Below are 230686 nucleotides of genomic sequence, written 5' to 3'. Positions count from 1 at the left end.
ACCCCGACCCCGACCCCGACCCCGACACCGACTCCCACGACCGGCGGGGTCGACGCGCGCTCCACCATCCAGGCGGAGAGCCACCAGGCCCAGTCGGGGACGGCCCTGGAGGACGCCTCCGACACCGGAGGCGGCAAGAGCGTCGCGTTCGTCTCCAACGGCGACTGGCTGCGCTTCGACGGCGTGCGCTTCGGCTCCGTGGCGGCGGGCCAGTTCAAGGCCCGGGTCGCCTCCGGGGCGGGGGCCGGGGTCAGCGGACTGGTCCAGGTCCGCCTGGACAGCCCCACGGCGGCGCCGATCGGCGACTTCGCGGTGGGCAACACCGGCGGCTGGCAGAGCTGGCGGACGATCGCGGCGAACATCTCGGGCGTCACGGGCACCCACACGGTGTACATAACCTTCAGCAGCGGCCAGCCTGCGGATTTCGTCAACCTCAACTGGTTCACCTTCTCCACGAACTGATCCCGCGGGCGCGTCTCCTGCGGGCGCTTCCGGACCGGTCCCGCGGGGGCGTACGGCGAGCCGTGCGGCCCCGCGGCCGGAGGGGCGGGGACCGTGCGGTCCCCGCTCCTTCCGTACTGAGAGCGCTCTCACAACGAACGGATAACCTGAATGCCCTGAATGACACCCAGATTTCTCAAATGAGTAACCGTAGCATCACAGTCATTGACATCCCGTTGCTGGGCGATAAGGCTACAGAGAGCGCTCTCACACTGGTTTGAGCCATCCGGCCACCACGGCGGACCGGTAACGCGGTGACCCCACGCGCCTGTCGCGGGCGGTCCAGCCGGTCCCGCCAGCCGGGCCGGCCCGGCAAAGTAATGGAGGAAGGGTCCATGTCGCTCCTCTCTCGGCCTGCACGCGCCGCCCTCGTCGCGGGTACCGCGGGCCTGGCGCTGGTCGCCACCGGTTGCGGCTCTTCCGAGCCCTCGACCCCTGCGGCGGGCGGCGGTGCCAGCACATCCGCCGAGTGCGCCCCGTTCGAGCAGTTCGGAAAGCACGACGGCAAGAAGGTCTCGATCTACTCCCCGATCCGGGACACCGAGGCGGACCTGTTCCAGCAGACCTGGGTGCCGTTCGAGAAGTGCACCGGGATGAAGATCAGCTATGAGGGAACCGGCGAGTTCGAGGCGCAGATCCAGGTCCGCGCCGACGGCGGCAACCCGCCGGACCTGGCCTTCTTCCCGCAGCCCGGTCTGCTGGAGCGCTTCGTCAAGGCGGGCAAGCTCAAGCCCGCCTCGGCCGAGGTGAAGAAGCTGGCCGAGCAGAACTGGTCGGCCGACTGGGTGAAGTACGGCACGATCGACGGCACCTTCTACGCCGCCCCGCTGGGCGCCAGCGTGAAGTCCTTCGTCTGGTACTCGCCGGGCATGTTCAAGGAGAAGGGCTGGGCCGTCCCCACGACCTGGGACGAGCTCATGACCCTCACCAACACGATCGCGGGCACCGGGATCAAGCCGTGGTGCGCGGGCATCGAGTCCGGTGAGGCCACCGGCTGGCCGGCCACCGACTGGATCGAGGACATCCTCCTGCGCGAGCTCGGCCCCGAGGGCTACGACGACTGGGTCGCCCACAAGATCCCCTTCAACGACCCCAAGATCGTCGCCGCGGTCGACAAGGTCGGCGCGATCCTCAAGGACGAGAAGTTCGTCAACGGCGGCTACGGCCCGGTCAAGAGCATCGCCAGCACCGCCTTCCAGGAGGGCGGCGTGCCCATCACCGAGGGCAAGTGCGCGCTGCACCGCCAGGCCTCCTTCTACGCCAACTTCTGGCCCGAGGGCACCAAGGTGGCCGAGGACGGCGACGTCTTCGCCTTCTACCTGCCCGGCAACGACCCGGCCAAGAAGCCGGTGCTCGGCGCGGGCGAGTTCGTCGGCGCCTTCGCCGACCGGCCCGAGGTCCAGGCCGTTCAGGCCTACCTGGCCACCGGCGACTACGCCAACGCCCGCATGAAGCTGGGCACGTACGTCTCGGCCAACAAGGGCGTCGACATCGCCAACGCGCAGAACCCGATCGACAAGCTCTCCATCGAGATGCTCCAGGACCCGAACACGGTCTTCCGGTTCGACGGCTCCGACCTGATGCCGGCCGCGGTCGGCGCGGGCACCTTCTGGAAGGGCATGACCGACTGGATCAACGGCAAGGACACCAAGACGGTCCTTGACTTCATCGAGGCCTCCTGGCCCAAGTCCTAGTCCCAGGACTTCCCGTGGCGTCCGGCTCCCGCCGGGGTTCGACTACCCCGTCGGAGCCGGACGCTCCCGTATCGGCCCGATCCTTCCGGGAGTTCCCTCGATGAACCTGGACTTCGACTTCGCCGCGGAGCAGCCGAAGCTCCTGCAGCTGCTGTACGGCGTGGTCGCGTTCTGCGCGGTGGTCGCGCTCCTTCTGCTCCTGCTCGACCGCGCCCCGATGCGGCAGAAGGCGCGGCTGCACATCGCCATCCTGCTCGCCCCGGCGCTCCTGCTGCTCACGATCGGCCTGATCGTGCCCGCGGTGCGCACCACCCTGCTGTCGTTCATGAGCGGCGACGGCGCCTCCTGGGTGGGGCTCGACAACTACGTCTGGATGTTCACCCAGCCCGAAGCGGTCACGGTGCTCCGCAACACGCTCATCTGGGTCGCCCTCGTCCCCGTCCTGGTGACGACGGTCGGCCTGCTCTACGCGGTCCTGGTCGACCGGAGCCGCTTCGAGTCCGTCGCCAAGTCGCTGGTCTTCCTCCCGATGGCCATCTCCTTCGTCGGCGCCGGCATCATCTGGAAGTTCGTCTACGCCTACCGCCCGGAGGAGAGCGAGCAGATCGGTCTGCTCAACCAGATCGTGGTGGCCCTCGGCGGCACCCCCCAGCAGTGGCTGCTGGACCCGCCGGTCAACACGCTCTTCCTCATCGTGGTCATGGTGTGGATCCAGGCCGGGTTCGCCACCGTCGTGCTCTCCGCGGCGATCAAGGGCATCCCCGCCGAGATCGTCGAGGCGGCCAGGCTCGACGGAGCCACCCCGGTCCAGATGTTCTTCCGGGTGACGCTGCCGAGCATCCGCTCGGCCGTGCTCGTGGTGCTGGTCACCCAGTCGATCGGCACGCTCAAGCTCTTCGACATCGTCCGGACCATGACCGGCGGCCAGTTCGACACCAGCGTCATCGCCAACGAGATGTACAACCAGGCGTTCCGGTACGGCGAGACGGGCAAGGGCGCGGCGCTGGCCGTCTTCCTGTTCGTCCTGGTCACCCCCATCGTCGTCTACCAGATCCGCCAGCGCCGGGAGGCCGTCCGATGACATCCGTCTCACCCGCCGTCACGGCGGTACGGTCCGGAGCCGAGCAGGCCACCGGGCGGGTCAGGAAGCGGCTGAGCGGCAGGGTCGCCAGCGCCGTGGCGATCGTCATCGCGGTGCTGTGGACCACGCCCACCTTCGGCCTGTTCCTGTCGTCGCTGCGGCCGGAGGACCAGATCAAGACCACCGGCTGGTGGTCGTTCTTCTCCGACCCGCAGCTCACCCTGGAGAACTACCAGGAGGTGCTGTTCGGCACCTCCTCGTCCTCCGGGAAGATGGCCAGCTTCCTGATCAACTCGATCGTCATCACGATCCCGTCGGTGCTCTTCCCGCTGGCCTTCGCCGCCTTCGCGGCGTACGCGCTGGCCTGGGTGCCGTTCCGCGGACGGAACTGGGTCTACATCGGCATCTTCGCGCTGCAGGTCGTGCCGATGCAGATGGCGCTGGTCCCGCTGCTGTCGTTCTTCTCCGAGGGCGTCTCGGTCTTCGGCCTGCAGCTCATGCCGGCCTGGGAGTTGGAGGGACCCGCGCGCTTCGCGCAGGTGTGGTTCGCGCACACCTGCTTCGCCCTGCCGCTCGGCGTCTTCCTGCTGCACAACTTCATGTCGGAGCTGCCGGGCGAGCTGATCGAGGCGGCACGGGTGGACGGCGCCACCCACGGCAGGATCTTCCGGAGGGTGGTCCTCCCGCTGGTCGCGCCGGCGCTGGCCACCTTCGGCATCTTCCAGTTCCTCTGGGTCTGGAACGACCTGCTGGTGGCGCTGATCTTCGCGGGGGGCACGCCCGACAGCGCCCCGATGACCGTACGGCTGGCGCAGATGGCCGGGACGCGCGGCAACGAGTGGCAGCGGCTGACGGCCGGGGCCTTCGTCTCGCTCGTCATCCCGCTGATCGTCTTCCTGTCCATGCAGCGCTACTTCGTCCGCGGCCTGCTCGCGGGCAGCGTCAAGGGATGAACCGGGACCGGAACCGGAACCGGGGCGCCGGGTCCGCGGGCGGGGCCGGCGCCCCGGCCCCGGCGGGCCCGCGATGGGCTATCGTCGTGGCGACCGAAGATCCGAGCCGGAGGCCCAGTCGGAGGCCAAGATGAAGCGCCCCACCCTGGAGGCGGTCGCCGCCCGCGCGGGAGTGTCGCGGGCCACCGTCTCCCGCGTGGTCAACGGCCAGCCCACCGTCGCCCCGGGCATCCGCGACGTGGTGATGCGGGCCGTCGAGGAGCTCGGCTACGTCCCCAACGCGGCGGCCCGCACCCTCGTCAACCAGCGCACCGACTCCATCGCCCTGGTCGTCTCGGAGTCGCCCACCCGGGTCTTCTCCGACGACCCGATGTTCTCCACCGTGATCCGCACGGCCAGCGCGGAGCTGGAGGCGGCGGACAAGCAGGTCGTCCTGATGCTGACGGGCTCGGCCCGCAGCCACGCCCGCGTGGAGCGTTACATCGCCGGCGGCCACGTGGACGGCGTCATGATCATCTCGATGCACGGCGCCGACCCGCTGCCCGCCGCGATCACCCGCATGCGCGTGCCCGTCGTCTCGTACGGCCGGCCCGCCGTCCCCGTGGACCTGCCGTACGTCGACAACGACAACGTGGGCGGCGCGGCGACGGCCGTGCGCCACCTGATCGAGAGCGGCCGCCGCCGGATCGCCACGGTCGCCGGCCCCCAGGACATGATCGGCGGCCAGGACCGCCTGGCCGGCTACCGGAACGTCATGCAGGGCTCCGACCGCCGCTCGATCGTGGCGGTCGGCGACTTCACCCGCGAGTCTGGCGCGGCGGCGATGCGCCAGCTCCTGGAGGACGACCCCGCGCTCGACGCGGTCTTCGTCGCCAGCGACCTGATGGCGATCGGCGCGCTGCAGGCGCTGCGCCAGGCCGGCCGCAGGGTGCCGGACGACGTCGCGGTGGTGGGCTTCGACGACATCGAGGCGGCCCGCTACACCGAGCCGCCGCTGACGACGGTCCGCCAGCCCGTCGTCGAGCAGGCCACCGCCATGGTCCGCCTCCTGCTCGGCCTGGCCTCCGGCGGCCCGGCGGACCCGATCATCCTCCCCACCGACCTGGTGGTCCGCGAGTCGGCCTGACCGGGTCCGGGCTCGCCCGGACCGCTCCGGGGAGCCCGTGAGCGTTTCGGACGGGACCGCGGCGGGCCGTCGCACGGGGGCGGGGACCCCGACGGCCCGCCGACCGCTCCCGGACGGGGCGGGACGACTACCGGACCAGGTCCGCGAACAGGTTCCGCAGCTCCATGTGACCGGCCTTGAGCTCGGCCACGTCGCCTTCGACGCGCTTCATGGAGAGCTCGAGGTTGCCGACGGAGCGCTTGACCGTGACGATCTCCTCGCGGAGCTCGGCGTATCCGGCCCGCATCTCCTGACGGAGCTCGTCCTGCCCCTTGCGGAGTTCTTCCGTGGTGGCCCGGAGCTCGTCCTGCCCCTTGCGGAGCTCCTCGGTGGTGACCTTGAGCTCTTCCGTGGTGACCTTGAGGCCGTCGGTGGTGGCCTTCAGTCCGTCGGTGGTGACCTTGAGCTCGTCGGTCGTGGTCTTGAGCTCACCCGTGATCGTGCGCAGGTCCTTGAGGACCTCGAAGATGGCCGCGGTGGTCGCCCGGTGCTCGTGGGCCTCCACGCGGAGCTCGGCCACCCCGAGCTCCAGGGCACGCATGCGGATCTCTGACGTCGCGTCTGACACGACAGCTCCTCGCCGTTGTCGCGGAAAAGGGGAAGAGAAGGGGTCGACACGGTTGAGGGAGACGCGTGTCCGCAGGGAGAAGACTACGCACGGCGCAGCGATGATCGCTACACGTGGTCAGGGTCGGGGTGACAGAAGTCGTACCGGGTGGAAGAAAGAGCCACCCGGCACGGGGTGCAGGGTGGCGGGTGGCTCTTCGCGCGGTCGGCGGGCCGGAGGTTCCGGAGCGGAGCACGGGTCGGCGTCCGGGTTCTCAGGGCCGGCGCTGCTCCGGGGCGATCGGCCGCTGGGCCGCGGGGTCGTAGACGCCTGCGGAGGCCGGCGGCTCGACCACCACGGTGTCGGCCGGGCGCGCGCCGCCGTCCAGGACGGCGCGGGCGTGGTCGACGTGCGAGGCCGCGACCAGCACGTCGTAGCGGCCCGCGACGATGGCGCTGCGCGAGGCGAAGTCGCGCTTGCCGCCGGTGAAGAAGTGGTTGAGGAACCCGAACGCGGCCCCCATCAGGGCGCCCCACAGGCCCGCCCAGAGCACCAGCACGAAGAAGGAGAGCGTGGTCGAGGTGAACAGGCCGAGGAACGCCCCGACCACGAGTCCGAAGACCAGGCCGCTGCCCGCGCCGGCGAGCGCGGCCCGGCCGTTGGTCATCCGTCCGGTGACGGTCTCCTCCATGCGCAGGTCGCTGCCGACGATCGCGACGTTCTCCACGGGGAACCCGGCGTCCGAGAGCGCGTCCACGGTCCGCTGCGCGGCTGCGTAGTTGTCGTAGCCGACCAGAGTCCTGCGGTCGACGACGACCGGCGCCTCGACGCCCATGTGCAACTGTGTCATGGTCCTGTCGCCTTTCCGAGTGGTTGTGGCTCGGGAGAAGCGGCTACCCATGATGCGCCGGGGAATGCGCGTCCCGGGCGGAATCCGCCCGGGACGGCGGGCTCACCAGCTCTGGTGGAGCGGCATCCCCTCGGTGTATCCGGACGAGCTCTGCACGCCGACCACCGCGCGCTCGTGGAACTCCTCCAGGGTGGAGGCGCCGGCGTAGGTGCAGGAGGAGCGCAGGCCCGCCACGATGGCGTCGATCTGGTCCTCGACGCTGGGCCGGAGCGGGTCGAGGTACATCCGGGAGGTGGAGATGCCCTCCTCGAACAGCGCCTTGCGGGCCCGGTCGAAGGGGGAGTCCTCGGCGGTGCGGAGCTTCACCGCGCGGGCCGAGGCCATGCCGTAGTTCTCCTTGTACCTGCGGCCGTCGGCGTCGGTGCGGGCGTCCCCGGGGGACTCGTAGGTGCCCGCGAACCAGGAGCCGATCATCACGTTGGCCGCCCCGGCCGCCAGGGCCAGGGCGACGTCGCGGGGGTGGCGGACGCCGCCGTCGGCCCAGACGTGGCGGCCCAGGCGGCGGGCCTCGGCGGCGCACTCCAGGACGGCGGAGAACTGCGGGCGGCCGACGCCGGTCATCATCCGGGTGGTGCACATGGCGCCCGGCCCGACGCCGACCTTGACGACGTCCGCGCCCGCCTCGACCAGGTCGCGCACGCCGCCGGCGGTGACGACGTTGCCCGCGACGACCGGCACGCCGGGACCGAGCGCGCGGACCGACCGGAGGGCGCCGATCATCTTCTCCTGGTGACCGTGCGCGGTGTCCACCACCAGGCAGTCGATCCCCGCCTCCAGCAGTTCCTTCGCCTTGGCGGCGACGTCTCCGTTGACCCCCACGGCGGCGGCGATCCGCAGCCGGCCCGAGCCGTCGACGGCGGGCCGGTAGAGGGTGGCGCGCAGCGCGCCGGTCCTGGTCAGGATGCCGACCAGGCGTCCGTCGCGGTCGACGACCGGGGCGAGCCGGTGGCGGCCTTCGTGGAGCCGGTCGAACGCCTCGCGCGGGTCGAGCCCGGCGGGCAGGGCGAGCAGGTGGTCGGACATGACCTGGGAGAGCTGGGCGTACATGTCGACGCCCTGGCAGTCGGCCTCGGTGACCACGCCGATCGGGCGGTTCGCGTCGTCGACGATGACGACCGCGCCGTGGGCGCGCTTGGGCAGCAGGCTGAGCGCCGCGCCGACGGTGTCGTGCGGGGTGAGGGTCAGGGGGGTGTCGTGGACCAGGTCGCGCCGCTTGACCCAGTCGACGACCTCGGCGACCACGTCGATCGGGATGTCCTGCGGGATCACGGCGATGCCGCCGCGCCGGGCGACGGTCTCGGCCATGCGGCGCCCGGCGACCGCTGTCATGTTGGCGACGACGACGGGGATCGTGGTGCCGGTCCCGTCGGAGGTGGACAGGTCGACGGCGAGCCGCGAGCCGACCGAGGAGCGCGCCGGGACCATGAACACGTCGCTGTAGGTCAGGTCGTGGGTCGGAGTCGTCTCGTTGAGGAATTTCACCAGGCACCTACAGTGTGGAAGTCCGGCCGGTCAGGGCCGGGGAGCTGACTGGCACTACCTTATGTGTGGGCGGTCAGCGGTGTTCCTTCCCCGTTTCCAGGCCGGCCATGGGGGCTGGACGGTCACGATGAGCACTAAGATCCGGTTTGCGTGTTTGTCGGGGTGGTCGCATGAGGAGGCGCTGTGAACGTCGTTGACCGGCCGGAGATGCTCGTCGTGGGCCATGCCGTACGGACGTCCAACGCCGACGAGCTGGACCCGGCGCGGGCGAAGCTGCCGGCGCTGTGGCAGCGGGCGGGCGTCCCGGGGGCCTTCGCGCACGTCCCGGGACGGGTGGACGAGAACCTGTACGCGGTGCTGACCGACTACGAGAGCGACCACCACGGGTTCTACACGCAGATCGTCGGGGTGGCCGTGCGCACCGCGGCCGCGCTGCCCGAGGGCATGGTCGCGGTCCGCGTGCCGGGCGTGCCGGCGCTGAAGCTGGAGGCCCGGGGGTCCATGCCGGGCGCGCTGGTGGAGTCGTGGCAGCGCCTGTGGAAGCACACCGAGTCCGGCGGCACCCCGCCCCGGGCCTTCAGCACCGACCTGGAGGTCCACCACCGCGAGGGCGTGGACCTCTACGTGGCCGTCTTCCCGCCGATGCACTGACCACCGCGGCCTTGATGCACTGACCGCCGGCCCCGACGCGCCGACCATCAGCGCCGGTGCGCCGGGGTGCCGTTCCTATGCGCCGATCCCCGGTGCGCCGGCCGCCCCGCCACCGGCGGACGAGGACCGCTCGTCCTCGTCCTCGTCGTCCGGGGGCGGGTCGGGCATCCGCCAGCAGGAGACGATCAGCGGCAGTACGAAGTGGGTCAGCGCCACGGCCAGGGAGAGGTAGAGCAGGGTCGATCCGGGCACCATGTGCTCGCGGCCGCGCAGCAGGCCCACGACCAGCGTCAGGCAGGCGAGGGCGGCGAGCAGGCGGGTCATCAGGCGGTGGGCCACGGCGGTGGCCCGCAGCCGCTCGCCCACCTGGCGTTCGTCCAGGTTCCGTTCGGTGAGCGCGGTCATGCCCCGGGTGGCGACGTTCATCAGCGTCACGGCCGGCAAGTAGATCACCAGCATGACCGCCAGCAGGGTGAGGACGATCCAGCGCGCCCCCTCGTCCGGGCCGGCGACCCACACCACCCCCGCCATGGCCCAGGCGAGCCCCAGGGAGAACGCCCCGGTCGCGGCGAGCAGCCGGCGGCGGCCCCGGGTGGCGTACCAGCCCGGCAGGATGTCCATCTGCACGGCCTCGGCCTGGCTGATCCGCCAGGGGGCCTTGCGCCCGTCGGTCATTTCGGTTCACTTCCCAGCCGCGGGAACGGCTTCAACGAGAAAACGACTTCCATGGGGACCTCGAAGTACTCGGCGATGCGCAGGGCGAGGTACAGGCTCGGGCTGTACTCGCCCCGCTCCAGGTAGCCGATGGTCTGGTAGTGCACCCCGAGCGCCGTCGCGAGCTCCTTGCGCGACACGCCGCGCTCGGCCCGGAGCATCGGGATGCGGTTGTGGACCTCTTCCGAACTCACCGCGGCCTCCTGCGGGTCATGACGACTGGGCGGCGAGCTGCCGCTCGGCGAGCCGCGAGCCGGACTCCCGCCGGGTGACCCGGCGGACCAGCACCGGGGCGAGCAGCATGCCGGCCACCGCCCAGGCGGCCAGCACCGCCGCCACGTACGGCAGGCGCCAGCTCCCGCCGATCTCCGCGGCGAGCATCGCGTCGGGCAGGAACGCCGCGCGCAGGCCGAGTCCCTGCCAGTAGAGCGGGAACGCCTGGGCGATCCACTGCACGGCCTCCGGCATGTAGGTCACCGGGAGCATGACCCCGGAGGTGACCATCAGGCCCATCATCGGCAGGCCCAGGACCGCGCCCGCCGCCTTCGGGCCGGGCAGCAGGCAGCCGATCGCCGCGCCCAGCGGGACGACGGCCACGGTGCCCAGCAGCAGCACCCAGAGCAGCGTCGGCCAGTCGTGCGGCAGCGGGGCGCCGCCCACGACGACGCCGGTGGCCAGGATCAGCGCGCTCTGCACGGCGATTTGGCAGAGCAGGGTGACCGCCCGCCCGACGAGGTAGGCGGATATCCCGCCGGGGACGGTCCGCAGCCGCAGCAGCGTCCCCTCCTCCCGGTCGGCGGCCAGCGCCATCGGCAGGGTCATCAGGGCGTTGGAGAAGACGGTGAAGGCCAGGAAGCCGGAGGTCATGAACATGCCGGAGGACACGTCCGTCCCCTTCACCTGCTCGTCACCGATCCAGAGCAGCAGCAGGGCGAAGATGCCCGCCGTGCCGACCAGGGTGGTGGTCAGCTCTCTGCGGTTGCGCAGCAGCTGCATGTGCTCCGCCCAGCCCCGCTTGATCCCGATGCGCAGTGCCCTGCCGTTCATGCGGCCCTCCCGATCAGCTCCAGATAGCTCTCCTCCAGCGACGGCCGCCGGATCTCCAGTCCGGGGACCGGCCCGCCGAACCTCTCGTGCAGCTCCCACGCCGCCCGCGAGGGGTCGTCGGTGGTCAGGGTCCGCTCGCGGCCGTCCTCCAGCCAGCGCACCCGCGACTGCGCCTGTACGGCCCGCGCCAGCTCGGCGGGGGTCCCGCAGGCGGTGATGCGGCCGCCGGTCAGGATCGCGGTCCGGTGCGCCAGCTTCTCGGCCTCGACCAGGTCGTGCGTGGTGAGCAGCACCGTCATGCCGTCGTCGGCCGCGAGCTTCTCGAGCAGCAGGTGGAACTCCTGCCGCGCCTCCGGGTCGAAGCCGGTGGTCGGCTCGTCCAGGAAGAGCAGCTCGGGCCGGCCGACGATGCCCAGTGCCACGTCCAGCCGGCGGCGCTGCCCGCCGGACAGGCGGCCCACCTGCTGACCGGCCTGCCCGGTCAGCCCGACGGCGGCCAGCAGCCCGTCCGGGTCGTGTGGGTCGTCGTAGAACTCGCTCAGGTGGGCGATGATCTCCCGGACGCCCCACTTGTTGTGGTCGCGCCAGTTCTGCAGGACGATCCCCAGCTTGGCCCGCCAGGCGTCGCCGCCCCTCTCCGGGTCGGTGCCGAGCACGCTCACCTCGCCGGCCGACCGGTTCCTGAAGCCCTCCAGGATCTCGATCGTGGTGGTCTTCCCGGCGCCGTTGGGGCCGAGCAGGGTGAAGATCTCCCCGCGCCGGATCTCCAGGTCGACCCCTCGCAACACCTCGGCCGCGCCGTACTTCATCCGCAGGCCGCGCACACTCACTGCAGCACTCATGTGAATGAATGTAGTAGAAGTACTACATCTCGAGCAAGTCCTACGACGAAAGGCGGCACACCTGTGTTCAGGTGTGCCGCCCTCGGAGAGGCGTCCGGTCAGCGCAGACGAACGCCTCCCGGGCCGAGCCGGCAGATCCCGTTGAAGACACCTCGGTCAGTCAGGCCGAGAGCCAGGCTCTCCTGGGAGGCGTTCACCTGCATCCTCATTGTCAGGCCAGCACCCCGGCCTCACGCAGCTTCGCGGCGGTCCCGTCCGGCAGGCCCCAGGAGGACAGATCCGCCAGCCGGGTGGCGGGGGAGAGGTCCGGCCCGGGCACGCCCAGCAGCCGGGGCGCCGGGGCGGGCTGCCGGACCCCGCCCACCTCGACGAACGTGCCGCGCGCCCGGTTGTGCGGGTGGTCGGAGGCCTCGGCCATGTCCAGCACGGGGGAGACGCACGCGTCCGTGCCGTCGAAGACGGCCTCCCACTCGGCGCGCGTCCTCGACCGGAACGCCTCGGTCAGCCGCTCGCGCAGGGCGGGCCAGTTGGCCCGGTCCTCGCGGTCGGGCAGGTCGGTCAGGCCCATGAGCGAGACCATCTGCGCCCAGAACTGCGGTTCCAGGGCGCCCACCGCCATGTACCTCCCGTCGGCCGTCTCGTAGGTGTCGTACACCGGCGAACCGGTGTCGAGCAGGTTGGTGCCGCGCGGACCCCAGAAGCCGGACTGCACGCCGTGGTAGAACATCGCGAACAGCGTGGCCGCCCCGTCGACCATGGCGGCGTCGACCACCCGGCCCGCGCCGGTGCGCTCCCGCTCGATCAGGGCGAGCAGCACGCCGTACGCCAGCATCAGGCCGCCGCCGGCGAAGTCGCCGAGGATGTTGATCGGCGGCGTGGGCTTCTCGCCCGCGCGGCCGAGCATCGACAGCACGCCGGAGATCGCGATGTAGTCGATGTCGTGCCCGGCGGTCGGCGCCAGCGGGCCGTCCTGGCCCCAGCCGGTCATGCGTCCGTAGACCAGGCGCGGGTTGACGGCGTGCAGGTCGTCCGGGCCGATGCCCAGCCGCTCGGCGACGCCCGGGCGGAAGACCTCGATGACGACGTCGGCGTGCGCGGCGAGCTCCTTGAAGGCGGCGACCCCCTCGGGCGACTTCAGGTCCAGCCCGACGGTCCGCTTGCCGCGGTCCATCACGTCGCGGCGCGGCCGGTCCCCGGCGGCGGCCACGGCGGCGACCCGCTCGACCCGCAGCACCTCGGCACCGTGGTCGGCCAGCATCATCCCGGCGAACGGTCCCGGGGCCAGTCCTGCCAGCTCCAGCACGCGGACCCCGGCCAACGGGCCCTTCCTGGGCGTGTGATCCATCGGTGACTCCTCGGTGCGCCCCGGAACGCGGCCGGGCGCGGTCGTGGCGGACGATCGCCCGGTGACGCCGGGCTTCCCCTCCGGGCAAGTAGAACAACATTCGGATCGCCCTGGCAAGACGCCCCACCCGCCGACCTCCACCTGTGGGAAACTTGCGGCCGTCGGTTTGGCAACGGGGAGAGTCGTATGGCATATCCGCACGGGGAACGGATGATCGCCGGGCGCTACAGGCTGATGCGCGAGCTCGGCCGCGGCGGGATGGGCGTGGTGTGGGAGGGGCACGACACGCTCCTCGACCGCCCGGTCGCCGTCAAGGAGGTTCTGCTCCCGCCGCACCTGTCCCCGGCGGAGCAGGAGCGCCAGCTGACCCGCACCTCGCGCGAGGCCAGGACCGCGGCCCGGCTCAACCACCACGGCATCGTCGCGGTCTACGACGTGGCCGAGGAGGACGGCCGCCCCTGGATCATCATGGAACTGGTCAGGGCGCAGGGCCTGGACGAGGTCGGCACGCTGCCGGTGCCCCAGGTGGCCGCGATCGGCCGCCAGGTGCTCTCGGCGCTGCACACCGCCCACCGGGCGGGGATCCTGCACCGCGACGTCAAGCCGAGCAACGTCCTGCTCACCCCGGACGGCCGGGCCGTGCTCACCGACTTCGGCATCGCCACCGTGGAGGGCGACGCCTCGCTCACCCAGACCGGCATGGTCACCGGCTCGCCCAGCTTCCTGCCGCCGGAGCGCGCCGTGGGCACCGACGCCGGCCCCTGGTCGGACCTGTGGTCGCTCGGCGCCACGCTGTACGCGATGCTGACGGACGGCAGGGGGCCGTTCGAGCGGCGCGACGCCATGGCCACCCTGGGGGCGCTCCTCACCGAGGAGCCCGACCTCGGCCGGGTCCACCCGGCGATGCGCGAGGTCCTCGCCGGGCTGCTCCAGCGTGACCCGGCGCACCGTCTCACCGCCGGGCACGCGGACGCGCTGCTGGCCGCGGTGAGCGGGGAGCCGTCCGGGCCGCTCGGCCGCACCGCCGAGAGCCGCACGGCCCCCGGCCGCACCGCGCCGGGACACCCGGGCGGCCGCCCGGGACAGGGCCATCCGTCCCACGGCCATCCGTCCCGGAACGGCCTCCCGCAGGACCGCGCTCCGCAGGGCCGTACCGTGCAGGGCCGTACCGTGCAGGGCCATCCCGTCGGGGAGCACGCGGGGCGGCACGGCGCCGGCCGCGGGGACGGCCGTGCGGCCCCCGCCCGGCACTCCCCGCGGTCCCGCGGCGTGCGGGTCCCGGCGGCGGTGGCCGCGGTGCTGGCGGTGCTCCTGGCGGGCGCCGGCGCCGCCGGATGGATCATGTCCGGGGCGGGGGAGAGCTCCGCCTCCCGGACCGACCCGGGCCCGTCCGAGAGCCTCCCGGCGCCGGAGGAGGAGAAGATCCGCTCCGCGACCCCCGAGGAGCCGCCCGCCCCCACCCCGAAGCCCACCCGGAGCCGCCGGGTGGCCGCCGCCGAAGCCGGGACGGAGCAGTGGAACGGCGAGGACCCGGAGCGGTGGTCCATCCGTTACCCGGCCGGCTGGAAGCCGGAGCACATCGCCGAGACCGGATACACCCACTGGACCAGCCCCCGCGGCGACGCGCACATGTCGGTGGAGGTGCTGCGCCCCGTCTCCGGGCTGGAGACGGTCCAGGAGACGCTGCGGGAGGAGATCGGCCGGTGGAGCGACATCTCCGCCGAGGAGACCGCCGAGGTCCCCACCCGGTACGGCAGGGCGCTCGACTGGCGGTTCGGCTGGGTGATGAAGGGCGGGGGCGGAGCGGAGTGGGCCTCGCCCGGCACGGACTACCGCGAGGTGCGGCGCTTCGTCGAGCTCGGCGACACCGCCATCGTGCTCACCTGGACCGCCGCGGAGTCCCAGTGGGACAGGCACCAGGCCATGATGCGCCGGGTGCTCGACAGCTTCCGGCTGGAGCGCGAGGGATGACACGGCGCACCGGGAGGCCCCTCCCTCCCCCGTCCCGAGAGTTTTCGCGCGTTTAACGCACCCCTCCTGGTCGCACGGGCATCGGCGAGATAACGTGCTAGAGGCGATCTTTCCTGTCGAGAGCCTGGGGGTGATGTCCTGTGACGCCCACGACACCTATGTCGGCGCACCGGCGGGCGGTCGAGCAGATCAGGGAGTCCTACGCGGCGATCCCCTCCGGGGCCGCGCCCCGGCTGGCCAAGGCCACCACGAACCTCTTCCGGTTCCGTGACGGCGCCCGCGCCGCCCGGCTCTCCGCCAGGGACCTGGACCGCGTCATCGAGGTCGACCCGGTCGCGATGACCGCCGAGGTCCAGGGGATGACGACCTACGAGCACCTCGTGGACGCCACGCTCCCGCACGGGCTCATGCCGTACGTCGTGCCCCAGCTCAAGACCATCACGCTCGGCGGCGCGGTGACCGGTCTCGGCATCGAGTCCACCAGCTTCCGGGACGGGCTGCCGCACGAGTCGGTCGAGGAGCTGGAGATCCTCACCGGTGACGGGCGCGTCGTCGTCGCCCGCGACGACAACGAGCACCGCGAGCTGTTCCGCGCCTTCCCCAACTCCTACGGCACGCTCGGCTACGCGCTCCGGATCCGGATCCGCCTCAAGCCGGTCCGGCCGTACGTCCGGCTGACGCACCTGGAGTTCACCGACGCCCACAAGTGCATGCTCGCCATGAACGAGATCTGCGAGCGGGGCGAGCACGACGGCGAGCCGGTCGACTTCGTGGACGGCACCTTCTTCGCCCCCGACGAGCTCTACATCACCCTCGGCCGGTTCGCCGAGCGCGCGCCGTACGTCTCGGACTACACCGGCATGCGGATCTACTACCAGTCGATCAGGACCAGGACCCGCGACTGGCTGACCGTCCGCGACTACCTGTGGCGCTGGGACACCGACTGGTTCTGGTGCTCGCGCGCGTTCGGGGTGCAGGATCCGCTGGTGCGCTCGCTGATGCCGCGCCGGTGGATGCGGTCCGACGTCTACCGCAGGCTCGTCGGCCTCGACCGTAGATACGGCGTGACCGCCCGGCTGGACCGCTGGCAGGGCAGGCCCGTGCACGAGTCGGTCATCCAGGACATCGAGGTGCCGGTCGAGCGCGGCGCCGACTTCCTGGAGTTCTTCCACGAGAAGGTCGGCATGACGCCGGTCTGGATGTGCCCGCTCAGGTCGGCGGAGGAGTGGCCGCTCTATCCGCTGGAGCCCGGCCGGCTGTACGTGAACTTCGGCTTCTGGGGGGTCGTCCCACTGCCCCGGGGCCAGTTCGACGGCTACCACAACCGGCTGATCGAGCACGAGGTGCACGCGATCGAGGGCCACAAGTCTCTTTACTCCACGTCGTTCTACCCCCGGGACGAATTCTGGCGCCTCTACAACGGGGACGCCTACTGGCCGGTCAAACGGGCGTACGACCCCGGCGGCCGGTTGCTCGATCTCTACGACAAGTGCGTACGGGGGCGCTAGGGAGGTTTGCTTCTGTGAGGCTCGCGGAGATCTTCGAGAACGTCGTCGGTCCCGATGCGGGCATCGGTTTCGCCGCCTACGACGGCAGCAAGGCCGGTCCCTCCGACGCGGAAGTCACCCTGGAGGTGAAATCCCCCATCGCGGTGGCCTATCTGGCGCAGGCGCCCGGCGAACTGGGTCTCGCCCGGGCGTACGTGTCGGGCCACCTCGACGTGCACGGGGACATGTACACCCTGCTGTCGCGGATGTGGTCGCTGACCATCAACGACCTCACGGTGGCCGAGAAGCTCGCCACCGTCCGGGCCCTGGGCGTCAAGCCCCTGACGATGTGGCTGCCGCCCCCCGCCCAGGAGGTACGGCGCAGCATGATGGCCAGGCTCGGCAGCCGGCACGCCAAACGGCGGGACGCCGAGGTGATCCACCACCACTACGACGTGTCCAACACCTTCTACGAGTGGGTGCTCGGCCCCTCCATGGCCTACACCTGCGCGGTCTTCCCCACCGCGGAGGCGTCCCTGGAGGAGGCGCAGTTCGCCAAGTTCGACCTGGTGGCCAGGAAACTGGGACTGGCGCCGGGGATGCGGCTGCTGGACGTGGGTTGCGGCTGGGGCGGCATGGCCATCCACGCCGCCCGCGAGTACGGCGTCAAGGTGCTGGCCGTCACCCTCTCCCGGCAGCAGGCGGAGTGGGGGCAGAAGGCCGTCGCCGAGGCCGGGCTCGGCGACCTGGTCGAGATCCGGCACTCCGACTACCGCGACGTCAGGGAGACCGGGTTCGACGCGGTCAGCTCGATCGGCCTGACCGAGCACATCGGCAGGGACCAGCTGCCGTTCTACTTCGGCTTCCTGTACGGCAAGCTCGTGCCCGGCGGGCGCCTGCTCAACCACTGCATCACCCGGCCCACCGGCAGGGAGAAGACGATCAACGTCGGCGGTTTCATCAACCGCTACGTCTTCCCCGACGGGGAGCTGGAGTCCGTGGGCACCCTGGTCTGCGAGATGGAGGACAACGGCTTCGAGATCCGCCACGAGGAGAACCTCCGCGAGCACTACGCCCAGACCCTCCGCCACTGGTCCGCCAACCTCGACGACCACTGGGAGGAGGCCGTCCGGGAGGTGGGCCGGGGCCGGGCCAGGGTCTGGCGGCTCTACATGGCCGGCTGCGTGGTCGGCTTCGAGCGCAACAAGATCCAGCTCCACCAGGTGCTGGCGAGCAGGCTCGACTCCCAGGGCGGCGCCCGCATGCCGCTCCGCCCGGCCCGCGACTGGCCCTGACCCGGCGCGGGGACCGCGGCTCGTCCGGACGGCCGCCGCGGTCCCCGCCGCGCCGGGCGGGGTGACGCGGCCTTTTCGGGAGGGCGGACCACCGTGGTCCCCGGCCGACCGGACCGCTGGTCGTGGCGCGGTCAGGCGGCCATGATCGGGTCGGCGGAGTCGGCCGTGACCCAGCGGCCCCTGCCGAGGCGCTTGGCCGAGTACATCGCGGTGTCGGCCGCGCGCAGGATCCCCACCGCGGCGTTGCCGGACGCTTCGCCGGCGCAGGCGGCGATGCCGACGCTGGCTCCGACGGAGAGCTCGTGCCCCCGGAACGGCACCGGAGCGGAGACCTCGCGCAGGACGCGCTCGGCCAGGCGCACGGCGTCGTCGTGCGAGGCCCCGGGGCAGAGCAGGACGAACTCGTCGCCGCCGAGGCGGGCGACCAGGTCGCCGCCGCGCACCGCGGCCGACAGGCGCTCGGCGACCGCGCCGAGCACCGCGTCGCCGGCCTCGTGGCCGTGGGTGTCGTTGACGGCCTTGAACCCGTCGAGGTCGAGGTAGAGCACCGCCACCCCGGTGCCGGGGGCACGCATGACCCGCTCCAGGGTGTCGTGCAGCACGGTCCGGTTGGCCAGCCCGGTCAGCGGGTCGTGGTGCGCCTGGTAGGCCATCTGGGCCTGCATCCGCTCCTGCTCGCGGACCGCCATGGTGAACCGGGTCAGCACGAAGGCCGCGCAGCCCGAACCGGCCAGGATGAGCGCCAGTTCCTCACCGCTGAAACCGGAGTGCCGCAGGGCCAGGGCGGGCGTGCCCAGCAGCGCCATGCCGAGGAAGAGGACCCGCGCGGGGTGGAGGGTGCCCATGCGGGAGCCGGGACGGGTCAGCTCGGCGTGACCGGGATGCAGCATGGCCGCGACGAGCACCGCGTGGCCGAGCAGCAGCCCGGCCCCGAGCCGCTCCACGTACGAGTAGTCGAGCACGTAGGGCAGCAGGTTGTAGCCGAGGTCGACGGCCAGGTAGGTGAAGACGGCGGTGAGCAGCAGGTAGGTCGGGGTGCCGCGCTCGCCGGGGGACAGGACGAGGAACAGCGCGGCCGCCAGCAGCACGATGTCGCCGACCGGGTAGAGGGCGGGCACGATCGTCACGGCGAGGCTCAGGCCTTCGCCGAAGAGGGGTTCGATCAGGAACTGCCAGGAGGCGAGGGCGGCCACGGTGGCGAGGGTCAGCGCGTCGAGCGCGCCGGCGCGGAGCCTGCCGGGCGCCCGGTGGCGGGCCATCAGGACCAGGGCCGCGGCGATGAGGGGGTAGCCGCCGAGCCAGAGGACGTCGCTGATCCCGACCGGGGGCACCTCCCCGGTGAGGAAGAACACCATCTCGATCACGTCGCCGGTCAGCCAGAGCGTCTGGGCGAGCGCGATGAGCAACCACGGCCGGCGGGCGGCCCCCGCCCCGGAGCGCAGCGCCGCCCACCACGCCAGGGCGCAGACCGCGCCGTACACGGCGAAGTAGAGGATCTGGCCCAGCGTCGATGCGTACGTGGCGGCGGTCACGGCTGAGGCCGCGACCGCCGCAGTGAGGAAAAGCCCTGTCTTCCCGACCGTCATGTCCGTCCTGTCGGCACCGCGGGCCGGAACCTGAGGAGTCCGGCCGGTCGCGGCGGCGACCGGCCGGGATCCGGGCGATCCGGGTGACCTGGGTGATCCCGCCGGGCGCGGCGGCGGACGCCCTCCGGAGGCGCGGAGCCCTCAGATCCCGGAGGGGACTCGGGGGCTCCGCGGAACGCGGGACTAGCGGAGCTCGCGCTTGAGGATCTTGCCGGTGGCGGTCATCGGCAGCGCGTCGCGGAACTCGACGACGCGGGGGTACTTGTAGGCCGCCATGTTCTCCCTGCACCAGGAGATCAGCTGCTCCTCGGTGAGGCCGGCGCCGGGCGTGCGGATGACGTACGCCTTGACCTCCTCGCCGTGCGAGTCGTGCGGGACGCCGACCACCGCGGCCAGCGAGACCTCGGGGTGGGTCATCAGGACCTCCTCGATCTCGCGCGGGTAGACGTTGAAGCCACCCCGGATGATCATGTCCTTGGCCCGGTCGACGATCGTGTAGTAGCCGTCGGCGTCCCTGGTGGCGATGTCGCCGGTGCGGAACCAGCCGTCCTTCATGACCTCGGCGGTCGCCTCGGGCCGGTTGTAGTAGCCCTTCATCACGTTGTGCCCGCGGATCGCGATCTCGCCCGGGCCCTCGCCCTCGACCGTGTTCCACTGGCCGTCGACCAGCTTCATCTCCACGCCCCAGATCGGGGTGCCGATGGTGCCGGGCTTGGTGGGCCTGCCGAGCTGGTTGAAGCTGGCCACCGGGGAGGTCTCCGACAGGCCGTAGCCCTCCAGGATGCCGATGCCGAAGGTGGCCTCGAAGTCCTTGAGGACCTCGACCGGGGAGGACGCGCCGCCCGCCACCGCGGTGGTGAGAGAGGAGGGCACCTCGTCGCCGTCGGCGTGGATCTTCGTCAGCATGCCCCAGTACATGGTCGGCACGCCTGCGAACAGGGTCACGTTCTCCTTGCGCATCAGCTCCAGCGCGGGGCCGGGCTCGAAGCGCGGCAGGAGCACGAGGGTGGCGCGGCGGCGGAACCCGGCGTTCATGACCACGGTCTGGCCGAAGGAGTGGAAGAGCGGCAGCACCGCGAGGTAGGCGTCGCCGCCCTCGGCGCGCGGGTACATCTCGTCCGAGACCATGGCGTTCATCAGCATGTTCATGTGGGTCAGCTCGGCGCCCTTGGGGCGGCCGGTGGTCCCGCTGGTGTAGAGGATGACGGCGGTGTCGTCGGGTGCGGTCTGCGCCGTCTCGAACTCGCCGGAGACGCCGTCCAGCGCCGCCCAGATCGTCTCGCCGTGCGCCGACTCGGTGGCGAAGGGGGTGGCGGGCAGCACGAAGAAGTGCTCGGCGCCCTCGGCGCCCTCGAAGCCCTGCCGGCCGCGCTCGCCCAGCGGCAGGTCCGGCAGCCCCTCGAAGCAGAAGAGCGCCTTGGCCTCGGAGTCCTGCAGGTGGTAGGTGATCTCCGGGGCCTGCAGCAGGATGTTGAGTGGCACGACGGTCGCCCCGGCCTTGAGGATCCCGAAGTACACGAACGGGAAGTACGGCAGGTTCGGGCAGGCGAGCGCGACCTTGTCGCCCTTGCCGATCCCGCGCGAGACCAGCAGGTTGGCAACCTGGTTCGCGACTGTGTTGACCAGGGAGTACGGCAGCCGCAGGTCTCCGTAGACCACCGCGGTGCGGTCGGGGCACTCCCGGGCGCTGTCCTCCAGCACGATCGACAGGTTGAGCATGGGTTGGGTCCTCCTCCGGACAAGCTCTGGCCCGTTCATCCTGGCAGGCGCAGCATACCTACCGGTAGGTAAGGAAGGTTACAAATTGACGGGCAAAGCACCGGAGCGTATGCAGGTAAGAGTCCGCTCACGGGGGAGGCGAGCCGACCGTCCGCCGGAGAAGGGGCAGTGCGCATGGAGTACGACTACGTGATCGTGGGAGCCGGGTCGGCGGGATGCGTCCTGGCGAACCGGCTCTCGGCGGACCCGTCGGTGAGCGTCGCCCTGCTCGAGGCGGGCGGCTCCGACGCGAAGCTCGAGGTCCGCATGCCCGCCGGGTTCGCCAAGCTCTTCAAGACGCCGTGCGACTGGAACTTCACCACCGCCGGGCAGGCCGGGCTGTCCGGCCGGGAGCTGTACTGGCCGCGGGGCCGGATGCTCGGCGGCTCCTCCTCGCTCAACGCGCAGATGTGGGTCCGCGGGCACCGGGCCGACTACGACGGCTGGAACGTGCCGGGCTGGTCCTACGACGAGGTCCTGCCGTACTTCCGGCGGGCCGAGCGGCGCGTCGGCAGCAACCGCGGCGGGGTGTACGGCGGCGACGGCCCGATCCACATCTCCGAGCTGCGCAGTCCCAACGTCACCACGGCCGCGTTCCTGGCGGCCTGCGAGGAGCTCGGGCTCACCCGGCTGGAGGAGCTGAACGGCCCCTCCAACGAGGGCTACTGCCCGACCCCCGTCACGCAGAACCGAGGCCGCCGCTGGAGCGCCGCCGACGCCTACCTCAGACCCGCGCTCAGGCGGCCCAACCTCACCGTGGTCACCGGCGCGCACGCGCGCCGGGTGCTCCTGGAGGGCGGCCGCGCGACGGGCGTGGAGTACGGCCCGGGCCCGGGACCGGGCGGTTCCGGTGGCGCCGCCGGCCCCGGCGGCACGGTGGTGCGCGCGCGGCGGGAGGTGATCCTGTCGGCCGGCGCGATCGGCTCGCCCCACCTGCTGATGCTGTCCGGCGTCGGCCCGGCCGGGGAACTGCGCGCGGAGGGCGTCGAGCCGCTCCGCGACCTGCCGCAGGTGGGCGCCAACCTCCAGGACCACCTGGCCTCGGGGATCTTCCTGCAGTGCCCCCGGCCGGTCACGCTCGCCGGGGCGGAGTCGGTGCCGAACCTGCTCCGCTTCCTGATCGGCCGGAGCGGCATGCTCACCTCCAACGTCGGCGAGGCGGTGGCCTTCATCCGCACCGGCCCCGCCGAGCCGGCTCCCGACATTGAGCTGATCTTCGCCCCCGGCCCGTTCGTCGACCACGGCCTGACGCCGCCGTCCGGGCACGGGCTGACCATCGCCTCGATCCTGCTCCAGCCGGAGAGCCGCGGCCGGATCACGCTGAGCGGCCGCGACGTGGTGATCGACCCCGGTTACCTGACGGCCGAGGCCGACGTCCGGCGGCAGGTGGCCGGGCTGCGCCGGGCCAAGGAGCTGTTCGCCACCGCGGCCCTCGCGCCTTTCACGGGGCCGCCGATGGCCCCGTACTGGGGTCCGGAGACCGACGAGGAGCTCGTCCGCTGGATCCGGGAGCGCAGCGAGACCCTCTACCACCCGGTCGGCACCTGCCGGATGGGCGCGGACGAGGAGTCGGTCGTCGATCCGTCGCTGCGGGTCCGGGGGATCTCCGCGCTGCGCGTCGCCGACGCCTCGGTCATGCCGGTCATCAACCGGGGCCACACCCACGCCCCCACGGTCATGATCGCCGAGAGGGCCGCCGAGCTGGTCGCGGCGGACCGGGCGGCGGTCGGGCGAACCACCGGCGGCGCGGCGGTCGCGTGACGACCGGGCGGCGGCCGGGTGAGGGGATGTGGCACGGTTCACACTTGACGTAAGTGAGCACTTGCCGAAATCTGGGGTCATGACGGTGAACACGGCGGACATCGACCTGTCAGAGATCCCGTTCTGGTCCCTCCCGCAGTCCGAGCGGGCGGACGCCTTCAAGCGCCTCCGCGAGCTGGACCGGCCCGTGTTCGTCAAGGAGAACAGGGTCCCCTTCGTCGGCCACGGGCCCGGCTACTACGCGCTGGTACGGCACGCGGACGTCTCCGAGGCCAGCCGGAACGCCGGGGTCTTCAGCAGCGAGCCGTCGGCCAACAGCATCGTGGACCTGCCCCGGTGGCTGGCGGTCTACTTCGGCTCGATGATCAATATGGACGATCCCCGGCACGCGCGGCTGCGGCGCATCGTCTCGCGGGCGTTCACCCCGCGGATCCTGGCCAAGATGGAGGAGGACCTGCAGCGGGCGGCCACCCGGATCGTGGACGAGGCGATCGCGGAGGGCCCCGGCGACTTCGTCACCCAGATCGCCGCCCGCCTGCCGGTCCAGGTCATCTGCGACATGATGGGTGTCCCGCCCCAGGCCCACGGCCGGGTGCTCCGCGCCACCAACATCATCCTGGGCAACTCCGACCCGGAGTACACCGGCATCCAGCCCGAGCTCAGGCGCTGGAACGTCGCGCGCGGGCTGGTCAAGCTGATGGGCGCCGGCCGCGAGCTCAACCACCTGGCCGCCCGGCTCGGCCGCGAGCGCCGGGGCCGCTCCACCGGCGACCTGACGAGCCTGCTGGTCAACGGGGAGGAGTCCCTCACCCCGCAGGAGCTCGGCTCGTTCTTCATCCTGCTCGTGGTCGCCGGGAGCGAGACCACCCGCAACGCGATCTCGCACGGCCTGAAACTGCTCACCGACCACCCGGAGCAGCGCGCGCTGCTGACGGAGGACTTCGAGGGCCGCATCGCCGGGGCGGTGGAGGAGATCGTCCGCCACTCCACCCCGGTGATCCAGTTCCGCCGGACGCTCACCCGCGACCACTCGATGAACGGCATGGACTACCGGCGGGGCGACAAGGTGCTCCTCTTCTACAACTCCGCCAACCGCGACGAGTCCGTCTTCGCCGATCCGGACGCCTTCGACATCACCCGCCACCCCAACCCGCACGTCGGGTTCGGCGGTCCCGGCCCCCACTACTGCCTGGGCGCCCACCTCGCCCGCCGGGAGATCACCGTGATGTTCCGCGAACTGCTCACCCGGCTGCCGGGGATCCGCTCCACCGGAGAGCCCTCCTACCTGCTGTCCAACTTCATCAACGGCATCAAGCACCTGCCGTACGCGACCTGACGCGTCCGGGTCGTGGCGGTCCGGGGGGCAGCGGCACGGTCCGGTGCGAAGCGCGGGACGGGCCCATCACCGGTGGAACGTGTTCTCGGTCGTGACCGTCCGGCCGGAGCCGCGGCGCCCCCTGATCCGCCGGGCGCGGAGGGGTGGCGGGGGTCGAGGCGGTGTGGCAGGATCGGTGAAACCGAATGCTGTTCTAGTGGAGGCTCGTGTGACGGTTTCGCTGGGCGAGATCGACCTTTCCGACCTGGCATTCTGGGAGCGGCCGACGGCCGAGCGCGAGGCGGCCTTCGCCGTGCTCCGCGCCCAGCCCGGCCCGGTCCGCTTCCCCGAGCCGGAGATCCCCTTCGCCCCGGCGGGGCCGGGCTACTATGCGCTGGTCAAGCATGCCGACGTCGTGGACGCCAGCCGCAACGCGGAGGTCTTCTGCTCGGGCCGGAGCTCGACGAGCATCCAGGACCTGCCCGCGGAGTTCAACGAGTACTTCGGCTCGATGATCAACATGGACGATCCCCGGCACGCGCGACTGCGGCGCATCGTCTCCCGGGCCTTCACCCCCAAGATGATCGGCCAGTTCGAGGCCGACGTCCAGGCCGAGGCCACCCGGATCGTCGACGCCCTCGTCGCGGGGGGTCCCGGGTGCGACTTCGTCACCGAGGTGGCCGCCCGGCTCCCACTGAAGATCATCTGCGACATGATGGGCATCCCCGAGGAGCACTACGGGACCGTCTTCGAGGCGTCGAACATCATCCTGTCCGGTGGGGACCCCGAGTTCATGGACGACCCCGCCCGCGCGGCCGAACTGCTCCTCGGCGCGGGGCAGCGCCTGCAGGACCTGGTCGTCTCCCTCGCAGATGCGGGCGGGGACAACCTCATCACCTCGCTGACCAGCGCCAACATCGACGGCGAGAAGCTGACGATGCAGGAGCTGGGCTCGTTCTTCATCCTGCTGGTGGTGGCGGGCAACGAGACCACCCGCAACGCCATCTCGCACGGCCTGCACCTGTTCACCGAGAACCCCGGCCAGCGGGAACTGCTCCTGGCCGACTTCGACGGGCGCATCGCCGGCGCGGTCGAGGAGATCGTACGGCTGGCCTCCCCGGTCACCTGGATGCGCCGCACCGTCACCCGCGACCACGAGATGAACGGCCACCTGTACCGCAAGGGCGACAAGGTGCTGCTCTACTACTGGGCTGCCAACCGGGACGAGTCGGTCTTCACCGACCCCCACCGCTTCGACATCCTGCGGACCGAGGGGTCGCACGTGGGCTTCGGCGGGCCCGGGCCGCACTTCTGCCTGGGGGCCCACCTCGCCCGGCGGGAGATCACGGTGATGTTCCGCGAGCTGTTCACCCGGCTCCCGCAGATCCGCTCGGCCGGCGAGCCCGACCGTCTCCGCTCCACCTTCATCAACGGCATCAAGCATCTGCGGTGCGATTTCTGAAGTCGGCCCCGTCGGCCCGGCCGGGCCCGTCGGCTTCGTCGGGCCCGGCCGGCCCCGGCAGGGCGACGCCGGGGTCGGGCTCACCGGCCCGAATCCGGTTCACCGCACTGGGCCTGGTTCACCGGACCGGGCCTGGTTCATGGATCCGAATCCGGTTCGTCGAGCTGAGTCCGGCTCATTGACCTGAGCGAGTACACCCGCCAATGATGGGCGGTATGAGCGCGATGCCCGGCGAGCGCGAGCCGATCACCTCGGTCGCCGACTTCGACCTGTCCGACTACGCCTTCTGGGCCAGGCCGATGCGCGAGCGGGAGCGGGCCTTCGAACTGCTGCGCGCCCTGCCGAGCCCCGCCTTCTACGCCGAGCCGGAGGTCTCCTTCGCGCCCCGGGGTCCCGGCTACCACGCACTGGCCAGGCACGCCGACATCCTGGAGGCGAGCCGCAGCCCCGAGGTGTTCTGCTCGGGGGACGGCGGCGCCACCAACATCCCGGACATGCCGCCTGAGTTCGCCGAGTACTTCGGCTCGATGATCAACATGGACGATCCCCGGCACGCGCGGCTGCGGCGCATCGTGTCCCGGGCCTTCACCCCGAAGATGATCAAGCAGTTCGAGGCCGACGTGGAGGCGGCGGCCGCGAGGATCGTCGACGGCCTGCTCGAGAAGGGGCCGGGCTGCGACTTCGTCACCGAGGTGGCCGCCCGGCTGCCGTTGAAGATCATCTGCGACATGATGGGCATCCCGGAGCGGGACTACGGCTTCGTCTTCGACCGCTCCAACCGGATCCTCGGCGGCTTCGACCCCGAGTACGGCGGGGGCGATCCGGCCACCGCCGCCGAGCACCTGCTGACCGCGGGCATGGAGCTCGACCGGCTCGTCCAGGACCTCGCCGCGTACCGGACCGAGCACCCCACGGGCGACCTCACCTCCGCCCTGGTGAACGCGAACATCGACGGGGAGCGGCTCACCGGCCAGGAGCTGGGCTCGTTCTTCATCCTGCTGGTGGTGGCGGGCAACGAGACCACCCGCAACGCCATCTCCTACGGCCTGCGCCTGCTCACCCGCAACCCCGACCAGCGCGCGCTCTGGCTGACCGACGTCGACGGCCACGCCCCCGGCGCGGTCGAGGAGATCGTACGGCTGGCCTCCCCGGTGAACTTCATGCGCCGCAAGGTCACCCGCGACCACGAGATGAACGGCACCCTCTACCGGAAGGGGGAGAAGGTCGTCCTCTACTACTGGTCGGCCAACCGGGACGAGTCGGTCTTCACCGACCCGCTCCGCTTCGACATCCTGCGGACCGAGGGGCCGCACGTGGGCTTCGGCGGGCCAGGGCCGCACTTCTGCCTGGGTGCCCATCTCGCCCGGCGGGAGATCACGGTGATGTTCCGCGAACTCCTCCGCCGGGTCCCGCACATCGAGGGAGGCAGCCCCCAGCGGCTCTACTCCAGCTTCATCAACGGCATCAAGCACATGCGGTGCGACTTCTAGGGCGGGTGGCCCGTCCGCGTCCTAGCCCGCGGTCGTCCTGATCGCCTTGAAGACGGTGTTGACGTCGGGCAGCAGCTCCTTCTGGGCGTCCGGCACCGACATGTAGACGATCGAGGGCAGGTCGGCCCCGGTGCTCACGGCCGCCACGACCACGGTGGTCACCGACCCGTCCGAGGTGATCTCGTAGGCGGCGAGCTGCGCCGGCAGGCCGCCGACCGACAGCGTCTGCTGGGCCGTCTTGCGGGCGCTGTTGCCCTCGGGGAAGAACTTCCTGCGAGCGGCGAGCGTGACCGCGTTGATCACCGGGGCGAGGTTCTCCGGCGAGGTGTAGCGGCTCTTCAGCCGGGGCGAGAGCGGACCCGACATCACCTGCGCGAACTGGGACCTGCCCGCCGAGTCCTGCCCGGCCGGGACGTACTGCCGCGTGCTGAATCCGTACGTCGTGGGCACGGTCGGGCGCGTGTCCAGCCGCCACGGGGCGCCGAGCCGGGGGAGGGTCAGTGCGGCCCTGGCGTCGGTGAGGGTGCCGGCGACCGGTGAGGCGTCACCCTGGAACCTGGGCAGGCGGGGGACCTTCTTCGGGGCGGTGCTCGGCTTGGGGGTGGCGGAGGGCTTGGTCGCGGCGACGGCGCTGCCGTCGTCGGTGGCGGCCAGCGGGCCGGCCAGGAAGGCCCAGAGCACCGCGCCGACCAGCGCGATCACCGCGGATCCGGCGAGGGCGAAGACCCAGACGGGCCTGCCGTTCCCGGCGAGGTCCTCTTCCTCGCCCATGGCCTGGTAGTTGTCGCCGAAGACGGTGTTCCACAGCTCCTGCTGCCGCTCCGGCGGCGGGGTCTTCGGCCCGCTGATCTGACCGGCGGTGACGAACGGCCGGTTCGGGTCGGAGGGGTCCCGGCTCAGGTGGCCGCCCGCCCGGTCCTGCGCGGGGCCCTGCCCGTTCTGCCCCGCCTGGCCCGCGTACCCCGCCTGGCCGGGCCCTCCCGGTCGCTGCCCGGGCCCTCCCGGCTGCGGGAGCTGACCGGGCTGCGTGATCTGCCCCGGGTCGCCGGGCCGCGGCTGGCCCGGGTGCCCGCCCGGTCCGGTCTGGCCGGGCCGGACCGGGTCGCCCACGGGAGCGGAACCGCCGGCCGGCGCGCCGAAAGTGGCGGGCCGGGCGAAGGGGTCGGCGGAGGTGAACGGGTCGGGCCGGGCGAAGGGGTCGGCGGAGGTGAACGGGTCGGGCCGGGCGAAGGGGTCGGCGGCAGGGGACGGGCCGGGGCCTGCGGCGGGAGGGTTCCAGCCGGGGCGGGAGTCCGTGCCGTGCGGAGGCGTCGGGTCGGTCCGGGAGTCCGCGGTGGGCGGCGGGTTCCAGCCGGGACGGGAGTCCGCAGTGGGAGGGTTCCAACCGGGGCGGGAGTCCTCGGCGGGGGGAGGGTTCCAGCCGGGGCGGGAGTCCGTGCCGTGCGGAGGCGTCGGGTCGGTCCGGGAGTCGGCCCAGGCCGGGGTGAAGGCGGAGCCCGGCGGCTCGGAGGAGGGGGCGCCCCACCCGCCGTTCTCCGCGGGGGCCGGGGCGGACGGGCGCGCGACGGCGTCCTCGCGGGACGGGGCGGACTGCCGGGCGCCGTCCTGAGGGGCGGAGGCGTCCGTGCCGAACATCTGCTGCCACGAGCGGTTGCCGGGGACCGAGGCCGGCCGGGCGGCGGCGCCTCCGGGCGGCCCGTCCTGGGGGAGCGGGAGCCGGGGACCGGTGCCGAGCGGGTCGTCCGCCCGCACCGACGGGGTCTCGGGTGCTTCCTGCCATGCCGGAGACTGCTGAGGCCGACTGGAATGATCCGAGGCCATGGATTCCTTACCTCCCGCACGGGTGCCCGAATTATGGGTATTGGGCATGGTCTCATGCGGGGCAGGGGGATTCGCAGGAAAACGGGAGAACGCTTCCCTGAACTGGAGGCCGGTGGGATCGGTCGGAGGGTCCTGCAGGGGCAGGCCCGCCTCCATGGGATCCGGGCCCTGCCCCGGCTCTGCTGAGTGCGCCACGGTGAAAAGGGTAGACGGCCGGGACGGGCGAGGTCACAACGGATCTATCCCCATAGTGTCTCGATCACCCCGGATGCGTGGCCGTTCCCATTGTGCTGACCTGGTGGTTCCGGTGTCTTGGTTTTGCCGCGATCGGGCACGTCGTTCCCGGTCATGAAGGAGGATTGCGAACTGCGCTAGGCTTGCACTATGCGTGCCGCGGCCCTGCTGCTTACCAGGCCGCATCGGCTCTCCCGGCGCTAGGGGGCGCCCCGCAGATCTCGCCGCGCGAGGCCGTACGGCCCGCCGCGACAGGCGCAGGATCGACGGGGTGCGCTCCACGCCTCACCGATGCGGCTGCCCTTCGCGTGAGCGGAGGGTTTTTCTATTGGGGCCGGATGGGTCCAGATCATCTGCGCAGACGTACACCGAGGGAAGAAACGTGAGCGAGCGAGCCGACATGCGACGCGAAGAGCAGCACTACGACCCGCAGGCCCTGCAGGTCAAGTGGGGGCGGCGGTGGGAGGAGCTGGACCCCTTCCGGGCCGCGGACGACCCCGCCGACACCCGCGAGAAGCGCTACATGCTCGACATGTTCTCCTACCCCTCCGGTGACCTGCACATGGGCCACGCCGAGGCGTTCGGCATCGGCGACGTCGTCGCGCGCTACTGGGTCCAGAAGGGCTACAACGTCCTGCACCCCGTCGGCTGGGACTCCTTCGGCCTGCCCGCGGAGAACGCCGCGATCAAGCGCAACGCCCACCCCGCCGAGTGGACCTACGCCAACATCGAGACCCAGGCCGCCTCGTTCAAGCGCTACGGGGTCTCCTTCGACTGGTCGACCCGGCTGCACACCAGCGACGCCTCCTACTACCGGTGGACCCAGTGGCTGTTCCTGCGCTTCTTCGAGCGCGGGCTGGCCTACCGCAAGGGCGGTCTGGTCAACTGGTGCCCGAACGACCAGACGGTGCTGGCCAACGAGCAGGTCGTCGGCGGCAGGTGCGAGCGCTGCGGCGCCGAGGTGGTCCGCCGCGAGCTGACCCAGTGGTACTTCAAGATCACTGAGTACGCCGACCGGCTGCTGGAGGACATGACGCAGCTGGAGGGCGGCTGGCCCGAGCGCGTGCTGAGCATGCAGCGCAACTGGATCGGCCGCTCCGAGGGCGCCGACGTCGATTTCGTGATCGAGGGCCGCGACGAGCCGGTCACCGTCTACACCACCCGCCCCGACACCCTGTACGGCGCGACCTTCTTCGTGGTCGCCCCGGACGCCCCGCTGGCCGAGGAGATCGTCTCCGACGGGCAGCGGGCGGCCTTCGAGGCCTACCGGGCCGAGGTGGCCAAGCTGTCGGACATCGACCGGCTCTCCACCGACAAGGAGAAGACCGGCGTCTTCCTGGGCCGCTACGCGATCAACCCGGTCAACGGCGAGCGCATGCCGGTCTGGGCGGCCGACTACGTGCTGTCCGACTACGGCCACGGCGCCATCATGGCCGTGCCCGCGCACGACCAGCGCGACCTGGACTTCGCCCGCGCCTTCGACCTGCCGGTCCGGGTGGTGGTCCACACGGGCATGGCCGACCCGGGGGAGACGGGGGTGGCGACCTCCGGCGACGGCGAGATGGTCAACTCCGGCCCCCTGGACGGCCTGGACAAGACCTCCGCGATCCGCAGGATCATCGAGATCCTCAGCGAGCGGGGCACGGGCAAGGCCACGGTCAACTTCCGGCTGCGCGACTGGCTGCTGTCCCGCCAGCGCTTCTGGGGCTGCCCGATCCCGATCATCCACTGCGTCGACTGCGGCGAGGTCCCCGTCCCGGACGAGCAGCTCCCGGTCACCCTGCCCGACCTGCGCGGCGAGGCCCTGGCGCCCAAGGGCGTCTCCCCGCTGGCCTCGGCCGCGGACTGGGTCGAGGTGGCCTGCCCCAAGTGCGGCGGCCCCGCCCGGCGGGACACCGACACGATGGACACCTTCGTCGACTCCTCGTGGTACTACCTGCGCTACGTGGACCCCGACTACGAGGGCGGCCCGTTCGACGTGGAGAAGGTCCGCCAGTGGGGCCCGATCGACCAGTACGTCGGCGGGGTGGAGCACGCGATCCTGCACCTGCTGTACTCCCGGTTCTTCACCAAGGTCCTGCACGACATGGGCATGGTCGACTTCACCGAGCCCTTCACCCGCCTGCTCAACCAGGGCCAGGTGATCAACCAGGGCAAGGCGATGTCCAAGTCGCTGGGCAACGGGGTGGACCTGGGCCAGCAGATCGACGCCTTCGGCGTGGACGCCGTCCGGCTGACCATGATCTTTGCCGGTCCGCCCGAGGACGACATCGACTGGGCCGACGTCTCGCCCGCCGCGTCGCAGAAGTTCCTGGCCCGCGCCTTCCGGGTGATGACCGACGCCGGCGCGGCCTCCGCCCCGGGCGCGGACTTCGCCACCGGTGACCTGGAACTGCGCAGGATCGTGCACCGGACCGTCGACGAGGTCACCAAGCTGGTCGAGACCCACCGCTTCAACGTCGCGGTGGCCCGCATGATGGAGCTGACGAGCGCGGCCCGCAAGGCCATCGACTCCGGCCCCGGCGCCGCCGACCCGGCGGTCCGGGAGGCCGCCGAGGCACTGGCCGTCATGCTGTCGCTGGTCGCCCCGTACACCGCCGAGGAGGGCTGGGAGCGCCTGGGCCACCAGGCCTCGGTGGCCCGGGCGGGTTGGCCGGTCGCCGAGGCCGGCCTGCTGGTCGAGGAGGCCGTCACCTGCGTCGTGCAGGTCGCGGGGAAGGTCCGCGACCGGCTGGAGGTCTCCCCGGAGATCTCCGAGGACGACCTGCGGGCTCTGGCCCTGGCCTCGGAGAAGGTGCAGGGCTTCCTGTCCGGTGCTCCGCGCAAGGTGATCGTCCGCGCGCCGAAGCTGGTCAACATCGTCCCCTGACCGCGCAGGGCGCGGCCCGGGACCCCGGCCGGGGTCCCGGGCCGCACCCGCCTCCGGTCCGGTTCCCCCGTACGGCCCGCCTCCGGGGCGCACGCCGTACGGTCGGGGGCGGGGTCAGCGAAAGAGGATCACGACCGGGACTTCACGGCCCTGGAGATCCGGTCCAGGATCTCCGAGAGGACCGGGCCCGAGGTGGCGAAGTTCAGCCGGGCGAAGCCCTCGCCTCCGGGGCCGAACGGCGGACCCTGACTGAGCATCACCCGCGCCTCGCGCTTCAGGAACCCGGCGGGGTCCTCGCCCAGGGCCAGGTCTGTGAAGTCCAGCCAGGCCAGATAGGTGGCATCGGGGACCCGGTGGCGCACGCCCTCGGGAAGCCCTCCGGCGACCAGGCTCCGGTTGCGGGCGAGCACCGCCCTGACCTCCTCCAGCCAGCCGTCCCCGTGCGTCCAGGCCGCGACGGTCGCGTCGACCCCGAACACGTGCGCCGCGCCGTACATGTGCCTGGGCTGGGCGGCCATGGCGGCGCGCAGGGCGGGCGGCCCGAAGTGCGCCACGGAGCAGCGGATGCCGCCCAGGTTGAATGCCTTGGTGGCGGAGGTCAGCGTGACGGTCCGCTCCGGCAGCAGGGTGGCGAAGGGGACGTGCGCGGACGGGGCGTGGGTCAGGTCGGCGTGGATCTCGTCGGAGACGACGAGCAGATCGTGGCGTTCGGCCAGCTCGGCGAGGACCGTCAGCTCCTCGCGGGTGAACGAGCGCCCGGTCGGGTTCTGCGGGTTGACCAGCAGCAGCACCCGGCAGCAGCCCTCGGCGAGCCGGGCGGCCAGGGCGTCGGCGTCGAAGCCCCAGGAGTCGCCCGCGGGCTCCATCGGGATCGGGAGCAGCGGCCGGCCCATCTCGGCGAGCGTCTCCAGGAAGGGCGGGTAGGTCGGGACGTGCAGCGCCACCGCGTCGCCGGGCCGGGTGGCGACGTGCAGGACGACCTGGAGGGCCTGGTTGATGTCGGTGAAGGAGCGCACGTGCGCCGGGTCGGCGCGCCAGCCGTGCCGCTGCTCCATCCGCGCGGCGAAGACCTCCGCCAGCGGACCGTCTCCGAGCTGGTCGAGCCAGGCGGGGTAGCCGAGGTCGCCGTGGACCCGGCGGGCCAGGGCCTCCCGTACGGCGGGGGCGACCGGGAAGTCCATGTCCGCGACCCAGGCGGGGATCACCCCGGGCTCGGCGAGGGACCACTTCGCCCCGTCGCGGGTGGTCAGGCTTTCCAACGTCAGATCGTTCAGACCGGATATGTCGCTCACCGCCCCAGCCTAGGCCGGGGCGGTGAGCGGCGCGGAGATCGAGGCCCGGGATGCGCGAACCGGACGGGCCCGGCGGCCCCGGCCGTGCGGCCACGCGGCCTTCACCGGGCGGAGCCTGTGACTCAGAGCTTGCGGAGGACCGCCACGACCTTGCCGAGGACGGTCGCCTCGTCGCCCGGGATCGGGTCGTAGTTGGGGTTGTGCGGGACCAGCCAGACGTGGCCGTCCTTGCGCTTGAAGGTCTTGACCGTGGCCTCGCCGTCGATCATCGCCGCGACGATGTCGCCGCTGTCGGCGACCGGCTGCTGGCGCACGACCACCCAGTCGCCGTTGGCGATGGCAGCGTCGATCATCGAGTCACCGGCCACCTGGAGCAGGAAGAGCGTGCCCTCGCCGACGAGCTGCTTGGGCAGGGCGAAGACGTCCTCGATGCTCTCCTCGGCGAGGATGGGGCCACCGGCGGCGATCCGGCCGACCAGGGGGACGTAGGAGGCCGTCGGACGGCTGACGGGCGCCTCGTCGGTGCCCGCGTCGGGGTCCACCCAGAGCACGGGCTCGCCGGGCAGACGAACCTCGAGCGCCCGGGGGCGGTGCGGGTCGCGCCGCAGATAACCCTTGCGCTGCAACGCCGTCAGCTGGTGGGAGACACTGGAGGTGCTGGTGAGCTGCACCGCCTCGCCGATCTCGCGCATCGACGGGGGGTATCCCCGCTGCTGCACCGAATCACGGATGACCTCGAGGATCCTGCGCTGCCTGGGGGTGAGGCCGAGGGAGTCACGCCTGCGCACCGCCAGGTCACTGACGGCCGCGCCGTTCTCTTTGTGCTCGCTCATGCGATCTCCTCGCCTCCCGGTCTGTATTCCTCATGTCGCACACAGCGACCGTACCGCCGTCGAAGATCATCTTCAAACAATTGTTCGAGTCTTCCTCGAAATCGGCGACGGCGTGGTGTACAACATCGTACGGGAGTTCGATCGACACCGTGTTCGATTCACCGATCTTTCTTCGACCTGTGTTCGGCCAGGCCGGGGCGATGGGAGGGCCATGGAGGCGACCACGCGGACGGGGCGGTCCCGGCGGGGGCGGGCGTCGGGGCAGACCGCGGGACGGGCGTCGGGGCAGCCCCGGCCGCAGCTGCGGCTGATCGAGGGCGGCAGGGCGCATCTTCGGGCGGCGGACGGCGGCCGGTCGCGCTCGCGGGCGGCGGGTGAGGGGCGATCGGGGAGTGCGGGTGAAGGCCGTCCGCGGCCGGCTGCGACGGGCGGGAGGCGACCGCGGCCGGCCTCGGGCGGCCGGGCGCGCCGGAGGTCCGGATCCGGACCGGAGGCGGTGGCGGTGGCGCGCAGAGGAGTCCGCCGCCCCGCCGCGAGGCCTCTCCGGCTCACCCGCCGGGGCAGGGGCGCGGCCGTGGCCGCTCTGCTCCTGGCCGCCCTCGCCGCCCTCTGGGTGATCGCGCACCTCATCCCTGTCTAGATCCCTGTCCAGCCGATCGCGCACCTCATCCCTGTTCGGAGGGGGCGGAGGCCGCGGGACTCCGGCGTGCCCGGACGGGCGGCCCGGAGGGTGGGGCGGCGGCGACACGCCCGGGTGGCACCCCTGATCAGCGCCTTCACTCGGGACACTCCGATCAACTTGCGTTCATCGTCGCGCACTTCTACGGTTGCACCACAACATCTAGTGGCACCACCCACCCCGTTTCACCATAAGTTGTGTTTCTGTTACCGCACTTCACCTTCGCGGGTGAACGGGTGCGGGCTTCCGCATGACATGACACGGGGCGTGTGGGGCAGGTGAGCCGGTCAGGGAGGCGACGCACGTGCACTGTCCGTTCTGCCGTCATCCTGACACGCGGGTCATCGACAGCCGCTCCACGGAGGACGGCGGGGCCATCCGCCGCAGGCGCACGTGCCCGCAGTGCGGGCGCAGGTTCACCACGCAGGAGACGGTCCTGCTGATGGTGAGCAAGCGCAGCGGGGTGACGGAGCCGTTCTTCCGGGAGAAGGTGATCGCCGGGGTCCGGCGGGCGTGCCAGGGACGGCCCGTCAGCGAGGACTCCCTGGCGCAGCTGGGCCAGCGGGTCGAGGAGAGCATCCGGGCGACCGGATCCGCCGAGATCCCCGCCCACGAGGTCGGGCTGGCGATCCTGGGTCCGCTCCGCGAGCTGGACGAGGTCGCCTACCTCCGCTTCGCCTCCGTCTACCGGGGGTTCGAGACGCTGGCCGACTTCGAGGCCGAGATCAGGCAGCTGCGGGCGGACCGCTCCGCCCCGCAGGACTGAAGAATTCGATCCCCGGCGCCGGGGGACATGAGGCGGCGCATCGATGTGGTCCGACTCGCGGGCTCCGTTCGGAGTCCCGGAAGGGGGAAAGTCATGACGGAGACGGTCAGCGGCACGGCGGCGCGCGGGGGTAAGCGCCCGCGCAAGGGGCTGAAGATGAAGCGCATCTTCACCACACCCGGCGTGCACCCGTACGACGAGGTGGCCTGGGAGCGCCGCGACGTCGTCATGACCAACTGGCGCGACGGCTCGGTCAACTTCGAGCAGCGCGGCGTGGAGTTCCCCGCCTCCTGGTCGGTCAACGCGGCCAACATCGTCACCACCAAGTACTTCCGGGGCGCCGTCGGCACCCCGCAGCGCGAGTGGAGCCTCAAGCAGCTCGTCGACCGCGTGGTGGGGGTCTACACCAGGGCCGGCGTCGAGGAGGGCTACTTCGCCACCGACGAGGACGCCGAGATCTTCGACCACGAGCTCAAGCACGCCCTGGTCAACCAGGTCTTCAGCTTCAACTCGCCGGTCTGGTTCAACGTCGGCACCGCCTCGCCGCAGCAGGTCAGCGCCTGCTTCATCCTGGCCGTGGACGACCAGATGGAGTCCATCCTCGACTGGTACAAGGAAGAGGGCGTGATCTTCAAGGGCGGTTCGGGCTCCGGCGTGAACCTCTCCCGGATCCGCTCCTCCAAGGAACTGCTCTCCAGCGGCGGCACGGCCAGCGGCCCGGTCTCCTTCATGCGCGGCGCGGACGCCTCCGCCGGCACCATCAAGTCCGGCGGCGCCACCCGCCGGGCGGCCAAGATGGTCGTCCTCGACGTCGACCACCCCGACATCGAGGAGTTCATCGAGACCAAGGCGCGCGAGGAGGACAAGATCCGCGCGCTGCGCGACGCCGGCTACGACATGGACCTGGGCGGCAAGGACATCGTCTCCGTCCAGTACCAGAACGCCAACAACTCCGTGCGCGTCTCCGACGAGTTCATGCGCGCGGTGGAGAAGGGCGAGCGGTTCGGTCTGCGTGCCCGCCTCAGCGGAGAGGTCATCGAGAAGGTCGACGCCCGCGGCCTGTTCCGCAAGATGGCGACCGCAGCCTGGGAGTGCGCCGACCCCGGCGTGCAGTACGACGACACGATCAACGACTGGCACACCTGCCCGGAGACGGGCCGCATCACCGCCTCGAACCCGTGTTCGGAGTACGTCCACCTGGACAACTCCTCCTGCAACCTGGCCAGCATCAACCTGCTGAAGTTCCTCCAGGACGACGGCTCCTTCGACATCCAGAACTTCGTGAAGATCACCGAGCTGATCATCACCGCGATGGACGTCTCCATCTGCTTCGCCGACTTCCCCACCGAGAAGATCGGCGAGACCACGCGCGCCTACCGTCAGCTCGGCATCGGCTACGCCAACCTGGGCGCGCTGCTCATGGCCACCGGCCACGCCTACGACTCCGACGGCGGCCGCGCCGTCGCCGCCGCCATCACCTCCCTGATGACCGGCGCCTCCTACCGCCGCAGCGCCGAGCTGGCCGCGGTCGTGGGACCGTACGACGGCTACGCCCGAAACGCCGACGCGCACAAGCGCGTCATGCGCAAGCACTCGGCGGCCAACGACGAGCTGCGCACGCTGGACGCCGTGGACGGCGCCATCCACGCCGAGGCCACCCGGCAGTGGACCGAGTGCCTCAAGCTCGGCGAGCGCAACGGCTACCGCAACGCCCAGGCCTCCCTGCTGGCGCCCACCGGCACCATCGGCCTGATGATGGACTGCGACACGACCGGCATCGAGCCGGACCTGGCGCTGGTCAAGTTCAAGAAGCTCGTCGGCGGCGGCTCCATGCAGATCGTCAACCAGACGATCCCGCGGGCGCTGGACAAGCTCGGCTACCCCGGCGAGCAGATCGAGGCGATCGTCGAGTTCATCGCCGAGCACGGTCACGTCGTCGACGCGCCGGGCCTGCGGCCCGAGCACTACGAGGTGTTCGACTGCGCCATGGGCGAGCGGGCCATCGCCCCGATGGGCCACGTCCGGATGATGGCCGCCACCCAGCCGTTCCTGTCCGGGGCGATCAGCAAGACCGTCAACCTGCCCGAGTCCGCGACCGTCGAGGACATCGAGCAGGTCTACCTCGAGGGCTGGAAGCTCGGCCTGAAGGCCCTGGCCGTCTACCGCGACAACTGCAAGGTCGGCCAGCCGCTCTCCGCCTCGGGCAAGAAGGCCGAGGAGAAGGCGGACAAGGCGGAGAAGGCGGAGGGCCCCGCCGAGCCGCAGGTCAAGGTGGTGGAGATCAGCCGCCCGACCCGCCGCCGGATGCCCAACCAGCGTCCCAGCACCACGACCCGCTTCACCGTGGCCGGGGCCAAGGGCTACATGACCGCCTCGTGCTACCCCGACGACGGCCTCGGCGAGGTCTTCCTGAAGATGTCCAAGCAGGGCTCGACCCTCGCGGGCGTCATGGACGCCTTCTCCGTGGCCATCTCGATCGGCCTGCAGTACGGCGTGCCGCTGGAGACCTACGTCAGCAAGTTCGTCAACATGCGGTTCGACCCGGCCGGCATGACCGACGACCCGGACATCCGGATGGCCTCCTCGGTGGTGGACTACATCTTCCGCCGGCTGGCCCTGGACCACCTGCCCTACGAGGAGCGCGCCGCCCTCGGCGTCTTCTCCGCCGCCGAGCGGGCCGCCCAGCAGCGCGGTGAGGACCCGGCCGCCGTCCACTCCGAGCAGGTCATCGCCGAGCTGGCCACCTCGGCCCCGATCGAGCAGCCCCAGCAGCGTGCCGAGGCCGCTCCCGAGACCGCGGCCGGAGCGGCCTCCCAGGCCGTGGCCCGGCAGGAGCCCGGCCGGGGCGGCTCCCTGGAGTCCCACCAGGGCCGCACCGCCGACGCGCCGCTCTGCATGACCTGCGGCACGAAGATGCGTCCCGCCGGCAGCTGCTACGTCTGCGAGGGCTGCGGCTCCACCAGCGGCTGCAGCTGACTCCCCGCACGGGGCGGACGCGGTGTCCGCCCCGTGCGAGCCGGTGACCGGTGGAGGAACGAGGGGACGGCGAGTCGATCGCCGTCCCCTCGTTCACGATGCGCCGCGCGCCAGGGGCCCGGAGGCGGCCGGGGCCAGGGCCGCGGCGGTGTCCCACCGGTCGCCGACCGCGCGGAAGCCCCGCAGCACCCGGTCCAGCAGGTCCTCGGCGACGGTCAGGTCGCCCAGGTCGATCGCGGTGTGGGCCGGGAACCACCGGGCTCTGGCGCGCCCGGCCGGATCGCCCGCCTCCTCGTACAACCGCAGAGCCGCGTCGCGCAGGCTCTCCCGGTCGGCGACGTCGCCCTGGAGGAACCCGAAGCCCGCGGCCCAGGCCAAGGCCGCGGCACGGAGCGCGGTGACGGAACGGGAGGTGGGCGGCGCGAGGGCCGGGGCGGCGCCGTCGCACGCGCCGGCCAGCGCGGCGGAGCCGTCCGCACGGGTGGTCAGTGCGGTGGGACCGTCCGCGCCGGTGGTCAGCGCGGCGGACAGGGAGCGCCGGGCCTCGGTCAGCCTGCCGCGCAGGAACCGGTACCAGGCCAGCGCGACGGCGAGGCGCAGCGCACCCTCGGCGTCGGCCTCCCTGACCGCGGTGTTGAGCGCGGCGCGTAGGTTGGCGGCCTCGGCGTCGAGCCGCCGCAGCCACCGCCGCTGGCCGGGGCCGCGCAGGTGCGCCTCGGTCCGCTCGGCGAACCCGATGTGGTGCAGGAGGTGCCGCCGCCGTACCCGGTCCAGTTCCCCGGCCTCCTGGAGCCGGTCGAGGCAGTAGGCGGCCACGGACTCCAGCAGCCGGAACCGGTCGTCCAGCCGCTCGACCAGGCCCCGCACGCCCAGCGCCCGGACCCTCGTCGCCGCCAGTTCCAGCGCCGCGAGATCGGCGGTCCCGTCCGGCACCTCCAGGGGCGGGACGCTCCAGACCACCTCGCCGGCCAGGGCGAGCGGCTCCTGGCTGGTGGCCAGGAGCCGCAGCCCCGGAGCGGTGCGCAGCAGCCCGGTCAGCTCGGCGACCGGTTCGACGACGTGCTCGCCCAGCGCCAGCCGTACCTCCGCCCGGTCCTCCTGCGCGGCCAGCCACTGCTCGGTCAGCCGGGCCGCGCCACGCCGCCAGCGCCTCGGACAGCAGTCCGGACCTGGCATGCGGGTCGCCGGTACGGCCCGCCTCGGTCAGCAGGGCGAGGAAGCCGTCGGCGTCGGTGTCGGCCCTCAGCAGGTAGCCCGCCGGGTGGTGCGCCACCAGTTCCCGGCCGCCCGGCTCGGCGTCCTCCAGTATCCGGCGCAGCTGCGAGACCTTGGCCGACAGCGCCCCCGAGGGGTTGCCCGGCAGGCGGTCGTCGCCCCACAGGTCGTCGATCAGCCGGTCGGCCGGGACCGGCCGCCCCTCGTGCACCAGCAGGTCCGCCAGGAGGGCGCGGACCTTCAGTCCCGGGACCGCCACCCGTTCGCCGGAAGCCGTCCACACCGCCAGCGGCCCCAGCACTCCGAAACGGCCGGTTCGGTCCCACCGTGGCCGGCTGGTTCACCGCCCGGGCCCGCAGGCGCGGCGACCTGGAGGTGGACCTGGTCGACCTGGTGGAGGCCGGGCTGCCGCAGACCCTCACCGACGAGGGCGATCCCCTCCCCGGGACGGTGGCGGACCTGGCCGTGCGGCTGGCCGCCGCCGACGCCTTCGTGGTGGTCACCCCCGAGTACAACCGGAGCTTCCCGGCCCCGCTCAAGACCGCCATCGACTGGTACTACGAGGAGTGGCAGGCCAAGCCCGTCGCCTTCGTCGCCTACGGCAGGGAGTCGGGCGGCCTGCACGCCATCGACCAGCTCCGTCAGATCTTCACCGAGCTGCACGCCGTGCCCCTGCGCGACGCGGTCAGCCTCCCCCGCCACTGGAACCTGTTCGCCGCCGACGGCACCTGGCCCAAGGCCGCCGCAGACTGCAGCACCGCCGCCACGGCGGTGCTGGACCGGTTGTCCTGGTGGGCCCTGGCGCTGCGGGACGCCCGGGCCGCCCGCCCCTACGTTCCCTGAGACCGGACCGTCCCTGACCCCGGACCGCACGATGCGACCCACGACACGGAGGACATCATGAGGAAGATCATCTGCTCGACCTACGCCACCCTCGACGGCTTCATCGACGACCCCCACCTGCAGTCGATGCAGCACAACAGCGAGGACGCCATGGCGTACGCGCTGGAGCTCACCCTCGGCTGCGACGCCCTGCTGCTGCTGGGCCGCGTCACCTACGAGGGCATGGCCCAGGCCTGGCCGAACATGGGCGGCAACCCCTACGCCGACCACGTCAACGCCATCGCCAAGTACGCCGTCTCCTCGACGCTGGACGAGCCCGCCGACTGGAACAACTCCTCGATCATCCCGGGCGACCGGCTCGTGGCGGAGGTGACCGAGCTCAAGCGGCGGCCGGGTGCGGACATCCTCATCTGGGGCTGCGGCCGGCTGACCGACGACCTCGCCGCGCACGGCCTCCTGGACGAGTACCGCATCTGGATCTACCCGGTCGTCAAGGGCGAGGGGAGCCCCTGTTCCGCAAGGAGAGCGCCGGCGCCGTGGAGCTCACCGGCACGAGGACCTTCGGCTCCGGCGTGGTCGTCCTCACCTACCGGCCGGCGACCGCGGGCGGGGACGAGCCCGCGGCCGGCTGAGCGGTCACGGCGCGAGCCGTTCCAGGACCTTCACGACGCGCTCGACGTCGGCCTCGGTGGTGCGCCAGTTGCTGAACGCGGCACGGAGCGCCGGCACCCCGCCGTAGACGGTGGGGGTGAGGAAGGCCTCGCCGGACTCGATGATCGCCGAGACCAGCTCCCCGGTGCGTTCCGGGGAGCCCTCCGGCGTGAAGCAGACCACGTTGAGCCGGACGGGGGCCAGCAGGCGGTAGCCGGGCAGCGCGGCGACGCGCTCACCGAGCAGTCCGGCCAGCGCGATGTCGCGCCGGACGATCTCGGCGTGGCCCTCGCGGCCGTAGGCGGCGAGCGTGAACCAGGCGGGCAGGGCGCGCAGCCGCCGGGAGTTCTCCGGGGTCAGGTGGACCAGGTCGACCCGGTCCAGGTCGTCGCCGAGCGGCCCGAGGTAGGCCGCGGAGTTGGCGAAGACCCGGACCTGCAGGTCGCGGCGGCGGGTGAACTGGACCGCGCTGTCGTAGGGGACGTTCAGCCACTTGTGCAGGTCCACGCAGACCGAGTCGGCCTCGCCGAGCCCGTCGAGCAGGTGGGCGTGGTCCGGGGAGAGCAGGGCGAAGGCGCCGAAGGCCGCGTCCACGTGCAACCAGAAGGGGTACCGCTCACGCAGGGCGGCGATCGCACGCAGATCGTCGAAGTCCACGGTGTTCACCGTCCCCGCGTTGGCGACCACGATCGCGGGCTCGCCGCCGAGGGACTCCAGCGCCTCCTCCAGCCGGGCCGGGTCGACGGCCTCCCGGCCGGGCAGCGCGTCGACCCTCCGGAGCGCGGAGCGTCCCAGCCCGAGCATGGACAGGGCCTTGCCGACGCTGGAGTGCGGGCTCGCCGAGAGCACGGGGACGGGGCCGAGGGCAGCGGCCCCCTGCTCGGACACGCGGACGCCGCGCCGCTCGCCCACCCATTCCCGGGCGACCGCCAGGCCGGTGAAGTTGGACATCGTCGCACCGCTGACGAAGGCGCCGGCGTGTTCCCGGGGCAGGCCGAACAGTTCGCGCAGCCAGGCGACGGTCTCCCGTTCCAGGTCCGGGGCGCTGGAGTCGATGCCGGAGGTGGGGTTCTGGTCCAGTGCGCCGGTGAGCCAGTCGCCGGCCAGCGAGGCGGGGGTGGCGCCACCGGTGACGAAGCCCAGGTAGCGCGGGCCGGCGCTGGCGGCGAAACCCGGTTCCCAGCGCCGGGCGAAGGCCTCCAGCGCCCCCGCGGCGCCGATCCCGGTGACGGGCAGGGGTTCGGGCGCGGGCGGCCCGGTGGTCAGGGCGACCGGGCGGTCGTCCAGTCCGGTGAGGAGGCGTACGGCGTGGGCCCGCGCCTCGTCGAGCAGGCCGGGCAGCCGGGCGAGGTCGTCGCCGAGTCGTGCGTGCATGGCACGACCGTAGGGGGCCTGCGCGTGTCCGGTACCGGGCCAATCACGGAAACTGGCCCGAAGTCGAACTCCAGCCGGTACCTGCGTCCGGTCAGCACGCGAAACACCTCCCCCGCCCCATCGATCACCCGCGCTTGCGTGTGCGGACTCGAACACGTTAGCGACCACGTCATGATCAGGGAGGGTGAACACCGGCACGGCGGGCACCGGGATTCCCGCGCTGCCCGCTCCTCGGGGCGTGGTGACCGCATAGGGGAGGAACGTCGTCGATGCCGCGAGGCCGTACCTCCCGGCCTGGCGCCTGCAGGTCCCGTGTTTCACGCTCCGGGATGTCCCGTCGGGCGGCGGGTCATCCCCTGATGGGGACCGCATTCATCCCCGGTCTGAAGGCGAGGGCTTTCTGCGGGCCTTCGGTAAGGTCGCACCAGGGAAACAGTCGCCTCATGGGGTTGCGCGGTGACCGGGAGCAGGAGGGGCCGTGCGGGATCGGGAACGGGAGACGGCGCTGCTGGCGCTGCTGGACGGCGTCACCGCGGCCCTGAGCGCCGGCGACGATCTGGAATCGGCGGCACGGGCGACGCTGCGCGCGATACGCAAGGCGACCGGCTGGCCGCTGGGCCACATCTGGGTGCCGGAAGGCGGCGGCGACCGGTTCGTCTCCTCGGGAGCGTGGACGGGCGCGGTCAAGGAGTTCCCGCTGCTGTACCAGGCGACGGCCGCCACCCGGCTGTCTGCGGGGACGGATATCGTCGGCCGGGCCGCGGCCACCGGCGAGCCGGTGTGGTCGCGCGACGTCACCCGCGACCCGCTGTTCACCCGCGCCCGGCACGGGGCGGACGTAGGGGTGCGGGCGGCGTTCGCGCTCCCGGTGGCGACCGCCGACGGTGTGGCCGCGGTGCTGGAGTTCTTCTGCCATGAGCCGGTCGAGCCGGACGAGTCGCTGCTGCGCGTACTGGCCAGCCTGAGCCGTCAGATGGGCCGGGTGATCGACCGCCACCGCGCCCGGCAGGAGGCCGAAGCCGCCCGGCGCCGGCTGGAGCAGGTCGTCGAGACCTCGGTGGAGGCCTTCGTGTCCGTCGACACCGACGATCGCATCGTCGGCTGGAACGCCACGGCCGAGCGGATGTTCGGGATCCCGCGTGACCAGGCCATCGGCACGGTCCTGCACGAGACGATCATGCCGGTCCGCTACCGGGAGGACTACCAGGCCGACCTGGCCCGCTTCCTGACCACCGGGGAGTCCCGGCTGATGGGGCGGCGGCTGGAGCTGGCCGCGCTGCGCTCCGACGGCAGCGAGTTCCCCGCCGAGATGGTGTTCTGGGCCACCCGCGAGGCCGATACGTGGATCTTCAATGCATTCGTTCACGACATCACCGACCGCCGCCGTGTGGAGCAGGCGCTGCGCGAGGCCTACGCCCAGCAGCAGGCCGTCGTGGCGCGGCTGCAGGAGCTGGATCGGGCCAAGGACGAGTTCATCGACACCGTCGGCCACGAACTGCGCACCCCGCTGGTGAGCGTCCTCGGCTACCTGGAGATCCTCACGCTCGGCAACGACGACCTTCCTCCCGGACGGCGGCTGCGGATGCTGGACGCCATGACCCACAACGCCCTGCGGTTGCAGCGGCTGGTCGAAGACCTGCTGGCGGTCACCACCACCGCCGGTGGCCGTCTGAGCGTCGATTCCGCCCCGACGCCGGTGGATGAGATCATCGCCGAGGCGGTGCAGGCGATGTCCGCCCAGGCGCGCTCCAGCGACCACCCGGTCCTGGTGCGCGTCGACGCGGGGCTTCCCCTCGTCCGGGCCGACCGGGGCCTCCTGGTGCGGGCGCTGAACGCCCTGCTGTCGAACGCGGCCAAGTTCTCGCCGGCGGGCAGCCCGATCACCGTGTCGGCTTCGGCCGCCGGTGACACCGTGTCGATCGCGGTCAGCGACGCCGGTGCCGGCATCGACGCCGAGGACCTGCCGCACGTGTTCGACCGGTTCTACCGCGCCCGCTCCAGCACCGAAGCCGCCATCCAGGGCATCGGCCTGGGGCTGACCGTCGCCAAGGCCATCGCCGAGGCCCATCACGGCACCATCACCGTCACCAGCGTCCCGGGCGAGGGCTCGACCTTCACCCTCACCCTCCGGGTCCCGGATCCCGGAGAGGTGCCGACCGTCCGGGAACTGGGCGACCGGCGTGAGGCTCCACCGCCGTGAGGGGGCTTCCGTCGCGTCCCCGCCGGCGGTGGCCGCGGTGGCGGAGGGGAGCGCTGAGAGCGCTCCGCTCCGGCGGACGCCCCGGGGCGGTGGCGGACCGTGCTCGCAGGAGGAGGGCGGCCCGTGCGGCCCGCCCGGTGTCAGGCGGTCGACCAGCGGCGGCCGATCTCCTCGGCGGTGGGCGGCGGGCCCGGCAGCGGGCCGGCCGAGGTCAGGCGGAGGGAGTCGAGGACCAGGGCCAGATAGCGGTGCCTCATCTGCGCGGTGCGCTCCTCGTCGCCGAGCCGGACGGAGGCGAGCTGCTCGAAGATCATCGAGAGATCGGCGACCTCCAGTCCGGGACGGAGGATCCCGGCGTCCCTGGCCCGTTCGAAGACCTCCAGGGCGAGCCGCTCGGCGTGGGCGGACTCACGGTGGAGGTCCTCGTCCGGAGTGAAGGTCCCGGCCAGGCTCAGGGTGAGGGAGTGGGTGTCGGCCTCCACGATGCGGCGCATGAAGCGGGCGAAGACGGTCCAGGGGTCGCCGTCGTCGGCCAGGGCCGCCTCCGCCTCGGCGATGTAGAGTTTCAGCCCGTCGGAGCAGAGCTTGCGGAGCAGGATCTCCTTGCCGGCGTAGCGGCGGTAGAGCGCGCTGATGCCCACCCCGGCGCGCTCGGCCACCGCGGAGATCGGCGCGCCGGGATCGGCGACGAAGACCTCCCGGGCGGCCTGCAGGATCACTTGGTCGTTCCGGGCGGCCTGGGCCTTGCGGCCGCTCATCGGCGTGCTGCTGGTCGTCTCCATGATGCCAATGTAAACCATGGAACATAATGTTCCGTTCTGGACATGGGCGAATCACCGTAATCCCGTCGCGCGGACCCGGTGATCGAGGGGTTCGGGGCCCGGCGGCCGTCTCCGGTCCGACGCCCGAGGGCTGGCGGCCGTCCTCCCGGGGCCCGAGACCTCCGGTCCGAGGCCCGGAACCCCTCGGTCCGAAGCCCGGCGGCCGTCCTCGGCCCGACGTTCGGGGGCCCGGTCGGGGAGCGGTTCCCGGGTGCCGCGCGTTGCGGAGACCCGGCCGGAGCGGGCCCTGCCCGCCGAGGTGGCGGCCAGGCCGACGTCGGTCGCACGGGTGAATGCGGAAAGACCCGCACGAAGCGGGTCTTTCCGGGGCTTCTCAGCTCTTCGACGGTCCGGTTCAGGCTGCGGGGGTGGGACCGCTCGTGAGGGGGAGACGGACGACGTTGCGGCCCGTGTAGGCGCGCAGATCGACGACCTTGGTGTCACCGCTCGTCCTGCGGCGCGTTCCGGAGCGGATGTCCCGGATCTTGAGTCGCGTGACATATGGCGGCACGGCCACAAGCCTCTTCATTGAGCCCCCCGGCGTGATTGTTCCGTTATGCGCACTATGCACTTAATCGTATAAGACGACCGTAAAGACCTGGCTAGTAGGGCAGCCGCCGTCCCGACGGCGATCGGAGGTCCAGGTCGCAGGCCCGGTTGGGACGGCGGCGGCCGCGCGGCCGGGTGATCCTGATGCGTCGCATGGTCTGCCCCTTTCCTCGCCTTCGACTATGGCCGCTCTCGCTTGACGTGCGATTGGCGGCCGCTTGCCGTACGGCTGCCGTGACGTCCACGGCGGCAAACCTATAGGTGTGGCGCGTCCGGGTTCAATGGGTTTCGTGACTCGGAGGATCGCGAGCCTCACGGGGGGTGACGGCGGGCCGGAGGGTCGGATGTGCGGTTCTGGGTAGACCCCTCCGGGAAACGCCACGAGTTCTCGGGGGGGAACATGGCACGGTGCGAAGTCTGCGGGAACGACTACGACATGAGTTTCGAGGTGCACGCGCAGGGGGCGGTGCACACCTTCGACTGCTTCGAGTGCGCGATCCAGATGATGGCGCCGATCTGCGAGCACTGCGGGGTCCGGATCGTCGGGCACGGGGTCGAGGCCGACCGGCGCTGGTACTGCTGCGCGCACTGCGCCCGCAGCGAGGGCGAGAGCACGATCGTCGACCGGGCCGACATCCCGGCGCAGCAGGGCATGGAGCAGGGCATGGGACAAGGCATGGCGAAGACCGCCCGGCGGTAGGGCCGCGGGTCCGGGGACGCCGGGTCCGCCGGGGGACACCGCCTCCGGCGGACGGCTGCGGTGATCCGGTCGCGGAGGGCCCGGCCTCAGCGGACGGTCGTGGCCTCAGCGGACGCGCGCGGAGGCCCGGACGGGCGAGGAGGCCGCGGCCGGTCGCCTTTCGAGGACGGCCACCGCGCCCACCAGGGCCACCAGGACGACCAGCTGGGCCATGGCCGACCAGAGTCCGAGGGCGATGCTCACCGGTGCGGCCAGCGCCCCCGCGATCCGCAGGCGGTTGCCGCCGATCCCGAGCACCCGGCGGAACCAGGCGCTGCCCGCCAGGAAGAGCGCCGCACCGGCGGCCAGGATGACGGCGGCCCCGGGCTTGAGCGGGTCGATCGGATGGCCGATCGCCTTCTTGACCCCGGCCGCGACCGCCACGATGCCCAGCAGCATCGGGATGTGCGCGTAGAAGTAGGCGCCGAGGACCAGCCGGGTGCGCCGTACCGGCTCGGCCCCGGCGAGGATGTGCTCGGCGCGCGTCTCGTCGTCCCCGCCGAAGTAGATCCACCACAGGCAGGCGGCCAGCGCGAGGCCGAGCGCCGCCGTCACGCCGAGGGCGGGACCGACGTGCAGCCCCCGGGCGCCGATGCCGAGGGCCACGATCGACTCCCCGAGCGCCACGATCACCAGCAGCCCGTGCCGCTCGACGATGTGCCCGGCCCGCAGCTCGAAGCCCTTCTGCCCGATGAAGTAGGGGCTGCCCCACAGCAGCAGCACCGCCATGCCCCAGAGCAGGTGGTCGTACGGCCTGCCGACCGCGCCGGCCAGGCCGATCAGCGCGACCCCGCCGAGATTGAACGGGATCACCCGGGCGATGGCCGCGGTCGACTGGAGGTACAGCCCCGCGTGGACGAGGATCAGCAGCAGGTAGCCGACCGCGAACGCCGGGCCGTCACCGTCGAAGGCCGACGGGATCGCCAGCGCCGTGATCAGGAAGCCGACCATGCCGAGCAGGACCAGCACCCGCCGGGCCGGCCGGACCGGCGGGACCGCGTTGGTCAGCCACGCGTAGCCCGCGTACATCCACCACAGGACGCCGAACACCAGCAGCACCCGGAGGGCGCCCTCGAGCGGCCTGCCCTCCTGGATGCCGTCCGCCACGAGCATGGTGAGCTGGGTGACGGTGAAGACGAAGACCAGATCGAAGAAGAGTTCGATCGTGGAGACGCGCAGTTCGCTCTCGGGGGGAGCGGGCTCCGCCCGCTCGGCGAACCAGCCAGGTAGCCGCATGCCGGACATTGTGACGGCAAGATCGGCGATCGCGCATCGAATGAACCATGATGTGAGACGGCGGCCCGTCGCGTCCGCCACCGGACGGGGGCGGAGGGGCGGACGAGAGGCCCGGCACGCCCTCCGCCGGCGGGCCTCCGCGACCGGCCGGCGGGAGGTCAGCCGTCCGCCGGGGCGTCCTTGTCCCTGGCCACCAGGACGTCCGTCCGCTTGCCGGGCACGGGCTGCTCGGCCGTGCCGCGACGGCGCCGCGGCCGGGCGGGGGCGGGCTCCCCGGTGCCGTCGTCCGGCTCCCCGGCGACCGGTGGGGCGGCCGGAGCGACCGGTGGCGCCGGGGCGCCGGAGCCTTCCGGGCCGGCCTGCCGTACCGGTGCGCCGGGGGAGGGGGTGGCCGCCTCCGGCTCGCGCAGCGAGGCGAGGACGTCGTCGGCCTCGGAGTCGGCGGCGAAGTCCTCCGCGGCCTCGGCCTCGCGCCTCTTGATCACCACCATGTGGTCGACCGACAGGCGCCCGGCCCCGTTGACGGCCAGCAGCACCGAGGCCGCGCCGAGCGCGACGATCAGGTTCACCTCGCCGCCGGTCAGCGGGAGCCCCTGGTCACCGTTGGCGATCACGAACACCGCGACGGCCTCGGCGAACAGCAGCAGCCCGCAGACGGGCACGGCCAGGCCCGCCACCAGCAGGGCCCCGCCGATGAGCTCCATCAGCATGGTCGCCCCGGCCCAGACCCCCGGGGCGGGGGCGCCCAGCGTGGCGAACTGCAGGCCGGTCGCGGTCAGGCCCGCCTCCAGCTTGTCCCAGCCGTTGGCGAAGAAGATCCCGCCGACGCCCAGCCTGGCGGCCAGGGCGGCGATGTCGTGGAGGGTTTGTCGCACGGCTCCTCATTCTGGTCCGGTCCGCCCTTCTTGCCCATAGTCGCGACCGGGAATCATCCGGACCCGGTCAGTCCGGGCCGGTCCGGTCGTCGGACCCGCGCGGCACCAGGACCGCCACCGCCGCGGCGGTGACGCCGAGCAACAGCACGCTGACGACGATCGTGGAGTGCAGCCCGGAGACGAAGGCGAGCCGGGCCTGCGCGAGCAGCGCCGCCCCGCCCTGGCCGCCGAGTTCCCGCGCCACGGCGTCGGCTGCGGCCAGCGACTGGCGGGCCCGCTCCATCAGCTCGGCGGAGACGCCCTCGACGGGGGCGAGCGAGGGGGCGTAGACGGCGGTGGTGACCGTGCCGAGCACCGCGACGCCCAGCCCGGCGCCGAGCTCGTAGGCGGTCTCCTCGATCGCGGCGGCGCCGCCCGCGTGGGACTCGGAGGCCGAGGACATGATCGTGTCGGAGGCGGCCAGCAGCGCCACCTGGATGCCGAAGCCGATGCCGACGAAGCAGAGCGCGAGCGCCAGCGGGTGCTCCTCGGTGCCCCAGGCCAGGGTGGGGGCCAGGGACAGCGCGGTCAGCGCCAGGCCGCCGCCCATCGTGGCGCGCAGCCCGAGCCGGCGCAGCAGGTGCGCGCCCGCGAGCCCGCCGGCCACCGAGGCGGCCATCAGCGGCAGCATCCGCACCGCGGCGCCCGGCGGGCTGTCACCGAGCACGAGCTGGAGGTACTGGGCGAGCATCAGCTGGAGGCCGACCAGGGAGAAGACGGTCAGCAGCACCGCGGCCACCCCGGTGGAGAAGGACCGCCGCCGGAACAGGCTCAGGTCCAGCAGCGGAACGGCCAGCCGCCGCTGCCGGCGTACGAACCAGGCCAGCAGCGCGACGCCCCCCAGGAACGCCGCGACCCCCTCCGGGCGGCCGGCGCCCGCCTCCTTCAGGCCGAACGCGAACGCCAGGATGCCCAGCACCGACAGCAGCGCGCTCGGCGCGTCCCACGGCTGTCCGGCGCGGGTCCGGGACTCCGGCAGGATCCGCGCCGCGGCGGGCAGCAGGACCAGCAGGATCGGCACGTTGATCAGGAAGACGGCGCCCCACCAGAAGCGTTCGACGAGCAGCCCGCCGAGCAGCGGCCCGGCCGCCGCCCCGGCCGCCGCGACCGCGCTCCACACGCCCAGTGCGATCGCCCGCTCCCGGCGGTCGGTGAAGACCTGCCGGATGATGGAGAGCGTGGCGGGCATGATCATGGCTCCGCCGACGCCGAGGAGCATCCGCGCGGCGATGAGTGCGGTGGCGGTGGGGGCGAACGCGGCGGCGGCCGAGGCGGCGCCGAACACCACGTAGCCGGTCAGGACCAGGCGCCTGCGCCCGTGGCGGTCGCCGAGCGTGCCGAAGGTCAGCAGCAGCGGCGCGACCACCAGGGAGTAACCGTCGACGATCCACAGCATCTGCACGGAGCTCGGGTCGAGAGCCGCGGTCAGGGCCGGGCCGGCGATGTGCAGCACGGTGGCGTCCACCGCGATGAGCAGCAGGCTCAGGCAGAGCAGGGCGAGGACCGACCAGCGGCCGGTCCCGGATGAGCGCGTGCCGGTCCCGGCGCGCCTGGTGTCGGCGGCGACCCCCATGGCGGTCATGCGCGGCTGGCGGGGGTACCGGCCCGGGCGAACATGCGTGGCAGCTTAGGCCATCCGCCGGAGTGGGCGGGGGCCCGCCGGAAGATTGATCCGGGATGGAACGCGCCATCCGGCACCGGAATCCGCGACCTCTCTAGAGAGATAGACCCCTCTATCCGCCGTCTAGGCAAACGGTGCTCCTCCCCGCACCATGGCGGTCGTGGGGAGTCAGAGCCAGGTGCGAGAGCCGTCGTGGTGAGCGGTTCCGGCGACCGGGACCTCGTCGGGGTCCCGGCCCCGCCGGATCCGGACGATCCGCACGGGTGGTGCGCCGCGGCCCTGGACCGGCTGGCCCGGGGCAGGCCGGAGGCCGCGCTGGAGGCCGCGCGCCGGGCGGTGGAGCACGGCCCCCCGGACGGGCCCGCCGCCGGCTGGGGCTACCGTCTCGCCAGTCTCGCCTTCGAACGGCTCGGCCGCGATGCGGAGGCCGTGGCCGCCGCCGAGGAGGCCGTACGGCTGGCCCCGGGATCCTGGGCGGCGCGGCTGCGCCTCGGCTCGGCCCTCCGCCGGGTCCCGGGGCGGTGGGCGGAGTCGTGGTCGCAGGCGGCCAGGGCGGTGCGCTACGCCCCGGAGGAGCCCGACCCGCACGTGCTCGTGGGGGACCTCGCGCTCCTGCGCGGAGAGCACGGGCGGGCCCGGGACGCCTACCGGGCCGCGCTGCGCCGGGCGGGCGACCACCCCGGCGCGAGGGTCAACCTCGGCCTGACGTTCCTGCGCTGGGAACGGCCCCGCAACCACCACGACCCCGCCTGGCCGGTCGACCCCCGCGAGACCGGCCGGACCCGGCACGCCCTGGAGACGTGGTCGCGGCAGACCCGGATCCTGCTCGCCGCGGCCCTCCTCGCGGCCGTCGCGGCGGCCCTCGGTCCCGGTCTCACCGCCGAGGCGAGGATCTGCGCCGCGGCGGCGCCCGCCGCGGTCCTGGCGATCACCCTCCGGCAGGCCCGCAGGATCGGGCTCTGGTCCTACGTCCCGGCGATGCTCGCGCGCGACGTGTGGCTCGGTCTGACCGTCGCGGCCGCGCCGGTGGCGGTGGCGGCCTACGTCACGGCGGTCGCCACCCTCCCGGCGGCGCTGCCGGGTACGGCGGTGCCGCCCGGTCCCGCGGCGGGTCCGTGGACGGCTCCGGCGGGGGTGGTGCTCCTCAACGGCGCCGCGCTGCTCGCCGCGCGGGTGCTGGCCGAGGCGTGGCGGGGCCGGCCGGTCCGGGCGCTGGCCGAGTTCTCCGCGGCGGGCGGGGGCCGTACGGCCCGGCGCGACACCGGGGTGACGCTCTGGCTCGTGGCCGGCCGCGCGTGGTCGGTCCTGGCCGGGGCCGCGGCGGCCGCCGGAGCGCTGGACGATCCCCGCTGGGGTCTCGTGGCGCCGGCCGTACCGCTCGCCCTGCTCCGGGTCCACCGCGGCGGCGGCCTGGCCCCGCACCTGCGCGGGATCCTGGCCGCGGACCGCTGCCTGGCCGGGGCGCTGGCGCTCCTCGTGGCGGCCTCGCTCGCGCTCGGCGGAGCGGCCGCCGCGGCGCTCCTCGGACTCCCCGGCCCGCCGGTCCGCCTGGCGTGGCAGGCGGCGGCCGGGGTGCTGGTGGCGGCGGTGGCCGTCCACGCCACCAGGTCGGTCCGGGCGTGGTGGAGGGGCGCGCCCGGACCGCGGCGGGCCTCGCTGGCCATGTACGACGGCCGCGGCCGCCGCACGCCCGGCGACGTGCGGCCGCCGGTACGCCTGAGCGGGGAGGTGCGGCACGCCTTCACCTCCGGCTGTGGGGTGGTCCTCGCCTACGCCGACCGGACGGGGCCGCGCGCACTGGCCGTCGGTTCGATCGGCTCGGTCGGCCCGGCCGGGGAACTGCGGCTGATCGCCGCCGGCGACGCGTGGGACGCGGCCGAACACGATCCGAGGGTGACGGTGTTCGTCGGCGACCCGCTGCGGCGCAGGTTCTGGGCCGAGGTGCGGGGCATCGCGATCGGCGACGCCGAGGCCGAGACGCTCCGGATCACCCCCGAGCACGTCGTGGTCGGGGAGTATCCCGGCCGCCACCAGGGCCGCTTCCGCGACGGGTGAGCGGTCCGGCCGGGCCGGCGGCCGGGACCGGCGGCGGGACCGGCGCGGCGGAGGCCCGCCCGGCGCGCGGTGCGGTGCTCGGACACGCCCAAATCCCCTCCCGGTGCGGTATAACCGGGGGCAGACCGGGGAGGCGTGATGCGGGACTCCGACAGGGCCAGGCCGGCGGGGCGGGCTGCGGCGCGGGACCTGTTCGAACAGGTGCGACTGCGCTACTTCCGCCTTTCACCGGGAAAGCGCAGGCTGATCCATGCCGCCGTGCTGGTCGGGGCGGTCGGGCTGGCGCTGGGCCTGGGCTGGCAGCCGGTCACCGCCTTCCTCCTGACGCTCGCCCTGCTCGGCTTCGCCACGCTCGCCCTGCGCTTCCCGCGCGCCGCCGCCACGGTGGCGGTGGTAGTGCCCTGGCTGACGATGACGAGCCTGCTCGACGGGCGGTTCCCGCAGTCGTGGATTCCGCTGGGGCTGATGCTCCTGGCCCTCCCGGTGGCGGGGGCCGCCCACCTGATCAGCTGGGTCCCCCCCTGGCTGACCACGCTGGCGGCGCTGGCCTGCGCGGGAGTGATCGCCCTCGTCCTCGTCCTCGCCGGGTTCCCGTACGCCGTCGTCCTGTGGGCCGCGTACGGCACGGCCGCCGCCGTGCTGGTCTACCGGCTGGTCCAGGCCCGTCAGGTCAGGGCGGGGGCGGCGGTCCGGGAGCAGCCGGTCAGGGTCAGGGTCAGGGACGGCGGGCCGCCGCCGCAGCAGTCCGCGGACAGGGCCGCGCCGCCGCCCATCTCGGTCGAGGAGGCGCTCGGCGAGCTGGACGGCATGGTCGGCCTGGCCCCGGTGAAGGAGCAGGTGCGCTCCATCGCCGCCTCGATCGAGGCCTCCCGCCTGCGCAGGGAGGCCGGCTACGTCACCGAGCCGCCGATGCGCCACTTCGTCTTCGTCGGCCCGCCCGGCACCGGGAAGACCAGCGTGGCCAGGACCGTCGCGAAGATCTTCTACGCCTTCGGCCTGCTGGAGACGCCCTACGTGGTGGAGGCGCAGCGGGCCGACCTGGTGGGGGAGTTCCTCGGGGCGACGGCGATCAAGACGAACGAGCTGATCGACCGGGCGCTCGGCGGGGTGCTCTTCGTCGACGAGGCCTACAGCCTGATCAACTCCGGTGACGGCCAGCCCGACCGGTTCGGCTCCGAGGCGGTGCAGACGCTGCTCAAGCGGGCCGAGGACGACCGCGACCGGCTGATCGTCATCCTGGCGGGCTACGAGAAGGAGATGGGCGCCTTCCTGTCGTCCAACCCCGGCCTGTCCAGCAGGTTCGCGACCCGGGTCCGCTTCCCCGGTTACTCGGCCGGAGAACTGGCCGAGATCACCGAGTCGCTGCAGACGCGGCGGGGCGACCGGATGGCCGGAGGGGTGCGGCCCGCGCTCCTGGCCCGGTTCGAGGACCTCCACCGCCGGGGCATCGTCGACGAGCTGGGCAACGCCCGGTTCGTGCGCAGTCTGGTGGAGGCGGCGGCGCAGGCACGCGACGTGCGGGTGGTCGGCGCGGGCGGCTCGCCCACCACCGAGGACCTGGTGACCGTCACCGGGCCGGACGTCGCCAAGGCGTTCGACGAGCTCACCGCCCGCTACCAGGATTACCAGGCCACCCCCACCCTGGAGGAGGCGCTCGGCGAGCTGGACGGCATGGCGGGTCTGGAGCCGGTCAAGCGGCAGGTGCACGCGATCGCCGCACAGCTCCGGATGGCGAGGATGCGCCAGGAGCGCGGCCTGCCCACTCCACCGCAGATGCGGCATTTCGTCTTCACCGGGCCGCCGGGCACCGGCAAGACCACCGTGGCCCGCGTCCTCGGCCGGGTCTTCGCCGCGCTGGGCCTGCTGGTGCGGCCGGACGTGGTGGAGGCGCAGCGGGCCGACCTGGTCGGCCAGCACCTGGGCGCCACCGCGATCAAGACGAACGAACTGGTGGACCGGGCGCTCGGCGGGGTGCTCTTCGTCGACGAGGCCTACAGCCTGGTGAACGGCGGTTACGCCGGCGGCGACGCCTTCGGCGCGGAGGCGGTGCAGACGCTGCTCAAGCGGGCCGAGGACGACCGCGACCGGCTGGTGGTCATCCTGGCCGGATACGAACGGGAGATGGACGTCTTCCTGGCGACCAACCCGGGCCTGTCCAGCCGGTTCAACCAGCGGGTGCGGTTCCCCTCCTACACGCCGGCCGAGCTCTCCGAGATCGCCGAGCTGCTCGCCGGGCGGTCGGGCGACCGGTTCGACGCACCCGCCCGTCACGATCTGGCCGACGTCTTCACCTGGGTCTGCGAGGACGGGCTGATCGACGGCCTGGGCAACGGCCGCTTCGCCCGCTCGCTGTACGAGCGCGCCGCGATGCGCCGCGACGTGCGGCTGGCCGCTCTCGACGGCGCCGCCAGCGCCGCGGACCTCACCACCATCACCAGCGCCGACGTGCGCGCCGCCGTCGACGAGCTCGCCGGCCGCTGACCCGGGCTCGCCCCGCCGCCCCCGAGCCCCGGCGCGCAGCGTCGCCATCAGCCCGCGAGGGGGCTCCGGCGTCTGGACTGAGGGGCGCGCGCAGCGAAGCGAGCACGTGACGAGGGAAGACGGCGGTTACCGGCCCCCGAGCCGCGACGCGCAGCGTCGCCGTCAACACGGCGCCTGGCCGAGATCGGACCCCGATTGGCGACTCTATGCGTTCTGATGGTTACATCATGTAGCAGTATGGCCACAGACAGCGGAGTGCTCCGGAGGGAGGGCGATGGCGGGATTCCTTTTCCGCAGGTTGCTCAACTATGTGGTGCTGATCGTCGTGGCCACCAGCCTCGCCTACATGCTGGCGGCCGGAGCGCTCAACCCCCGTGCCAACTACGAGGGGCGCAATCCGCCGATCCCTCCGGCGGTGATCGACGCCCGGCTCACCGAGCTCAACCTCAACGACAGGACCCCGATGTTCGAGCGCTACCTGACATGGGCGGGGGGCGTCGTCCGGGGTGACTTCGGCAAGATGGTGACCGGAGGCTCGGTCAACGAGGACCTGGCCCGCCGCATCGGCGTGACCCTGCGCCTGATCACGATCGGGCTGGTCCTCGGCAGCGTCACCGGAGTGCTGGTCGGCGCCTACGCCGCGGTCAGGCAGTACGGTGCGTTCGACCGGGTGTCCACCGGCGCGTCCTTCTTCGTGCTCGCGATCCCGACCGTGGTGCTCGCGAACATGCTGATCATCGCCGCGGTCTGGGTCAACGGCCTGCTGCCCCAGCCGATCGTGTACGTCAGCGGCGAGTTCTCCGCCGGCCTGACGGGCGGGTTCTGGGCCCGGGCGGTCGACCGGATCCAGCATCTGATCCTGCCGACGATCTCGCTCTCGCTGGGCCTGATCGCCATCTACAGCCGCTACCAGCGCAACATGATGCTGGACGTGCTCGGCGCGGACTTCATCCGCACCGCGATGGCCAAGGGCCTGCGCCGCCGTACCGCGCTGATCAAACACGCGCTGCGCACCGCGCTGATCCCGGCGGTCACCTACTTCGCGTTCACCTTCGGCTCGCTGCTGGTCGGCACGACCTTCACCGAGAAGATCTTCGGCTGGCACGGCATGGGGGAGCAGCTGGTCAACTCCATCTACACCAACGACGTGAACAGCGTCGCGGCGATCAGCTGCTTCGCGGCCTTCGCGGTGCTGGTGGCCTCGCTCGCCTCCGACGTGCTGCACGCCGTCCTCGATCCGCGGGTCCGGGTGGGATAGATGAGCATCGCCGACGAGGAGCACGCCGAGGAACTGGCGGGCGTCGGGCGGATCGGGACCCCTTCGCGCCTGCGGGTGGTCGCGGGGCGGTTCTTCCGCTCGGGGCAGGGACGGATCGGGTTCGCGCTGCTGACGGCGATGTTCCTGCTCGCGTTCGCGGGGCCGCACCTGAGCAAGTGGGGCTACACAGACAAGGACTTCACGGCCTTCCTGGCGCCGCCCTCGGCCGAGCACTGGTGGGGCACCCTGCAGACCGGCGCCGACGTGTACGCCGTCACGCTGCGCGGCATGCAGAAGTCGCTGATCGTCGGGCTGCTCGCCGCGGTGGTCGGCACCGGGCTGGCGGCGGTGGTGGGCGCCTTCGCGGGCTACTTCCTCGGCTGGACCGACCGCACGCTGATGTGGGTCACCGACCTGCTGCTCGTGCTCCCGGCCTTCCTCATCCTGGCGATCATGTCGCCGCTCTTCGCCGAGGGCCAGTGGCTGCTGTTCGTGCTGATGCTGGCGCTGTTCCTGTGGATGGTCACCTCGAAGATCGTGCGGAGCATGACCATCTCGCTCAAGGAGCGCGAGTTCATCCACGCCGCCAGGTTCATGGGCGTGCACCCGATGAAGATCATCTTTCGGCACGTCATCCCCAACCTGTCGTCCCTGCTGATCGTGGACGCCACGCTGAACGTGAGCGCGGCGATCCTGACCGAGACCTCCCTGTCCTACTTCGGCTTCGGCATCCAGCCGCCGGACGTCTCCATGGGCAGCCTCATCGCCGACGGCGCCAGGACGGCGGTCTACGCCCCCTGGACGTTCTGGTTCTGCGCCGGGCTGCTGGTCGTCACCGTGCTCGCGGTGAACCTGGTCGGCGACTCCCTGCGCGACGCCTTCGACCCCACCGCGAAGAGGAACCGATGAGCGACCCCGTCCTCGAGGTCACCGGCCTCGACGTCACCTTCGGCTCCGGCCCGGGCGCGGTGCACGCGGTGCGGGGGGTCGGCTACGCGCTCCACCCCGGCGAGGTGCTCGGCATCGTCGGCGAGTCCGGCTCGGGCAAGTCGGTGACCTCGCTGGCCGTGATGGGGCTGCTCCCCGCGCACGCCCGGGTCACCGGCTCGGTGCGGCTGAAGGGCCGCGAGATCCTGGGCGCGGGCGAGAAGCGGCTCACCGCCTTCCGCGGCAAGACGATCTCGATGGTCTTCCAGGACCCGCTCTCCGCGCTCACCCCGGTCTACCGGGTCGGCGACCAGATCGCCGAGGCCGTCCGGATCCACCAGGACGTGAGCAGGCAGGCCGCGGACAGGCGGGCCGTCGAGCTGCTCGACCTGGTCGGCATCCCCAACCCGGCCCAGCGGGCCAGGGCCTTCCCGCACGAGTTCTCCGGGGGCATGCGCCAGCGGGCGGTGATCGCGATGGCGATCGCCAACGACCCCGACGTGATCATCTGCGACGAGCCGACCACCGCGCTCGACGTCACCATCCAGGCGCAGGTGCTGGAGGTCCTCAAGACCGCGCAGCGGGAGACCGGCGCGGCGATCGCCATGATCACGCACGACCTGGGGGTGGTGGCCGGGTTCGTCGACCGGGTCCTGGTCATGTACGCCGGGCGCCCCGTCGAGACCGGGCCGGTCGACGACATCTACTACCGCCCGCGCATGCCGTACACCATCGGCCTGCTCGGCTCGGTCCCGCGGCTGGACGTGGGCGGACGGCGGCGGCTGGTCCCGATCGAGGGCAACCCGCCGTCGCCGGACGCGCTCCCGCCGGGCTGCCCGTTCGCGCCGCGCTGCCCGATGGTGGTCCCCGAGTGCGATGCGGCCGAGCCGCCGCTGGAACCGGTGGGCTCCGGCGACCGGCGGGCCGCGTGCATCCGCGCCGGGGAGATCGAGGAGGGGCGGACACGGCCCGGGGAGGTCTACGCCCCCAGCGGGGGCGGCAGGGCGGGCCGTCCCGCCGCGCCGGGAGCCGGGGCCGGCGAGCGGCGCCTCCCGGCGCCGCGCGGCGAGCGCGGGACGGTCCTGGCGGTGGACGACCTGATCCGCCACTACCCGCTGATGAAGGGGGCGGTCTTCAAGCGCCGGGTCGGCACGGTGTACGCCGTGGACGGCATCGGCTTCGACATCCGCGAGGGCGAGACGCTCGGCCTGGTGGGCGAGTCGGGCTGCGGCAAGACGACGACGCTGATGGAGATCCTGGAGCTGGCCAGACCCCAGCGCGGCACCATCACGGTGCTGGGACGCGACACCGCCGCGATGACCTCCCGCGACCGGATGGCCGTCCGCCGCGACATGCAGGTGGTCTTCCAGGACCCGCTGGCCTCGCTGGACCCGAGGATGACCGTCCACGACATCCTCGCCGAGCCGCTGCGCACGCACGGGGTCGGGGATCCGGGGCCCCGCGTGCGGGAACTGCTGCTGCTGGTCGGACTGGACCAGCAGCACGCGGCCCGCTACCCGCAGGACTTCTCCGGCGGCCAGCGCCAGCGCATCGGCATCGCCCGCGCCCTGGCGCTGGAACCGAAGCTGATCGTGCTGGACGAGCCGGTCTCGGCGCTGGACGTCTCCATCCAGGCGGGCGTGATCAACCTGCTGGAGGACCTGAAGGCCCGGCTCGGGCTGTCCTACCTGTTCGTCGCGCACGACCTGTCGGTGGTCCGGCACATCGCCGACCGGATCGCGGTCATGTACCTCGGGAAGATCGCCGAGATCGGCCAGGTGGACCGGGTCTACGACACCCCCATGCATCCCTACACCCAGGCGCTGCTCTCGGCGATCCCGCTGCCCGACCCGGAGAAGGAGCGCTCCCGGACCCGGATCCTGCTCGAAGGGGACCTGCCGAGCCCGGCCGCCCCGCCCTCGGGCTGCCGGTTCCGCACCCGCTGCCCGAAGTTCCGCGACGTGCTGTCCGACGGGGAGCGGGAGCGGTGCGTGGACGAGGAACCCGTGATCCGGGTGCTGGACGAGGACCAGGGCGCCGCGTGTCACTACGCCGAGAAGATCAAAGTCGTATGAACCAGGAGGAACCGTGATGATTGTCCGGCGCATGGGCGTGCTCGCCGCCGCCCTGACCGTGGCGTGCACACCGGCTCTGGCCGGCTGCGGGCAGACCGGGCCCGGCGGGGGAGGGCAGAGCGGGGCGTCACCGGGCGCCCCCGCGTCCTCGGTCAAGGCCTACGACATCAACCCGGTCGCGCGCGACCAGGTCAAGGACGGCGGGCTGCTCCGCTGGGGCCTCAACGAGTATCCGACCAACTGGAACCTCAACCACGTCGACGGCAACCTCGCGATGGTCAAGAAGGTCACCGACGCGCTCCTGCCCTCGGCCTTCCGCTCGAACGAGAAGGGCCAGATCTCGGTCAGCCCCGACTACGTCACCGCCGCGAAGGTCACGGCGACCACCCCCAAGCAGGTCGTCACGCTGACGCTCAACCCGAAGGCCAGGTGGTCCGACGGCAAGGCCGTCACCTGGCAGGACTACGAGGCCCAGTGGAAGGCGATGAACGGCAGGAACGCCGACTACCGGGTCGCCACCACCACCGGATACCAGGACATCGAGAGCGTGAAGAAGGGCGGGAGCGACCATGAGGTCGTCATCACCTTCGCCAAGCCCTTCGGCGACTGGCAGTCGCTGTTCATCCCGCTCTACCCCAGGAGCACCAACGGCAGCCCCGACGCCTTCAACAACGCCTGGGTGAACAAGATGCCGGTGACCGCGGGCCCGTTCAAGTTCGGCGCGTTCGACCAGACGGCCAAGACCATCACGATCAACCGCGACGACGCCTGGTGGGGCGACAGGGCCAAGCTGGACCAGATCGTCTTCCGGGCGCTGGAGAGCGACGCACTGGTCGGCGCCTTCAGCAACGGCGAGCTGGACACCTTCGACGTCGGGCCCTCCGCTCCGGACTACGCGCGGGCCAAGGGCACCGCGAACGCGGTCGTACGGCAGGCGGCCGGTCCCGACTTCCGGCACCTGACGATGAACGGCGAGAGCGCGGTGCTCTCCGACGTGAAGGTCCGCCAGGCCGTCGCGATGGGCGTCGACCGGCAGGTCATCGCCCAGTCCGACCTGCAGGGCCTGGACTGGCCGATCGTCCTGCTGAACAACCACTTCTTCATGAACACCCAGGGCGGCTACCAGGACAACGCCGGGGAGCTCGGGGCCCACGACCCCGAGAAGGCCAAGCAGCTGCTCGACGCGGCCGGCTGGAAGCTCTCCGGCCAGGTCCGCAAGAAGGACGGCAAGGAGCTGAACCTGCGCTTCGTCGCCCCGTCCGGCCTGCAGCTCACCAAGTCCGAGGCCGAGCTGACGCAGAACATGCTGTCCAAGATCGGCGTCAAGGTCACCCTCCAGTCGGTGCCCAGCGACGACTACTTCACCAAATACATCATCCCCGGCAACTACGACATCACCGCTTTCTCCTACGTCGGCACGCCCTTCCCGGTCTCCAGCGGCTACGGCCAGTACGCCAACGCCGCCAAGGACTCCAAGGGCGAGCTGCAGTGGAACGCCAACCTCGGCCGCATCGGCTCCAAGGAGATCGACGCCGCGATGAACGCCGCCACCGCCGAGCTGGACCCGGCCGAGGCGATCGCCAAGGCCAACGCCGCCGACAAACTGATCTGGCAGGCGGTCAACGTGCTCCCGCTCTACCAGCGCCCGCAGAACGTCGCGGCCAAGAAGACCCTCGCCAACCTGGGCGCCCGCGGCTTCTACGACCTGAGATACCAGGACATCGGCTTCACCGAGTGACCCCGGCGCCTCCGCGGCCCGGTGTCGTCGGCGCCCGGGTGTAGAAATGATCTATGACTCTTCAGGTGTCCTGGCCGCAGGTGCTCGCGTGGCGGTTGAGACGGCAGTTCGTCGACCCGGCGGCCGGGCCGGACGCGGTGTCGGTGGTCCGGCGGCTGAGCGGGGTGCAGGCCCAGGTGGCGTCCTCGGCCGAGCTCGCCGTCGCCGTACGGCGGGCGGACCCGCGGCGCGGCGAGATCGACGAGGCCCTGTGGCGCGACCGCACGCTGGTCAAGACCTGGACGGCGCGCGGCACGCTCCACCTGGTCCCCGCCGCCGAGCTGCCCGCCCACGCCGCGGTCCTAGGCTCGTTCCGGCACTGGGACAAGGGGTCCTGGCAGCGCGGTCACGGGGTCACCGCGGCGGAGACGGCCGCGATCCTCGACGCGGTCCCGAAGGCGCTCGAGGGCCGGACCCTCACCCGCGAGGAGCTGGTCGAGGCCGTCATCGGGATCACCGGTGACGGCCACCTGGCGGAGGCGCTCACCTCGGGGTGGGGCGCGCTGCTCAAGCCGCTCAGCTTCCTCGGCGAGCTCTGCTACGGGCCGCCGCGGGAGGGCAGGGTGACCTTCGCCTCCCCCCGCGACCACGTGCCCGGCTGGCCCGCCGCGCTCCCCTCCCCGGAGGAGGGCGGCGCGGTCCTGGTGCGTTCCTTCCTCGGCGCTCACGGCCCGGGTACGCCGGAGACCTTCGACACCTGGCTCTACCGGGGCGGAGCCCGCAAGGCCGCCCTGCGCGGCTGGTTCCGCGACCTCGCCCCGGAGCTGGCCGAGGTGGAGGTCGAGGGCCGTCCCATGGTCCTGCTCGCCGAGCACCTCGACGAACTGGCCGCGACCCCGCCCGCCGGGGGCGTGCACCTGCTCCCCGGCTTCGATCAGTACATTCTCGGCGCCCCCCGCGACCTCGAACCGCTCCTGCCCCGGGAGGCCAGGGCGAAGGTCAGCCGCGCGGCCGGCTGGATCTCCCCGGTGGTGGTCCACCGGGGCCGGGTGGCGGGCGTCTGGGAGACGAAGAACGGCGAGGTCATCGTGGAGCTGTTCGAGGACGTCCCGGCCGCCGCCCTCGCCGCCGAGACCGAGCGGGTGAAGGCCCTGCTGAACCGATAGCACCACGCGCTCCAGGCGGCCCCTCACGGCGGCCCCTCACGGCGGCCCCTCACGGCGGCGGGGCGAAGTCCCATCCCCGTGCGAGCAGGCCGTCGACCGCCTCGACGGCCTGCTCCAGCCGTGCGCGCGGCGGTCCGGAGACCACCAGGTGCGGCAGCCCGCGCGCGGCCAGTTCCTCGCGGAAGCGCAGGTCCATCCGGTGCCGGACCGCCTCGCCGTCCCGCCACCCGTCCTGCTCGAACGGCACGCCCTCCACCGAGGTGTGGATCCACAGGTCGTGCCGGGCCCGCGGGTGCACGGCGCCGGGCGAGCTCAGGTAGCGCTCGTGCCACAACGAGGTGGCGAACGCGTCGGTGTCGCACACCAGCAGCGGGGATCCGGCGCGGGCGGCGGCGTCCTCCCAGAGCAGTTGCCGCTCGGCGATCAGCGCGAACTCCGCAGACTCCCACTCCAGGCCGTCGAGCCACGGCTCGGGCAGCCCGGCGGCCTTGGCCCGGCGCCGTGCCAGGGCGAGCTTCTCCTCGCAGTACGTCCTGCCGTACTCGGGCACCCACCGGGTCCCCGCCCACGGCCCGCCCCGGGCGGCGTAGTGGGCCGCCAGCGCCCTGGCCAGGGTGGTGGTCCCGCTGGACTCCGCGCCGACGACCACGACGCGGCGGGCCAGGTGGCCGCGGACCGCGGGGGAGAGCCACCGCCAGCACGAGACGGGGTCGGAGCGGACCGTCGTCCCGCTCACGGGGAAGCGCTCCCGGCCGGGGTCGACGCCGACGTGGACGGCGCCGAGCCGGCGGGCCAGCTCCGGACCGTACTCCTCGGAGGAGAAGACGGCGTCGACGGCCGGGACCTCCCCGTGCGCCAGGGCGAGCGCGTGCCGGAACACCTCGACGTGCGCCGACCAGACCTCCGGATCGTCGTAGTCGATCTCGACGTCGTCGACCACCGGGGCGATCGTCACCCCGGGCTGCAGGTGCGCCTCGCGCAGCCAGGCCGCGCGCAGCGCCAGCGGGACGCTCTCCGCGGTCGAGGCGGCGACCACCACGCTCAGCCGGGCGCACCGCTCCGCCGCGGTGTCGATCAGGTGGTGGTGGCCCGCGTGGGGCGGGTAGAACTTGCCGATCACCAGGCCGTGGGCGAAACGGGGCAGGCCGGCGTTCATGCCGCCACCGGGACGGGCCGGGCGGGGAGGGCCCTGCGCCAGGCCAGCAGCCCCGAGACGCAGAGGGCGAGGAAGACGACGTAGAGGGCGCTGGTGAGGTAGAGGCCCTTGTAGGCGTAGAGCGGGATGTAGACCAGGTCGGCCGCGATCCACAGCCACCACGACTCCACCAGCTTGCGGGTCTGCCCGTAGGTGGCCATCAGGGACAGCGCGGTGGTCAGGGCGTCCCAGAAGGGCACCGTCGAGTCGGTCCAGGCGGCGAGGGCGAAGGTGAGCGCCGCGGCGGTGGCGACGCCGCAGCCGGCCAGCGCCGCCCACTCGGCGCGCCCGGTCGGCCGGACCGCCGGCGCGGTCCGGCCCTCCCCGCCGTACCGCCACTGCCACCAGCCGTACAGGCCGAGCGCGACATAGACGACCTGCAGGGCGGCGTCGGCGTAGAGACCGACGGCGAGGAAGACCAGCCCGAGCAGGATCACGTTGACGACGCCGATCGGCCAGTTCCAGATGTTCTGGCGGGCCACCAGCCAGACCGTGAGGATCCCGGTGGCGAAGCCCAGGAGCTCGGCCCGGCTGGTCGGGGCTCCGGCGATGGTGAACACGGGTTGGAGGAGGGGGTCGAGGAATTCTGCGAGCGTCATGCCGTCTCCTTAATCGTCACTATGACGATAAAGGGTTTTCGGACATAACGGAACCAGGTGACAGTACGGACGGCGGCCGCCGGGGCGGGAGCCGTCAGAGACGGAAGCGGACCCGGTCGCCGGGGCGGGAGCCGTCAGAGACGGAAGCGGACCCGGTCGCCGGGGCGGGAGCCGTCAGAGACGGAAGCGGACCCGGTCGCCGGGGCGCAGCTGCGCGGCCGCCGCGAGATCGCCGGAGGCGAGAACCGCGATCACCGGATAACCGCCGGTCGGCGGGTGGTCGGCGAGGAACACGATCGGCCTCCCGTCGGGCGGCACCTGCAGGGCCCCCGCCACCATGCCCTCGCTCGGCAGCTCCCCGCTCCGGGCGCGCTCCAGCGGGATGCCCAGCAGCCGCACGCCGACCCGGTTGCTGTCCTGGCTCACCTCGTACGGCTCCGCGCACAGGGCGGCCAGCGCCCCCGGGGTGAACCAGTCGTCCCGGGGGCCGGGCAGGATCCGCAGGACACCGGGTGCGTCCCCGGGAGGGGGCGCGGCGTCCACGACGATCGGCGGCAGACCGGCGGACGGTCCCACCGGCAGCACCAGGCCCGGGGCGAGCGGGTCCGGGCCGAGGCCGGAGAGCGAGTCCGCCGACCGGCTGCCCAGGACCGGGGGGACGTCGACGCCGCCCCGGACCGCGACGTAGGTCCGCAGACCGGTCATCGGGGCGCCCACCCGGAGCTCGCCGCCCGCGGGGACCCAGAAGGGCGCGTACATCCCGGCGGAAGCGCCCCGCAGGACGACCGGGCAGGCGGCGCCGGTGAGCGCGGCCCAAGCGCCGTCCCGGAAGCGCAGCACGGCCCCGCCGAAGGTCAGCTCGATCCCGGCGGCGCCCTCGGGGTTGCCGACCAGGCGGTTGGCCAGCCGCAGGCTCGGCACGTCGGCGGCGCCGGAGCGGGGCACCCCGAGATGCCCGTAACCGGGGCGGCCCAGATCCTGCACCGTGGCGTACGGCCCCGGCGCGACCACCTCGATCATGCGGCCACCGGGCGCGCGGGCCGGGAGGGGACGGGCCCGGCCGTCATCCGGTGACCGCCCGGAAACGCACCCGGGTGCCGGGCGTCAGCACGGCGGGCGGATCGGCCGCCACGTCCCACACGGGCATCGGAGAGCGCCCGAGCAACCGCCAGCCGCCCGGCGAGGCCGAGGGGTAGACGGCGGAGTAGGGCCCGGCGACCGCCACCGCCCCGGCGGGCACCGAGGTCCTCGGGGTGGCCAGCCGCGGCACGTGCAGCGCGGGGTCCAGACCGGTGAGGTAGGCGAACCCCGGGGCGAACCCCAGCCAGCCCACCACCAGCTCCCGCCCGGTGTGCCGCTCCACCACCTCGCCGGCCGTCAGCCCGCTCAGCGCCGCCACCTCGTCCAGGTCGGCGCCGTCGTAGACCACCGGGACGGTCACCAGACGCCCGGGAGCGGCCCCGTCCGGGTCCGGGGCGCGCGCGGCCCGCGCCGCCGCGGCCAGTCGGGACCTGAGCGGTCCCGGCTCGGCGCCCGGCGCGACGACCAGCACGGTGGCCGGACCGGGCACGATCTCCGTCACCCCGGCCGGGCGGTCGGTCCGCAGCAGCGCGTCCAGGCGGTGCGAGACCTCCAGCGACCCGGTCTCCACCAGCAGCCCGTGCTCTCCGGCCGCCCGGACGGGCGCCCCGTCCGGCGGTGCGCCCGCGCCGGGGCCGCCGCTCACGCGAAGGCCTCCAGGGCCACCCCGGCCCGCGCCAGGCCGTCGCGGACGGCCCGTGCCAGCCGTACGGCGCCCGGGGTGTCGCCGTGCACGCAGATCGAGCGGGGCTCCACCGGGATCTCGGAGCCGTCGGCGGCGACGACCGTCCGCGCGGTCGCCATGCGCACGGCCCGGGCCGCGACCGCGTCCGGGTCGTGGATCACCGCGCCGGGGGAGCGGCGGGGGACCAGCGTCCCGGCGGGCGTGTAGGCGCGGTCGGCGAAGGCTTCGGCGACGGTGGCGAGCCCGTGGCGGGCGGCGACCCCGTGGACGGCCGAGCCGGGCAGGGTGAGCACCGGCAGGCTCCGGTCGTAGTCGGCGACCGCCGCCGCGACCGCCTCCGCCTGCTCGGGATCGCGGCAGACGCGGTTGTACAGCGCGCCGTGCGGTTTGACGTAGGAGACGCGGCCCCCCACCGCGCGGGCGACGCCGTCCACCGCCGCCAGCTGGTAGAGCACCTCGGCGCGGAGCTCCTCCGGATCCACCTCCATCTCGCGGCGGCCGAACCCGGCCAGGTCCCGGTAGGAGACCTGCGCCCCGATCCGCACCCCCCGGGCGACCGCGGCCTCGCAGGTGCGGCGGATGGTCAGCGGATCACCGGCGTGGAAACCGCAGGCGACGTTCGCGCTGGTCACCACGTCGAGCAGGGCCTCGTCGTCGCCCAGCCGCCAGATGCCGTAGCCCTCGCCGAGGTCGGCGTTGAGATCGATCGCCACGATGCTCCCCTACAGCGGGGGTTCGTCGGGGATGTCCGCGATGTCATCGAGCGCGGTGGCCAGCTCCTCCGGATCGTCGCCGATCCGCTCGGCGATCTCGATCAGCACGTGCAGCACCTCGTGCCGGTCGTGGCCGAGGTCCAGCAGCCGCTGCGCCGCCTCCCACAACTGCGGCGGGTCCCCCTCCCACAGCCGCGCGGCGATCTCCTCGTGCCAGGCCAGGTGCTCGTCGCGGTCGAACCGGCCGGGCTCGCCGGCGTGGTCGATCTCCAGCAGGATCCGCCGGTCGCCCTCGTCGGCGGGGTTGAGCAGGTCGAGCTTGACCTCGCCGTGCTCGCCCTGCAGAAAAGGGAAGGCGAACACCCGCCGGGCCAGCGCGGACAGGTCCCCGTCCGGGAGCAGCCGCTCCACCAGGCCGCGGTCCAGCCCGAAGGTCGTGGGATCGCGGTAGGTCTCCGGGAAGCGGGCCGTGGCCTCCCAGATGCCGTCGAGCGTCGCCCGCAGCCCCTCCTCGGACAGCCCGGTGCGGGGCGCGGTGAAGCGCGCCCACGCCGACAGGACGTACGGCACGGCCTCCTGCTCGGCGGGGCTCAGCATCACCTTGCGCGGCAGCCAGTCGAGCAGGAACGTCTCGCACTTGGTCGGGCTGACCCGCAGCGGGCGGCCGAAGTCCTGGTCGCAGCCGTAGTCGATGATGTGGTCGGCGCAGCGGGAGGCCGCCGAGGGGTCCGACAGGTGCTCGGCCGCGTCCGAGGAGAGGAACTCCGCCGCCAGCATCGCCCTGCGGTCGCGGCTGTAGGGGGCCTCGCTGTGCAGCGGGGCCGGGCGCTTGCGGCCCGGGGGCAGCGCCTTGATCCGGGAGCGGGCGAAGGCGTGATAGGCGCTGTAGCTGTCGCTGACCGGCGCGGCCGTCTTCCGGTCGCCGTACTCGGCGGTGGCCTTCATGGCCGACTCCAGCAGGGCTCTGGCCTGCTGGGGCTCGATCTCCTCGAAGCGGAGCATCGGGTTCGCCTCGGCCTCGGCCCTGGCCTGCTCCAGCAGCTTGTCGACGTGGGAGGAGACCCACGCGTCACGGGCGATGCCCCGCATGTTGTAGTCGACGACCATGACCAGCGCGTGCCGGTCCTCGCCGCTGTCCGCCCCGCGGTAGCCGAAGGTGCAGACCACGGTGTCCTGGTCGCCGTAGGCGTCGCGGGAGACGTAGCAGCCGGTCGGTTTCACCGCCCCCAGCCGGTCGGCCCAGCGGGGCCTGGCCACGTCGCGTTCGATGAGCGCCAGCGCCGCGCCCTCGGCCTTGGCGGCCTGCCGGGCGGTGCCGAGGTAGGCCAGCGCGATCAGCAGGGTCAGCGCGGCGGGGGAACCGGCCTTGGCGGCGTAGTCGACCAGCCCCTCGCCGAGGACCTGCTCGGCGTCTCCGCGCCGCAGCCGCCGCCCCCACCAGGCGCCGACCATGTCGGAGACCATCAGCTCGGCGTCCAGCGGGCTGCTCACCGCGAGCAGCTCACGGGCGGCCAGCAGCATCTCGGAGAAGACCTCGTCGGGCGCGTGGGTCTCCCTCGGGTCCCTGCGGTGTCGGCGGCTCAAGCGGCCTCCTCCGTCGACCGGGTGAACCCCGGGCCGCCGGGCCCACCGGCTCGCTCGCTCATGCGGGACTCCTCGCCTGCGGCGAGGGATGCGCATGAGCGAAGGCTGCTGTGTTCCCTGGCTCGCTCGCTGCGCTCGCTCACGTTCCAACCTTCTCGCGTTCCCGAGCCGATGGGTGCGCGGAACGCGGCTCGGTGATCCCGATGTTACCGGGGACTTCGCGGCGGCGGCGCGGAGTTGACGATGGCGAGCAGGTGTTCGCGGGCGACCCGTTCGACGACCTCGGGGGTGGCCTCGACGCCGAGATGCTCGGTGCAGGCGCGGACGTCGGCCACGCAGCGGTCGACGGTGCCAGGGGGGACGGTGAGGAACTCGGCGGCCAGCCGACTGCTCAGGGACTCGTGGAATGTGGTCGTACCACTGGTGGAGCGGGTGGCGAGAGCGGGCATGGATGTCACATTCCTCCGGGTTACCGGGGACGTGGCCCCGGGTGGACGGCGGGGACGTGCGTTTTCATTCCACAACTTATCGCGCCGGTGTCAAGCCTTCCGGAGGGGGGCGGGAAAGCTGACTCCATCGTTGACTCCTCCCGGAGGACGGAAAGTAAAGAACGTGTCCGCGAAGGGGCAGCCAAAACGGGCGGGAGTCAGTAGGCTGATCTTGCCGGTAGGAGACGGTGGAGGCGAGGTGGGCAGTTGTCGGGACGGTCCGGCTCGATCCTGCTAGGGTCCTGGCCGCGAACGCTTGAACGCGCCGACGGTGACGACCGCGGTGCGCGGAAGGGGTGGCGGGGGTGATGGATGCCCCGTCGTCTCCCGTGGTGACGGGGACGGGAGGCCCGCGAGATCCGTGTTCCCGCGCGGATCCGGCGGCCGCGGGTCCCGGCGGCCGGCCCGCCGGTCGCGGGAGGCGGGGATCTCCTCTCCCGCCGGAGCCCCGTCGCGTTAACGTGGAGACCCCGGTCTTCGGGCCGGGGAGGTTCGTCGCATCATGGGCGGGACTTCCGCCCGCAGGCGCCCATCGCCGATGATGTACTGCAGGATCCGGTCTCCGGAGCTGCGCTACGCCAATTCGCAAGTTTGGAGATGTGCCTCGTGGGAGACCCTGGCACGCGACGGAGGTGCCGACCATGAGCGCCGAAACCTCCGTGCCCCGTCCCCGGGAGTCGGGTGTGGACATCTCGGACTCCGGCCTGCTGCAGGGCCTGCTGTCTCAGTCGCCGTTCGCCTTCGCCTTCCTCGACCCCGCCGGCCGGTTCCAGCGGGTGGACGAGGTCTTCGCCGAGATGGTCGGCCTGCCCGCCGAGCGGCTGGTGGGCCACGCCCCGGGTGAGCTGCTCCCCGCCGACCTCACCGCGCTGGTCGAGGGGGCGGTCCGCGCCGTCGTCGGGGGCGCCGGGTCCGAGAGGGACCAGCGCGTCCGGGTGCGCACGGCCGACGGGGAGACCCGTCACTGGTCGCTGACCTTCTCGCCGGTCCACGACGACGAGGGCGTGTTCCGCGCGGTCTGCCTGGTGGGCGTCGACGTCACCGAGAGCAGGCTGGTCGAGGAGAACCTGCGGCGCAGCGAGGAGCGCTACCGCTCGCTGGTCGAGGCGCAGTCGCAGCTCGTGTGGATCACCGCCCCGAACGGCGCGGTCCGGGAGGACGCGCCGCAGTGGCGCGCCATCACCGGCCAGGGGCTGGAGGAGTACCTCGCGGGCGGCTGGCTGGAGGCCGTGCACCCGGACGACCGCGCGCACACCGAGGAGGCGTGGCGCGAGGCCCTGCGCGGCCGGAACATGTTCGAGTGGAGCTACCGGGTCCGCACCCGGGCGAGCGGCTACCGCTACTTCGAGGTGCGCGCCGTACCGATCATCCGGCACGGCCGGGTGGTCGAGTGGGTCGGGGCGAACACCGACGTCACCCCGCAGCGCGAGGCCGAGGAGATGCGTGGCCGGCTGACCGACCAGCTCGGTGCCGCGGCCCTGCGCACGGCACGGCTGCAGGGCGCCACGGCCCAGCTGGCCGAGGCGCTCACGGTGGAGCAGGTCGTCCAGGTCATCATCGACGTGGGCCGTACGGCGCTGGCGGCCGACCGGTCGGCCGTGGCGCTGCTCGACTCCGACCGGTCGGTGCTGAAGCTGGTCAACAACGGCGGCATCCCCGACGTCCCGGGCGCGCCGGGCGAGGAGATCCCGCTCGCGCACTCCAGCGTGATGACGATGGCGGTGAACAGCCGCCGCCCGGTCTTCGCCGAGTCGCCCGAGAGCCTGCGCGCCCAGCTGGTCGACGCCGGCGCCGACGAGGAGGCGATCGACGGCTTCCTCGCCCACGGCGACGAGCGGGCCTGGGTGGGCCTGCCCCTGCTGGCCGCGGGCCGTGCCCTGGGCGCGCTGCGGTTCGCCTTCACCCGTCCTCAGAAGATCTCCCAGGAGGACGGCGTCTTCCTGGAGGCCCTCGCCGGGCAGTGCGCGCTCGCCGTCGAGCGGGCCACCCTGTTCGAGCGGGAGCACCGCACCGCGGAGACGCTCCAGCGGAGCCTGCTGCCGGACCGCCTGCCGGTGGTCCGGGGGCTCATGCTGGCCCAGCGGTTCCGCTCGGGCAGCCGCCACGTGCAGGTCGGCGGCGACTGGTACGACGCGTTCGTCCTGCAGGACGGCCGGGTCGCGGCCGTGGTCGGCGACGTCATGGGCAAGGGCGTCAAGGCCGCGGCGGGGATGGGTCGCATCCGCAACGCGATGCGGGCCCTGGCTCTGACCAACCCGCCGCCCGCCGCCGTGCTCACCGGTCTGGACCGCGTCTTCGAGGCGACCGAGGAGGAGGAGCAGGTTACCACCCTCGCCTACATGGTGGTCGAACCCGGGACGGGCGAGGGCACGCTGGCGCTGGCCGGGCACCCGCCGCCCCTGCTGGTCTCACCCCAGGGCATGCCGCTGCTGTGCGACGGGGAGCCGGGCACTCCGCTCGGCTGGCCGACGAGCCGCCGGCAGTTCAGGTTCTGCGTCCCGCCCGGCCACACCGCGGTCCTGTACTCCGACGGCCTGGTGGAGAACCGCAAGCGCGGGCTGGACGCCGGGCTCGCGGAGCTTTGCTCGGTCGTTACCGAAGCGCCGCCGGAAGTTGTCAGTAGTCCCCATATGTTGTTGGATTTCCTGGTGGATCGCATGCTGGCGGGGTATGAGCAGGATGACGACGTCACGGTACTTGCAATTCATGTTCCGCCAACCACGAAGAGTGACTGAATGAAACAGTCATAAGGGTTGCTTTCGGATATCGGTGCCCCGCTTCCGTACGCACTACTGTCTTCGTCGGCCTAGGGTGGAGGGCAACCGCCAGGAGGCGGCCGTTTGGATCACGGTGTCATGTCAGAATGCTGGGCAGGTGCGTCGCGGTTCGTGCGGCCTCTCTGAGCACCACTAGAGGCATCCGCCCCTAGCGGGCATCTGAGTCCATTCTCGTCACGCTTTCCTTCGAGAGGTGTTCGTGTCGCCTGCAAGTTCGACTCGCTCGAAGCCATCCGAGCTGAACGAGCCCGTCATTCAGCAGCTGATGGAGCGGGGGCGCTCGCAGGGGTTCCTCGAGTCCGAGGATGTCCGCAAGGCCGTCGAGGAAGCGGACATTCCGATGGCGCAGGTCGCTGGAATCCTGCGCAACCTCAGCAAAGAGGGCATCATCGTACGGCTGACCGCCGAGGACTCCGCGGGCCCCAAGAAGCCCAAGGCCCCGGCCAAGCGCCGGACCCCCGCCGCACCCGCCCCGGTAAAGAAGACCAAGACCGCAGCCGCGGCGGCCAAGGAGCAGCCGGAGACCGTCACCGCGGTCGTCGGCGGTTCCGAGCCCGCACCGGCCCCTGCGCCCAAGAAGCCCGCGGCCCCGGCCAAGAAGGTCGCCCCGGCCGCTAAGAAGCCCTCCTCCGGACCCGCCAAGAGCGCCGGCCCCGAGACGCTCGCGCCCAAGGCCGACCCGAAGCCGAAGGCCGCCGCCGGGGAGGACGAGGAGGAGCTCGACCTCGAGGACGTCGAGATCGAGGACTTCGACCTCGAGGTGGAGGTCGAGGACGTCGAGGTCGAGGCGGAGCCCGAGGTCGAGGCCGACGAGGAGGCCAAGCCCGAGGTCGTCGCCGACGCGGCCGCCCCGCAGAGCGAGGAAGAGGTGCTGATCCTCTCCGACGACGACGACGACGCCCCCGTGGCGCAGGTCGCCGCCGCCGGAGCCACGGCCGACCCGGTCAAGGACTACCTCAAGCAGATCGGCAAGGTCCCCCTGCTCAACGCCGAGCAGGAGGTCGAGCTCGCCAAGCGCATCGAGGCGGGCCTGTTCGCCGAGGAGCAGCTCGGCACCGACGGCGACAAGCTGCCGGTGGACGTCCGCGCGGAGTTGGAGTGGATCGCCGAGGACGGCCGCCGGGCCAAGAACCACCTGCTGGAGGCCAACCTCCGACTGGTGGTCTCGCTGGCCAAGCGCTACACCGGCCGCGGCATGCTCTTCCTGGACCTGATCCAGGAGGGGAACCTGGGCCTGATCCGCGCGGTCGAGAAGTTCGACTACACCAAGGGCTACAAGTTCTCCACCTACGCCACGTGGTGGATCCGGCAGGCGATCACCCGGGCCATGGCCGACCAGGCGCGGACCATCCGCATCCCGGTCCACATGGTCGAGGTCATCAACAAGCTGGCCCGCGTCCAGCGGCAGATGCTGCAGGACCTCGGTCGCGAGCCGACTCCCGAAGAGCTGGCCCGCGAGCTCGACATGACCCCCGAGAAGGTCATCGAGGTCCAGAAGTACGGCCGTGAGCCGATCTCCCTCCACACCCCGCTGGGCGAGGAGGGCGACAGCGAGTTCGGTGACCTCATCGAGGACTCCGAGGCCATCGTCCCGGCGGACGCGGTCAGCTTCACGCTGCTGCAGGAGCAGCTCCACTCCGTCCTGGACACGCTGTCCGAACGCGAGGCGGGAGTGGTCTCCATGCGGTTCGGCCTCACCGACGGCCAGCCGAAGACGCTGGACGAGATCGGCAAGGTCTACGGGGTGACGCGCGAGCGCATCCGCCAGATCGAGTCGAAGACCATGTCCAAGCTCCGTCACCCGTCCCGGTCCCAGGTCCTGCGCGACTACCTGGACTAGGTCCCCGTCTCCGGGATGGCCGTGGTGGAACGCCACGGCCATCCCGCGGATCTCTGCGACGAGAGGGCCCGCGCCGACCGGCGCGGGCCCTCTCGTCGGGTGTCGCGCCCGGACCGGCGGCTCCGGAGCGGGCGGATCCCCGTCCTCGCAGCGAAGCCCCCTCCGGCGGTTCCGGCCGTCCTCACACCAGGACATCCAGGGTCCACGGGCGCCTGCCACCCGGCGCGGGCCCGAGCCTGACCACGTGGCCGAGATCGCCGAGGACCTTGGCCAGCTCGTCCGGGGTCCGCGGGTCGGCGCCGCCCTCCAGCAGACTGCGGGCGATCACACCCCGGGTGGCCTTGGCCATGTGGCTGACGACCTTCCCGTCCCTGAGCACCCGCACCGCCACTCCCCGGCCGCCCGGCTGCCAGGCCGCCGCGTAGGTGCTGGAGCGCAGGTCCACGACCAGGCCCGGTTCGGCGTCGAGCACCGGGGTGAGCGCGCGGCGCCAGAAGGCGCCCAGTCCGCCGATCGGCGGGAGCCTCACCGCCATGGACAGCCGGTACGGCGGGACCCGGTCGGTGATCCGGAGCAGTCCCCAGAGGCCGGAGAAGATCAGCAGGCTCTCCGCCGCCCGCCCGGCGGCCTCCGGGGGCAGGGAGGCGAGGCCGAGGTTGTCGTAGAGCACTCCGGTGTAGAGCTCGGCGGCCGGCATCGTGGGCGCGGTCCGCAGCAGCAGGTTCTTCGCGACCTCGCCGGTCTGGCCTTCCGACAGGCCGAGCACGGTTCGGGCCTCCGGCCGCTCGCACAGTGCGGTCAGCGCCTCCAGGACGGTCTGCCGGGGCAGGGACGGGAAGCTCAGGGAGGCCAGGTCGAGGGCGGGACCGTTACCCGCCGCGGCCTTGGCCTCCGAGGGAGGCAGCAGAATCAGCACGGTTCCCGAGCTTAGGGGCCTGCCGAGGGTCACCGGGCCGGGGAGTGCGGTACCCGGGAACGGGAGGCGCCGGGAAGATTATATGATCTTGGATCATGACGGACGACGTGTTCGACCGCCTGGTCGACCGGGCGTGGCCGGCCCTCGGCCGGACGGACTCCGGCGGGTGGACGCTGCGTACCGCGGGCGGGGTCACCAAACGGGCCAACTCGGTCCTGCCGCTCGGAGGCAGGCGGGACCTGGATCCGGCCGTGGACGCGGCGGAGGAGTTCTACGCCGGGCAGGGGCTGCCCTGCGCGTTCTCCGTGGGCCCGGGCGCGGCACCGGGACTGGACGGCCTGCTGGAGGCGCGCGGCTACCGGGTCGTCGATCCCACCCTGGTGATGGTCGCGCCGCTGGAGCCGGTCGCGCCGGGCGCAGGGAGGGGATGGGCCCCGGTCCCGGGGGCGGGTCCGGCCTTGGGAGGCGTTCCGGCGCCGGAGGAGGGCGCGGAGCCGAGCAGGGGCGTCGGCGCGCCGGAGGACGGCGGGTCCGGGGCGGAGGTCCGGCTCGCGGCGGAACCGGGCGCCGACTGGCTGGACGTCTGGTGGAGCGTGGACGGCAGGGGCGGCGATGACGCCCGGGAGACGGCTCGCCGGATCCTCACCGGGGTGCCCGCCGTCTACGGCTCCCTCGGAGCGGAGGCGGTGGGGCGGGGCGTCGTCCAGGGGGAGTGGCTGGGCGTCTACTGCATGGCCACGGCGGCGCACGCACGGAGGCGGGGCCATGCGCGGCGCATACTGAACGCCCTGCTCTCGCACGGGCGGGAGCAGGGCGCTCGGCATGCGTATCTATGTGTGGTGGAGGCCAACACCGCGGCCCGGTCACTCTACGAGCGGCTGGGTTTCACGGTGTCGGCCCGATATCACTATCGGGTCCGATGAAGCGAGGACCCTTATCTTTCGTCGTTGCCTGCGGTGGAGGGGGTCGCGCTGAGACGTGCCGACTCGTCCTGAATGTCGGCACCCTTGTCCCTCAGCACGGCTACGTGCTGCCGCCCGTGGTGGGCGCAGAACAGCAGCTCCCCACCGACGGGAAGGGTGGCGCGGATGTAAGCCTGGGCGCCGCACCGGTCACAGCGGTCCGTGGCCGTCAACGGCTTGGCGGGGGCGAGAGCTCCAGTCACGTATCGCCTTTCGGGTCATCCCCGACGTGGGGGATCGGGCGTCAGTCACTTGAGACAACATCTAACCGGATGAGGACGTTCCCAATCGACCTGCGAGTACGCCGAGAGCGGAATGCCGCCGGGAGTGACGGAGATCTCGCCGGGGGTAACGCGGCCCGGTCCCTGCTGGCAAGCTGGGACGCGCCGCGGCGGGAAGAACGGTAAGCTGCGCACACGTGTTCGAGCAGAGTGGGAGTGGGTGTGACCGCAGTTAGCACGGAGGCGGGTTATACGGCCCGTCATCTGTCGGTGCTGGAAGGGCTCGAAGCCGTCCGCAAGCGCCCGGGCATGTACATCGGGTCCACCGACAGCCGCGGTCTCATGCACTGCCTGTGGGAGATCGTGGACAACGGGGTCGACGAGGCGCTGGCGGGTCACTGCACGCGCATCGAGGTCGAGCTCCACCCCGACGGCTCGATCGAGGTCCGGGACAACGGCCGCGGCATCCCGGTCGACGTCGAGCCCAAGAGCGGCCTGGCCGGCGTGGAGCTCGTCTACACCAAGCTCCACGCGGGCGGAAAGTTCGGCGGCGGCTCCTACGCCGCCTCCGGAGGCCTGCACGGCGTCGGCGCCTCCGTGGTGAACGCCCTGTCCTCCCGGCTGGACGTGGAGGTCGACCGCGAGGGCCGGATCCACGAGATCAGCTTCCGCCGGGGCGTCCCCGGGGTCTTCGACGGAGACGGGCCCACCGCCAAGTTCAAGAAGAAGTCGGGGCTGCGCGACGGCGGCCCGCTCGCCCGCGACGTCACCGGCACGCGCGTCCGGTTCTGGGCGGACCGCCAGATCTTCCTGCCCGAGGCCGAGGTCTCCCTCGACGAGATCCACGTCCGCCTCCGCCAGACCGCGTTCCTCGTGCCGGGACTCACCCTGTCCGTGCGCGACAGCCGCGGCGAGGAGCCCTCCGAGGAGGAGTTCCGCTTCGACGGGGGCATCTCCGAGTTCACCGACTTCCTCGCCCGCGACGAGGCCGTCTGCGAGGTGCTGCGCCTGCAGGGGGTCGGCCACTTCCACGAGACGGTCCCGGTCCTCGACGACCTGGGCCACATGACCTCCACCGAGGTCCAGCGCGAGCTCACCGTGGACGTGGCGCTGCGCTGGGGCAAGGGCTACGACGCCACCGTCCGCTCCTTCGTCAACGTGATCGCCACGCCGAAGGGCGGCACCCACGTCACCGGCTTCGAGCGGGCCCTGGTGCGCACGGTGAACGAGCAGCTCCGGGAGACGCGCCTGCTCAAGAGCAACGACGCGCCGGTCACCCGCGAGGACATCGTGGAGGGGCTCACCGCCGTGGTGACCGTCCGGGTGCCCGAGCCGCAGTTCGAAGGACAGACCAAGGAGGTCCTGGGCACGGCGGCGGCCAGCAGGATCGTCTCCCACGTCGTCTCCCGGGAGCTCAAGGAGTTCTTCACCAACCCCTCCCGCACGCTCAAGCCCCAGCTGCGCGCGGTCCTGGAGAAGATCACCGCGGCGGCCAAGGCCCGCATCGCGGCCCGTGAGCACCGCGACAACCAGCGGCGCAAGACCGCCCTGGAGAACTCGGCGCTCCCGGCCAAGCTGGTCGACTGCCGCAGCGACGACGTGGACCGCAGCGAGCTGTTCATCGTCGAGGGCGACTCGGCGCTGGGCACCGCCCGGGCGGCGCGCGACTCGGAGTTCCAGGCGCTGCTGCCGATCCGCGGCAAGATCCTGAACGTGCAGAAGGCGTCCGTCGCCGACATGCTCAAGAACGCCGAGTGCGCCGCCATCATCCAGGTCATCGGGGCGGGCTCCGGCCGGTCGTTCGACCTCGAGGCCGCACGATACGGCAAGGTCATCCTGATGGCCGACGCCGACGTCGACGGTGCGCACATCCGCTGCCTGCTGCTGACCCTGTTCCACCGCTACATGCGGCCGCTGGTCGAGGCCGGCCGGGTCTTCGCGGCGGTCCCGCCGCTGCACCGGATCGAGATCACCAACCCGGGGCGGGGCAAGGAGAAGTACGTCTACTGCTACTCCGACGCCGAGCTCCACCGGGTGCTGCGCGACCTCGAACGGCGCGGCAAGCGGTGGAAGGACCCGGTTCAGCGCTACAAGGGCCTGGGTGAGATGGACGCCGACCAGCTGGCCGAGACGACCATGGAGCCCCGGCACCGGACCCTGCGCCGGGTCCGGATCGAGGACGTCCAGGAGGCCGAGCGCATCTTCGACCTCCTCATGGGCAGCGACGTGGCCCCGCGCCGGGAGTTCATCGTCGGCAGTGCGGCCGAGGTCGACCGCGACCACATCGACGCCTGAGCCGCCTGGAAGGCCGTAGCGGCCTTCCAGGCGGAGCGGGACTCACAGCTCGACCGGCACGAGCTTTCCGGTGCGGACGTCGTAGATGGCGCCGCCGACGGGCAGCCCCTCCGGAAGGAAGGGGCTGGTCCTGATCCTGACCAGGTCGTGGCGGAGCGCGGCGTCCTGGTCGGGGACCGTGTGGAACTCCAGGCTGCGGGTGTCGACACCGTGCTGGGCGGCGAGTCCGTGCACGTCGTCGTCGGTGACCTTCGACATGCCGCAGTCGGTGTGCGGCATGACCAGCACCCGGTTCACGCCCAGGAGATAGACGGCCAGGACGAGCGTCCGCAGCACGTCGTCGGTGACCCGGGCCCCGGCGTTGCGCAGGATCTTGGCGTCACCGGGCTTCAGGCCGAACACGCCCAGCGGATCGATACGCGAGTCCATGCAGGTGACGACGGCCAGTCCCCGGGCCGCCTTACCGGTCAGCTCCGCGTCGGTGAACGCGGCGGAGAACTTCTCGTTGGCGGTCAGCAGGTCGTCGAACGCACTCACAGGCACACCCCTCGGTCAGTGAAATCAACAACGTCGATGATCCCTCATGTCCGTTTCATCGAGGTTTCCGGGGTCCCACTCCCGGCATTCTCGGCTAAGATCGCGCCATCGCAGATCACTTTAGGTGATGATGATATGACGCAAAGTAGAGAATCTCGGGAAGGGCCATGAGCAGAACCGAATCCCTGGCCGGATACCTGCGCGCCCAGGCCAGGAGGAAGCTGGACCGCGTGGAGCCCCGTGACGGGGGGCGCAATGCGCGCTCGGCGCTGGCGCTGCTGGACGCGACGGCCTACGTGGAGGCGCTCGGCGAGGACGACCCGCTCCTGGCGGTCCTCGCGGACGCCGGATGCTTCGGGCCGGGAGGCGGCGGGGAGTTCCGGCCGGACGAGGAGGTGGCCCGGATCATCCGTTTCTGGGAGGCCGGTGAGCCGCGGCAACTGCTGGCGGCCATCAGGTCCGCCCTCCAGGGATCACCGGCCTGATCGGTCATGCATGAACCGATGAGCCGGGGGAAGGGAGGTTCCGACCATGCGCAACACCGCCATGGGGTTTTCACCGGTGACACCTGGGAGGAACCGTGGGAATCGCACGCATGCGGGCCGTCGTCCTCGACTGTCCGGACCCTGATCGCCTGGCCGGCTTCTACAGCGCGCTCCTCGACTGGAAGATCACCACGGTCGAGGACGACTGGGTGACCATCCGCGGAACCGAGGAGGCGGAGCGCATCTCGTTCCAGAAGGCGCCGGACCACCAGCCGCCGGACTGGCCCGATCCCGCCCGCCCCCAGCAGCTCCACCTGGACCTGACCGTGGACGACCTCGACGAGGCCGAGGCGGCCGCCCTGGCGCTGGGCGCGGTCAAGCACACGCACCAGCCGGACGAGAGCGGCTCGTTCCGCGTGTATCTGGACCCGGCCGGCCATCCGTTCTGCCTCTGCGTGGCGTGAGGCCGTGACGGGGCTCCCGGGTCGGCTGAGGCGCCTGCGCGCCTTCCCCGGCCCGGGAGCGCGGACCTAGCCGGCCGTCTGCGGGGCCCGTCCGTCGGCATCGGCGGAGGAGCCCGGAGAGGATCCCAGGGCGCCGCCCACGGCCGCGACCGCGTGGGTGAGGCGGAGGCCCGAACCGTCCCGGCGGCCGAGCTCCTCGGGGAGCGGGACCGGCTTGCCGGTGGCCGAGACGGCGCGCGCCGGTCCGGGGCCCGCCCAGGCGAGCAGCAACACGTCCTCACCCTTGAGGAACCGCTGGGCGCGGACGCCGCCGGTGGCGCGGCCCTTCGCCGGGTATTCGGCGAAATCGGAGATCTTGACTCCGCCGGTCTGGGTGCCGGGCAGGGCGGTGGAGGAACCGGCGATCGTCACGACTCTGGACTCCAAGGCCGGGTCCACGGCGCCGAACCAGATCACCCGGGCGCCCCCGTCCAGCCGGATGCCGGCCATGCCGCCCGCCGGACGTCCCTGGGGCCGCACGATCGAGGCGGAGAAGCGCAGGAGCTGGGCGTCGGAGGTGATGAAGACCAGATCGTGCTCCTCGGAGGTCAGCTCCGCCGCGCCCACCACGGTGTCGCCGTCCTTGAGCCCGATGACCTCGAAATCGTCGCGGTTGGCCGGATAGTCGGGCACGATCCGCTTGACCACGCCCTGAGCGGTGCCCAGTGCCAGGCCGGGCCCGTCGGGGTCGAGGGAGCCGATGCCCACGACCGTCTCCCCGGGGTTCAGCGCGACGTATTCGGAGACCGGGTGGCCGCCGGACAGGGACGGCGGATCCGACGACGGAGGGAGCGTCGGCAGGTCCACGACCTGGACCCGGATCATCCGGCCCTGGCTGGTGACCACGCCCACCTCGCCCCGGACCGTGCTCCGCACCGCGGAGACCAGCACGTCGTGGGGGGACCGTCCGCCCTCACGGGGCAGCGGAGAGGCGTCGGCCGTACGGGCCAGCAGGCCGGTGGAGGAGAACAGGACCAGGCACGGGTCGTCGGGCACCTCCAGCTCCAGCGGCGCCGCGGTCTTCCGGGGGGCGCCGGAGGCCTCCAGCAGGACCGTGCGGCGGGGGGTGCCGTAGGTCTTGGCCACCTGGGCGAGCTCGTCTGAGACGACCTTGCGCAGCCGGTCCTCCGAGGACAGGATCGCCGTCAGCTCGGCGATCTCCTCACGCAGGGTCTCCTGCTCCCGGTCCAGCTCCAGCTTGTCGTAGCGGGTCAACCGGCGCAGCGGGGTGTCGAGGATGTAGGCGGCCTGGATCTCCGACAGCTCGTAGGCCGCCATCAGGCGCTCACGGGCCTGGGCGGAGTCGTCGGAGGAACGGATGACGCGGATGACCTCGTCGATGTTGAGCAGGGCGATGATGAGGCCCTCGACGAGGTGCAGGCGCTCCTCGCGCTTGCGGCGGCGGTGGGCCGAGCGGCGGCGGACCACGTCGAGGCGGTGGTCCACGTAGACCTGGAGCAGCTCGCGCAGCCCGAGCGTGCGGGGCTGGCCGTCGACCAGCGCCACGTTGTTGATGCCGAAGGTCTCCTCCATCGGCGTCAGCCGGTAGAGCTCCTCCAGCACGGCCTCCGGGATGAAACCGTTCTTGATCTCGATGACCAGCCGCAGGCCGCGGTGGCGGTCGCTGAGGTCCTTCAGGTCGGAGATGCCGTGCAGCTTCTTGGCCGTGACCAGCTCGCGGATCTTGGTGACCACGCGCTCGGGGCCCACGTTGAACGGCAGCTCGGTGACGACGATGCCCTTGCGCCGGGGGCTGACCTGCTCGACCGCGCACCTGGCGCGCATCCGGAAGGTGCCCCGGCCGCGGGCGTAGGCGTCGCGGATGCCGTCCAGCCCGATGATCGTGCCGCCCGTGGGCAGGTCGGGACCCGGGACGAACCGCATCAGGTCCTCGAGCGTGGCGTCCGGCTTCTTGATCAGGTGGCGGGCGGCGGCGACGACCTCGCCGAGGTTGTGCGGGGCCATGTTGGTCGCCATGCCGACCGCGATGCCGGTGGCGCCGTTGACCAGGAGGTTGGGGAACGCCGACGGCATGACCGTGGGCTCGGTCTCCTGGCCGTCGTAGTTGGGCTTGAAGTCGACGGTGTCCTCGTCGATCGACTGCACCATGGCCATGGCCGCGGCGGCCAGGCGCGCCTCGGTGTAGCGCATCGCGGCGGGCAGGTCGTCGGGGGAGCCGAAGTTGCCGTGCCCGTCGATCAGCGGCAGCCGCATGGAGAACGGCTGCGCCATGCGGACCAGCGCGTCGTAGATGGCGGTGTCGCCGTGCGGGTGGAGCTTGCCCATGACGTCGCCGACGACCCGTGACGACTTGACGTGCCCGCGGTCGGGCCGCAGGCCCATCTCGCTCATCGAGTAGAGGATGCGGCGCTGGACCGGCTTGAGGCCGTCCCGGGCGTCGGGCAGCGCGCGCTGGTAGATCACCGAGTATGCGTACTCGAGGAAGCTGGTGCGCATCTCGGCGGAAACGTCGATGTCGACGATCCGCTCTTCGAAGTCCTCGTCAGCGGGGGGCGTGGTCGTCCGTCGGGCCATATCGAACATTGTGCCGAAGAACAAGGGGTGCCCGCGACTTCAACGCCGAAGCCGGCCGCCGCGGCCGCCGCCATCCGCGGCCGCGGCGGCTGCGCGGGGTGGCCGCGGCCACGGCCGGGGAACCGGTGCCGCCGGGCGCGGCGGGGACGCCGGCCCTCTCCCGTCACCCCCGGTCGCGCGGACCGGCACCGGGCCAGGGCCCGGGGGTGGACCCCTCGTCCGTGTCGCCGGGGACGCCGGTCCTCGCGTCGTAGACCCGGAACCCGCGCGCCCGGTAGTTGGCCAGCGCCGCCGGGCCGTCCAGGGAGCAGGTGTGCAGCCACACCCGGCGGGTCGGCTCGCGATCCGGCCGGCGCCCGGCCAGGTCCCAGGCGCGCGCCGTACCGGCCTCCAGCAGGTGCCCGCCCGCGCCCCTGCCGATCGCCCAGGGCAGGAGGCCGAAGGAGGTGATCTCGACGGCCGCGTCGTCCTGCGGGAGCAACTCGGCGTATCCGGCGGGGGTGCCGCGATGGTAGGCCACCCAGGTCTCCACGCCCCGGTCCAGGAAGTCCGCCCACTGCCGCCAGGTCCACGGCAGCCGGTCGGTCCACTGCCAGTCGCCGCCGACGGCGGTGTAGAGGAAACGGCTGAACTCCGGGGAGGGGACCTCGGCGCGCACGACGTCGAGCTCGATCGCCGGGGGCTTGGCGGGTCGCAGGTCCGCCGGGGAGGTCTGCTCGAGGTACCAGGTGGTGACGTCCATAGTGAGCCTCATGAAACCACGTCCTCGCCGGTGCCCGTATCCGGACGTAACGGCGGAGATCACATCGAATATGATCCGGCGATGCGTGGACATGGACTGGGACGGGTGGTCGCGGCCGTGTGCCTGGCGGGCGCACTGACCGGCTGCGGAGTGATCGGAACGGTGGGCAGGGCCGCCGAGGAGGCGATGGCGGACCCGGCCGTGATCACCGAGGACGCGCCGTTCAAAGGATCCCCCTCGGAGGGGTTCGCCGAGGGGATCGCGGGGATCGAGGTCCCGGAGGCCGAGGCCGTGGGACGTTTCCCGGCCAAGGACGTCCGTGCGGCCTACAAGGTCAGCAGACGCCTGCTGGAGGCCGCCTATCTCGACGAGCAGAGCCTGCTCGGCGGTAAGCCCGAGGCCTACGCCCGGCTGCTCGACCCCGAGCAGCGCAAGTTCTTCCTGAAGAACCTCGACCACAAGGACGAGAAGAAGGACACCAGGGCCTGGGTGTTCAGCTTCGAACCCGGAACGACGGAGCTCGTGGGCGATGCCGTCAAGGTGAAGGGGAGGCTCTCCGCGGCGCCGGGCAAGGACAAGGAGGTCGGCCCCCTGCTGGTGGTGACCTACGAGGCGCGGTTCGTCTACGCGGTCCGGCCCGCGGGCAAGACCGGGCCCATCGTCCGGGTGATGGCCTACACCAAGTCACGCCACGAGTTCTGGCGGGACGAGCCCGGCGGCAGGCTCCGCCACTGGGAGGGCGACAGCGTCGACGGGTGGAACGCGGGAGTGGAGTGCGACTCTCCCGGTCGCTTCCACCGCCCCGATTTCCGGTCCGAGGGCGGCGGTGACGGCCCGCTGCAGGACGCCTACGCCGACGGCGAGGCTCCGATGGAGGAAGGGGAGTGCGGGTCGGTGGAGGAGATCTGACCTCCGGCGGGAGCCGCGCCGTCCGCCCCGGCTCCCGGGCCCGCCGACGGCGCGGCCCGCGCCCGGCGTACGGCCGGGCCGCGCGACTGGACGAAACCGTCACCGGGACCTGATAGCAATGACCGGTGAGCGAAGAGCAGATGCTGCGCCAGGAGGCCGAGGAGCGCCTGCGGGCGCTCGCCGGAGAGCACGCCCGGTTGCGCGACGACCAGTGGTCGGCGATCAAGGCGCTGGTCATGGACCGGCGCCGGGTCCTGGTGGTGCAGCGCACCGGCTGGGGCAAGTCGGCGGTCTACTTCATCGCCACCGCGCTCCTGCGCGAGCTGGGCGAAGGGCCGACGGTCATCGTCTCACCGCTGCTGGCCCTGATGCGCAACCAGATCGCCGCCGCCGAGCGGGCCGGGATCCACGCGGTCACCGTCAACTCGGCCAACCCCGAGGAGTGGGAGCAGATCTACGGGCAGGTGGCCGAGGGCACGGTCGACGTGCTGCTGGTCAGCCCCGAGCGGCTCAACAACCCCGAGTTCCGCGACCAGGTCCTGCCCGAGCTCGCCGAGAGCGCGGGCCTGGTCGTGGTGGACGAGGCGCACTGCATCTCCGACTGGGGCCACGACTTCCGCCCCGACTACCGGCGGCTGCGCACCCTCTTCGAGGAACTGCCCGAGGGCGTGCCGGTGCTGGCCACCACCGCCACCGCCAACGCCCGCGTCACCCGCGACGTCGCCGAGCAGCTCGGCGAGGAGACGCTCGTGCTGCGCGGGCCGCTGGAGCGCGAGAGCCTCCACCTGGGCGTCGTACGGCTCCGCGGCGCCGAGCAGCGCCTGGCCTGGCTCGCCCAGACCCTGCACGAGCTGCCCGGCTCCGGCATCGTCTACACGCTCACCGTGGCCGCCGCCCAGGAGATCGCCGCCTACCTGCGCGAGCAGGGCCACGAGGTGGCCGCCTACTCCGGCCAGACCGAGCAGGCCGAACGGCTCGCCGCCGAGCAGGCGCTGCTCGACAACAAGATCAAGGCGCTGGTCGCCACCTCCGCACTGGGCATGGGCTACGACAAGCCCGACCTGGGCTTCGTCGTCCACGTCGGCGCCCCGCCGTCGCCGGTCGCCTACTACCAGCAGGTCGGCCGCGCCGGGCGCGGGGTCGAGCGGGCCGAGGTGATCCTGCTGCCCGGCGCCGAGGACCGGGAGATCTGGTCCTACTTCGCCTCGCTGGCCTTCCCCCCCGAGCAGGTCGTGCGCACCGTGCTGGCCGCGCTGGCCGACGGCGGGGTCATGTCCACCGCCGCCCTGGAGAGCCGGGTCGACCTCAGCCGGACCCGGCTGGAGAGCATGCTCAAGGTCCTGGACGTCGACGGCGCGGTGCGCCGGGTCAAGGGCGGCTGGGAGGCCACCGGTGAGCCGTGGGACTACGACGCGGACCGCTACGCCCGGGTCGCCGCCGAGCGCGAGGCCGAGCAGAAGGCCATGCTCGACTACCTCGACACCACCGGGTGCCGCGAGGAGTTCCTCCGCCGCCGGCTGGACGACGACTCCGCCACGCCGTGCGGACGCTGCGACAACTGCACCGGGACTCACCGCTCGCCCGAGGTCGAGGCCCGCGCGGTCGAGCGCGCCGCCGAGAGCCTGCACCGGCCCGGCGTGGAGATCGAGGCGCGCCGGCAGTGGCCGACCGGGCTGAGCGACCTCAAGGGCCGGATCAAGCCCGAGCTGGGCGCCGAGCCCGGCCGGGTCCTGGGCAGGCTCACCGACATCGGCTGGGGCAACCGGCTGCGCGGGCTGCTGGCCGAGGGCGCCCCCGACGGCCCCGTCCCCGACGACGTGTTCGCCGCGGTGGTCACCGTGCTGTCGTCCTGGCAGTGGGCGCAGCGCCCGGTCGCCGTGGTCGCGGTGCCCTCGGCCAGCCGCCCGCTGCTGGTGCGCAGCCTGGCCGAGCGGCTGGCCCAGGTCGGGCGCCTGTCCTACCTGGGCGACCTGGGCTACCGGTCCGGACCGCCCGCGCAGCGCTTCAACAGCGCCCAGCGGGTCCAGGCCATCCGGGCCACGCTCGCCATGCCCTCCGCCCTCGGTGCGGCGGTCGCCGAGGCGGGCGGTCCGGTTCTGCTGGTCGACGACCGCGTCGACACCGGCTGGACGATGACGCTGGGGGCCGCGCTGCTCCGCCACGCCGGAGCCTCGGCCGTGCTGCCCCTCGCCCTTGCGGTGACGAGCTAGCCCCCGCACCGTCCGGGCGCGTTACGGTTTCCCGCCATAGGGGTCGGCGGCCCGCCCCCATGGCGGGCGGCCCGGCGGACGCCTAGCGTGGCCGGCATGATCAGCCTCAGGGGATTGAGCAAGCGCTACGGCGACCGGACGGCCGTCGAGGACCTGTCGCTGGAGCTGAAGCCGGGCGCGGTCACCGGCTTCCTCGGGCCGAACGGGGCGGGCAAGTCCACCACGATGCGGATGATCCTCGGCCTCGACCGCCCGACGGCCGGGACGGCGCTCGTCGGGGGCGTGCCGTACCACGAGATCAGGCACCCGCTGCGGACGGTCGGTGCGCTGCTCGACGCGCGCGCGGTGCACCCGGGGCGCAGCTGCCGCGCGCATCTGCTGGCGCTGGCGCGCAGCAACGGCATCGCGGGGAGCCGGGTGGAGGAGGTCCTCGAAGCGGTCGGGCTGGCGGACGCGGCGCACCGGCGCGCCGGTGCGCTGTCCCTGGGCATGAGCCAGCGGCTCGGCATCGCGGGCGCGCTGCTGGGCGACCCCGAGGTGCTGATGTTCGACGAGCCGGTCAACGGGCTCGACCCCGACGGCGTGCGCTGGGTGCGCCGGTTGATGCGCTCGCTGGCCGGCGAGGGCCGCACGGTCTTCGTCTCCAGCCACCTGATGAGCGAGATGCAGCTGACCGCCGACCACCTGGTGGTGATCGGGCGGGGCCGCCTGATCAGGGACGCGCCGCTGGCGGAGGTCATCGCCGACAGCGCGCTGACCGCCGTGGTCGTCCGCAGCCCGCACGCGGGCGACTTCTCCGTACGGCTCGCCGCCGCCGGGATCCGGGTGGAGCGGTCGGGTGAGAACGAACTGGTCGCCACCGGCGCCGGGATCGAGCGGATCGGCGACCTGGCGTACGAGGCGGGCATCCGGCTGCACGGCCTGCGCACGCGCGAGGCCTCACTGGAGCAGGCCTACGAGGAACTGACCGCGGGCAGCGTGGAGTACGGCGCCCGGAAGGCGGAGGCGTGAACGATGGGGATCGGTGACCTGGGCCGGGCGGCCGCCGCCGAGTGGACGAAATTGTGGTCGGTCCGGTCGACCTGGTGGTGCCTGGCGGGCACCGTCGTGCTCATGGTGCTGAGCGCCCTGACGCTGGGCGGGGCCACGGCGACGGAGATGCTCCGCGACGGCGGGACGGCGAGCCTCCCCGCGGGCGAACCGGTGGTCTCGGCGACGATCTTCGCCCAGTTCGCGCCGGTCGCGGCGGCGATGCTGATGATCACTTCGGAGTACTCCTCGGGCGGTGTCCGCACCACCCTGCAGGCCGTCCCGGTCCGCGGCCGGATGCTCGCCGCCAAGGCGCTGGTGGCGGCGGCGGTGGCGTTCACGGCGGGAGTGGTGTCCGGCGGCGCGGCGGCGGCGGCCGTCCACGTCGTGCTGTCCGGCGAGCCGTTCGGCGGACACGTCACCCTGCCGCCCGTGCAGACCGCCCTCGACCTGCTGGGCGTCGGCCTCTTCTTCGCGCTGGTGTCGGTGATCACGGTCGGCGTGGGAGCCGCGATGCGCAGTGCGGCGGGCACGCTGACCGCGGTGTTCATGCTGTTGATGGGCCTGCCGCTGCTGCTGGCGGCGACCGGTGCGCCTCCGGCGCTGGAGGTGGCGCTGCGCATGCCGCTGCCGGCCGGGCTGGCGTTCATGGGCAGCACCGACAACCCGACCGGCGGCCCCATCCCCTACCCGGCGGGCGAGGGGCTCGCCTGGCTGCTCGCGTGGACGGCGGCGGCGGTGGCGGCGGGCCATGCCGTACTGCGCCGGCGCGACGCCTAGACTCCGCGACCATGTCGGCCGATCGGATCGCGCGCGTGCTGGCGGGGATCGTCACCGGTACGATCCTGGGCCTGGCCGAGTTGCTCTTCGTCTGCCTGCTCCGGCCCGCGGCCGTGATACCGGCCGCGCGGCCCGCCGTGGACCGCGCCGCCGCCCGGCTGGTGGCACTGGAACGGGCCCGGCTGGCCCGCCGGCTCGGCCACGGCACGCCACACTCCTTCCGGCCCGCATCCGGTACGGCGCGGCCGGGCGTCCCCTCCCCGGCCGCCCGCCGCAGGGCAGGCCCGGCGGCGCAGGGCGGCTGCGCCTTCCTGGCCGCGCGCGGCGTGCTCGGCGTGGCCGGCGGATACGTCTGCGCAGTGGGCCTGTTCACCGGCGGGCTCTTCCTCTTCGGCGGGCTGTGGGACCTGGCCTCGGGCGCGTCCGCCTCCGTGCCGCTGGAACTGCCCGGTGTGAAGCTGATCACCAGCGACTGGGTGCTCGGCCTGACGATCGGCACGGTCGCGCTGGCGCTGACCGCATCGGCGGTCCTCGCGGTCGACGCCGCCGACCGCCTCCTGGCCGGCCGCTTCCTGGGACCGGCCGGGCAGGAGCTGATGCGCAGGCGCATCGCCGAGCTGACCGCGACTCGCTCTGGCATCGTGCGGGCCGTCGACGACGAGCGGCGCAGGATCGAACGCGACCTACACGACGGAGTGCAGCAGCGGGGCGTGGCGCTGGCCATGCTGCTGGGCCGCGCCCGGCACGCCCCCGACGCCGCCAGGACCGCCGAACTGGTGGACCAGGCCTACGTCGAGTCCCGCCGACTGCTGGACGAACTGCGCAGCGTGGCCTGGCGGATCTACCCGACGGCCCTCGACGAGCTGGGGCTCCAGGACGCGCTCGAGGGCGTCGCCGAACGGTCGGCCGTACCGGTGACCGTGCACTACGGACTGGCCGGCAGGCCCGTCTCCGAGGTGGAGACGGCCCTGTACTTCGTGGCCAGGGAGGCGATCACCAACGCGGTCAAGCACGCGGGGGCGCATGACATCCTGGTCGTCCTGACCGAGGACGAGCGGACGGTGAGCGTGGTGATCTCGGACGACGGCTGCGGTGGCGCCGATCCTTCGGGAGGAGGCCTCTCCGGGCTGGCCCGGCGTGTCCTGGCCCTCGACGGCGACCTCGTCGTCGACAGCCCGGCGGGAGGCCCCACCGAGGTCACCGCGAGGCTGCCCAAGGCGGTGCCGTGCGAGTGATCCTGGCGGACGACTCGGTGCTGCTCCGTGAGGGCCTGAGCCGGCTGCTCGGCGACGCCGGCCACGACGTCGTCGCCGCGGTCGGCGACGCACGGGCACTGCTCGACGAGGTCGAGCGGCACCGGCCCGACGTGGCCGTCGTCGACGTGCGGATGCCGCCGACCCATACCGACGAGGGACTGCGGGCGGCGCTGGAGATCCGCGAGCGGCGGCCGGAGGTCGGCCTGCTCGTGCTGTCGCAGTACGTGGAGAAAACCTACGCGGCCGCGCTCCTGGCCGGGTCCGCCACGGGTCTGGGCTACCTGCTCAAGGACCGGGTCTCGGAGGTGGCCGACTTCCTCGACTCGCTCGAGCGCGTGCACGCGGGCGGTGCCGTCTTCGATCCCGAGGTCGTCCGCCGGCTCCTCGCCCGGACCACCCGCGCCGACCCCCTGAGCAGGCTGAGCGGGCGCGAGGCGGAGGTCCTGGAGCACCTGGCGCAGGGCTTCGTCAACGCGGCGATCGCCGCCCGCCTGCACGTTTCGCTGAGCACCGTCGAGAAGCACGTCAACGCCATCGTGGACAAACTCGACCTGCCGCGCGACCCCGACTACAACCGGAGGGTGCTGGCGGTCCTGCGCTATCTCGGCGGCTGACCGGCGGCCCGCCGCCGCACGGCCGGTCGGTCAGAGGCGGGGGCGGGCGCCGAGGTGGGCGATGGCCTTGGCGGCCAGGCGGTTGCCCGCGGCGAGGGCCTCGGCCGGGGGCTTGCCCTCGAGCCAGGCCGGCAGGAAGCCCGCGGTGAACGCGTCACCGGCGCCGGTGCCGTCGACCACGCGCTCCACGGACTCGGCGGGGGCCCGGACGGGTTCGCTGCGGCTGTTGGAGTACCACAGCGAGCCCTCGTCGTTGAGCTTGATCACGACCTGGGGGAACCAGGCGGTGAGCACCTTGGCGGCGGCGGCCGGATCGTCACGGCCGGTCAGGACCTTGGCCTGGTCGGCGTTGGCGAACAGCAGCTTGGCGTTCTGGGTCCACTCCAGGAACGGCTCGGCGCCGGTGCGCTCCAGCGGGGCCGAGGAGGCGCAGTCGACCGAGACGGTCATCCCCGCGCGGCCGGCCATCTCCAGGGCCGCCAGCCCGGCCTCGCGGGAGCCCTCGTTGATCAGGGTGTAGCCCGACAGGTGGAGGTGGCCGCCCTGGGCGAACAGATCACGGGGGAGGTCCTCGGGGGACAGGGCCGCGTTGGCGCCCGGGTCGGAGAGCATGGTGCGCTCGCCCTTGTGGGTGACGAGCACCACGCAGGTGCCGGTGGGGCGCTCGGGGTCCATGACGAGGCGGGCGTCGACGCCGTACCCCATGAGCTCCATGTCGCGGTTGCGGCCGGTGATGTCGGCGCCGCGGCGGCCGATGAAGGCCACCTCCGAGCCCTCCACCGCCAGCCACGAGGCGATGTTGGCCCCCGACCCGCCGCCGTGCATCGTGACCACGGCCGGTGTGTCGCTGGCCCGGGCCAGCGGATAGCGAGCCCGCGCGACCGCGTCGGTCATGAGATCGCCCACCACGACCACCCGCGTCATGATGTCCACCGCCTTGTGACTTCGATGCCGAACGTGCTTAGGGGACCGCGAAAAACCTAACAGTTCCAGGCCTGGATGGGGGGGCCGGATCGGACACGGGACCGCAGTCGATGCACAAGCGTTGCGCTAACCCACCCGGCTGGTCCGACATGTGGGATTCGCGTCTACCCTCGGGACTGTGGAGGCTCAATACCCCGCCCACTGGGAGGCGGACGTCGTCCTGTCCGACGGCGGCACCGCACACGTGCGCCCGATCCGGCCCGCCGACGCCGACCGGCTCAGGACCTTCTACTCCCGGCTGTCCGAGGAGTCGATCTACTTCCGCTTCTTCGGCCCCCGCCCCCGCCTGTCGGACCGGGAGGTGACCCGCTTCACCAACGTCGACTACGTGGACCGGGTCGCGCTGATCGCGACGATCGGCACCGAGATGGTGGCCGTGATCCGCTACGACCGGATCGACGCGGAGGAGGCGGAGGTGGCCTTCCTCGTCGAGGACGCCCACCAGGGCCGCGGCGTCGCCTCGGTCCTGCTGGAGCACCTGGCCGAGACCGCGCGCGAGAACGGCATCGCCCGGTTCGTCGCCGACGTGCTGCCCGCCAACCAGAAGATGATGGGCGTGCTCAAGCAGGCCGGCTACACCGCGCGCAGCCGCTTCGCCGACGGCGTGGTGCGGATGACCCTCGACCTCACCCCGACCGAGACCTCCCAGGAGGTGACCGCCTCCCGCGAACACCGGGCCGAGGCCCGCTCCATCGAGCGGCTGCTGACCCCGGGCTCGGTGGCGGTGGTCGGCGCCGGCCGGGAGCCCGGCGGCGTCGGCCAGACCGTGCTGCGCAACCTGCTCGGCGCGGACTTCACCGGACCGGTCTACCCGGTCCACCGCGAGGCGCGGGCCGTCGCGGGGGTCCGGGCCTACCCGAGCGTGACGGCCATCGACGGCGAGGTGGACCTCGCGGTGCTGGCCGTACCGGCCGACGGGGTGATCGACGTCGTCAAGGAGTGCGCGGAGAAGGGCGTGCGCGGGCTGATCGTGGTCTCCTCCGGGTTCGGCGAGACCGGGCCGGAGGGGCGGGCCCGGCAGGACGAGCTGGTCCGCATCGCCCGCGCGTACGGCCTGCGCGTCGTCGGCCCCAACTGCCTCGGCATCGCCAACACCGACCCGGCCGTCCGGCTGAACGCCACCCTCGCCGCGACCGTCCCAGGGCGGGGCAGGGTCGGCTTCTTCAGCCAGTCGGGCGCGCTGGGCACGGCGCTGCTGCAGCGGGTCGCCCAGCGCGGCATGGGCATCTCCTCGTTCGTCTCCGCGGGCAACCGGGCCGACGTTTCCGGCAACGACCTGCTGCAGTACTGGGAGGAGGACGCCGCCACCGACGTGATCCTGCTCTACCTGGAGTCGCTGGGAAACCCGCGCAAGTTCGCCCGGCTGGCCCGGCGCATCTCCCGGCGCAAGCCGATCGTGGTGGTCAAGAGCGGCGGCACCACCCAGGGCGTGCCCATCGGCCACGCCGCCCAGGTGCTCGGCCTGCCCGACACCGCGCTCAGCGCGCTGTTCGAGCAGGCCGGGGCGATCCGGGTGGACGACCTGATCCAGCAGTTCGACGTGGCCCAGCTCCTGGCCCACCAGCCGCTGCCCGCCGGGCCGCGGGTCGGCCTGGTCGGCAACTCCGACGCGCTGGCGCTGCTGGCCGTGGACGCGTGCGTGCGCGCGGGGCTGGAGCCCCGGCCGCCGGTGAACCTCGGCGCGCGCGCCGGGGCCGCCGAGTTCGGCGCGGCCCTGGCCTCCCTGCTCCCGGAGGTGGACGCCGCGGTCGCCATCTACATGCCGCCGATCCCGGGCCGGGCCGCGGAGGTCGCCGCGGAGCTGCTGCGCGTCGCGGGCGAGGGCGGCAAGCCGGTGCTGGCCACCTTCGAGGGGCAGCTCGGCATGCCCGCGGAGCTGCGGGTCGGCGCGGAGGTGCCCGATCGGGGTTCCATCCCGTCCTACGCGGCGCCCGAGGAGGCGGTCCGGGCCCTGGCCCACGCCGTGCGGTACGCGCGCTGGCGGGAGCGGCCCGCCGGCGTGCCGGTGGAGGAGCCCGGCGTCGACGCCGCCGCCGCGCGGGGGCTCGTCGAGCGGCTGCTGGCGGCCCCGCCCGGAGAGGACCCGTCCGGCGGGGCCCCGCCGGACGGCGTTCCGACCACGGAGACGGCCGAGACGGCGGGGACGGCGGAGGCGCCGAGGACCGCGGAGGCGGCCGTGACCGCCGGGGAGGCCGCCGAGCGGGTCCCCTCCGAGGCGGAGGTCGCCGAGCTGCTGGCGTACTACGGGCTGACGGTCTGGCGCGCCGAGGTGGTCGCCTCGCCGGAGGCGGCCGTGGACGCGGCCGAGCGGCTGGGCTGGCCGGTGGTGCTCAAGGCCGCCGACCCGGAGGCGGCCAAGCGGGCGGGGACGGTCCGGCTCGGCCTGGCGGGCCCGGACGGGGTGCGCGACGCCTTCGCCGACCTGCTCCGGCAGCTCGGTCCCGACGCCGTGCTCGCCGTGCAGCGCATGGTCCCGCAGCCCGCGGTGCCGACCGTGGTGAGCGTCGTGGAGGACCCCGGGTTCGGCGCCGTCGTCTCCTTCGGGCTGGGCGAGGTGACGGCCCGGCTGCTGCGGGACGAGGCCTACCGGCTGGCCCCGCTGACGCGCGAGGACGCGGCCGAGCTGGTCGAGTCGCCGCGCGCGGCGCCGCTGCTCTTCGGCGAGTACGGCTACCCGCCGGTGGCCGTCGAGGCGCTGGAGGAGCTGCTGGTCCGGGTCGGCAGGCTGGCCGACGACCTCCCCGAGGTGGCCGGGCTCGACCTCGACCCGGTGCTGGTGGGGGAGTCGGAGGTGGTCGTGCTGGGGGCCCGCGCCGTACTGCGCCATCCCGGCGGGCCCCGTCCCGACGGGGGGCCGCGGCGGCTCAGCTGAGGGGCGCCGCGGCGCTCGGGGTGAAACAGACGCCCGGGACAGGGCAGGATGGACCCATGAGGGAAACCCGACTCTCGACCGCGGGCCTGCGCGAGGCCATCGACCGCAGTGGCTACTACCCCGACCTGGTGGCCGACGCCGTCGAATCCGCCCTGGGCAAGGAGCAGGTGGACGCCTACGTGGTGCACCACGAAGCCACCTTCGACCCCGCCATGGAGGTGCGCCGGCACGTCACCGTCCTGGTGCTCTCGCCCACCCGCCTGCTGGTCTGCCACACCGACGAGCACCCGGCGGTGGAAGGAGTCTCGGCGTCCCACGCCTCCACGACCACCGAGGCCGTGCTCCTGCGCCGGATCCAGTCCGTGGCCGTCACCCGCGTGGTCCCCGATCCCGCCTCCTACGTCCCGGGCGTGCCTCCCACCGAGGTCACGCTCACCATCGGCTGGGGGGCGATCTCCCACATCGACCTCGAGCCGGCCGCCTGCGGCGACGAGAACTGCGAGGCCGACCACGGCTACACCGGCGCGGTCACGGCCGACGACCTCTCCCTGCGGGTGAGCGAGGCCGCCGACGGCCCCGAGGCCGTCTCCCACGTGCTCGCCTTCGCCAAGGCGCTGTCGGAGGCCACCGCCCGCGCCGCCGCCTCGTGAGCCCCCTCGTCCCGGCGTACGGCGAGGCGTCGCTGGCAGACCTGTCCTCCTCGCTCCTGGCCGTGCTGGGGATGGACGGCGCCAACCCGCTGGGGCTCGCCCCCGCCGACCGGGTGCTGCTCTTCCTCGTCGACGGCCTGGGCGCGGAGCTGCTGCGGGCCCATCCCGAGGCGGCCCCCTTCCTGTCGTCGCGGGCGGGCCGGACGCTGACCGCGGGCTTCCCCGCCACCACGGCGACCAGCCTGGGCACGCTCGGCACCGGCCTGCCGCCGGGCGAGCACGGCATGCTGGGCTACCAGCTGGCCGTCCCCGGGGCGGGCTACCTGTTCAACTGCCTGCGCTGGACCGCGTTCGGGCCGCTGATCGCGCCCGAGGAGTGGCAGCCCACCGCGACCGTCTTCGAGCGCGCCGCGGCGGCCGGGATCAGCACCAGTTACGTGGCCCCGGCCCAGTTCGAGGGCACCGGCTTCAACCAGGCCGTCTACCGGGGCGTCCGCTTCGTGGGCGCCGACGCGGTCGACGACCGGGTCGAGGGGGTCCGCCGGGCCCTGGCCGAGCCCCGCGCGCACGTCACCGTCTACTACGGCGACCTCGACGCCGCCGGCCACATGCGCGGCTGGGGCTCCCCCGAGTGGCTCGACCAGCTCGCCCGGGTCGACCGGATGGCCGAGCGCCTGGCCGAGACCCTCCCGCCCGGGTCGGCGATGTACGTCACCGCCGACCACGGCATGGTCAACGCCACCGACCGGATCGACGCCGACGCCGTCCCCGCCCTGCGCGAGGGCGTCGCCCTGCTGGGCGGCGAGGCCAGGGCCCGCCACGTCTACGCCGCGCCGGGGGCGGCCGGAGCCGTGCTGGAGTCCTGGCGGGGTGTCCTGGGGGAGGCGGCCTGGGTGGCCTCGCGGGAGGAGGCGGTCGAGTCCGGCTGGTTCGGTCCCCGCGTCCGCCCGGAGTGGCTGCCCAGGATCGGCGACGTGGTCGCCGTGCCGCGGGCCGGGACCGTCGTCGTCGCCTCGGCCGCCGAGCCGCTGGAGTCGTCGTTCACCGGCTACCACGGCTCCCTGACCCCCGCCGAACAGTACGTCCCGCTCCTGGAGGTGAGCACCCGGTGAGCCCGCTGATCACTCCCGGAGACCTGGCCGCGCTGACCGCGGCGTCCGTCCTCGACGTGCGCTGGGCGCTCGGCGGCCCGCCCGGGATCGAGTCCTACCGGCAGGGGCACGTCCCCGGCGCGGTCTTCTGCGACCTGGAGGCCGACCTCGCCGCGCCCCCGGGCCCGGAGGGACGCCACCCCCTGCCGGAGGCCGGCCGCTTCCAGGACGCGATGCGCCGCCTCGGCGTCTCCGGCTCCCGGCCCGTCGTGGTCTACGACGACGCCGGCTCCACGGCCGCCGCCCGGGCCTGGTGGACGTTGCGCTACTTCGGCCATCCCGACGTCCGGGTCCTCGACGGGGGCCTGCGCGCCTGGACCTCCGAGGGGCGTCCCGTCTCGGTCGAGGCGCCCGAGCCGCCGCCCGGTGACTTCACCGCCCGCCCGGGGGGCATGCCCGTGCTCGACGCCGCCGCGGCCGCGGAGCTGGCCGCCGACGGGATCCTGCTGGACGCCCGCGCCGCCGAGCGCTACCGGGGGGAGGTCGAGCCGGTCGATCCGGTCGCCGGGCACGTCCCCGGGGCGGTCAGCGCCCCCACGACGGAGAACCTCGACCCGTCCGGGCGCTTCCACCGGCCGCATTTCCTGCGGGAGAGGTTCAACACCCTCGGGGCGGTGCCCGGCATCGCGGTGGGGACCTACTGCGGTTCCGGCGTGACGGCCGCCCACCAGGTCCTGGCGCTGGAGGTCGCGGGCATCCCGGCCTCCCTCTACGTCGGGTCCTGGTCCAACTGGGTGGCCGACCCCTCCCGGCCGGTCGCCACCGGCTGATCCCCGTACCCGAAGCAGGCGAATCCGGCCGTCCCCGTCCGCCCGGCCGCCGCGGCCAGCGCCGCCGCGGGCGGGCGTCCGGCGGCCAGCAGGCCGTGGAAGACCGTCATCAGCGCCAGGGTCTCGTCGTCGCGCACCGGGACCAGGCCCGCCACCACGCACCGCGTGCCCGACGACAGGAACGCTCCCGCCAGCCCCAGCGGCGTCCCGTCGGCGGGGGCGTGCGCCATCCCCGCGTCGCACGCCGACAGCACCACCAGTTCCGGCGGCGTGCGGATCCGGAGCAGGTCGTAGGCCATGAGGCGGCCGTCGTCGAGGTCGATGCCGGACAGCAGCGGGCTGCGCGCGCTGAACGTCCCGTGGGCCGCCAGGTGCGCCACGCCGGCCCGCTCCAGCGCCGCCAGGACCGTGCGCCGGGCCGCGGGGACCAGCTCCGTCCCCGGACGGCGGGCGGCCACCATGCGGACCTCCGCCTCGGCGCAGCGCAGACCGGGGCCGGCCACCGCCGCGGTCCCTCCGCCCGTGCCTCCCCCCGGGGGTACGGCACGCCACGCGGCCAGCCAGGCCGAGGCGCTCGGTGCGACGGTCACCGGCCGGTCCGCGTTCGACGGGAGCACCGGCCAGGGCAGGGTGTGCAGCGGCCCGGCGGGTACGATCACCAGCGGCCGGTCGCCCAGGCGGGGGAGCAGCGGGCCGAGGAGCAGCCGCTCCACCGCCGCAGCCTCCGCGGTCAGGCCGGGCGCGTCCCCGTCGAGCAGGTGCCTGCGGCGCAGGCCGTACCGGAGCCGGACGGTGGCCTCGGCGGCGGCCGCGAGGGAGCCCAGGCGGCGCAGCAGGACCCTGTCGGGTGTGACCGCGACGACGGCCAGCTCGTCGCCGTGGCGGACGAACTCGACCAGCGCGGCCTCGCCCAGCGCCGCACGCAGCTCCTCCGGACCGGGCACGGCACCGTGACCCGTTTCCGAGGCCCTCCGAACGCCCCGGGTGGCACCTGCGGGTGACTGGTCCCCGTACCGCACGCTCCTCGCGCCGGCCGGGTCCCCGCAGTCCGCGATCCCCGTGCGCACCGGGCCCCGGTCCTCGGAGGCGCCTGCGGTGCCTGTGAAGCCCTCGAGGCCGACGGCACCGCCGGTGGCCGCCCGCCACCGCTCCGCCCAGGCCAGCACCGTCCGGGCCCGGCCGGTCCGGAGGCCGAGGGCCAGGCCCAGCGCCGCCAGCGGCTCACCCCGGCGGGCGGCGCGGACCCGCTCCAGGGGGTCCCGCGACCGGACCGCGTCCGCTCCGCCGGCCATCAGCCCCGCCCGGGCCGCGGCGAGCGCTCCCCGCCGGTCGCCCGCCGCGGCCCGGCGCAGCGCGGTCGCGTGGTGGGCGGCGGGGCCGCGGCCGGAGGAGGCCAGGAGGCCGAGCAGTCCCTCGGCGGTCCGTTCGTCGCCCAGCCGGAGCGCGAGTTCGGCGGTGGCGAGCCGCAACGGCGCCGACGGGTGGCCCGCCCCGTCGAGCCCGGCCGCGCACGCCAGCATCTCGGCGACCAGCCGGTCTCCCGCGACGGGGTCGGCGGCCTCACCGAGTTCCAGCCGGGCGCGGAGCGCGATCTCGGTGGTGAGCGGGACCAGGAGCGCGCGTTCCTGGCGGATCAGCCCGGCCCGGGCCGCCTCGGCGCTCCGCAGGGCGCGGCGCGGGTCGCCGGTGGCCAGCTCGACCCGGGCGAGCATCAGGCGCGCCTCTGCGAGGGCCGTCTCCGCGCCCGCCGCCTCCAGTTCCGGCACCGCCTGGTCCAGCAGCACCCGCGCCTCACCGGGCAGCTGGGCCGAGACCAGGGCCTCGGCCAGGTCGCAGCGGACGGTGGCCAGCCGTTCCGGATAGTCGGACAGGATCCGCTCCGCCCGCCGGTAGGCGGTGAACGCCGCGGGCAGGTCACCGCGCCGGGCGGCGAGGAACGGCAGGTTGCCCTCCGCCAGCGCGAGCACGTGGTGCAGCCCGGCTGCCCCGGCCAGCCCGGCGCTCCGCGTCAGATCGGCTTCGGCCGCCGCGAACTCCCCGAGGTACACGCGGGCGAGCCCCCGGTTCAGCGTCGCCCCGGCCAGGAAGGCGGGGTCCTCGCCGAGCACGCCCTCGGCGCGGTCGCAGTGGCGGACCGCCTCGTCGTAGCGGCCCAGCCGGACCAGGGCCGAGGCGCGGTTCACGCCGAGCCTGCCCGCCTCGACCGGGGTGAGGTACGGCTCGGCGGCCGTCGCGATCGTCAGGGCCTCGGCCGGATGGCCGAGCTCGGTCCTGACGTGGACGAGGGAGAGCCGGGCCTGCGCGGCGCGGTGGGGCAGACCGGCGGAGAGCGCGATCCGCTCGGCGCGGCGCAGGTGCTCCTCGGCCAGGTGCAGGTCGCCCAGCTCGCGCGCGGCCAGCGCCAGCGCGCGGTGCGCGACCGCGGCGGCCTCCTCCCGGGCCCCGGCGTCCAGGACGGCGCGGGCCAGTGCGCGGGCCCGGCCGGGATCGCTGCCGGAGAGGCGGACCGCCCGCTCGGCCGCAGCGACGGCATCGGTGGCGGTGTCCATGGCGGTGTCCGGCACGGCGGGCGGGCCGAGGGGAACGGCGGTCATTCAGGCCGGATCCGGGTCCAGCTGGTGGCGACGGGTGGATGGCCCGGGCGGTGGCACACCACGCTGAACCAGCCGGGAGGCAGGCCGACGACGGCGAACTGCCCCGTGGGGGAGAGCTCTCGCGACTCGGTCAGGCAGGGGGTGCGGACCTCCGCCCGCGCTCCCGCCCCTGGGGGAGGGCAGACCCGCCCGGCCAGGTCGACCAGGCCCCCGGAGGAGTCGACGTCCAGATCGACGGTGAGCCCGTCCGCGCCGAAGCGGAGCAGGCGGGCCCGTCCGGTGGAGCGGATGCCGGAGGGCGCGGGCACGGCCAGCGGCCGGGCCGTGGCGGCGCCGGGGAGCCGCAGGCCGAAGGCCGCCCGGGCGGTGGCCGTGACCTCGTCGGGCACGGGGTCGTGCCCCGAGGCCAGGCGGAGGGCGGCGATCAGGGACTCGTCGTCGGAGGAGGAGCCGAAGGAGGAGGGAGCGCGCGTCATGACGCCGCCTCCTGCGGGACGAGCAGGGAGCGGAGCCGGTCGAGACAGCGGCGCCGGGTCGGGCCGTAGCTGCCGGTGGGCATGCCCAGGCGTCCGGCCAGCTGGTGGACGCCCGCGTCGGGGGCCGCGGCCATGAGGCGGAACAGCGACCGGCAGGGCTCGTCCATGCTCTCCACGGCCCGCCACAGCCGGCGGCCCTCGTCGGCGGTCAGCACGGCCAGCACCGGATCCGCGGAGTGCCCGGCGCCGACCGGATCGGCGGGCTCGACCGGTTCCGCGGTCAGCTGCTCGCCCCGGGTCCGTCTCAGCAGGAGAGCGGCCTCACGCCTGGCCGTGGTGCACAGCCACGAGGAGATCCGCTCCGGATCGCGGATGCCGGGCAGGCTCTCGACGAGCCGCAGCCACGTCCCCTGCACGACGTCGGACGCGTCCGCCGCGCTCAGCCCGTGGGCGCGGACCACGGACCACACCAGGGGGCCGAAGTGCTTGACCACCACGTCCCAGGCGTCCTGGTCTCCCGCCAGCACGGCCTCGATCGTGTGCTGGTCGACCACCGGCGCCTCCGTCCCCGCCGGGCACCCGGAGTGCCCGCCTGATCACTTCGGGTGGAGACTTTACCTTGGCAGGGGGACGGCGGTCCCCAGATCGGAGATCTTCCGGGTGCCGCGCGGGTCGAGGACGCGGGCCACGGCCTCCTTCGGCGCCACGTCCCGGGTGGCCGCGGCGACGGCCCCGGCCACCACGGCGGCGGCGAAGGAGGTGCCGCTCCAGCGCGCATAGCCGCGGAAGGCCCCGTACTCCAGGAAGGTGCTGGTCAGCCACTCGCCCCGGGCGCAGGCGTCCACCCACGGGCCGTAGGCCGAGAAGGGAGCCCGATCCTCCTCCGCGGCGTCCAGGGCGCCCACGGCGACCACCTCCGGCAGCGCGGCGGGCCAGAACGGGCGGTCCGAGGCGGTGTTGCCGGCGCAGGCGACCACCGCCGTGCCGGCCAGCCCGCCCAGTGCCGCCTCCACCAGCGGGGAGGGCCGGTCGTCGAAGGTGTGGCAGCCGAAGGAGAGGTTGAGCACCTGCGGCGGGTCGGCGCGGAGCCGGGCCAGCGCCCGCAGCAGCCCCGCCTCGTCGCCGACGCCGTGTCCGTCCAGCACCTGGAGGGGGTGGAGCCGGGCTCCGGGGGCCGATCGCAGGACCAGCCCGGCGACGAAGGTGCCGTGCCCCGCCTGGGCGTCCAGCACGCCGTCGCCGTCCGCGTCGGGGGCCTCGCCGAGCTCGCGCCGCCGCTCCAGGAACCAGGGGCTCTTCTCCCACCACGGGTGCGCGGTCAGGCAGGTGTCGAGCACCGCCACGGTCACGGGGTCCTCGTCCGGAGGCGAGGGAGGGAGGGGCGCGGACGCCGGGGCGGCCGGGAAGGGGCGGGACGCCGGGCCGCCGAAGAAGAGGGGCTGGCCCATCAGGATGTGGTTGGGGGAGGCCCGGTGGCCCCGGTCGCGGACCATGGCCGTCAGGTCGCAGACGTCCACGCCGGGCGAGAGCCGTATCCGGAAGACCCCGTCGGCCTCCGCCGCCGCGGCGGTCCACCGGGAGACGGCCTCCATCCCGGCCGCGTCGGTGAGCAGCTGACCCGCCCTGATCAGGGCCGGCGAGCCCGGGACGGGTTCGACCCGCACGATGTCGGCGTCCATCTGGTCCTCCGGTGTCGGTCACCGCGTCGGTGGAAATCCTCTTCTCCGACCATGCCCCACACGGATCGCCGGGGAGCGGAAGCGGGGATTTCTTTCCGTCGGGCCCGTCTCCCGAGGCGTTCCCGAACGGGAACACCAGATCGAGTTCGGCGGTGGTCACGGTAATGCATTCGCAAAGCCCGGTAAAGAAACGGAACGGACTCCTCGGATCGAAACGGTACGGCCCGCCCGCCGCGATACGAGAGACACTCGCGACGCACCATCTCGGCATGACCCCCCTCTGGTGCGACGTCGCGACCGACGGTAGTCTCTCCTACAGTCACTTGTGATCATCCGCGCACGAGGCCGTTGGGGAAGGCGCACCTCGTACGAAACGGGAGGTCCGGTGTCTGCTCGTGGCGTGCTTTACGTCCACTCGGCTCAGCCCGCGCTGTGCCCTCATATCGAATGGGCGGTCGCGGGTGTCCTTGGCGTGCCCGTAGACCTGACATGGACGCCGCAGCCCGCCGCGCCGGGCCATGTGCGCGCACAGGCCGAGTGGGAGGGGCGGGTGGGGACGGCCGCGGCCATCACCTCCTCGCTGATGGGCTGGCAGCGGATCCGCTTCGAGGTCACCGAGGACGCCTCCCCGGGCTCCGACGGGTCCCGCCACGCCTACACTCCGACGCTCGGCGCCTTCACGGCGGTGATCGGGGCCACGGGCGACATCCTCGTGCCCGAGGACCGGCTGCGCTCCGCCATGCTGCTGGCCCGTCAGGGCCGGGTGGTCCTGGAGGAGGAGCTGGACCGGTTGCTCGGCAAGCAGTGGGACGAGGAGCTCGAATCGTTCCGCTACGCCGGAGAGGGCGCCCCGGTCCGCTGGCTGCACGCCGCCGTCTGAGACCGGATCCGCCGTCTCCTCCTCCCGCGCCTCACCCGCACCTCATCGGTCCATGGAGCGCTCCGGAGGCGTTCCGCCGTGCCGGGAGCCCGTGACCGCCCCCGGGCCGGCGCCGCCCGGTGGGGAACGCCGACGGCCCCGCACGGAGCGATCCGTGCGGGGCCGTCGGCCGTCAGGGGTGTTACAGGGGGATGTTGCCGTGGGCGCCGCGGGCGGGAGTGGCCTGGGCGAGGATCTTGGCGATGGCGCCGCGGGTCTCCTCAGGCTTGATCACCTCGTCCACCACGCCGAGCTCGATGGCCCGGTCCAGGCCGCCCGCGAGGACCTCGTGCTCCTCGGCGAGCCGCGCCTCCAGGGCCGAGCGCTCCTCCTCCGGAGCCGCCGCGATCTCGCGGCGCTTGAGGATGCGCACCGCGGCCAGCGCGCCCATCACCGCCACCTGGGTGGTCGGCCAGGCGAACACCTTGGTCGCTCCCAGGGAACGGGAGTTCATCGCGATGTAGGCGCCGCCGTAGGCCTTGCGGGTCACCAGGGTGACCCGCGGCACGGAGGCCTCGGCGAAGGCGTGCAGCAGCTTGGCGCCGCGGCGCACCACGCCGTCGTGCTCCTGGCCGACCCCGGGCAGGTATCCGGGCACGTCCACCAGCACGATCAGCGGCACTCCGAAGGCGTCGCACATGCGCACGAAGCGGGCGGCCTTCTCGGCGGAGGCGGAGTCCAGGCAGCCGCCCAGCCGCATGGGATTGTTGGCGATCACCCCGACGGTCCGGCCCCCGAGGCGGCCCAGCGTGGTGACGATGTTCGGCGCCCACTTGGGGTGCAGTTCCACCCCGGGCTCGTCGAGCAGGCCCTTGACGAGGGGCTTGACGTCGTAGGCGCGGCGGACGTTCTCCGGCAGCAGGCCGGAGAAGTCGACCTCCTCGACCTCGGTGCGGATGCGGCCCTGGTGGCCCAGGAGCACGGCCAGCCGGCGGGCCTGCAGGTAGGCGTCGGTCTCGCTCTTGGCGACCACGTGCACGACGCCGCTGCGCTTGCTGTGCGGCTCCGGGCCGCCGAGCGCGGCCATGTCGATCTGCTCACCGGTGACGCTGCGGACCACGTCGGGCCCGGTGACGAAGATGCGGCCCTCCTGGGCCAGGATCACGATGTCGGTCAGCGCCGGGCCGTACGCCGCGCCGCCGGCGGCGGGGCCGACGACCACGGAGAGCTGCGGGACCACACCGGAGGCGCGGGTCATCGCGGCGAACACGCGGCCGACGGCGTGCAGGGACTCGACGCCCTCGGCCAGGCGGGCGCCACCGGAGTGCCACACGCCGACGACCGGGACCCGCTCGCGGACCGCGACGTCGTAGGCGTGCACGATGTGCTCGCAGCCCTCGCTGCCCATGGCGCCGCCCTGGACGCGGGCGTCGCTGCAGAACACGACGACGGGCACGCCCTCCATGCGGCCCATCGCGGCGAGCACACCGCTGCGGTCCACCGGCGTGATCAGCCGGATCGACCCCTCGTCGAGGAGGGCGGCCAGGCGCACCTGGGGATCGCGCGGATCGGCGGCCTCCTCGGCGGCCTGGGCGGTCTCGGCGACCCCGGTGCCTTCGGCGGATCTGTTCTCGAGCACAGTCATGGCGGGCTCCTGTCAGAGGCTGGTGAAGGCGACGGCGACGTCGTGTCCGCCGAACCCGAAGGAGTTGTTGATCGCGGCGATCTGGCCGTCCGGCAGCTTGCGCGGGGTGCCGAGGACGAGGTCCACCTCGATGCCGTCGTCGAGGTCGTCCACGTTGATGGTGCCGGGGGCGATCCGCTCGTGCAGTGCGAGGACGGTGAAGACCGACTCGATGCCGCCGGCGCCGCCGAGCAGGTGGCCGGTCATCGACTTGGTGCCGGTCACCAGCGGGTGGCCGCCGATGACCTCCTTGATCGCGACGGTCTCCACCACGTCGCCCGCGGGGGTGGAGGTGGCGTGCGCGTTGACGTGCTTGATGTCCTGGCCGGTGAGACCGGAGTTCGCCAGGGCCCGGCGCATGGCCAGCATGACCCCGGCTCCGGTCGGCTCCGGCTGCGCGATGTGGTGGGCGTCGGCCGAGTAGCCGACGCCCGCGGCGACGGCGTAGACCTTGGCGCCGCGGGCCCGGGCGTGCTCCTCGGACTCCAGCACGACGATGCCCGCGCCTTCGCCGAGCACGAACCCGTCCCGGTTCCTGTCCCAGGGGCGGGAGGCGCCCTGCGGGTCGTCGTTGCGGGTGGACATGGCGCGCATCGCGGCGAACGATCCGATGTTCAGCGGGTGGATGGCCGCCTCGGTGCCACCGGCCACGACCACGTCGGCCCGGCCCGAGCGGATCATCTCGATGGCGTAGCCGATCGACTCGGCGCCGGTGGCGCAGGCGCTGACGGTGGCGTGCACGCCGGCCCGGGCCCCGACCTCGATGCCGATCCAGCCCGCGGGGCCGTTCGGCATCAGCATCGGGACGGTGAACGGCGAGAGCCGCTGCCAGCCCTTCTCCTTGAAGGTGTCGTAGGCGGCGAGGATCGTGGTGATGCCGCCGATCCCGCTGCCCACGACGACGCCGAGCCGCTCGGCGTCGACCTTCTCGATCCCGGCGTCGGCCCAGGCCTCGCGGGCCGCGACGAGCGCGAGCTGCTCGGCCCGGTCCAGCCGCCGTGCCTCCGGCCGGGGCAGCACCTCGGTCGGGTCCACGGCGGCGAAGGCGGCGAACTTCACCGGGACGGAGTCGGCCCAGTCCTCGGTGATGGTGCGTACCCCGGACCGACCGGCGAGGAGCGCCGACCAGGTCGAGGCGACATCTCCACCGAGGGGCGTCGTCGCGCCGAGCCCGGTGACGACGACACGTACCTGGTCTTTACTCACGTTCTGCGCTCCTTGTTCGTGCGGTCCGAGGGTGCGGTCGGGGGCGGCCCCCGTCAGCCCTGGATGAAGTTGATGACGTCCTTGACGGTCTTGAGGTGCTTGAGCTGGTCGTCGGGGATCTCGACGCCGAACTCGTCCTGGGCGGCGACGGCGATCTCGACCATGGACAGCGAGTCGATGTCGAGGTCGTCCACGAAGTTCTTCTCCGGGGTGACCTCGGCGGCCGGGATGCCGGTGATCTCGTTGATGATCTTGCCGATACCAGCGAGGATCTCCTGCTCGGTCATGGCCATGTCGCGTGTTCTCCTTGGGGTCGGTGTTCTTATCGGTCCGCGCGGCGGGGCCGCGCAGGTCTCAGGGGGTCTTCTCAGGGGATCTCGACGACCTGGCCGGCGTAGGTCAGGCCGGCGCCGAAGCCGAGCAGCAGGGCGAGCCCGCCCGAGGGCACCTCGCCGCGCTCGATCATCCGGGACAGGGCCATCGGGATCGAGGCGGCGGAGGTGTTGCCCGCCAGCACGATGTCCTTGGCGACGACGGCGTTGTCGGCGCCGATCCTGCGGGCGATGGCCTCGATGATGCGCACGTTCGCCTGGTGGGGCACGAAGGCCGCGAGTTCGGCGGGGTCCACCCCGGCACGCTCGCACGCCTGCCTGGCCACCGGGTGGAGCGCGGTGGTCGCCCAGCGGAACACGGTCTGGCCTTCCTGCTGGAGGAAGGAGTGGCGGTCCTTGACCATGATCGCGTCGGCCTTGTCGCCGGCGCTGCCCCAGACCACCGGGCCGATGCCGGGGGTGTCGGACGGGCCGACGACCGCGGCGCCCGCGCCGTCGGCGAAGATCACCGCGGTGCTCCGGTCGGTCCAGTCGATCCAGGGGGAGAACCTCTCGGTGCCGATGACCAGCACGTTGGTGGCCGACCCCGCGCGGATCGCGTCGTTGGCGACCGCCAGGGCGTAGCAGAAACCCGAGCAGGCGGTGTTCACGTCGAGCGCGCCGGGGGCGTCGATGCCGAGCCGGGTGGCGACCCTGCCCGCGGCGTTGGGGATCTGCGTCTCCATGGTGCAGGTGGCGACGATCACCAGGTCGACGTCGGAGGCGGGCAGCCCGCTCGCGGCGAGGGCCTTGCCGCCGGCCTGCACGGCCAGGTCGATCTCGGACTCGGCCTCGGCGATCCGCCGCTCCTGGATGCCGACCCTGCTCCGGATCCACTCGTCGCTGGTCTCCATCGTCTTCGACAGGTCGTCGTTGGTGACCACCTTGGACGGCTGGTAGTGGCCGAAGGCCAGGATCTTCGCGCCGGGGGCGCCCTGCGAGACCTTCATCCGTCGATCAGCTCCTCGTTCGCCGTACGGGCCGTTCGTGCCACCGCACCGGTTCCACCGGGTGCGCACCGGTTCACTGCAGGACCGCCCGGGCGGCGTCCAGGTCGTCGGGGGTCTTCAGCGCCACGGTCGCGACACCCCGGAGGGCGCGCTTGGCCAGGCCGGTGAGCGTGCCGCCGGGGAGCAGCTCGACCATCGCGGTGACGCCCCGGTCGGCCATCGTGGCCATGCAGGCGTCCCAGCGCACGGGGTTGGCGACCTGGTTGATCAGCCGCTCCAGGAACTCGCCGCCGTCGGCGACCACGGCGCCGTCGGCGTTGGACAGCAGGGCGACGGACGGGTCGCGCGGCGTGATCGAGGCGACGACCTCGCGCAGGTGGTCGACGGCGGGAGCCATGTGGGAGGTGTGGAACGCCCCCGCGACCGAGAGCGGGATCAGCCGGGCCCGCGCGGGCGGTTCGGCCCTGAACTCCGCCAGCCGCTCCAGGGTGCCGCCGGCCACGATCTGGCCGGCGCCGTTGATGTTGGCCGGGGTGAGCCCGTGCTTGTCGATCGCGGCGAGCACGTCGTCCTCGACGCCGCCGAGCACCGCGACCATGCCGGTCTCGGTCACCCCGGCGGCCTTGGCCATGGCCTGGCCGCGCTCGCGCACCAGGGTCAGGGCCTGCTCGGGGGTGAGGACCCCGGCCAGGACCGCGGCGGTCAGCTCGCCGACGCTGTGGCCCGCGACGAGGCCGGGCCTGAGCGCGCCCTCCGCCCCCGCGGACGGGTCGAGCGGGACGCCGAGGGCCTCGGCGGCGGCCAGGCCGGCGGCCACGAGCAGCGGCTGGGCCACGGCGGTGTCACGGATCGCATCCGCGTCGGCGGTGGTCCCGCAGGCGATCAGATCGAGGCCGACGACCTCGGACCAGGCGGACAGCCGGTCTGCCAGGCCGGGTATCTCAAGCCATGGGGTCAGGAAGCCTGGGGTCTGGGCGCCTTGGCCCGGAGCGACGATGACGAGCACGAAATCCAGCCTGCCCTGTAGAAGTTAGCCACATGGATAGAGATCCGAACGAACTTGGTCCACAGTTTTTTGTAGGAAACCTACGGCAGAGGTTTCGCCCGGGTTAAGTAAGGGGCGATTAGATCGCGGACGTTTCGGACAGCCGTCCGAGGATGAGGCCCACCTGCAGGGTGAACGCCGAGCGGCCCTCCGTCGGTTGGTATCCGGTCAACTCCGTGATCTTACGCAGCCGGTAGCGGACCGTGTTCGGATGTACGAAGAGTAACCGAGCCGTCGCTTCGAGCGATGTACCTTGCTCCAGATACGTGGCGAGCGTGTCGAGCAGCGGGGTGCCGACCAGCGGCAGGTAGACGTTCTGGATCAGCTGGCTCCTGGCGGCCTCGTCGCCGTCGATGGCCCGTTCGGCGAGCAGGTCCTCGGAGTGGACCGGCCGGGGGGCGTCCGGCCATCCGGCGGCGGCGCGCAGGCCCGCGATCGCCGCCCGCGCCGAGCTGGCCGCGGTGTGCAGGTCGCTCACTTCGGGGCCGATCACGATCGGTCCGGGGCCGAAGCGCGGCACCACGTGCCTGGCCGCCGCGTTGACGCTGTCGGCGCCGCCCACGATCACGATCAGCTGGTCGCCCTGGACCCCGGCCAGCATGTCCATCCCGGCCCGGCGGCCCCGGTCGCGCAGGCCGTCGATCACCGCCTGGGGGTCGTCGTCGGGCGCCCGCCCGGCGAGCACGACCACCGGGGAGGAGGTCCAGCCCAGCGCGGCGGCCCACGAGTGCAGGCCGTCGTCCACCTCGCCGCGGACCAGCGCGTCCACGATCAGCGCCTCCAGGCGGGCGTCCCAGGCTCCGCGGGCCTCCGCCTCGCGGGCGTAGACGTGGGCGGCGGCGAAGGCGACGTCGCGCGTGTAGCGGAGCATCGCCTGCTCCAGCTGGTCCTCCCCGCCCGGTGCGGCCAGCTCCCCGGTCCGGGCCTCGACCACCTCGACCACGATCCGGACGATGTCCACGGTCTGCTGCAGCGAGATCGACCGCTTCAGCTCCCGGGGTGCGGTGCCGAAGAACTCGATGCTGGGCGTCGGCCGCCCCTCGCCGGCGTGCTGGAACCACTCCACGAAGGCGGCGATCCCGGCCTGCGCGACCAGCCCGACCCAGGACCTGTCCTCGGCGGACAGGACGCGGAACCACGGCAGCCGGTCTTCCATCCTGGCCATGGCCGCCGTGCCCAGGGTGCCCATGGCCCGTTCCAGCCTGCGCGTGGTGTCCTCGCGGATCTGATCGTTCACGCAATAAGAGTGCCAGGTCGACCGGGATGCGGGAGCCGCGCGGCCGCCGTCGCGGGCGGAGCGGCCCCGCCGTACGGCACCCGTATGGCGCCCGTACGGGTGCCCGTGCGGTGCGGTACGGCGGGAGCCTAGATGACGGCCACGGCGGTGATCAGGCCGATGGCCACGTGCGTGACGGCCAGCAGGCGGGTGCCGGGCTGGAGGTCGGGCTCGGCGACCAGTTCGCGGACGGAGATGCCGGCGACCTTGTCGAAGGCGATCATCCCCACGGTCTGCACGGCGATGCCGACCAACCCGAAGACGGCGGTGGCCAGCAGGCCCTCCTGCAGGGCGCCCCCGGAGGACCAGATCGAGGCCGCGACGATCAGGCCCACGGCGGCCAGCCCGGAGGTGGTGAGCAGGGTCGCGTTGGGGTTGCGGTCGGTCTTGATCAGGTGGCTCAGCTTGCCGGGGATGGCCAGGTCGATCACGTAGAAGCCGATGATCAGCAGGATCACGCCGAGCACCGCGTAGCAGGCGATGGCGAGCGAGCCCCGTCCGAGGAGCTCGGCGAGGGAGATGGTCTGCTCGCCGATCGGCGTGGGGAGCGGGACCGGCTGCGGGCTGGGGCTCATGTGGTTCTCTCCGTGCTGTGGGGTTCGGTGTGCTTGGGAAGATCGGAGGGCGCGGCCTGCGCGGCCTACGGTCCGATGCGGTGCGGGACGAAGGACGAGGTGTTGTCGGTGATCAGCCCGGAGGTCTCCCTGATGCCCAGGCCCGCGGCCTCGTCGCAGACCACCCAGGCACCGAGCACCGGCCGCTGGCCGTCGAAGACCGGCAGAGGCTCGAACGCCTGGTGGACGTAGCCCTCGGCGCCGTAGCCGCCGCCGGTCCGCACGGTCCCGTCCGGGCCGGTGATGCTCATGCTCGCGCCCTCCCGGCCCAGCAGCGGCTTGGCGATGTGCGCGGGCAGGTCGCGGGGGCCGTCGAGGTAGGCGGGCAGCAGGTTCGGGTGGCCGGGGTACAGCTCCCAGAGGATCGCGAGCAGCGCCTTGTTCGACAGCAGCATCTTCCACAGCGGTTCGATCCAGGTCATCGAGACCTGCTGGCGTACGGCGTCGGCCCCGAACGGGTCGGCGACCGCCCACTCCCACGGGTAGAGCTTGCACAGGGTCCGGATCACCCGGCCCTCCACGTCGACGAAGCGGAGGTTGAGCGGGTCCCAGCCGATGTCCTCCATGGCCACCGAGACGGTCGCGAGCCCCGCCTGGTCGGCGGTCTCCTGGAGGTAGGCGAGGGTCATCGCCTCCTCGCCGGTCTCGTCCATGGCGGTCCAGGCGAAGTGCGCGGGCCCGGTGGGCAGTTCGGCCGCGAGCCGCCGCCACCGGTCGATCAGCCGCTCGTGGATGGAGTTCCACTGGTCGCCGCCGGGGTGGACGTCCTGCAGCCAGAACCACTGCACGACGGAGCTCTCCAGCAGGCTGGTCGGCGTGTCGGCGTTGTACTCCAGCAGCTTGGCCGGGCCCGTGCCGTCGTAGCGCAGGTCGAAGCGGCCGTACAGGTGCGGGTCGCGCCGCTCCCAGGAGCGGGCGATCTCCGGCGCGACCCACTCGGGGATCGCGAAGTCGCGGTAGCGGCCGGCGGCGATGACGTGCTCCACCGCGTGCAGGCACATCCGGTGCAGCTCGTCGACCTGCTCCTCCAGGGCCAGGACCTCGTCCATGGAGAAGACGTAGTGCACGCTCTCGTCCCAGTAGGGGCGGCCGAGGCCGCCGGGGTGGGCCGAGCGGTGGTAGGCCAGGCCGTGGCCCTCGATGGTCTTCTCCCAGCCGTCGCGGGGAGGCGAGCTCTCGCGTCTCATGGCCGGAGGGTCAGCCGCCGCTGGAGCTGCGGCCGCCGAAGCCGCCGCGCTGGATCACGGTGCCCTTGCCGCGGCTGACGATGCTGACGTCGGAGGGCTTGACGGTGGTGCCCCTGGCGACCCGGGCGCCGGTCCGGACGCCGCCGTAGTACCAGCCGTAGGCGCCGTGGGAGCCGTGGTAGCGGACGGTGCCGTCGTCGTCGCAGTAGTCCTCGTCCACGACCTCGTAGGAGCCGTCGGGCAGCCGGTTGTCGAGGTTGACGCAGTCGGCCCCGACCTCCTCGTAGTCGTCCTGCGCCGCGCACGCGCCGACGATGAGCAGTGAGACGACGGTGATCCCGGAGATCACGACGGCCTTGGACGCCTTGCCGCCCGGCTCCAGCCGAGCGGGTTTGCGCGGGGGTTTCCGGGCCATCGGGTGTTTCTGCGCCATCGAGCTCCAATGCGAAGTGTCGAGACAGGGTATCCGCGGTCTTTTGACTGTTCAACCGGTTGAACGTGCCCGAAGGTTCCCTTTTCGCGTGGAGTGTCGGTGGCGGCGCGTACCGTCGGAGTGTGAACCGTACCGATCGGCTCTACGCCCTGGTCGAGGAACTGCGCGCGGCCTCGCCCCGGCCCCGCTCCGCACGGGAGCTCGCGGCCGGGTTCGAGGTGAGCGTGCGCACGGTCGAGCGCGACATCTCCGCGCTCCAGCAGTCCGGGGTGCCGATCTACGCCGAGCCCGGCAGGCGTGGCGGTTACGTGCTGGACAAGAGCATGTCGCTGCCGCCGCTCAACTTCACCCCCGCCGAGGCGGTCGCGGTGGCCGTGGCGCTCAGCGAGGCCTCCGGCAGCCCCTTCGCCCTGCACGCCCGCAGCGCCCTGCGCAAGCTGGTGGCCGCGATGCCCGCGCCGGAGGGGGAGCGGGCCAGGCTGCTGGCCACCCGGGTCCACCTGCTCGCCGAGCCGGAGCCGTACCCCCGGGTGTCCCGGGTGATCGAGCAGGCGCTGCTGCACCGGCGGGTGCTGGTGATCGACTACACCGACGTCAAGGGCGAGGCGACCCGCCGGGAGGTGGAGCCCGCCGTCTTCGTGGGCGGTCGCGACGGCCACTGGTATCTCGTGGGGTGGTGCCGGCTCCGCCGCGACGCCCGGATCTTCCGGCTCGACCGGATCGCCAGGGCGGAGGAGACCGACGAGCCCTCGCCCGAGCACCCGCCGGAGCGGTTCGCGCCGCAGGTGCCGGGACTGGTCTTCGGAAATCCGGAACTGGATTGAAAACACCGACATAGGGTTGTCGCCGGGCCGGTTCATCGTAGAGGTGTTCGAGGAAATCGCTTCGAGAGGGACACCTGATGATCAACACCGTCGCCTGGTTCGAGATCGCCACCGACGACCCGCAGGGCGCGGAGAAGTTCTACGGCGAGCTGTTCGGCTGGTCCTTCGCCACCGACGAGGGGTCGGCGAAGAACGGCATCGACTACCGGCTCGTCGGCTACCCCGACGGCGACGGGCCCAGGGGCGGCCTGTACGCCAGCGGCGGGGCGTTCCCCGGCCACGCGGTCTTCTCCGTGGTCGTCGCCGACACCGAGGCCGCCTGCGCGCGGGTGGAGAGCCTGGGCGGGGAGGTCGTCCGCAAGGTCGTCGGCAACGAGCACGGCCCCGACTTCGCCTACGTCCGCGACGTCTCGGGCAACCTGTTCGGCGTCTTCACCCCGCCGGGCGCGGCGGCCGGGGCGTGACCGCCGGGGCGGCCGGTGCTCCGCGCGCCCCGGATCCGCTCCGCGGGCGCGCACCGGCCCGCCCGCGGGGTCGCAGGCCGTCCTCAGGGTCCAGTTCCGCGGGCGCACACGGTCCGCGGAGTCGCAGGCGGCCCTCAGGGTCCGTTCCGCGGGCGCGCGCGGCGGGCCCTCACCGGTCGGCGCGGGAGGGGCCCGGCCGGTCGCCGAGGGCGAGGAGCACCTCGCGCAGGAGGCCGGCCAGGGTCTGCGCGGCGGGTCCGGGCACGTCCGCGAAAAGGTCCCGGTGGGCCCTGCCGGTCGCCGCGACGAGCTCCTCGGTCAGCCGGACGCCCTCGGGGGTCAGCCGGACCCAGGAGCTGCGCCCGTCGGCGGGGTCGGGCTCACGCTCGGCGAGCCCGGCGGAGGTGAGCCGCTGCAGGATGTTGCTGGTGCCGCCGGTGGTGAGCGAGGACAGGGAGGCGAGCCGGCCGGGCTTGAGGCGGTACGGGGCGCCGGCCCGCCGCAGCGTCGCCAGGACGTCGAAGTCGGCGTAGGTCAGGCCGTATCCGCCGAGCACGGCCTGGGTGGCCTCCTCGATGCGGTGCTTCAGCCGGGCGACCCGCTTGACGATCTCCAGCTCGACGGTCGCGGCCCCCGGCAGCTCGGTCTGCCAGGCCGCGACCAGCTCGTCGACCCGGTCCATCTCTCCCCTTGCCATGGGGTTGAGGGTATCCCTCCGGCCTGATAGCTTTCAGAAAAGCTTTTCTGATTGCTATCGAAAAAGGGGTGTGCCGTGCGCCTGCTCATCACCGGCGGAACCGTGATCGACACCGAACCGGAGCCGCGGACCCTGCCCGGGGCCGACGTGCTCGTCGAGGACGGGGTGATCGCCGCCGTCGGCCCGGGGCTCGGCGCCTCCGCCGCGCCGCCCGCCGACCGGACGATCGACGCCACCGGGATGCTCGTGCTCCCCGGATTCGTCGACACCCACCGCCACCTCTGGCAGAGCGCCCTGCGCTCCGCCGCGGCCGACGCGACGCTCGGCGACTACCTCGCGCTCGTGCTCGGCCGCCTCGCCCCCGCCTACCGGCCCGAGGACGTCCACGCCGCCGGCCTGTGGGGCGCGCTGGAGGCGCTCGACGCCGGGGTCACCACCGTCTTCGACTGGTCGCACATCCAGTCCACCCCGGAGCACACCGACGCCGCGATCCAGGCCCTGCGGGACTCCGGCATCCGGGCGGTCTTCGGATACGCCCACCCCGCCCCCGGCACGCGCCGGGAGGACGAGGTACGGCGCACCGCCGCGCTGCTCGGCACGTCCGGCCAGGTCACCCCGGCCCTCGCGGCCATGGGGCCGGTCTACGGACCGCCGGACGAGGCACGGGCCGACTGGCGGCTCGCCCGCGAACTCGGGCTCCGGGTCAGCCTGCACGCGACCGGGGCCGGCGCGGCCGAACGGCTGCACGACGCCGGGCTGCTCGGCCCGGACACCGTGTTCGTGCACGGCAACGGGTTCACCGACGAGGCCGTGAAGCTGATCGCCGACAACGGGGCCGCCGCCTCCGTGACACCGGCGGTGGAGATGCAGATGGGGCACGGTCATCCGGAGACCGGCAGGTTCCGGCGGGCCGGGATCCGCACCGGGCTCGGCGTCGACACGGTGGTGGACGCTCCGGGGGACATGTTCGCCGTCATGCGCGCCGCGTTCGCGGCCGAGCGGGTGCGCGGGGGCGCCCTGACCGCCGCCGAGGTGCTCCGGATGGCCACGATCGAGGGGGCGGCCGTGCTGGGCCTGGAGGACCGGGTCGGCTCGCTGCGCCCCGGCAAGCAGGCCGACCTGGTGCTGCTGCGCACCGGCACGCCCCGCCTGGCCCCGGTCCACGACCCGGTCGGCGCGGTGGTCACCGCCGCCGGGCCGGGCGACGTGGACACCGTACTGGTCGCCGGACGGGTCGTGAAGCGGGCGGGCCGGCTGCTCCACCCGGATCTGCCCGCCGTGCTCGACCGGGTGTCCCGCTCGGCGGCCCGGCTCGCGGCGGCGGCCGGGACGGGTGCCTGACCTCCTCCCGGGCGCCGGACCGCACCGGGGAGGACGTCACGACGGCCGGATCCGGTCCGCGGCGACGACCACGACGACGCCCAGGACCGCCAGGATCAGGTTCGCGAAGATCTCGTATCCGGCGAAGAAGTCCACCCGCTCGACGACCACGCGGTTGAAGAAGTTGAGGAACGGGCTCATGAACGGCTGGACGGCCACCTGGTCGATGGTTCCGCTGACGCCCTGGAGGACCAGGAGGACCCCCAGCGCCTGGATGGGACTGCGCATGAGCCGACGGTAGGAGGGCCCGGACGACGCGGGGATCGGCCGACGGGATCGACCTCCCCGACCGAGGTAGCGTCTTCGGCACGTACCCCGCCGACGAAAGTCGCGGTACGGCGGTACCGCTGTGATCTCGATCCGGCCGCCGCCCCGGCCCCGGCCGCCCGCGATGTGTAATGTTCGGGCAAAGCGCCGTGTCACGAGGGGTCGGCGATGTCGGAGATCGTGCCGCTGCGGCCGGGGGACCCGCCGCGGCTGGGGGAATACGAACTGCGGGGCAGGCTGGGGGAGGGCGGTCAGGGGGTCGTCTACCTGGGGGAGTCCGGCAGCGGTGAGCGCGCCGCGGTCAAGCTGCTGCACGTCCGCTTCACCGGGGAGGCGCACGCGCGCTCCCGCTTCGCCCGGGAGCTGGCCGCCGCCCGGCGGGTGGAGGCGTTCTGCACCGCCCGCGTGCTCGCCGCCGACCTCGACGGCGAGACCCCGTACATCGCGAGCGAGCTGATCGACGGCCCGTCGCTGCGCCGGATCGTCGAACGCGAGGGACCGCTGGCGGGGGAGGCGCTGGAGAAGCTGGCGATCGGCACGATCACCGCGCTGGCCGCCATCCACCGCTCGGGGATCGCGCACCGCGACTTCAAGCCCGACAACGTGCTGCTCGCCCCGGACGGCCCCCGGGTCGTCGACTTCGGCATCGCGAAGATCATCGACGAGAGCGGGACGATCACCACCCGGGCGGTCGGCACCCCCGCCTACATGGCGCCCGAGCAGATCGCCGGGGAACGGGTCGGCCGCCCCGCCGACGTGTTCGCCTGGGGATCGACGATGGTCTTCACCGCCACCGGCAGGGCGCCCTTCGGCGGCGAGACGATCGTGGCGACGCTCAACCGCGTCATCAACCACGAGCCCGACCTGAGCGGGCTCCCCGACGGGCTGAGGGCGGTCGTCGCGGCCTGCCTGCGCAAGGACCAGGCCCGCAGGCCCACCGCGGACGAGGTGCTCAGGCGCCTGCTGGGCCATCCGGCCGAGGACGGCGCGGAGGTCTCCGACGAGGTGCTCGCCGAGGGCGTCCAGGCCGCCACGGCCGGCCTGACCCGCGACGGGGCCGGGGACCCGGCCCGGCGGTTCCCCCGGCGCCGGCCCCTCGTCCTGGGCGGGGTGGCGGCCGCGGTCGCGGGCCTGGCCGCCGCGTTCGCCCTCGTCCGGCCCGACCTCCCGTCCGGCGCCGCGGCCACGCCCGCGCCCGTCTCGCCGTCCGCCACCTCCCCGGCGCCCGTGCCCTCCACCGGCTCGCCGCTGCTCGACCGGATCGCGGCGGAGCGGAGGATCACCATCGGCTACCGCCCGGGCCTGCCCGGAGTCGCCCTGGGCAGCCCTCCGGCGGGCTTCGAGATCGAGGTGGCCCGGCGCATCGCGGCCGAGCTGAAGGTGCCCGCCGGCCGGGTCGTGTTCAAGGACGTGGGCGTGAACCGCGAGGCCGCGGTCGAGAGCGGCGAGGTGGACCTGGTCGTCGCCAACCTCTCGATCGACCCCAGGACCCGGCGCAGGGTGGCCTTCGCCGGGCCGTACTACCTGGCCCGGCGGGACGTGCTGGTGCGCGCGGGCTCGGGGATCTCCTCCCTGGAGGACCTGCGGGGCCGGCGGCTCTGCGTCCCGCACGGCTCGACCACCGCCGCGCTGATCATCGACCGGGTGGCCGGCGTCGAGCGCGTCGAGGCGCCTGACATGGCGGACTGCGCCGCCAAGGTGGCCGACGGAACCGCCGACGCGCTGCCCGGCGACGACCTGGTGGTCGCCGGGTTCGGCGCCCGGCTGAACGGGCGGTTCAAGGTCGCCGGCCTCAGGCTCACCCGCGAGCCGTACGGCGTGGCGCTCCGGCAGGGGGATCGCAGGGCCTGCGAGGCGATCAACAGGGCCGTCGCGGCGATGTACGCCGACGGGACCGTGGCGGAGCTCCTGGACCGCCACTTCGGCTCGGTGGACTTCCGGTTCGCGACCGGGCGGCCCCGCCCCGAGCGCTGCCGGTAGCCGCCGGGGCAGGGCGGGGCGGCTACGCGGGGCAGGTGGTCCCCTCCGCGGGGACCTTCCCCTCCAGCAGGTAGGCGTCGGTGACCTTCTTCACGCAGGCGTCGCCCGACAGGTAGGCGCCGTGCCCCTCGCCCTTGTAGGTGACCAGCACGCCCGTCTTCAGCTGCGCGGTCAGCTTCGGCCCCCATTCGTACGGCGTGGCGGGGTCACCGGTGCCGGCGATCACCACGATGGGGGCGGAACCGGAGGCGTCGACCTTCGAGGCCGCGTCGTCGCCGGGGACCGGCCAGGACGAGCAGATGGTCCCCATGCCGGCGCTGCCGAACAGCGGGGAGATCTTCAGCGCCTGCTTCTCGGTCTGCAGCAGCTCCGCGTCGCCGGGCCGCTCGGCGGTGTCCACGCAGCTGATGGCGGGGAAGCTGCTCATGACCGTGCTGTAGGAGCCGTCGGAGCCGCGGCCGGTGTAGCTGTCGGCCAGGAAGAGCAGCCCGCGGCCGTCGCCCTTGACCGCCAGGGCCAGGACCTGGTCGAGGAGCGGCCAGGTCTGCTCGGAGTAGAGGGCGGCGGCGATGCCGGTGCCCGCCAGCCCCTGGGTGAGCTCCCGGTCGCCGACCTTGAGCGGCTCGTCGTTCAACCGGTCCATCAGCGCCTCGATGTTCCGGTTCGCGGTGTCGGCGTCCGGGCCGATCTTGCACTGGCGGTCCTTGACGCAGTCCTTCAGGAAGGCCTCGTAGGCCTTCTGGAAACCGGCCGTCTGGACCAGGGTGCGCTCCTTCATCGAGACGCTGGGGTCCAGCGGGGCGTCCAGCACGAAGCGGCCCACCTTCTCGGGGTAGCGGGTCGCGTAGACCGCGCCGAGCTGCGTGCCGTAGGACATGCCGAGGTAGTTGAGCCGCTGGTCGCCCAGCGCCGCGCGGATGCGGTCCATGTCCTGGGCGGCGTTCACGGTGCCGACGTGCGCCAGGACCTTCCCGGAGGTGTTGCCGCAGGCGGCGGTGAACTCCTCGGTGATCCGCTCGATCTCCGCGCGCTCGGCCGCGTCCTCGGGCACGCTGTCGACGGAGGTGAACTCGTCCATCTCCGCGGTGCCGCCGCACCGGACGCCGGAGCTGCGCTCCACCCCGCGCGGGTCGAAACTGACCAGGTCGTAGCGGGCGCCGAGGGAGCCGAGGGCCTTGGCGGCCTGGGCCAGGGTGTCGACGCCCGAGGCGCCGGGACCGCCGAAGTTGAACAGCAGGGAGCCGATCCGCTGCCCGGGGCCGGTGGCCCTGATGCGGATGAGGGCGAGGTCGATCGTCCCGGCGGCGGGGTCGGCGTAGTCGAGCGGCACGGCCAGCTTCCCGCACTGCTGGTCCGGGGCGGGGGTGGCGACGCCCTGGCCGTCGGCGCGCTTGATGTCGGTGCAGGGTCCCCAGGAGATCGGGCCCGACGGTGCGGCGGACCCGCTCGGGGCGGCCGTCCCGCCGTCGCCGCCGTCCCCGCCGCTGCAGGCGGCCAGTGCCGCGGCCAGCGCCGCGGTCGCGGCCGCCGCCCGGATTGCTCGCATGACGTGCTCCCCCTCCGCGTCATCCCGGACAGGGCACCCGTCCCCGTTCCGGGTGGGGCCTCCACCTGGGAGGTCCCACCCGGAAGGATCTCACAGACCCATCGACTGGGTGTCGTTGCTCTCGGCGCCGCCGGCCTCGGTGACGCCGTTCTTGAGGTGGTAGCGGGAGATGGCCTCGCGCAGCACCTCCTCGTCGAGCTCGCCCCGCCGGGCGAGCTGGGTGAGCACGGCCAGGGTGATCGAGGCCGCGTCCACATGGAAGTGGCGGCGCAGCGCCGAGCGGGTGTCCGACAGGCCGAAGCCGTCGGTGCCGAGCGAGGTCCAGTCTCCCGGCACCCACTGGGCGATCTGGTCCTGCACCGCCCGCATGTAGTCGCTGACGCCCACGAACGGCCCCTGGGCCTTCGACAGCGCCCGGGTGACGTACGGCACGCGCTGCTCGGCGTCCGGGTTGAGCAGGTTGTGCTCCTCGACGGCCAGCGCCTCGCGGCGCAGCTCCGACCAGGAGGTGGCCGACCAGACCTCGGCCGCCACGCCCCACTCCTCGGCCAGCATCCGCTGGGCCTCCATCGCCCACGGCCCGGCCACGCCGGAGACCAGGATGTTGGCCTTCGGGCCCTGGACCGCCGGCGCCGGAGCGAACCGGTAGAGGCCCTTGAGCAGGCCGTCGACGTCCAGGTCGGCGGGCTCGGCCGGCTGCAGGTAGGGCTCGTTGTAGACGGTCAGGTAGTAGAAGACGTTCTCCGGCGTCTCGCCGTACATCCTCCGCAGGCCGTCCCTGACGATGTGCCCGATCTCGAACGCCCACGCCGGGTCGTAGGAGACCGCCGCGGGGTTCGTCGAGGCGATCAGGGGCGTGTGGCCGTCCTCGTGCTGCAGGCCCTCGCCGTTCAGCGTGGTGCGGCCGGCGGTGGCGCCGAGCAGGAAGCCCCGGCCCATCTGGTCGGCCAGCTGCCACATCTGGTCGCCGGTGCGCTGCCAGCCGAACATCGAGTAGAAGATGTAGATCGGGATCATGTGCTCGCCGTGCGTGGCGTACGACGTGCCGGCCGCGATCGTCGAGGCCATCGAACCGGCCTCGCTGATGCCCTCGTGCAGGATCTGACCCTCGGTCGACTCCTTGTAGGACAGCAGCAGCTCCCGGTCCACGGCCTCGTAGGTCTGGCCGTGCGGCGAGTAGATCTTCGCGGTCGGGAAGATCGCGTCGAGGCCGAAGGTGCGGGCCTCGTCCGGGATGACCGGCACGAAGCGGTTGCCGATCTCCTTGTCGCGCATGAGGTCCTTGAGCAGGCGGACGAACGCCATGGTGGTGGCGACGTTCTGCTTGCCGGAGCCCTTCTTGAGCTGCGCGTAGGCCGCCTCGCCGGGGAGCTTGATCGGCTTGGCGCGGAGCGTGCGCCGGGGCAGGAAGCCGCCCAGCGCCGCGCGGCGCTCCTTCATGTAGGCGATCTCGGGGTCGTTCTCGCCCGGGTGGAAGTAGGGCGGCAGGTCGGCGTCGAGCGCCGAGTCCGGGATCGGCAGATAGAGCCGGTCGCGGAACTCCTTCAGCTCGGCCTTGGACATCTTCTTCATCTGGTGCGTCGCGTTGCGCGCCTCGAAGTCCTTGCCGAGCGTCCAGCCCTTGATGGTCTGGGCGAGGATGACCGTCGGCTGGCCGACGTGCTCGCGGGCCGCCTTGAAGGCCGCGTAGACCTTGCGGTAGTCGTGGCCGCCGCGCGAGAGCTTGCGGATCTCGTCGTCGGACAGGTGCTCGACCATCTTGCGCAGGCGCGGGTCGCCGCCGAAGAAGTTCTCGCGGATGTACTCGCCCGACTCGACGGAGTAGGTCTGGAACTGGCCGTCGGGCGTGGTGTTCATCTGGTTGACGAGCACGCCGTCGACGTCGGCCGCCAGCAGCGGGTCCCAGTCGCGGCCCCACACGACCTTGATGACGTTCCAGCCGGCGCCGCGGAAGTAGGTCTCCAGCTCCTGGATGATCTTTCCGTTGCCGCGGACCGGGCCGTCGAGGCGCTGCAGGTTGCAGTTGATGACGAAGGTGAGGTTGTCGAGCTCCTCGCGGGCGGCCACGCCGATCGCGCCGAGCGACTCGGGCTCGTCCATCTCGCCGTCGCCGAGGAAGCACCACACGTGGCTGCGGCTGGTGTCCTTGACCTTGCGGTTGAGCAGGTAGCGGTTGAACCGCGCCTGGTAGATCGCGCCGATCGGGCCCAGGCCCATGGAGACCGTGGGGAACTCCCAGAAGTCCGGCATGAGGCGAGGGTGCGGGTAGGAGGGCAGGCCGCGGAAGCCGTGCGACAGCTCCTGCCGGAAGGCGTCGAGCTGCGCCTCGTTGAGGCGGCCCTCCAGGAACGCCCGGGCGTAGATGCCCGGGGCCGCGTGGCCCTGGAAGAAGACCTGGTCGCCCGACTCGCCGTGGTCCTTGCCGCGGAAGAAGTGGTTGAAGCCCACCTCGTAGAGCGACGCGGCCGAGGCGTAGGTGGCGATGTGGCCGCCGACGTTGGTGCGGGCGTTGGCCCGGGTCACCATGACCGCGGCGTTCCACCGGATGTAGGCGCGGATCCGCCGTTCGACGTGCTCGTCGCCGGGGAACCAGGGCTCGCGCTCCGGCGGGATCGTGTTGATGTAGTCGGTGCTGCGCAGGCCGGGGACGCCGACCTGGTGCTCTCGCGCCCGCTCCAACAGGCGGAGCATCAAGTAGCGGGCGCGCGTGCGGCCCTCCGTCTTGACGACGTTGTCGAGCGACTCGAGCCACTCCTGGGTCTCGCTGGGGTCGACATCAGGGAGCTGACTGGGTAGGCCGTCGCTGATGATCGAGAAACGCTGGCGTCCGGAAGCCACTGGGTCTCGCCTTCCGAGGATGGACTTTTGTCTGGTGTCGGTCACCATCCATCCTGGTCTCTTGCTCCGGAAAGTGCATCTCTACTGACCGGTAACCAGGATGTCCCCGCTGGCAGGGGCAAGGATGTGGCCTAGACCACCGATCGTAGGACGAATGGATGTGAAAGGTAACACCGGGGTCGCTCTTTTCCGGAGGACCGCAGGGTACGACCCTGAAGAGGTGGCATTTCACCGGTCTCGGAAGGAGGAGTGCGATGCGCGCGACAGTGGGGGATCAGATCCTGGTCCACGGCGACACGGTCGGCCACCACGACCGGCGGGGCGAGGTCCTCGAGGTGCGCGGGAACGAGGGGGAACCCCCCTACCTGGTGCGGTTCGAGGACGGTCACACGGGCCTGGTGGTCCCAGGCCCGGACGCGATTGTCGTCCCCGCCCAGCGCGGATCATAGGATTCCGCGTGTGAGATCCCAGATGATCGAGGTGGTGACCGGCTCGCGCGAGCGGGTGCACGACATCACCGCCCAGTGCGAGGACTTCGTCCGGTCGTGCGGGGACGGCGGCCTGGACGGCCTGCTGCACGTCTTCGTGCCCCACGCGACCGCGGGGGTGGCCCTGATCGAGCTGGGGTCGGGCAGCGACGACGATCTGCTCGCCGCGCTCGCGGACCTGCTCCCGGCCGACGACCGCTGGCGGCATGCGCACGGATCTGCGGGGCATGGGAGGTCGCATGTCATGCCGGCCCTCGTCCCCCCGTACGCCACCGTCCCGGTCCTGGCCGGGAGACTCGCGCTGGGCACGTGGCAGTCCGTCGCCGTGGTGGACCTCAACGTGGACAATCGCGAGCGGCGGGTCCGGTTGTCATTTCTGTCCGGCTGATTCATCGGACTAATTCACGTGTAGCCCAGTCGTTGCCGTGGCGACCGTTGACGACTGAGGGTCACAGCGTGTGGACTGTGCCGAAGCACTGTGAGCACCGCCCGCAAGAGGCGGGGCCATCGAAGCAGGAGGGACGAACGTGAGCGCGACCGCGGGTCAGGCGCAGGGCGAACGCAGCCTGGCCGAACGGCTCGGCCTCAAGCCGGGTCAAGTGGTGCAGGAAGTCGGATGGGACGAGGACGTCGACGACGATCTGCGCGACTCCGTCGAGGAGCTGACCGGCAACGAACTGGTCGACGAGGACTACGAGGACGTCGTCGACATCGTGCTGCTGTGGTGGCGGGACGGAGACGGTGACCTGTTCGACGCCCTGAGCGGGGTGGTGACCAACCTGACCGACGGCGGCCAGATCTGGCTGCTCACTCCCAAGGCCGGTCGAGAGGGCCACGTGGAGCCCAGCGACATCGGGGAGGACGCCACGACCGCCGGTCTCTCGCAGACCAGCAGCATCAGCGCCGCCCCCGACTGGTCGGGGACGCGGCTGGCCACACCCAAGGCGCGCCGGTAAGGGGTCCGGTAAGGGTCCCCCTGCCGTACGGCTCGTGTGAGCCGTACGGCAGGATGATGGTGTGCCCATCGGCCGTCGGGGTGAAGGGATCCAGCGGACATGCCAGTGCACACGGCGGTCGAGGTGGGTTCGCCGGCTCCGGACTTCGAGCTGAGGGACCAGCACGGTGCCCCGGTCAGGCTCTCGGACCACCGCGGCCGCAGGGTCCTGCTGATCTTCTACCCCTTCGCGTTCAGCGGTGTCTGCCGCGGTGAGCTCTCCGCGGTCCGGGACGAGTTCGTCCCCGCCGTCCCCGAGGACGTCCGGGTCCTCGCCGTCTCGTCCGACTCGGTGTTCGCCCTCCGCTCCTGGGCCGACCAGGAGGGCTACGGGTTTCCACTACTCTCCGACTTCTGGCCGCACGGGCAGGTCGCCCGGGCGTACGGTGTGTTCGACGAGGAGAAGGGTGCGGCGCTGCGGGGGACCTTCGCCATCGACGGCGAGGGCGTGGTCCGCTGGCGCGTGGTGAACCCGCTCCCGGAGGCACGTGACATCGCCGAGTACCTCAAGGTGCTCGCCGAACTTTCCTAAGCGGTTATCCGGCGGGGTCCTTCGGATCCGCCGACCTCGACCACTCGGAGGCGATCATGCCCTGCTTCTCGTGCGGGGCCCGGCAGACCGACCCGGTCCGCGGCGCCAGCCCCTGGAAGCGCGGGGTGCGCCGGCAGGCCCAGGTGCTCATCTGCCCGGACTGCCAGCGCGTGCACGACCTGGACCTCGACACCTGCTCCTCGTGCGGGTCCATCGCGCTCATCTGCCGGCTCGGGGAGGTGGAGTGCCGCTCCTGCGGCGCCGTACGGCTCGCCGAGCGGTCCCAGGCGGACCCCGAGCGGCCCGACGGCCTGGCCGACGAGGTCGCGGCGGCGCTGGACCGCGTGCTCGGACGGTTCTCCCCGGCCTGACCCGCCTGGCCCGGGCCAGGGCGACCTGCCCTGGGTTAGGGTGAGTCGCCGCAAAGAGGACAGGCGACGTGTCCTGCCCCACAGGGGGACGCGTCCGCTCCGGTGATCGGGAAAGGCCGGAATGAGCGAGTACGTGGTGGCCGTGGACGTCGGCGGCACCTCGATGAAGGGCGGGCTCGTCACCCGCTCCGGCACGGTCGCCGCGACCGACCGCCGCCCCACCGGGGCCGAGCTGGGCCCGGGCAACGTGATCGCCGCCGTCCGCTCCTTCACCGGCGACCTCGCCGCCCGCGGCGCGGAACTGTTCGGGACGGCGCCCGCGGCGGCCGGCATCGCGGTACCCGGGCTCGTCGACGACGCGACGGCCACCGCGCTCTACGCCGCCAACCTCGGCTGGCGCGACGTTCCCGCCGCCGAGCTCGTCCCCCTGGACGTCCCGGTCCTGCTCGGCCACGACGTGCGCACCGGCGGCCTGGCCGAGAGCGTGCTCGGCGCCGGCCGGGAGCTCTCCGACTTCCTGTTCCTGCCCATCGGCACCGGCATCGCGGGCGCGATGGTCATCGGCGGCGGACCGTACGGCGGGACCTCCGGCTGGGCCGGCGAGATCGGCCACGTCCCGGTCTTCCCGGAGGGAGAGCAGTGCGCCTGCGGCCAGATCGGCTGCCTGGAGACCTACGCCTCGGCCTCGGCCGTCTCCCGCCGCTACTCGGCCCGCGCGGCGTCCCCCGCCACGGCCGAGGAGGTCGCCGCGCTGACCGCGGCCGGAGACCCGCTGGCGGCGAAGGTCTGGGACGACGCGGTCGAGGCGCTCTCACTCGCGCTGGCGACCTACACGCTCCTGCTGGACCCCTCCGCGATCGTCCTGGGCGGCGGCCTGGCCGAGGCGGGCCCCCTCCTGGCCGACCCGCTGGCCGTACGGCTCGGCAAACGGCTCACCTTCCGCACGGCCCCGCCGCTGCGGAAGGCCGCCCTGGGCGTCGCCGCGGGCATGCTCGGCGCGGCCCTGCTCGGCTGGCGCGCGGCCGGGGTGCCGGAGGCGGGGGCCTCGTGGTCGCCCGATGTGTCGAGAACCCCCGCTGTGCCGTAAGGTTGTATCCCGTCTGTGCGACGGGATTCCCCGGGCGCTTAGCTCAGCGGTAGAGCGCTCGCCTTACAAGCGAGATGTCACTGGTTCGAACCCGGTAGCGCCCACCAGCCAGAACGCCCCGTTTCCGATCATGGAAACGGGGCGTCGTGCCATTAACATGCCATTAGCTCAGTCGGGTGCAGCGCCATCACCCATGCTGCACGACGACGACGTAACCGACTTCCGAGCGGCCCGAGCCGTTGCACTCGCGGCACCAGATCACTTGATCCAGGCTGTCCCAGCCAGAACCGGCGCACTCCTGGCACCGCCCGCCGTCATCATGTTCCCGCGCGGCTCTCGCCATGATCTACCCCTCTCGTGACCTCTCGGTTCTGCTTGTTCCTCGGTCCGTGCTCCCCGCATCACGCGTCCATCGACTGAGCATCGAACGGGAGTAGCCGGTGAGCTCTTCGATCCGCCGATACGGCACGCCCGCCCTGATCGCTTCCTCCACCCGCGGGCGCAAGGCCGTATCGAGTCCCGCTAGCTGCCTCACCACCGCCAGCCGAACGGTCCCCAGATGCGCGATGCTGGCGACGGCGTCTGCTATTTGCTGCTCGGGGGAAACGTCGGGCTCCTGGCCGATTTCATTCGCGGGCGCGTAGATGTAACGCCCTTCGGGATCAACGAAATGGACCTGAGGCACGGACGCGTCGGGATGAACCGCGTCGCGCTCTCGTCGTCTCTGACGCCTTCCCATGTCTTGAGTCTAACGGTCTGTCTCAAGTGAGACAGTATCCTCAAGGTGAGACGCTTCTTTTCATGTATGGCCGTTTGCCGAGAGCGGGCTTGCTGACGTGACCTGTCGTCGTTGGCGCAGCTCATCACCGCTCTCGGAAGTTCCTCAACCTCCGCATGCAGCCCGTTGCCGAAAGCGACCCTGCCGACCCGCCTTACCGGTATCGGGATCACGTCGCCCTGGTTGCCGGAATCCGCTCAGCGTCCGGGCACAGTCGACTGCCGAAAGCCGAGTATTGCCGAATTGCCCTTATGGATATCAAGCGGCGGCGCGCCGCGCCGCCGTACCTCGGCCCTCTGCCGCCCACCGTCCGGGCGTGCGGCGTGGGCGCCGGTCCCGGCCGGCGGCGCCCCGGGCCGCCCACCGACCCGCGTGCCCGCCGTAACCGACGCCCTCGCCGACCACCGGCCCGCCCCCGCTCCGGCTTCCTCGCCAGGCATATGATCAACCTGTCGACAGGAGCAGGTCATGACCCTCTATCCGTTCGCGCTCTTCACTCTTCTTGTGCTCGTAGCAGCGGTCGTCATCCCCGTTGTGATAGCCATCGCACTTATCCGGCTCTTTCGAAACTGACGCCTCCGGCGGGGGACTCCGCTCCGGGATGATCGAGGCTGTCGATCAGGGAGCCGTAGTCGGCTGAGGTAGAGGCCTGATCTTCCCGTCTGCCACGTCCCAGGCAAGCCCAACAGCTCGACTCCTCCGGATCAAGGCCGTCTGTGATCGTTGACGTCCAATGACCGAGGAACGTCTACCGGCTGACGTACACGCGAAGACGGCCTTGACCCTCCGTCCCCGAGCTGTTGCCCCTCCGGGGTGGGACGAGGCAGACGGGAAGATCAGGCGGGGGAGGAGTGTGCAGGTTGGCACCTCAGACAGGCGAGGTTGAACGCCGTGCCATTAGCGTGCCATTCGAGGCCGGGAAGGAGGTTCGATCCTCATGATCCGGAGGCCCGCTGACGTGCGGTGAGAGGCATGATCACCGTGCCATTAGCGTGCCATTAGCCGACGCGGAACAGGGGAGACAGGGGACCACTCCAGCAGGTGAATCCGCAGGTCAGCGGCCCGTCAATGGCGATCATGGCTCCTTACAAGCGAGATGTCACTGGTTCGAATCCGGTAGCGCCCACCAGCCGAAACGCCCCGTTCCTGATCTCGGGAACGGGGCGCCGCGCCGTGGCCCGCTGATCGACGTTGCCGTCAGCTCTCGTCGAACAGGTCTTCCAGCATGAGGCGAGCACGGTCGGGAACGGGTTCGTCGGGAAAGATCTCCGTGCAGAGGGCAAGGACCTCGGCTACGGAGCCGAGCGCGAGTCTCTCGACGAGGGTGCGGATGTCGCCGGTGTCACGTCGCCGAGCAGCCAGGACTTTCATCGCGAGCAGGTGCTCTGCTGAAGCCACGGACACACGCAGTCCGGATGGTCGAAGACCCGGCGGGCCGAACCGTCCGTGCCGGGGGCGACATAGGCGCTGGCCTGCTCGTTGAGCCACCACGACGGTAGCCCGAGTTCGGACGCGACTGCTCGTGCCTCGTCCAGGACGACTCCATGGGGCGAAGACGGCGTCGATGTCCCGGGTGGAGCGTCGGGCGTCGTAGGCGAGCGCCATGGCCGCTCCACCGAACACATAAAGATCGGCTACGACTCCGCGCTGGGCGAGACGATCACCAAGCCGTCGGAAAGCGTCTTCGATCGCAGTCCGGTCGAGAAGAGGTGCGTCGCTCACGCGACCTCCAGCTCCTGAGGGTGGATGAAAACACCACGGCGGCGGAAGGACGCGGGAGCGTGAACGAAGGCGTCCACGCGGGCGGCCGGGGTGTTGAAGGGAAACCAGAAGCGCCGGAGCCGCCGGGTCTCGGTCCACGAGGGGGCTCCCGCGCCGTCCCTGGCCGCGAGGTGTTCGGCGAGCGCGGCGAGAAAGACGTCCCATCGAGTGTCACCGGTGCTTGGAGGTTCCATGGCCAACAAGCTCATCCGAGCAGAAGACGGCTCGTGGCGGTACTCCTCCAGAAACTCGGCGATCAAGCGCCAGCGTGTCTCCTCGTCAGGATGATCGGTCAGCCAACCCGCGAGCACTGCGATAGAGGCGGCCTGATACTGCTGTGCGCGCTTCATGGTTACAACGTTAGTCCAATACCGAGGGCGTGACCGGGCCGTCAGTGTCGCCCGTGAAGCCGGAGATGGTTGCGACCTCGTCGATTCCCCGGCACATCGGCTCCAGATCAAAGGCCTCATCTCCACACCGAGCTGCGCCGTCCGCTGTGTGCCATACCGCTGCCCAGCGAGGTTCTGGTGCGCTACGACGCCACGCATGTCCGAGAACCGGCACTGCGCCTTTCCTGGCTGGCCTTGGCTCTGGCTGACGCCAACGAGCCGGAGGAGGCGGTGCACACGGCCTCCCGGATGCTGCACCTGTCCGCCGGTCTGACCAGCGGCCGCACGACCCAGTGCGCTCGCGTGATTCTGGCCCGGCTCAAGCCGTGTGCCGATGTCCCTTAGATACGTGAATTGCCGGCCCGCCATCCCATGAGCGCCTGAGATCCTCGGCGAACTGGTCTTCCCACGGATGCCGATCAATCCTCACGAGGTTCGGTGCGGTAGGAGCACAGCTCCAGCATCTCCGGAGAGAAGCGGAGACCGGTGATTTTGCTCGCCAGGGCGAATGACCTCTCGATCGGGGAACCGATGTCCGGTCCGTCGATGTCGTGATCGGGATCCAGGCCGACCTCGCGCATCTCCTCGACGAGGCGGTCTGGATCGATGCCTGATCGATCTTCCGGGAACATCGGTTCAAACTGGACGACGGGTTCGCCGTCGACGATGTAGACGAAGGTGTCCGAGGCGCAGTCGTGGCGGGAGACTGAAACGATCTCGGTTCCCCTCCCGACCCGGGTGTATATCTCGGGGGTGACAGCGAGCTCCCATCCTCCTGGTTCGACGACCAGGGTCCAGTCGCCCATCTTCGCGGTGCCGATGTAATCGGCTGTGCCGCACCCCTCCGTGGTGTTCCCGTCCCCGCTGAACCGGCGGAGGACCTCCTCCGGGGTGAGATCCCGGACGAATGACACACAGTAGATCTCATCGAGGTCTTCGCAGTCGGAGAGCCAGCGGAACTCTCCGAGATACTCGGTCATTGTCGCTCCTTAATCATGCGGTACGAACTATTGCAAGTACTGCATGCTGGAAAAATATAAGACCTGGTCGGGTGGAGGGATTCGTGCGACGAATATCCTTTTATCGGCACGGTGCAAGGGGTCGTGAACGCCAGGGGACTTCTCGTTGCGTGCACTGAATCACAAGCAGAACGTAGACCGCGGCCGTGTGCTGCGATCATTCTACGCACATTATCGGGTCGGCGGGGACAATCAGTTCTGGGTGTCGATCACCTCTTGGTCGCCAGTTGCGCGGGAGAGGGCCCCTGCCGGCCCTCTCCCGGTTCGCCGAGCTGTCGGGCGACGCATTCTTGTCCCGCAAGTTTAGGATGCACCCATGAATCCCCTCGGCGCTTCCCGTTATCCATGGGCCGATCGTCTCCGTGCCGCCTATGCGGGGCCGTACATGTCCCCGGATGAATCAGATTGGCTGGGAATGGCTCCTGCCGACGAAGCCGAGATTCGTCGGCAGGAGCAGCGTCTGGGCCGGCCTCTGCCCCCCAGTTATCGAGAGTTTCTTCTGGTGAGCAACGGCTGGGACCAGGACTCCTTCACCAGCCTTCACCTGCTGCCGATAGCCGATGTCGGCTGGACTCGTGATGTCGCCCCGCATCTCGCACACGGGTGGGGCGTTCCCCTGGACGCCTCGGCACCGGAGTTGCCCGCCGGATATTCCTTCGACTACGACGCGCCGCAAGACCCGGACGACTTCGAACCCGTTGACCATATTCCTCACACCCTGCATATCTCTGAGGATATTGAGGGTCACATCTATCTGCTCAATCCGCACGTCATCACCGACGGTGGCGAGTGGGAGGCGTGGTATATCGATACGCTGTACGAATCCAGGGGCATTCGTCTCCGGTCGTTCTGGAATTTGATGGAGCACGCGTTCCAGGGCAAGCTGCACTGACTTTTTCATCTTCAAGTGGATCGGTGGTTTTGAAATACGGCGATGGCCTTGATCAGGTGTCCGGCTTTGCTTGTCCCTGCGCCGTGGTTTCGGAGGATGCGCCGGCTCACCGAGTCTGCGGAGCTTGGTGCGGGATCGGTTGGCCCGCTCCTGTGAGCCGGGTTTGTTCTTATCCGGCAGAGGGTGATCGCCGTCTCGGCTACCGCCCCCTGATAAGCCTTGTCGGCAGAGTGATGCCGGTCGTGGCCGTGACTGGCGGCTTCCGCGCCCCGGCGCACGTCCGATTTTCAGAGGGTCGGCGTGAACTCGTTCTGTTGATCGTCCGGAAGGGCTTCTTCGATCTTGCCGTTCATCGCGTCGGCGATCTTCCGGCCGGCTTCCGCCGTACGGTGCTGATAGATCAGCACGGCCCGCACCGAGTCGTGCCCATCCGCTCCATGAGGTTCTTCGGGCTCGCGCCCGAGCGGGCGAAGCTCGACGACGGATGGGACATCAGCGTGCGTAGCGCATTCGCAGCTCGTCCATTGCGAGGTCCCAGAAGGACCTGTAACGGTTGGCGCCCGGTTTCCACGGCGCGAGATGCCAGGCTTCCCACTCACCTTCAGAGGTCCTGACGTGGGGATTGAGGAGAGCCACTCCGTCATCCCAGTAGCCGATCAGAAGGGTGCCGGGCACATACTCCCCTCTGTAATGGATGGAGTCCTGCTCCTGTCCGTAGACGAAGTAGAGCTCGTCGGGCACGCTCCAGGAGTCCTCGGGCTTGGGTGCCGACCAGCTCTCGGCGATCGAGGGATCGGCATCGCGGAGCCAGCCGGCTGCTTCGACGCGTAGCAGGCAGCAGTCATCGTCATTGCCCCATCCATTGGCGGACAGGAGGAACTGCCGGTAACTCGGCGGCAGCTCCACGCCCAGCCGCTCTTCAAGATCGCGGACCTCTGCTCCGGTGGCGGGAGGATGCAGATCGCCGAGTGGACTGACCGCCGGGTGATCGGAACCCTCGGTCACCGAATGCCTTGCAGGGAAGCGTTCAGGCCATGCGTACTGGGCACTCATCGTGCAGAAGGTATCCCTTTCGAATGGCTGCTGCACGTACAGCGCAAAGCCAGAGCCGCCCCTCCCGAAGGAGCGTCGTTCTCCTGATGCGGTCTTGGGGATGTCCTCTGGATGGCCAACTGGGTGGCAACGACCGGGGACACGGCTGGACACCGGTGGACGGCCAGGGATCGTAGCGGAAGCCGGTCCCATCGATCGACCGGGCACCGTGCCGGACCTCCTTCGCGGCCACGGCCGCACCGGCCGGGCCGACTCCGGCGAGGGCGACCGGCCATCGCGCATCGGCTGGAGAATAACCGTGCAGTTATCGCAGTCATCACTGCAATAACTGTAAATTCGTACCGTGATCGATCCGTCGGACGCCGAACTGGACTTCGTGGACGAAGTCGCAGCCTTCTTCGCCCGCGAGGGCATGCCCCTGATCGCCGGCCGTGTCATCGGCTGGCTGCTCATCAGCGATCCGCCGGAGCAGAGCGCCGCGCAGCTCGCGGACGTGCTGCGGGTCAGCCGGAGCTCCATCAGCAGCGCGACCCGGCTGCTCACTCCCAGCGGTCTGGTGGAGGGAGTGCGCCGCCGGGGCGAGCGGCAGGAGTACTTCCGCATCGCGGTCGACGGGTGGAGCCGGATGCTGGCCAACCGCTACGCCAAGACGGCCGCGTTCCGCGAGCTCACCGAGACAGGGCTGCGAGCCCTCGCGGACAGCACGCCCCAGCGGCGCGAACGGCTGCATAACGTCAACGAGCTCTATCGTTTCCTCGAGGCGGAGCTGCCGGCGCTGTGGCAGCGGTGGGAGACGCGCGCGAGCGCGCCGGCGGGAGAGGACGACCGTGCCGGCTGATCTGCGCAGCACCTACCTCACCTGCGCCGAGGGCAGGCTGCACGTCTACACCGCGGGCGGGCACGGATCCGCCGTTCTGCTCCTGAGCGGCGCCGGCGTCGACAACGCCCTGCTCAGCTGGCGCCACCTCATCCCGGCGCTGGCCGCGCACCACCGCGTCTTCGCGCTCGACTGGCCGAAGCAGGGCAGAAGCCTCCCCTGGACCGGGCGGGTGACGCATGATCGAATGCTCCGCTGCGTCACCGAGGTGCTCGACCACTTCGCGATCGACTCGGCAGCCCTGGTCGGTCTCTCCCAGGGCGGGGCCCTGGCGCTGGCCTACGCCATCGACCACCCCGCTCGTGTCGAGCGTCTGGTGGTGCTCGCACCCGCCGGGATCATCTCCTTCCCGCCCGTCGTGCACCAGATCCTCTGGCTCACCGCCGGATTGCCGCTGCTCAACAGGACCTTGCCGAGCCTGATGCTCAGGAGCCGCGCGGGGATCGCCCGCTTCGCCGAGCGGGCGCTCTTCGCCGGTCCCGTCCACGACTTCGAAGACATCGTCGACGAGATCCACGCAGAGGTCCGGGCGGCGGGAGCCGGCTCGTCCGACTGGCAGAACGCCTCCATCGGGCCGTTCCACATGCGGATCGACCTGCGACCCCGTCTCCATCTGATCACCTGCCCGACCCTCCTCATCCAGGGCGATAAGGACATCGGTGTCAAGCTCCGGCACACCAGGGCCGCCGCCGCCCTGATCCCGGACGCCCGGCTCGAAATCCTCGAGGGCAACGGGCACTGGTCCAACCGCCAGTCCCCCGACCGGGTCAACGCCCTCGTCGCGGAGTTCCTCGGCCCGCCTCACTGAACCGGTCTCCCGCGCGGGGGCGCTCCGGTTTCCCGGCCGGTCTCCGTACGGCGATCGATGTCAATCGAAGGATGAATGTGGATCAGGGCCGGGACCCGTAGCATGCGCTGGTGCGTGGTCGTGGCGCTGGGGCGCTCGGACGGCTGTCCGCCGTCGATCCGCTCGTGCTCGACGGTGCGCTGGCGCTGGTGATGTCCACCGGGAGCGTGCTGTGGGCGGTCTACGAGCCCGGGCGCGCCACGAGACCGGTGGACGGGCTGTCGGTCACGCTGACGGTCGTGGTGAACCTACCTCTGGCGCTGCGCAGGCGGATGCCCTTCACCGTGCTGGTGGTGTCCGTGGCGGGGGCCGTGGTCTACCACGCGCTCGGCTACCACTACGGGCTCAACAGCATGGCGCCGCTGCTGGCCCTCTACACCGTGGCCGCGCACCGCCCCGCCGCCGCCACCGCCGCGGGCACCGTACTGGTCGTCGCGGAATGGATCCATGCCGTCGATCTGCATCCCGGAATCCAGTGGTGGTCGGCCGTCGGGCAGTCCGTCCTGGTGGCCGGTGTCACGGTGTGCATCGGCGCCGGCGTGCGGCTGCTGGACGAGCGCACCGGCCGGCTGACCGAGCTGGCCGCGCGGCTCCGCGAGGAGCAGGCCGCCGCCGCGCTGCGGGCCGTCACCCAGGAGCGGGTGCGCATCGCGCGGGAGCTGCACGACGTGGTGGCGCACCACATGTCGGTGATCTCGGTACAGGCGGGCATGGGCAGGTATGTCGCCCTGGACGACCCGGTGACCGCGCACGAGACGCTGGAGGTCATCGCCGGCGCCAGCCACGAGGCGCTGGGGGAGATGCGGCGGCTGCTGTCGATCCTGCGGGTGGAGGCGCACGACGAGGACGAGGACCTCTACGCGATCACCCCGGGTCTGGGCGGGCTCACGGCGCTGCTCGAGCGGGTGCGCGCGGCCGGACCCGCGGTCGAGGCGCGCGTCGTGGGGGCGGTGCGGCCGCTGCCGTCCGGGTTGGATCTGTGCGCCTACCGGATCGTGCAGGAGTCGCTGACCAACGTGCTCAAGCACGCCGGGGCGGCGCGGGTGGAGGTGCTGCTGGAGTACGGCCCGGCCGAACTGACCGTCGGCGTCACCGACGACGGGACCGGATCTCCCGGCGTGCCCGGCTCTGGGGGCGCCGGGCACGGGTTGATCGGCATGACCGAACGTGTCAGGCTCTATCAGGGAAAGATCACTGCGGGGCCCAGGCCGGAGGGCGGGTTCGCGGTGGTGGCCGTACTCCCGTTGCCTGCACCCGCACCGGGCGGGTGACGTCCGGACGACACACTTACCTGCGAGGCGCGCGAATGGTCACCGTACTGGTGGTCGACGACCAGGTGCTGATCCGCGCGGGGCTGGCCGCGCTCATCCGCGCCGCTCCGGGCCTGGAGGTCGTCGGGGAGGCCGCCACCGGCGAGGAGGCCGTTGACCTCGCGGCGGAGCTCCGGCCCGACGTCGTGCTGATGGACATCCGGCTGCCCGGGATCAGCGGCATCACCGCGACCGAGCGCATCCTCGCGGCGGGCGGTTCCCAGGCGCCGAAGGTGCTGATCCTGACCACCTTCGACATCGACGAGTACGTCTACAACGCGCTGCGCCTGGGGGCGAGCGGCTTCCTCCTCAAGGACACCCCGCCCGAACGCCTGATCGCCGCCGTCCAGACGGTCGCCGGCGGAGACGTCCTGCTCGCCCCGAACGCCGTCAGGCGGCTGGTGGAGGCCTTCAGCGGCACGCCGGCCGTACGCCCGCGCGCGCAGCCAGGCGCGCGGCCGGAGCAGCTCGCCCCGCTCACGGCGCGTGAGGTCGAGGTGCTCCAGCTCGTCGGGCAGGCCATGTCCAACAGGCAGATCGCCGAGGCGCTGTCGCTGAGCGAGGCCACGGTCAAGACGCACCTGAACCGGCTGATGAGCAAGCTCCACCTGACCAGCCGCGCGCAGGTGGTCGTCCTGGCCTACGACTGCGGCCTGATCGAGCCCGCCGGCAGGGAGTCCCGGTCGTGACGGGACCCGCCGTCCGCCGTGCCGGACGCGTGTACGGCGGGCGGTCTTCGCCCGGAGGTCCGCCCCCGCGATGTCACCTCCGGACGAAGACCTGACCGTGGGCGGGCGCCGGACCGCGCCCGGGGACGGTTACCGGCCGACGGCCGCGTTCGCCGCCGCGACCACGGCGGCCGTGGCCGCGGCGGGAACGGCGGGCTTCACGAACCTGGGCATGCGCCGGTCTCCTCCGACGGGCCGCCCCGGAGCGGGCGGCTGCCGGAACGACTGACTGCGAATGTATCCGGCCGCCGGGACCCGGGAGTCAACCCGCTGATTGATCTTCGGGTCCGCCGGATGCGGTAGCACGCACGGCCGATGGACCGGGTGCGGTAGCCGGAGGCGGTGGCCGGCCGAGATCAGGACCTCCCACCGCCGGGGCGGCCTTCCCCGGGTGTCCGGACCCTGTGGGCGCCTCCCGCGGCGGCGGGGAGAGGACGCCGCTCCTATCGGGAACGGAGATCGCCTGCCGCCAGGGCGAGCAGTTCGTCGACCGACCACTGGTCGTAGGCGTGCTCGCCGTACTTGCACGCGACCACCCGGCCGTCGGAGGCGATCAGGAAGTCGGCGGGCAGCCCGAGCCGTCCGCCGTGCGGGCGGGCGGCCGGTGCGCGCTCCCGCCCGCGGGCGACCTGCCGAAGGCCGCGCAGGACGGCCAGGACGATCGTCCCCCACACCCGGGGGTCGAGCAGCGCGCGGGGCGCCGACTCCACGCCGAACTCGGCGTACAGCTTCTTATCCGGGTCGGCGATGACGGCGAACGGCAGGCCGGCGGCGTGCTCGGCCAGTTCGTCGGCGGGGGAGTGGAAGACCACCGCCTCGCGGACGCCGGCCGCCTCGATCCCGGCGTGGCGGGCGACGAAGGAGCGCAGGTGCAGGTTGCAGACCGGGCAGCCGGCGAAGCGCCGGAACTGCAGGTGGACCAGGCGATCCGGATCCGGGACGGCGGCCGTGCGTCCGTTGACGGCGGGCAGGTCGCGGGCGGGGACGTCGGAGCCGGGCTGGAGGCGCATGGGAGCTCCCTCATAGGTGTACGGCATACGCCTAAGATTGTAGGCGTATGCCGTACACTTTCGCGCACCATGCCCCGCCCTCGTTCCCTCACCCAGGACCGGATCGCCGCCGCCGCCCTCGCCGTCATCGACCGCGACGGGCTCGCGGCGCTGTCGATGCGCGCCGTCTCGACGGAGCTCGGTGTGAGCACGATGGCGCTCTACCGCTACGTCGACGACCGCCGGGAACTGGAAGGGCTCGTGGTCGAGCTGGTGCTCGGCGGCGTGGACGTGTCCCCGCCCTCCGAAGGGGCGTGGCAGGAGCGGATCGCCGTCCTGGTGGGCAGGATGCGAGACCACGTGGGCGCGCACCCGGAGGCCGTGCCGCTGACGATGATCCACCGGCACGGCTCGGCGGGGGTGCTGCGCTGGTCGGAGGCGGTGCTCGCGATCCTCGCCGAGGCCGGCCTCGACGGGCCGGAACGGGTCATCGCCCTGCGGGGCCTGCTGAGTTACGTGATCGGCGCGGTCCAGCTGGAGCATCTGGGCCCGCTGTCGGGCGAGGGGACGGCCGCCATGGCCGGGCTGTCCCCGGCCGAGTTCCCCCATCTGGCCGAGACCGCGGGCCACGCGCGGCTCGTCGGCGCCGACGAGGAGTTCCGCGGCGGCCTGGCCATGGTGCTGCGGGGCATCCGGGCGGGGGCCGGTCCGTTCAGGAGCCGGGGAGGGCGCGGTTGACCGCGGCGGTGTAGGCGCGGAACGCCCTGGTGCGGTTGGCGGGATCACCGATCCAGGCGCGGTCCAGCCTCCCGCCGGTGAAGAACCGCTTCCGCTGGCCGAGGCTGATCTCCAGCTGCACTCCTCTGCCCCGCCGGTTCCTGTTGGTGATGTTGTCCGGGCTCCTGCCCCTCAGGCCCGCGGGCACCGACCTGGCGACGCTGAAGCCCGCGGCGCGCAGTTCGGCGGCGATCTTCCTGATCAGCGCCGTGTCACGGCCGCCGATGTAGGTGGTCGCCCTGGAGCCGGCCGCGCCGTGCCAGGCGACGGTGTAGTCGACCCTGGACACCAGGGCGCGCGCCTTCGGCTCGTCGAACCTGTCGGCGGTGATGTGCAGGTCGCGGTTGCCGGAGGCCTTGACGGCCGTGAACGAGTAGTAGGCGTGCCGGCCGGCGCGGGCGGAGTGGTTCGCCAACTGGGTCGTCGGCGGTTCGATGGCGCCTCCGTGGACGGCGATGTGGGCCACCCGCGCCCCGCGGGGGAAGCGCTGCTCGCGCCGGTAGTCCCTGCCCTCGGTCTCGTGGGCGGCGAGCTGGGCGTAGCCGGTGTACTTGTCCGCGGGGCGGGTCCGTACGGGTTCGGCGGGAGTGACATGCGGGTGCGCCGGAGCGGCGTGCGGGTGCGCCGGAGCGGCGATCAGCGCCGGTGCCAGACCGCTCACGAGCAGGACGGCGCCGATCCGCGCACCCGTTCCCGGCATCGGTGCCTCCTGAGGTCGTCTCCGGTGGAGCGGCGCGGGAGGGGCCGTCGCGCACGCCTTCCCCTGCAGGTTAAGCGGTGGGCGCCGGCAGGAGCGGTTTGCGGGCCGGTGTGTCGGGCCGGCCGGTCGGCCGGGCTTCAGGGCTCCCGTCCTTCCGCACTTCCACTCCCTCTGCACTTCCACTCCCTCCGCCCTTCCGGTCCGGGCGGTCCGGGCGGTCGTGCGGGCCGGGAGGAGGTCCCGCGCCGCGGAAAATGTCGGCGTGCTCTGGTAGGCCTGGGCCATGGGTGTGAGCGTTGACGAGTTCCTGGAGATGCTGGACCGGCTGCCGGAGGTGAAGCAGACCCCTGGCGGTGACTGGATCGCGCTGAAGGTGCGGGGCAAGGGGTTCGGCTACCTGTGGGAGCGGACCGAGACGGTCGGCCTGAAGGCGACGATCGAGGAGCAGATCGCGCTGGTGGCGGAGCGGCCGGAGGTCTTCGAGCCCCAGTTCACTGCGGGCCGGTTCGGCTGGGTGGTGGTGCGGCTGGCGGGGATCGACGCGGACGAGCTGTTCGAGCTGGTCACCGAGGCGTGGTGCCTGACGGCGCCCAGGCAGCTGGTCGCCGCCCACGAGGCGGGACGCTAGCCGGACGCCGTCAGGGGCGCGGACGCGGTCAGCCGACCCGGCAGGAGACCGAGGGCAGGGTCTGGTTGCCGTTGTGCATGACGGTGAAGCCGAAGGTGTTGCCGCTGCCGTTGGGCCGCATCGTCATCACGTTGCCGCTGGAGTCCCAGCTGGGGCTGCCGTTCCAGGTGGCGATGATCTTCTGCGGGCTCCGCACGGTCACGGTGGCGATCCAGGAGGCGCTGCCGGAGACGGTGACGGAGGCGTTGAAGCGGTCGCCCCACTGCTGGCCGCGCGAGATCGTGGCGGTGCAGCCGCCGGGATCGCCGGTCGGAGTGGCCGTCGGGGTCGCCGTCGGGCCGCCGGTCGGGGCGACGGCCCTGCCGGTCGACGGTGAGATCATGCCGGCGCACAGGTTGCGGCTGCGCAGGTTCGCGGCGATCTGGGGGATCGCCGCGATCGTGTTCGCGTAGTTGTCGTGCATGAGGATGACCTGGCCGTTCTGCAGCCGGCCGGCCGCCTGCACGATCTGCGAGGTGCTCGCGTTGTTCCAGTCCTGGGAGTCGACGTCCCAGAGGACCTCGGTGAGGCCGAGCTGCTGCTCGATGGACCTGAGCGTGGAGTTGGTCTCGCCGTAGGGCGGCCGGAACAGCTTCGGCGTGGTTCCCGTGGCCTGCTGGATGGCCTGCTGGGTCCGCTGGAGCTCCGACTGGATCTGGGAGCCGCCCAGCTGGGTCAGGTGGGGGTGCGACCAGCTGTGGTTGGCGACCCACATGCCGGCGTCCTGCTGGGCCCTGGTCAGTGAGGGGTTGTTCTGCACGTTCTGCCCGGTGTTGAACATCGTGGCGCGCAGGCCGTTGGCCTTCAGCGTGTTCAGCAGGTTGGTGGTGGTGCCCGGGTTCGGGCCGTCGTCGAAGGTCAGGCCCACGTATCCGGCGCTGCAGTCGGCGGCGGCGGCGGTGCCCGCGGAGGAGGGCAGCGCCACGACGAGCCCGGCGGCCAGAGCGGTGAGGGCGCCCGTGACGAGCGCCTTCCGGACACGGGAGAGGCGGGTGCCGCGGGGGGTGACGGTGTCGATCATGGTTGTTCCTCCAGTGGAACACTGATCGGGGACATGGGGGACATGGGGGACATGGGGGACATGACGGTCGGGCGGGCGCGGGGAGGGGCCGTGCTGAACCGCGCCCGCCTCACGGGCCGTCCGTGCGGGGGAGATCTCTGCCCGGGCACTCATTCTGAGGACGGTTTCTGAAACATGTCAACGTCCATCTGAAATGTTTCAGATCAAACAACCGGTCGACTCCGGCTCTGCCTCGCATGACTTCAGGAAACGGGCTTCGAAAGTTTCATGACATTGATGATCGTCCGCCGGTGTCCGGCTCTCGGGGTGATGAGCACGATGTGCTCCTGATCCGCAGGCCATGGTCCGGGGCGTCCGGGGCGTGCGGCCCGGCCGGGGGAGGGGTCGCTAGGATCCGGCCATGGCGGCCGAGACGTTGATCGGGAACGGGTTCGCGGAGCGCGCCGAGGCGCACCGGCGCGAGCTGCACGTGCACTGCTACCGGATGCTCGGCTCCTTCGACGAGGCCGAGGACCTGGTCCAGGAGACGTTCCTGCGCGCGTGGCGCCGCCGGGACACCCTGCGGGACGGGGACGGCCTGCGGGCCTGGCTGTACCGGATCGCCACCAACGCCTGCCTGGACCACCTCAGGGCGCACCCCCGCCGCCCGGAGCCACGCCCGGCGCCGGCCGGGGCCGATCCCGGGCTCGACCCGCCCGCCTCGGGCATGGTCTCCTGGCTCCAGCCGTACCCCGACGAGCTGCTGGACGCGGCGGACCTGGTGATCGAGCGCGAGACGATCGAACTGGCCTTCCTGGTCGCGATCCAGCACCTGCCGCCCCGGCAGCGGGCGGTGCTCATCCTGCGCGACGTGCTCGGCTGGTCGGCGCAGGAGACCGCCGAGTCGCTGGAGCTGACCGTCGCCGCGGTGAAGAGCGCCCTGCAGCGGGCCAGGCCGGTCCTCAGGAGGCACCTGCCCGCGCGACGGCTGGAATGGGCCGCATCCGCCGGTCCCACCCCGGAGGACCGAGCCGTCCTGCGGCGTTACATCGACGCCGTCGAGCAGGCCGACCCGTCCATCCTCACCGAGGTGCTCCGGGCCGACGTCTGGCAGGCGATGCCGCCGGCGCCGATCTGGCTGCAGGGGCTGGAGACGTTCGTGGCCGCCTGGACCCCGGCGATGACCGGGCCCGAGGCGTGGGGAGACTGGCGGGTGCTCGCCGTACGGGCCAACCGCCAGCCCGCGGCCGCCGCCTACCTGCGCCGAGCGGGCGAGACCTGCTTCTCGCCCTCCTGGCTGGGGGTCCTGCGGCTCGAGGACGGGCTGGTCACCCAGATCACCACGTTCGGGGACGAGATGTTCCCCTCGTTCGGCCTGCCGGCCTCACTCTGACCGATCCGCGGAGATCCGCGAGGGACCGATTCCTTTTCCGGGCCGCCCTCGTCTCATGGGGGACAGGTCGTGAGAGAAGGGAAGCATCGTGTCCGATCTTCAGAAGAACGTCCAGGCCGTCGTCGAGGAGCTGGTGGAGTCGGGAGCGGAACGCGGCGTGCAGGTCGCCGTCTACCGGCGCGGCGAGCTCCTGGCCGACGCGGTGGCGGGGGTGGCCGACCCGGAGACGGGCCGCCCCTTCACGTCCGGCACCCCGGTCTACGCGACCTCGACAGGCAAGGGCGTGACCGCGACCGTCGTCCACGTGCTGGCCGAGCGCGGGGCCCTCGGCTACGAGACCAGGATCGCGGACGTGTGGCCGGAGTTCGCCGCCTGCGGCAAGGAGAAGGCGACCGTACGGCACGCGCTGACGCACGCGACCGGTGTGCCCGGGGTGCCGGTGGACACCACGCCCGAGGACCTGTGCGACTGGGACCGGATGTGCGCCGTGATCGCCGCCGCCGAGCCGTGGTGGGAGCCGGGCACCCGGTTCGGCTACCACCCGCAGACCTACGGCTACATCCTGGGCGAGGTCGTCCGGCGGGTGACGGGGAAGCCCGTCTCGCAGGTGCTCCGCGAGGAGGTGTCCGGTCCGCTCGGCGTGGCCGGTGAGCTGTTCTTCGGCGTACCGGAGTCCGAGCTCGGCCGGCTGGCCAGGATCGAGGACGCCGGACCGCCGATGGAGCTGCCCGCCGAGATGATGGCGCAGATCCCGTTCTTCAAGGTGGTCGGCGGCTACACGGCCGCCCCCCTGGGGGCGATGCCGGACGCCGCGTTCAGCAACCGCGCCGACGTGCTGACCTCCGACATCCCGGCGGGTGCCACGATGACCGCCCGCGCGGTGGCCCGCATGTACGACGCGCTGCTGGGCGGGGAGCTCGTCTCCGCCGGCCGGCTGCGCGAGCTGTCCTCCCCCGCGGTGAGCGGCGTGGACGAGGTGGCGGGCAATCCGGCCACCCTGGCACTGGGCTACTCGGTCGGCCTGACGGAGGGGATCGGCCTGCCCACCGTGTTCGGGGCGGCCGGCAGCGGCGGCACCGCGGCCTTCGCGGACACCGCCACCGGGATCAGCGTCGGCGTGATGAAGAACCGGGCCTCGGCCGGTGACTTCGGCACCGTCGAGCGGATCGCCCGGCTCGTCCTCCGGGCGGACTGACCGTCCGGAGGACGAGCCGGCGGGCTGACCGCCCGGAGCGCGCGGAGGAACTCGTCCGGCGCGTCCGGTGCGGCGGCCGCGGCCGGTTCCGGGGACCCGCGGGGGCGGCGCCGCCCCCGCGGGTCCCCGGGCGGGCCCGCGGTCAGAGGTCGCCGATCCTCGGGATCAGCTCGCTCAGCACCCACAGGGCCAGGCCCAGCGCGAGGAGGTTGATCCGGGCGCCGCCGATGCCGAACGCGGCCAGCAGGAAGCAGGCGAGAGCGAAGATCAGCAGGATGAGGGTGAGCACGGGAAGTCCTTTCCGTCCGGTGGGGCCAGCGGGGACTACCCGTGATCGTCCCGGTCATGCGCGGCGCCGCCGGTCGGTGCGATGCTGCCGCCGACCGGGTCCCCGGCCGGGCACCGGCCGGCGCCGTCCACAGCTCCGCGGGCGGCCGTCCGCGTCGTCCACAGGCTCGCGATCCCTCCGCCGGGGCGTCCTGATCCTCCTAGAATGACGTGATGACTTCCCCGCACGGCGCCCCGCAGAGCGACCCCGAGGCAGACGACGCGTCGCGCGTGCTGCGCCGGGTCTTCGGTTACGACTCGTTCCGGGAGGGACAGCGGGAGATCATCGACCACGTCGTCGCCGGCGGAGACGCGCTGGTGCTCATGCCCACCGGCGGCGGCAAGTCGCTGTGCTACCAGGTCCCCGCCCTCGTGCGGAAGGGCACCGGCGTCGTCGTCTCACCGCTGATCGCGCTCATGCAGGACCAGGTCGACGCGCTGACGGCCCTCGGCGTGCGGGCGGGCTTCCTCAACTCCACGCAGGAGCACGAGGAGCGCCGCGAGGTCGAGGCCGCCTTCCTCGCCGGTGAGCTGGACCTGCTCTACGTGGCGCCGGAACGGCTGCGCACCTCCGCGACGCTGGGCCTCCTCGACCGCGGCTCGATCGCGCTGTTCGCCATCGACGAGGCGCACTGCGTGGCCCAGTGGGGGCACGACTTCCGTCCCGACTACCTGGCGCTGTCCGCCCTGCACGAGCGCTGGCCCGACGTGCCGCGCATCGCGCTGACCGCCACCGCCACCGAGGCCACCCACGCGGAGATCGCGGCCCGGCTGAACCTGGGGGAGGCCCGCCACTTCGTGGCGAGCTTCGACCGCCCCAACATCCAGTACCGCATCGCGCAGAAGCGGGAGCCCCGGCGGCAGCTGCTGCAGCTGCTCCGCACCGAGCACGCCGGGGACGCCGGCATCGTCTACTGCCTGTCCCGGGCCTCGGTGGAGAAGACCGCCGCGTTCCTGGCGGAGAACGGCGTCCAGGCGCTGCCATACCACGCCGGGCTCGACGCGCGCACCCGCGCCGAGCACCAGGCGCGCTTCCTGCGCGAGGACGGCCTCGTCATGGTCGCCACCATCGCGTTCGGCATGGGCATCGACAAGCCCGACGTGCGGTTCGTCGCCCACCTCGACCTGCCCAAGTCCATCGAGGGCTACTACCAGGAGACTGGGCGGGCCGGCCGCGACGGCCTGCCGTCCACCGCGTGGATGGTCTACGGGCTCCAGGACGTCGTGCAGCAGCGCAGGATGATCGACACCTCCGAGGGCGACGCCGCCCACCGCCGCCGCCTGAGCGCCCACCTCGACGCCATGCTGGCGCTGTGCGAGACGGTCGAGTGCCGCCGCGTCCATCTGCTCGCCTACTTCGGCCAGGAGTCCGGCGCCTGCGGCAACTGCGACACCTGCCTCACGCCGCCGGAGACCTGGGACGGCACGATCGCCGCGCAGAAGCTCCTCTCGGCCGTGCTGCGCCTGAGGCGCGAGCGGGGGCAGAGTTTCGGCGCGGGCCACGTCATCGACATCCTGCTCGGCCGGGAGACCGACAAGGTCGTCCAGCACGGCCACGCCTCCCTGACGGTCTTCGGCGTCGGCACGGAGCTGAACGAGTCCGAGTGGCGCGCCGTGGTGCGCCAGCTGCTGGCCAGAGGGCTCCTGACCGTCGAGAGCGACCATGGCACGCTAGCGCTCACCGACGCGAGCGCCGACGTGCTGGCCCGGCGGCGGGAGGTGCCGCTCCGCCGCGACCCGGAGCGGGCGGCCCGGGCCGAGGCCGGGGCCCGCGCCTCCGGCCGCCGTCCGTCCCCGGCGGCGGACCTGCCCGAGGAGGCCGTGCCGGTGTTCGAACGGCTCCGCTCCTGGCGCGCCGCCGCCGCCAAGGAACGAGGCATCCCCGCGTACGTGGTCTTCCACGACGCGACCCTGCGCCAGATCGCGACCGACTCCCCGTCCTCCCTGGCCGAGCTCGGCCGGGTGAGCGGCGTCGGCGAGAACAAGCTGGCGAAGTACGGCCAGGAGATCCTGGACGTGCTCGCCTCCGGAGCCCCCCACGTCCAGGACATGCTGGAGCTCTGACGGCCCCGGGCTCAGCGCTCGCAGACGAGCCCGTCGCGGTCGGCGTCGTGATACCACGCGTACTCCGGGTGGACGCTGCGCTCGTACGGCCCGAAGCCTGCGGAGAGCGCCGACTTGCAGGTGCGGAAGCGGGGGTCGGGAGACCAGCCGGGTCCCGCGTAGCCCGCCGTCCGCGCCTCGACGGGGAGCGGGGCCACCAGGTCCTTGCTGCTGTCGCACCGGCCCGACCAGATCCGCAGCCGCCTCTTGCGCGCCCGGGCCTCCTCCAGGCGCATCGTCCTGATGTAGCGGTCGTTCTTGCGGTACAGCAGTGACTTGGCGTACCCGTAGCGGATGAGGTTGCGGGCCACGGACAGGCCCCGGTGGTTGTAGACGTAGAACAGGCGGCGCCCGTAGTGGTCCTTGTAGTCGCGGTCCCGCAGCAGGTAGGCGGTCCTGCCGAGGGGCAGGAGCGTGCGGGCGCGCTCCGTCGCGGAGTCGAACCAGCACCGGCCGTACTCCGGGGTGTCGAGGCCGAGCAGGCGCACCCGGACGGTCCGGCTGCTCCTGCCGAACCGGACCTCGATCGTGTCGCCGTCCACGATGCGCACCACCCTCGCCTTCTGGACGCCTCTCGGCAGGCCCGCCGCCGAACCGGCCGCGGCGGCCGGGGAGGCGGTCAGGGGAAGGGCCACGAGGGCGGTGACGACCGGAAGGGCCAGCCGGAGAACGCGTCGCACAGAGAACCTCTCACTAGAAGGAGGGCCGGACGCGCGGAACGGGTCGGACACGACGCACGACGACCGATCCTGGAACGCTGCAAGCAGTCCCCCTCGTGGTCCCGGCGACCCGGACACGGCGAAGAGGTCCCGCCCCTCCCGCAGGAGGGGCGCGGCCCCGGCCCCATTGCCGAGGGTTTAAGTACCCCCGTGTCTCACCAGGGTAATCACCTTGATGTGATTTGGCTGGCAGGACGGGCGTGTCCGCCGATCTGCGGATCGGTCCGGGTCGTGCCGGCCCCGGGTCCCGGAGGGCCGGCCTGCCTTCGAGGACCGGCGGGTCCCACCTGGTGCCCGCTTGGGGCATGCCGATGTGATCGAAGACGAGGAGTTCCGGAACGGACCGGTAACGGATCACCTAAGTGGCGACGCGGATTCACGGACGGGCCACCCCGCCATCCTGCCAAGGATCGATCTCGGCGGCGTCCAGGGATCCGAGCCGGTTCGATCCCCGTGCGGGGAGGGCGGAGCGAGAGGCGACCGTTCGCCGTACGGCCATGCCCGGTGAGCATATTCGGTGCTGGTACACAGTGAATTGCCAGGAACGGTGGGTAGCCTCCCCATGCATGAACTGGCAGCGCACCGTCAACGAGGCCCTGGTCAGGTTCACCGGATTCCAGCTCAGGCGAGCAGGGGCATCCGACTCCGCCGGGGTGGTGACCCCGGCCGTCCCGGCCGAGGGTCTCGTCCGGCCGCCCGCCGACCCGGAGGCGGACCGGTTGCTGCGCGCGCCCGTCTTCATCCTCTCGCCCGTCCGGTCCGGGTCCACGCTCCTGCGGGCGATGCTGGGCGCCCACTCCGCGCTGCACGCCCCCCACGAGCTGCACGTGCGCCGCCTGACGGTGGGGTTCGGCACCTCCCTGTCGAAGAAGGCGATGGCCGCGCTCGGGCACAACCAGGCCGACCTGGAGCACCTGCTCTGGGACCGGGTGCTCCACCGGGAGCTGGTGCGCAGCGGCAAGTCCGTCATCGTGGAGAAGACCCCGGCCAACGCCTTCGCCTTCCAGCGCATCGCCACCTGCTGGCCCGACGCCCGGTTCGTCTTCCTGCTCCGCCACCCGGCCTCCATCGCGGCCTCCTGGCACGAGGCGAGCCCGGAGAAGCGCACCCCGGAGGAGGCCGCCCTCGACGCCCTGCGCTACATGAAGGCGGTCCAGCGCGCGCGCAGGGCATTGGCCGGTCTGACCGTCCGCTACGAGGACCTGACCGCCGACCCGGAGGCGCAGACGCGCCGGATCTGCGACTTCCTGACCGTCGGCTGGGAGCCGGGGATGCTCGCCTACGGAGCGCCGGAGGTGGTCGACAAGGGCCTCGGAGACTGGAAGGACAAGATCCGGTCGGGGACCGTGCAGCCGGGACGCGACCTGCCCGATCCCGACACGATCCCCGAGGTGTTGAGACCGATATGTCGGATTTGGGGGTACCTCCCATAAGAGGGAGGAGGACCGAACCCATGAGGATCCACTACGTGCTCCTGCACGCGTACGGCATGGGCGGCACCATCCGTACCGTCTTCAACCAGGCGAACGCGATGGCCGCGGCCGGCCACGACGTGGAGATCGCCAGCGTGATCCGGCGCCGCGACACCCCGCAGTTCCCCCTCGACCCCCGGGTCGCGCTCACCACCCTGGTGGACCAGCGGGACGGGGCGCCGCCCGACTCCACCGCCCGCCGGGTCTGGCGGCGGCTGCGCGGCCGCATCGTCCCGCGCGGCGAGTTCGCCGCGCACTACTTCACCGAGCGCGTGGAGAAGGCCGCCATCGACTACGTCTCCTCGGTCGAGGACGGCGTCCTGGTGACCACCCGCCCCGCGCTGAACCTCATCTCCGCCCGCCGCGGGCCCGGCGGCGCTGTGCGGATCGCCCAGGAGCACATGAACCTGGCCACCCACCCCGCCACCGTCCGGGCGGAGATCGCCCGCCACTACGGCAGGCTGGACGCGCTCGCCGTGCTCACCGGCACCGACCGCAGGGACTACCAGCGCCTGCTGCCCGGCACGCCGGTGGTGTGCATCCCCAACGCGGTCCCCGACCTCGGCGGCCGGCGGCCGGCCGCGCACGAGAACCGGCTCGTGGTCGCCGCCGGGCGGCTCACCGCGCAGAAGGGCTTCGACCTGCTCATCCGCGCCTTCGCCCGGGTCGTGGAGGAGCACCCCGACTGGCGGCTGCGCATCTACGGCAGCGGCGCGAAGAAGGCCGAGCTGCGCAAGCTCGTCACCCGGCTCGGCCTCGAGGACAACGTGGCCCTGATGGGCCGCAGCGACCACCTGCCGGACCACCTGGCGGAGGCGTCGGTGTACGCGCTCAGCTCCCGGTTCGAGGGGCTGCCCATGGTGATGATCGAGGCCATGGGCCACGGGCTGCCGGTCGTGGCCTTCGACTGCCCGACCGGTCCCGGCGAGGTCCTGACCGACGGAGTCGACGGGCTGCTCGTCCCCCCGGGCGACGTCGGCGCGCTCGCCGCGGGCATCAGCCGTCTCATCGCCGACGAGGGACTGCGCCGCCGTCTGGGCGCCGCGGCCCGCGAGACCGTGCGCGACTACGCGCCGGACGCGGTGATGCCGCTCTGGGAGAACCTGTTCGCCGAGTTCCTCGGGGCCGGTGTGGCCCCCTGACTCCGGGCACCGACCCGGTGGCCCACAGCCGACGGCGGCCGCCCACCGCCGCCCACCGCCACGGCCGATCCGGCCGCCGGGAATAATCGGATGTGCTCCGACCGGTGAATCGCTACCGTTGGAAATGCTTCAGACGTCAACGGATCCGGCAGGAGGGCCCGGTGAAACCATTTCGGGCGAGACGGCCTGATCCCGATACCAGAGAACCGAAGAGTGCTTCCCCGGTGCGAAGGCCGCGGATACTTCGTCGCTCTCTCCAAGCGAAGGTCCGGGTTCGACTCCCGGTCCCGGCTCCGGCCGGGGTGGTGTAACGGCAGCACATCAGTGGCCGCCGCCGACCCAGATCTCGGGGAAGCCCTCATTTGAAGACAGCCCCTTCCCGGTGCGAAGGCAACGGATACTTCGATTAGGGATCGAGAAGTCCGGGTTCGATTCCCGGCGCGCCGACCGAGGACCGCGGCGCGTGGTGTAAAGGAAGCACGCTTTGTTCCGTCGCCGATTCCGACCTCGGGAAGGGCTCATAATTCCACCCGCGCCTCCCGGTGCGACGACAGCGGTTACTTCAGGTTCGAATCCTCGGTCCCCCATGGGGGCCCATCGCCCGGTCCGGTCGGGCGGACCGCCGTCACCCCGATCTCGGGAGGAACACGTTCCAGCGCGCGCCCGGTGCGCAGGCGAGGGCTACTTCCACTGTTAATGGGGTTGTCGCCGGTTCGAGTCCGGCCGGGACCGCACGGTCCCGTAGCTCAGACGGAAGAGCGCCTATGTGCCTTCGCCGCCCCGACCTCGGGCGCGCTCCGTGAAAGGACGCGTGTTCCTCCCCCTCTGCTCCCCGCGGAAAGGAGTCCGCTCCGATGTCCAAGTTCAACACCGGCACCGTCCGCTCCGCCCTCTCCAGCATGGTGAGGACCGGGCGGACGCCGTCCGGCCGCACCCACGAGGGCGCCCCCGGCTACGTCCGGGACGCCAGGGGCGAGCTCTTCCTGCTGGCGGTCTCGAACCTGGTCGGAGAGGACACCTTCTACGAGAAGGCGGGCGAGCGCGACGAGCGCTTCCGCGCGCTCGTCCACCGGGTCGCCGTCGCCGACGGTGAGTGGCTGTCCCGCTTCCTGCCCTGGCTGCGCGGCACGGCGAACCTGCGCACCGCGCCCGTCGTGGCCGCACTGGAGGCCGTACGGGCCCGTCTCGACGCCGGGCTGCACGGCCTCAACCGGCAGCTGGTGAGCGGTGTCCTGCAGCGCGCCGACGAGCCCGGCGAGGCGCTCGCCTACTGGACCTCCCGGTACGGCCGCGCCGTGCCCAAGCCGGTCAAGCGCGGCATCGCCGACGCGGTCGGTCGGCTGTACGGCGAGCGGAGCCTGCTCAAGTACGACGCCGACTCCCGGGGCTTCCGCTTCGGCGACGTCATCGACCTCGTCCACCCGGCGCCCGCGGCGGACAGGCCGTGGCAGGGCGAGCTGTTCGCGCACGCGCTCGACCGCCGGCACGGCCGCGACAAGCCGATCCACCCGTCGCTGGCGGTGCTGCGCGCCCGCGCGGCGCTGACGGCCCTGCCGGTCGCCGAGCGCCGCGCCGTCCTGGCCGACCCCGGCCGCCTGGCGGCCGCGGGCATGACCTGGGAGGCGCTCGCCGGCTGGCTGCAGGGGCCGATGGACGCCGCGGCGTGGGAGGCCGTGATCCCCTCGATGGGCTACATGGCTCTGCTCAGGAACCTCAGGAACTTCGACGAGGCCGGAGTCTCCGACGAGGCCGCCGCGCGCGTCGCGGCCAGGCTCGCCGACCCCGGCGAGGTGGCCCGGTCGCGGCAGCTGCCGTTCCGGTTCTACTCCGCCCACCGCAGCGCGCCGTCGCTGCGCTGGGGGCAGGCGCTGGAGCGGGCGCTGACGTCGGCCACGGGGAACGTGCCGTCGTTCGGCGGCCGGACCCTGGTCCTGGTCGACACCTCGGCGTCGATGACGTCCGGCGGGATCACTGCCCGCTCCACGGTCACCCCGGCCCAGGCCGCGGCCCTGTTCGGGGTCGCGCTCGCGGCCCGGGGCGAGCGGGTGGACCTGTACGGCTTCGCCGACGGCGTCTTCCGGCACGGGGTCCGCAGGGGCGCGTCCGTCCTGAAGGAGGTGGAGCGGTTCTGCGCGCGGACCGGCGAGGTCGGCCACGGCACGCAGATCGCCGACTCGGTCCGGCGGACCTACTCCGGCCACGACCGGGTGGTCATCCTGTCGGACATGCAGACCATGAGCGGGCACCACGCCGGCGGTGTCACCGGTGCCGCGCCGGCGCACGTCCCGATGTACGGCTTCAACCTGCAGGGCTACCGGCACGCCGCGATGCCGACCGGCTCGGGCAACCGCCACGAGTTCGGCGGCTTCTCCGACGCCGCCTTCAGGCTGATCCCGTTGCTGGAGGCGGGGCGGAACGCGGACTGGCCGTTCTGACCCAGGCCCCGCGGGAGGCCGACCGGCCGTTCTGACCCGGGCCCCGCGGGAGGCGGCCCCCGCGGGGCCCGCCGGAACGGCGACGGGCCCCGGCCCGCGCCCCGACGGACACGTCGCCTAGGCCGGCGACGATCAGCAGGATCTGGACGGCCATCTCTCGCGCTGGTTCGGCGAACCCTCCGAGCAGGTGACGGATCGGGGCGAAACGGAACCGTCCGTCACATCGGCCCCAACCATGAGCGTGCGTTTGGCAAAAAAGGCGCGGGCATTCTGGAATGATCGGCCCGACACCCCATAGGACAGCGATACTCACGGATCGTGACCGATGCCCCTCATTGATCAAATAACCGCCTTCGTGTCCGAGCGCCCCCTCGCGACGGCCGTCATCTGCGTGGCCGCCCTGATCGTCCTGACCCTGGGCTACTTCGTCGTCCGCGCCGTCTCCCGGGTCGCGACCCGCCTCTTCCAGCGCTACGTCGCCCCCCGCCCGGTGGAGGACGTGCTGACCATCGTCGCCGCCAGCATCGCCACCGGGGTGTCCGCCCAGGGCATGTGGCGCTTCTCCGGCGACGTGCTGGGCTTCGACGGCCCGCTGCGGCTGCTGCTGTTCGCGTTCATTGAGGTCGCGGTCATCACCAGCGCCGTGCGGGCCCGCCGCAACATGCGGGAGAACTTCTCCGCGGGGATCGACGGCGTCGCCGTGTGGGCGCTCACCTGCCTGACCGCGGTGCTGTCCAGCATGGACGCGCGCAGCGCCGCAGAGGCCGTGTTCCGACTCGCCGCCCCGCTGGTCGCCGCGTGGCTGTGGGAGCGCGGCATGGCGATCGAGCGGCACCGCATCAGCGGGCGCTCCCGGATCCACTGGCGGCTCACCCCCGAGCGCATGCTGGTCCGCATCGGGCTGGCGGAGGTCAGCGACCGTACGGCCAGCGAGGTGGACGCCCACCGGAGGCTGACCCGGGTCGCGCTGGCCGCCAAGAAGGCCCGTGCGCTCCGCGAGGCCGGGGCCTCCGACCGGAAGATGCGGGCGGCCCTCGCCAAGCTGGACCGGGAGATGGACCGGGCGGTGGAGCACACCGGCCTGGCGGTCGACGAGGCGCGCCAGGAGGCGCTGCTGTCGCAGATCGGCGCCCTCTACAACACCTCCGCGCTGATCGACCTGTCCCCGCCCGTGCCGTGGGCCCCCGAGCCGGCCTCCCCGGCGCTGCCCGCCCCCGGGCCGCGGGCCACCGTGCTCGTCGACGACGATGACGACGACGCCGAGATGGTGGACGCCGCCCCGCAGACCGCCGACCCGGCCCAGCGCGCGGCCCTGATGCGGGCGGCGCGGGAGTACTGGGACAAGCAGATCGAGCGGAGGTTCGTGCCCCGGGCGTCCGACATCGCCCACGAGACCGGCATGCCGCTGGCCACCGCCCGCGAGTGCCGGGCCCTGTGGAAGCTGGAGCCCCGCGCGCACGCGCTGATCGAGGCGGCGCAGAGCGAGCACGGCGGGGTCGACACCGGGACCTTCCCCGCCATCGAGGTGCCCGAGCCCGTGCTCACCGCCAACGGCTCGTCCTCCGGCCGCTGATCCCGCCCGCCCCCGCTCGTCCGGGCGGTGCGGCGGGCCGTACCCCCGTCCTCCGGTTCCGCCGTGCAGGTCCCGCCTCCGGGCGGCGGCCCGCACGGCGAGGTGAGGGCCGGGCCCGCCCGGGTAGGTAGAGGGCCCGGCACGGATCCGTGAAGGGGGGCCGATGAGCGATCCGGCGGACGACGGCGTGTTCTTCGTGGGCAACGCCACCACCCTGATCCGCTACGGCGGTTTCACGCTGCTGACCGATCCGAACTTCCTGCGCCGGGGGCAGCGGGCCTATCTCGGCTACGGTCTGACCTCCCGGCGGCGCACCGACCCGGCGATCGAGGTCGGCGAGCTCCCGGCGCTGGACGCCGTGGTGCTCTCGCACCTGCACGGCGACCACTGGGACCGGGTGGCCCGCCGGGGCCTGGACCGGGACGTGCCCGTCGTGACCACCCCGCAGGCCGCCCGGCGCCTGCGCCCGCAGGGCTTCCACGGGGCCGTGGGACTGGACACCTGGAGCGGCCACGAGCTGCGCCGGGGCGGGCGCACGCTGAGGATCACCGCGCTGCCGGGCCGCCACGCGCCCGGCCCGGCGCAGGCGCTGCTGCCCCCGGTCATGGGCAGCATGCTGGAGTTCGGCACGGACGGCCGGGTGGACCTGCGGGTGCACATCAGCGGCGACACCCTCCTGGTCCCGGAGCTGGCGGAGATCCCGCGGCGCTACCCCGGCATCGACCTGGCCATCGTGCACCTGGGCGGGACGAAGATCCTCGGCATGCTGATGGTGACCATGGACGGCAGGCAGGGGGCCGACTGGCTCGGCCTGATCGACCCGGACGCCGTCATGCCGGTGCACTACGACGACTACGAGGCCTTCACCTCCCCGCTCGACGACTTCCGCCGCCACGTCGAGCGGGCGGGCCTGGCCGGCCGCGTGCGCTACGTCGCCCGCGGCGAGACGCTCCGCCTCCCCGTACGGCCGGAGCCCGGCGGCGCCCTCGGCGTCCCGGATGCTTCGCAGGCCCGGGGCGTCCAGGGGCCCCGGAGGGGCTCCGGGCGCTCCGGAACGGACGCGGGACGCCGCGGGGACCCGAGAGAGAGGACGACAGCCATGACCGAGACCGATCCGGAGAACACCCCGGACCTCACCGAGCGCTACGAGCGGTCGGGCCGGGTGCCGGACGACCGCGAGGACTCCGCGGGCCCGGGCGCGCCGACCGCCACCGACCCCGGCGGCCCGCCCGCGCAGATCCCCGACGACCGCAAGGCCTCCGCCAGGTCCGGGATGCCGGAGGAGGAGGGGGAGTAGGACGTCCGGCGGGCCCCGGGGAGGCGTGGGGAGACCGGGGGAGACCTGGGGCCCCAGGGGGACCTGGCGGGACCCGAGGAGAGGAGTAGGGTCGCCGTTGCCGGGCACTGTGCCGAACATGCGTGATGAAACGGACTATACGGTCACAGTGACCACGTGCGAGGACGGCCCGCTCCTGCTGAGAGGGCCTTTCACGCTGCTCACTCAGGACGGCCGGCCGGTGGACCCGGGCAGGGCGACGGTGGCGCTGTGCCGGTGCGGGCTGTCGTCGGTCAAGCCGTTCTGCGACGGGTCGCACAAGACGGCCGGGTTCCGGGCCGGAGGCGAACCCGACCCGCAGAGCTGACCGTGCCCGCCGGAGCCGCGCCGGTCCGGGGGAGTCCGGCATCGGGTGAGCGACGATCATCCCGGTCCGTTCTCCGGCCCGTTCCCCGGTTCGGAGCCGCGTCGGGGTCGGTGCCGGGGTCGGTGCCGGGCCGCCGATGCCTCTTGATCCACCGGACCGAGTGCGCGGCCACCCGCAGCCTCCGCCCCGCGTAGGGGACGCCGCCGCGCGTGAGGCGGGCGGCCAGCGCCAGCCAGCTGCAGACCGCCCGCTCCAGGATCCACACCGGGGCGAACAGCGAGGCGCTGAAGGGGAACACCCGTCGGCCCCCGGCGCGCCGCCGTCCCGCCTCGGCCAGGCCCAGCGCCAGTCCCGCACCCGCCAGGACCGCCCGGTGGCGGCGGCGCCGCAGCGCGGTGGCCAGGCCGGGCAGGACGGCGAGGAAGAACGCCATCCGGGCGGGCTGCGCCAGGTCGTCGTAGGCCTGCCGTACCCGCTGGGACCAGAACCGCCCCGCCTCGGGAGGCAGCCGGCGGACATGGAGGCCGAGGGGGCGCGCCTCGCGGCCGCCGCAGGCGCGGACCGTGCGGATGAGCTCCAGGTTCTCGAAGAGCACGTTCCCGTCGTAGCCGCCCATCCGCACGAAGGTGGAGCGGCGCACCCCGAACGTGCCGGGGTAGTCGGCGCCCAGACCCCGGTTGAGCAGCGTGCGGGCGGTGTCCCAGCGGGCGTGCCAGGGCAGCGGGTCGAAGTGGTTCTGCGGGCGGACCAGGTCGGCCTCCTCCAGCAGCGCGCGGACCCGGGCCAGCCCCGCCGCGTCGTAGCGGACGTCGTCGTCGGCGATGACCACGTGCTCCGCCGTGGCCCGGCGCAGCCCTGTGACGACCCCGGAGACCTTGCCGTTGGCGAAGCCGAGGTCGCCGTCGGGCCGCAGGTGCACGGCGAGCCCGCGCCAGCGCCGGGCGTGCCGGTCGAACAGCTCGCCGGGGGAGCCGTCGACCACGATGATCCGCGCGTGCCGGGCCAGCCCGCGCAGGTAGGCGGTCAGCTCGTCCAGGCACGAGTCCTCCTCCCAGCGCAGGGGCAGCACGTAGTCGAGCCCCGTGTCCGTGTCCACGGCCGTGCCGGTGTCTGCGCCCGTGCTCGTGCCCGTGCCGGGGCCGTCGGCTCCGCGGCCGGTCACGGGGCTCCCACGGCCAGGCCGGCCTCGCGCAGCGAGGTGGACCCGTGCTGCCAGCGCTCCATGACGTGCTCGGCGAAGAGCCGGTCGAGGGTGAGCGCGCAGGCGGCGCCGTACAGGACGTCACCGGCCAGGGCGGGGTGGTCGGCGGCGAAACCGCCGCACATGTCGTTCAGGGCGATCTGCTCGTGAACGGCGTCGGCCTGCACGTGCTCGTCGTAGAAGCGGCGGGCCGCCGGGTCGCCGCCCAGCCGCCGCAGGCCCCGGCTGTACTTGAGGTTGGGCGTCGAGGAGGTCATCTCGAACGCCGCCAGGTGGCCCAGCAGCGCCCCCCGGTGCCTGCGGTGGAGACCGAACAGCGACATGGTGTTGCCGATCGCCAGCGTGATCGCCGGGACCCGGTCGACGTGGGCGCCGTAGGAGTCGTCCAGGCCCAGCCCGCGCATGGTGGCCCGGAACAGCTCGGCGTGCATCCGCTCCAGGCGCCCGCAGCCGTACTCGTCCGACTGGATCTCCACCAGGGCGGCCTTGGCCCGGCCGTGCAGCCGGGGGATCGCCCAGGTGTGCGGGTCGGCCTCCTTGAGGTGGTAGACCGACCGGTGCACGACGAACTCCCTGAACTGCTCCAGGTCGGCCCGGTGCTGCAGGAACGCCGCCAGCGACGGCCCGTCGCCGTCGGCGGCGGCCACCAGCTCGGTCATGGCCCGGCGCAGCTGCGCGGGCGGTACGGCGGGCGGGCGGGGAACCGCCCCGGCCAGCCCCTCCTCGAACCGCCGCTCCAGCGCCTCCCGCAGGCCCAGCAGCGAGGTGTTCCACTCCCAGCGGTCGTCCACCCCGTCGAAGCCCCGGTAGTGCAGCTCGTAGCAGGCGAAGAGGGCCAGCTGGAGGTCGTCGTCCTCCAGCACCGGGCGCGCGGGATGCGGCAGCGGGAGGTCGAAGGCGTGCGGCGGGTCCGCCAGCGCGTCGAAGAGCCGGGCGGTGATCGGACCTCGGGGCAGGGGCAACTGCATCGCGGACTCCAGAGGAAGGGGGGAGGGATGATCGGTTTCCGAACGGTCGAGGATCGTCAGAGGCGGGCCATGGCAGGTCAGAGGTGGTAGACCGACACGTGGGCCGGGCTGTCGTCGGCGAACGCCGCGCCGGACCAGTCGGACCAGCGGTGCTCGCGCTCCATCCCGGCCATGCGGGCCATCAGGTCGAGCTCGGCGGGCCAGGCGTAGCGGTGGTTGGCGGGCAGGAGCCGCACCTCTCCGGAGGCCAGACTGATCTTGGTGGTGCGCATCGTCTGGTCGGCCGGGAACAGCCGCGCGGCCTCCACCATGATCCGGTCCTCGGTGAGGGAGAGCAGCCGGACCGCCGAGCGGTCGTGGAACGCTCCCAGGTCCGGCACCCACGCCTCGACCACGAACCGGCCGCCGGGCCGCAGGTGCGCGGCGGCGTTGCGGAAGCAGGCGACCTGGGCGTCCTGCGAGGGGAGGGCGAAGAGCGTGTTGAAGGCCAGCACGACCAGGCTGAACGCGCCGTCGACCCGCGCGGTCGAGAAGTCGCCCACGGTCACCGGGATGCGGTCGCCTCCGGGCTTGGCCCGCAGCACCTCGAGCATCTCCGCGGATGCCTCGACGCCGGCGACGGGCACGCCCCGCGCGGTCAGCGGCAGCGCCAGCCGGCCGGTGCCGATGCCGAACTCCAGCACGCGCCCGCCCTCGGCGAGCTCGTGGAGGCGGTCCACCGCGAGCTCCGTGGGCAGGTCCGCGGTGACGTCGTCGTAGACGTCGGCGATCCTGCGTCCGTAGGCGGACGCGTCGAAGCCAGGCACCGTGCACCCCCGATTCCGTGATCCAGGAAGTTCCCCGCGGCCTTCAGCCGGTTCCGGCCGGTCTCGGCCGGTCTCGGCTGATCCCGGTCGGTCTCAGCCGGTTCCGGCCGGACTCAGGCGTCCTGCAGCCGATCTGCGTGTGCGGCCTCTCCGGGGCCGCTCACGCGCCGAGATCGCGGGCGACGCCGTCCAGCCGGCCCGCCAGCCGGTCGAGATCCTGATCGCTCCGTCCGGCTCCGGCGAGCTCGGGCTCCAGGTCGCGCCGGCTGGCGATCACGAGCCCCTCGGCCCGTTCCTCCGGCAGGACCGCACACCTGCCCTCGACCAGGACCAGCGTCGCGCCGGGATCGGGGGAGTCCAGCAGCTCGCGGACGTCGTCTCGGCTGACCAGTGCCATCTGTGACCACCTCGATGCTTTCTGTAGTGGAATGTCCACTACCCGAGACGTCCCGCCGTACACCCGGGTGCCTGATCCGTCCGGTGCCGGGCCCGTCCGGCCCTGCCGCGGCGGGGCCGGACGGGCCTAGCGTGGAGACCGTGAGCGACGTGACGCGCGGCGGCCGGGTGGTCGTCCTGGTGCTGCCGGAGGTGAACCTGCTCGATCTGGGCGGGCCGGTCCAGGTGTTCGACGCGGCGGCCCACCTGGGCGCGCCGTACCGGGTGGAGTACGTCGCGCAGGCGCCGGAGGTGGAGTCGGCGCAGGGGCTGAGGTTCGCCGGGCTGGGGCCGCTGGCCGAGGTCGGGCCGCAGGACCTGGTGCTGGTGCCGGGGCACCGCCTGCGGGAGCCGGGGCCCGGACGGCCGCTGGTCCCCGCGGAGGCGGTGGACTGGCTGCGGGCCGCCCACCGCGCGGGGGCGCGGCTCGCCTCGGTCTGCAGCGGGGCGGCGGCGCTCGGCGAGGCCGGGCTCCTGGACGGCCGCCGGTGCACCACCCACTGGTCGCTGATCGAGGCGATGCGCGAGCGCTACCCGGCCGCCCGGGTGCAGGACGCGGTGCTCTACGTCCACGACGGTCCGGTGAGCACCAGTGCGGGCATCTCCACCGGGCTCGACCTGGCGCTGTCGCTGGTCGAGCGCGACCACGGGCCGGCGCTCGCGGCGGCCGTGGCCCGCCAGCTCGTGGTCTACCTGCGCAGGTCCGGAACGGAACCGCAGGTCAGCGCCTTCCTGCAGCACCGGGCGCACCTGCACCCGGCGGTCCACCGGGTCCAGGACCACCTGGCGCAGCACCTCGGCGTCCCGCACACCCTCGCCGAGCTCGCCGCGGTGGCGAACCTGTCGCCGCGCGGGCTGAGCCGGGCCTTCACCGCCACGGTCGGGATCACCCCGCTGGAGTACCGGCAGCGGCTCCGGCTGGAGCTCGCCGCGCGGCTGCTCGCCGAGACGGGCCTGACCGTCGAGGCGGTGTCCGCCCGCTGCGGCTTCCGGGACGTGCGCCACTTCCGGCGGCTCTTCACCGCCCGGTACGGCATGCCGCCCTCGGCCTCCCGGGAGTCCGGCCCGTCGGGCGCGCTCCCCGACGTCCGCTGACCTCATCCGCGGCCTCTGGCCTCTGCCCCGCCTTCCGTTCAGGAGATCTCCGTGCCCCCATCGCCCCTTCCGTCGCGTCTCCGCACTCCGCTCCGCGCCCTGGCCCGCAGGGCGCCCCGGGTGCTGCTCGGCACCGGGCTGGCCGCCGCGCTTCTGGCCGGGGCGTGCGCGGCCGGGGTGGCGGTCACGATGCGCGAGAGCTTCCCGTCCGCGCCGGGGGTCGTCCCCGCGGCGGGATGGCCCCCGGCGGCGCCGGTCCCGGACGGGCGCACGGTCGTCGCCGTGGTGCTCGGCGCGACCGGTTCGGTGGTCGGGGACGCGCTGGCGCCCTACGAGGTGTTCGCCCGTTCGGAGCGTTTCTCGGTGTACACCGTCGCGGCCCGCAGGGAGCCGGTGGCCCTCTCCGGAGGGCTGCACACGCTGCCCGACCGCACCTTCGCCGAGGTGGACGCCCGCGCCGTCGCCGAGCCGGACGTGGTCGTGGTGCCCGCGGTGGCCGAGCCGCGCGGGGAGAGGGAGGCGCCGCTGCGCGAGTGGGTCGCCCGGCAGGCCGCGCGGGGCGCCCGGATCCTGGGCGTGTGCGCCGGATCGGACCTGCTGGCCGCGGCCGGCGTGCTCGACGGACGCCGCGCGACCTCGTTCTGGCAGCGGATCGACGCCCTCCGGGGTTCCGACCCCCAGGTGCGCTGGGTCCGGGGGCTGCGCTACGTCCAGGACGGTCCCGTCACCACCACCGCCGGGGTGACCTCGGGCATCGTGGGCGCGCTCCGGCTGGTCGAGCAGCTGGCCGGGACCGCGGAGGCCGAGCGGGTCGGCCGCGAGGCGGCCTACCCCGGCTGGTCGGCGGGCGGCCCGCCGGAGATCCCGGTCAGCAGGCCGGCCCCGGCCGACCTGCCGTACGTGCTCAACGCGGCCTTCCCGTGGGGGCGCCCGTCCGTCGGCGTCGGGCTGGCCGAGGGGGTCGGCGAGATCGACGTGGCCGCGGCCTTCGAGGTCTACTCCGGCACGTCCTTCGCCGCCCGGACGGTCCCGGTCGCCGCCGGGCCGGTGGTCAGGACCCGGCACGGCGTGCTCCTGCTCGCCGAGCCCGCCGGACCGGGGGCCGCCCCGGTGGACCGGCTGGTCGTACCGGGTGCCCGGCACGCGGGCGAGGCCGGTCCGGCGCTGACCGCCTGGGCGGCCGGGCGCGGCCTGGAGGTGGTGCTGCCGCACCGGGACAGGGCCGCCGGGGAGTCCGGGTTCGACGGTGTGCTGCGGGATCTGGCGGCCCGCGCCGACCTGGCCACGGCTCGCGCGACGGCCAAGTTCACCGAGTATCCGGTGGGCCATCTGGAGCTGGCCGGACCCGCCTGGCCGTGGCGTCCGACCGCGTTGGGCGCCCTGGCCCTCGCCGCGGCGGTGGGGGGCGGGGTGCTTGCCGGGAAAAGAAGGATGAATACCCTGATCGTCGTGGGTAGCAGAATGTTCAAACCCAGACGATGAAGGAGAAAAACGTGGCTCTCCCCACCCTCACCCCCGAACAGCGCCAGGCCGCCCTCGCCAAGGCCGCCGAGACCCGGGCGGCCCGCGCCAAGCTGCTGGCCGACGTCAAGTCCGGGACGGTCACCTTCAAGCAGCTGCTCGACCGGGACGACGAGATCGCCAAGCGCATCAAGGTGTCCCAGGCGCTGCGCGCGCTGCCCGGGGTGGGCACCGTGAAGGCGGCCCAGCTGATGGCGCAGGCCGACGTGGACGAGGCCCGCCGCCTGGGCGGGCTCGGCGCCCAGCAGCGCCGCAAGCTCATCGAGGCCACCTCGCGCTGACCCGCCGGCCGGCGTCGTCCGTCCGCCCGACCACCGTCCGATCGCCGTGCGATCGCTCCGGGCGGGCGGAGGACAGCGCCGGCCCGGGTGCGGGATCCCCGGCGCGCCGGGGCATACCTCCGGCCGCCGGGGGTAACGGCGCCTCCATGAGCGACGTGAGCGACGACCGTCCCGATTCCGCGCACCGCAGGCCCGAAGGGCTGGACGACGCCACCGTCGAGGCGCTGGGCAAGCTGTCCGAGGCACTGGAGACGACCGAGCGGGCCCGCGGGCACCTCTACACCTTCCACCAGCTCACCGGCCACGCCGACCTGATGCTCGACGAGGCGGTGGAGCTGCTGCGCGCCGCCGGGCACGACCGGCAGGCCGACGAGGTCTCCGCCGAGCTCGTCGGACGCAACGTGATCGAGGGCCGGTGGACCTTCCAGATCGTCGAGGACTACGACGACGGCTACCACCGCTGCTTCCGCGACCTGGAGGAGCGGATCAGGAACGAGCTGGCGGGGGGCCGCCGCCACCTCTACGAGGCGGAGATGAAGGAGCGCCGCCGCACGCGCGGCCGTCCGGGGCACGAGGCCGTACCCGAGTGAGGCTCCCGGCCGGTCCGGTGACCCGGAGGCCCCGAGCGCCCGGGATCCCCGGCGGGCCTGACGGCCCGGTGCTCCAGAGGGGCCGGAGGGCATGATGTCCCCTTCGCGGGGGAGAGGGCCGCTATGAACGACGAACACGATCCCGCCGAGAACCCCTCCACGGAGCCCCCGCAGCCGGACGCGGACGGCGGTCCGCCGCCGGAGGGAGAAGACGCGCCGCCCACCGCGCCGGACGCGGCGGTGGGCGAGAGCCGGACCGTCGCGGCCCGCTCGGGAGCCGACACCGACTTCCCGGACCGGCCCATCCCGGCGGACCCGGTCGAACCCTCCCCGCCCGGAGAGGACAGCGAGGACGAGTCCCGGGCGCCCGAGCCGGAGGACATGGGGCCGTCCTCCTGAGCTCGCCGTCCTCCTGAGCGCACGGGCCGGACGGGCCTGATCCCGTCCGGCCCGTCCGTGTCCGCCCACCCCGTGTGTCCGCCCACCCCGGCCGTCCGTGCGTCCCGGCCGTCCGTGCGTCCCGGCCGTCCGTGCGTCCGGCGGTCCCGTGCTTCGGCGGCCCCCGCGATCACCGGGACCGGGGCCGCCGTCCGCGCGCCCGCCGCCGGTCAGACGAAGGCCCCGGTCCCGGTGATCGCGCGGCCCACGATCAGGCTGTTGATCTCCCGCGTCCCCTCGTAGGAGTAGATCGCCTCCGAGTCCGCCACGAACCGGCCCATGCCGTAGTCGAGGACGATCCCGTTGCCGCCCATGATCTCGCGGCCCCAGCCCACCGCCTCGCGCATCCGGGCCGTGCAGAAGGCCTTGGCCATCGCCGAGTGCTCGTCCTTGTAGACGCCCGCATCCTGGAGCTGCGCCAGCCGTACCACCATGCCGAGCGAGCAGGTGACGTTGCCGAGCATGCGCACCAGCAGGTCCTGCACGAGCTGGAAGCCGGCGATCGGCCGGCCGAACTGCTCGCGTTCCCTGGCGTAGGCCAGCGCCGTCTCGTAGGCGCCCATCATGCAGCCCACCGCCTGCCAGGCGACGCCGCCCCGGGTCTGGCGGAGGATGGCGGCGGTGTCGCGGAAACCGTTCGCGCCCTGCAGCCGGTTCGTCTCCGGGACCAGGCAGTTGGTCAGGGCGATGTCGGCGTTCTGCACCGTCCGTAGAGCGATCTTGTTCTCGATCCGGGTGGCGGCGAAGCCGGGGGTGCCCTTCTCCACCACGAAGCCCTTGACCTGGCCGTCGGCCTCGTCCTTGGCCCACACCACCACCAGGTCGGCGAAGGTCGCGTTGCCGATCCACCGCTTGGCGCCGTTGAGCACCCAGGTGTCGCCCTCGCGCCGGGCGGTCGTGCGCAGCCCCGCGGCCACGTCGGAGCCGCCGTCGGGCTCGGTCAGGGCGAAGGCGCCGATCTTCTCCATCGCGGCCATCGGCGGCAGCCACCGCTCCCGTTGCTCCTCCGAGCCCAGCCGGTCGATGCTCCCCATCGCCAGCCCGTTGTGCACGCCGAAGAACGTCCCCATCGACGGGTCCACCCGGTTCATCTCCAGCACCACGAATCCGGTCAGCAGGCTCCGGGCCCCCCGGTACGGCAGGCCCGCGACGTCCAGCTTGGCGAACCCGGGGATCAGATGGTGCGGGAACCGGGCGTCGGTCCAGGCCTCGTCGGCGATCGGCGCGACCTGCTCGACCATGAAGTCCCGGACCCGCTGCACGACCTCCTTCTCGTCCTCGTCGAGCAGCTCGCGGTAGTCGTAGAAGTCACCGGTCGTCATGGTGTCGCTCTCCCCTCTGCGGCATGTGCCCGCTCCACTGCCCGCGGGGGAGTGCGTCAACCCGGGCGGCGGGACCGGGGACGGCAGGAGACGCCGGGAAGCGCCGGGAAACGCCGGAAATAGTCGAGAGACGCCCCTGGAGCGCGGAGAAGCGCCAGGAGACACGGAGAGGCGCGGATAAGCGCCGGGAGACGCGGAGAGGGCCCGGGTCGCCCCGGGCCCTCTCACGGTTCGTCGGAACCGGTCACCGTTCAGTGGAACCTGTCGCCGGCCCCTTGCACGGGAATCCGGTTCCGCAGTGGTCCGGTCCGGATCCCGGTCCCCTCACCGGGATCCGGGACCGGCACCGGCCCGCCGCCTACCGGTGGTGCCAGCTCTTGACCTTCACCCAGTCCGGGCGGCTGGAGCTGTCGTCCAGCCTGCGGTCGCCGTCGAAGACGGCGCGGAACTCACCGCTGCGGACCGCCCGGGTCTTGGCGCTGAACCGGCCGTCCCAGCGGGTGTCGGCGGAGGTCACGTACTTCCAGGCGCTGGAGCCGTTGGCGCGGAAGTAGATCTCCACCTCCTCGTGGCGCACGCCGCGCCACTTCCAGCCGTCGCGGGCCTCCAGGCGGCCCGAGAAGTAGACCGAGCGGCCCTTGCGGACCGGCTCGGGACCGGCGTCGAAACCGGCCAGGCGGGTGTCGGCCTTCCGCCAGCGGCGCTCGACGTACTTGACGGTGAAGCCGGCCGTGTCGGTCAGCTTCTTGCCGTCCTTGCCGTAGGCGTCGGCGACCGCGACCCAGCGGCCGCGGTGGTCGGACTTGTCGAAGGTGGTGACGAAGCGCCACAACTCACCCTCGCGGACGAGCTTGGGCTCCTTCGCCTTGAGGGCGTGCGGAGCGTCGGTGTCCGGCTTGAGCCGGAGCTCGACCTTCTCCGCCTCGGTCGTGCGGACCTCGATGGTGACCTGCACGTCCCGGTCACCCCGGACCACGACGGGGTTCGGGCTGACCTCGCTGATGTTCACGCTGAGGTCGGCCGCCGTCGCGGAGGCCGTACCGGCTCCGACGGTCATGAGCACGGAGGCGCCCACGGCCGTCGCCAGGGCACCAGCAGTGATCTTCCTGAACAAGATGCGTTCCTTTCCCCGTTGCTTCGGAGGCGACGCTCGGGTGATCGCCTCCACCCCCGTTAACACGCGTGCTCCGGGAGGGGAGGGGCGTGGGACTCCGGGGAAACAGATCATCAGATCTCGTTCCGGTCACGATTCGGCCGCGAGATCGCAGGTCGATCGCCTTTTCCGATGAGACCCCATCTTTCTCTAAAAAATCCGGAAAGTGTCTGATTTGCCGGAAATACGGCTTGCCGATCCCCCGGAAATCGATTCGGCCGACGCCCGGGAGGCGGATAGCGTTCCCCCATGAGCGCCACCATCGTCGTCAAGGACCTCGCCGCCGGGCACGGGGACCGCGCCCTCTTCTCCGGCCTCGACCTGGTCGTCGCCCCCGGCGACGTCGTCGGGCTGGTCGGGGCGAACGGAGCCGGAAAGTCCACCCTGATGCGCATCCTGGCGGGCCTGCTCCCGCCCGAGGAGGGCTCGGTACGGCTCAGCCCGCCCACGGCGACGGTCGGCTACCTGCCCCAGGAGCGCGAGCGCCGGGCGGGCGAGACGGTCGCGGCCTTCCTGGCCAGGCGGACCGGGGTGGCCGGCGCCCAGCGCGCGCTCGACGCCGCCACCGAGGGCCTGGTCGAGAGCCGCCCCGGGGCCGACGACGAGTACGCCGCGGCCCTGGAGCGGTGGCTGGCCCTGGGCGGCGCGGACCTGGAGGAGCGGGCCGAGGCGGTCGTCGCCGAGCTCGGTCTGGCGGTGGAGCTCGACCGGCCGATGACGGCCCTGTCCGGCGGCCAGGCCGCCCGGGCGGGCATGGCCTCCCTGCTGCTCAGCCGCTACGACGTCTTCCTGCTCGACGAGCCCACCAACGACCTCGACCTGGACGGCCTGGAGCGGTTGGAGCGCTTCGTCACCGGGCTGCGGGCCGGGACGGTCCTGGTCAGCCACGACCGCGAGTTCCTGGCCAGGACCGCCAACCGGATCGTCGAGCTCGACCTCGCCCAGCGGCGGGTGCGCGCCTACGGCGGCGGCTACGAGGCCTATCTCGCCGAGCGCGAGGTCGCCCGGCGGCACGCCCGCGAGCAGTACGAGGAGTACGCCGATACCGTCTCCGAGCTCAAGGCCCGCGCTCTGACCCAGCGCAACTGGATGGAGAAGGGCGTCAAGAACGCGCGGCGGAAGATGAGCGACAACGACAAGATCGGCCGCAACGCCCGCGTCGAGACGACCGAGAAGCAGGCTGCCAAGGCCCGCCAGACCGAGCGGCTGATCGAGCGGCTGGAGGTGGTCGAGGAGCCCCGCAAGGAGTGGGAGCTGCGGATGGAGATCGCGGTGGCGCCCCGGGCCGGGGCGGTCGTCGCGACCCTGCGCGGCGCCGTCGCGCGGCGCGGCGCGTTCACCCTCGGCCCGGTGGACCTCCAGATCGGCTGGGCCGAGCGGGTGGCGATCACGGGCGTCAACGGCTCGGGCAAGTCCACGCTGCTCGCCGCGCTGCTCGGCCGCCTCCCCCTGGAGGAGGGCCACTCCTCCCTCGGCCCGGGCGTGGTCGTCGGCGAGGTGGACCAGGCGCGCGGCCTCTTCCTCGGGGACGAGCCGCTGCTGGACGCCTTCGGCGCGGCCGCCGGGGGCGCCTCGGGGAACATGGCGCCGGCCGAGGCGCGGACGCTGCTCGCCAAGTACGGCCTGCGCGCCGACCACGTGCTCCGCCCGGCCGCCACGCTGTCGCCGGGGGAGCGGACCCGGGCCGCGCTCGCGCTGCTCCAGGCCCGCGGGGTGAACCTGCTCGTCCTCGACGAGCCGACCAACCACCTCGACCTGCCCGCCATCGAACAGCTGGAGTCGGCGCTGGCCTCCTATCCCGGCACGCTCCTGCTGGTCACCCACGACCGCCGGATGCTCGATGCCGTGCACACCACCCGCCACCTCCACGTCGATTCCGGGAAGGTCGCCGAGCGGTGACCGCCCCCGGCGGACGCCCGGGTTGACCTCTACCGAGGTCGAGGTTGCAGGCTGTTCCGCAGGAACGCCCTGACGCCGGGAGACGCCATGCTCGACATCGCAGTGATCAACGCCGCCGACCCGGAGAGCCGGTCCGGAGCAAACGTGCTCCGGTGGTTCCTCGGTCAGACCGGGCTCCGGGACGACCTGCGGCCGGACGTCGTGGACCTCGGCCGGACGCCGCTGCCGGCGCCCTCGGCCCCACGCGCCGGAGCCGGGACGCGGGAGGCCCGCGAACTGGCCGCCCGCATCGGCGCCGCCGACGGCTTCGTGATGATCACGCCGGAGCACAACCACGCCTACCCGGCCGTCCTGAAGCTGGCGATCGACGCGGTCCGCCGGGAGTGGGCCGCCAAGCCCGCCGCGTTCGTCTCGTACGGCGGGCAGTCCGGCGGCCTGCGCGCGGTGGAGCAGCTCCGCCTCGTCCTGGCCGAGCTCCATGTGGTCACCCTGCGCGACACGGTGAGCTTCCACCGGGTGGAGACCCGGTTCGACGAGCGCGGCGAGCCGCTCGACCGGGCGGGCGTCGACGGCGCCGCGAAGGTCCTGCTGGACCAGCTCATGTGGTGGGGAACGGCACTGCGGGAGGCGCGGGCCGCTCGGCCGTACACCGTCTGAGTGCCGGTCGTGCAGCGTCCGAGTGCCGGTCGTGCGGCGCCGGAGTGCCGTCCGGGCGCCGGCGGTGCACCGGAAGGGTCGTGAGCGGGGGGCGGGGAGCAGGGCGCGGGGAGCGGGGGCGGGCCTCCGGAGGGAATCGGGGCAGGGGAGGATAGGGCCAGAGATCTATCCTGATTTGGGGGATTTGTGGTCGGCGCTCTCGATCATCGCTACCGGGGCGAACACCCCGTCCGCACACTCGCCTACCTCTTCAAGGAGGACCGGCTCAAGCTGGCCGTCGCGGTCCTCGCCTTCCTGGTCAAGCACAGCCCGACCTGGATCCTGCCGCTGATCACCGCGAACATCGTGAACGTGGTGGTCTACCAGCGCCCGATCGCCCAGCTGTGGGCCAACACGGCGGTGCTGCTGACCCTGCTGCTGCTGAACTACCCGCTGCACCTGCTCTACGTGCGCTGCCTGCACGGCGCGATCCGGCGGGTGGGCACGGACCTGCGCTCTGCGCTCTGCCGCCGGATGCAGCAGCTGTCCATCGGCTACCACTCCCGGGTCAGCGCCGCCGTGCTGCAGACCAAGGTCATCCGGGACGTCGAGAGCATCGAACAGGCCACCCAGCAGGCGAGCGACATGGGCCTGTCGGCGCTGACCATGCTGGCCGGCGGCCTGGTGGTGATCGCCTTCCAGGTGCCCGCCGCCCTCCCGGTCTTCCTGCTGGTCGTGCCCGCCGCCGCGTTCCTGGTGATGAAGCTCCGCACCCGCCTGCGCGACGACAACGAGAGCTTCCGCCGCGAGGTGGAGAGCCTGTCGGCCCGGGTCAGCGAGATGACCACGCTGATCCCGATCACCCGTGCGCACGGCCTGGAGCAGGACGCCCTGCACCGGGTCGACGGCACCCTGACCAGGGTGCTGCGCAAGGGTCTCCGGCTCGACCTGCTCAACGGCAGCTTCGGCGCGCTGGCCTGGATCCTGCTCAACGCGCTCGGCGCCGCCGTGCTGGCGGGGTCCGCGCTGGTCGCCTACTACGGGGTCATCCCGATCACGGCGGGGGACGTGTTCATGCTGAGCACCTTCTTCGCCACCCTGACCTCGGCGGTCACCGCGCTGCTCAGCCTGACCCCGGTGATCAGCAGGGGCCTGGCGTCCGTGCGCTCGGTGGGCGAGGTGCTCCAGGCGCCCGACCTGGAGCACAACTCCGGCAAGGCCGCGGTGGACTCCGTCCGCGGCGAGGTGGAGTTCCGCGACGTCGGCTTCGCCTACGGCGGGCGCGGCGACGGAGACGGGGCGGACGGGACCGCCGAGGCGCCGGCCGTCGACGGCTTCACGCTGAAGGTCGCCCCCGGTGAGACGATCGCGCTGGTCGGGCCGTCCGGTGCGGGCAAGTCCACCGTGCTCAGCCTCGTCATCGGCTACCTGCGGCCCACCTCCGGGCGGATCCTGCTCGACGGCCGCGACATGGAGGAGATCGACCTGCGCAGCTACCGCAGGTTCCTGTCGGTGGTGCCGCAGGAGTCCATCCTGTTCGAGGGGAGCATCCGGGAGAACGTCACCTACGGCCTGTCCGGCGTCTCCGAGGAGCGGGTGCGGCAGGCGCTGCGGGACGCCAACGCCCTGGAGTTCATCGACCGCCTGCCCGGCGGGCTCGACACGGTGGTGGGGGAGCGCGGCGCCCGCCTGTCGGGCGGGCAGAAGCAGCGCCTGGCCATCGCCCGCGCCCTCATCCGGGACCCGCGCGTGCTGATCCTGGACGAGGCGACCTCCGCCCTGGACACCCGCTCCGAGGCGCTCGTGCAGGAGGCGCTGGCCCGGCTGGTGGCCGGCCGCACGGTGTTCGTCGTCGCCCACCGCCTCTCGACCGTCAGGGGCGCCGACCGGATCGTGGTCATGCGCGACGGGCGCATCGAGGAGATCGGCACCCACGAGGAGCTGATGAGGCTGCGCGGCGTCTACGCCGGGCTCCAGGGGGCCCAGCTCGCCTGAGGGACGGCGGGAAGCCCGGCCGTCACGGGAATTTTGCCGTCGCCGGTCACGGGTAGGGGCGGATCGAGGAGGATGCCATGCGAGCACTGGGAATCGACATCGGCGGGTCGGGGATCAAGGGAGCCCCGGTGGACCTGGAGAAGGGGGAGCTGACCGAGGAGCGGTTGCGGATCCCCACCCCCGACCCCGCCGGGCCCGAGGCGGTCACCGAGGTGGTCGGGCGGATCGTCCGGCACTTCGACTGGACCGGGCCGATCGGGGTCACCTTCCCCGGCGTGGTGCTGAACGGGACCACCATGACGGCCGCCAACGTGGACCCCGGGTGGGTCGGGGCGGACGCGTGCGGGCTGTTCTCCGCGGCGGCCGGGCGGCCGGTGACGGTGCTCAACGACGCCGACGCGGCCGGGCTCGCCGAGGTGGAGATCGGCGCGGCCAAGGGCGAGTCCGGGGTCGTGCTGATGCTGACCTTCGGCACCGGCATCGGCAGCGCACTGTTCGTCGACGGCCGCCTGGTGCCCAACACCGAGCTGGGCCACCTGGAGATCCGCGGCAAGGACGCCGAGCGGAGGGCCTCCGACAGCGCCCGGGAGCGGCACGACCTGAGCTGGGACGAGTGGGCCGAGCGGGTCGAGGAGTACCTCCGCCACGTCGAGATGCTGTTCTCCCCCTCGCTGATCGTCATCGGCGGCGGGGTGAGCAAGAAGTCCGAGAAGTTCCTGCCCAAGGTGAGCGTGCGGACCCGGGTGGTCCCGGCGGCGCTGCGCAACGAGGCGGGCATCGTCGGCGCCGCCATGGCCGCCGCGCACCTGTGACGCACCTTTGACGCGTGCCCGCCTGCGAGGGCACCTGTGACGGGCGTCCGCGCCGCGTGCCTGTGACGGGCGCCCTGCGTTGGATGCCCGCGGCGGGCACCTGTGACGCGTGCCCGCGGCGGGCGCCGGAGAGGGGCCGGTAGGCCCCTCCCGCACGGGACCGGGCGGCCTGACGTGGGGGGTCGCCCGGTCCCGCGGGGGAAAAGGCCGCCCGGATTTTGATCCCGCTTGGCGGGCGCGATCTGCCGCTCCGGGTATGTAGCCGGAGTCAGCAAGATCGTATGCGGCGGGAACGGGAAAGACGTGACACGGCCGACGGGTGCGCAGAGTCGTTCGACCGTACCGGCCTGGGCGGTGGTGCTGGGGATCCTGCTGGCGGCCGCGGGCTGCAGGGAGCGGGGGCTGCGGGAGGCGGGCCCCGGCCCGGCCCCCTCCTTCCCCGTGGTGGCGCCGGGCGGACCGCCGGCCGCCGCGGCGGGGGCGCGATCCGGACCGCGGCGGAGGGGATGGCCGGCCCCGCTGCCCGGGACGCCCCGCAGATCCGAGCCGGTGGCGATCGCGGTGCCGCGCGCGGGGGTGGACGCGCAGCTCGTCGAGAGCGGCCTGCTGCCGGACGGCCCGCCCGGCGCGCCGCCCCTGTGGCGGGCCGGACCGGCCCGCTGGGAGCGCGGGGGACCCGCACCGGGGGAGCCCGGGCGGGCGGTCGTCTCCGGGCACCTCGGCGGCGGGGGCGGGCCCGCGGTGTTCGCCCGGCTGCCCTCGGTCAGGCGGAGTGACACGGTGGCGGTGACCCGGCAGGACGGGACCGTGGTGGTCTTCGGGGTGACCTCCGCCCGGTGGAGCCGGAAGCCGGTCGCGGCCCGCGGCGGAGGGAGGCGGGGCGGAGGGGGCCGGGGCGGCCCGCCGTACCCAGCGATCAGGCTCGTGGGCCACGGCGGGGAGCCGCGCCGGTTCGTCGTCCACGGGGATTTCGCGGGGTGGTACCGGCTGGAGGACTTTCCGTCCCGGCGGCCGTCCCGCCCGGAGTACGGCCCGCACGTCCCGGAGCCGCCCGGGACGGGGCGCGCGGACGGTGCTCCGGGCGGCCCGCGCGTTCCGGAGCCGCCCGGGGCGGGTCGGCCGTACCCGCAGTGGGGCGACCGCCCGCCCCGGACGGACGCGGACGGGCCGCACCTGAAACTTTCATCGAACCCGAACGGCATTCGCTGAGGTCAGCCGAGGGGAGGACTTCGCGCGACCGCCTCCGGCAGGCAACATGCTGTACACATCCAGGAAACATCCGGACTATGGGAGCGCTCCCACCCCTCGTCTGGAGATGACACTCATGAGAGATCATCCGCGCCGCCACGCCTGGCGGAACCGGGCTGCGACGACGGCGGCACTGCTGGTCGCAGCCGCCGGCCTGGCCACCGGCCAGGCGGCGACGGCCCACGCGGCCGTCGCCTGCGACGTCACCTACACGTCCAACGACTGGCAGGGCGGTTTCACCGCCAGCGTGAACCTGAAGAACCTCGGTGACGCCCTGGACGGCTGGACCCTCGGCTTCAGCTTCACCGGCGGTCAGAAACTCGTGCAGGGGTGGTCGGCCACCTGGGCTCAGGACGGGACCAAGGTCACCGCCAAGAGCATGGACTGGAACGGCAAGCTCGCCACCGGCGCCTCCACCAGCATCGGCTTCAACGGCTCGTGGAGCGGCTCCAACCCCAAGCCGACCGACTTCACCGTCAACGGGACCGCCTGCGGCGGCGCGCCCGGCAACCAGGCCCCGACCGTCAGCCTGACCAGCCCGGCGAGCGGCTCCTCGCACGCCGCCGGAGCGGCCGTGCCGCTCGCCGCGACGGCCTCCGACGACGGCGCGGTCAGCAAGGTCGAGTTCTACGTCGACGGCGCGCTGGTCAACAGCGACACCAGCGCCCCCTACTCCTACTCCGCCACCGGGCTGGCCGCCGGGTCCCACACCGCCAAGGCGGTGGCCTACGACAACGGCTCCCCGGTCTTGAGCAAGGAGAGCGCCGAGGTCCCGTTCACCGTGGCCGGCGGCGGCAACCCGTCGATCGTCGCCTCCGCCACCTCGGTGAGCGTGCCCGAGGGCGGCAGCAAGACCGTCGGGTTCAGGCTCAGCCAGGCGCCGTCCGGCAACGTCACGGTCAACCTGACCAAGACCGGTGACTCCGACGTCACCATCGCGCCCTCCACGCTGACCTTCACCAGCGCCAACTGGAACACGGCGCAGAACGTGACGGTCTCCGCGGCCGAGGACTCCGACGAGGCGAACGGCACCGCCACCATCGCGGCCGCCGCCACCGGCCACACCGGCGCCTCGGTCACCGCGACCGAGGAGGACAACGACGGCGACACGCCGCCGGTCGGCGAGCACGTCGACAACCCCTACGACGGGGCCACCGGCTACGTGAACCCGGACTGGTCGGCCAAGGCCGCCGCCGAGCCGGGCGGCGACGCCGTGGCGAACATCTCGACCGGCGTGTGGCTGGACCGCATCGCGGCCATCGAGGGCAGCTCCTCCGCGATGGGCCTCCGCGCCCACCTGGAGGAGGCCCTCAAGCAGGACGCCGCCAACGGCAGCAAGCCGCTGACGATCCAGGTCGTCATCTACAACCTGCCCAACCGCGACTGCTCGGCGCTGGCCTCCAACGGTGAGCTGAAGGTCGCCGAGAACGGCCTCAACCGCTACAAGACCGAGTACATCGACCCGATCGCCGACATCATGGACGATCCGAAGTACGCCGCGCTGCGGATCGTGACCGTCATCGAGATCGACTCGCTGCCGAACCTGGTCACCAACCTCAACCTGGCCAAGTGCCAGGAGGCCAAGGACAGCGGCGCCTACGTCAACGGCGTCCGCTACGCCCTGGACAAGCTGCACGCCATCCCGAACGTCTACACCTACGTCGACGCCGGCCACCACGGCTGGCTGGGCTGGGACACGAACTTCGGCCCCTCCGCCGAGCTGTTCGCCACCACCGTCGCCGGCACCGCCAAGGGCTTCGAGAGCGTCGACGGCTTCATCACCAACACCGCCAACTACTCGGCGCTGAAGGAGCCGTTCTTCTCCGCCAGCACCACCATCAACAACGGCCAGACGGTCCGCCAGTCCAAGTGGCTCGACTGGAACTTCTACGCCGACGAGCTGTCCTTCGCCCAGGCCTTCCGGCAGGAGCTCGTCCGCAGGGGCTTCAAGTCCGACATCGGCATGATCATCGACACCTCCCGCAACGGCTGGGGCGGCTCGGCCAGGCCCACCAAGGTCAGCACCTCGACCAACGTGGACACCTTCGTCAACGAGTCCCGCGTCGACCGCCGGATCCACGCCGGCAACTGGTGCAACCAGAGCGGTGCGGGCCTCGGTGAGCGGCCGCAGGCCAACCCCGCCGCCGGCATCGACGCCTACGTCTGGATCAAGCCCCCGGGCGAGTCCGACGGCTCCAGCAAGGAGATCCCGAACAACGAAGGCAAGGGCTTCGACCGGATGTGCGACCCGACCTACGAGGGCAACGACCGCAACCAGCACAACATGAGCGGTGCCCTGCCGGACGCCCCCATCTCCGGCCAGTGGTTCTCCGCCCAGTTCCGCGAGCTGCTGAAGAACGCCTACCCGCCCATCCAGTAGTCACCTGATCCGGGGCCCCGCCGCGAGGCGGGGCCCTCCCGGGACCGGCCCGCACCGGCGCCGGAACGCGGCCCCGCCGCCTCCCCGAGAGGCGGCGGGGCCTTCCGCGTCTCCGGAGCCCGTCCGGCGCTCCGATCCCCGGAGCGGCCCGCACCGCCTGAACCGCCCCGGAACCCGCCCCCTCCGGCACGGCGCCGGCGATATTGGGATGCGCCCCGGGAACAGGTCAGGCACCATGGGCGGTTGGCTCCTGACGTACGGGCTGAAAGTATCCTGATCTGCAGTATGGGAACGCCTCCTTTGACCTCGCCGCTCGCCGACCTCCACGCGCGCCTGCCCGAGCTGACGCTCCGCGACCAGCGGCGGCTGGGCCGCCGGCTCGACGGCGCCCGCCGGGTGCGCAACCGCGCCGCGCAGCAGAAGATCGCCGCGGAGATCGGCGCCGACATCGAGCGGGCCGAGCGCCGGATCGCCGAGCGGCGGGCCGGCGTGCCCGCGGTGACCTACCCGGAGGCGCTGCCGGTCAGCCGCCGCCGGGACGACATCCTGGAGGCGATCCGAGACCACCAGGTGGTGATCGTCGCCGGTGAGACGGGGTCGGGCAAGACCACCCAGCTGCCGAAGATCTGCCTGGAGCTGGGCCGGGGCGTCAAGGGCCTGATCGGGCACACCCAGCCCCGCCGGATCGCCGCCAGGACCGTGGCCGAGCGCGTCGCCGAGGAGCTCGGCGGCTCCCTCGGCGAGGCGGTGGGCTACAAGGTGCGCTTCACCGACCAGGTGGGCGAGGGCACGCTCGTCAAGGTGATGACGGACGGCATCCTCCTGGCGGAGCTGCAGGGCGACCGCGACCTCGCCCAGTACGACACGCTGATCATCGACGAGGCGCACGAGCGCAGCCTCAACATCGACTTCATCCTGGGCTACCTCAAGCAGCTCCTGCCCCGGCGCCCCGACCTGAAGGTGATCATCACCTCGGCGACCATCGACCCGGAGCGCTTCTCCCGGCACTTCGGCGACGCGCCGATCGTGGAGGTCTCCGGCCGGACCTACCCCGTCGAGGTCCGCTACCGCCCGGTGGGCGAGGACGACGACCAGATCCAGGCGATCGGCGACGCGGTGGACGAGCTCTGCCGGGAGGGGCCCGGCGACGTCCTGGTCTTCCTCAGCGGCGAGCGGGAGATCCGGGACACCGCCGACGCCCTGTCCAAACGCAGGGACATCGAGGTCCTGCCGCTGTACGCCCGCCTCTCGGCGGCCGAGCAGCACAAGGTGTTCGCCAGGCACACCGGCCGCCGGGTGGTGCTGGCCACCAACGTGGCCGAGACCTCGCTGACCGTCCCCGGCATCAAGTACGTCGTGGACACCGGCTTCGCCCGCATCTCCCGCTACAGCCACCGGACAAAGGTCCAGCGCCTGCCCATCGAGGCGATCTCCCAGGCCTCGGCCAACCAGCGCAAGGGCCGCTGCGGCCGCGTCTCCGAGGGCGTCTGCATCCGGCTGTACGAGGAGGAGGACTTCCTGGCCCGCCCGGAGTTCACCGACCCGGAGATCCTGCGGACCAACCTCGCCTCGGTCATCCTGCAGATGACCTCCATCGGCCTGGGTGACATCGCGGCCTTCCCGTTCGTCGAGCCGCCGGACCAGCGCCAGGTCAAGGACGGCTTCGACCTGCTGGTGGAGCTCGGCGCGTTCGACGCCGCCAAGCGGATCACCCCGCTCGGCCGCAAGCTCGCCGGGCTCCCGGTGGACCCGCGGCTGGCCCGGATGGTCCTGGAGGCCGACCACAACGGCTGCGCCCGCGAGGTCATGGTCATCGCCGCGGCGCTGTCCATCCAGGACCCGCGCGAGCGCCCGGCGGACAAGCAGCAGGCCGCCGACGAGATGCACCGCCGCTTCGCCGACAAGGAGTCGGACTTCGTCTCCTACCTGAACCTGTGGAACCACCTCCAGGAGAAGCAGCAGGAGCTGTCCTCCAGCGCGTTCCGGCGGCTGTGCCGGGCCGAGTTCCTCAACTACCTGCGGGTGCGCGAGTGGCAGGACGTCTACAGCCAGCTCCGCCAGATGTCGAAGTCCCTCGGCGTCACGCTGAACAGCACCCCCGGCGACGAGCAGAAGATCCACGTTTCGCTGCTGTCCGGCCTGCTCTCCCACGTCGGCGTCAAGGACATCGACAAGAAGGGCCCGCAAGAGGGCCAGCGCCGTCCCATGACCGAGTACATCGGCGCGCGCAACGCCCGCTTCGCGATCTTCCCCGGCTCCGCGCTGGCCAAGAAGCAGCCGCTGTGGGTGATGTCCGCCGAGCTGGTGGAGACCTCCCGGCTCTGGGCCCGGGTCAACGCCAAGATCGAGCCCGAGTGGGTCGAGCCGCTGGCGCAGCACCTGATCAAGCGCACCTACTCCGAGCCGCACTGGGAGAAGAAGCAGGCCGCCGTCATCGCCTACGAGAAGGTCACCCTGTACGGCGTGCCGATCGTGGCGCAGCGCAAGGTCAACTACGGCCGCATCGACCCCGAGCTGAGCCGCGAGCTGTTCATCCGGCACGCCCTGGTCGAGGGCGACTGGGAGACCCACCACGCCTTCTTCGCCGAGAACCGCAGGCTCCTGGAGGAGGTCGGCGAGCTGGAGGAGCGGGCCCGCCGCCGCGACATCCTGGTGGACGACGAGACCCTCTTCGACTTCTACGACCGGCGCGTCGGGCAGGAGGTCGTCTCCGGCCGCCACTTCGACTCCTGGTGGAAGAAGACCCGGCAGACCGATCCCGACCTGCTCAACTTCGAGAAGTCGATGCTGATCAGCGAGACCGCCGGGGACGTCAGCCAGCGCGACTACCCCGACGTCTGGCGCCAGGGCGGCCTGCGCTTCCCGCTGACGTACCAGTTCGAGCCCGGCGCCGACGCCGACGGCGTCACCGCCCACATCCCGCTCTCCCTGCTCAACCAGGTCAACGTCGAGGGCTTCGACTGGCAGATCCCCGGCCTGCGCGAGGAGCTCCTCACCGCGCTGATCCGCTCCCTGCCGAAGAACATCCGGCGCAACTTCGTGCCCGCCCCCAACTACGCCAGGCAGGTCCTGCAGCGGGCCGAGCCCACCCAGGAGCCCCTGCTGGCGGTGCTGGAGCGGGAGCTGCTGCGGCTCACCGGGATCCAGGTCCCGCGCGAGGCCTGGCAGCTCGACCAGGTCCCCGACCATCTGAAGATCACCTTCCGGGTGCTCGACGGCCGCAAGCACAAGCTCGCCGAGAGCAAGGACCTGGCCGAGCTCAAGCGGAGACTGGCCCCCAAGCTCCGCCAGACCCTGTCCAAGGCCGCGGGCATGGAGCGCACGGGCCTGACCGACTGGAGCCTCGGCGAGCTGCCGAAGACCTTCGAGCAGCGCAGGATGAAGGCCTACCCGGCGCTGGCCGACGAGGGCTCCAGCGTGGCCGTGCGCATGTTCGAGACCGAGGCGGAGCAGCGCCGGGCCATGTGGGAGGGCACCCGCAGGCTGCTGCTGCTCGGCATCCCCTCCCCGGCCAAGTGGGTCCTCGGCCGCCTGGGCAACCAGGCCAAGCTGACGCTGAGCCGGAGCCCGCACGCCGGCGCCACCGCGCTGTTCGACGACTGCATCGCCTGCGCCGCCGACAAGCTGATGGCCGAGCACGGCGGGCCGGTCTGGGACGAGGCGGCGTTCGCCGCCCTGCGGGACAAGGTCAGGGCCGACCTGTTCGACACCACCGCCGAGGTGGTCTCCCGGGTGGAGGGCATCCTGGCGGTCTGGCACGCCGTCTCCGGCCGCCTGGCCGAGGCCCGCTCCACCCCCGCGGTGGAGGACGTCCGCGACCAGGTGGCGAACCTCGTCTACCCCGGCTTCGTCACCGACACCGGGTACGGCCGGCTGCCCGACCTGCTCCGCTACCTGAAGGCGGCGGAGCGGCGCCTGGACAAGCTCCCGGAGGATCCGTACCGCGACGAGCAGCGGATGCACCAGGTCCACGACGTCGAGGACGACTACCACGACCTGGTGGAGAAGCTCCCGCCCGCCAGACGCGGGGACGAGGAGGTCCGCAGGATCCGCTGGATGATCGAGGAGCTCCGGGTCAGCTACTTCGCGCAGTCCCTCGGCACGCCGTACTCCATCTCCGACAAGCGCATCCGCAAGGCGATGGAGGGCATCGACCTGGGCGTGTCCTTCCAGCGCTGAGACCGGTGGCGCCGACCGGAGCGGGGCCGCATGGCCGGATGCGCGCGGGCCCTCACGGCGAGGGCCGGTGAGCCGCCGTCCCGGTCGGTGTTCCGCGGGTCTGGGCCGTGCCGCCGGAGGTGGAGTCATGAAAATGCGTGCGGATATCAGAATCTAATGACTTGTCCCTGATTCGGTGTCATTCTTGTTTCGTTTGGAAACGACCGGAAGGCCGCCGATGGACACGATCTTCGCCGTCATTATGTTCTCCGTCGTGCTCCCACTCGTCTTGATCGCCGTTCCTCTCATCCGGAGGATGCTGCTCGGGCGCTTCGGGGGACGGGTGTTCATCGTGCCTACCACGTTGCCTGTCGTGCCGCCCGTCCTTGTGGGGAGAAAACGGGAAATATCCGAACTCTCGGAAAAGGTGGAATCTGGTTCCGTATCTGTCCTAATAAAGGGGCAGCCGGGCATAGGGAAGACGACGCTGGCGCTCGCCGTCGCGCACAATGTGGCTCCGAGGTTCCCCGATGGCCAGCTTTTCGTTATGCTCAATCCACACCTTCCTGGTGGAACTGGGATATTCGAGGCGCTCGGGCTTTTCGTGGCGGCGCTCCAACGCGCCGGGGACAGCGTCCCGGACACACTGGAGTCCCGTCGCGCGGTGTATGCCAAGCTCACCCAGAGGCGCCGGGTGCTGGTGGTGATAGACGACGTCCCGGAGGGGGCGGACATCGGAGAACTGGCCCCGGAGGGGGAGAACTGCGCGCTCATCATCACCTCCCGCGGCGCCGTGCACGGAATCGATTTCTCCGCCGAGGTCAGGCTCAAGCCCCTGGCCGAGCGGGAGGCGTCGGAGTTCCTGGAAGGCGTCCTCGGCAGTGAGCGGTTCCGTACCGAGGAATGGGGGTTTCTGATCCGGGAGTGCCGCTCGGAGCCGCTCGCCCTCGCCATCGTGGGGTCGGCTCTCGCCGCCCGGCCCAACTGGGGTATCGATGACGCCCGCCAGCGTCTGGTGAAGTTCGCGGAGGAGAGGGCCAGGCACCAGACCGAGGCCAGTCCCTATGACACGGCGTACGTCCTCCTCACCGAGGAGGAGAAGAACGCCCTGCGCTCGCTGGCGGCCATCGGCAGCACCGAGTTCCAGCCGTGGAAGCTCGCCGCCGCCGCGGGGACGGATCAGACGGAGGGAAACCGGCTCGCCGCGAGGCTCGCGGGGGCCCGGCTTCTGGAACGCCACAGCTCCGACGTCTCCGGCCTTCCGTACTGCCGGGTCCCCGAGCCGGTGCTGGAGTACTCGCGCCTGCTCTCCACCCTGGAGGACCCTCAGACGCAGCACCGGCGCACCGCCCAGCTGGACAGCGCCGTCCAGGAGCGCAGGGAGCGGGACCCGGCACGACAGGTCCGGGAGGATGTCTACTCCCAGCTCAAGGCGGGAGAGATCACCGGTGCCCTGGACATGGCCAAGGACGCACTGCAGATCGCCGGAGAGCGCGGTGTCTCCGAGGCGGAGGCGGCGGCCTACGCGGCGCTGAGTGAGATCTACACAGAGCTGGGGGACATGACGAAGGCGGAGGAGATGGCGGTGCTGGCGATCCGGTGCGGCCATCCCGGCAGCACCGCGCGGGCGCTGCGCTGCCAGGGGCGCAACGCCCGGCGGCTGCGGCAGTACGGCGAAGCGGCCAGTCACCTGGACGGGGCGATCCGCAGCGCGAAGGAGGCGGAGGACTTCTACGAGCTGCTGCGGATCCGCACTGAGTACGCCGTCATGGAGGCCACCCGGGGACGGCAGCCGGCCGCCAGGCGCCAGCTGGACCACATCCGGGAGGGCATTCTCCCGGCAGGAGGCTCGCAGGTCCTGCGCGCCCGGATCGCCTGGGCGCGCGCCGTGGTCGACATGAGCGGGGGAAGGCACGGCGACGCGGAGAATGCGCTTCTCCGTGCGCGCGGCGTCGACGCCGGGCCGCTCCAGCACGCGTGGCTCGACCAGGCGCTCTCGAAGAACGCGCTGCTCGCCGGAGACCATCCGGCCTCGGCCCGGTACGCGCAGACCGGACTGACCGCCTTCGTGGCGATGCGCTGCCGTTACGGCGCGGCCCACTGCCGGTTCCTGTACGGTACGGCCTCCTACCGGCAGGGAGACACGAAGGAGGCCGTCTTCTGGCTCCAGGAGGCCGTGGAGACCTTCAGTGTCTGCGGTGACGCGTGGGTGGAGGCGGCCGCGTCCCTGGAGCTCGCCCGAGCCTACCTCGGCCTGAACCAGGACCAGGAGGCTTCCCGACTGCTGGGGGCGGCGAAGGAGGGCTTCCGACGCCTCGGCGACCCCGATGGCGTGCGGAGGGTCGAGGCCGAGGAGGACGGGCGACCGCCCGGCGGCGCGCGGGGCAGAAGGCGCAGGGCGGTGCAGGCCGACGGATTCTCCCCGCTGCCATGACGGCCGCCTCACAGCGGAACCCGCACGGTGTCTGGCTGAAGCGAGCCGTCATCCTCGTGGGCGGCGCCGGCCCCGGCACGGCGGCGATGCTCGAAGTGATCCCGGACGGCAGCGCCTGGAAGACGCCGGCCGTCGCCCTGTGCTGGATTCTTGGCAGCCTGATGGTCTGGCTAGGGGTCCGGCCGATCGGGAAACGGCGGATCACCCGCCCCATGACGATGCCCGAGCGGCTCCCGGCCTTCCGGGGCCGGTCGGCGGAACTGGACCGTCTCATCAAGCGTCACGAACGCCAGTCCGCAGACGGGGGGGACGGCACGGCGGCGCGGCCGCACGGGCCTGTGATGATCTTCATTCACGGCGGGCCGGGGATCGGTAAGACCGCGCTGGCCGACAGGCTTGCCCACGAGTTGCTCCCCGCCTACCCGGACGGCTGCCTCTACGCCAATCTGGGCCGGGCGACCGGGCAGCGCGAGCCGCAGGAGATCCTCCAGCTGTTCGTGACCCAGCTGGGCGAGGACGAGGAGAAGGCACGGCAGCTCACGTTGCCCGTGCTGCAGAACCTGTTCCGCAGCCTGACCGCCCAGCGCAGGATGCTGGTCGTCCTGGACGCTGCACGGGACGACCAGCAGGTCAAGGCTCTGCTGCCGAACGAGAGCCGGTGCGCAGTGATCGTCACCAGCCGCCGCGACCTCGGTTCACTGCTCAGCCACCGGTCGCTGCTGCTCGAGGTGCCGGACGCCGCGGATGCGGCGGAGATCCTGCTGGCCTACGCGGAGCCGGAGTCCGAGGGCGCGGTGGACCCCGAGTGCGTCGCCGAGGTGTCGGAGCTGTGCGCACGGCTCCCCCTGGCCCTGCGTGGAGCGGGGGACGCCGCGCGTACCGGAACGGGGCTGCGGGCGGTCCTCGCCGAGTTGAGGTCGTCTCCGGAGGACGGTCTCCTGGGCCGTCTGAAGACCTACCACCGCGACGTCACCGAGGGATACCGGGTCGAGCTGAAACGGCTCGGCAGACGCGAACAGCAAGCGTTCCGGCTGCTCGCCGTCGTCAACACCGAGACGTTCGTGCCGTGGGTGCTGCAGCCGCTTTTCGGGGCGCTCGGCCAGGAGGTGACGCCGCAGGAGTCCGGCAACATCATGGCTGCGATCAGTGCGCCCGGCCTGCTGCTCCCGGTGGAGTCGCGGAGCTTCGCCAGATACCGGTTCCCGCCTCTGGGCCGTCTCCTGGCCGAGCAGCTGCTGCGCGAGGCGCTGAAGCCGAAGGAGCTGCTGGAGGGGGTCACGAAGGACCACCTCGTGGACTGCTTCGACCGTACGGTGCTCACCATGGCATGGGCGGTCATCAACGGTGCGAACGGGCACCCGGTCACCGATCCCGGGATCTCCAGCGCGTGGATGCCTCCGATCGACCTCTGGCTCGATCCGGTCAGGGGAGACCAGGAGTACTGGCAGCGGGTCGAGCACGCCAACCTGGTGAGCGCCGCGGCCCTCGCTCACGGCAGCGGGATCCACGACGTGGGCTGGCAGATCACGGCCCGCCTCGGCGGCGTCATCGGCGACCCCCGCGTCCTGCCCCGGTTCGTGGACGTCCTCGAAGGAGGGCTTGAGACCGCCATGTCCCACGGGTCCCCCGAGGACCAGATGGGAGTCCGCCTCGCGCTCCTGACCCACGCGATGGCCGTCGAGGACTACCGGAAGGCGCTGGAGGTGTCCGACACCGTGCTGGGCCTGGCCCGCCATCCGAGGACGCACTCCCGGGTTCTGCGCATGAAAGGCCAGGCGCTTCAGGGGATCGGACGGTACGTCGATGCCGACGCACTGCTGCAGGAGTCGTTGCGAACGGCGAAGTCGGCCGGCGCGCCCATGTCCGCGCGGATCGCCTCAGCGCTGCTGGCGGAGAACAACGCGCTGCTCCATCCAGGGGAGTGGCGCAGAGCCCGCCCGGCGGAGGGGGAGGTGGTGAGGGAGAGGTCCGGTACGGACGTCGAGGCCCTCTTCTGGGTGCTGAACGGCCACTGCGCCGCCCGGCGGGGAAACCTGGACGACGTGGAGGAGGCGCTGGAACGGGCCGGTCGGCTGACCGTGGGTGACGTGGCCTGGGAGGCGGCTCTCAGATGCGCGAGGGTCCGGCACCATCTGGACCATGGGCCCGTGGCTCCGGAGCACCGCCTGCTGAGAAGGTTCGAGGCGGACATCAGCCAGGCGCTGCTGACCTACCGGGCGATGGGCAACGTGTCCGGCCAGGTCCGGGCCCACACACTGCTGGCGGAGCTCCGTCTGCGAGGCGGCGGTCTGGAGGGCTGCGACCGTCAGATCCGGCAGGCCCGTGCCCTGCTGCGCACGTACGACGTGGGGCGGCCGACCTCCGCAGTGGTCGACCGGGTGCACGGCGAATGGGCCGCCCGCGGAGAAAAATGGGACAAAGCGCAATTCGGGTTCGAGTCGGCAGTGGACGCCTACATCGCCACCGGCGACTTCTGGCACGAGGCGCGGGCAAGGACCGGCCTCGGGCTCGCCGAGCGCCGGCTCGGACGTGTGCGCCGCGCCCGTGAGCACCTCTGGCACGCGGGTGCGCTTTTCGCCTCGTGCGGGGACAGGGACCGGGAGTCACGGGTGAAGCGGGAACTGGACGATATGGAGAGCGGCGGCTCCGGGCCCCTGGACACGGGACCGGAGCCGCCGGGCCGGCCCTACGGCCGGTTGACGTAGTCGCGCAGGTGCACCGCCGTCAGGGAGTCGCCGGTGGCGACGAGCTCGGCGGGCGTGCCGGAGAAGACCACCCGGCCGCCGTCGTGACCGGCGCCGGGACCGATGTCGATGATCCAGTCGGCGTGCGCCATCACCGCCTGGTGGTGCTCGATGACGATGACCGTGTTGCCGTCGTCGACCAGCCGGTCCAGCAGGCCCAGCAGGTGGTCGACGTCGGCCAGGTGCAGGCCCGTCGTCGGCTCGTCCAGGACGTACGTGGTGCCGTTCCTGGCCATGTTGACGGCCAGCTTCAGGCGCTGCCGCTCGCCTCCGGACAGGGTGGTGAGCGGCTGCCCCAGGCCCACGTAACCCAGCCCCACCGCCGACAGGCGGTCGAGGATGACCCGCGCGGGGCCGGTGGTGAAGAACTCGGCCGCCTCGGCGACCGGCATCTCCAGGACCTCGCTGATGTTCTTGCCGCGCAGGGTGTACGACAGCACCTCGGAGGTGAACCGCCTGCCCTCGCACTCCTCGCACACCGTCGCCACCCCGGCCATCATCGCCAGGTCGGTGTAGATGAGTCCGATGCCCTTGCAGGCCGGGCAGGCGCCCTCGGAGTTCGCGCTGAACAGGGCCGGCTTGACCTTGTTGGCCTTGGCGAAGGCCGTGCGGATCGGGTCGAGCAGGCCGGTGTAGGTCGCCGGATTGCTCCGACGCGAGCCGCGGATCGGCGACTGGTCGGCCACCACCACGCCCTCCCGGCCGGAGACGTAGCCGTGGATGAGCGAGCTCTTGCCGGACCCTGCGACGCCGGTGACCACGGTCAGCACGCCGAGCGGGACGTCGACGTCGACGTCGCGCAGGTTGTGCAGGGTGGCGCCCCGGATCGGCAGGTGCCCCGTGGGCCGGCGGAAGGTCTCGCGCAGCCCGACCCGGTGGTCGAGGTAGCGGCCGGTCAGCGTGCCGGACGCGCGCAGCCCCGCCAGGTCGCCGGCGTAGCAGAGGCGGCCGCCCGCGGCGCCGGCGCCGGGGCCGAGGTCGACCACGTGGTCGGCGATGGCGATCATCTCCGGCTTGTGCTCCACGACGAGCACGGTGTTGCCCTTGTCGCGCAGCTGGAGCAGCAGGCCGTTCATCCGCTGGATGTCGTGCGGGTGCAGCCCGGCGGTGGGCTCGTCGAAGACGTAGGTGACGTCGGTCAGGCTGGAGTTGAGGTGCCGGACCATCTTCACCCGCTGGGCCTCGCCGCCGGAGAGCGTGCCGGACTCCCGGTCCAGGCTCAGGTAGCCCAGGCCGATCTCCACCAGCGAGTCCAGCGTCGACCGCAGGTTCTCCAGGACCGGCTTGATGGCGGGATCGCTGATCTTCCGGACGAACTCGGCCAGGTCGCTGATCTGCATCGCCGAGCACTCGGCGATGCTGAGCCCCTCGACCTTCGCCGAGCGCGCCGCCTCGTTCAGGCGCGTGCCGTCGCAGTCGGTGCAGTGGACGAGCTTGACGGTCCGGTCGGCGAACGCCCGCGCCTGGCCCTTCATCGACTCGCGGTCCTTGCCGAGGTACTGCCGGCGGATCTTGGGGACCAGGCCCTCGTAGGTGAAGTTGTTGGCGCCGAGCTTGACCTTGACCGGCGGCTTGTGCAGGAAGTCCTCCCACTGGGCCGGCGCGTAGTCGCGCAGCTTGACGTCCGGGTCGAACCCGTACGCCACGATGATCTGCCAGGGCCAGGTGTCGACGCCGTAGCCGGGCGCCCTGATCGCGCCCTCGTTGAGCGACAGGTCGCGGTCGACCAGCTCGTCGACGTCGATGTCGGTGATCATGCCGAGTCCCTCGCAGGCCGGGCACATGCCCTGCGGGGTGTTGAAGCTGAAGGCGTAGGCCGGGCCGACGTGCGGGACGCCGATCCGGCTGAACACGATCCGCAGCATCGTGTAGGTGTCGGTGGCGGTGCCCACGGTGGAGCGGGCGTTGGCGCCCATCCGCTCCTGGTCGACGATGATCGCCGCGCTCAGGTTGCGCAGCGCGTCCACGTCGGGCCGGTTGAGACTGGGCATGAAGCCCTGGATGAACGCCGTGTAGGTCTCGTTGATCAGCCGCCGGGACTCCGCGGCGATGGTGTCGAAGACGAGGGAGGACTTGCCCGAGCCGGAGACCCCGGTGAAGACCGTGAGCCGCCGCTTGGGGATGTCGAGGGAGACGCCGGTGAGATTGTTCTCCCGGGCGCCACGGACCTGGATGAGGTCGTGGCTGTCCGCGGCGAGGTGAGAGGTCAGGTCTGACGCGTTACCGCTGTTGCCGACAGTCATGCCTTCAAGTCTCTCATTCAACTCCTTATGAAGACTTTCTTTCGGATTCCGCGGCTATGCTGAGGATCGGAGCAGATAACCTTAAACTCCCTGGTAACCCTCTCACTGGAAGGACGGCCGCGTGGACCGTACCGGGCCGGGGCTGCGCCCCGTCGACCTGGCGCGGGCGGCGGGCGTCTCCACCCAGCAGATCCGCAACTACGCGGCGGCGGGCGTCCTGCCCCCGGTGCCCCGGACCGCCGCCGGCTACCGCAGGTTCGACATCCGGCACCTGCGGGCCCTGCTCGCCTACCGGGCGCTGGCCAGGGGGCACGGGCCGGACACCGCCCAGTCGATCATGCAGGCCGTGCACGCCGGGGACGTCCCGCTGGCGCTCAGGCTCATCGACGCCGGTCACGCCGCGCTGCACGAGCAGCGCCTCTCCCTCCAGGCGACGGGCGAGGCGCTCGAAACGGTCGCGGAGCAGACACCGGAGACCCCGGGGGCCCCGGAGTCGCCGCGGTCCGGCCTGCGCGTCGGGGAGGTGGCCGCCCGTCTCGGGGTGCGCCCGTCCGCGCTGCGCCTGTGGGAGTCCGCCGGACTGCTGGCCCCCGGACGCGAGCCGGGCACCGGCTACCGCCGCTTCGGCCCGGCCGACGTCCGGGACGCGCGGATGATCGGCATGCTCCGCCGCAGCCGCTACCCCCTGGAGCAGATCCGGTCCGTCCTCGACGGCCTGCGCCGCAACGGCAGCAGCGACGCGCTCCGCGCCGCCGTCGCGCAGCGCCAGGAGGAGCTGACGCGGCGCGCGGCGGCCATGCTCGAGGGCGCCGGCCACCTGCACCGCTACGTCACCGCCGCGGAGCCGGACGGACGGGGGACGGCGCCGATCGGGCGGAGCCCCGGACCCGGGGACGGCGAAAGTACCTAAGCACGTCAGATTCCCCGCCGTTCCCGCTTCCCTAACGTGGTGGTCACCGGAGAGCACGACCACTGAGGAGAAGCACATGAGCGAGACGAACGAGCTGGTCCAGCGCTACCTGGCCGCGTGGAACGAGACCGACGCCGACGCGCGGCGGGCCGTGCTGGCGGAGGTCCTGTCCGAGGACGCGGTGTACACCGACCCGCTCGTCTCCGTCCGGGGCAGGGACGGGCTGGACGCCACCATCGCGGCGGTCCAGGGGCAGTTCGGCGGGCTGGTCTTCAGCCTCGGCGGCGCCGTGGACGCCCACCACGACATCGCGCGGTTCACCTGGCACCTGGGGCCCGAGGGCGCCGAGCCGGTCGCCATCGGCTTCGACGTCGCGGTGATCGGCGACGACGGGCGGATCAGCCAGGTGCTCGGCTTCCTCGACAAGGTGCCGGCCGGGGTCTGAACACCCCGGGGACGGGCCGCCGGTCCGCCCCCGTCGTCCACGGAACATCATCCACACATCATCCACGGAACATCGTCCACGGAACGCAGGAGGAACCATGACCGCCTATGTGATCGCGCATCTCCGTGACCCGGAGGAGCTCCACCCGGAGGTGCTGGAGTACATGGAGGGCATCCAGGCGACGATGGACCCGTTCTCCGGCCGCTTCGTCGTCCACGGGGGAGCGGTGGACGTCCGTGAGGGCCGGTGGCCCGGGAACGTCGTCATGCTGGAGTTCCCGTCGGCGGAGAACGCGCGGGACTGGTACGAGTCGGCCGCCTACCGGGAGATCCTGCCGCTGCGGACGGACCATCTGGAAGGCGATCTGATCATCGTCGAAGGAGTCGGGCCCGGCTACGACCCGGCCACCAAGGCCGCCGAGATCAGGAAGGCACTCTGACGCACATCAGGCGGTGACGTCGTGGTTGAAGCCGAAGACGCGCGCGCCGGTCTCCGTACGGGGCCGGTGGCTCGTCTCCGGGCCGAAGGCGACGTAGGTGCCCGGCCCGTGGACGCGGTCGCCCTCGATGACCTCGCCGCTCACGACGAAGTACGCCTCGCCGCAGGTCTCGTGGACGTCGAGGCCCGGCCATTCGGCACCCGGGGCGAGGTCGATCACCCACGTCCTGATCCCCGGCATGCCCGGAAGCGTCCGCACGCGGACACCGGGACCCGGCTCCACCGGCGGGACTCCGTCGACGTCCACGGAGAGCGTCCGCCCGGGCGGCACCTGCTCCGGAATGATCACCGGGACAGGGTCTCACACCCCCAGCCGATCGGCGACCTCCCTGAGCTCGCTCCGGGAGGCCACGCCGAGCTTGGGGTAGGCCTTGTAGAGGTGGTAGCCGACCGTCCGGTGACTGAGGAAGAGCTGCGCGGCGATGTCGCGGTTGGACAGGCCCTGCGCGGCGAGCCGGGTGATCTGCAGTTCCTGCGGGGTGAGACCGGCGGCCGTGCCTCCGGCGGGCTCGGGGCCCCGGGCCGGGGCGCCGGTCGCGGTGAGCTCGCCGCGGGCGCGCTCGGCCCACGGCCGCATGCCGAGCCGGTCGAAGACCTCCAGGGCGTCGTCCAGCGGCCCGCGCGCCTCGGCCTTCCGCCGGGCCCTGCGCAACCACTCGCCGTAGAGCAGCGCAGTCCTGGCGTACTCCAGCGGACGGCCCTCCCGGTCGTGCAGCTCGAGGGCCGCCGTGTAGCACGCCTCGGCCCGGTCGTCGGCGGCGAGCAGCCCGCGGCAGCGCAGCACGAGCGCGTCGGCCCACGGCTGCCGGACCGACCCGGCCCACCGCTTGAAGCGCGCCAGGGGTTCGGCGGCGCGTTCCGGCGCCCCGACCCGCACGGCCGACTCCACCAGATCGGGGGTGGAACGGGTGGCGCAGATGTGATGGCGCATCGGCTCGCGGGTCAGGCGCTCGAAGCGGGTGAGCGCCGCCTCGGCGCGGCCCAGACCGAGGTCCAGCAGCCCGAGCGACCAGTGCGCCCACGGCGCGCCGGGGGAGGCGGTCCCGGGGGCGGCTCCCGCCAGTGCCTCCTCGGCGTTGCGCCGGCAGGCCTCCTCCTCCCCCCTGGCCGCGTCGAGGTGGGCGAGCACGCTGCCGAACTGGCTGACCCACTGCCGCTGGCCGGTGTCGCGGGCGAGCCCCAGTGCCTCGGTCGCAGTGGCGAGCGCGTCCAGGTGCCGTCCGGTGAAGATCTCGCCCTCGGCCATGAAGAACAGCACCGTGGGCAGCCGTCCGGCGCCGCCCCGGGCGCGGTGCCCGGCGGCGAGTACGGTGGCCAGCTCGTAGGCGTCGGCGTCCTGGCCCAGCGCGAGCGCCGCTCCGCAGAGGATCGTCAGCGCCTGGTCGGGAGCCCGGCCCCGCCGCCGCACCGCCGCGAGGACGTCGCCCAGCGGTGGCGGCCGCTCGCGGCGGCCCCGGTCGAGATGGGCGAGGTAGGGCCCCACCGGCGCGAGGGGGTCCGCGTCGTCCAGGGGCAGCGCGGCCAACCGGTCCAGGGTCGCCGCGAGCTGCCGTTCCCCCAGGTACCAGGAGGTGTGGACGGCCTGTACCAGCAACACGGCGGCCCGGCCCGGGTCGGTGTCGCGGACGAGCTCGGCGCCGTCGAGCAGCGACCGGTGGGCGGTGGAGTAGGAGCCCTGCCAGAAGTCCGCGAGCGCCCGCACATGGGAGATCCGCGCGTTCACCGCCGGGGCCCCGTCCAGCCGCCGGGCCGCGCGGTCCCCGAGGGCCCGGGCACGCCCGAGATCCCCCGCCTCCAGCGCCGCCTCCGCCGCCAGGGCCTCGCGGTGCGCCTTGGCGGCCGGGTCGGCGCTCAGCCGGGCGGCCCGCTCGTACGCCGCCGCGGCCGCCTCGTGGCCGCTGCGCCCGAGGGCGCGGGCGGCGGTGCGTTCCAGCGCGGCGGCGACCGGCAGCTCCAGCAGGGCCAGCGGGTTGCCGCCGGCCTCGGCGAGCAGGCGGTGGCGCACGGCGGGCGCGAGCGGATGCCGGTCGAGCAGGGCCGCGGCCGCCGCCGGGGCCAGCCCGGACAGGCGCAGCTCCGGAAGGCCGGGGGAGGGGAAGGACCCCTCGCCGTCGCGGGCGGCGAAGATCATGGCCACGCCCTCGGCGTGCAGGCGCCGGGCGGCGAACACGAGCGCGTCGCGCGACGCCCGGTCGAGCCACTGCGCGTCGTCGACGAGGCACAGCAGCCCGGTCTCGCCCGCGTGCTCCGCCAGCAGGGAGAGCACCGCCAGCCCCACCAGCATCGGCTCGGCGCCGGCCGCGGGCCCGAGCCCGAACGCCGCCTCCAGCGCCTCGCGCTGCGGGCCGGGCAGCGCGGCGAGGGACCCGAGCGCCGGCCGCACCAGCAGCTGCAGCCCCGAGAACGGCAGCTCCGCCTCGAACTCGATCCCCGTGCCGCGGAGCAGCCGCATGCCCCCGGCCGCCGCGGCGGCGTGGTCGAGCAGCGCCGTCTTGCCGATGCCCGGCTCGCCGCGGAGCACCAGCGACGAGCTGGCGCCCGCCCGGGCTCCCGCCAGCAGCCCGGCGATCGCGGCCTCTTCGGGCTCTCTCCCGTGCAGTCCCCCCGCGGTCATGATCTGATCCTGGCACTCCTCCGCGGGGCCCGCGCCGCCGGCTCCGGCCGGACGGCGCCTGCCCCGCCCGCTCCTCCCGGACCGGCTCTCCCGGCTCACGGGGCAGCCCTTAAGATGCGGTGGGCCCGTCCGAGGGGCCGTCGAGGGGCCATCGAGGGGGAGGACGCCGTGATCCGGACGCTGGTGTTCGACGTCGGGGAGACGTTGATCGACGAGACGCGGATCTGGTCGCGCTGGGCGGACCGGCTCGGCGTCACCCGGTTCACGATGCTCGGCGTGCTGGGCGGCATGGCGGCCCTCGACCGCTCCTTCACCGAGGCCTTCGAACTGCTGCGGCCCGGTTTCGACCTGGAGGCCGAGCAGGAGGCCTGGAAGCGGGAGGACCCCGGCGGGCTCCGGGTGAACTTCGACGCGGCCGATCTCTATCCGGACGTACGGCCCGGCCTGGCCGCACTGCGCGGCCTCGGCTACGGGCTGGTCATCGCGGGGAACCAGCCGCCGCAGGCCTACGACGCGCTGACCGCGATGGACCTGCCGGTGGACGCCGTGCACACCTCCGACGGCTGGGGCGTGTCCAAGCCCGACCCCGCGTTCTTCGCCCGGGTCGTCGAGGTCTGCGGCCGGGAGCCCGGCGAGATCCTCTACGTGGGCGACCGGCTCGACAACGACGTCCTCCCGGCGCGGAAGGCGGGCATGCGCACCGCGCTGATCCGCCGCGGCCCCTGGGGCCACCTGCACGCCGCCCGCGCGGAGGCGGCCGAGGCCGACCACGTCGTCGACGGCTTCGCCGACCTGGTGGCCGCCCTGACCGCGGATCCGCCGCGCTGACCGGGAGCGGTTCAGCGGTACGGCTCGATGTGGATCGCGCGCTCCTCGGCCGACAGGTCGCCGTCGTCGCGGCCGACGTCGATGGCGTAGGCCTGGGAGGTCTCGTGCGGCCCGGTGCCCTGGTCGGGCGCGACCAGCCGGCTCCACTCGCGCGGCGTCCGCGGGTGGTCCGGGGCCTCGCGCCGGAGGCGCTCGCCGAAGTCGTCCCGGTGCCGGGGGTCGTCCTCGACGATCCTGTGGTTGAGGCCCAGGTCGCTGGTGGCCTGCTCGACTTCGAGCGCCTGCTCGTCGCTCATCCCGTAACGGTCCGGGGGTGATTGGCTCATACTGGGGCACTACCCCCTGAAAAGCGGAAGAACCGCAGGTCATCCCCGCGCTCGGCATCCAGGTCAGAGACCGGCGGCGGCCCCGATGACGGAGCGCGGATCGGCCGCCCCCGCCAGCACCCCGGAGGGCAGCACGTCGATCAGGTGCGCGTGCCCGAACGCGGAGCCGTACGGCAGCGCCGCGACCGGGTGGCCGCGCCGCGCCAGGCCCTCGCCCCACGGGCCGCCCTCCTCCACCTCGACCACGACCTCGTCGGGGGCGTTCCAGGTGTCGAAGCCGGTGCCCCCGGTGCCCAGCCGCCAGCGGGGGGCGCCCACGGCCTCGCCGGGCTCCCGGCCGTGCAGGAGCAGGCGGGTCAGGAGCTGGAGCACGATCTGCGGCTGCCCGTCGCCGCCCATGGTGCCGGCGACCGAGCGCAGCGACCCGTCCGGCCGGGTGACCAGCGCCGGGACCAGCGTGTGCGGGGGGCGCCGCCCGGGACCGTACTCGGCGGGATGGTCCGGGACGAGGGAGAAACCGATGCCCCGGTTGTGCAGGTTGATGCCGGTCCGGGGTTCGAAGAGCAGGCTGCCGAAACCGGCGGCGTTGGACTGGATCAGCGAGACGCCCATGCCGTCGCCGTCCACCGCGCACAGGTAGGTGGTGTCGCCGGGCGCGGCCAGGTCGCGCAGCGCGGCCCGCCGGTCCCGGCCGATCAGGGCCCGGCGCTCGGCGGCCGACTCCAGGACCGCGTCCACCCGGGCGCCGTCGAACAGCAGCTCCGGCCGGTCGTGCCCGGCGACCCGCGACGCCTCGACGAGCAGGTGCGCCCAGAGCGGGTCGGCGGGATCGGCGGGCAGGTCGAGGCCCTCGGCGACGGCGAGCGCGAGCAGCAGCAGGTAGCCCTGGGAGTTGGGCGGCATCGTCCACACGTCGTGGCCGAAGACCCGGGTGCGGAGCGGCTCGGTCCACTCCGCACCCGGCCGGGCCAGGTCGTCCTCGGTGTACTCCCCGGCGCCGAGGGCGAGCAGTCCTTCGCCGAACTCGCCGAGGTAGAACCCGTCCCGGCCGCCGGTCAGCGCCTTCAGCGCCCTGGCCACCCCCGGCCGCCGGACGAGGTCGCCGGCCGAGCGGGCGGAGGCGAAGTCCTCGCAGAGCGGGCCGACGGTCGTCAGGCCGGGCACCAGCAGCGGCGAGGCGGGGAAGCCGCCCTCGGCGTACCCGATCGCGGGGGCGAGCACCTCGGTCAGCGGCAGCCGGCCGTACCGGCCGTGCAGGGCCAGCCAGCCGTCCGCGCAGCCGGGCACCGGGGCGGACCGGACGTCGTGGTGGAACGGCATGCGGTCGTGGCCCTCGGCGCGCAGGCGCTCCGGGTCGGCGCCCGACCCGGCCCGCCCGGAGGCGTTGAGCGCCGCGGGGACCGGGGACCCGTCGTGCACGAGCGCGAACAGGTCTCCGCCCAGCCCGCACAGGTGCGGCGCGGTGACCGCCAGCACGGCGTTCGCCGCGACGGCCGCGTCGGCCGCCGACCCGCCCCGCTCCAGCATCGCGACCCCGGCCCGCGACGCCAGGTGATCGACCGTGCAGACCATTCCGGACCGTGCATATCGGGTGTTGCGCATGTCCAGAGCGTACGGCCGGGCTAGTCGGAGCGCACCTCCAGGCCGAGCAGTCCGGCGATCGTGACCGCCTGGCGGATGTCTATCACCGCGTCCTTGAGCTTGACGGTGAGCGGATCGACCGACGACAGGTCGCTCCCGCGCAGGTCGCAGCGGGACAGGTCGGCGCCGTGCAGCCAGGCGCCGGACAGGTCGACCCGCTGGAGCGCGGCGCCCTCGCACCGCGCGCCGGTGAGGTCGGCCTCGCGCATCCGCACGTCGGTGAAGGACGCGCTGCCGAGCGCCGCTCCCGGGAGCCCGGCGAACGACCAGTCGCCGCCGGAGACCTTCAGCAGGTCGAAGGTGCAGTCGCTGAACACGCTGCCCACGAACTTGCACGCCGCGAAGGTGGCGTCGAAGAACGTGCACCGGGTGAAGGTGCAGTTCAGGAAGGCCGTCTCGGTGTGGACCGAGGCGTTGAACCGCACGTCGCGGAACGAGCACTCGGAGAAGACGGCCCCCCGGCTGGTGGCCTCGGTCATGTCCACGTCGATGAAGGCGACCTGTTCGTGGGTCTGGCCCGACAGGTCCTCGCTGTCCCAGTCCGCCGACCGGACGGTGGTGCGGGTCTCGGGCGCGGGCACGCCGTACTTGCGTTCAGCCATGCGGGGATCCAAGCAGACGGGTGCGACAGAAACCGCACGCCGCGGCAGAGGCCTCCCCGGTCGTCCGGACCGGGGCGCCGGGAGCCGGTCCGCGCCTTCGTGCCTGCTTCTCGCCATGCGGGAGGCGGGGCCGGCAGGTGGGAGGCGGGGCCGGCAGGTGGGGCCGGCTCAGCCCAGCATCACGCCGAGGAACAGCGCCGCCAGCGCGGACAGGCCGCTGAGCGCGCCGAAGGCGGCCAGGGCGCCCCGGGTCTTCGCCCGGGCGTGCAGGAAGGCGGCGACCCCGGAGACGACCACGACGGCCACCTTCACCTCCAGGGTGCGGCGGTAGGCGGGGTCGTCCCCGATCCCGTCGAGCAGGTTCCACACGCCGGTGGCGAGCAGGACCGCGTAGGCCGGCCAGGCCACCCGGTCGAACGCGCGGGCGGCGGCCTTGGTCGCCCCCTCGCCGGTCGCGCGCAGCGCCGGGACGAGGAAGGCGAGGGTCAGCTGGCCGCCGACCCAGACGGTGGCGGCCAGCACGTGGAGGAAGACACGCAGGGTGTCCAGCGATACGGAGAGCACGCGGCCACCGTAGTGTCCGCGCCTCCCGGTCCCGCCGCGGGGGCGGGACCGGGGCCGCCGCTCCGGCGGCCGGCCGGGGGCGGTGATGGACGGAGGGGGCCGCCGAGGGCCTAGAGGCCCAGGTCCCGCCCGATGATCTCGCGCATGATCTCGTTGGAGCCGGCCCAGATGCGGGTCACCCGGGCGTCCATCCAGGCGCGGGCGACGCGGTACTCCTTCATGTAGCCGTAGCCGCCGAACAGCTGCACGCAGGCGTCGAGCACCTCGCCCTGCACCTCCGAGGTCCACATCTTGGCCTTGGCGGCGTCGACCGCGCTCAGCTCCCCCTCGGCGTGGGCCTCGACGCACCGGTCCACGAAGGACTGGGAGACCTCGACCTTGGTGACCAGGTCGGCCAGGACGAACTTGTTGTGCTGGAAGGACCCGATGGCCTGGCCGAACGCCTTGCGCTCCTTGACGTAGACCAGGGTCTCGGTGAGCACCGCCGCCGCGTGCGCGAGGTTCGCCACCGCCGAGCCGAGGCGCTCCTGCGGGAGCCGCTCCATCATCGCGATGAAGCCGCGGTCGACCTCGCCGATCACGTTCTCGGCGGGGACGCGCACGTTCTCGAAGAACAGCTCGGCGGTGTCGGCCTCCGGCTGGCCCACCTTGTCGAGCTTGCGGCCCCGGGTGAAGCCCTCCATCCCGGTCTCGACCGCGAACAGGGTGATGCCCTTGGCCTTCTTCTCCGGGCTGGTGCGGGCGGCCACCACGACCAGGTCCGCGCAGTAGCCGTTGGTGATGAAGGTCTTGGACCCGTCGATGACCCAGTCGGAGCCGTCGCGGACCGCGGTGGTGCGCAGCGCGGCCAGGTCGGAGCCGCCGCCCGGCTCGCTCATGCCGATCGCGGTGATCATCTCTCCGGAGCAGAAGCGCGGCAGCCAGCGCTTCTTCTGCTCGTCGGTGGTCAGCTCCACGAGGTACGGCGCGACCACGTCGTAGTGGATGCCGAAGCTGGAGGAGAGGGCCGCGCCGACCCCGGACAGCTCCTCGCCCAGCACGGCGTTGAAGCGGTAGTCCCCGGCAGCGCTCCCGCCGTGCTCCTCCGGGACCTCCAGGCCGAGGAAGCCCTGCCGCCCGGCCTCCAGCCAGACCTCGCGGTCGATCAGCCGGTTCTCGATGAACTCCTCGGCGCGTGGCGTGACCGAGCGGGCGATGAACTCCCGGACCGACGCGCGGAAGGCGTCGTGGTCGGGGCCGTAAACAGTTCGCTTCATGGAATATCAGTATACCGACCGGTAGGTATGTTCCTGAAGCGGGGACCGGCCGCCGGATGTCCGTCCGGTGCGGGCCCCGGCGGATCCCGGGAGGGTGCGCCGACGGTATGAGCGGTGTGAGCGGTACAGGCTCTATAGGCGGTACGGGCGGTACGGGCGGTACGGGCGGTACGGGCGGGGCGCGAAGGGCTCGCACCGGTACGCGATGTTCGCGGTCGTCCGCCCTCGGCGTTCACCGGATGGCCATATGCCCATGTATAGACTCGCCTCGATGAACGACTTCACGCGATGGATCGATCTTGAAGGTGCCGTCAACGTGCGCGACCTCGGCGGGCTCGCCACCGTGGACGGCGGGACCACGCGCTTCGGCCGGATCTACCGCTCGGACAACCTGCAGGGACTGACCGGGCGCGACGTCGAGCGGCTCGTCGCCGAGCTGAAGCTCCGCCACGTCGTCGATCTGCGCTCCGGCCCGGAGGTGTTCATGGAGGGGCCGGGCCCGCTCACCCGCGTCCCGGAGGTGAGCATCCACCACCACACCCTGTTCGCCGAGGGCGGCAGGCACACCGACGCCGAGGCCGACACCGTCGACGTCGACCGGGTGCTGCCCTGGCAGGAGCGGGTGGAGGAGGAGAAGCTGGCCGAGCTCAGGGTGACCGGTTTCTACTACGGCTACCTGCGCGAGCGCCCCGACTCGGTGCTGGCGGCCCTGCGCGCCATGGCCCGCGACGACGGCGCCGCGATCGTCCACTGCGCGGCCGGCAAGGACCGCACGGGCGTCGTCTGCGCCCTCGCGCTGGAGGTCGCCGGCGCCACCCGCGAGGCCATCGTCGCCGACTACACCGCCACCGGCGACCGCATCGAGGCCATCATGGGCCGCCTGCGCGCCAGCAGCACCTACCGCGACGACCTCGACTCCCGCCCGGTCGACGACCACCGGCCCCGGGAGCAGTACATCGAGCAGTTCCTCGGCGTGCTGGACGACCGCTTCGGCGGCCCCGTGGAGTGGCTCGCCTCCGAGGGCTGGACCGACGAGGACACCCGCGCCCTGCGGTCCCGCCTGCGCGACTAGGGACGCCTCCCGGGCGGTGGGAGAGCCCTACCGGCGGCCGGCGGGCCGCACCGGGGTCCGCCGGGATCCCGGTGCCGCCGCGGGCGGCGGCACCGGGCCGGTCCCGAACTCCCCGCGCCGGTGGGCCGCGAGGGCCCGCGCCGTGGGGGTGGCCGCGTCCGGGGAGTAACCGGCGACGGGGCCCTCGTAGAGGACGGTCCCGCCGTGCCTCCCGGGCCCCGGCCCCAGGTCGATCAGCCAGTCGGCGTGGCGGACGACGTCCAGGTCGTGCTCGATGACCACGACGGTGTGGCCCCGCTCGACGAGCGTGTCCAGCACGCGGAGCAGGGTGCCGACGTCGCCGGGATGCAGGCCGGTCGTGGGTTCGTCGAGCAGGTAGACGGTGGGCCGTTCGGTGTCGCGCAGCTCCTTGGCGATCTTGACGCGCTGGCACTCCCCGCCCGAGAGCGTGTTGAGCGACTGGCCCAGCCGGAGGTAGCTGAGCCCGACCTCCGACAGGTGGCGGAGGGCCGCGGCGATGGCCTCGTCCGGCAGCCGGTCCATGGCCTGGTCGACGGAGAGGTCGTCGACGTCGGCGATGGACAGGCCGCCGACGGTGTGGGCGAGCACCTCGGGGACGAAGCGCCGCCCCCGGCAGGCCTCGCAGACGACCTCCTGGCCGTCCATGAAGGCCAGGTCGGTGTAGACGGTCCCGAGGCCTCGGCACCCGGGACAGGCCCCTTCCGAGTTCGCGCTGAACAGCGCGGCGGGGACGCCGTTGTGCCGGGCGAACAGCCTGCGGATCGCCGGCGCGATGCCGGTGTAGGTGACGGGGGTGGACCGGCGGCTGGTGCTGACCGGCCTCTGGTCGACGACGGTGACGTCGTGCTGGTCGGCCAGCTCGGCGGCGAGGCTGGACTTCCCGGAGCCCGCGACGCCGGTGAGGACGGTCATCACGCCGGCCGGGACGTCGACGGTGACGCGCCGCAGGTTGTTGCGGGTCGCCTCGGCGATCCTGATCACGCCCTCGGCCGTACGGGGGACCCGTTCGGCGGACCGGCGCCGGGAGAGCGCGCGGCCGGTGTGCGTGCCGGCGCGCCGGAGCTCTGCGAAGGTGCCCTGGAAGACGAGCCGGCCCCCGTCGGCTCCGGCCCCGGGACCGATCTCGACGACCTGGTCGGCGACCGCCATCACGGCGGGGTCGTGCTCGACGACCAGGACGCTGTTCCCCCCGTCCCGCAGCCGCCCGAGCAGCCTCGTCACGGATTCCACGTCGGTGGGATGGAGCCCGGCCGTGGGCTCGTCGAATACGTAGATCATCTCGGTGAGGCCGGAGCCGAGATGCTTCACGATCTTGACGCGCTGGGACTCGCCGCCCGACAGCGTCGTGGTCGCACGGTCCAGGGTGAGGTAGCCCAGCCCGATGGCGTTCATGGCGTCGAGCCTGGCGGTGAGGGCGGCCACGACGGGGGCGACGGACGGCGCGCCGACGCCCCGGACGAACCCGGCGAGCTCGGCGACCTCCAGGCGGGCCAGCTCGCCGATCGTGCGCCCCAGCACGGTGACGGTGCGGGACCGCTCGTTGAGCCGTTCTCCGCCGCACTCCGGGCAGACCTCGGACCGGGTGAACCTGCGGATCGTCTCCTGCTTGCGCTCGGACACGTTGTCCGAGGTGTTCAGGTAGATCCGTTCGAACCGCTCGACGACCCCCTCGTAGTCCTTGGGCGGCCTGCGTCCCAGCCTCGCCGCCGCCTCGCCGCCGTGCAGCAGGGCGTCCCGCTCCTCCCGGCTCCAGTCCCGCAGCGGCGTGTCCGGGCTGAAGGAGCCGATGTCGGCGTACCGCGAGTACCAGTAGCCGCCGTCGCCGAAGCCCGGGAGGAGGATCGCGCCCTGCCGCAGCGACCTGTCCAGGTCGAGGAAGCGGTCGACGGCGGGGGCGACGACCTCGCCGAGCCCCGAGCACGCCGGGCACATCCCGGCGGGGTCGTTGAACGAGAAGCGGTTCGACTCGCCCACGTGGGGATCACCGATCCGCGAGTACAGCAGCCGCAGGTAGGTCCAGGCGTCGGTGATCGTGCCGACCGTGGAGCGCGCGTTGCCGCCGATGCGCCGCTGGTCGATGACCACCACCGGGGAGAGCCCGTCGATGTGCTCCACCTCGGGACGCCTCCACTTCGGGAGCCGGTTCCTCGTGAACGGGGGAAAGGTGTCGTTGAGCTGGTAACCGGCCTCCGCCGCGATCGTGTCGAAGACCAGCGACGACTTCCCCGACCCCGACAGGCCGGCGAAGACGACGAGGCGGTGGCGTGGGATCTCCGCGTCCAGACAGCGGAGGTTGTTCGTACGGGCGCCCCTGATGGAGATGCTGTGCTTCACCATGCCTGTGACGGTAGGACCGGATGCGGCCGGATCCTGACCGCGATTCCGCCCATGATGGATGCATGGCCGACGTGACCGAACGCATGCTGGTACTGCTGTCGACCCTGCAGACGGGGGGCCCGTTCAGCGGAGAGGAGCTGGCCTCCCGGCTGGGCGTGAGCCCGCGGACCGTCCGCCGCGACGTCGAGCGCCTGCGGGGGTACGGCTACCCCGTCGTGACGCAACCGGGGCCCGGCGGCCACTACCGGCTCGTGGCGGGCCGCACGATGCCCCCGCTCGTCCTCGACGACGACGAGGCGGTCGCGGCGCTGCTCGGTCTCGCCACCCTCGCCGCCCTGCGCTCCGACGAGGACGGGACCCTGGACGACGCGGCCACCCGCGCCTACGGAAAACTCGACCAGTTCCTCCCGGCGCGGCTGCGCCCGCGTGCGGCCGCGCTGCGCGCCGGTCTGGAGATCGGCGCGCAGCGCGCGCCCAGCGTGAACGCGGAGGTCCTGAGCGGCCTCGCCGAGGCGATCACCGGCCGGGAGGTCGTGGCGTTCGACTACACGGACAGACGCGGGAGGCCGAGCCGGCGGCGGGCGGAGCCGCACCGGCTGGTCCACCTCCACCTGCGCTGGTACCTGCTGGGCTGGGACCTGGGGAGGAGCGACTGGCGGGTGTTCCGCCTCGACCGCGTCGCCGGCCTCGTCCGCACCGGAGCCCGGCACCCCTCCCGCGAGCTGCCGGCCGGCACGGCCCTGTCGTATCTCCGCGGGGGACTGAACGCGGACCGCCACCGGGTCCGGTTCACCGTGCGGGCGGAGCCGTACGAGGTCGCCGACGTGCTGAGGTACCAGGACGCCCGGATCGAGCGCGTCGGCGACCGGGAGACCCGGGTCACACTCTGGCTCGACTCCTGGGAGTGGCTCGTCCAGTGCCTCGTCCTCCTGGGCGCCGACTTCACCGTCGTCGAGCCTCCGGACTTCCGGGACGCCTGCGCCGCCTTCGCCCGCCGCCTGCTCGCCGCAGCCGGTGGGGGACCGGGGGAGCACCCGGCGGGTGAGGGCCCGCAGGAGGGCTCAGCGGGTGAGGAACCGCGGGGACACCCGGCGGGAGAGGAGCCGTGAGGGCACCCGGGCGGTCAGAGCGCGACTGCCACGCCCTCGGCGGCGGAGCGGCGGGCCGCCTCCAGCACGGTGAGGGCGGCCACGACCTCCTCCGGGTCGACCGGCGGCGGGGTGCCCTCGCGCAGGGCGGACACCACGGACCGGTAGAAGCCGAGGTAGTCGCCCGGCTCGGTGCGGATCCGCCGGCCGGCCTCGTCGGTGCCCAGCACGCCCCAGCGCTCCTCGGGGTCGTCGCCGAAGCCGGGGGAGCCGGGCGCCAGGCCCGCGCGCAGCCGGTCCTCCTGGACGTCGAGGCCGTGCTTGACGTAGCCGGCCCGCGAGCCCAGCACCCGGAAGCGGGGGCCGAGCCGCGGGGCCACGGCGCTGGCCCACAGGTGGGAGCGGGCGCCGTTCGCGTGGGTGAGGGCGACGAAGGTGTCGTCGTCGGAGGCGACCCCGGAGCGCCGGACGTCGGCCTCGGCGTAGACGGACGTCACCGGGCCGAGCAGGCGCAGCGCCTGGTCGACCAGGTGGCTGCCCAGGTCGTACAGGAGGCCGCCGACCTCCTCGGCGCCGCCGAGCTCGCGCCAGCCGCCCTTCGGGACGGGACGCCAGCGCTCGAACCGGGACTCCAGCCGGTGCACCGTGCCGAACTCGCCGGCGGCGGCCAGTCGCTCGATCGTCAGGAAGTCGCCGTCCCAGCGCCGGTTCTGGAACACCGTCAACATCCGGCCCCGCTCCCGTGCCAGGCCGATCAGGTCGCGGGCCTGGCGGGCGGTGGCCGACAGCGGCTTGTCCACGACCACCGGCAGCCCGGCCTTGAGGGCGGCCTCGGTCAGCGGGACGTGGGTGCGGTTGGGGGAGGCCACCACGACCAGGTCGACCGAGTCCCACAGCTCGGCGGCGTCGGGGACGACGCGCGCGCCGTACCGGGAGGACGCCTCGGCGGCGCGCTCGGGGTTCCCCGTCACCACCGCGGACAGCCGCAGGCCGGGCGTGGCCGCGATCAGCGGGGCGTGGAAGAACGCGCCCGCCACGCCGTACCCGATGAGGCCGACGCGCAGGTCAGTCATTGCGGCGTTCCTCGCGTTCGGCGAGGAAGGCCTCGAACTGGGCGGCGAGCTCGTCCCCGGTGGGCATCTCGGCCGGTTCGGCGATGAGGTTCTCCCGCGCGGCGCCGGCCGCGAACGCGTCGTACTGCTGCTCCAGCCCGGCGATCGCGGTGGACAGCTCCTCCGAGGCCTCGATCTGCTCGGCGATCTCGGAGGTGGTCTGCTCGGCGGAGGCGCGCAGGCCCTCCAGGGGGAACACCAGGCCGGTGCCCCTGGTGACCTCCTCCAGGGCGGTCAGCGCCGCCGTGGGGTATTCGGCCTGGGCCAGGTAGTGGGGGACGTGCACGGCGTAACCGAGGGCGTCGTGGCCCGCCTCGCCGAGCCGGAACTCGATCAGGGCCGCCACGCTGCCGGGGACCTGGACCTTGCCGAAGGCGCTGGTCCGGCCGGTGATGAGCTCGGGGCGGCTGGCGTGTGCGGTGACGCCCAGGGGGCGGGTGTGCGGGACGGCCATCGGGATGCCGTGCGCGGTCACCAGCCTGCCGACGCCCAGCCGGGTGGCGAGCTCGCCGAGGGCGGCGGCGAACAGCTCCCATTCGCGGTCCGGCTCGGGGCCGGTGAGCAGCAGGAACGGGGCCCCGGTCGAGTCGTGGGCGAGGCGCAGGGCGATCTCGGGGACCTCGACTCCCGTCCACCGGTCGGTGTCGAACGTCATGATCGGCCGCCGGGAGCGGTAGTCGAGCAGCCGGTCCACGTCGAAGGTCGCGATGACCCGATGCTCCAGCTCGGCCAGCAGGTGACCCAGGGCGAGCCGGCCGGCCCCGCCCGCGTCCACGAACCCGTCGAAGTGGTAGAGGAGCACCGGATCGGTCAGCTCAGGGACGTCCTCACTGAGCCGGTAGAGATCCGTCGGGTCGAACACCGTTTCCAGCCTTTCGTCGATCGTCTCTTGAGGAGAACCCGCGGGGTGCCCGGCGCATTCCGCGGTCGCCGCGAATCCCGGCGACCCCGGTGACCCCGGTGACCCCGGCGATCCCTGGCACCCTACCGGGGGCGGCCGCCGCGGTGCGGAACGCGGCCCGGAGGCCGGTGACGCTCGGTGCCGGGGAGCGGACAAGAGGACTATCTGCAATGGTCCGGACATTAAGGTCTAACCCTTAATACCCCATCATTCAGCGACGTATAGGAAAACTTGCACCGGTCGGCCATGCTGGGGAAGGTGGGAACCACATCTGCGCACCGATCCGACCAGAGATCCCTCCGGGTCCCGCCGCTGCCGTGCCCCTTCCCCAGTGAGGTCAACCCCTGCGTCGAAGAGGTGGACGAGGAGAGCCACGCCTGGCTCGCGGCCTCCCGCATGCTGGAGGGGGAGGGCGTGCTGGAGCACTTCCGGCGGTCCCGGATCGGCTGGCTGGCCGCCCGGACCAACCCGCTGGTGCCGCGCGACAGCCTCCGCCTGATCAACGACTGGTACAACTGGCTGTTCGCCTTCGACGACGCCTTCTGCGAGTCGGAGACGGTGGGCCACCGGGCGGCCGCGCTCGTGCGGGCGCTCCCCCCGCTCCTGGAGATCCTGGACGAGCGGCGCGAACCCGGGGCCGGTGACCCCTTCGGCGCGGGCCTGCTGGAGCTGCAGCGCAGGATCGCGGAGGTCGGCACCCCCGCGCAGCTGGAACGCTGGCGGACCACCGTCCGCGAGTACCTGTTCGCCCAGGTGTGGGAGGCGGGCAACCGCGAGGCGGACCTGATCCCCACCCCCGAGGACTACGTCCTGATGCGCCGCATCACCGGAGCGACTTACACCTGCTTCGCGCTGATCGACGTCGCCGGAGGGTATCGGCTCGAATCCGAGGAATGGTCCCATCCGGATGTGCGTACGCTCAGTGACCTCGCGTGCGATCTCATCGGCTGGGACAACGACCTGCTCTCCTACGCCAAGGAGCGCGGGCGGGACGCGGCCCGGCACAACCTGGTCACCGTACTGCGCTTCCACCGGACGGGATCGCTCCAGAAGGCGCTGGACGAGGTGGCGTCGATGCACGGCGCCGCCGTGGAGGGCTTCGTGGAGACCCGCTCGGCGGTGGAGCGGTGGGCGTCGCAGCCCGTGCTCAGGTACGTGCGGGGGCTGGAGCACTGGGTGCGCGGGCACATCGACTTCTCCCTCGGCAGCGCCCGCTACGTGCACGCCTGGCCGGAGGGGACGAGCTGGCCGTCGGGCTGAACCGTGTCGCGCGCCCGCCCGTGCGTCCCGCGTCCGCCGGCCTGCCGAGTGACCCCGGCCGGGGCCCGGGTCACAGGGCCGGCGGGCCCGGGTCACACGGCCGGCGCCGGATCGGCGTCCTCACCGCACTCGCCGATCGCGAGCTCGATCAGCTCCTCGAGGTTGAGCCGCTTGCCCGCCGCGAACGCCGCCTCGTGGGCCTCGTCCCCGAGCAGCTTCCGGCACTCCTTGATGCACCGGTCGTGCTCGGCGTTGAAGAAGGGCGAGTTCATCTGGGGCATGCCGAAGGAGCGCCAGTTCTGCTGGCCCGCGCCGAGCAGCCGGGACGCCAGGTCGGCCTGGCCCTGGTCGAGGACCAGCCGGGCGACGACCTCGATCACCAGGCCGATGCCGAGCACGTCGTGGAAGTAGCGCTTGAGGCGGAGCGACTCGCGGGCGTTCTGCAGCGCCTCGGCGGAGCGGCCCATCGCCTGCTGGGCCATCGCCATGGCGTACATCGCGTAGGAGCGCAGCCAGAGCTCACCGCGCTGGGTGCACACCGCGACGCAGTCCTGCAGGAGGACCTCGGCCTCGGCCGGTTCGTTCTGCATCGTCAGCACCAGCGACAGCTCGACGATCGAGGGGAGCAGGCCGGGGTTGAGCTCCCGCCCCGTCTTGTGGAACTCGATCGCCACCCCGAGCAGGGCGCTGGCCTTCTGCAGGTCGTTCTGGAGCACGGCCGCGGTGCCGAGCATCTTGGTCGCCAGGATGACCGCGCCCGAGTCGCCGACCCGGACCGCGTCGGAGCTGCACCGCTCGGCGGCCTCGACGGCGCCGTCGGTGTTGCCCTGGCCGCTGTGCACGTAGGAGAGCACCCACAGGGCCTTGCAGCGCACCGAGCTCGGCTGCGAGACCAGGGACAGCGCCTTCTCCAGGTAGAGCCTGCCCTCGCGGGCCAGCCCGCAGGCCACCCACATGAACCAGAGCGACGACAGCAGCCGCAGACCCGCCTCCGCCTCGCCCGGCGTGCGCAGGCAGTAGTCGAGCGCCACGCGGATGTTGTCGTGCTCGTGCCGCATCCGGACGAACCAGTAGACCTGCCGGGCCCCCGACCACGCCTCCTCACCGCGCATGGCGAGCTGCAGGTAGTAGTCGCGGTGCCGCTCCTGGATCCGCTGCTTCTCGCCCAGCTTGTCCAGCCACTCCTCGCCGTAGCTGCGCAGGGTGTCGATCAGCCGGTAGCGGTGCCCGGAGGGGGTGCCCTCGCTCAGCAGGATGGACTTCTCCACGAGGCTGGAGACGAGATCGGTGACGTCCTCGGCGGGCAGGCCCTCCCCGGCGCAGACGTAGCGGGCGGCCTCCAGCTCGAAGTCCCCGGCGAAGACCGAGAGCCGCGCCCAGAGCAGCCGCTCGGCGGGCTCGCACAGCTCGTGGCTCCACCCGATCGCGGCGCGCAGCGTCTGGTGCCGGGGCAGCGCCGTACGGCTGGCGCCGGCCAGCAGGCTGAACCGGTCGGTCAGCAGCGCGAGGATCTGCTCGACCGACAGGGCCCGCAGGCGGACCGCGGCCAGCTCGATCGCCAGGGGGATGCCGTCCAGGCGGCGGCAGAGCTCGGAGACCGGCTCGATGTTGCGCTCGTCGAGCTCGAAGGAGGGCACGACCGCGCTCGCCCGCGCGGAGAACAGCTGGACGGACTCGTTGGTGAAGGCGTTCTCCCCCGGGACGTCACCGGGGACGGCCAGCGGCGGGACGGAGAGGGTGTACTCGCCCTGCGCGTTCAGCGACTGGCGGCTGGTGGCCAGGATCCGCAGCCGCGGCGAGGTCTTCAGCAGGTCCTCGAAGAGCCGGGCGCAGGCGTCGACGAGGTGCTCGCAGGTGTCGATGATCAGCAGGATCTCGCGGTCGCCCACCCAGTCGGAGAGGGTCTCCTCCGCCGAGCGCGCCGACTGGTCGGCGATGCCCAGCGCCGAGGTGATCGTGTGCCGGACCATCCCCGCGTCCTGCAGCCGGGCCAGGTCGGCGAACCACACGCCGTCGGAGAACTGGTTGCGCACCATGTGCGCGATGCGCAGCGCGGTGCGGGACTTGCCGACGCCGCCGATGCCGGTCAGGGTGACCAGCCGCGTCTCGGGCTCCTGGAGCCGCTGCCTGAGGTTGGCCAGCAACCGGGTGCGCCCGACGAAGTTGGTGAGCTCGTTCGGGAGATTGCCGTCTCGCCGCCATCCAGCTGTTGGCGTTGCCATGGCCGCCTCACGGGGGGTAGCTGACACCTGCCCTGGCATCGTACCGCCTGGGTCGTTGGCTGTCCTTTGCGCGGAAATCATGGTGGAAGGCTTTGCGGACGGAGAAATCACCCGCCGCGGCGGGCTGGATAGCATGGGCCCGTGACAGAGCATCATCCAGACGATCTGCGCCCGGTCGACCTCTCGGAGGACGGCCCGGCCATCCTGCCCGACCAGACCTCCGACGACACCGATCTCGGGTGGGGCGAGTGGCGTGAGTCCGGCGGCAACGACGACCGGCTGCTGGAGGACCGACCGCCCCACTGGTGAGCGCGTCTCCCCCGGAAGGGGCGGCGGTGACGGACCCGGTCAGCCCCGCCCCGCCAGGGGGACGGTCGTGCGGAGCGCGCCGTCGTAGCTGCGCGCGCCGGAGAACGCCCCGGCGGCCTCGGCCAGTCCGTCGAGCACCGTGACCGCCCGCGCCCGGGCCGCGGCGTCCAGGTTGCGGGCGAGCGTCACGTGCGGGAGCCACCGCCCGGGCGCGTGCAGCGGGTTGCCGCCGCAGGAGCCGCCCAGCACCCGCCACACCCCCGCGTGCACGGCCAGCAGCCGGGCCTCCGGCACCACGCCCCAGGCCAGCACCCGCGCCCGCCCGGCGAACAGCAGCAGCGGCCCCAGCCTGACCGGCACCGGCAGGCCGCCGAAGGCCTCGGCGAACGCCGCCGGCGCGTCGGGCGGCAGCCGTTCGCAGACCGCCAGCGTCAGGTGGGGGCGGTTGGTCGGGTGCGGGTGCCGCGCCTGGCTGGGCAGTCCCTCGGCCGCCAGCCGGTCCCAGGCCGCGCGCACCGCCGAGTCGAGCACGTCGTCGCAGGTCAGCTCGATGGTGTGCATCCGGCAACGGTAACGGGCGCACCGTGCCCGGCGGCGGATCCCCGCTCCGCGGGTGCGAACCTTTCGCGCGGAGCGACCGTCTCACCGTGCATGGGACCGGAGCACGGAAGCGGGGAGTCACCATGACGGGTACGGGGCGGACGGCGAATCGCATGGCGGCGGTGGCGGCCGGGGCGCTCGCCGCAGTCGTCCTGGCGGGCGGCGGCACCGCCGGGGCGGTCGCCGGGACGGCCACCGGGACGGCCACTGTGGAGAAGCATGCGGGAGCGGGAGAGACCGGCTGGAAGCTGCCGAGGAACTTCCTGCTCCACGAGGCCCGGGCCCGCAAGCCGGTGGCGTACCCGGAGGAGGAGAAGTGGACGGTCAGCGACCGGCACGAACGCCTCAGCCTCACGCCCTGCGGCGTGGGCCGCTCCGAGGACCGGGGCCGGGTGAGCACCCGGACGGTCACCTACACGGCGCCGGAGCTCTACCGGGCCGAGCAGGTCGTGATCTACCGCTCCGAGCGGGCCGCGCGTGCGGCCATGACCGACCTGCGGAGGCGGGCCGGCAGATGCGAGGCCGACGAGGGCGACCAGGTGGTCGCCAGGGGCCGGACGGAGAAGATCAGGGCGGGGGACCAGGCCGTCCGGGTGATCGTCCAGAACTACGACCGCGAGGGCGGAGGTTCCGCCATCGGCGGCCAGCGGGGCGTCGTCGTGCGCAAGGGCCGCGCCCTGGTGAGCTACATGTACGCCGGGGAGTACGGCGAGGTGCGCGCCTCGGACTTCCGCCGGCAGCTGAGGGACGCCCGGAAGATGGCGGTGAAGGTCTGCTCGCTGCCCGGCGTCTGCTGACCGGCCGCCGTCGTCTTCGCCGCTCCGGCCGCGTAGGCGTCGTCCTGTGGATCCGGAGCGCCGGCCCTTCCGGGACCCGCGCTCCGGACGGACCTAGGAGACGACGTCCCTGCGCCGGAAGCGGCGGAAGGCGAAGGCGGTCAGCACGGCCGCGTAGGTCACCGACACGGCCACGCCCTTGACCATGCCGCCGAAGTCGGGCTCCGGCGCCAGGGCGTCCAGCCAGGCCGTGTTCCAGAACGTCGGCAGGAACTCCCGGAGCGAGCCGAGCGCGTCCACCGCCTGCAGGATGGTGCTCACGATCACCAGGCCGACCGCGCCGCCGACCGCGCCCAGCGGCGAGTCGGTGCCGACCGAGAGCAGGAAGGCCAGCGCGGCCACCACGAGCTGGCTGACCAGCACGTAGCCGATCACGACCGCGAACCTCGGCAGCACGTCCAGCGCGGCGATCGTCTCGCCCGTGCCGGGCACCCGGACGTCGTTCCAGCCGAAGGCCAGCGTCCCGGCGAGCAGCGCCATCACCGGCAGGCAGACCACCGCCGCCGCCGAGTAGCCCAGCGCGACGACCAGCTTCTGGCGCAGCAGCCGGTCCCGGGGGATCGGGGCGGCCAGCAGGTAGCGCAGCGACGACCAGCCGGCCTCGCTGGCGACCGTGTCGCCGCAGAACAGCGCCACCGCGACGACCAGCAGGAAGCTCGCCGACACCGAGAGCGCGAACGCGGCGAAGTTCAGGCCGCCCTCGGTCGCCAGGTCGGAGATGCGCAGGGACGACGCCCCGGGACCGCCCGACCTGACGCCGATCTTGAACGCGATCACCAGGATCCAGGGCAGCGCGAGCAGCAGCCCGAACATCACCATCGTCCGGCGCCGCCTGAACTGGCGGACGATCTCCACCGCCAACGGCAGCGTGCGCCCCGGCGCGTAGCCCCGCGCCGAACCGTCGTCGTTCACGCCCCGCGCACCGGTCCCCCCGGCCGCGCCGTCACCGGTGCCTCCGGTGGTGAGCGCCGTGCCGGCGCCGCCCGCGTCCTTCATCGCTTCTCCCCGATCAGGTCCAGGAACACGTCCTCCAGGCGGGTGCCCGGCGCGCCCGCCGGCACGCGGGCGCTCAGCAGGTCGCCCACCGGACCGGCCGTGACGAGCCGGCCGCGGTGCATGACCACCACGTGGCTGCACGTCTGCTCCACCTCGGCGAGCAGGTGGCTGGAGACGATGACGGTACGGCCCCGCGCCGCGTAGCGGATCAGGACCTCGCGCATCTCGCGGATCTGGGGCGGGTCCAGGCCGTTGGTGGGCTCGTCGAGCACGAGCAGGTCGGGCAGGCCGAGCATGGCCTGGGCGATGGCCAGCCGCTGGCGCATGCCCTGGGAGTAGGTCCGCACGGCGCGCTCCAGCGCGGAGCCGAGCCCGGCGATCTCCAGGGCCTCCTCCAGGCGGGCGTCGGCTGCGGGGCGGCCGGTCGCCTTCCAGTAGAGCTCCAGGTTCGCCCGGCCCGACAGGTGCGGCAGGAATCCGGCGCCCTCCACGAACGAGCCCAGCCGGGACAGGACCGGCGCACCGGGCACGACCCGGTGGCCGAAGATCCTGATCTCGCCCGCGTCGGGGTGGATCAGGCCCATCATCATGCGCATCGTGGTGGTCTTGCCCGCGCCGTTGGGACCGAGCAGGCCGAGCACCTGGCCCTGCTCGACGGTGAACGACAGGTCGTCCACCGCCCGCTCGCCGTTGCGGTAGGCCTTGGTCAGCCCCTCGATCCGCAGCGGCACCGCGTCCAGGGCGGGGACGTGCTCGCGGGCGGGACGGCGGCGGCCGGTGAGGATCAGCGCCGCCGCGGCGGCCAGCGCGGCCAGCGGCAGGGCCCAGGTCCACCAGGCGGGGCCGGTGGCCGGGGTGCGCAGCGCGGCGTGCACGGGCACGGTCAGCTCGGGGGAGGCCAGGGCGACGGTGTAGACGGCCGGGGCCGCGGGGGTGCTGTAGCCGAGGTCGGTCGTGGTGAGGGCGACGCGGAGCCGGTGCCCGGCCTCGAAGCGGTGGTCGACGGCGGGCAGGGTGACCGTGGCCTCGGCGGTGCCTCCCTCGGGGACGGTGATCCGCACCGGGGCGACGAGCCCCTCGGGCAGGATCGGCGCGGAGGCGCCGCCGTTCACGTCGTACAGCTTGGCGAACAGCGTCACGTCCCGCCCGGCGCCGGCCTGCTCCGCACCCCCGGCATTCTCTGTGTCCCCGGTGTCCCCGGTGTCCCCGGCGTCCTCGCTCTTCCCGGCGTCGCCGCCGGAGGCGATCCCGACCCGGACCCGGACGGTGGAGCTCCCGGTGACCTGGAGCGGGGCGCGCAGGGGAGCGGACTCGAAGGCCGCGCTCTGGCCCGCCATGTCGATCGACAGGCTCAGGTTGCCGGAGCCGGTCAGGCCGCCGAAGCCGGGAACGGCCGAGATCGAGGAGGGGGAGCCGCCGGGCGGGTTGGCCACCGGCTGCTCGGGACCGGACAGGGGGACGGTGGTCGTGGAGGTGCCGGACAGGCCCGGGTAGACGCCGGCGGTGGCGTGCAGCCGGACCGGGCGGCGGGTGCCGGGGTCGCGGCCGCCGTCACGGGTGACGGTGAACACGCCGACGCCGGGCGGGCCGGCGGGGGCGCCCGCTCCGGCGGACGCGGCGGCGGTGTTCTCCGCGGCGCCGCCGTTCCCGGAGCCGACCGTGTTCCCGGAGCCGACCGTGTTCCCGGGGGCGGCCGTGTTCCCGGAGGCGCCTGCGGAACCCGCCGCGGCGTCCTTCAGGTAGTGGTCGAACCAGTCCAGGGTCTGCTCGTGGAGCCAGTCGACCTCGCCGTCGCCGCCGTCGTGGCCGCCGTCGAACCAGGCGACGTGCACCGGCGCGCCGGTCGCGGCGATGGCGCGCGCGTTGGCGTCCGCGTGCCCCAGCGGGAACAGCGAGTCGCGCCGCCCCTGCAGCAGCAGGGCCGGGACCCTGATCCTGCCCTGCACCGAGACCGGGCTGGACCTGCGCAGGGTCTCCACGGCGGCGGCGGTGGCCCGGCCGGTCTCGGCGACCTGCTGGTACATGTCGCAGATCTCCGGCAGGAACCGGCCGCACCGGACCTCCTCGGCCGTCGGCGGCCGGGCCGCCCGGCGGCCCTCTCCGGCCCCGGAGGCCCCGCTCCCGTCCTCGCCGTCCTGCCCCTCCCCGGAGCCCTGCCCGCCCTGGCCCGAGAGGGCCGCCAGGCCGGCGCCGGGCTGCGGGCCGCCCCGGCTGAAGAACAGCCCGGCCCACATGCGCTTGAACACGCCGCTCTCCGGACCCTGCCCGGTGGCGTTGGGGAACAACGCGTCGGCCAGGTCGTACCAGGTGATCTGGGGGACGATCGCGTCGACGCGGTCGTCGTGGGCGGCGGCCATCAGCGCGATGGCGCCGCCGTACGAGCCGCCCGCGATGCCCACGCGCGGGTCGCCGCCCGCGTCGAGCCGGACCTCGGGCCGCTTCGCCAGCCAGTCGACCAGCTGCCGGACGTCCTTGACCTCGTAGTCGGGGGAGTTGAGCGCGATCTGCCCGGTGGAGCGGCCGAAGCCGCGCGCCGACCAGGTCAGCACGGCGTAACCCTCGCGGGCCAGCCGCAGCGCGGCGTCGCGGACGCTCTGCTTGCTCCCGCCGAAACCGTGCGCGAGCAGCACCGCGGGGGCCTTCCCGCCCCCGGCGGGCGGGAAGAAACTCGTGTCGAGCACGACCCGCTGGTCGTCGGCCGGGCCGTCGACCACGGTGATCATCTGGTTCTGGACCCGCACCTGCGGCTCCGACGGCCACACCAGCCACCCCGCGACGCCGGCGACGAGCACGGCGGCCACCGCGATCCAGACGGTCGCCCTTCCCCTGAGCTTCATGGGCTGGAGCCTACTGTCCGAAACCGAGTGCTCCCTGAGAGGAATCTCAGCCGGACGGCCGGTCCGGCCGTGTGGGCGGACTTCTCCGGCCGGATATCGGCCGCGCGCCACCGGGTCCTGAGGGCGTCCGTATCCCGCCGCGCGGGGCCGGGCCGTTGGCGGGAGCCGCCGCGCCGTTCAGAATCGGGTGATGAGCGATGATCACCGTTATGTCGGGGCGCGGGTCCCGCGCCGGGAGGACGCCCGGCTGGTGACCGGGCGGGCGCGGTTCACCGGGGACGTCCGCCTGCCGGGCACGGCGCACGCGGTCGTGGTGCGCAGCCCGGTCGCGCACGGGCGGCTGACCCGGTGCGACGTCAAGGCGGCGCTGGCCGCCGACGGGGTGCTGGACGTGCTGACGCCCGCGGACGCCGCCGGGGTGCGGCTGCCGTGCGTGGCGCTCGCCCCCGGCCAGCGGATGGCGGACTACCCCGTGCTGGAGGAGACGGTCCGCTACGCCGGGCAGCCGGTCGCGCTGGTGGTGGCGCGCACCGAGGCGGCGGCCCGCGACGCGGCCGAACTGGTCGACCTGGACTTCGAGGAGCTGCCCGCGGTGGTCGGCGCGCACCTCGCGCTGGCCGCCGGGGCTCCCCTGCTCCACCCGGAGTGGGGCGCCAACCTGGTCACCGACTTCGCCCTCGGGGACCCGGCCGACGAGTGCGAGGCCGCCATCGCCGCCGCCGGGCACGTGGTCGAGCTGACGACCCGGCTGGGCCGGGTCGCGCCGTACCCGGTGGAGCCGCGCGGCGTCGTGGCCTCCTTCGAGGACGGCGCGCTGACCGTGTGGACCTCCACGCAGGCGCCGCACCACGTCCGCGACCACGTCGCCGCCGCGCTCGGGCTCGGTTTCGACCGGGTGCGCGTGCTGGCGTGCGACACCGGCGGCGGGTTCGGCGGCAAGGAGCACGTCTACCCCGACGAGACGCTGGTCTGCCTGGCGGCGGTACGGCTGGGCCGCCCGGTGCGGTGGACCGAGTCGCGCGCCGAGCACCTGACCGCCACCCTGCCGGCCCGGGACGCCGTGCACCGGGCCAGGCTCGCCTTCGACGGCGACGGCCGGTTCCGGGCGCTGCACTGCGACATCCTCGGAGACCTGGGTGCGCACCCGTCCAACGTGGGCATCTCCCCGATCGCGGTCACGGCGGTCTCGCTGCCCGGGCCGTACCGGTTCGACCGGGCGGGCGCGCGGGTGCGCGCCGTGGTGACGACCACCACGCCGACCGGCTCCTACCGGGGGTTCGGCCAGCCCGAGGCGACCTGGACCCGGGAGCGGCTGGTGGACGAGGCCGCCCGGCGGCTGGGCGCCGACCCCGTCGAGCTGCGCCTGCTCAACCTGCTCCGCCCCGACGAGCTGCCGCACACCTCCCGGACCTGGCAGCCCTACGACTCCGGGGACTACCCGGCCGCGCTGGAGAAGCTGCGCACGATGGTCCGGGAGGGCCGGCCGGCGCGCCCGGCCGACGGGCGGCGGCGCGGGATCGGGTTCTCCTGCCACGTCGAGTCCACCGGCATGGGCCCCTCGGAGGCGATGCGGCAGGCGGGCATCCAGTCCGGCGGCTACGAGACCGCGGTGCTGCGCATGGAGCAGGACGCCTCGGTGGTGGTCGCCTGCGGGGTGGCGGCCATCGGCCAGGGCATCGAGACGGCGCTGGCCCAGTTGGCCGCCGACCACACCGGGGTGCCGCTGGAGCGGGTGCGGGTGCTGCTGGGGGACACGGCGGCCACGCCGTACTCGCCGGTGGGCTCGATCGCCAGCCGGTCGCTCGTGCTGGGCGGCGCGGCGCTGGTCGGGGCGGCGGCACGGCTCCGCGAGAAGATCGTCGCGATCGCCGCCCACCAGCTGGAGGCGGCCGCCGGCGACCTGGAGGTCTCCGGCGGGGCCGTGCGGGTCAAGGGGGACCCGTCGGCCCGCCGCACGCTGGCGGAGATCGCGCTCTCGGCGTGGCGGGCCTGGGACCTGCCGGAGGGCATGACGCCGGGACTGGAGGAACGGGTGACCTACGACCCGGCGGCCTACACCTACGCCTTCGGCGCGCACGCGGCGGCGGTGGCCGTCGACCCGGAGACGGGCGCGGTCGAGGTGGAGGGCTACTGGGCGGTCAACGACTGCGGCGTCGTGGTGAACCCGGCGATCGTCGAGGGGCAGATCCGCGGCGGCGTCGTGCAGGGCATCGGGATGGCGCTGACCGAGGAGGTCGTGTACGGGCCCGACGGGCAGCCCGCCGCCGACTACCTCCCCCCGTACGCGCCGGACGCGCCCCCGGTCGAGGTGGCGCTGATGCGGACGCCGTCCGCGGTGACGCCGGGCGGCATGAAGGGGGCGGGGGAGGCGGGGATCATCGGGCCGCCCGCGGCGGTCGGCAACGCCGTGGCCGCCGCGCTCCCCGAGGCCGCCGACCGGATCACCGCCACCCCCCTCACCCCCGCCGCGGTCTGGTCGGCCCTGTCCGAGCCGGGGGACGGGTAGAGCGGAGGTGGTCTCCCGTCCGTGCCGCGGTACGGCGCCGCCGGGACCGCCGTGCCGTACCGGAACAGGCATAACTTGGGGTTGTATGGCGAAACCCGGGGATGTCCCCGATTGCGGTCTTCGTAAACGCCGGGCATCATTTCGACGCGTGAAGCCTGCGAAAAGCCTGAGAAGAAGAGCCGCGTCGGTCGCCGCCTGGGCTCTGCCGTACTGGACCCGGGGGAAGGCCGGCCGGGAGACGCCCGCGGACCTGTTCCGCGTCCTGTACCTCGGGTGGGTGGTCGCCTTCTGCTTCAAGGTGCTGGGGGCGTCCTGGGACGTCTCCTGGCACTTCAAGTGGCTCCGCGACGACCTGGCGCCGCCGCACCTGCTCAACAGCGTCGGCACCGCCATCGTGGTCGCCCTGACCATCGTGCACGTCTACACCGGCTACGGCGTGGACCGCACGGCGCAGCGCCTCATCCAGTGGGGCACCGGCCTCTTCCTGGTCGCGGTGCCGCTGGACCTGATCAACCACCGCGTCAACGGGCTCGACATCACCTCGTGGAGCCCGTCGCACATGCTGCTGTACATCGGCACGTTCTTCATGATCTGCGGGGTGATCCGGGGCTGGTTCATCGGCGCGCCCCCCGGCCGCACGCGCACGCTCGTCCTCGGCGGGCTGTTCGTGTTCATGTTCGAGAACGTCTGGTTCCCCGCCCAGCACCAGGAGTACGGCGTCTTCGCGATCAGGTCGTGGGACGCGGGCAAGCCGGAGGCCGAGCCCATCCTGCTGCAGTTCGCCGCCGACCAGATGGGCCGCGGGGTGGACCGGGAGATGGCGGTCAACTTCGCGCTCCCGGTGCCCGACCAGGTCTACCCCCTCTACGGGGTGGTCGCCGCGATGATCGTGCTGGTCTTCGCCCGCGCGATGATCGGCCGCAGGTTCGCCGCCACCGCCGTGGTCGCCACCTACGTCGCCTACCGCGCGCTGATCTGGCCGATCCTGGCGGTGGCCGACTTCCCGCGCTCGGCGGTGCCGGTCTTCCTGATCGCCGGGGCGCTCGCGATCGACCTGGCGTTCCTGATCCGCATCCCGGTCGTCCGGGCGCTGGCCGGCTCGCTCGTCGCCACCCTCGCGGTGGACCTGGCGCTCCGCTCGCAGCACTTCTGGGCGTCCCCGCCGCTGATCTCCCCGGTGACCATGGCCGCCGGCGGGGCCGCACTCGCCGCCCTGTGGCTGGGCGGCGAGTGGTTCCTCGGCCGCTACCGGCTGCGGGCCGCCGAGGAGAACGAGCCTCAGGAGATGGTCGCCGTGGTCAGCGCCACGGCCACCCCGTAGGCGAGCCCCATCACGGTGAGCTCGGCCGCCGCCCACGCGGCGACCGCCGTCGCCTCCTGCCGCTCGACGCGCGGCAGGAGGCGGAACCGGATGTGGGCGGCGAGCGGGACGAGCAGCGCCACGCTCACGGTCTTGGCCACCACGAGCAGGCCGTACTCGCTGGTCAGCAGCGAACCGGGCAGTGCGGTGCCGGGGGTCAGGGCGATCGTGGCCAGGCCGTTCACCAGCCCGGACAGGGTGACCACGGCGAGCGCGAGGCTCGCCAGCCGGGAGAACCTCGGCAGGACCTCCGCCAGCAGCCCGCGGTCCCGCGCGACCAGCAGCATGACCGTGAGCAGCCCGCCGGTCCACGCCGCCGAGCCCATCACGTGCAGCTCCATCGAGATCATGATGGGGTCGTGCCAGACCGAGTCCACCGCGTGGCCGGTGACCGGGATCGGCAGCAGGCCGAACAGGGCCACCAGGATCCGCAGCTCGGCCGGGACCTTCTCGCCGAACCGCACGGCCAGCAGCCCGATCCCGGCGTAGGCCAGCGCGCAGGCGGCGCTGAACAGCATGCCCTGGCCCGCGCCCACGTTGTCGACGTACTCGGCGATCATGCCGGGGGTGGGGACCGACCCCGGGTTCAGCTCGGCGGTCTGGAACACGATGACGGTCAGCGCCAGCAGCGCCCACGCCCAGGCGAACGAGACGGCCATCGGCCGGGCCCGGCGCATCACCGGCTCGGTGCGCTCGGGCTCGTCGAACCCGAGCAGCTTCGGCAGCAGGCTCAGCCCGACCACCGCGACCGCCGCCAGGTCCAGCAGCACCCGCAGCACCGGCAGGCCGTAGGCCACCACCGGGCCGGGCAGCTCGATGCCGGGCACCGCCTCCTCCGCGCCGAGCGCGGTGGCGACGACCACGGCGAGCAGCGCCCCGGAGACGAGCCCGCCGGTCAGCAGCCTGCGCACCGCGACCGCCTCGGGGGCGCGTTCCGCGACGGCGGTCACGGCGCCTCCGTCCGCTCACGGGTGCGGCGCATCGCCACCACGGTCGCGCCGCCCAGCAGGACCAGGGCCGCGGCGATCCAGACGACCGCCATCCCGGCGCCGCCGTTCTGCGCGGCCTCGGCCGCCTGCGCGCTCAGGCCGGGGTTCTCCGCGGGGTCTCGTGCGGGGTCCTGCGCGGGGGCGCCGGAGGCGGCGGGTACGGCGGAGGCCGACGCGGCCGCGGCCGGCTGCGCGGAGCCCGGCCCCGCGGCGGTCAGGGTGAAGGCCACCTTGCCGGAGACCGGGTGGCCGTCGGAGGAGAGGATCCGGTAGCCCACGACGTACTCCCCGGCCGGGCCGAGGGGCCTGACCCCGACGCTGACCTTCGCGCCGTCGACGGCGGTCTTCCCCTCCTCCCACCGGGTGCCGTCCGGGCCGGTCAGGGTGATCTGCGCGAAGCCCTGCCGGGCGGGCTGGTCGAAGGTGAGCGTGATCCTCTCCGGCCCGGAGGCGATCGAGGCGCCGTCCTCGGGATCGCTGCCGATCAGTACGTTGTGGGCCTGGGCCGGGGCGACCGCGCCGAGCAGCGCGGCGCAGGCCAGCAGCAGGACCGTGAGTGACCGCCTCACCGATCGAGACCTTCCGTCGGGTTCGTCATGACCCGAACATATTCGCACTTCAGGCGCGCACCCCGGGAATCGGCGGCCGCCGGGGTGCGCGGGACGGCCCGGCGGCCCGGCGCCGTCGGGAATTCGGCCCCGGGGCCCGGGCGACTCCAGAGCCGCCGGGAGTTCAGTCCTCTGACCCGGACGACTCCAGAGCCGCCGGGAGTTCAGTCCTCCGATCCGGGCGACTCCAGGGCCGACCGCAGCGCGCCCAGGAACTCCGCGGCCTCGCGGCCGTTGACGAACCGGTGGTCGTAGGCCAGGCCGAGGGAGACGACCCTCCGGGTGGTGAAGACGCCCTCGGCGGTCTCGACGACCTCGGGGCGCGGGGCGGTGAGGGACAGGGCGCAGGTCTGGCCGGGGAAGACGACGGGGACGGCGGTGACGACGGCCTCCTCGGTGTGCAGGGTGACCATGATGGAGCCGCCCCGCAGGTCGTCCTCCCGGAAGCTCCCGTTCAGCGCCGCCTGGCGCAGCCGCATGAGGTCGCGGGCGATCTCCGCGAGCGGCCGTCCGCCCGCGTCCTTCACCACGGGCACGACCATGCCCCGGCCGACGTCCATGGTCACGCCCACGCCCACACCGGCGGCGGGCAGGCGGGCCCGGTGGGCGCCGGCCGGGGAGGCGAAGCAGAGGGGGAAGCGGTCGAGCAGCCCGCCGGTCGCCTGGACCAGCAGCTCGGGCAGGCCGATGAGGGCGCGCAGCCGCCTGGTCTCCTGCCGGGCGAACGCCAGCGCCTCCGTCACGTCGACCCGCATCGCGGTGAACGCGGCCGGGATCTCCCGGTGCGAGCGCTCGACCACCTCGGCGACCCGCCGCTGGGCCCGTGACAGCTCGACCAGGCCGGTCCCCTCCCCGCCGTCCCGCTCCGCGGCGGTCTCCGGGCCTGTGGTCTCCGTGTCGGCGGCCTCCGCGCCGGAGGCGGGGACCGGCGGCTCCGGCGCGGCGGCGAGGACGGACGCCGGTCGGGGGACGGCCCCGGCCGCGGGCAGGAGGCGCTCCAGGTCGGAGCGGCGGACCACCTTCACCCCGAGCGCGGCCACCTGCTCCACGGAGATGCCGTGCTCGTCCATGAACAGCCGGGCGGGTGCGGTGATGACCGGCGCGCCCGCCTCCGTGCCCGTCTCCGCGCCCGTGCCCGTCTGCGCGCCCGCCTCCGTGCCCGTCTGCGCGCCCGTGCCCGCCTCGGGGCCGGGGTCAGGGGCGTCGCCGTCCGCGCCGAGCCGGGCGATGACCTGGCCGGGCGCGCACTCGGCCCCCTCGGGCAGCAGGTGCCGCAGCACCCCGTCCTGCGGGGCGGTGAGCTCCTCGACCGCCTTGGAGGTCTCCAGCTCCGCGATCGGCTCTCCCGCCCGTACGGCCTCACCGTCCTTGACGGTCCACGCCGTCAGCAGGTAGACGCTGTCGTTGTTGTTGAGCTTGGGCACCGGGATGTCGGTCAAGAGAGGGCCTCCGTGATCGCGCGCTTGATGTGGTCCGGCTGCAGGAGGACCTCCCGCTCCAGGTGCGGGGCGGCCGGGATGACGCTCGCGGCGGCGCTGAGCAGGGTGATCGGGCGGCGCAGCGCGGGCCAGAGCCGGGGGTAGAGCACCCGGGCGACCTCCGTCCCCCAGGTCCCGCCCTCGGAGCCGTCCTCCGCGACGCACACGTGCCGGGCCCGCTCCAGGCCGGGCAGCTCGGGCACCGGGTACAGCCGCGCCGGGACCAGCAGCTCGCAGAGCAGGTCCTCCTCCAGCAGCAGCTCCCGCGCGGCGGCCAGCGCCCGGTGGGCCAGCCCGCCGGGAACGACGAGCGTGCAGTCGGGCTCGCCGCCGCCCTCCACGAAGACCCGGGCGGTGCCGCCCGTCCCGTCCGCGCCGTCGGTGCCGCCGGTGAGCTCGTAGCGGAAGAGGTCGTCCACCACGCCGCCGGTGAACATCCTGCGGGTGTAGAGGACCTTGTCCTCGAAGAGCAGGCAGGGCTGCCCGAGCGCGAACATGGCGGCCAGCAGGTCGCCCGCGTCGTGGAACGGGGTCAGCTCGAACAGGTGCAGGCCGGGCACGCCCAGGAAGTGCTTCTGCGGGCTCTGGCTGTGGGTCGGGCCGTAGCCGCGCCCGCCCCCGGAGGGGCAGCGCACGACCAGCGGGATCGGCACGGGCCTGCCGTACATGGTGGTGGACTTGGCGGCGAAGTTCACCAGCTGGTCGAAGGCGAGGGCGGCGAAGTCGGCGAACATGATCTCGACGACCGCCTTCTCCCCGGCCAGCGCCAGGCCGGCGCCGACCCCGACGATCGCGCCCTCGCTCAGCGGCGTGGAGCGCACCCGCTCGCCGAACCGGTCCGACAGGCCGCGGGTGACCTTGAAGGCGCCGCCGTACGGGTCGGCGATGTCCTCGCCGAGGACGTGCACGTCCGGGTCGGCGGCCAGCAGGTCGTGCAGGGCGCGGTTGAGGTGCTCGGCGACGCGGGTCACGGGCGCTCCCAGACGGAGAGCGGGCGGGCGGCGACCTCGGCGGCGACGCGTTCGACCAGTTCGGCCGCCTCACGGTCGAGCCGGTCGAAGAGCTCGGGGAGGAGCCGCGCGTAGCGGGTGTGCCAGTCGTGGTCCGCGGCCAGCGCGATCTCCTCGGCGCTCCGGGTGTCGTCGCCCTTGCTGTGCGGGCCGATCCGGTGGGTGGCGAACTCCACGACCAGGGGGAGCGACTCCTCGCGCACCCGGCCGACCAGGGGCGCCAGCTCGGCGCGGATCTCGGTGATCTCGGTGGAGGCCGTGCGGTGGTGCGGGACGTCGAACGCTGCGGCGCGGCCGGCGACGGTCCCGGCCATCTGCACGCGGGTCGGGGTGGACTGGGCGATGCCGTTGTGCTCGACGACGACCAGCAGCGGCACCCGCCAGAGCCGCGCCATGTTGAGCGCCTCGTAGACCGATCCCTCCCCCCAGGTGCCGTCGCCGATGTAGGCGCAGGCCAGGGCACCGCTCCCCTGCAGTGACAGCGCCGCGCCGACCGCGACCGGGAGGCTCTCGCCCTGCACGCCGGTGGACAGGAAGCGGCGGTGGTAGACGTGCTGGCTGCCGCCGACCCCCGCGCACAGCGCGCCCTCGCGCCCCATGATCTCCGCCAGCAGCCCGTACGGCTCCGCATGCCGGGCCAGGAAGTGGCCGTGGCCGCGGTGGTTGCTGAAGACGAAGTCGTCGTCGCGGAGCAGGGGGGCCAGCGCGACCGGCACGTACTCCTGGCCCAGGCAGGTGTGGGTGGTGCCGCTGAGCTCGCCGGCCTCGAACAGGCGGAGCAGGGTCAGCTCGAAGTGCCGGATGAGCAGCAGGCGCCGCAGGTCGTCCTCCGGAGGGGGAGGGGCGTTCCGCGGGCCGGCGGAGGGGATGGTCACGGTCACGTGTGCGCTCCTGGCGTGGGCGACCGCGGGCATGGCTCGGCCGCCCTGAATGAGAGGACAGGGTGGGAGCGCTCCCATCGGAGCGTAGAAGGCGCCGGGGAACGCTGTCAACGGATCTGTGAGACCGGAAAAACTTGGTGAAACCGGCAAAACCGTCTTTTGTCTAAGAAGTGGACTAACTACTTCTTTACTGCGTTTGTCCATAACCGAAAACATCGGAGAAATCTTGACGGCCTTGTCAGTACATACCTAGCCTCCTCCGTGGGAACGCTCCCACCGCACTGAACCGAACACCTGTACGAGAAATCCCGCCCTCCGGGGCGGTCTCGTCGGCTCATCGGAGCCTCCGCACCACCTCCGACCCACCCTGGCCGCCGTATCGAGCGGCCGGTGGTCACCTCTGCTCGATCCCGCGCGGGACCGGCACCCTCTCCAGGCCGCCCTGTCCCTCGCGGCCACCGCTCTCCGGGACCGCCCCTGAAGGGCGGTCCCGCCCATGAACCCGGGAACGCGGCAGCGTTCCCCCGCCGCAGCACGGAGGTGCCGTGACGCACACCGCCCTGTCGCCGGCCAAGCAGGCGCTGCTCGCCCAGCGCCTGGGCGGCCGTGCCGTCACCGCGGCCATCCCGCCGCGCCCGCCCGGCACCCCGCCGCCGCTCTCCCCAGCGCAGGAGCGGCTGTGGTTCCTGGAGCAGTACGCTCCGGGCACGGCGGCCTACACCGTGGCGTTCGCCGTCCGCCTGGAGGGCGAGATCGGCGAGGAGGCCCTGCGCCGGGCGCTGACGGAGGTCGCGACCCGGCACGAGAGCCTGCGCACCCGGCTGGTCACCACGGCCGACGGCCGCCCGGAGCTCGTCGTCGACGACCTCCCCGCGGCGGAGCTGCGCGTCGCCGACGGGGCGGAGGGCACGGCCGCGATCGACGAGGAGCTGGCCAGGCCCTTCGACCTGGAGCGCGGCCCCCTGCTCCGGGCGCTGCTGGTCCGCCTCGCACCCGGCGCCCACGTGCTGCTGCTCACCATGCACCACGCGGTGACCGACGGCTGGTCCTGCGACGTCGTCATGGAGGAGCTGCTCGCCCTGCACGCCGCCCACCTGGCCGGGAGCGAACCGCACCTGCCCTCGGTACGGCTGCAGTACGGCGACTACGCGCACTGGCTGCGCGAGCGCGCCGGGGACGGCTCCCACGACGCGGACGTCCGCTACTGGCGCCGCAAGCTGGACGGGCTGCCGCCGCTGGAGCTCCCCGCGGACCTGCCGCGCCCGGCCGAGCAGCGCTGGGAGGGCGCCGCCTGCGGCCTCGACCTGGACGCCGAGCTCAGCGAGGCCGTCGCCGCGGTGGGGCGCGCCCACGGCGCCACGCCGTACATGACGCTGCTGGCCGCCTTCCAGGTGCTGCTCGCGCGCTACTCGGGGCAGCACGACTTCGCGGTCGGCTCGCCGGTCTCCGGGCGGGACCTGCCCGAGCTGGAGCGGGTGGTCGGCGTCTTCGTCAACTCCCTGCCGATGCGCGCCGACCTGTCGGGCGACCCCACGTTCGCCGAGCTCCTGGACCGGGTGCGGGAGACGGCGCTGGACGCCTACGCCCACCAGGCGCTCCCCTTCGACCGGCTCGTCGACGAGCTGGGCGTGGAGCGGGACGTCAGCCGGTCGCCGGTGTTCCAGGTGATGTTCGCGCTGCAGAACTACCGGTCCAGGCCGCTGGACACCCCGGGCCTGACCATGAGCCCGTTCCCGATCGAGACCGGGGTCAGCCGGTTCGACCTGGCCGCGTACCTGTTCGAGACGCCCGAGGGGCTGCGCGGCCAGCTCACCTACAGCACCGCGCTGTTCCGCCCGGACACCGTCGAGCGGATGGCGGCCTGCCTGGAGAGCCTGCTGCGGTCGATCGTGGCCGACCCCGGGGCGCGCATCTCCGAGCTGGAGCTCCTCCCGGCCGAGGAGCGCCGCCGGGTGCTGGCCTTCGGCGAGTCCGTCCCGGCGACCCGCTTCGACGCGGAACTGGTCCACGAGGCCGTCTCCGCGCAGGCCGCCCGGACGCCGGACGCGGTCGCGGTCGTCGCGGGCACGGAAGGCGCGGAAGGCGCCGGGGGCGCCGGAGGCGCCGGGAGCACGGTCTCGCTGACCTACGCGGAGCTGGAGCGGCGCGCCGGGCTGCTCGCGCGCCGGCTGCGGCGGCGGGGGGTGGCGGTGGGCGACCGCGTCGCGATCTGCCTGGAGCAGTCGGTGGACCTGGCCGTCGCGGTGCTCGGCGTGCTCAAGGCCGGCGCCGCCTACCTCCCGCTGGACCCCGACCACCCGGCGGAGCGGCTCGCGTTCGTGCTCTCCGACGCCGGCGCCGCCGCGGTGGTCACCTGCCCCGAGCTCCGCGACCGGGTCCCGGACGACCTGGCGGCCGTGTGGGTCGCGGAGGAGGAGCCGGAGGACGGCACCGGCGGGACCGCCGGACCCGGAGCCGTGCCCGGGGACGCCGGATCCGCGGCGGGCCGCGCGGACGGGGACGACCTGCCGCCGGGCGGCGGGGCCGTCCCGGGCGACCTGGCCTACGTCATCTACACCTCCGGGACCACCGGGCGGCCCAAGGGCGTGGCCGTACAGCACCGGGAGGTCATGACCTACCTGGCGGGCGTGCGCGAACGGCTGGCGGTGGAGCCGGGAGGCTCCTACGCGCTCCTGCAGTCGCTGGCCTTCGACTTCGGCGTGACCGTCTTCTACCTGTGCCTCATGACGGGCGGCACGCTCCACCTCGTCCCGCCCCGTACGGCGGGGCGCGAGCTGGCCGCCTACCTGCGCGAGCACCGCGTCGGCCACCTCAAGATCACTCCGTCCCACCTGGCGGCGCTGCTCACCGACACGACCCCCGGCGAACTGCTCCCGAGCGAGCTGCTGATCCTCGGCGGCGAGGCCGCCCCGCAGGGCTGGGCCGCCGAGCTGGCCGCGGCCGGCCGGTGCCGGGTCGTCAACCACTACGGCCCCACCGAGGCCACGGTCGGCGTCACCACCTACGCGGTGGAACCGCCCGCGGGGACCGCCCCGGGGGCCGGTCCCCGCCCCGCTCCGCGGGACACCGCGCGCGCCTCCGGGACGGCCCCGGGCTCCGGTACGGCCCTGCCGATCGGGACCCCGCTGCCCGGCGCCCGCGTCCACGTGCTCGACGACGCCCTGCGGCCGGTGCCGGTCGGCGTCCCCGGCGAGATCTACCTCGGCGGCGACCGCCTGGCCCGCGGCTACCTGGGACGTCCCGGGCTCACCGCGGACCGCTTCCTGCCCGACCCGGAGGGCGGGCCGGGCGCCCGGATGTACCGGACCGGCGACCTCGGCCGCTGGCTGCCGACCGGGGACCTGGAGTTCCTCGGCCGCCGCGACCTGCAGGTGAAGATCCGCGGCTACCGGGTGGAGCTGTCGGAGGTGGAGGCCGTGCTGGCCGAGCACCCCGGCGTGGCGCACGCGGTCGCGGAGCTGCGCGGCGAGCGCCTGGTCGCCTACCTCGTCGCCCCCGCCGGAGCGACCCGGCCGGACCCGGCCGAACTGCGGTCCTGGCTGGCCGAGCGGGTCCCGGACTACATGGTCCCGGCCCGCCAGGTCTGGCTGGACGAGCTGCCGCTGAAGTCGCACGGGAAGGTCGACCGGTCCAGGCTGCCCGAGCCGGAGGCCCTCGGCGGCGGGGACGGCGGAGGGCCGGCCGAGTTCACGCCGCCCGCCCCCGGGGCGGAGGAGACCGTGGCCCGGATCTGGGCCGAGGTCCTCGAGATCGACCGGGTCGGCGCGCTGGACGACTTCTTCGACCTGGGCGGCCACTCGCTGCTGGCCATGCGGGTCATCGCGCGGCTGCGCAGGGAGGTCCCCGAGCGGACCGTGACCGTGCTGGAGCTGTTCAAGCACCGCACGGTCCGGGACCTGGCCCGCCTGCTGGAGGGCGGGTCCGGCGGCCCGGCCCGGCTGCTGCACCGCCTCACCCCGGCCCGGACGGCCGCCGCGACCCTGGTCTGCGTGCCCTTCGGCGGCGGCAGCGCGGTCGTCTACCAGCCGCTGGCCGACGCGCTGCCCGCCGACTGGGCGCTGTACTCGGTGGCGGTGCCCGGTCACGAGCTGGGGGAGGAGGCCCGGCCGGTCGAGGAGGTCGCGCGCGGGTGCGCCGAGGAGATCCTCGCCGGGATCACCGGTCCGCTGGTCCTCTACGGGCACTGCGGTCTCGGCGTGATGCTGGCGGCGGAGACCGCCCGGCTGCTGGAGGCCGCCGGACGTGAGGTCGAGGCGGTCTACCTGGGCGGGGTGTTCCCGTTCGCCCGCCCCGGGCGCGGCCTGGGCCGGCTCGGCCACCTCATGGACCGGCTCACCAGCGACCAGGGGCGGATCAACGCCCTGGCCGCCGCCGGGCTCGACGTCGAGGAGTTCGAGCGCGACCAGCTCAAGCTGATCATCCACAACCGCCGCGAGGGCACCCGTACGGCCGAGCGGTACTTCACCCGGCTGTTCGAGGAGCAGACCGGCCGCCTGCGGGCACCGGTCATCGCGGTGGCGGGGGAGCGGGACCCGGCGGTGGAGTTCTACCAGGAGCGCTACCTCGAATGGCTCCGGCTCTCCGACACGGTCGCCTGCGTCGTCCTCGACGAGGCCGGGCACTTCTTCGTCAAGTACCGCGCGGACGAGCTCGCCGACATCCTGACCGGGACCCACCGGGCCCTCGCCTCGGGCGGGACGGCCGAGCTGGAGCGTACGGAGGAGTCCACCTGGTGGCTCCAGGGGGTCACCCGCGCCGGGGAGGAGGGCGGCGCCGCGACCGGGGACGGAGCGACGGCCGCGGGGAGCCCGGACGGTCCGGACGAACCGGACGGATCGCACCGGCCGGGCGGGAAGGGCCGGAAACGGGAGCCGGACGCGGGCGGGCGCGGGGCGCGGGCCCCCGGTGCGACGGACATCGGCATGCGGCGCTTCCTGCTCGTCTCGACGGGACAGCTCGTCTCGATCACCGGATCGGCGCTGACCGAGTTCGCGATCCCGCTCTGGATCTACACCACCACCGGGTCGCTGGCGCGGTTCGCCCTCTTCGCGGTGCTGGGCCTGGTGCCCGGCATGCTGGTGGCGCCGCTGGCCGGGGCGATCGTCGACCGCTACGACCGGCGCCGGGTCATGCTCTGCGGCGACGTCGCCGCGGGCGGGACGCAGCTCGCGCTGGGCGTCCTGCTCTGGACCGGCAACCTGGAGATCTGGCACATCTACCCGCTGCTGGTCTGCCTGTCGATCGCGCTCACCTTCCAGCGCTTCGCCTACGGCTCGGCCATCCCGCAGCTGGTGCCCAAGCGGTTCCTGGGCCACGCCAACGGCGTCGTGCAGACGGCCAACGGCACCGCCCAGCTGATCGTGCCGCTGGTCGCGACCGGCCTGATGGCCACCATCGGGCTGGAGGGCATCCTCATCATCGACGTGGCGAGCTACGCGGTCGCCACGCTGATCCTGCTCTTCGTCAGGTTCCCCGCCGCGATGCCGTGGCGGCGCCGCGAGGGCGTGGTCACCGAGATGATGAACGGCGTCCGCTACTCCTGGGGCAACCCCGGCTTCCGGAGCATGCTGCTGTTCTTCGCGTTCCTCAACGTCTTCCTGTCGCCGCTCTTCCTGATGATCTCCCCGCTGGTGCTCTCGTTCGCGACGCTCGACGACGTCGGCCGGGTGTCGTTCGGGGGCGGGCTGGGCGTCCTGCTCGGCGGGCTGCTGATGACGGTCTGGGGCGGGCCGCGCCGGCGCAGGCTCCATGGGGTGCTGCTGGCCACGCTCGCGCTCTCGGTCTTCTGCCTGCTCACCGGAGTGCGGCAGGACCTGGTCGCCATCGCGGTGGGCGCGTTCGGGATGTCGTTCTGCCTGACCCTGCTCAACGGCGTCTACGCCACGATCATCCAGGTCAAGGTGCCGCAGCGCTTCCACGGCCGGGTCATCGCGCTCAACACCCTGGTCGCCTGGTCCACGCTGCCCATCGGCTTCGGCTTGGTCGCACCGTACGGCTCGGAGGTGTTCGAGCCGCTGCTGGCGCCGGACGGCCCGCTCGCGGGCACCGTGGGCGCGGTGATCGGCGTCGGGCCGGGCCGCGGCATCGGCTTCATGTACGTCTGCTTCGGCCTGGCCATCGCGGCCATCGCGCTGGTGTCCATGCGGGTGCGGGCGCTGGCGCGGTTCGACGCCGAGGTCCCCGACGCGGTCCCGGACGACCTGGTCGGCGCCGAGGCGCTGCGCGACCGCCTGCGGGCGGAGCGGCGCACGGACGGCACGGCGAAGGACGCGGCGGAGGGCACGGACGCGCACGGCACGCCGAAGGACACGGCGGAGGGCACGGACGCGCACGCGCACGGCACGCCGAAGGACGCGGACAAGGCGAAGGACACGGACGAGGACACGGACAAGGAGGAGGTCCCGGTATGAGTTTCCTGGTGGTGCTCAACGAGGAGGAGCAGTACTCGGTCTGGCCCGCGGACCGGGAGCTGCCCGAGGGCTGGCGGGCCGAGGGGTTCGCGGGGGAGCGGGAGGAGTGCCTCGCCCGCATCGAGGAGGTCTGGACGGACATGCGCCCGCTCAGCGTCCGGCGGGCGCACGGATGACCGGGCAGGTGGCGTCCCGGCTCGCCGAGATGGTCGAGGCCGCCTCCGGCGGGCGGCTGCCCGCCGGAGAGGTGCTGCGCTCCGAGGGCTCCCTGGCAGCCCTCGGGCTGGCCTCGCTGGAGCTGCTCCGGCTGGTCGACGCGGTCGAGGACGAGTTCGGCGTCGTCCTCGACCTCGGCGGCGGCGCCCACCTCGACAGCTTCCCGCTGCTGGCCGGCCACGTGGCGGAGAACCTGCCGTGACCCCGCAGTCTCCGCAGACCCCGGAGCCCTCGCCGACCTCGCCTGCCCCCTCGGCCCCCCGGACTCGGCGGACCTCCCCGGCCACCCCGGTGCCGCGGACGGTGCCGGAGATGCTGGCGCTGCGCGCGCAGCAGGAACCGGAGCGGACCGCGATCGTCGTCGAGGGCGAGGGGACGCTGACCTTCGGCGAGTGGGAGCGGCGCTCCCACGCCATCGCGCAGGGGCTCCTGGGCCGCGGCGTGCGGCCGGGCGACCGGGTCGGGCTGCTGTTCGGCAGCCGGGACTGGGCCGACTTCGCCGTGGCCTACTGCGCGGTCCAGCTGGCCGGGGCGGTGGCCGTGCCGCTCTCGGACCGGCTCGCCCCCGCCGAACTGCGGTACATGCTCGGCCACTGCGAGGCCTCCGCCGTCCTGTGCGGCCGGGACCTGGAGGCCCCGGACGGCGACCGCTGGACGGCCGCGCCCGCGGAGCTGGAGGACGCGGGGAGCGGACCGACCGGCGTGCGGGTCGCCCCGGAGGACCTGGCCCAGATCCTCTACACCTCCGGGACCACCGGCACGCCCAAGGGTGTCGGCGCCTCCCACGCCAACCTGGCCTTCGGCTGCGAGACCCGCCCGAACCGCCGCCGGTTCGGGCACTCGCGCCACCTGCTGCACGCCTTCCCGATCGGCACCAACGCCGGGCAGACGATGCTGCTCAACGCGCTGGACGCCCGCCCGGCGATGCTGACGCCGGCCCGCTTCACGCCCGGCCGGTTCGCCCGGCTGATCGAGTCGTACGGGGTCGGCACCGTGTTCCTCGTCCCGACCATGGCGATCGAACTGCTCAACGCCGGTCTGCACGAGCGCCACGACTTCTCCAGCGTGGTGCTGCTGGGCTCGGCCGCCTCGGCCCTTCCCCCCTCGGTGTCCGTACGGCTCACCACCGCCTTCCCCAACGCGACGGTGACGAACTACTACACCTCGACCGAGGCGGCCCCCGCCCAGACCATCATGATCTTCGACCCGGCCCGGCCCGGCGCGCTCGGGCGCCCGGCGTCCGGCGGCGCGCTGCGCGTCGTCGGGCCGGACGGAGAGCCGCTCCCGCCGGGGGAGACCGGCGAGGTCTGGATGCGCTCGCCCGCCCCCCGCTCCTACTACCGCGACGAGCAGGCGAGCGCCGAGGCGTTCCGCGGCGGCTGGGTGCGGATGGGCGACCTGGGCTACCTGGACGCCGACGGCTACCTCCACCTCGTCGACCGCGAGGGCGACGTGGTCAAGTCCGGGGCGTTCAAGGTCTCCACGCTGCAGGTGGAGGCCGCGCTGTACGAGCATCCGCAGATCGCGGAGGCCGCGGTGGTCGGCGTCCCGCACCCGGTGCTGGGCACCGCGATCGCCGCGGCCGTCGTGCCCCGCTCCGGCGGGGAGGTGTCCGTCACGGACCTGCGCGCCTTCCTGATGGAGCGGCTGGCCGGTCACGAACTGCCCGAACGGGTGCTCGTCGTGGACGTCCTGCCCAAGAACCAGTCAGGAAAAGTCATCAAAAGGGAGTTGCGGGGGCTCTTCGGCGCCGCCGCGACGGGTCGTACGGAAGGCACGTGAGATGTCGGTACCGCTGGTAGACGAGTCGCACCGGGCGTCCCTCGCCCAGCACGGAATGTGGGTCACCGAGCGGGCGGGCGCCGGCGGCGCCGTCTACCGCATGCCGCTGGCGGTCCGCTTCGACGGCCCGCTGGACGCGGACGCGATGCTCGACGCCTGCGCGGCGGTGGTCCGGCGCCACCCCGTCCTCGCCTCCGTGCTGGCCGAGCGGGACGGGCAGGTGTGGGCGGCGCCCGGCGAGGCCCCGCCGCCGATCCTCTTCGAGGACCTCTCCGGCGACGCCCCCGGCGCGCAGGAGCCTCCCGCGGGCGCCGGAAGCGCCGCGGACCCGGCGGGCGAGCCCGGCTCGCCGGAGTGGCTCGCCGCCCGGGTCGCCGCGGCCCCCCTCGACCTGGGGACCGGGCCGGTCTCGCGGTTCACCCTGTTCCGGCTGGGGCCGCTGAGCCACCTGCTGCTGGTCGTGGCCCACCACGCCGTCTTCGACGGCATGTCCAAGGACGTGCTCCTGCGCGACCTGGCCGCCGCCTACAACGGGGAGGAGCCACCCCCGCTGCCGCTCCCGTACGGCGAGGCGGCCCGCGCCGAGCAGGAGCGGGTGGACGCCGGGCTGGACGCGGCGGCGGAGTTCTGGCGGTCCCGGTGGCACGACGACCGGGAGGTCGCGCTCCCCGGGGCCACCGGCTCCTCGCTGCGCGCGGCCCCGGGCGAAGCGGTGGAGCTCGACCTCGGTGACGAGGTGGCCCAGGCCGCCGGGCCGCTGGGCGTCACCCGGTTCGAGTTCCTGATGGCCGCCCTGCACGTGCTGCTGCACGCCTACGGCAACGAGCGGGTGACGGTGGCGGCGGACCTGTCCACCCGGACCGAGCAGACCCGCGACCACGTCGGGCTCTTCGTCAACGAGCTCCCGGTGGTCTCGGTCCCGGACGGGACGTTCGCCGAGTTCGCCCGCTCCCTGCGGGAGGAGCTGCGCGCGCTCTACCGGCACCGGGAGGTCCCGCTGGCCCGGGCGCTGGGCGGGATCGGCCCGCGCAGCGCCCTCACCCCGGTCTCGGTGAGCTACCGGACGCGGCCGGGCGCCGACCCCGTCTTCACCGGGCTCGACGTCTCCGTCGACTGGGCGATGTTCAACGGCGCGGTCCGCAACACGCTGCACCTGCAGGTCGTGGACGCGCCCTCCGGGCTCTCGGCGGTGCTGCTGTTCAACCCCGCGGTCCTCGGCCGCGCCGGCTGCGAGGCCGTCGCGGAGCACCTGCGGGCCCTGCTGCGGGGCGTCGCCGCCCGGCCGGATGCCCCGATCGCGGAGCTGCCGCTCCCGGCGCGCGCCGCCGGACCGGAACGCGCCGCACGGCAGGGCGGTGAGCCGGGAGCCGCCGGCGAGGGCGCTCCGGCGGCGGCTCGGGAGGTCGCCGGTCCGGCCGCCGCCGCAGGGCCCGGGGGGAGCGGCGCGGCCGGGACGGAGGACGCGCTGGTCGAGCAGGTCGCCGCGATCTGGTGCGAGGCGCTGGAGGTGGACGAGGTCCGGCCGGACGACGACCTGTTCGACCTCGGCGGGCACTCGCTGACGATCACCCGGATCATCGCCCTCGTGCGCGACCGGATGGGCGTCGAGCTCTCCTTCGAGGTGTTCATCGACGACCCCACCGTGAGCGGGGTAGCCGACGAGATCGCCAGGTCCCGATGACGGCCGGAGCCGTACCGGAGCGGGCGGTGCCGCTGGAGTTCGCCGGGGCGCGCGGCGGGCGGGCCCCGCTCGCCTGGGGCCAGCGGGCCTTCTGGCGGCTGATCCGCTGGCTGGACGAGGGCGACCCGTACTACAACCTGCCCTGGAGCCTGCCCGTCTACGGCAGGCGCGACCTGGACACCGTCCTGGGCGCCCTGCGCACGCTGGTCGAGCGGCACGAGAGCCTCCGCACGACCTGGACGGAGACGCCGGAGGGGCCGGTCCAGCAGGTGATGCGCGAGGGCGTGCTGACGGTCGGGGTGCTCGACGCGGGGGAGGCCAAGCCGCTCGCCGCGGCGCGGGAGGCCGCCGCCGGACTGGCGGCCACGGCCTTCGACCACGCGGCCGAGCCGCCGATCCGGTGCGCCGTCGTCACCGCCGGGGGACGGCCCCGGGCGGTGGCCTTCGCCCTGTCGCACCTGGCGGTGGACGCCTGGGCGCTGGAGATCCTCGCCACCGAGTGGCGGGCCCTGCTCGCCGGGGAGGAACTGCCCGCCCCGGCCTGGCAGCCGCTGGACCAGGCCGCCCTGGAGCAGGGCGCCGGCGCGGCCCGGGGCGAGCGGGCGCTGCGGCACTGGCGTGCCGAGCTGGAGCGGGCCCCGATGACCCTCTTCGACTTCCCCGGGCGGACCCCGGAGGAGCCGAGGTTCGTCAAGGTGGGCATGGAGTCGGCCGCCGCGGGCGTGGCCGCCCGGACGCTCGCGGCGCGCTGGTCGGTGAGCACCTCCAGCGTGCTGACCTCGGGATGCGCCGCGGTCCTGGCGGCGCTGACCGGGCACCGCCGGGTGGCGATGCAGCTCATCGTGGCCAACCGGCACGACCCGCGGACCGCGGGCATGGTCGGCACCGCCGTACAGGACGGGCTCTTCACGCTGGACCTGTCCGCCGGGACGTTCGCCGACGCCGCGCGCGCCGGGCACCGGCAGGCGCTGACCGCCTACCGGTACGCGCACTACGACCCGGCCGCGATGGCGGCCCTGCGCGAGGAGATCGGCCGCGCGCGCGGCGGTGCCGTCGACCTGTCGGGTTACTTCAACGACACCCGGCCCACCGGCGACTGGCCCGGCCTGCCGCCCGGCGACCCGGCCGAGCTGACCGGGCGGACCCGGACCTTCCCCGTCGGCGCGTGGCCGATGGTGGACGCCACCGCCTTCTTCGCCGCCGGTCCGGCCGCGCACACCTGCCGGCTCGACCTGCTGGTCGACACCGCCCTGCTGTCCCGCGACACGGCGTACGAGCTCCTGCACGCGGTGGAGACCCTGCTGGTCCGGAGCGTCGCCGGGGACGTGCCGCTCGACGGGGTCGCCGAGCTGTGCGGCGTCACGCCGGTGGACCGTCCCGTGCCGGAGGCCGCGCCGTGACCGGGGAGACCCGTGGGGGAGGCCGCGCCGTGACCGGAGAGGAACGGCGGGCGGCGCTGCTCGCCCGGCTGGCCGCGCTCCCGCCCGAGCGCCGCGAGGCCCTGCGCGCGCTCACCCTGGCCGGGGCGGCCGCCGGCCGGAAGGCCCCGGCGGACGGAGGCGCGGGAGGCGCGGGCGCACAGGAGGTCCCCGGGAGCGCGGAGGCGGGCCGCTCCTGGCCGCTCTCCTTCGGCCAGGAGCGGCTCTGGTTCCTCAACCGCTTCGACCCGGCCGACACCGTCTACAACACCCCCTGGTGCGTACGGCTGCGCGGCCCGGTCGACGCCGGGGCCCTCGCCGAGGCCCTCACCCGCGTCGCCGGACGGCACCACGTGCTGCGGGCCCGCTTCCGGCTGGACGGAGACCGCCCGGTGCAGGTCGTCGCGCCCGCCGGGCCGGTTCCGCTGGAGGTCGCCGAGATCGCCGGCGACCCGGCGCCGGCCGTGGTGGAGCTCGTCAACCGGCCGTTCGACCTGGAGTCGGACCCGCCGCTGCGGGCGGCGCTGCTGCGGCTGGACGACGGGACCTCGCTGCTCTGCCTGGTCCTGCACCACATCGTGGTCGACGGCTGGTCGCTGGACGTCCTCATGCGGGAGCTGGCCGAGTGCTACGCGGCCCGGCGCGAGGGGCGCGGACCCGTGCTGGAGGAACTGCCGATGCAGTACACCGACTTCGCCGTCGAAGACAGGCGGCGCGACCGAACGGCCCGGCTGGAGTACTGGACCCGCACCCTGGCCGGGGTGCCCGTCCTGGACCTCCCGGCCGACCTGCCCCGCCCGGCCCGGTGGACGGGGCGCGGCGGGCAGGAGCCCCTGCGGGTGCCCGGCGGGACGGTCGCCCGGCTGGAGGAGGTCGCCCGGCGGGAGCGCTGCACGCTGTTCATGGCCCTGGTCGCGGCCTACCAGGCCGCGCTCGGGCTGCTGGCCGGCCAGGACGACCTCTGCGTCGGGGTGCCGGTCGCGGGGCGCGGCCGGACCGAACTGGCCCCGCTGATCGGGTACTTCTCCACGACGCTCGTGCTTCGCGCCGACCTGTCCGGCGACCCCACGTTCCGGGAGCTGCTCGGGCGCACCCGCGTCACCCTGCTGCGCGGGCTCCAGCACGCGGACGCGCCCTTCGAGCAGATCCTCGGGGCGCTGCGCCTGCCGCGCGACCTGAGCCGCCCGCCGCTGCTGCAGGCCATGTTCAACCTGCACAACATGCCCAAGGACGACCTGCTGCGCACGTCGATGGGGGACCTGGAGGTCGAGGTCTACCCGGTCCCGGCCGCGGGCCGTACCAAGGCGGAGGTCTCGGTGGACCTCTGGCGCGCGGGCGAGGGGCTGGGCGGGGTCCTCGATTACGGCTGCGACCTGTTCACGGCGGAGACCGCCCGGCGGTTCGCCCGCGCCTTCACCGGCCTGCTGGAACGCGCCGGGACCGGCCCGGACCTCCGCCTGTCCGAACTGGGAGGCGGCTGACGTGACTCCTCCGCTCCCTGAAGGGAGCGGCTTCTCGCTTTCCTCTGCCGAGGTAGGCGACGGACAAGCCCTGCCCGTTTCAAGCAGAAGAACAGTAACAGGGAAGCGATTCCCCTGCCGGGTGAACCTGGCAGTCCCCTCGCTAGATCTGATGGATCCGGCACGGACCGGAGATCCGACCCCGGATCCGAGAAGGAAGGGAGACGAACGGTGCTGACGACGCCGAGGACGCCGACGACGCTGGAGCTGACACGGCGCCGCCGGGACCTGACCCCCGACGCGGTGGCGGTGAGCGGGCCCGGGGGCGAGCTGACCCACCGCGAGCTGCACGAGCGGGTCGACGCCCTGGCGGCGGTCCTGCGCGAGCGGGGCGTGGGCCCGGAGGTCCCGGTCGGGATCTGCATGGAGCGCACCGTGGGGATGGTGGTCGCGGTGCTGGCCGTCTGGGCCGCCGGCGGCGCGTACGTCCCGCTCGACCCCGCCTTCCCCGCCGACCGGCTCCGGCTGATGCGCGAGGACGCGGGGGCCGGCCTGGTGCTGACCCAGGACGGCGTGGACGCGCGGCTGCCCGGCGGGACGCCCCGCACGCTGGTGCTCGCCCCGGACGGCACGGTCCCCGGTGCGCGGCCCGCCGCGGACGGCCCGCCCGCCCAGGACGGCCCGACGGGCGACCTGGCCTACCTGATCTACACCTCGGGGTCGACCGGGCGGCCCAAGGGCGTGGCGGTCCCGCACGGGGCGGTGGCCAACCTGATCGGGTCGTTCGCCTCCCTGCTGGAGCTCACCCCCGCCGACCGCTGGCTGGCCGTCACCACGCTGTCGTTCGACATCTCGGTGCTGGAACTGCTGCTCCCGCTGACCTGCGGCGCCCGGCTCGTGGTGGCCCCCGCCGACCGGGCGGCCGACGGCCCGGCGCTGCGCGCGCTGGCGGCCGAGGAGCGGATCACGGTCATGCAGGCCACCCCGGCGACCTGGCGCATCCTGCTGGAGGCGGGCGGGGTGCCCGAGACGGTCCGGACGCGGCTGTGCGGGGGCGAGGCGCTCCCGCGCGACCTCGCCGACGCGCTCGGCTCCGGCGGCGCCCGCCTGTGGAACGTGTACGGCCCGACGGAGACGACCGTGTGGTCCACGGCCGGCCCCGTCCCGCCCGCTCCGGCCCCGGTGGACCTGGGCGGGCCGATCGCCGACACCGCCCTGTACCTGCTGGACGCCGGGGGGGACCCGGTGCCGGAGGGAGAGGTGGGGGAGCTGCACATCGGCGGCGCCGGGGTGGCGCGCGGCTACCACGGACTGCCCGCCCTGACCGCGGGCCGTTTCCTGCCCGACCCCTTCTCCGGCCGGCCGGGCGCGCGCATGTACGCCACCGGCGACCTGGCCCGGATCGGCGCCGCGGGACGCCTGGAGTACCTGGGCCGGGCCGACCAGCAGGTCAAGATCCGCGGGTTCCGGATCGAGCTCGGCGAGATCGAGACCGCCCTGCGCGCGGCCGGGGAGGTGCGGCAGGCCGCCGTCGCCGTGCGCGAGGGGCCGGACGGGCTGCCCCGGCTGGTCGCCTACGTCGTCCCGGCCGGCGGTCCCGGCGGCCCTGGTGACCCCGGTGGTCCGGGCGGCTCCGGCCGGCAGGACGCCTCGGATTCCTCGGACGCCCCGGGGGATCCCGGCGGTCCGGGGGACGCGGACGGCCGGGACGGCGCGGAGGGTGCGGGCGGGCTCTGGCCGGTGCTGCGCGCCCGGCTGCGGGCGGGCCTGCCCGAGTACATGGTCCCCGCCCACCTGGTGGTCCTCGACCGGCTGCCGCTCACCCCCAACGGCAAGCTGGACCGCGCGGCGCTGCCGCACCCCGACTGGAC

Annotated in this window: 190 protein-coding genes, 1 tRNA gene and 2 pseudogenes (2 of these 193 only partly in view); 107 read left to right on the top strand and 86 right to left on the bottom strand. The window is 73.0% G+C overall.

The features are described from left to right. The 5 genes from IEZ07_RS12285 to IEZ07_RS12265 all read left to right on the top strand — a co-directional run. Window positions 1-462: the end of a glycosyl hydrolase gene (locus tag IEZ07_RS12285; protein ID WP_191894861.1), read on the top strand. The gene continues 2334 nt to the left of window position 1, outside the view; the window shows 462 of its 2796 coding nt (coding positions 2335-2796); the start codon falls outside the window, past its left edge; the stop codon is at window positions 460-462. A gap of 374 nt (window positions 463-836) precedes the next feature. Then, window positions 837-2195 carry an ABC transporter substrate-binding protein gene (locus tag IEZ07_RS12280; protein WP_191894860.1) on the top strand — a complete coding sequence of 453 codons (1359 nt, stop codon included), beginning with the start codon at window positions 837-839 and terminating at the stop codon, window positions 2193-2195. Window positions 2196-2301: 106 nt separating this feature from the next. Continuing rightward, the gene (locus IEZ07_RS12275) at window positions 2302-3276 is read left to right on the top strand and encodes a carbohydrate ABC transporter permease (RefSeq protein ID WP_191894938.1); all 975 of its coding nucleotides are present in this window, start codon (window positions 2302-2304) and stop codon (window positions 3274-3276) included. Next, window positions 3273-4229 (top strand): carbohydrate ABC transporter permease, encoded by a 957-nt coding sequence (locus IEZ07_RS12270; protein WP_191894859.1) that lies wholly within the window; start codon window positions 3273-3275, stop codon window positions 4227-4229. The genes IEZ07_RS12275 and IEZ07_RS12270 overlap by 4 nt, the downstream gene beginning before the upstream one ends. Window positions 4230-4359: 130 nt before the next feature. Beyond that, window positions 4360-5355, top strand: a complete 996-nt coding sequence (locus IEZ07_RS12265; RefSeq protein WP_068898784.1) for a LacI family DNA-binding transcriptional regulator — start codon at window positions 4360-4362, stop codon at window positions 5353-5355. Window positions 5356-5482: 127 nt separating this feature from the next. Here IEZ07_RS12265 and IEZ07_RS12260 read toward each other — a convergent pair whose 3' ends face one another. The 3 genes from IEZ07_RS12260 to IEZ07_RS12250 all read right to left on the bottom strand — a co-directional run bounded on the left by IEZ07_RS12260 (window position 5483) and on the right by IEZ07_RS12250 (window position 8333). Beyond that, on the bottom strand, window positions 5483-5962 hold the full coding sequence (locus IEZ07_RS12260) for a hypothetical protein (RefSeq protein ID WP_191894858.1): 480 nt from the start codon (window positions 5960-5962) through the stop codon (window positions 5483-5485). Window positions 5963-6215: 253 nt separating this feature from the next. Next, complete coding sequence (locus IEZ07_RS12255; protein WP_191894857.1) at window positions 6216-6791, bottom strand: YflT domain-containing protein; 576 nt, start codon at window positions 6789-6791, stop codon at window positions 6216-6218. A gap of 102 nt (window positions 6792-6893) precedes the next feature. Beyond that, a complete protein-coding gene (locus IEZ07_RS12250) occupies window positions 6894-8333 on the bottom strand; it encodes a GuaB1 family IMP dehydrogenase-related protein (RefSeq protein ID WP_191894856.1) in 1440 nt (479 codons plus the stop codon). Window positions 8334-8516: 183 nt separating this feature from the next. Between IEZ07_RS12250 and IEZ07_RS12245 the strand changes: the two genes are divergently transcribed. Next, the gene (locus IEZ07_RS12245) at window positions 8517-8984 is read left to right on the top strand and encodes a GyrI-like domain-containing protein (RefSeq protein ID WP_068898777.1); all 468 of its coding nucleotides are present in this window, start codon (window positions 8517-8519) and stop codon (window positions 8982-8984) included. Window positions 8985-9059: 75 nt separating this feature from the next. Here the strand turns inward: IEZ07_RS12245 and IEZ07_RS12240 are convergent, their stop codons facing one another. From IEZ07_RS12240 to IEZ07_RS12220, 5 genes are all read right to left on the bottom strand, one after another. Further along, window positions 9060-9659 carry a hypothetical protein gene (locus tag IEZ07_RS12240; RefSeq protein WP_191894855.1) on the bottom strand — a complete coding sequence of 200 codons (600 nt, stop codon included), beginning with the start codon at window positions 9657-9659 and terminating at the stop codon, window positions 9060-9062. Further along, entirely contained in the window at window positions 9656-9859 is a 204-nt protein-coding gene (locus IEZ07_RS12235; protein ID WP_191894937.1) for a helix-turn-helix transcriptional regulator, read from the bottom strand. Before IEZ07_RS12235 ends, IEZ07_RS12240 begins: the two co-directional genes overlap by 4 nt. Window positions 9860-9908: 49 nt before the next feature. Further along, window positions 9909-10745, bottom strand: coding sequence for an ABC transporter permease (locus IEZ07_RS12230; protein ID WP_191894854.1), 837 nt, complete (start codon window positions 10743-10745; stop codon window positions 9909-9911). After that, the gene (locus tag IEZ07_RS12225; protein WP_191894853.1) at window positions 10742-11587 is read right to left on the bottom strand and encodes an ABC transporter ATP-binding protein; all 846 of its coding nucleotides are present in this window, start codon (window positions 11585-11587) and stop codon (window positions 10742-10744) included. The genes IEZ07_RS12230 and IEZ07_RS12225 overlap by 4 nt, the downstream gene beginning before the upstream one ends. 211 nt (window positions 11588-11798) lie before the next feature. Then, window positions 11799-12932 carry a CaiB/BaiF CoA transferase family protein gene (locus IEZ07_RS12220; protein ID WP_191894852.1) on the bottom strand — a complete coding sequence of 378 codons (1134 nt, stop codon included), beginning with the start codon at window positions 12930-12932 and terminating at the stop codon, window positions 11799-11801. A gap of 186 nt (window positions 12933-13118) precedes the next feature. On the opposite strand from IEZ07_RS12220, the gene IEZ07_RS12215 reads away from it, so the two are divergent. The 3 genes from IEZ07_RS12215 to IEZ07_RS12205 all read left to right on the top strand — a co-directional run bounded on the left by IEZ07_RS12215 (window position 13119) and on the right by IEZ07_RS12205 (window position 17685). Further along, on the top strand, window positions 13119-14903 hold the full coding sequence (locus IEZ07_RS12215) for a serine/threonine-protein kinase (protein WP_239319795.1): 1785 nt from the start codon (window positions 13119-13121) through the stop codon (window positions 14901-14903). 158 nt (window positions 14904-15061) lie between these two features. After that, the gene (locus tag IEZ07_RS12210) at window positions 15062-16411 is read left to right on the top strand and encodes an FAD-binding oxidoreductase (RefSeq protein ID WP_191894935.1); all 1350 of its coding nucleotides are present in this window, start codon (window positions 15062-15064) and stop codon (window positions 16409-16411) included. 14 nt (window positions 16412-16425) lie between these two features. Beyond that, entirely contained in the window at window positions 16426-17685 is a 1260-nt protein-coding gene (locus IEZ07_RS12205) for an SAM-dependent methyltransferase (protein WP_191894851.1), read from the top strand. Window positions 17686-17816: 131 nt separating this feature from the next. On the opposite strand, the gene IEZ07_RS12200 is transcribed toward IEZ07_RS12205, so the two are convergent. Beyond that, a complete protein-coding gene (locus IEZ07_RS12200; RefSeq protein WP_204054332.1) occupies window positions 17817-19217 on the bottom strand; it encodes a GGDEF domain-containing protein in 1401 nt (466 codons plus the stop codon). A 237-nt stretch (window positions 19218-19454) separates the two neighbouring features. Beyond that, window positions 19455-20990, bottom strand: a complete 1536-nt coding sequence (locus IEZ07_RS12195) for a long-chain-fatty-acid--CoA ligase (protein WP_191894849.1) — start codon at window positions 20988-20990, stop codon at window positions 19455-19457. A 174-nt stretch (window positions 20991-21164) separates the two neighbouring features. Between IEZ07_RS12195 and IEZ07_RS12190 the strand changes: the two genes are divergently transcribed. The 4 genes from IEZ07_RS12190 (at window position 21165) to IEZ07_RS12175 (ending at window position 27057) form a co-directional block, all read left to right on the top strand. Beyond that, window positions 21165-22790 (top strand): GMC family oxidoreductase, encoded by a 1626-nt coding sequence (locus IEZ07_RS12190; RefSeq protein WP_191894848.1) that lies wholly within the window; start codon window positions 21165-21167, stop codon window positions 22788-22790. A gap of 79 nt (window positions 22791-22869) precedes the next feature. Beyond that, entirely contained in the window at window positions 22870-24126 is a 1257-nt protein-coding gene (locus IEZ07_RS12185) for a cytochrome P450 (protein WP_191894847.1), read from the top strand. A gap of 208 nt (window positions 24127-24334) precedes the next feature. Beyond that, complete coding sequence (locus IEZ07_RS12180; RefSeq protein ID WP_191894846.1) at window positions 24335-25567, top strand: cytochrome P450; 1233 nt, start codon at window positions 24335-24337, stop codon at window positions 25565-25567. Between the two features lie 215 nt (window positions 25568-25782). Continuing rightward, entirely contained in the window at window positions 25783-27057 is a 1275-nt protein-coding gene (locus IEZ07_RS12175) for a cytochrome P450 (protein WP_239319796.1), read from the top strand. Between the two features lie 21 nt (window positions 27058-27078). Here the strand turns inward: IEZ07_RS12175 and IEZ07_RS12170 are convergent, their stop codons facing one another. Continuing rightward, the gene (locus tag IEZ07_RS12170; RefSeq protein ID WP_191894844.1) at window positions 27079-28809 is read right to left on the bottom strand and encodes a hypothetical protein; all 1731 of its coding nucleotides are present in this window, start codon (window positions 28807-28809) and stop codon (window positions 27079-27081) included. A gap of 703 nt (window positions 28810-29512) precedes the next feature. Here IEZ07_RS12170 and leuS point away from each other — a divergent pair. Next, entirely contained in the window at window positions 29513-31981 is a 2469-nt protein-coding gene (leuS, locus tag IEZ07_RS12165; protein WP_191894934.1) for a leucine--tRNA ligase, read from the top strand. 128 nt (window positions 31982-32109) lie between these two features. Here the strand turns inward: leuS and IEZ07_RS12160 are convergent, their stop codons facing one another. Next, entirely contained in the window at window positions 32110-33273 is a 1164-nt protein-coding gene (locus IEZ07_RS12160; protein WP_239319797.1) for a MalY/PatB family protein, read from the bottom strand. Window positions 33274-33395: 122 nt separating this feature from the next. Beyond that, window positions 33396-34106, bottom strand: a complete 711-nt coding sequence (gene lexA / locus IEZ07_RS12155) for a transcriptional repressor LexA (protein ID WP_191894843.1) — start codon at window positions 34104-34106, stop codon at window positions 33396-33398. A 502-nt stretch (window positions 34107-34608) separates the two neighbouring features. Here lexA and IEZ07_RS12150 point away from each other — a divergent pair. From IEZ07_RS12150 to IEZ07_RS12140, 3 genes are all read left to right on the top strand, one after another. Beyond that, entirely contained in the window at window positions 34609-34746 is a 138-nt protein-coding gene (locus IEZ07_RS12150) for a hypothetical protein (protein ID WP_191894842.1), read from the top strand. 343 nt (window positions 34747-35089) lie between these two features. Beyond that, entirely contained in the window at window positions 35090-35551 is a 462-nt protein-coding gene (gene nrdR, locus IEZ07_RS12145) for a transcriptional regulator NrdR (protein WP_068898744.1), read from the top strand. 93 nt (window positions 35552-35644) lie between these two features. Further along, complete coding sequence (locus tag IEZ07_RS12140; RefSeq protein WP_191894841.1) at window positions 35645-38527, top strand: vitamin B12-dependent ribonucleotide reductase; 2883 nt, start codon at window positions 35645-35647, stop codon at window positions 38525-38527. 93 nt (window positions 38528-38620) lie between these two features. Here the strand turns inward: IEZ07_RS12140 and IEZ07_RS12135 are convergent, their stop codons facing one another. Both IEZ07_RS12135 and IEZ07_RS36200 read right to left on the bottom strand, forming a co-directional pair. Further along, a complete protein-coding gene (locus IEZ07_RS12135) occupies window positions 38621-39703 on the bottom strand; it encodes a hypothetical protein (protein ID WP_191894840.1) in 1083 nt (360 codons plus the stop codon). A gap of 127 nt (window positions 39704-39830) precedes the next feature. Continuing rightward, a pseudogene (locus IEZ07_RS36200) lies at window positions 39831-39953 on the bottom strand (hypothetical protein); the annotation flags it as partial. A 116-nt stretch (window positions 39954-40069) separates the two neighbouring features. On the opposite strand from IEZ07_RS36200, the gene IEZ07_RS35635 reads away from it, so the two are divergent. Continuing rightward, complete coding sequence (locus tag IEZ07_RS35635) at window positions 40070-40585, top strand: NADPH-dependent FMN reductase (RefSeq protein ID WP_239319799.1); 516 nt, start codon at window positions 40070-40072, stop codon at window positions 40583-40585. A 57-nt stretch (window positions 40586-40642) separates the two neighbouring features. Next, window positions 40643-41029, top strand: a pseudogene (locus tag IEZ07_RS36280) (dihydrofolate reductase family protein); the annotation flags it as partial. 192 nt (window positions 41030-41221) lie between these two features. On the opposite strand, the gene IEZ07_RS12120 reads toward IEZ07_RS36280, so the two are convergent. Next, on the bottom strand, window positions 41222-42610 hold the full coding sequence (locus tag IEZ07_RS12120; RefSeq protein WP_191894839.1) for a pyridoxal phosphate-dependent decarboxylase family protein: 1389 nt from the start codon (window positions 42608-42610) through the stop codon (window positions 41222-41224). Between the two features lie 478 nt (window positions 42611-43088). On the opposite strand from IEZ07_RS12120, the gene IEZ07_RS12115 reads away from it, so the two are divergent. Further along, window positions 43089-44810 (top strand): sensor histidine kinase, encoded by a 1722-nt coding sequence (locus IEZ07_RS12115; RefSeq protein WP_191894838.1) that lies wholly within the window; start codon window positions 43089-43091, stop codon window positions 44808-44810. 140 nt (window positions 44811-44950) lie between these two features. Here IEZ07_RS12115 and IEZ07_RS12110 read toward each other — a convergent pair whose 3' ends face one another. Together IEZ07_RS12110 and IEZ07_RS12105 are read right to left on the bottom strand one after the other, a co-directional pair. Beyond that, the gene (locus tag IEZ07_RS12110; protein ID WP_239319801.1) at window positions 44951-45592 is read right to left on the bottom strand and encodes a TetR/AcrR family transcriptional regulator; all 642 of its coding nucleotides are present in this window, start codon (window positions 45590-45592) and stop codon (window positions 44951-44953) included. A 394-nt stretch (window positions 45593-45986) separates the two neighbouring features. Then, entirely contained in the window at window positions 45987-46160 is a 174-nt protein-coding gene (locus tag IEZ07_RS12105) for a hypothetical protein (RefSeq protein WP_191894837.1), read from the bottom strand. A gap of 420 nt (window positions 46161-46580) precedes the next feature. Here IEZ07_RS12105 and IEZ07_RS12100 point away from each other — a divergent pair, with 420 nt between their 5' ends. Next, window positions 46581-46880 carry a metallothionein gene (locus IEZ07_RS12100; RefSeq protein WP_191894836.1) on the top strand — a complete coding sequence of 100 codons (300 nt, stop codon included), beginning with the start codon at window positions 46581-46583 and terminating at the stop codon, window positions 46878-46880. Between the two features lie 105 nt (window positions 46881-46985). On the opposite strand, the gene IEZ07_RS12095 is transcribed toward IEZ07_RS12100, so the two are convergent. The 3 genes from IEZ07_RS12095 to IEZ07_RS12085 form a co-directional block, all read right to left on the bottom strand. Further along, window positions 46986-48155, bottom strand: a complete 1170-nt coding sequence (locus IEZ07_RS12095) for a low temperature requirement protein A (protein ID WP_191894835.1) — start codon at window positions 48153-48155, stop codon at window positions 46986-46988. A 158-nt stretch (window positions 48156-48313) separates the two neighbouring features. Further along, a complete protein-coding gene (locus tag IEZ07_RS12090) occupies window positions 48314-49030 on the bottom strand; it encodes a DoxX family protein (protein ID WP_191894834.1) in 717 nt (238 codons plus the stop codon). A gap of 67 nt (window positions 49031-49097) precedes the next feature. After that, on the bottom strand, window positions 49098-50651 hold the full coding sequence (locus IEZ07_RS12085) for an MFS transporter (protein ID WP_191894833.1): 1554 nt from the start codon (window positions 50649-50651) through the stop codon (window positions 49098-49100). 231 nt (window positions 50652-50882) lie between these two features. Between IEZ07_RS12085 and IEZ07_RS12080 the strand changes: the two genes are divergently transcribed. From IEZ07_RS12080 to IEZ07_RS12050, 7 genes are all read left to right on the top strand, one after another. Further along, the gene (locus IEZ07_RS12080; protein WP_191894832.1) at window positions 50883-52745 is read left to right on the top strand and encodes a hypothetical protein; all 1863 of its coding nucleotides are present in this window, start codon (window positions 50883-50885) and stop codon (window positions 52743-52745) included. Between the two features lie 138 nt (window positions 52746-52883). Continuing rightward, window positions 52884-55226: an AAA family ATPase gene (locus IEZ07_RS12075; RefSeq protein ID WP_191894831.1), complete on the top strand. Its 2343-nt coding sequence runs from the start codon at window positions 52884-52886 to the stop codon at window positions 55224-55226. A gap of 274 nt (window positions 55227-55500) precedes the next feature. Beyond that, complete coding sequence (locus IEZ07_RS12070) at window positions 55501-56484, top strand: ABC transporter permease (RefSeq protein ID WP_191894830.1); 984 nt, start codon at window positions 55501-55503, stop codon at window positions 56482-56484. Then, window positions 56485-57393 (top strand): ABC transporter permease, encoded by a 909-nt coding sequence (locus IEZ07_RS12065; RefSeq protein ID WP_191894829.1) that lies wholly within the window; start codon window positions 56485-56487, stop codon window positions 57391-57393. Then, window positions 57390-59486 (top strand): ABC transporter ATP-binding protein, encoded by a 2097-nt coding sequence (locus tag IEZ07_RS12060; RefSeq protein WP_191894828.1) that lies wholly within the window; start codon window positions 57390-57392, stop codon window positions 59484-59486. Before IEZ07_RS12065 ends, IEZ07_RS12060 begins: the two co-directional genes overlap by 4 nt. A 16-nt stretch (window positions 59487-59502) precedes the next feature. Continuing rightward, window positions 59503-61224, top strand: coding sequence for an ABC transporter family substrate-binding protein (locus IEZ07_RS12055; protein WP_239319845.1), 1722 nt, complete (start codon window positions 59503-59505; stop codon window positions 61222-61224). A gap of 53 nt (window positions 61225-61277) precedes the next feature. Beyond that, window positions 61278-62369 (top strand): winged helix DNA-binding domain-containing protein, encoded by a 1092-nt coding sequence (locus tag IEZ07_RS12050; RefSeq protein ID WP_191894826.1) that lies wholly within the window; start codon window positions 61278-61280, stop codon window positions 62367-62369. A gap of 49 nt (window positions 62370-62418) precedes the next feature. Here the strand turns inward: IEZ07_RS12050 and IEZ07_RS12045 are convergent, their stop codons facing one another. The 7 genes from IEZ07_RS12045 to IEZ07_RS12015 all read right to left on the bottom strand — a co-directional run bounded on the left by IEZ07_RS12045 (window position 62419) and on the right by IEZ07_RS12015 (window position 68674). Beyond that, a complete protein-coding gene (locus IEZ07_RS12045) occupies window positions 62419-63525 on the bottom strand; it encodes an AAA family ATPase (protein WP_204054337.1) in 1107 nt (368 codons plus the stop codon). Further along, window positions 63522-64163 (bottom strand): nicotinamide riboside transporter PnuC, encoded by a 642-nt coding sequence (gene pnuC, locus IEZ07_RS12040; protein WP_191894825.1) that lies wholly within the window; start codon window positions 64161-64163, stop codon window positions 63522-63524. Before pnuC ends, IEZ07_RS12045 begins: the two co-directional genes overlap by 4 nt. 174 nt (window positions 64164-64337) lie before the next feature. Next, window positions 64338-65183, bottom strand: coding sequence for a 5-oxoprolinase subunit C family protein (locus IEZ07_RS12035; protein WP_191894824.1), 846 nt, complete (start codon window positions 65181-65183; stop codon window positions 64338-64340). Window positions 65184-65226: 43 nt separating this feature from the next. Then, complete coding sequence (locus IEZ07_RS12030) at window positions 65227-65889, bottom strand: 5-oxoprolinase subunit B family protein (protein ID WP_191894823.1); 663 nt, start codon at window positions 65887-65889, stop codon at window positions 65227-65229. Beyond that, the gene (locus tag IEZ07_RS12025) at window positions 65886-66641 is read right to left on the bottom strand and encodes a LamB/YcsF family protein (RefSeq protein ID WP_191894822.1); all 756 of its coding nucleotides are present in this window, start codon (window positions 66639-66641) and stop codon (window positions 65886-65888) included. Before IEZ07_RS12025 ends, IEZ07_RS12030 begins: the two co-directional genes overlap by 4 nt. Before the next feature lie 9 nt (window positions 66642-66650). Then, window positions 66651-68162: a hypothetical protein gene (locus IEZ07_RS12020; protein WP_068898948.1), complete on the bottom strand. Its 1512-nt coding sequence runs from the start codon at window positions 68160-68162 to the stop codon at window positions 66651-66653. Between the two features lie 269 nt (window positions 68163-68431). Then, a complete protein-coding gene (locus tag IEZ07_RS12015) occupies window positions 68432-68674 on the bottom strand; it encodes a hypothetical protein (RefSeq protein WP_068898700.1) in 243 nt (80 codons plus the stop codon). 680 nt (window positions 68675-69354) lie between these two features. On the opposite strand from IEZ07_RS12015, the gene IEZ07_RS12010 reads away from it, so the two are divergent. Both IEZ07_RS12010 and IEZ07_RS12005 read left to right on the top strand, forming a co-directional pair. Continuing rightward, a complete protein-coding gene (locus IEZ07_RS12010) occupies window positions 69355-71448 on the top strand; it encodes a SpoIIE family protein phosphatase (RefSeq protein WP_191894821.1) in 2094 nt (697 codons plus the stop codon). Window positions 71449-71755: 307 nt separating this feature from the next. Continuing rightward, complete coding sequence (locus tag IEZ07_RS12005) at window positions 71756-73330, top strand: RNA polymerase sigma factor (RefSeq protein ID WP_373868851.1); 1575 nt, start codon at window positions 71756-71758, stop codon at window positions 73328-73330. A gap of 181 nt (window positions 73331-73511) precedes the next feature. Here the strand turns inward: IEZ07_RS12005 and IEZ07_RS12000 are convergent, their stop codons facing one another. After that, on the bottom strand, window positions 73512-74246 hold the full coding sequence (locus tag IEZ07_RS12000; protein WP_191894819.1) for a YaaA family protein: 735 nt from the start codon (window positions 74244-74246) through the stop codon (window positions 73512-73514). A 95-nt stretch (window positions 74247-74341) separates the two neighbouring features. Between IEZ07_RS12000 and IEZ07_RS11995 the strand changes: the two genes are divergently transcribed. Next, the gene (locus tag IEZ07_RS11995; protein ID WP_191894818.1) at window positions 74342-75169 is read left to right on the top strand and encodes a GNAT family N-acetyltransferase; all 828 of its coding nucleotides are present in this window, start codon (window positions 74342-74344) and stop codon (window positions 75167-75169) included. 11 nt (window positions 75170-75180) lie between these two features. On the opposite strand, the gene IEZ07_RS35625 is transcribed toward IEZ07_RS11995, so the two are convergent. Further along, window positions 75181-75411, bottom strand: coding sequence for a DUF7455 domain-containing protein (locus IEZ07_RS35625; RefSeq protein ID WP_068898692.1), 231 nt, complete (start codon window positions 75409-75411; stop codon window positions 75181-75183). A gap of 240 nt (window positions 75412-75651) precedes the next feature. Here IEZ07_RS35625 and IEZ07_RS11990 point away from each other — a divergent pair, with 240 nt between their 5' ends. After that, window positions 75652-77724 carry a DNA gyrase/topoisomerase IV subunit B gene (locus IEZ07_RS11990; protein WP_191894817.1) on the top strand — a complete coding sequence of 691 codons (2073 nt, stop codon included), beginning with the start codon at window positions 75652-75654 and terminating at the stop codon, window positions 77722-77724. A gap of 42 nt (window positions 77725-77766) precedes the next feature. Here the strand turns inward: IEZ07_RS11990 and IEZ07_RS11985 are convergent, their stop codons facing one another. Next, window positions 77767-78261 (bottom strand): beta-class carbonic anhydrase, encoded by a 495-nt coding sequence (locus tag IEZ07_RS11985; protein ID WP_191894816.1) that lies wholly within the window; start codon window positions 78259-78261, stop codon window positions 77767-77769. Window positions 78262-78428: 167 nt separating this feature from the next. Between IEZ07_RS11985 and IEZ07_RS11980 the strand changes: the two genes are divergently transcribed. Both IEZ07_RS11980 and IEZ07_RS11975 read left to right on the top strand, forming a co-directional pair. Continuing rightward, entirely contained in the window at window positions 78429-78746 is a 318-nt protein-coding gene (locus IEZ07_RS11980; protein WP_191894815.1) for a hypothetical protein, read from the top strand. A gap of 95 nt (window positions 78747-78841) precedes the next feature. Next, entirely contained in the window at window positions 78842-79210 is a 369-nt protein-coding gene (locus IEZ07_RS11975; protein ID WP_239319804.1) for a VOC family protein, read from the top strand. 66 nt (window positions 79211-79276) lie between these two features. Here the strand turns inward: IEZ07_RS11975 and IEZ07_RS11970 are convergent, their stop codons facing one another. Further along, a complete protein-coding gene (locus tag IEZ07_RS11970) occupies window positions 79277-81784 on the bottom strand; it encodes a DNA gyrase/topoisomerase IV subunit A (RefSeq protein WP_191894814.1) in 2508 nt (835 codons plus the stop codon). Window positions 81785-81947: 163 nt separating this feature from the next. After that, window positions 81948-82538 (bottom strand): GNAT family N-acetyltransferase, encoded by a 591-nt coding sequence (locus IEZ07_RS11965; RefSeq protein WP_373868850.1) that lies wholly within the window; start codon window positions 82536-82538, stop codon window positions 81948-81950. A gap of 69 nt (window positions 82539-82607) precedes the next feature. Between IEZ07_RS11965 and IEZ07_RS11960 the strand changes: the two genes are divergently transcribed. From IEZ07_RS11960 to IEZ07_RS11935, 6 genes are all read left to right on the top strand, one after another. Beyond that, entirely contained in the window at window positions 82608-83435 is an 828-nt protein-coding gene (locus IEZ07_RS11960) for a hypothetical protein (RefSeq protein WP_191894813.1), read from the top strand. 140 nt (window positions 83436-83575) lie between these two features. Beyond that, a complete protein-coding gene (locus tag IEZ07_RS11955; RefSeq protein ID WP_191894927.1) occupies window positions 83576-85645 on the top strand; it encodes a RecQ family ATP-dependent DNA helicase in 2070 nt (689 codons plus the stop codon). Between the two features lie 96 nt (window positions 85646-85741). Then, entirely contained in the window at window positions 85742-86656 is a 915-nt protein-coding gene (locus IEZ07_RS11950) for an ATP-binding cassette domain-containing protein (protein ID WP_191894812.1), read from the top strand. Window positions 86657-86659: 3 nt separating this feature from the next. Next, window positions 86660-87454, top strand: a complete 795-nt coding sequence (locus IEZ07_RS11945) for an ABC transporter permease (protein WP_191894811.1) — start codon at window positions 86660-86662, stop codon at window positions 87452-87454. Between the two features lie 11 nt (window positions 87455-87465). Then, complete coding sequence (locus tag IEZ07_RS11940; protein WP_191894810.1) at window positions 87466-88689, top strand: sensor histidine kinase; 1224 nt, start codon at window positions 87466-87468, stop codon at window positions 88687-88689. Further along, on the top strand, window positions 88680-89324 hold the full coding sequence (locus IEZ07_RS11935; protein WP_191894809.1) for a response regulator transcription factor: 645 nt from the start codon (window positions 88680-88682) through the stop codon (window positions 89322-89324). Before IEZ07_RS11940 ends, IEZ07_RS11935 begins: the two co-directional genes overlap by 10 nt. A 30-nt stretch (window positions 89325-89354) precedes the next feature. Here IEZ07_RS11935 and IEZ07_RS11930 read toward each other — a convergent pair whose 3' ends face one another. Further along, window positions 89355-90248: a carbohydrate kinase family protein gene (locus tag IEZ07_RS11930; protein ID WP_191894926.1), complete on the bottom strand. Its 894-nt coding sequence runs from the start codon at window positions 90246-90248 to the stop codon at window positions 89355-89357. Between the two features lie 178 nt (window positions 90249-90426). On the opposite strand from IEZ07_RS11930, the gene IEZ07_RS11925 reads away from it, so the two are divergent. The 4 genes from IEZ07_RS11925 to IEZ07_RS11910 are packed head-to-tail and all read left to right on the top strand — an operon-like array spanning window position 90427 to window position 95751. Next, complete coding sequence (locus tag IEZ07_RS11925) at window positions 90427-93180, top strand: bifunctional acetate--CoA ligase family protein/GNAT family N-acetyltransferase (protein ID WP_239319806.1); 2754 nt, start codon at window positions 90427-90429, stop codon at window positions 93178-93180. Between the two features lie 56 nt (window positions 93181-93236). Next, window positions 93237-93830: a DUF5998 family protein gene (locus IEZ07_RS11920; protein ID WP_068898669.1), complete on the top strand. Its 594-nt coding sequence runs from the start codon at window positions 93237-93239 to the stop codon at window positions 93828-93830. Further along, on the top strand, window positions 93827-94942 hold the full coding sequence (locus IEZ07_RS11915) for an alkaline phosphatase family protein (RefSeq protein ID WP_239319809.1): 1116 nt from the start codon (window positions 93827-93829) through the stop codon (window positions 94940-94942). Before IEZ07_RS11920 ends, IEZ07_RS11915 begins: the two co-directional genes overlap by 4 nt. Next, a complete protein-coding gene (locus IEZ07_RS11910) occupies window positions 94939-95751 on the top strand; it encodes a sulfurtransferase (protein ID WP_191894807.1) in 813 nt (270 codons plus the stop codon). The genes IEZ07_RS11915 and IEZ07_RS11910 overlap by 4 nt, the downstream gene beginning before the upstream one ends. Here the strand turns inward: IEZ07_RS11910 and IEZ07_RS11905 are convergent. From IEZ07_RS11905 to IEZ07_RS11890, 4 genes are read right to left on the bottom strand one after another with little or no spacing between them, the layout of a single operon-like run. Continuing rightward, the gene (locus IEZ07_RS11905) at window positions 95691-98345 is read right to left on the bottom strand and encodes a CHAT domain-containing protein (protein ID WP_191894806.1); all 2655 of its coding nucleotides are present in this window, start codon (window positions 98343-98345) and stop codon (window positions 95691-95693) included. The two genes, IEZ07_RS11910 and IEZ07_RS11905, sit on opposite strands and share 61 nt — an antisense overlap. After that, complete coding sequence (locus tag IEZ07_RS11900) at window positions 98342-98821, bottom strand: hypothetical protein (RefSeq protein WP_191894805.1); 480 nt, start codon at window positions 98819-98821, stop codon at window positions 98342-98344. The genes IEZ07_RS11905 and IEZ07_RS11900 overlap by 4 nt, the downstream gene beginning before the upstream one ends. After that, on the bottom strand, window positions 98818-99375 hold the full coding sequence (locus tag IEZ07_RS11895) for an RNA polymerase sigma factor (RefSeq protein ID WP_068898660.1): 558 nt from the start codon (window positions 99373-99375) through the stop codon (window positions 98818-98820). The genes IEZ07_RS11900 and IEZ07_RS11895 overlap by 4 nt, the downstream gene beginning before the upstream one ends. A gap of 60 nt (window positions 99376-99435) precedes the next feature. Then, window positions 99436-100500, bottom strand: a complete 1065-nt coding sequence (locus IEZ07_RS11890) for a S8 family peptidase (RefSeq protein WP_191894804.1) — start codon at window positions 100498-100500, stop codon at window positions 99436-99438. Window positions 100501-100885: 385 nt separating this feature from the next. On the opposite strand from IEZ07_RS11890, the gene IEZ07_RS11885 reads away from it, so the two are divergent. Next, entirely contained in the window at window positions 100886-101380 is a 495-nt protein-coding gene (locus IEZ07_RS11885; protein WP_068898656.1) for a DUF3145 domain-containing protein, read from the top strand. A gap of 181 nt (window positions 101381-101561) precedes the next feature. On the opposite strand, the gene IEZ07_RS11880 is transcribed toward IEZ07_RS11885, so the two are convergent. The 9 genes from IEZ07_RS11880 to IEZ07_RS11840 form a co-directional block, all read right to left on the bottom strand. Continuing rightward, window positions 101562-103004, bottom strand: coding sequence for an acyl-CoA carboxylase subunit beta (locus tag IEZ07_RS11880; RefSeq protein ID WP_191894803.1), 1443 nt, complete (start codon window positions 103002-103004; stop codon window positions 101562-101564). 12 nt (window positions 103005-103016) lie between these two features. Beyond that, entirely contained in the window at window positions 103017-104249 is a 1233-nt protein-coding gene (fabF, locus tag IEZ07_RS11875) for a beta-ketoacyl-ACP synthase II (protein WP_191894802.1), read from the bottom strand. Between the two features lie 53 nt (window positions 104250-104302). Beyond that, entirely contained in the window at window positions 104303-104542 is a 240-nt protein-coding gene (locus IEZ07_RS11870; RefSeq protein ID WP_068898652.1) for an acyl carrier protein, read from the bottom strand. Window positions 104543-104616: 74 nt separating this feature from the next. Continuing rightward, window positions 104617-105570, bottom strand: a complete 954-nt coding sequence (locus IEZ07_RS11865) for a beta-ketoacyl-ACP synthase III (RefSeq protein WP_191894801.1) — start codon at window positions 105568-105570, stop codon at window positions 104617-104619. Window positions 105571-105643: 73 nt separating this feature from the next. After that, window positions 105644-106576: an ACP S-malonyltransferase gene (locus IEZ07_RS11860; protein WP_191894800.1), complete on the bottom strand. Its 933-nt coding sequence runs from the start codon at window positions 106574-106576 to the stop codon at window positions 105644-105646. Window positions 106577-106694: 118 nt separating this feature from the next. Further along, the gene (locus IEZ07_RS11855; protein ID WP_068898935.1) at window positions 106695-107804 is read right to left on the bottom strand and encodes a PucR family transcriptional regulator; all 1110 of its coding nucleotides are present in this window, start codon (window positions 107802-107804) and stop codon (window positions 106695-106697) included. Between the two features lie 176 nt (window positions 107805-107980). Next, window positions 107981-108466 carry a DUF350 domain-containing protein gene (locus tag IEZ07_RS11850; protein WP_191894799.1) on the bottom strand — a complete coding sequence of 162 codons (486 nt, stop codon included), beginning with the start codon at window positions 108464-108466 and terminating at the stop codon, window positions 107981-107983. A 65-nt stretch (window positions 108467-108531) separates the two neighbouring features. Beyond that, the gene (locus IEZ07_RS11845; protein ID WP_191894798.1) at window positions 108532-109692 is read right to left on the bottom strand and encodes a glutathionylspermidine synthase family protein; all 1161 of its coding nucleotides are present in this window, start codon (window positions 109690-109692) and stop codon (window positions 108532-108534) included. Between the two features lie 10 nt (window positions 109693-109702). Then, on the bottom strand, window positions 109703-110125 hold the full coding sequence (locus IEZ07_RS11840; RefSeq protein WP_239319813.1) for a hypothetical protein: 423 nt from the start codon (window positions 110123-110125) through the stop codon (window positions 109703-109705). 122 nt (window positions 110126-110247) lie between these two features. Here IEZ07_RS11840 and IEZ07_RS11835 point away from each other — a divergent pair, with 122 nt between their 5' ends. Both IEZ07_RS11835 and IEZ07_RS11830 read left to right on the top strand, forming a co-directional pair. Next, window positions 110248-110949: a helix-turn-helix transcriptional regulator gene (locus IEZ07_RS11835; protein ID WP_191894797.1), complete on the top strand. Its 702-nt coding sequence runs from the start codon at window positions 110248-110250 to the stop codon at window positions 110947-110949. 77 nt (window positions 110950-111026) lie between these two features. Continuing rightward, complete coding sequence (locus IEZ07_RS11830) at window positions 111027-111413, top strand: VOC family protein (protein WP_191894796.1); 387 nt, start codon at window positions 111027-111029, stop codon at window positions 111411-111413. A 169-nt stretch (window positions 111414-111582) separates the two neighbouring features. Here IEZ07_RS11830 and IEZ07_RS11825 read toward each other — a convergent pair whose 3' ends face one another. Beyond that, window positions 111583-112110 carry a MarR family winged helix-turn-helix transcriptional regulator gene (locus IEZ07_RS11825; RefSeq protein WP_191894795.1) on the bottom strand — a complete coding sequence of 176 codons (528 nt, stop codon included), beginning with the start codon at window positions 112108-112110 and terminating at the stop codon, window positions 111583-111585. 75 nt (window positions 112111-112185) lie between these two features. Between IEZ07_RS11825 and IEZ07_RS11820 the strand changes: the two genes are divergently transcribed. Beyond that, a complete protein-coding gene (locus IEZ07_RS11820; protein WP_191894794.1) occupies window positions 112186-113451 on the top strand; it encodes an amidohydrolase family protein in 1266 nt (421 codons plus the stop codon). Window positions 113452-113487: 36 nt separating this feature from the next. Here IEZ07_RS11820 and IEZ07_RS11815 read toward each other — a convergent pair whose 3' ends face one another. Then, entirely contained in the window at window positions 113488-113718 is a 231-nt protein-coding gene (locus IEZ07_RS11815) for a hypothetical protein (protein WP_068898634.1), read from the bottom strand. A 207-nt stretch (window positions 113719-113925) separates the two neighbouring features. Between IEZ07_RS11815 and IEZ07_RS11810 the strand changes: the two genes are divergently transcribed. Further along, complete coding sequence (locus IEZ07_RS11810) at window positions 113926-115737, top strand: bifunctional serine/threonine-protein kinase/glutamate ABC transporter substrate-binding protein (RefSeq protein ID WP_191894793.1); 1812 nt, start codon at window positions 113926-113928, stop codon at window positions 115735-115737. 22 nt (window positions 115738-115759) lie between these two features. Here IEZ07_RS11810 and IEZ07_RS11805 read toward each other — a convergent pair whose 3' ends face one another. After that, window positions 115760-117283: an alpha/beta hydrolase gene (locus IEZ07_RS11805; protein ID WP_191894792.1), complete on the bottom strand. Its 1524-nt coding sequence runs from the start codon at window positions 117281-117283 to the stop codon at window positions 115760-115762. Window positions 117284-117373: 90 nt separating this feature from the next. Continuing rightward, window positions 117374-120121, bottom strand: a complete 2748-nt coding sequence (gene aceE, locus IEZ07_RS11800) for a pyruvate dehydrogenase (acetyl-transferring), homodimeric type (RefSeq protein ID WP_191894791.1) — start codon at window positions 120119-120121, stop codon at window positions 117374-117376. A gap of 254 nt (window positions 120122-120375) precedes the next feature. Here aceE and IEZ07_RS11795 point away from each other — a divergent pair, with 254 nt between their 5' ends. The 7 genes from IEZ07_RS11795 (at window position 120376) to IEZ07_RS11765 (ending at window position 123700) form a co-directional block, all read left to right on the top strand. Continuing rightward, a complete protein-coding gene (locus tag IEZ07_RS11795; RefSeq protein WP_084008555.1) occupies window positions 120376-120570 on the top strand; it encodes a DUF1918 domain-containing protein in 195 nt (64 codons plus the stop codon). A 10-nt stretch (window positions 120571-120580) separates the two neighbouring features. Then, the gene (locus IEZ07_RS11790) at window positions 120581-120997 is read left to right on the top strand and encodes a secondary thiamine-phosphate synthase enzyme YjbQ (protein ID WP_191894790.1); all 417 of its coding nucleotides are present in this window, start codon (window positions 120581-120583) and stop codon (window positions 120995-120997) included. Between the two features lie 139 nt (window positions 120998-121136). Further along, window positions 121137-121565, top strand: coding sequence for a DUF3052 domain-containing protein (locus tag IEZ07_RS11785; RefSeq protein WP_068898622.1), 429 nt, complete (start codon window positions 121137-121139; stop codon window positions 121563-121565). A 99-nt stretch (window positions 121566-121664) separates the two neighbouring features. Then, window positions 121665-122135: a peroxiredoxin gene (locus IEZ07_RS11780; RefSeq protein WP_068898620.1), complete on the top strand. Its 471-nt coding sequence runs from the start codon at window positions 121665-121667 to the stop codon at window positions 122133-122135. 56 nt (window positions 122136-122191) lie between these two features. Beyond that, the gene (locus IEZ07_RS11775; RefSeq protein WP_191894789.1) at window positions 122192-122506 is read left to right on the top strand and encodes a hypothetical protein; all 315 of its coding nucleotides are present in this window, start codon (window positions 122192-122194) and stop codon (window positions 122504-122506) included. Window positions 122507-122627: 121 nt separating this feature from the next. Beyond that, complete coding sequence (locus IEZ07_RS11770) at window positions 122628-123593, top strand: ROK family protein (RefSeq protein ID WP_191894788.1); 966 nt, start codon at window positions 122628-122630, stop codon at window positions 123591-123593. A 32-nt stretch (window positions 123594-123625) separates the two neighbouring features. Next, window positions 123626-123700 (top strand) — tRNA-Val (locus tag IEZ07_RS11765). Window positions 123701-125568: 1868 nt separating this feature from the next. On the opposite strand, the gene IEZ07_RS36195 is transcribed toward IEZ07_RS11765, so the two are convergent. Next, entirely contained in the window at window positions 125569-125769 is a 201-nt protein-coding gene (locus tag IEZ07_RS36195; protein WP_191894787.1) for a hypothetical protein, read from the bottom strand. Between the two features lie 320 nt (window positions 125770-126089). Continuing rightward, entirely contained in the window at window positions 126090-126482 is a 393-nt protein-coding gene (locus tag IEZ07_RS11755) for a hypothetical protein (RefSeq protein ID WP_191894786.1), read from the bottom strand. 177 nt (window positions 126483-126659) lie between these two features. On the opposite strand from IEZ07_RS11755, the gene IEZ07_RS11750 reads away from it, so the two are divergent. Next, window positions 126660-126866 (top strand): hypothetical protein, encoded by a 207-nt coding sequence (locus IEZ07_RS11750; RefSeq protein WP_191894785.1) that lies wholly within the window; start codon window positions 126660-126662, stop codon window positions 126864-126866. 74 nt (window positions 126867-126940) lie between these two features. Here the strand turns inward: IEZ07_RS11750 and IEZ07_RS11745 are convergent, their stop codons facing one another. Beyond that, window positions 126941-127501 (bottom strand): DUF6461 domain-containing protein, encoded by a 561-nt coding sequence (locus tag IEZ07_RS11745; protein WP_191894784.1) that lies wholly within the window; start codon window positions 127499-127501, stop codon window positions 126941-126943. A gap of 355 nt (window positions 127502-127856) precedes the next feature. On the opposite strand from IEZ07_RS11745, the gene IEZ07_RS11740 reads away from it, so the two are divergent. Next, window positions 127857-128432 (top strand): SMI1/KNR4 family protein, encoded by a 576-nt coding sequence (locus IEZ07_RS11740; RefSeq protein WP_191894783.1) that lies wholly within the window; start codon window positions 127857-127859, stop codon window positions 128430-128432. A 492-nt stretch (window positions 128433-128924) separates the two neighbouring features. Here IEZ07_RS11740 and IEZ07_RS11735 read toward each other — a convergent pair whose 3' ends face one another. Beyond that, complete coding sequence (locus IEZ07_RS11735; protein ID WP_191894782.1) at window positions 128925-129485, bottom strand: SMI1/KNR4 family protein; 561 nt, start codon at window positions 129483-129485, stop codon at window positions 128925-128927. 343 nt (window positions 129486-129828) lie between these two features. On the opposite strand from IEZ07_RS11735, the gene IEZ07_RS11730 reads away from it, so the two are divergent. From IEZ07_RS11730 to IEZ07_RS11710, 5 genes are all read left to right on the top strand, one after another. Next, a complete protein-coding gene (locus IEZ07_RS11730) occupies window positions 129829-130323 on the top strand; it encodes a GbsR/MarR family transcriptional regulator (RefSeq protein ID WP_191894781.1) in 495 nt (164 codons plus the stop codon). Beyond that, window positions 130313-131170 (top strand): alpha/beta fold hydrolase, encoded by an 858-nt coding sequence (locus IEZ07_RS11725; RefSeq protein ID WP_239319817.1) that lies wholly within the window; start codon window positions 130313-130315, stop codon window positions 131168-131170. The genes IEZ07_RS11730 and IEZ07_RS11725 overlap by 11 nt, the downstream gene beginning before the upstream one ends. A 110-nt stretch (window positions 131171-131280) precedes the next feature. Further along, on the top strand, window positions 131281-132480 hold the full coding sequence (locus IEZ07_RS11720; RefSeq protein WP_191894780.1) for a sensor histidine kinase: 1200 nt from the start codon (window positions 131281-131283) through the stop codon (window positions 132478-132480). Window positions 132481-132515: 35 nt separating this feature from the next. After that, a complete protein-coding gene (locus IEZ07_RS11715) occupies window positions 132516-133208 on the top strand; it encodes a response regulator (RefSeq protein WP_191894779.1) in 693 nt (230 codons plus the stop codon). Window positions 133209-133278: 70 nt separating this feature from the next. Beyond that, window positions 133279-133476: a hypothetical protein gene (locus IEZ07_RS11710; protein ID WP_191894778.1), complete on the top strand. Its 198-nt coding sequence runs from the start codon at window positions 133279-133281 to the stop codon at window positions 133474-133476. A 214-nt stretch (window positions 133477-133690) separates the two neighbouring features. On the opposite strand, the gene IEZ07_RS11705 is transcribed toward IEZ07_RS11710, so the two are convergent. Continuing rightward, window positions 133691-134257, bottom strand: coding sequence for a peroxiredoxin-like family protein (locus IEZ07_RS11705; protein WP_191894777.1), 567 nt, complete (start codon window positions 134255-134257; stop codon window positions 133691-133693). A gap of 69 nt (window positions 134258-134326) precedes the next feature. On the opposite strand from IEZ07_RS11705, the gene IEZ07_RS11700 reads away from it, so the two are divergent. Then, entirely contained in the window at window positions 134327-134974 is a 648-nt protein-coding gene (locus tag IEZ07_RS11700) for a TetR/AcrR family transcriptional regulator (RefSeq protein WP_068898591.1), read from the top strand. Here IEZ07_RS11700 and IEZ07_RS11695 read toward each other — a convergent pair. Continuing rightward, complete coding sequence (locus IEZ07_RS11695; RefSeq protein WP_191894776.1) at window positions 134949-135713, bottom strand: poly-gamma-glutamate hydrolase family protein; 765 nt, start codon at window positions 135711-135713, stop codon at window positions 134949-134951. The two genes, IEZ07_RS11700 and IEZ07_RS11695, sit on opposite strands and share 26 nt — an antisense overlap. 313 nt (window positions 135714-136026) lie before the next feature. Between IEZ07_RS11695 and IEZ07_RS11690 the strand changes: the two genes are divergently transcribed. After that, window positions 136027-136341 (top strand): MmcQ/YjbR family DNA-binding protein, encoded by a 315-nt coding sequence (locus tag IEZ07_RS11690; protein ID WP_373868852.1) that lies wholly within the window; start codon window positions 136027-136029, stop codon window positions 136339-136341. Window positions 136342-136369: 28 nt separating this feature from the next. On the opposite strand, the gene IEZ07_RS11685 is transcribed toward IEZ07_RS11690, so the two are convergent. Continuing rightward, window positions 136370-137401 (bottom strand): polysaccharide deacetylase family protein, encoded by a 1032-nt coding sequence (locus IEZ07_RS11685; protein WP_191894774.1) that lies wholly within the window; start codon window positions 137399-137401, stop codon window positions 136370-136372. 400 nt (window positions 137402-137801) lie between these two features. Here IEZ07_RS11685 and IEZ07_RS11680 point away from each other — a divergent pair, with 400 nt between their 5' ends. Together IEZ07_RS11680 and IEZ07_RS11675 are read left to right on the top strand one after the other, a co-directional pair. Further along, window positions 137802-138773 (top strand): RNA polymerase subunit sigma-70, encoded by a 972-nt coding sequence (locus IEZ07_RS11680; RefSeq protein WP_191894773.1) that lies wholly within the window; start codon window positions 137802-137804, stop codon window positions 138771-138773. Window positions 138774-138861: 88 nt separating this feature from the next. Continuing rightward, entirely contained in the window at window positions 138862-139968 is a 1107-nt protein-coding gene (locus IEZ07_RS11675) for a serine hydrolase domain-containing protein (RefSeq protein WP_191894772.1), read from the top strand. Between the two features lie 142 nt (window positions 139969-140110). Here IEZ07_RS11675 and IEZ07_RS11670 read toward each other — a convergent pair whose 3' ends face one another. Then, on the bottom strand, window positions 140111-140257 hold the full coding sequence (locus IEZ07_RS11670; RefSeq protein WP_189236517.1) for a hypothetical protein: 147 nt from the start codon (window positions 140255-140257) through the stop codon (window positions 140111-140113). A gap of 212 nt (window positions 140258-140469) precedes the next feature. On the opposite strand from IEZ07_RS11670, the gene recQ reads away from it, so the two are divergent. Further along, window positions 140470-142359, top strand: coding sequence for a DNA helicase RecQ (recQ, locus tag IEZ07_RS11665; protein WP_068898578.1), 1890 nt, complete (start codon window positions 140470-140472; stop codon window positions 142357-142359). A gap of 11 nt (window positions 142360-142370) precedes the next feature. Here recQ and IEZ07_RS11660 read toward each other — a convergent pair whose 3' ends face one another. After that, on the bottom strand, window positions 142371-143078 hold the full coding sequence (locus tag IEZ07_RS11660; RefSeq protein WP_191894771.1) for a thermonuclease family protein: 708 nt from the start codon (window positions 143076-143078) through the stop codon (window positions 142371-142373). Window positions 143079-143683: 605 nt separating this feature from the next. Here IEZ07_RS11660 and IEZ07_RS11655 point away from each other — a divergent pair. From IEZ07_RS11655 to IEZ07_RS11630, 6 genes are all read left to right on the top strand, one after another. Further along, a complete protein-coding gene (locus IEZ07_RS11655; protein ID WP_191894770.1) occupies window positions 143684-144550 on the top strand; it encodes a sulfotransferase family protein in 867 nt (288 codons plus the stop codon). A gap of 20 nt (window positions 144551-144570) precedes the next feature. After that, window positions 144571-145731: a glycosyltransferase family 4 protein gene (locus tag IEZ07_RS11650; protein WP_191894769.1), complete on the top strand. Its 1161-nt coding sequence runs from the start codon at window positions 144571-144573 to the stop codon at window positions 145729-145731. An 854-nt stretch (window positions 145732-146585) separates the two neighbouring features. After that, window positions 146586-148166, top strand: a complete 1581-nt coding sequence (locus IEZ07_RS11645) for a TROVE domain-containing protein (RefSeq protein WP_191894768.1) — start codon at window positions 146586-146588, stop codon at window positions 148164-148166. Between the two features lie 355 nt (window positions 148167-148521). Further along, complete coding sequence (locus IEZ07_RS11640) at window positions 148522-149739, top strand: hypothetical protein (protein WP_239319819.1); 1218 nt, start codon at window positions 148522-148524, stop codon at window positions 149737-149739. A gap of 163 nt (window positions 149740-149902) precedes the next feature. After that, window positions 149903-151036, top strand: coding sequence for an MBL fold metallo-hydrolase (locus tag IEZ07_RS11635; protein WP_191894766.1), 1134 nt, complete (start codon window positions 149903-149905; stop codon window positions 151034-151036). A gap of 118 nt (window positions 151037-151154) precedes the next feature. Continuing rightward, window positions 151155-151382, top strand: a complete 228-nt coding sequence (locus tag IEZ07_RS11630) for a CDGSH iron-sulfur domain-containing protein (protein ID WP_189237426.1) — start codon at window positions 151155-151157, stop codon at window positions 151380-151382. Here the strand turns inward: IEZ07_RS11630 and IEZ07_RS11625 are convergent. The 4 genes from IEZ07_RS11625 to IEZ07_RS11610 all read right to left on the bottom strand — a co-directional run bounded on the left by IEZ07_RS11625 (window position 151309) and on the right by IEZ07_RS11610 (window position 154754). After that, on the bottom strand, window positions 151309-152478 hold the full coding sequence (locus IEZ07_RS11625; protein WP_239319822.1) for a glycosyltransferase family 2 protein: 1170 nt from the start codon (window positions 152476-152478) through the stop codon (window positions 151309-151311). The genes IEZ07_RS11630 and IEZ07_RS11625 overlap by 74 nt on opposite strands. Window positions 152479-152540: 62 nt before the next feature. Continuing rightward, complete coding sequence (locus IEZ07_RS11620) at window positions 152541-153551, bottom strand: iron-containing redox enzyme family protein (RefSeq protein WP_068898561.1); 1011 nt, start codon at window positions 153549-153551, stop codon at window positions 152541-152543. 77 nt (window positions 153552-153628) lie between these two features. Then, window positions 153629-154357 carry a class I SAM-dependent DNA methyltransferase gene (locus IEZ07_RS11615; protein ID WP_191894765.1) on the bottom strand — a complete coding sequence of 243 codons (729 nt, stop codon included), beginning with the start codon at window positions 154355-154357 and terminating at the stop codon, window positions 153629-153631. Between the two features lie 160 nt (window positions 154358-154517). Beyond that, window positions 154518-154754 carry a hypothetical protein gene (locus tag IEZ07_RS11610; protein WP_191894764.1) on the bottom strand — a complete coding sequence of 79 codons (237 nt, stop codon included), beginning with the start codon at window positions 154752-154754 and terminating at the stop codon, window positions 154518-154520. A 140-nt stretch (window positions 154755-154894) separates the two neighbouring features. Here IEZ07_RS11610 and IEZ07_RS11605 point away from each other — a divergent pair, with 140 nt between their 5' ends. The 5 genes from IEZ07_RS11605 (at window position 154895) to IEZ07_RS11585 (ending at window position 158678) form a co-directional block, all read left to right on the top strand. Next, the gene (locus tag IEZ07_RS11605) at window positions 154895-155887 is read left to right on the top strand and encodes a GlxA family transcriptional regulator (protein WP_239319825.1); all 993 of its coding nucleotides are present in this window, start codon (window positions 154895-154897) and stop codon (window positions 155885-155887) included. A 51-nt stretch (window positions 155888-155938) separates the two neighbouring features. Beyond that, on the top strand, window positions 155939-157369 hold the full coding sequence (locus IEZ07_RS11600) for a DJ-1/PfpI family protein (RefSeq protein WP_191894763.1): 1431 nt from the start codon (window positions 155939-155941) through the stop codon (window positions 157367-157369). An 11-nt stretch (window positions 157370-157380) separates the two neighbouring features. Beyond that, a complete protein-coding gene (mihF, locus tag IEZ07_RS11595) occupies window positions 157381-157689 on the top strand; it encodes an integration host factor, actinobacterial type (protein WP_068898552.1) in 309 nt (102 codons plus the stop codon). A 146-nt stretch (window positions 157690-157835) separates the two neighbouring features. Next, complete coding sequence (locus IEZ07_RS11590; RefSeq protein ID WP_068898550.1) at window positions 157836-158279, top strand: hypothetical protein; 444 nt, start codon at window positions 157836-157838, stop codon at window positions 158277-158279. A 123-nt stretch (window positions 158280-158402) separates the two neighbouring features. After that, a complete protein-coding gene (locus tag IEZ07_RS11585) occupies window positions 158403-158678 on the top strand; it encodes a hypothetical protein (protein ID WP_191894762.1) in 276 nt (91 codons plus the stop codon). A gap of 209 nt (window positions 158679-158887) precedes the next feature. On the opposite strand, the gene IEZ07_RS11580 is transcribed toward IEZ07_RS11585, so the two are convergent. Continuing rightward, entirely contained in the window at window positions 158888-160039 is a 1152-nt protein-coding gene (locus IEZ07_RS11580) for an acyl-CoA dehydrogenase family protein (protein WP_191894761.1), read from the bottom strand. Window positions 160040-160397: 358 nt separating this feature from the next. Continuing rightward, window positions 160398-161153, bottom strand: a complete 756-nt coding sequence (locus IEZ07_RS11575; protein WP_191894760.1) for a hypothetical protein — start codon at window positions 161151-161153, stop codon at window positions 160398-160400. Between the two features lie 288 nt (window positions 161154-161441). Between IEZ07_RS11575 and IEZ07_RS11570 the strand changes: the two genes are divergently transcribed. From IEZ07_RS11570 to IEZ07_RS11530, 9 genes are all read left to right on the top strand, one after another. Beyond that, window positions 161442-163091, top strand: coding sequence for an ABC-F family ATP-binding cassette domain-containing protein (locus tag IEZ07_RS11570; protein ID WP_191894759.1), 1650 nt, complete (start codon window positions 161442-161444; stop codon window positions 163089-163091). An 87-nt stretch (window positions 163092-163178) separates the two neighbouring features. Continuing rightward, window positions 163179-163748, top strand: coding sequence for an NADPH-dependent FMN reductase (locus IEZ07_RS11565; protein WP_191894758.1), 570 nt, complete (start codon window positions 163179-163181; stop codon window positions 163746-163748). Between the two features lie 186 nt (window positions 163749-163934). Then, window positions 163935-165722, top strand: a complete 1788-nt coding sequence (locus IEZ07_RS11560; protein ID WP_191894757.1) for an ABC transporter ATP-binding protein — start codon at window positions 163935-163937, stop codon at window positions 165720-165722. A gap of 77 nt (window positions 165723-165799) precedes the next feature. Next, window positions 165800-166534, top strand: coding sequence for a polyphosphate--glucose phosphotransferase (ppgK, locus tag IEZ07_RS11555; RefSeq protein WP_191894756.1), 735 nt, complete (start codon window positions 165800-165802; stop codon window positions 166532-166534). A gap of 303 nt (window positions 166535-166837) precedes the next feature. Continuing rightward, window positions 166838-167743: a sortase domain-containing protein gene (locus IEZ07_RS11550; RefSeq protein WP_191894755.1), complete on the top strand. Its 906-nt coding sequence runs from the start codon at window positions 166838-166840 to the stop codon at window positions 167741-167743. A gap of 115 nt (window positions 167744-167858) precedes the next feature. After that, a complete protein-coding gene (locus IEZ07_RS11545) occupies window positions 167859-170162 on the top strand; it encodes a glycoside hydrolase family 6 protein (protein ID WP_191894754.1) in 2304 nt (767 codons plus the stop codon). Window positions 170163-170447: 285 nt separating this feature from the next. Further along, on the top strand, window positions 170448-174341 hold the full coding sequence (hrpA, locus tag IEZ07_RS11540) for an ATP-dependent RNA helicase HrpA (protein WP_191894753.1): 3894 nt from the start codon (window positions 170448-170450) through the stop codon (window positions 174339-174341). A 217-nt stretch (window positions 174342-174558) separates the two neighbouring features. Next, window positions 174559-176754, top strand: a complete 2196-nt coding sequence (locus tag IEZ07_RS11535) for an NB-ARC domain-containing protein (protein ID WP_191894752.1) — start codon at window positions 174559-174561, stop codon at window positions 176752-176754. Further along, window positions 176751-179459, top strand: a complete 2709-nt coding sequence (locus IEZ07_RS11530; RefSeq protein ID WP_191894751.1) for an NB-ARC domain-containing protein — start codon at window positions 176751-176753, stop codon at window positions 179457-179459. The genes IEZ07_RS11535 and IEZ07_RS11530 overlap by 4 nt, the downstream gene beginning before the upstream one ends. Here the strand turns inward: IEZ07_RS11530 and IEZ07_RS11525 are convergent. Continuing rightward, entirely contained in the window at window positions 179441-181741 is a 2301-nt protein-coding gene (locus IEZ07_RS11525; RefSeq protein ID WP_191894750.1) for an ATP-binding cassette domain-containing protein, read from the bottom strand. The two genes, IEZ07_RS11530 and IEZ07_RS11525, sit on opposite strands and share 19 nt — an antisense overlap. A 121-nt stretch (window positions 181742-181862) precedes the next feature. On the opposite strand from IEZ07_RS11525, the gene IEZ07_RS11520 reads away from it, so the two are divergent. The 3 genes from IEZ07_RS11520 to IEZ07_RS11510 all read left to right on the top strand — a co-directional run bounded on the left by IEZ07_RS11520 (window position 181863) and on the right by IEZ07_RS11510 (window position 183535). Then, window positions 181863-182651 carry a MerR family transcriptional regulator gene (locus tag IEZ07_RS11520; RefSeq protein WP_191894749.1) on the top strand — a complete coding sequence of 263 codons (789 nt, stop codon included), beginning with the start codon at window positions 181863-181865 and terminating at the stop codon, window positions 182649-182651. A 76-nt stretch (window positions 182652-182727) separates the two neighbouring features. Continuing rightward, window positions 182728-183096 (top strand): nuclear transport factor 2 family protein, encoded by a 369-nt coding sequence (locus IEZ07_RS11515; protein WP_191894748.1) that lies wholly within the window; start codon window positions 182728-182730, stop codon window positions 183094-183096. 97 nt (window positions 183097-183193) lie between these two features. After that, a complete protein-coding gene (locus tag IEZ07_RS11510) occupies window positions 183194-183535 on the top strand; it encodes a DUF1330 domain-containing protein (RefSeq protein WP_191894747.1) in 342 nt (113 codons plus the stop codon). Between the two features lie 6 nt (window positions 183536-183541). On the opposite strand, the gene IEZ07_RS11505 is transcribed toward IEZ07_RS11510, so the two are convergent. Further along, window positions 183542-183883 (bottom strand): cupin domain-containing protein, encoded by a 342-nt coding sequence (locus tag IEZ07_RS11505; protein WP_204054338.1) that lies wholly within the window; start codon window positions 183881-183883, stop codon window positions 183542-183544. Window positions 183884-183895: 12 nt separating this feature from the next. Further along, window positions 183896-186208 carry a helix-turn-helix transcriptional regulator gene (locus IEZ07_RS11500; protein ID WP_191894746.1) on the bottom strand — a complete coding sequence of 771 codons (2313 nt, stop codon included), beginning with the start codon at window positions 186206-186208 and terminating at the stop codon, window positions 183896-183898. 168 nt (window positions 186209-186376) lie between these two features. On the opposite strand from IEZ07_RS11500, the gene IEZ07_RS11495 reads away from it, so the two are divergent. Next, window positions 186377-187036, top strand: a complete 660-nt coding sequence (locus IEZ07_RS11495) for an HAD family hydrolase (protein ID WP_191894745.1) — start codon at window positions 186377-186379, stop codon at window positions 187034-187036. A gap of 11 nt (window positions 187037-187047) precedes the next feature. On the opposite strand, the gene IEZ07_RS11490 is transcribed toward IEZ07_RS11495, so the two are convergent. The 5 genes from IEZ07_RS11490 to IEZ07_RS11470 all read right to left on the bottom strand — a co-directional run bounded on the left by IEZ07_RS11490 (window position 187048) and on the right by IEZ07_RS11470 (window position 191425). Continuing rightward, window positions 187048-187332 (bottom strand): DUF5709 domain-containing protein, encoded by a 285-nt coding sequence (locus IEZ07_RS11490; RefSeq protein ID WP_239319828.1) that lies wholly within the window; start codon window positions 187330-187332, stop codon window positions 187048-187050. A 93-nt stretch (window positions 187333-187425) separates the two neighbouring features. Continuing rightward, complete coding sequence (locus tag IEZ07_RS11485) at window positions 187426-188964, bottom strand: gamma-glutamyltransferase family protein (protein WP_191894743.1); 1539 nt, start codon at window positions 188962-188964, stop codon at window positions 187426-187428. A 20-nt stretch (window positions 188965-188984) separates the two neighbouring features. Continuing rightward, window positions 188985-189605: a pentapeptide repeat-containing protein gene (locus tag IEZ07_RS11480; RefSeq protein ID WP_191894742.1), complete on the bottom strand. Its 621-nt coding sequence runs from the start codon at window positions 189603-189605 to the stop codon at window positions 188985-188987. A gap of 168 nt (window positions 189606-189773) precedes the next feature. Next, the gene (locus IEZ07_RS11475; RefSeq protein WP_191894741.1) at window positions 189774-190169 is read right to left on the bottom strand and encodes a hypothetical protein; all 396 of its coding nucleotides are present in this window, start codon (window positions 190167-190169) and stop codon (window positions 189774-189776) included. Window positions 190170-190279: 110 nt separating this feature from the next. After that, window positions 190280-191425 (bottom strand): acyl-CoA dehydrogenase family protein, encoded by a 1146-nt coding sequence (locus tag IEZ07_RS11470; protein WP_191894740.1) that lies wholly within the window; start codon window positions 191423-191425, stop codon window positions 190280-190282. Between the two features lie 271 nt (window positions 191426-191696). Here IEZ07_RS11470 and IEZ07_RS11465 point away from each other — a divergent pair, with 271 nt between their 5' ends. Beyond that, entirely contained in the window at window positions 191697-192497 is an 801-nt protein-coding gene (locus tag IEZ07_RS11465; RefSeq protein ID WP_191894739.1) for a tyrosine-protein phosphatase, read from the top strand. Between the two features lie 27 nt (window positions 192498-192524). Here IEZ07_RS11465 and IEZ07_RS11460 read toward each other — a convergent pair whose 3' ends face one another. Then, on the bottom strand, window positions 192525-194855 hold the full coding sequence (locus IEZ07_RS11460) for an ATP-binding cassette domain-containing protein (protein WP_191894738.1): 2331 nt from the start codon (window positions 194853-194855) through the stop codon (window positions 192525-192527). A 62-nt stretch (window positions 194856-194917) separates the two neighbouring features. Between IEZ07_RS11460 and IEZ07_RS11455 the strand changes: the two genes are divergently transcribed. Then, window positions 194918-195964 (top strand): helix-turn-helix transcriptional regulator, encoded by a 1047-nt coding sequence (locus IEZ07_RS11455; RefSeq protein WP_191894737.1) that lies wholly within the window; start codon window positions 194918-194920, stop codon window positions 195962-195964. A 14-nt stretch (window positions 195965-195978) separates the two neighbouring features. On the opposite strand, the gene IEZ07_RS11450 is transcribed toward IEZ07_RS11455, so the two are convergent. Both IEZ07_RS11450 and IEZ07_RS11445 read right to left on the bottom strand, forming a co-directional pair. Beyond that, window positions 195979-197016: a Gfo/Idh/MocA family oxidoreductase gene (locus IEZ07_RS11450; RefSeq protein WP_191894736.1), complete on the bottom strand. Its 1038-nt coding sequence runs from the start codon at window positions 197014-197016 to the stop codon at window positions 195979-195981. Beyond that, window positions 197009-197917, bottom strand: a complete 909-nt coding sequence (locus IEZ07_RS11445) for a proteasome assembly chaperone family protein (RefSeq protein WP_191894735.1) — start codon at window positions 197915-197917, stop codon at window positions 197009-197011. Before IEZ07_RS11445 ends, IEZ07_RS11450 begins: the two co-directional genes overlap by 8 nt. A gap of 297 nt (window positions 197918-198214) precedes the next feature. Here IEZ07_RS11445 and IEZ07_RS11440 point away from each other — a divergent pair, with 297 nt between their 5' ends. Continuing rightward, window positions 198215-199216 (top strand): terpene synthase family protein, encoded by a 1002-nt coding sequence (locus tag IEZ07_RS11440; RefSeq protein ID WP_191894734.1) that lies wholly within the window; start codon window positions 198215-198217, stop codon window positions 199214-199216. 92 nt (window positions 199217-199308) lie between these two features. Here IEZ07_RS11440 and IEZ07_RS11435 read toward each other — a convergent pair whose 3' ends face one another. After that, window positions 199309-201438, bottom strand: a complete 2130-nt coding sequence (locus tag IEZ07_RS11435) for an ATP-binding protein (RefSeq protein WP_191894733.1) — start codon at window positions 201436-201438, stop codon at window positions 199309-199311. Between the two features lie 141 nt (window positions 201439-201579). On the opposite strand from IEZ07_RS11435, the gene IEZ07_RS11430 reads away from it, so the two are divergent. After that, window positions 201580-201747 (top strand): hypothetical protein, encoded by a 168-nt coding sequence (locus IEZ07_RS11430; protein ID WP_191894732.1) that lies wholly within the window; start codon window positions 201580-201582, stop codon window positions 201745-201747. A gap of 39 nt (window positions 201748-201786) precedes the next feature. Here IEZ07_RS11430 and IEZ07_RS11425 read toward each other — a convergent pair whose 3' ends face one another. After that, on the bottom strand, window positions 201787-202308 hold the full coding sequence (locus tag IEZ07_RS11425) for a 2'-5' RNA ligase family protein (RefSeq protein ID WP_191894731.1): 522 nt from the start codon (window positions 202306-202308) through the stop codon (window positions 201787-201789). 122 nt (window positions 202309-202430) lie between these two features. Here IEZ07_RS11425 and IEZ07_RS11420 point away from each other — a divergent pair, with 122 nt between their 5' ends. Then, window positions 202431-203144: a hypothetical protein gene (locus IEZ07_RS11420; RefSeq protein ID WP_191894730.1), complete on the top strand. Its 714-nt coding sequence runs from the start codon at window positions 202431-202433 to the stop codon at window positions 203142-203144. Window positions 203145-203237: 93 nt separating this feature from the next. On the opposite strand, the gene IEZ07_RS11415 is transcribed toward IEZ07_RS11420, so the two are convergent. After that, the gene (locus IEZ07_RS11415; RefSeq protein WP_191894729.1) at window positions 203238-204179 is read right to left on the bottom strand and encodes an ABC transporter permease; all 942 of its coding nucleotides are present in this window, start codon (window positions 204177-204179) and stop codon (window positions 203238-203240) included. Then, window positions 204176-207016, bottom strand: a complete 2841-nt coding sequence (locus IEZ07_RS11410) for an alpha/beta fold hydrolase (RefSeq protein WP_191894728.1) — start codon at window positions 207014-207016, stop codon at window positions 204176-204178. The genes IEZ07_RS11415 and IEZ07_RS11410 overlap by 4 nt, the downstream gene beginning before the upstream one ends. Before the next feature lie 190 nt (window positions 207017-207206). Between IEZ07_RS11410 and IEZ07_RS11405 the strand changes: the two genes are divergently transcribed. Further along, window positions 207207-209522, top strand: coding sequence for a xanthine dehydrogenase family protein molybdopterin-binding subunit (locus IEZ07_RS11405; protein WP_191894727.1), 2316 nt, complete (start codon window positions 207207-207209; stop codon window positions 209520-209522). Between the two features lie 148 nt (window positions 209523-209670). Next, window positions 209671-210843, top strand: a complete 1173-nt coding sequence (locus tag IEZ07_RS11400; protein ID WP_191894726.1) for a hypothetical protein — start codon at window positions 209671-209673, stop codon at window positions 210841-210843. On the opposite strand, the gene IEZ07_RS11395 is transcribed toward IEZ07_RS11400, so the two are convergent. The 5 genes from IEZ07_RS11395 to IEZ07_RS11375 form a co-directional block, all read right to left on the bottom strand. Beyond that, window positions 210801-211832: a CopD family protein gene (locus IEZ07_RS11395; RefSeq protein WP_191894725.1), complete on the bottom strand. Its 1032-nt coding sequence runs from the start codon at window positions 211830-211832 to the stop codon at window positions 210801-210803. The genes IEZ07_RS11400 and IEZ07_RS11395 overlap by 43 nt on opposite strands. Beyond that, window positions 211829-212440, bottom strand: coding sequence for a copper resistance CopC family protein (locus IEZ07_RS11390; RefSeq protein ID WP_191894724.1), 612 nt, complete (start codon window positions 212438-212440; stop codon window positions 211829-211831). Before IEZ07_RS11390 ends, IEZ07_RS11395 begins: the two co-directional genes overlap by 4 nt. A 203-nt stretch (window positions 212441-212643) precedes the next feature. Continuing rightward, window positions 212644-213918, bottom strand: coding sequence for a 2-oxo acid dehydrogenase subunit E2 (locus tag IEZ07_RS11385; RefSeq protein ID WP_191894723.1), 1275 nt, complete (start codon window positions 213916-213918; stop codon window positions 212644-212646). Then, window positions 213915-214928 carry an alpha-ketoacid dehydrogenase subunit beta gene (locus tag IEZ07_RS11380; protein WP_191894722.1) on the bottom strand — a complete coding sequence of 338 codons (1014 nt, stop codon included), beginning with the start codon at window positions 214926-214928 and terminating at the stop codon, window positions 213915-213917. Before IEZ07_RS11380 ends, IEZ07_RS11385 begins: the two co-directional genes overlap by 4 nt. Beyond that, complete coding sequence (locus tag IEZ07_RS11375; RefSeq protein WP_239319831.1) at window positions 214925-215848, bottom strand: thiamine pyrophosphate-dependent dehydrogenase E1 component subunit alpha; 924 nt, start codon at window positions 215846-215848, stop codon at window positions 214925-214927. Before IEZ07_RS11375 ends, IEZ07_RS11380 begins: the two co-directional genes overlap by 4 nt. A gap of 545 nt (window positions 215849-216393) precedes the next feature. Between IEZ07_RS11375 and IEZ07_RS11370 the strand changes: the two genes are divergently transcribed. From IEZ07_RS11370 to IEZ07_RS11335, 8 genes are all read left to right on the top strand, one after another. Further along, entirely contained in the window at window positions 216394-222258 is a 5865-nt protein-coding gene (locus IEZ07_RS11370) for a non-ribosomal peptide synthetase/MFS transporter (RefSeq protein WP_191894720.1), read from the top strand. Then, window positions 222255-222434 (top strand): MbtH family protein, encoded by a 180-nt coding sequence (locus tag IEZ07_RS11365; protein WP_068898470.1) that lies wholly within the window; start codon window positions 222255-222257, stop codon window positions 222432-222434. The genes IEZ07_RS11370 and IEZ07_RS11365 overlap by 4 nt, the downstream gene beginning before the upstream one ends. Next, on the top strand, window positions 222431-222676 hold the full coding sequence (locus IEZ07_RS11360; RefSeq protein WP_068898468.1) for an acyl carrier protein: 246 nt from the start codon (window positions 222431-222433) through the stop codon (window positions 222674-222676). Before IEZ07_RS11365 ends, IEZ07_RS11360 begins: the two co-directional genes overlap by 4 nt. 110 nt (window positions 222677-222786) lie before the next feature. Then, window positions 222787-224256, top strand: a complete 1470-nt coding sequence (locus IEZ07_RS11355) for a class I adenylate-forming enzyme family protein (RefSeq protein ID WP_191894719.1) — start codon at window positions 222787-222789, stop codon at window positions 224254-224256. Between the two features lies 1 nt (window position 224257). Beyond that, window positions 224258-225937 (top strand): condensation domain-containing protein, encoded by a 1680-nt coding sequence (locus IEZ07_RS11350; protein WP_191894718.1) that lies wholly within the window; start codon window positions 224258-224260, stop codon window positions 225935-225937. Continuing rightward, window positions 225934-227337, top strand: a complete 1404-nt coding sequence (locus IEZ07_RS11345; RefSeq protein WP_191894717.1) for a condensation domain-containing protein — start codon at window positions 225934-225936, stop codon at window positions 227335-227337. The genes IEZ07_RS11350 and IEZ07_RS11345 overlap by 4 nt, the downstream gene beginning before the upstream one ends. A gap of 29 nt (window positions 227338-227366) precedes the next feature. Further along, window positions 227367-228836: a condensation domain-containing protein gene (locus tag IEZ07_RS11340; RefSeq protein WP_191894716.1), complete on the top strand. Its 1470-nt coding sequence runs from the start codon at window positions 227367-227369 to the stop codon at window positions 228834-228836. 210 nt (window positions 228837-229046) lie between these two features. Continuing rightward, on the top strand, window positions 229047-230686 hold the 5' portion of the coding sequence (locus IEZ07_RS11335; RefSeq protein WP_204054341.1) for a non-ribosomal peptide synthetase. 373 nt of this gene lie beyond the right edge of the window; the window shows 1640 of its 2013 coding nt (coding positions 1-1640); it begins with the start codon at window positions 229047-229049; its stop codon lies off the right edge, out of view.

Source organism: Planomonospora parontospora, assembly GCA_014647935.1.
Taxonomy (GTDB): Bacteria; Actinomycetota; Actinomycetes; order Streptosporangiales; family Streptosporangiaceae; genus Planomonospora; species Planomonospora parontospora.
The sequence above is the reverse complement of the archived record's forward strand: the minus strand, read 5'-3'. Positions and strand labels throughout refer to the sequence as shown.

Excerpts from the sequence above, each read along its gene's own strand:
- IEZ07_RS12280 (WP_191894860.1), top strand. The coding sequence starts at position 837 with ATGTCGCTCCTCTCTCGGCCTGCACGCGCCGCCCTCGTCGCGGGTACC.
- IEZ07_RS12270 (WP_191894859.1), top strand. The coding sequence starts at position 3,273 with ATGACATCCGTCTCACCCGCCGTCACGGCGGTACGGTCCGGAGCCGAG.
- IEZ07_RS12265 (WP_068898784.1), top strand. The coding sequence starts at position 4,360 with ATGAAGCGCCCCACCCTGGAGGCGGTCGCCGCCCGCGCGGGAGTGTCG.
- IEZ07_RS12255 (WP_191894857.1), bottom strand. The coding sequence starts at position 6,791 with ATGACACAGTTGCACATGGGCGTCGAGGCGCCGGTCGTCGTCGACCGC.
- IEZ07_RS12240 (WP_191894855.1), bottom strand. The coding sequence starts at position 9,659 with ATGACCGACGGGCGCAAGGCCCCCTGGCGGATCAGCCAGGCCGAGGCC.
- IEZ07_RS12235 (WP_191894937.1), bottom strand. The coding sequence starts at position 9,859 with ATGCTCCGGGCCGAGCGCGGCGTGTCGCGCAAGGAGCTCGCGACGGCG.
- IEZ07_RS12230 (WP_191894854.1), bottom strand. The coding sequence starts at position 10,745 with ATGAACGGCAGGGCACTGCGCATCGGGATCAAGCGGGGCTGGGCGGAG.
- IEZ07_RS12225 (WP_191894853.1), bottom strand. The coding sequence starts at position 11,587 with ATGAGTGCTGCAGTGAGTGTGCGCGGCCTGCGGATGAAGTACGGCGCG.
- IEZ07_RS12220 (WP_191894852.1), bottom strand. The coding sequence starts at position 12,932 with ATGGATCACACGCCCAGGAAGGGCCCGTTGGCCGGGGTCCGCGTGCTG.
- IEZ07_RS12215 (WP_239319795.1), top strand. The coding sequence starts at position 13,119 with ATGGCATATCCGCACGGGGAACGGATGATCGCCGGGCGCTACAGGCTG.
- IEZ07_RS12210 (WP_191894935.1), top strand. The coding sequence starts at position 15,062 with ATGTCGGCGCACCGGCGGGCGGTCGAGCAGATCAGGGAGTCCTACGCG.
- IEZ07_RS12195 (WP_191894849.1), bottom strand. The coding sequence starts at position 20,990 with ATGCTCAACCTGTCGATCGTGCTGGAGGACAGCGCCCGGGAGTGCCCC.
- IEZ07_RS12190 (WP_191894848.1), top strand. The coding sequence starts at position 21,165 with ATGGAGTACGACTACGTGATCGTGGGAGCCGGGTCGGCGGGATGCGTC.
- IEZ07_RS12185 (WP_191894847.1), top strand. The coding sequence starts at position 22,870 with ATGACGGTGAACACGGCGGACATCGACCTGTCAGAGATCCCGTTCTGG.
- IEZ07_RS12175 (WP_239319796.1), top strand. The coding sequence starts at position 25,783 with ATGAGCGCGATGCCCGGCGAGCGCGAGCCGATCACCTCGGTCGCCGAC.
- leuS (WP_191894934.1), top strand. The coding sequence starts at position 29,513 with ATGCGACGCGAAGAGCAGCACTACGACCCGCAGGCCCTGCAGGTCAAG.
- lexA (WP_191894843.1), bottom strand. The coding sequence starts at position 34,106 with ATGAGCGAGCACAAAGAGAACGGCGCGGCCGTCAGTGACCTGGCGGTG.
- IEZ07_RS12140 (WP_191894841.1), top strand. The coding sequence starts at position 35,645 with ATGACGGAGACGGTCAGCGGCACGGCGGCGCGCGGGGGTAAGCGCCCG.
- IEZ07_RS12135 (WP_191894840.1), bottom strand. The coding sequence starts at position 39,703 with ATGCCAGGTCCGGACTGCTGTCCGAGGCGCTGGCGGCGTGGCGCGGCC.
- IEZ07_RS12120 (WP_191894839.1), bottom strand. The coding sequence starts at position 42,610 with ATGCACGCACGACTCGGCGACGACCTCGCCCGGCTGCCCGGCCTGCTC.
- IEZ07_RS12110 (WP_239319801.1), bottom strand. The coding sequence starts at position 45,592 with ATGGAGACGACCAGCAGCACGCCGATGAGCGGCCGCAAGGCCCAGGCC.
- IEZ07_RS12105 (WP_191894837.1), bottom strand. The coding sequence starts at position 46,160 with ATGAAGAGGCTTGTGGCCGTGCCGCCATATGTCACGCGACTCAAGATC.
- IEZ07_RS12100 (WP_191894836.1), top strand. The coding sequence starts at position 46,581 with ATGGCACGGTGCGAAGTCTGCGGGAACGACTACGACATGAGTTTCGAG.
- IEZ07_RS12095 (WP_191894835.1), bottom strand. The coding sequence starts at position 48,155 with ATGCGGCTACCTGGCTGGTTCGCCGAGCGGGCGGAGCCCGCTCCCCCC.
- IEZ07_RS12085 (WP_191894833.1), bottom strand. The coding sequence starts at position 50,651 with ATGACCGCCATGGGGGTCGCCGCCGACACCAGGCGCGCCGGGACCGGC.
- IEZ07_RS12075 (WP_191894831.1), top strand. The coding sequence starts at position 52,884 with ATGCGGGACTCCGACAGGGCCAGGCCGGCGGGGCGGGCTGCGGCGCGG.
- IEZ07_RS12070 (WP_191894830.1), top strand. The coding sequence starts at position 55,501 with ATGGCGGGATTCCTTTTCCGCAGGTTGCTCAACTATGTGGTGCTGATC.
- IEZ07_RS12065 (WP_191894829.1), top strand. The coding sequence starts at position 56,485 with ATGAGCATCGCCGACGAGGAGCACGCCGAGGAACTGGCGGGCGTCGGG.
- IEZ07_RS12060 (WP_191894828.1), top strand. The coding sequence starts at position 57,390 with ATGAGCGACCCCGTCCTCGAGGTCACCGGCCTCGACGTCACCTTCGGC.
- IEZ07_RS12055 (WP_239319845.1), top strand. The coding sequence starts at position 59,503 with ATGATTGTCCGGCGCATGGGCGTGCTCGCCGCCGCCCTGACCGTGGCG.
- IEZ07_RS12050 (WP_191894826.1), top strand. The coding sequence starts at position 61,278 with ATGACTCTTCAGGTGTCCTGGCCGCAGGTGCTCGCGTGGCGGTTGAGA.
- IEZ07_RS12045 (WP_204054337.1), bottom strand. The coding sequence starts at position 63,525 with ATGAACGCCGGCCTGCCCCGTTTCGCCCACGGCCTGGTGATCGGCAAG.
- pnuC (WP_191894825.1), bottom strand. The coding sequence starts at position 64,163 with ATGACGCTCGCAGAATTCCTCGACCCCCTCCTCCAACCCGTGTTCACC.
- IEZ07_RS12035 (WP_191894824.1), bottom strand. The coding sequence starts at position 65,183 with ATGATCGAGGTGGTCGCGCCGGGGCCGTACGCCACGGTGCAGGATCTG.
- IEZ07_RS12020 (WP_068898948.1), bottom strand. The coding sequence starts at position 68,162 with ATGCTGCTGGCCGCCCGTGAGCTGCTCGCGGTGAGCAGCCCGCTGGAC.
- IEZ07_RS12015 (WP_068898700.1), bottom strand. The coding sequence starts at position 68,674 with ATGCCCGCTCTCGCCACCCGCTCCACCAGTGGTACGACCACATTCCAC.
- IEZ07_RS12010 (WP_191894821.1), top strand. The coding sequence starts at position 69,355 with ATGAGCGCCGAAACCTCCGTGCCCCGTCCCCGGGAGTCGGGTGTGGAC.
- IEZ07_RS12005 (WP_373868851.1), top strand. The coding sequence starts at position 71,756 with ATGGAGCGGGGGCGCTCGCAGGGGTTCCTCGAGTCCGAGGATGTCCGC.
- IEZ07_RS11995 (WP_191894818.1), top strand. The coding sequence starts at position 74,342 with ATGACGGACGACGTGTTCGACCGCCTGGTCGACCGGGCGTGGCCGGCC.
- IEZ07_RS11980 (WP_191894815.1), top strand. The coding sequence starts at position 78,429 with ATGAGCAGAACCGAATCCCTGGCCGGATACCTGCGCGCCCAGGCCAGG.
- IEZ07_RS11970 (WP_191894814.1), bottom strand. The coding sequence starts at position 81,784 with ATGGCCCGACGGACGACCACGCCCCCCGCTGACGAGGACTTCGAAGAG.
- IEZ07_RS11965 (WP_373868850.1), bottom strand. The coding sequence starts at position 82,538 with ATGAGGCTCACTATGGACGTCACCACCTGGTACCTCGAGCAGACCTCC.
- IEZ07_RS11960 (WP_191894813.1), top strand. The coding sequence starts at position 82,608 with ATGCGTGGACATGGACTGGGACGGGTGGTCGCGGCCGTGTGCCTGGCG.
- IEZ07_RS11955 (WP_191894927.1), top strand. The coding sequence starts at position 83,576 with ATGCTGCGCCAGGAGGCCGAGGAGCGCCTGCGGGCGCTCGCCGGAGAG.
- IEZ07_RS11950 (WP_191894812.1), top strand. The coding sequence starts at position 85,742 with ATGATCAGCCTCAGGGGATTGAGCAAGCGCTACGGCGACCGGACGGCC.
- IEZ07_RS11945 (WP_191894811.1), top strand. The coding sequence starts at position 86,660 with ATGGGGATCGGTGACCTGGGCCGGGCGGCCGCCGCCGAGTGGACGAAA.
- IEZ07_RS11940 (WP_191894810.1), top strand. The coding sequence starts at position 87,466 with ATGTCGGCCGATCGGATCGCGCGCGTGCTGGCGGGGATCGTCACCGGT.
- IEZ07_RS11930 (WP_191894926.1), bottom strand. The coding sequence starts at position 90,248 with ATGACGCGGGTGGTCGTGGTGGGCGATCTCATGACCGACGCGGTCGCG.
- IEZ07_RS11920 (WP_068898669.1), top strand. The coding sequence starts at position 93,237 with ATGAGGGAAACCCGACTCTCGACCGCGGGCCTGCGCGAGGCCATCGAC.
- IEZ07_RS11905 (WP_191894806.1), bottom strand. The coding sequence starts at position 98,345 with ATGACCGCCGTTCCCCTCGGCCCGCCCGCCGTGCCGGACACCGCCATG.
- IEZ07_RS11900 (WP_191894805.1), bottom strand. The coding sequence starts at position 98,821 with ATGACGCGCGCTCCCTCCTCCTTCGGCTCCTCCTCCGACGACGAGTCC.
- IEZ07_RS11890 (WP_191894804.1), bottom strand. The coding sequence starts at position 100,500 with ATGGACGCCGACATCGTGCGGGTCGAACCCGTCCCGGGCTCGCCGGCC.
- IEZ07_RS11880 (WP_191894803.1), bottom strand. The coding sequence starts at position 103,004 with ATGACTGTGCTCGAGAACAGATCCGCCGAAGGCACCGGGGTCGCCGAG.
- IEZ07_RS11870 (WP_068898652.1), bottom strand. The coding sequence starts at position 104,542 with ATGGCCATGACCGAGCAGGAGATCCTCGCTGGTATCGGCAAGATCATC.
- IEZ07_RS11865 (WP_191894801.1), bottom strand. The coding sequence starts at position 105,570 with ATGAAGGTCTCGCAGGGCGCCCCCGGCGCGAAGATCCTGGCCTTCGGC.
- IEZ07_RS11855 (WP_068898935.1), bottom strand. The coding sequence starts at position 107,804 with ATGGGCACCCTGGGCACGGCGGCCATGGCCAGGATGGAAGACCGGCTG.
- IEZ07_RS11850 (WP_191894799.1), bottom strand. The coding sequence starts at position 108,466 with ATGAGCCCCAGCCCGCAGCCGGTCCCGCTCCCCACGCCGATCGGCGAG.
- IEZ07_RS11845 (WP_191894798.1), bottom strand. The coding sequence starts at position 109,692 with ATGAGACGCGAGAGCTCGCCTCCCCGCGACGGCTGGGAGAAGACCATC.
- IEZ07_RS11840 (WP_239319813.1), bottom strand. The coding sequence starts at position 110,125 with ATGGCGCAGAAACACCCGATGGCCCGGAAACCCCCGCGCAAACCCGCT.
- IEZ07_RS11830 (WP_191894796.1), top strand. The coding sequence starts at position 111,027 with ATGATCAACACCGTCGCCTGGTTCGAGATCGCCACCGACGACCCGCAG.
- IEZ07_RS11825 (WP_191894795.1), bottom strand. The coding sequence starts at position 112,110 with ATGGCAAGGGGAGAGATGGACCGGGTCGACGAGCTGGTCGCGGCCTGG.
- IEZ07_RS11815 (WP_068898634.1), bottom strand. The coding sequence starts at position 113,718 with ATGCGCAGTCCCATCCAGGCGCTGGGGGTCCTCCTGGTCCTCCAGGGC.
- IEZ07_RS11810 (WP_191894793.1), top strand. The coding sequence starts at position 113,926 with ATGTCGGAGATCGTGCCGCTGCGGCCGGGGGACCCGCCGCGGCTGGGG.
- IEZ07_RS11805 (WP_191894792.1), bottom strand. The coding sequence starts at position 117,283 with ATGCGAGCAATCCGGGCGGCGGCCGCGACCGCGGCGCTGGCCGCGGCA.
- IEZ07_RS11795 (WP_084008555.1), top strand. The coding sequence starts at position 120,376 with ATGCGCGCGACAGTGGGGGATCAGATCCTGGTCCACGGCGACACGGTC.
- IEZ07_RS11780 (WP_068898620.1), top strand. The coding sequence starts at position 121,665 with ATGCCAGTGCACACGGCGGTCGAGGTGGGTTCGCCGGCTCCGGACTTC.
- IEZ07_RS11775 (WP_191894789.1), top strand. The coding sequence starts at position 122,192 with ATGCCCTGCTTCTCGTGCGGGGCCCGGCAGACCGACCCGGTCCGCGGC.
- IEZ07_RS11770 (WP_191894788.1), top strand. The coding sequence starts at position 122,628 with ATGAGCGAGTACGTGGTGGCCGTGGACGTCGGCGGCACCTCGATGAAG.
- IEZ07_RS11755 (WP_191894786.1), bottom strand. The coding sequence starts at position 126,482 with ATGAAGCGCGCACAGCAGTATCAGGCCGCCTCTATCGCAGTGCTCGCG.
- IEZ07_RS11745 (WP_191894784.1), bottom strand. The coding sequence starts at position 127,501 with ATGACCGAGTATCTCGGAGAGTTCCGCTGGCTCTCCGACTGCGAAGAC.
- IEZ07_RS11740 (WP_191894783.1), top strand. The coding sequence starts at position 127,857 with ATGAATCCCCTCGGCGCTTCCCGTTATCCATGGGCCGATCGTCTCCGT.
- IEZ07_RS11735 (WP_191894782.1), bottom strand. The coding sequence starts at position 129,485 with ATGAGTGCCCAGTACGCATGGCCTGAACGCTTCCCTGCAAGGCATTCG.
- IEZ07_RS11715 (WP_191894779.1), top strand. The coding sequence starts at position 132,516 with ATGGTCACCGTACTGGTGGTCGACGACCAGGTGCTGATCCGCGCGGGG.
- IEZ07_RS11710 (WP_191894778.1), top strand. The coding sequence starts at position 133,279 with ATGTCACCTCCGGACGAAGACCTGACCGTGGGCGGGCGCCGGACCGCG.
- IEZ07_RS11705 (WP_191894777.1), bottom strand. The coding sequence starts at position 134,257 with ATGCGCCTCCAGCCCGGCTCCGACGTCCCCGCCCGCGACCTGCCCGCC.
- IEZ07_RS11700 (WP_068898591.1), top strand. The coding sequence starts at position 134,327 with ATGCCCCGCCCTCGTTCCCTCACCCAGGACCGGATCGCCGCCGCCGCC.
- IEZ07_RS11695 (WP_191894776.1), bottom strand. The coding sequence starts at position 135,713 with ATGCCGGGAACGGGTGCGCGGATCGGCGCCGTCCTGCTCGTGAGCGGT.
- IEZ07_RS11690 (WP_373868852.1), top strand. The coding sequence starts at position 136,027 with ATGCTGGACCGGCTGCCGGAGGTGAAGCAGACCCCTGGCGGTGACTGG.
- IEZ07_RS11685 (WP_191894774.1), bottom strand. The coding sequence starts at position 137,401 with ATGATCGACACCGTCACCCCCCGCGGCACCCGCCTCTCCCGTGTCCGG.
- IEZ07_RS11680 (WP_191894773.1), top strand. The coding sequence starts at position 137,802 with ATGGCGGCCGAGACGTTGATCGGGAACGGGTTCGCGGAGCGCGCCGAG.
- recQ (WP_068898578.1), top strand. The coding sequence starts at position 140,470 with ATGACTTCCCCGCACGGCGCCCCGCAGAGCGACCCCGAGGCAGACGAC.
- IEZ07_RS11655 (WP_191894770.1), top strand. The coding sequence starts at position 143,684 with ATGAACTGGCAGCGCACCGTCAACGAGGCCCTGGTCAGGTTCACCGGA.
- IEZ07_RS11650 (WP_191894769.1), top strand. The coding sequence starts at position 144,571 with ATGAGGATCCACTACGTGCTCCTGCACGCGTACGGCATGGGCGGCACC.
- IEZ07_RS11645 (WP_191894768.1), top strand. The coding sequence starts at position 146,586 with ATGTCCAAGTTCAACACCGGCACCGTCCGCTCCGCCCTCTCCAGCATG.
- IEZ07_RS11635 (WP_191894766.1), top strand. The coding sequence starts at position 149,903 with ATGAGCGATCCGGCGGACGACGGCGTGTTCTTCGTGGGCAACGCCACC.
- IEZ07_RS11630 (WP_189237426.1), top strand. The coding sequence starts at position 151,155 with ATGCGTGATGAAACGGACTATACGGTCACAGTGACCACGTGCGAGGAC.
- IEZ07_RS11620 (WP_068898561.1), bottom strand. The coding sequence starts at position 153,551 with ATGCAGTTGCCCCTGCCCCGAGGTCCGATCACCGCCCGGCTCTTCGAC.
- IEZ07_RS11610 (WP_191894764.1), bottom strand. The coding sequence starts at position 154,754 with ATGGCACTGGTCAGCCGAGACGACGTCCGCGAGCTGCTGGACTCCCCC.
- IEZ07_RS11590 (WP_068898550.1), top strand. The coding sequence starts at position 157,836 with ATGAGCGACGTGAGCGACGACCGTCCCGATTCCGCGCACCGCAGGCCC.
- IEZ07_RS11585 (WP_191894762.1), top strand. The coding sequence starts at position 158,403 with ATGAACGACGAACACGATCCCGCCGAGAACCCCTCCACGGAGCCCCCG.
- IEZ07_RS11580 (WP_191894761.1), bottom strand. The coding sequence starts at position 160,039 with ATGACGACCGGTGACTTCTACGACTACCGCGAGCTGCTCGACGAGGAC.
- IEZ07_RS11570 (WP_191894759.1), top strand. The coding sequence starts at position 161,442 with ATGAGCGCCACCATCGTCGTCAAGGACCTCGCCGCCGGGCACGGGGAC.
- IEZ07_RS11565 (WP_191894758.1), top strand. The coding sequence starts at position 163,179 with ATGCTCGACATCGCAGTGATCAACGCCGCCGACCCGGAGAGCCGGTCC.
- ppgK (WP_191894756.1), top strand. The coding sequence starts at position 165,800 with ATGCGAGCACTGGGAATCGACATCGGCGGGTCGGGGATCAAGGGAGCC.
- IEZ07_RS11545 (WP_191894754.1), top strand. The coding sequence starts at position 167,859 with ATGAGAGATCATCCGCGCCGCCACGCCTGGCGGAACCGGGCTGCGACG.
- hrpA (WP_191894753.1), top strand. The coding sequence starts at position 170,448 with ATGGGAACGCCTCCTTTGACCTCGCCGCTCGCCGACCTCCACGCGCGC.
- IEZ07_RS11535 (WP_191894752.1), top strand. The coding sequence starts at position 174,559 with ATGGACACGATCTTCGCCGTCATTATGTTCTCCGTCGTGCTCCCACTC.
- IEZ07_RS11530 (WP_191894751.1), top strand. The coding sequence starts at position 176,751 with ATGACGGCCGCCTCACAGCGGAACCCGCACGGTGTCTGGCTGAAGCGA.
- IEZ07_RS11525 (WP_191894750.1), bottom strand. The coding sequence starts at position 181,741 with ATGACTGTCGGCAACAGCGGTAACGCGTCAGACCTGACCTCTCACCTC.
- IEZ07_RS11515 (WP_191894748.1), top strand. The coding sequence starts at position 182,728 with ATGAGCGAGACGAACGAGCTGGTCCAGCGCTACCTGGCCGCGTGGAAC.
- IEZ07_RS11510 (WP_191894747.1), top strand. The coding sequence starts at position 183,194 with ATGACCGCCTATGTGATCGCGCATCTCCGTGACCCGGAGGAGCTCCAC.
- IEZ07_RS11500 (WP_191894746.1), bottom strand. The coding sequence starts at position 186,208 with ATGACCGCGGGGGGACTGCACGGGAGAGAGCCCGAAGAGGCCGCGATC.
- IEZ07_RS11490 (WP_239319828.1), bottom strand. The coding sequence starts at position 187,332 with ATGAGCGACGAGCAGGCGCTCGAAGTCGAGCAGGCCACCAGCGACCTG.
- IEZ07_RS11485 (WP_191894743.1), bottom strand. The coding sequence starts at position 188,964 with ATGCGCAACACCCGATATGCACGGTCCGGAATGGTCTGCACGGTCGAT.
- IEZ07_RS11480 (WP_191894742.1), bottom strand. The coding sequence starts at position 189,605 with ATGGCTGAACGCAAGTACGGCGTGCCCGCGCCCGAGACCCGCACCACC.
- IEZ07_RS11470 (WP_191894740.1), bottom strand. The coding sequence starts at position 191,425 with ATGAAGCGAACTGTTTACGGCCCCGACCACGACGCCTTCCGCGCGTCG.
- IEZ07_RS11465 (WP_191894739.1), top strand. The coding sequence starts at position 191,697 with ATGAACGACTTCACGCGATGGATCGATCTTGAAGGTGCCGTCAACGTG.
- IEZ07_RS11460 (WP_191894738.1), bottom strand. The coding sequence starts at position 194,855 with ATGGTGAAGCACAGCATCTCCATCAGGGGCGCCCGTACGAACAACCTC.
- IEZ07_RS11455 (WP_191894737.1), top strand. The coding sequence starts at position 194,918 with ATGGCCGACGTGACCGAACGCATGCTGGTACTGCTGTCGACCCTGCAG.
- IEZ07_RS11450 (WP_191894736.1), bottom strand. The coding sequence starts at position 197,016 with ATGACTGACCTGCGCGTCGGCCTCATCGGGTACGGCGTGGCGGGCGCG.
- IEZ07_RS11435 (WP_191894733.1), bottom strand. The coding sequence starts at position 201,438 with ATGGCAACGCCAACAGCTGGATGGCGGCGAGACGGCAATCTCCCGAAC.
- IEZ07_RS11425 (WP_191894731.1), bottom strand. The coding sequence starts at position 202,308 with ATGCACACCATCGAGCTGACCTGCGACGACGTGCTCGACTCGGCGGTG.
- IEZ07_RS11420 (WP_191894730.1), top strand. The coding sequence starts at position 202,431 with ATGACGGGTACGGGGCGGACGGCGAATCGCATGGCGGCGGTGGCGGCC.
- IEZ07_RS11415 (WP_191894729.1), bottom strand. The coding sequence starts at position 204,179 with ATGAAGGACGCGGGCGGCGCCGGCACGGCGCTCACCACCGGAGGCACC.
- IEZ07_RS11410 (WP_191894728.1), bottom strand. The coding sequence starts at position 207,016 with ATGAAGCTCAGGGGAAGGGCGACCGTCTGGATCGCGGTGGCCGCCGTG.
- IEZ07_RS11405 (WP_191894727.1), top strand. The coding sequence starts at position 207,207 with ATGAGCGATGATCACCGTTATGTCGGGGCGCGGGTCCCGCGCCGGGAG.
- IEZ07_RS11365 (WP_068898470.1), top strand. The coding sequence starts at position 222,255 with ATGAGTTTCCTGGTGGTGCTCAACGAGGAGGAGCAGTACTCGGTCTGG.
- IEZ07_RS11360 (WP_068898468.1), top strand. The coding sequence starts at position 222,431 with ATGACCGGGCAGGTGGCGTCCCGGCTCGCCGAGATGGTCGAGGCCGCC.
- IEZ07_RS11355 (WP_191894719.1), top strand. The coding sequence starts at position 222,787 with ATGCTGGCGCTGCGCGCGCAGCAGGAACCGGAGCGGACCGCGATCGTC.
- IEZ07_RS11350 (WP_191894718.1), top strand. The coding sequence starts at position 224,258 with ATGTCGGTACCGCTGGTAGACGAGTCGCACCGGGCGTCCCTCGCCCAG.
- IEZ07_RS11345 (WP_191894717.1), top strand. The coding sequence starts at position 225,934 with ATGACGGCCGGAGCCGTACCGGAGCGGGCGGTGCCGCTGGAGTTCGCC.